The sequence below is a fragment of the Haloarcula sp. HT12 genome, assembly GCF_055271655.1.
In genome coordinates this window covers 336,425-552,937 of the sequence record NZ_JBUXKW010000003.1, presented here as the reverse complement: position 1 = coordinate 552,937, position 216,513 = coordinate 336,425, and the positions used below count along the sequence as shown (strand labels likewise).

General features: G+C 63.5%; 232 protein-coding genes, 5 tRNA genes and 2 pseudogenes (2 of these 239 only partly in view). 127 read left to right on the top strand and 112 right to left on the bottom strand.

What is annotated here, in order from left to right:
- The 3 genes in view from ACY9XZ_RS12490 to ACY9XZ_RS12480 are tightly spaced (at most 1 nt apart) and all read right to left on the bottom strand, a layout consistent with a single transcriptional unit that may run on beyond the window.
- Positions 1-426: the 5' portion of a Mut7-C RNAse domain-containing protein gene (locus ACY9XZ_RS12490; protein ID WP_463457347.1), read on the bottom strand. Its footprint begins 39 nt before the window's first position; 426 of the gene's 465 nt are visible here — the first part of the coding sequence; its start codon is at positions 424-426; its stop codon lies beyond the left edge, outside the window.
- Positions 419-2,155, bottom strand: a complete 1,737-nt coding sequence (polX, locus tag ACY9XZ_RS12485; RefSeq protein ID WP_463457346.1) for a DNA polymerase/3'-5' exonuclease PolX — start codon at positions 2,153-2,155, stop codon at positions 419-421. The genes ACY9XZ_RS12490 and polX overlap by 8 nt, the downstream gene beginning before the upstream one ends.
- A gap of 1 nt (position 2,156) precedes the next feature.
- Positions 2,157-2,609: a DUF5788 family protein gene (locus tag ACY9XZ_RS12480; protein WP_004516859.1), complete on the bottom strand. Its 453-nt coding sequence runs from the start codon at positions 2,607-2,609 to the stop codon at positions 2,157-2,159.
- A gap of 227 nt (positions 2,610-2,836) precedes the next feature.
- Here ACY9XZ_RS12480 and ACY9XZ_RS12475 point away from each other — a divergent pair, with 227 nt between their 5' ends.
- On the top strand, positions 2,837-4,942 hold the full coding sequence (locus tag ACY9XZ_RS12475; protein ID WP_463457345.1) for a hypothetical protein: 2,106 nt from the start codon (positions 2,837-2,839) through the stop codon (positions 4,940-4,942).
- Positions 4,943-4,996: 54 nt separating this feature from the next.
- On the opposite strand, the gene ACY9XZ_RS12470 is transcribed toward ACY9XZ_RS12475, so the two are convergent.
- Entirely contained in the window at positions 4,997-5,131 is a 135-nt protein-coding gene (locus ACY9XZ_RS12470) for a DUF7503 family protein (protein ID WP_424329379.1), read from the bottom strand.
- A 414-nt stretch (positions 5,132-5,545) separates the two neighbouring features.
- On the opposite strand from ACY9XZ_RS12470, the gene ACY9XZ_RS12465 reads away from it, so the two are divergent.
- From ACY9XZ_RS12465 to ACY9XZ_RS12450, 4 genes are all read left to right on the top strand, one after another.
- Positions 5,546-6,487 carry a response regulator gene (locus tag ACY9XZ_RS12465; protein WP_463457344.1) on the top strand — a complete coding sequence of 314 codons (942 nt, stop codon included), beginning with the start codon at positions 5,546-5,548 and terminating at the stop codon, positions 6,485-6,487.
- Positions 6,488-6,623: 136 nt separating this feature from the next.
- A complete protein-coding gene (locus ACY9XZ_RS12460; RefSeq protein ID WP_463457343.1) occupies positions 6,624-7,559 on the top strand; it encodes a rhomboid family intramembrane serine protease in 936 nt (311 codons plus the stop codon).
- Positions 7,560-7,561: 2 nt separating this feature from the next.
- The gene (locus ACY9XZ_RS12455; protein WP_463457342.1) at positions 7,562-8,380 is read left to right on the top strand and encodes an endonuclease V; all 819 of its coding nucleotides are present in this window, start codon (positions 7,562-7,564) and stop codon (positions 8,378-8,380) included.
- Between the two features lie 42 nt (positions 8,381-8,422).
- The gene (locus tag ACY9XZ_RS12450; RefSeq protein ID WP_463457341.1) at positions 8,423-9,247 is read left to right on the top strand and encodes an SDR family oxidoreductase; all 825 of its coding nucleotides are present in this window, start codon (positions 8,423-8,425) and stop codon (positions 9,245-9,247) included.
- Positions 9,248-9,267: 20 nt separating this feature from the next.
- Here the strand turns inward: ACY9XZ_RS12450 and ACY9XZ_RS12445 are convergent, their stop codons facing one another.
- The 5 genes from ACY9XZ_RS12445 to ACY9XZ_RS12425 form a co-directional block, all read right to left on the bottom strand.
- Positions 9,268-10,350: an ArsA family ATPase gene (locus tag ACY9XZ_RS12445; RefSeq protein ID WP_463457340.1), complete on the bottom strand. Its 1,083-nt coding sequence runs from the start codon at positions 10,348-10,350 to the stop codon at positions 9,268-9,270.
- A gap of 51 nt (positions 10,351-10,401) precedes the next feature.
- Positions 10,402-10,563: a DUF7563 family protein gene (locus ACY9XZ_RS12440; protein WP_004516852.1), complete on the bottom strand. Its 162-nt coding sequence runs from the start codon at positions 10,561-10,563 to the stop codon at positions 10,402-10,404.
- 75 nt (positions 10,564-10,638) lie between these two features.
- Positions 10,639-13,086, bottom strand: coding sequence for an ATP-dependent DNA helicase (locus tag ACY9XZ_RS12435; protein WP_463457339.1), 2,448 nt, complete (start codon positions 13,084-13,086; stop codon positions 10,639-10,641).
- Between the two features lie 125 nt (positions 13,087-13,211).
- Complete coding sequence (locus ACY9XZ_RS12430) at positions 13,212-13,772, bottom strand: TATA-box-binding protein (RefSeq protein ID WP_004516850.1); 561 nt, start codon at positions 13,770-13,772, stop codon at positions 13,212-13,214.
- A gap of 202 nt (positions 13,773-13,974) precedes the next feature.
- Positions 13,975-14,415 (bottom strand): TRAM domain-containing protein, encoded by a 441-nt coding sequence (locus ACY9XZ_RS12425; RefSeq protein ID WP_463457338.1) that lies wholly within the window; start codon positions 14,413-14,415, stop codon positions 13,975-13,977.
- Positions 14,416-14,605: 190 nt separating this feature from the next.
- On the opposite strand from ACY9XZ_RS12425, the gene ACY9XZ_RS12420 reads away from it, so the two are divergent.
- Positions 14,606-15,775, top strand: a complete 1,170-nt coding sequence (locus ACY9XZ_RS12420; protein WP_463457337.1) for a hypothetical protein — start codon at positions 14,606-14,608, stop codon at positions 15,773-15,775.
- On the opposite strand, the gene mct is transcribed toward ACY9XZ_RS12420, so the two are convergent.
- Positions 15,772-16,950 (bottom strand): succinyl-CoA:mesaconate CoA-transferase, encoded by a 1,179-nt coding sequence (mct, locus tag ACY9XZ_RS12415; protein ID WP_463457336.1) that lies wholly within the window; start codon positions 16,948-16,950, stop codon positions 15,772-15,774. The two genes, ACY9XZ_RS12420 and mct, sit on opposite strands and share 4 nt — an antisense overlap.
- Positions 16,951-17,071: 121 nt before the next feature.
- Between mct and glmS the strand changes: the two genes are divergently transcribed.
- The 5 genes from glmS to citE are packed head-to-tail and all read left to right on the top strand — an operon-like array spanning position 17,072 to position 22,342.
- The gene (gene glmS, locus ACY9XZ_RS12410) at positions 17,072-17,512 is read left to right on the top strand and encodes a methylaspartate mutase subunit S (RefSeq protein ID WP_310896001.1); all 441 of its coding nucleotides are present in this window, start codon (positions 17,072-17,074) and stop codon (positions 17,510-17,512) included.
- A 2-nt stretch (positions 17,513-17,514) separates the two neighbouring features.
- Positions 17,515-18,978 (top strand): methylaspartate mutase subunit E, encoded by a 1,464-nt coding sequence (locus ACY9XZ_RS12405; RefSeq protein WP_463457335.1) that lies wholly within the window; start codon positions 17,515-17,517, stop codon positions 18,976-18,978.
- Positions 18,968-20,236 (top strand): methylaspartate ammonia-lyase, encoded by a 1,269-nt coding sequence (locus ACY9XZ_RS12400; RefSeq protein WP_463457334.1) that lies wholly within the window; start codon positions 18,968-18,970, stop codon positions 20,234-20,236. The genes ACY9XZ_RS12405 and ACY9XZ_RS12400 overlap by 11 nt, the downstream gene beginning before the upstream one ends.
- Complete coding sequence (gene mch / locus ACY9XZ_RS12395) at positions 20,229-21,305, top strand: 2-methylfumaryl-CoA hydratase (RefSeq protein WP_463457333.1); 1,077 nt, start codon at positions 20,229-20,231, stop codon at positions 21,303-21,305. Before ACY9XZ_RS12400 ends, mch begins: the two co-directional genes overlap by 8 nt.
- Positions 21,302-22,342 (top strand): L-malyl-CoA/beta-methylmalyl-CoA lyase, encoded by a 1,041-nt coding sequence (gene citE / locus ACY9XZ_RS12390; RefSeq protein WP_463457332.1) that lies wholly within the window; start codon positions 21,302-21,304, stop codon positions 22,340-22,342. The genes mch and citE overlap by 4 nt, the downstream gene beginning before the upstream one ends.
- A gap of 16 nt (positions 22,343-22,358) precedes the next feature.
- Here the strand turns inward: citE and ACY9XZ_RS12385 are convergent, their stop codons facing one another.
- Both ACY9XZ_RS12385 and ACY9XZ_RS12380 read right to left on the bottom strand, forming a co-directional pair.
- Positions 22,359-23,477, bottom strand: coding sequence for a pyridoxal phosphate-dependent aminotransferase (locus ACY9XZ_RS12385; protein WP_463457331.1), 1,119 nt, complete (start codon positions 23,475-23,477; stop codon positions 22,359-22,361).
- A gap of 38 nt (positions 23,478-23,515) precedes the next feature.
- The gene (locus ACY9XZ_RS12380; protein WP_463457330.1) at positions 23,516-23,659 is read right to left on the bottom strand and encodes a hypothetical protein; all 144 of its coding nucleotides are present in this window, start codon (positions 23,657-23,659) and stop codon (positions 23,516-23,518) included.
- A gap of 79 nt (positions 23,660-23,738) precedes the next feature.
- Between ACY9XZ_RS12380 and ACY9XZ_RS12375 the strand changes: the two genes are divergently transcribed.
- Together ACY9XZ_RS12375 and ACY9XZ_RS12370 are read left to right on the top strand one after the other, a co-directional pair.
- A complete protein-coding gene (locus ACY9XZ_RS12375) occupies positions 23,739-24,248 on the top strand; it encodes a CinA family protein (protein ID WP_463457329.1) in 510 nt (169 codons plus the stop codon).
- A 36-nt stretch (positions 24,249-24,284) separates the two neighbouring features.
- Positions 24,285-24,791, top strand: coding sequence for a metal-dependent hydrolase (locus tag ACY9XZ_RS12370; RefSeq protein WP_463457328.1), 507 nt, complete (start codon positions 24,285-24,287; stop codon positions 24,789-24,791).
- Here the strand turns inward: ACY9XZ_RS12370 and ACY9XZ_RS12365 are convergent.
- Complete coding sequence (locus ACY9XZ_RS12365) at positions 24,788-25,549, bottom strand: PHP-associated domain-containing protein (protein ID WP_463457327.1); 762 nt, start codon at positions 25,547-25,549, stop codon at positions 24,788-24,790. The genes ACY9XZ_RS12370 and ACY9XZ_RS12365 overlap by 4 nt on opposite strands.
- Positions 25,550-25,664: 115 nt before the next feature.
- Here ACY9XZ_RS12365 and ACY9XZ_RS12360 point away from each other — a divergent pair, with 115 nt between their 5' ends.
- Positions 25,665-25,964: a DUF7565 family protein gene (locus ACY9XZ_RS12360; protein WP_004516837.1), complete on the top strand. Its 300-nt coding sequence runs from the start codon at positions 25,665-25,667 to the stop codon at positions 25,962-25,964.
- 78 nt (positions 25,965-26,042) lie between these two features.
- Here ACY9XZ_RS12360 and ACY9XZ_RS12355 read toward each other — a convergent pair whose 3' ends face one another.
- The 7 genes from ACY9XZ_RS12355 to ACY9XZ_RS12325 all read right to left on the bottom strand — a co-directional run bounded on the left by ACY9XZ_RS12355 (position 26,043) and on the right by ACY9XZ_RS12325 (position 34,602).
- The gene (locus ACY9XZ_RS12355) at positions 26,043-26,480 is read right to left on the bottom strand and encodes a transcription elongation factor Spt5 (RefSeq protein ID WP_053968046.1); all 438 of its coding nucleotides are present in this window, start codon (positions 26,478-26,480) and stop codon (positions 26,043-26,045) included.
- Positions 26,481-26,484: 4 nt separating this feature from the next.
- Positions 26,485-26,664 (bottom strand): protein translocase SEC61 complex subunit gamma, encoded by a 180-nt coding sequence (locus ACY9XZ_RS12350; RefSeq protein WP_463457326.1) that lies wholly within the window; start codon positions 26,662-26,664, stop codon positions 26,485-26,487.
- Between the two features lie 148 nt (positions 26,665-26,812).
- Complete coding sequence (locus ACY9XZ_RS12345; protein ID WP_463457325.1) at positions 26,813-29,266, bottom strand: methyl-accepting chemotaxis protein; 2,454 nt, start codon at positions 29,264-29,266, stop codon at positions 26,813-26,815.
- The gene (locus ACY9XZ_RS12340; protein WP_463457324.1) at positions 29,263-30,501 is read right to left on the bottom strand and encodes an ABC transporter substrate-binding protein; all 1,239 of its coding nucleotides are present in this window, start codon (positions 30,499-30,501) and stop codon (positions 29,263-29,265) included. The genes ACY9XZ_RS12345 and ACY9XZ_RS12340 overlap by 4 nt, the downstream gene beginning before the upstream one ends.
- Positions 30,502-30,621: 120 nt before the next feature.
- Positions 30,622-31,782, bottom strand: coding sequence for a cell division protein FtsZ (gene ftsZ / locus ACY9XZ_RS12335; RefSeq protein WP_463457323.1), 1,161 nt, complete (start codon positions 31,780-31,782; stop codon positions 30,622-30,624).
- 103 nt (positions 31,783-31,885) lie between these two features.
- Entirely contained in the window at positions 31,886-33,241 is a 1,356-nt protein-coding gene (locus ACY9XZ_RS12330) for a D-aminoacyl-tRNA deacylase (RefSeq protein WP_463457322.1), read from the bottom strand.
- Positions 33,241-34,602 (bottom strand): sodium:calcium antiporter, encoded by a 1,362-nt coding sequence (locus tag ACY9XZ_RS12325; RefSeq protein ID WP_463457321.1) that lies wholly within the window; start codon positions 34,600-34,602, stop codon positions 33,241-33,243. Before ACY9XZ_RS12325 ends, ACY9XZ_RS12330 begins: the two co-directional genes overlap by 1 nt.
- 137 nt (positions 34,603-34,739) lie before the next feature.
- Between ACY9XZ_RS12325 and ACY9XZ_RS12320 the strand changes: the two genes are divergently transcribed.
- The 6 genes from ACY9XZ_RS12320 (at position 34,740) to ACY9XZ_RS12295 (ending at position 39,781) form a co-directional block, all read left to right on the top strand.
- Positions 34,740-35,537 carry a shikimate dehydrogenase gene (locus ACY9XZ_RS12320; RefSeq protein WP_463457320.1) on the top strand — a complete coding sequence of 266 codons (798 nt, stop codon included), beginning with the start codon at positions 34,740-34,742 and terminating at the stop codon, positions 35,535-35,537.
- A 50-nt stretch (positions 35,538-35,587) separates the two neighbouring features.
- A complete protein-coding gene (locus ACY9XZ_RS12315; RefSeq protein ID WP_463457319.1) occupies positions 35,588-36,163 on the top strand; it encodes a helix-hairpin-helix domain-containing protein in 576 nt (191 codons plus the stop codon).
- A gap of 70 nt (positions 36,164-36,233) precedes the next feature.
- Positions 36,234-37,703, top strand: a complete 1,470-nt coding sequence (gene pabB, locus ACY9XZ_RS12310) for an aminodeoxychorismate synthase, component I (protein WP_463457318.1) — start codon at positions 36,234-36,236, stop codon at positions 37,701-37,703.
- Positions 37,700-38,416, top strand: coding sequence for an anthranilate synthase component II (locus ACY9XZ_RS12305; RefSeq protein WP_463457317.1), 717 nt, complete (start codon positions 37,700-37,702; stop codon positions 38,414-38,416). The genes pabB and ACY9XZ_RS12305 overlap by 4 nt, the downstream gene beginning before the upstream one ends.
- A complete protein-coding gene (locus tag ACY9XZ_RS12300) occupies positions 38,401-39,273 on the top strand; it encodes an aminotransferase class IV (RefSeq protein ID WP_463457316.1) in 873 nt (290 codons plus the stop codon). The genes ACY9XZ_RS12305 and ACY9XZ_RS12300 overlap by 16 nt, the downstream gene beginning before the upstream one ends.
- Positions 39,274-39,364: 91 nt before the next feature.
- On the top strand, positions 39,365-39,781 hold the full coding sequence (locus ACY9XZ_RS12295; RefSeq protein ID WP_463457315.1) for a Rieske (2Fe-2S) protein: 417 nt from the start codon (positions 39,365-39,367) through the stop codon (positions 39,779-39,781).
- 36 nt (positions 39,782-39,817) lie between these two features.
- Here the strand turns inward: ACY9XZ_RS12295 and ACY9XZ_RS12290 are convergent, their stop codons facing one another.
- Positions 39,818-40,108, bottom strand: a complete 291-nt coding sequence (locus tag ACY9XZ_RS12290; protein ID WP_463457314.1) for a transcriptional regulator — start codon at positions 40,106-40,108, stop codon at positions 39,818-39,820.
- A 125-nt stretch (positions 40,109-40,233) separates the two neighbouring features.
- Here ACY9XZ_RS12290 and ACY9XZ_RS12285 point away from each other — a divergent pair, with 125 nt between their 5' ends.
- Positions 40,234-41,103 (top strand): universal stress protein, encoded by an 870-nt coding sequence (locus ACY9XZ_RS12285; protein WP_463457313.1) that lies wholly within the window; start codon positions 40,234-40,236, stop codon positions 41,101-41,103.
- Between the two features lie 9 nt (positions 41,104-41,112).
- Here ACY9XZ_RS12285 and ACY9XZ_RS12280 read toward each other — a convergent pair whose 3' ends face one another.
- On the bottom strand, positions 41,113-41,748 hold the full coding sequence (locus tag ACY9XZ_RS12280; RefSeq protein WP_463457312.1) for an FAD-dependent oxidoreductase: 636 nt from the start codon (positions 41,746-41,748) through the stop codon (positions 41,113-41,115).
- Positions 41,749-41,953: 205 nt separating this feature from the next.
- On the opposite strand from ACY9XZ_RS12280, the gene ACY9XZ_RS12275 reads away from it, so the two are divergent.
- The 3 genes from ACY9XZ_RS12275 to ACY9XZ_RS12265 all read left to right on the top strand — a co-directional run bounded on the left by ACY9XZ_RS12275 (position 41,954) and on the right by ACY9XZ_RS12265 (position 46,252).
- Complete coding sequence (locus ACY9XZ_RS12275) at positions 41,954-43,714, top strand: 2-oxoacid:acceptor oxidoreductase subunit alpha (protein ID WP_463457311.1); 1,761 nt, start codon at positions 41,954-41,956, stop codon at positions 43,712-43,714.
- A complete protein-coding gene (locus ACY9XZ_RS12270; protein WP_310896028.1) occupies positions 43,711-44,574 on the top strand; it encodes a 2-oxoacid:ferredoxin oxidoreductase subunit beta in 864 nt (287 codons plus the stop codon). Before ACY9XZ_RS12275 ends, ACY9XZ_RS12270 begins: the two co-directional genes overlap by 4 nt.
- A 307-nt stretch (positions 44,575-44,881) precedes the next feature.
- Positions 44,882-46,252, top strand: coding sequence for a cryptochrome/photolyase family protein (locus ACY9XZ_RS12265; protein ID WP_463457310.1), 1,371 nt, complete (start codon positions 44,882-44,884; stop codon positions 46,250-46,252).
- 21 nt (positions 46,253-46,273) lie between these two features.
- Here the strand turns inward: ACY9XZ_RS12265 and ACY9XZ_RS12260 are convergent, their stop codons facing one another.
- The 3 genes from ACY9XZ_RS12260 to ACY9XZ_RS12250 form a co-directional block, all read right to left on the bottom strand.
- The gene (locus ACY9XZ_RS12260) at positions 46,274-46,759 is read right to left on the bottom strand and encodes a metal-dependent hydrolase (protein WP_463457309.1); all 486 of its coding nucleotides are present in this window, start codon (positions 46,757-46,759) and stop codon (positions 46,274-46,276) included.
- Positions 46,759-47,307, bottom strand: a complete 549-nt coding sequence (locus ACY9XZ_RS12255) for a hypothetical protein (RefSeq protein WP_463457308.1) — start codon at positions 47,305-47,307, stop codon at positions 46,759-46,761. The genes ACY9XZ_RS12260 and ACY9XZ_RS12255 overlap by 1 nt, the downstream gene beginning before the upstream one ends.
- A 72-nt stretch (positions 47,308-47,379) precedes the next feature.
- Positions 47,380-48,594, bottom strand: a complete 1,215-nt coding sequence (locus ACY9XZ_RS12250) for a hypothetical protein (RefSeq protein WP_463457307.1) — start codon at positions 48,592-48,594, stop codon at positions 47,380-47,382.
- Positions 48,595-48,705: 111 nt separating this feature from the next.
- Here ACY9XZ_RS12250 and ACY9XZ_RS12245 point away from each other — a divergent pair, with 111 nt between their 5' ends.
- The 4 genes from ACY9XZ_RS12245 to ACY9XZ_RS12230 all read left to right on the top strand — a co-directional run bounded on the left by ACY9XZ_RS12245 (position 48,706) and on the right by ACY9XZ_RS12230 (position 51,618).
- Positions 48,706-49,941: a digeranylgeranylglycerophospholipid reductase gene (locus tag ACY9XZ_RS12245; protein ID WP_463457306.1), complete on the top strand. Its 1,236-nt coding sequence runs from the start codon at positions 48,706-48,708 to the stop codon at positions 49,939-49,941.
- Between the two features lie 58 nt (positions 49,942-49,999).
- Complete coding sequence (locus tag ACY9XZ_RS12240) at positions 50,000-50,713, top strand: NAD(+)/NADH kinase (protein WP_463457305.1); 714 nt, start codon at positions 50,000-50,002, stop codon at positions 50,711-50,713.
- Positions 50,714-50,754: 41 nt separating this feature from the next.
- The gene (locus ACY9XZ_RS12235) at positions 50,755-51,216 is read left to right on the top strand and encodes a DUF7313 family protein (RefSeq protein ID WP_463457304.1); all 462 of its coding nucleotides are present in this window, start codon (positions 50,755-50,757) and stop codon (positions 51,214-51,216) included.
- Between the two features lie 222 nt (positions 51,217-51,438).
- Positions 51,439-51,618: a DUF7317 family protein gene (locus ACY9XZ_RS12230; RefSeq protein WP_463457303.1), complete on the top strand. Its 180-nt coding sequence runs from the start codon at positions 51,439-51,441 to the stop codon at positions 51,616-51,618.
- Positions 51,619-51,662: 44 nt separating this feature from the next.
- On the opposite strand, the gene ACY9XZ_RS12225 is transcribed toward ACY9XZ_RS12230, so the two are convergent.
- From ACY9XZ_RS12225 to ACY9XZ_RS12190, 8 genes are all read right to left on the bottom strand, one after another.
- Positions 51,663-51,932, bottom strand: a complete 270-nt coding sequence (locus tag ACY9XZ_RS12225; protein ID WP_463457302.1) for a DUF7314 family protein — start codon at positions 51,930-51,932, stop codon at positions 51,663-51,665.
- Between the two features lie 10 nt (positions 51,933-51,942).
- Positions 51,943-52,242: a DUF7315 family membrane protein gene (locus ACY9XZ_RS12220; protein ID WP_463457301.1), complete on the bottom strand. Its 300-nt coding sequence runs from the start codon at positions 52,240-52,242 to the stop codon at positions 51,943-51,945.
- Between the two features lie 103 nt (positions 52,243-52,345).
- Entirely contained in the window at positions 52,346-53,110 is a 765-nt protein-coding gene (locus ACY9XZ_RS12215) for a cytochrome b family protein (protein ID WP_463457300.1), read from the bottom strand.
- Between the two features lie 4 nt (positions 53,111-53,114).
- The gene (locus ACY9XZ_RS12210; RefSeq protein WP_463457299.1) at positions 53,115-53,918 is read right to left on the bottom strand and encodes a cytochrome b; all 804 of its coding nucleotides are present in this window, start codon (positions 53,916-53,918) and stop codon (positions 53,115-53,117) included.
- Positions 53,919-53,921: 3 nt separating this feature from the next.
- Positions 53,922-54,788 carry a ubiquinol-cytochrome c reductase iron-sulfur subunit gene (locus ACY9XZ_RS12205; RefSeq protein ID WP_463457298.1) on the bottom strand — a complete coding sequence of 289 codons (867 nt, stop codon included), beginning with the start codon at positions 54,786-54,788 and terminating at the stop codon, positions 53,922-53,924.
- Between the two features lies 1 nt (position 54,789).
- Positions 54,790-55,209, bottom strand: a complete 420-nt coding sequence (locus ACY9XZ_RS12200; protein ID WP_463457297.1) for a DUF7318 family protein — start codon at positions 55,207-55,209, stop codon at positions 54,790-54,792.
- Positions 55,209-55,865, bottom strand: a complete 657-nt coding sequence (locus tag ACY9XZ_RS12195) for a halocyanin domain-containing protein (RefSeq protein ID WP_463457296.1) — start codon at positions 55,863-55,865, stop codon at positions 55,209-55,211. Before ACY9XZ_RS12195 ends, ACY9XZ_RS12200 begins: the two co-directional genes overlap by 1 nt.
- A 64-nt stretch (positions 55,866-55,929) precedes the next feature.
- Positions 55,930-56,856 carry a DUF7319 domain-containing protein gene (locus ACY9XZ_RS12190; RefSeq protein ID WP_463457295.1) on the bottom strand — a complete coding sequence of 309 codons (927 nt, stop codon included), beginning with the start codon at positions 56,854-56,856 and terminating at the stop codon, positions 55,930-55,932.
- Between the two features lie 87 nt (positions 56,857-56,943).
- Between ACY9XZ_RS12190 and ACY9XZ_RS12185 the strand changes: the two genes are divergently transcribed.
- Positions 56,944-57,426, top strand: a complete 483-nt coding sequence (locus ACY9XZ_RS12185) for a DUF7321 family protein (protein WP_463457294.1) — start codon at positions 56,944-56,946, stop codon at positions 57,424-57,426.
- A 90-nt stretch (positions 57,427-57,516) separates the two neighbouring features.
- Positions 57,517-58,023 carry a universal stress protein gene (locus tag ACY9XZ_RS12180; RefSeq protein WP_463457293.1) on the top strand — a complete coding sequence of 169 codons (507 nt, stop codon included), beginning with the start codon at positions 57,517-57,519 and terminating at the stop codon, positions 58,021-58,023.
- A 16-nt stretch (positions 58,024-58,039) separates the two neighbouring features.
- Here the strand turns inward: ACY9XZ_RS12180 and nth are convergent, their stop codons facing one another.
- Positions 58,040-58,723 (bottom strand): endonuclease III, encoded by a 684-nt coding sequence (gene nth / locus ACY9XZ_RS12175; protein ID WP_463457292.1) that lies wholly within the window; start codon positions 58,721-58,723, stop codon positions 58,040-58,042.
- Between the two features lie 133 nt (positions 58,724-58,856).
- On the opposite strand from nth, the gene ACY9XZ_RS12170 reads away from it, so the two are divergent.
- On the top strand, positions 58,857-59,396 hold the full coding sequence (locus ACY9XZ_RS12170) for a GNAT family N-acetyltransferase (RefSeq protein WP_463457291.1): 540 nt from the start codon (positions 58,857-58,859) through the stop codon (positions 59,394-59,396).
- Here ACY9XZ_RS12170 and ACY9XZ_RS12165 read toward each other — a convergent pair whose 3' ends face one another.
- On the bottom strand, positions 59,397-59,852 hold the full coding sequence (locus tag ACY9XZ_RS12165) for a redoxin domain-containing protein (RefSeq protein WP_463457290.1): 456 nt from the start codon (positions 59,850-59,852) through the stop codon (positions 59,397-59,399).
- A 134-nt stretch (positions 59,853-59,986) separates the two neighbouring features.
- Between ACY9XZ_RS12165 and ACY9XZ_RS12160 the strand changes: the two genes are divergently transcribed.
- Positions 59,987-60,292 (top strand): PRC-barrel domain-containing protein, encoded by a 306-nt coding sequence (locus tag ACY9XZ_RS12160; RefSeq protein WP_463457289.1) that lies wholly within the window; start codon positions 59,987-59,989, stop codon positions 60,290-60,292.
- Here ACY9XZ_RS12160 and ACY9XZ_RS12155 read toward each other — a convergent pair.
- On the bottom strand, positions 60,289-61,755 hold the full coding sequence (locus tag ACY9XZ_RS12155; protein WP_463457288.1) for an NAD-binding protein: 1,467 nt from the start codon (positions 61,753-61,755) through the stop codon (positions 60,289-60,291). The genes ACY9XZ_RS12160 and ACY9XZ_RS12155 overlap by 4 nt on opposite strands.
- A 256-nt stretch (positions 61,756-62,011) precedes the next feature.
- Between ACY9XZ_RS12155 and ACY9XZ_RS12150 the strand changes: the two genes are divergently transcribed.
- Positions 62,012-62,085 (top strand) — tRNA-Lys (locus tag ACY9XZ_RS12150).
- Between the two features lie 283 nt (positions 62,086-62,368).
- Here the strand turns inward: ACY9XZ_RS12150 and ACY9XZ_RS12145 are convergent.
- The 4 genes and pseudogenes from ACY9XZ_RS12145 to ACY9XZ_RS12130 form a co-directional block, all read right to left on the bottom strand.
- Positions 62,369-63,160, bottom strand: a complete 792-nt coding sequence (locus tag ACY9XZ_RS12145) for a YihY/virulence factor BrkB family protein (RefSeq protein ID WP_463457287.1) — start codon at positions 63,158-63,160, stop codon at positions 62,369-62,371.
- A gap of 106 nt (positions 63,161-63,266) precedes the next feature.
- Positions 63,267-63,491 (bottom strand): annotated as a pseudogene (locus ACY9XZ_RS12140) (RtcB family protein); the annotation flags it as partial.
- Positions 63,492-63,502: 11 nt separating this feature from the next.
- A pseudogene (locus ACY9XZ_RS12135) lies at positions 63,503-63,604 on the bottom strand (archease); the annotation flags it as partial.
- Between the two features lie 73 nt (positions 63,605-63,677).
- A complete protein-coding gene (locus tag ACY9XZ_RS12130) occupies positions 63,678-64,118 on the bottom strand; it encodes a GNAT family N-acetyltransferase (RefSeq protein WP_463457286.1) in 441 nt (146 codons plus the stop codon).
- Positions 64,119-64,205: 87 nt separating this feature from the next.
- Here ACY9XZ_RS12130 and ACY9XZ_RS12125 point away from each other — a divergent pair, with 87 nt between their 5' ends.
- Positions 64,206-64,430, top strand: a complete 225-nt coding sequence (locus ACY9XZ_RS12125; protein WP_463457285.1) for a hypothetical protein — start codon at positions 64,206-64,208, stop codon at positions 64,428-64,430.
- A gap of 197 nt (positions 64,431-64,627) precedes the next feature.
- Here ACY9XZ_RS12125 and guaB read toward each other — a convergent pair whose 3' ends face one another.
- Positions 64,628-66,112, bottom strand: a complete 1,485-nt coding sequence (gene guaB, locus ACY9XZ_RS12120; protein WP_463457284.1) for an IMP dehydrogenase — start codon at positions 66,110-66,112, stop codon at positions 64,628-64,630.
- A gap of 238 nt (positions 66,113-66,350) precedes the next feature.
- Between guaB and ACY9XZ_RS12115 the strand changes: the two genes are divergently transcribed.
- The 4 genes from ACY9XZ_RS12115 to ACY9XZ_RS12100 all read left to right on the top strand — a co-directional run bounded on the left by ACY9XZ_RS12115 (position 66,351) and on the right by ACY9XZ_RS12100 (position 67,913).
- Positions 66,351-66,518, top strand: a complete 168-nt coding sequence (locus ACY9XZ_RS12115) for a hypothetical protein (RefSeq protein WP_463457283.1) — start codon at positions 66,351-66,353, stop codon at positions 66,516-66,518.
- A gap of 6 nt (positions 66,519-66,524) precedes the next feature.
- Entirely contained in the window at positions 66,525-67,412 is an 888-nt protein-coding gene (locus tag ACY9XZ_RS12110) for a DUF5794 domain-containing protein (protein ID WP_463457282.1), read from the top strand.
- A 38-nt stretch (positions 67,413-67,450) separates the two neighbouring features.
- Entirely contained in the window at positions 67,451-67,678 is a 228-nt protein-coding gene (locus tag ACY9XZ_RS12105; protein ID WP_463457281.1) for a DUF5795 family protein, read from the top strand.
- A 54-nt stretch (positions 67,679-67,732) separates the two neighbouring features.
- A tRNA-Trp gene (locus ACY9XZ_RS12100) sits at positions 67,733-67,913 on the top strand.
- A 58-nt stretch (positions 67,914-67,971) separates the two neighbouring features.
- On the opposite strand, the gene ACY9XZ_RS12095 is transcribed toward ACY9XZ_RS12100, so the two are convergent.
- Both ACY9XZ_RS12095 and ACY9XZ_RS12090 read right to left on the bottom strand, forming a co-directional pair.
- Positions 67,972-68,403, bottom strand: a complete 432-nt coding sequence (locus ACY9XZ_RS12095) for a Zn-ribbon domain-containing OB-fold protein (protein WP_463457280.1) — start codon at positions 68,401-68,403, stop codon at positions 67,972-67,974.
- Positions 68,400-69,569 carry a thiolase C-terminal domain-containing protein gene (locus tag ACY9XZ_RS12090; protein WP_463457279.1) on the bottom strand — a complete coding sequence of 390 codons (1,170 nt, stop codon included), beginning with the start codon at positions 69,567-69,569 and terminating at the stop codon, positions 68,400-68,402. The genes ACY9XZ_RS12095 and ACY9XZ_RS12090 overlap by 4 nt, the downstream gene beginning before the upstream one ends.
- A gap of 269 nt (positions 69,570-69,838) precedes the next feature.
- On the opposite strand from ACY9XZ_RS12090, the gene ACY9XZ_RS12085 reads away from it, so the two are divergent.
- Positions 69,839-70,519, top strand: coding sequence for a carbonic anhydrase (locus ACY9XZ_RS12085; RefSeq protein ID WP_463457278.1), 681 nt, complete (start codon positions 69,839-69,841; stop codon positions 70,517-70,519).
- A gap of 21 nt (positions 70,520-70,540) precedes the next feature.
- Here the strand turns inward: ACY9XZ_RS12085 and ACY9XZ_RS12080 are convergent, their stop codons facing one another.
- From ACY9XZ_RS12080 to ACY9XZ_RS12070, 3 genes are all read right to left on the bottom strand, one after another.
- Entirely contained in the window at positions 70,541-71,350 is an 810-nt protein-coding gene (locus ACY9XZ_RS12080) for a formate/nitrite transporter family protein (protein ID WP_463457277.1), read from the bottom strand.
- Positions 71,351-71,626: 276 nt separating this feature from the next.
- Positions 71,627-71,932, bottom strand: a complete 306-nt coding sequence (locus ACY9XZ_RS12075; protein ID WP_463457276.1) for a hypothetical protein — start codon at positions 71,930-71,932, stop codon at positions 71,627-71,629.
- 40 nt (positions 71,933-71,972) lie between these two features.
- A complete protein-coding gene (locus tag ACY9XZ_RS12070; RefSeq protein ID WP_463457275.1) occupies positions 71,973-72,389 on the bottom strand; it encodes a DUF7344 domain-containing protein in 417 nt (138 codons plus the stop codon).
- Positions 72,390-72,579: 190 nt separating this feature from the next.
- Here ACY9XZ_RS12070 and ACY9XZ_RS12065 point away from each other — a divergent pair, with 190 nt between their 5' ends.
- The gene (locus tag ACY9XZ_RS12065) at positions 72,580-72,804 is read left to right on the top strand and encodes a hypothetical protein (protein ID WP_463457274.1); all 225 of its coding nucleotides are present in this window, start codon (positions 72,580-72,582) and stop codon (positions 72,802-72,804) included.
- Positions 72,805-72,808: 4 nt separating this feature from the next.
- Here the strand turns inward: ACY9XZ_RS12065 and ACY9XZ_RS12060 are convergent, their stop codons facing one another.
- Positions 72,809-74,500, bottom strand: a complete 1,692-nt coding sequence (locus ACY9XZ_RS12060) for a hypothetical protein (protein ID WP_463457273.1) — start codon at positions 74,498-74,500, stop codon at positions 72,809-72,811.
- A 102-nt stretch (positions 74,501-74,602) separates the two neighbouring features.
- Positions 74,603-75,331, bottom strand: coding sequence for a hypothetical protein (locus ACY9XZ_RS12055; protein ID WP_463457272.1), 729 nt, complete (start codon positions 75,329-75,331; stop codon positions 74,603-74,605).
- 151 nt (positions 75,332-75,482) lie between these two features.
- On the opposite strand from ACY9XZ_RS12055, the gene ACY9XZ_RS12050 reads away from it, so the two are divergent.
- A complete protein-coding gene (locus tag ACY9XZ_RS12050) occupies positions 75,483-75,740 on the top strand; it encodes a hypothetical protein (protein WP_463457271.1) in 258 nt (85 codons plus the stop codon).
- A 129-nt stretch (positions 75,741-75,869) separates the two neighbouring features.
- Here ACY9XZ_RS12050 and ACY9XZ_RS12045 read toward each other — a convergent pair whose 3' ends face one another.
- Both ACY9XZ_RS12045 and ACY9XZ_RS12040 read right to left on the bottom strand, forming a co-directional pair.
- Positions 75,870-76,013, bottom strand: coding sequence for a hypothetical protein (locus ACY9XZ_RS12045; RefSeq protein WP_463457270.1), 144 nt, complete (start codon positions 76,011-76,013; stop codon positions 75,870-75,872).
- On the bottom strand, positions 76,010-76,327 hold the full coding sequence (locus tag ACY9XZ_RS12040) for a hypothetical protein (protein WP_463457269.1): 318 nt from the start codon (positions 76,325-76,327) through the stop codon (positions 76,010-76,012). The genes ACY9XZ_RS12045 and ACY9XZ_RS12040 overlap by 4 nt, the downstream gene beginning before the upstream one ends.
- 525 nt (positions 76,328-76,852) lie before the next feature.
- Between ACY9XZ_RS12040 and ACY9XZ_RS12035 the strand changes: the two genes are divergently transcribed.
- From ACY9XZ_RS12035 to ACY9XZ_RS11955, 17 genes are all read left to right on the top strand, one after another.
- Positions 76,853-77,182 carry a hypothetical protein gene (locus ACY9XZ_RS12035; RefSeq protein WP_463457268.1) on the top strand — a complete coding sequence of 110 codons (330 nt, stop codon included), beginning with the start codon at positions 76,853-76,855 and terminating at the stop codon, positions 77,180-77,182.
- A complete protein-coding gene (locus tag ACY9XZ_RS12030; protein WP_463457267.1) occupies positions 77,179-77,910 on the top strand; it encodes a serine integrase family protein in 732 nt (243 codons plus the stop codon). Before ACY9XZ_RS12035 ends, ACY9XZ_RS12030 begins: the two co-directional genes overlap by 4 nt.
- Before the next feature lie 88 nt (positions 77,911-77,998).
- Positions 77,999-81,466, top strand: coding sequence for an Eco57I restriction-modification methylase domain-containing protein (locus ACY9XZ_RS12025; RefSeq protein ID WP_463457266.1), 3,468 nt, complete (start codon positions 77,999-78,001; stop codon positions 81,464-81,466).
- Complete coding sequence (locus tag ACY9XZ_RS12020) at positions 81,466-82,023, top strand: TATA-box-binding protein (RefSeq protein ID WP_463457265.1); 558 nt, start codon at positions 81,466-81,468, stop codon at positions 82,021-82,023. The genes ACY9XZ_RS12025 and ACY9XZ_RS12020 overlap by 1 nt, the downstream gene beginning before the upstream one ends.
- 2 nt (positions 82,024-82,025) lie before the next feature.
- Positions 82,026-82,250: a hypothetical protein gene (locus tag ACY9XZ_RS12015; protein ID WP_463457264.1), complete on the top strand. Its 225-nt coding sequence runs from the start codon at positions 82,026-82,028 to the stop codon at positions 82,248-82,250.
- Positions 82,251-82,413: 163 nt separating this feature from the next.
- Positions 82,414-82,557, top strand: coding sequence for a hypothetical protein (locus tag ACY9XZ_RS12010; RefSeq protein ID WP_463457263.1), 144 nt, complete (start codon positions 82,414-82,416; stop codon positions 82,555-82,557).
- Positions 82,558-82,709: 152 nt separating this feature from the next.
- Entirely contained in the window at positions 82,710-85,193 is a 2,484-nt protein-coding gene (locus ACY9XZ_RS12005; RefSeq protein ID WP_463457262.1) for a DUF262 domain-containing protein, read from the top strand.
- 819 nt (positions 85,194-86,012) lie between these two features.
- Complete coding sequence (locus ACY9XZ_RS12000) at positions 86,013-86,318, top strand: hypothetical protein (RefSeq protein ID WP_463457261.1); 306 nt, start codon at positions 86,013-86,015, stop codon at positions 86,316-86,318.
- Between the two features lie 61 nt (positions 86,319-86,379).
- Positions 86,380-89,250, top strand: coding sequence for a hypothetical protein (locus tag ACY9XZ_RS11995; protein WP_463457260.1), 2,871 nt, complete (start codon positions 86,380-86,382; stop codon positions 89,248-89,250).
- Entirely contained in the window at positions 89,250-91,136 is a 1,887-nt protein-coding gene (locus tag ACY9XZ_RS11990) for a 3'-5' exonuclease (RefSeq protein WP_463457259.1), read from the top strand. The genes ACY9XZ_RS11995 and ACY9XZ_RS11990 overlap by 1 nt, the downstream gene beginning before the upstream one ends.
- A 620-nt stretch (positions 91,137-91,756) precedes the next feature.
- Positions 91,757-92,788 carry a hypothetical protein gene (locus ACY9XZ_RS11985; RefSeq protein WP_463457258.1) on the top strand — a complete coding sequence of 344 codons (1,032 nt, stop codon included), beginning with the start codon at positions 91,757-91,759 and terminating at the stop codon, positions 92,786-92,788.
- On the top strand, positions 92,785-93,213 hold the full coding sequence (locus ACY9XZ_RS11980; protein WP_463457257.1) for a hypothetical protein: 429 nt from the start codon (positions 92,785-92,787) through the stop codon (positions 93,211-93,213). The genes ACY9XZ_RS11985 and ACY9XZ_RS11980 overlap by 4 nt, the downstream gene beginning before the upstream one ends.
- Before the next feature lie 143 nt (positions 93,214-93,356).
- Positions 93,357-93,611 carry a hypothetical protein gene (locus ACY9XZ_RS11975; RefSeq protein WP_463457256.1) on the top strand — a complete coding sequence of 85 codons (255 nt, stop codon included), beginning with the start codon at positions 93,357-93,359 and terminating at the stop codon, positions 93,609-93,611.
- Between the two features lie 108 nt (positions 93,612-93,719).
- On the top strand, positions 93,720-94,691 hold the full coding sequence (locus ACY9XZ_RS11970) for a hypothetical protein (RefSeq protein WP_463457255.1): 972 nt from the start codon (positions 93,720-93,722) through the stop codon (positions 94,689-94,691).
- Between the two features lie 435 nt (positions 94,692-95,126).
- Complete coding sequence (locus tag ACY9XZ_RS11965; RefSeq protein WP_463457254.1) at positions 95,127-95,552, top strand: hypothetical protein; 426 nt, start codon at positions 95,127-95,129, stop codon at positions 95,550-95,552.
- Positions 95,545-96,069: a hypothetical protein gene (locus ACY9XZ_RS11960; RefSeq protein ID WP_463457253.1), complete on the top strand. Its 525-nt coding sequence runs from the start codon at positions 95,545-95,547 to the stop codon at positions 96,067-96,069. The genes ACY9XZ_RS11965 and ACY9XZ_RS11960 overlap by 8 nt, the downstream gene beginning before the upstream one ends.
- Positions 96,066-97,163, top strand: a complete 1,098-nt coding sequence (locus ACY9XZ_RS11955; protein WP_463457252.1) for a tyrosine-type recombinase/integrase — start codon at positions 96,066-96,068, stop codon at positions 97,161-97,163. The genes ACY9XZ_RS11960 and ACY9XZ_RS11955 overlap by 4 nt, the downstream gene beginning before the upstream one ends.
- A 56-nt stretch (positions 97,164-97,219) precedes the next feature.
- Here ACY9XZ_RS11955 and ACY9XZ_RS11950 read toward each other — a convergent pair whose 3' ends face one another.
- Both ACY9XZ_RS11950 and ACY9XZ_RS11945 read right to left on the bottom strand, forming a co-directional pair.
- Positions 97,220-97,552, bottom strand: coding sequence for a chorismate mutase (locus ACY9XZ_RS11950; RefSeq protein WP_463457251.1), 333 nt, complete (start codon positions 97,550-97,552; stop codon positions 97,220-97,222).
- Positions 97,549-98,427 carry a shikimate kinase gene (locus tag ACY9XZ_RS11945; RefSeq protein ID WP_463457250.1) on the bottom strand — a complete coding sequence of 293 codons (879 nt, stop codon included), beginning with the start codon at positions 98,425-98,427 and terminating at the stop codon, positions 97,549-97,551. The genes ACY9XZ_RS11950 and ACY9XZ_RS11945 overlap by 4 nt, the downstream gene beginning before the upstream one ends.
- A 213-nt stretch (positions 98,428-98,640) precedes the next feature.
- On the opposite strand from ACY9XZ_RS11945, the gene ACY9XZ_RS11940 reads away from it, so the two are divergent.
- Entirely contained in the window at positions 98,641-99,078 is a 438-nt protein-coding gene (locus ACY9XZ_RS11940; protein WP_463457249.1) for a hypothetical protein, read from the top strand.
- Between the two features lie 21 nt (positions 99,079-99,099).
- Here the strand turns inward: ACY9XZ_RS11940 and ACY9XZ_RS11935 are convergent, their stop codons facing one another.
- Entirely contained in the window at positions 99,100-99,234 is a 135-nt protein-coding gene (locus tag ACY9XZ_RS11935; protein ID WP_463457248.1) for a hypothetical protein, read from the bottom strand.
- Positions 99,235-99,356: 122 nt separating this feature from the next.
- On the opposite strand from ACY9XZ_RS11935, the gene ACY9XZ_RS11930 reads away from it, so the two are divergent.
- Both ACY9XZ_RS11930 and ACY9XZ_RS11925 read left to right on the top strand, forming a co-directional pair.
- Positions 99,357-100,040: a potassium channel family protein gene (locus ACY9XZ_RS11930; RefSeq protein ID WP_463457247.1), complete on the top strand. Its 684-nt coding sequence runs from the start codon at positions 99,357-99,359 to the stop codon at positions 100,038-100,040.
- A 1-nt stretch (position 100,041) separates the two neighbouring features.
- Positions 100,042-101,736, top strand: coding sequence for a potassium transporter TrkG (locus ACY9XZ_RS11925; protein WP_463457246.1), 1,695 nt, complete (start codon positions 100,042-100,044; stop codon positions 101,734-101,736).
- A 22-nt stretch (positions 101,737-101,758) separates the two neighbouring features.
- On the opposite strand, the gene ACY9XZ_RS11920 is transcribed toward ACY9XZ_RS11925, so the two are convergent.
- From ACY9XZ_RS11920 to trkA, 3 genes are all read right to left on the bottom strand, one after another.
- Entirely contained in the window at positions 101,759-102,115 is a 357-nt protein-coding gene (locus ACY9XZ_RS11920; RefSeq protein WP_463457245.1) for a hypothetical protein, read from the bottom strand.
- An 82-nt stretch (positions 102,116-102,197) separates the two neighbouring features.
- On the bottom strand, positions 102,198-103,733 hold the full coding sequence (locus tag ACY9XZ_RS11915; protein WP_463457244.1) for a TrkH family potassium uptake protein: 1,536 nt from the start codon (positions 103,731-103,733) through the stop codon (positions 102,198-102,200).
- A gap of 204 nt (positions 103,734-103,937) precedes the next feature.
- Complete coding sequence (gene trkA, locus ACY9XZ_RS11910; protein ID WP_463457243.1) at positions 103,938-105,269, bottom strand: Trk system potassium transporter TrkA; 1,332 nt, start codon at positions 105,267-105,269, stop codon at positions 103,938-103,940.
- Between the two features lie 217 nt (positions 105,270-105,486).
- Here trkA and ACY9XZ_RS11905 point away from each other — a divergent pair, with 217 nt between their 5' ends.
- Complete coding sequence (locus ACY9XZ_RS11905; RefSeq protein WP_463457242.1) at positions 105,487-105,927, top strand: universal stress protein; 441 nt, start codon at positions 105,487-105,489, stop codon at positions 105,925-105,927.
- Complete coding sequence (locus ACY9XZ_RS11900) at positions 105,924-108,188, top strand: amino acid permease (RefSeq protein WP_463457241.1); 2,265 nt, start codon at positions 105,924-105,926, stop codon at positions 108,186-108,188. Before ACY9XZ_RS11905 ends, ACY9XZ_RS11900 begins: the two co-directional genes overlap by 4 nt.
- A gap of 14 nt (positions 108,189-108,202) precedes the next feature.
- On the opposite strand, the gene ACY9XZ_RS11895 is transcribed toward ACY9XZ_RS11900, so the two are convergent.
- From ACY9XZ_RS11895 to ACY9XZ_RS11885, 3 genes are all read right to left on the bottom strand, one after another.
- Positions 108,203-108,625, bottom strand: a complete 423-nt coding sequence (locus ACY9XZ_RS11895; RefSeq protein ID WP_463457240.1) for a hypothetical protein — start codon at positions 108,623-108,625, stop codon at positions 108,203-108,205.
- Positions 108,626-108,694: 69 nt separating this feature from the next.
- A complete protein-coding gene (locus tag ACY9XZ_RS11890) occupies positions 108,695-111,043 on the bottom strand; it encodes an alkaline phosphatase PhoX (RefSeq protein ID WP_463457239.1) in 2,349 nt (782 codons plus the stop codon).
- Positions 111,044-111,295: 252 nt separating this feature from the next.
- A complete protein-coding gene (locus ACY9XZ_RS11885) occupies positions 111,296-111,583 on the bottom strand; it encodes a DUF7111 family protein (protein WP_463457238.1) in 288 nt (95 codons plus the stop codon).
- Between the two features lie 87 nt (positions 111,584-111,670).
- Here ACY9XZ_RS11885 and ACY9XZ_RS11880 point away from each other — a divergent pair, with 87 nt between their 5' ends.
- On the top strand, positions 111,671-111,961 hold the full coding sequence (locus tag ACY9XZ_RS11880) for a PadR family transcriptional regulator (protein WP_463457237.1): 291 nt from the start codon (positions 111,671-111,673) through the stop codon (positions 111,959-111,961).
- A 72-nt stretch (positions 111,962-112,033) separates the two neighbouring features.
- A complete protein-coding gene (locus tag ACY9XZ_RS11875; RefSeq protein ID WP_463457236.1) occupies positions 112,034-112,288 on the top strand; it encodes a hypothetical protein in 255 nt (84 codons plus the stop codon).
- Here the strand turns inward: ACY9XZ_RS11875 and ACY9XZ_RS11870 are convergent.
- Both ACY9XZ_RS11870 and ACY9XZ_RS11865 read right to left on the bottom strand, forming a co-directional pair.
- Positions 112,285-113,433, bottom strand: a complete 1,149-nt coding sequence (locus tag ACY9XZ_RS11870) for an acyl-CoA dehydrogenase (protein WP_463457235.1) — start codon at positions 113,431-113,433, stop codon at positions 112,285-112,287. The genes ACY9XZ_RS11875 and ACY9XZ_RS11870 overlap by 4 nt on opposite strands.
- A gap of 105 nt (positions 113,434-113,538) precedes the next feature.
- The gene (locus ACY9XZ_RS11865) at positions 113,539-114,396 is read right to left on the bottom strand and encodes a 3-hydroxyacyl-CoA dehydrogenase family protein (RefSeq protein WP_463457234.1); all 858 of its coding nucleotides are present in this window, start codon (positions 114,394-114,396) and stop codon (positions 113,539-113,541) included.
- A gap of 281 nt (positions 114,397-114,677) precedes the next feature.
- Between ACY9XZ_RS11865 and ACY9XZ_RS11860 the strand changes: the two genes are divergently transcribed.
- Positions 114,678-115,553 (top strand): class 1 fructose-bisphosphatase, encoded by an 876-nt coding sequence (locus ACY9XZ_RS11860; RefSeq protein ID WP_463457233.1) that lies wholly within the window; start codon positions 114,678-114,680, stop codon positions 115,551-115,553.
- 18 nt (positions 115,554-115,571) lie between these two features.
- Here ACY9XZ_RS11860 and ACY9XZ_RS11855 read toward each other — a convergent pair whose 3' ends face one another.
- Entirely contained in the window at positions 115,572-117,578 is a 2,007-nt protein-coding gene (locus ACY9XZ_RS11855) for a PKD domain-containing protein (protein WP_463457232.1), read from the bottom strand.
- Positions 117,579-117,685: 107 nt separating this feature from the next.
- On the opposite strand from ACY9XZ_RS11855, the gene ACY9XZ_RS11850 reads away from it, so the two are divergent.
- Together ACY9XZ_RS11850 and ACY9XZ_RS11845 are read left to right on the top strand one after the other, a co-directional pair.
- The gene (locus ACY9XZ_RS11850) at positions 117,686-119,449 is read left to right on the top strand and encodes an acyl-CoA carboxylase subunit beta (protein ID WP_463457231.1); all 1,764 of its coding nucleotides are present in this window, start codon (positions 117,686-117,688) and stop codon (positions 119,447-119,449) included.
- Between the two features lie 129 nt (positions 119,450-119,578).
- Entirely contained in the window at positions 119,579-119,962 is a 384-nt protein-coding gene (locus tag ACY9XZ_RS11845; RefSeq protein WP_463457230.1) for a DUF5658 family protein, read from the top strand.
- Positions 119,963-119,995: 33 nt separating this feature from the next.
- Here the strand turns inward: ACY9XZ_RS11845 and ACY9XZ_RS11840 are convergent, their stop codons facing one another.
- Positions 119,996-120,445, bottom strand: a complete 450-nt coding sequence (locus ACY9XZ_RS11840; protein WP_463457229.1) for a MaoC family dehydratase — start codon at positions 120,443-120,445, stop codon at positions 119,996-119,998.
- Between the two features lie 114 nt (positions 120,446-120,559).
- Here ACY9XZ_RS11840 and ACY9XZ_RS11835 point away from each other — a divergent pair, with 114 nt between their 5' ends.
- From ACY9XZ_RS11835 to ACY9XZ_RS11820, 4 genes are all read left to right on the top strand, one after another.
- Positions 120,560-121,399 (top strand): HpcH/HpaI aldolase/citrate lyase family protein, encoded by an 840-nt coding sequence (locus ACY9XZ_RS11835; RefSeq protein ID WP_463457228.1) that lies wholly within the window; start codon positions 120,560-120,562, stop codon positions 121,397-121,399.
- A gap of 88 nt (positions 121,400-121,487) precedes the next feature.
- Positions 121,488-122,744, top strand: a complete 1,257-nt coding sequence (locus ACY9XZ_RS11830; protein WP_463457227.1) for a Glu/Leu/Phe/Val family dehydrogenase — start codon at positions 121,488-121,490, stop codon at positions 122,742-122,744.
- Positions 122,745-122,807: 63 nt separating this feature from the next.
- Positions 122,808-123,293 carry an SRPBCC family protein gene (locus tag ACY9XZ_RS11825; RefSeq protein ID WP_463457226.1) on the top strand — a complete coding sequence of 162 codons (486 nt, stop codon included), beginning with the start codon at positions 122,808-122,810 and terminating at the stop codon, positions 123,291-123,293.
- A gap of 139 nt (positions 123,294-123,432) precedes the next feature.
- Positions 123,433-124,341 (top strand): DMT family transporter, encoded by a 909-nt coding sequence (locus ACY9XZ_RS11820; RefSeq protein ID WP_463457225.1) that lies wholly within the window; start codon positions 123,433-123,435, stop codon positions 124,339-124,341.
- Between the two features lie 17 nt (positions 124,342-124,358).
- Here the strand turns inward: ACY9XZ_RS11820 and ACY9XZ_RS11815 are convergent, their stop codons facing one another.
- A complete protein-coding gene (locus ACY9XZ_RS11815) occupies positions 124,359-125,153 on the bottom strand; it encodes an RIO1 family regulatory kinase/ATPase domain-containing protein (protein WP_463457224.1) in 795 nt (264 codons plus the stop codon).
- A gap of 81 nt (positions 125,154-125,234) precedes the next feature.
- On the opposite strand from ACY9XZ_RS11815, the gene ACY9XZ_RS11810 reads away from it, so the two are divergent.
- A complete protein-coding gene (locus tag ACY9XZ_RS11810) occupies positions 125,235-126,374 on the top strand; it encodes an acyl-CoA dehydrogenase family protein (RefSeq protein WP_463457223.1) in 1,140 nt (379 codons plus the stop codon).
- A 4-nt stretch (positions 126,375-126,378) separates the two neighbouring features.
- On the opposite strand, the gene ACY9XZ_RS11805 is transcribed toward ACY9XZ_RS11810, so the two are convergent.
- Both ACY9XZ_RS11805 and ACY9XZ_RS11800 read right to left on the bottom strand, forming a co-directional pair.
- The gene (locus ACY9XZ_RS11805) at positions 126,379-126,810 is read right to left on the bottom strand and encodes a universal stress protein (RefSeq protein WP_463457222.1); all 432 of its coding nucleotides are present in this window, start codon (positions 126,808-126,810) and stop codon (positions 126,379-126,381) included.
- A 55-nt stretch (positions 126,811-126,865) separates the two neighbouring features.
- The gene (locus tag ACY9XZ_RS11800; protein WP_463457221.1) at positions 126,866-128,329 is read right to left on the bottom strand and encodes an RtcB family protein; all 1,464 of its coding nucleotides are present in this window, start codon (positions 128,327-128,329) and stop codon (positions 126,866-126,868) included.
- Positions 128,330-128,553: 224 nt separating this feature from the next.
- Between ACY9XZ_RS11800 and ACY9XZ_RS11795 the strand changes: the two genes are divergently transcribed.
- The 4 genes from ACY9XZ_RS11795 to ACY9XZ_RS11780 all read left to right on the top strand — a co-directional run bounded on the left by ACY9XZ_RS11795 (position 128,554) and on the right by ACY9XZ_RS11780 (position 131,091).
- Positions 128,554-129,078: a DoxX family membrane protein gene (locus tag ACY9XZ_RS11795; RefSeq protein WP_463457220.1), complete on the top strand. Its 525-nt coding sequence runs from the start codon at positions 128,554-128,556 to the stop codon at positions 129,076-129,078.
- A gap of 14 nt (positions 129,079-129,092) precedes the next feature.
- Positions 129,093-129,389 carry a hypothetical protein gene (locus ACY9XZ_RS11790; protein WP_463457219.1) on the top strand — a complete coding sequence of 99 codons (297 nt, stop codon included), beginning with the start codon at positions 129,093-129,095 and terminating at the stop codon, positions 129,387-129,389.
- Between the two features lie 247 nt (positions 129,390-129,636).
- Positions 129,637-130,332 carry a metal-dependent hydrolase gene (locus tag ACY9XZ_RS11785; RefSeq protein WP_463457218.1) on the top strand — a complete coding sequence of 232 codons (696 nt, stop codon included), beginning with the start codon at positions 129,637-129,639 and terminating at the stop codon, positions 130,330-130,332.
- A gap of 72 nt (positions 130,333-130,404) precedes the next feature.
- A complete protein-coding gene (locus ACY9XZ_RS11780) occupies positions 130,405-131,091 on the top strand; it encodes a protein sorting system archaetidylserine synthase (RefSeq protein WP_463457217.1) in 687 nt (228 codons plus the stop codon).
- A gap of 21 nt (positions 131,092-131,112) precedes the next feature.
- Here the strand turns inward: ACY9XZ_RS11780 and ACY9XZ_RS11775 are convergent, their stop codons facing one another.
- Positions 131,113-131,889: an alpha/beta fold hydrolase gene (locus tag ACY9XZ_RS11775; protein ID WP_463457216.1), complete on the bottom strand. Its 777-nt coding sequence runs from the start codon at positions 131,887-131,889 to the stop codon at positions 131,113-131,115.
- 147 nt (positions 131,890-132,036) lie between these two features.
- Here ACY9XZ_RS11775 and ACY9XZ_RS11770 point away from each other — a divergent pair, with 147 nt between their 5' ends.
- Together ACY9XZ_RS11770 and ACY9XZ_RS11765 are read left to right on the top strand one after the other, a co-directional pair.
- Positions 132,037-132,282 (top strand): DUF7127 family protein, encoded by a 246-nt coding sequence (locus tag ACY9XZ_RS11770; protein ID WP_463457215.1) that lies wholly within the window; start codon positions 132,037-132,039, stop codon positions 132,280-132,282.
- Entirely contained in the window at positions 132,282-134,555 is a 2,274-nt protein-coding gene (locus ACY9XZ_RS11765; protein WP_463457214.1) for a CDC48 family AAA ATPase, read from the top strand. Before ACY9XZ_RS11770 ends, ACY9XZ_RS11765 begins: the two co-directional genes overlap by 1 nt.
- A 55-nt stretch (positions 134,556-134,610) precedes the next feature.
- On the opposite strand, the gene ACY9XZ_RS11760 is transcribed toward ACY9XZ_RS11765, so the two are convergent.
- On the bottom strand, positions 134,611-135,363 hold the full coding sequence (locus ACY9XZ_RS11760) for a TrmB family transcriptional regulator sugar-binding domain-containing protein (protein WP_463457213.1): 753 nt from the start codon (positions 135,361-135,363) through the stop codon (positions 134,611-134,613).
- 131 nt (positions 135,364-135,494) lie between these two features.
- On the opposite strand from ACY9XZ_RS11760, the gene ACY9XZ_RS11755 reads away from it, so the two are divergent.
- On the top strand, positions 135,495-137,030 hold the full coding sequence (locus ACY9XZ_RS11755; RefSeq protein WP_463457212.1) for a histidine kinase dimerization/phospho-acceptor domain-containing protein: 1,536 nt from the start codon (positions 135,495-135,497) through the stop codon (positions 137,028-137,030).
- A 61-nt stretch (positions 137,031-137,091) separates the two neighbouring features.
- Complete coding sequence (locus tag ACY9XZ_RS11750; protein WP_463457211.1) at positions 137,092-137,652, top strand: DUF420 domain-containing protein; 561 nt, start codon at positions 137,092-137,094, stop codon at positions 137,650-137,652.
- A 27-nt stretch (positions 137,653-137,679) separates the two neighbouring features.
- On the opposite strand, the gene purF is transcribed toward ACY9XZ_RS11750, so the two are convergent.
- The 4 genes from purF to ACY9XZ_RS11730 form a co-directional block, all read right to left on the bottom strand.
- On the bottom strand, positions 137,680-139,122 hold the full coding sequence (gene purF, locus ACY9XZ_RS11745; RefSeq protein ID WP_463457210.1) for an amidophosphoribosyltransferase: 1,443 nt from the start codon (positions 139,120-139,122) through the stop codon (positions 137,680-137,682).
- A gap of 14 nt (positions 139,123-139,136) precedes the next feature.
- Complete coding sequence (locus tag ACY9XZ_RS11740) at positions 139,137-139,310, bottom strand: 50S ribosomal protein L37e (RefSeq protein WP_004517916.1); 174 nt, start codon at positions 139,308-139,310, stop codon at positions 139,137-139,139.
- Positions 139,307-139,489, bottom strand: coding sequence for an LSM domain-containing protein (locus tag ACY9XZ_RS11735; protein WP_004592851.1), 183 nt, complete (start codon positions 139,487-139,489; stop codon positions 139,307-139,309). Before ACY9XZ_RS11735 ends, ACY9XZ_RS11740 begins: the two co-directional genes overlap by 4 nt.
- A 73-nt stretch (positions 139,490-139,562) precedes the next feature.
- The gene (locus tag ACY9XZ_RS11730; protein WP_463457209.1) at positions 139,563-140,621 is read right to left on the bottom strand and encodes a M20/M25/M40 family metallo-hydrolase; all 1,059 of its coding nucleotides are present in this window, start codon (positions 140,619-140,621) and stop codon (positions 139,563-139,565) included.
- A gap of 114 nt (positions 140,622-140,735) precedes the next feature.
- Here ACY9XZ_RS11730 and ACY9XZ_RS11725 point away from each other — a divergent pair, with 114 nt between their 5' ends.
- Positions 140,736-141,020, top strand: a complete 285-nt coding sequence (locus ACY9XZ_RS11725) for a hypothetical protein (RefSeq protein ID WP_463457208.1) — start codon at positions 140,736-140,738, stop codon at positions 141,018-141,020.
- Positions 141,021-141,116: 96 nt separating this feature from the next.
- Complete coding sequence (locus ACY9XZ_RS11720) at positions 141,117-142,067, top strand: zinc-dependent metalloprotease (RefSeq protein ID WP_463457207.1); 951 nt, start codon at positions 141,117-141,119, stop codon at positions 142,065-142,067.
- Positions 142,068-142,103: 36 nt separating this feature from the next.
- Here the strand turns inward: ACY9XZ_RS11720 and ACY9XZ_RS11715 are convergent, their stop codons facing one another.
- On the bottom strand, positions 142,104-142,634 hold the full coding sequence (locus ACY9XZ_RS11715; protein ID WP_463457206.1) for an HTH domain-containing protein: 531 nt from the start codon (positions 142,632-142,634) through the stop codon (positions 142,104-142,106).
- A 76-nt stretch (positions 142,635-142,710) separates the two neighbouring features.
- Complete coding sequence (locus tag ACY9XZ_RS11710) at positions 142,711-144,255, bottom strand: alkaline phosphatase family protein (protein ID WP_463457205.1); 1,545 nt, start codon at positions 144,253-144,255, stop codon at positions 142,711-142,713.
- A 134-nt stretch (positions 144,256-144,389) separates the two neighbouring features.
- Between ACY9XZ_RS11710 and ACY9XZ_RS11705 the strand changes: the two genes are divergently transcribed.
- Entirely contained in the window at positions 144,390-144,815 is a 426-nt protein-coding gene (locus ACY9XZ_RS11705; RefSeq protein ID WP_463457204.1) for a DUF5796 family protein, read from the top strand.
- A 42-nt stretch (positions 144,816-144,857) separates the two neighbouring features.
- On the opposite strand, the gene ACY9XZ_RS11700 is transcribed toward ACY9XZ_RS11705, so the two are convergent.
- On the bottom strand, positions 144,858-144,992 hold the full coding sequence (locus ACY9XZ_RS11700) for a DUF7128 family protein (protein ID WP_268812783.1): 135 nt from the start codon (positions 144,990-144,992) through the stop codon (positions 144,858-144,860).
- Between the two features lie 85 nt (positions 144,993-145,077).
- Between ACY9XZ_RS11700 and ACY9XZ_RS11695 the strand changes: the two genes are divergently transcribed.
- A complete protein-coding gene (locus ACY9XZ_RS11695; RefSeq protein WP_463457203.1) occupies positions 145,078-147,195 on the top strand; it encodes a CDC48 family AAA ATPase in 2,118 nt (705 codons plus the stop codon).
- Between the two features lie 259 nt (positions 147,196-147,454).
- On the opposite strand, the gene ACY9XZ_RS11690 is transcribed toward ACY9XZ_RS11695, so the two are convergent.
- From ACY9XZ_RS11690 to ACY9XZ_RS11670, 5 genes are all read right to left on the bottom strand, one after another.
- On the bottom strand, positions 147,455-148,483 hold the full coding sequence (locus ACY9XZ_RS11690; protein ID WP_463457202.1) for a DUF4349 domain-containing protein: 1,029 nt from the start codon (positions 148,481-148,483) through the stop codon (positions 147,455-147,457).
- 78 nt (positions 148,484-148,561) lie between these two features.
- On the bottom strand, positions 148,562-149,380 hold the full coding sequence (locus ACY9XZ_RS11685) for a carbon-nitrogen family hydrolase (RefSeq protein ID WP_463457201.1): 819 nt from the start codon (positions 149,378-149,380) through the stop codon (positions 148,562-148,564).
- On the bottom strand, positions 149,377-149,808 hold the full coding sequence (locus ACY9XZ_RS11680) for an SRPBCC family protein (protein ID WP_463457200.1): 432 nt from the start codon (positions 149,806-149,808) through the stop codon (positions 149,377-149,379). Before ACY9XZ_RS11680 ends, ACY9XZ_RS11685 begins: the two co-directional genes overlap by 4 nt.
- A 64-nt stretch (positions 149,809-149,872) precedes the next feature.
- Positions 149,873-150,100, bottom strand: a complete 228-nt coding sequence (locus ACY9XZ_RS11675; RefSeq protein ID WP_004592831.1) for a DUF7123 family protein — start codon at positions 150,098-150,100, stop codon at positions 149,873-149,875.
- A 70-nt stretch (positions 150,101-150,170) separates the two neighbouring features.
- On the bottom strand, positions 150,171-150,401 hold the full coding sequence (locus tag ACY9XZ_RS11670) for a DUF7525 family protein (protein ID WP_463457199.1): 231 nt from the start codon (positions 150,399-150,401) through the stop codon (positions 150,171-150,173).
- Between the two features lie 87 nt (positions 150,402-150,488).
- Here ACY9XZ_RS11670 and ACY9XZ_RS11665 point away from each other — a divergent pair, with 87 nt between their 5' ends.
- Positions 150,489-151,676: an LEA/WHy family protein gene (locus tag ACY9XZ_RS11665; RefSeq protein WP_463457198.1), complete on the top strand. Its 1,188-nt coding sequence runs from the start codon at positions 150,489-150,491 to the stop codon at positions 151,674-151,676.
- A gap of 23 nt (positions 151,677-151,699) precedes the next feature.
- On the opposite strand, the gene ACY9XZ_RS11660 is transcribed toward ACY9XZ_RS11665, so the two are convergent.
- The 6 genes from ACY9XZ_RS11660 to ACY9XZ_RS11635 form a co-directional block, all read right to left on the bottom strand.
- Positions 151,700-151,930 carry a HalOD1 output domain-containing protein gene (locus ACY9XZ_RS11660; protein WP_463457197.1) on the bottom strand — a complete coding sequence of 77 codons (231 nt, stop codon included), beginning with the start codon at positions 151,928-151,930 and terminating at the stop codon, positions 151,700-151,702.
- 147 nt (positions 151,931-152,077) lie between these two features.
- Entirely contained in the window at positions 152,078-153,112 is a 1,035-nt protein-coding gene (locus ACY9XZ_RS11655; protein WP_463457196.1) for a PhoU domain-containing protein, read from the bottom strand.
- A 98-nt stretch (positions 153,113-153,210) separates the two neighbouring features.
- Positions 153,211-154,281 carry an ATP-NAD kinase family protein gene (locus ACY9XZ_RS11650; protein ID WP_463457195.1) on the bottom strand — a complete coding sequence of 357 codons (1,071 nt, stop codon included), beginning with the start codon at positions 154,279-154,281 and terminating at the stop codon, positions 153,211-153,213.
- A 196-nt stretch (positions 154,282-154,477) separates the two neighbouring features.
- Complete coding sequence (locus ACY9XZ_RS11645; protein WP_463457194.1) at positions 154,478-155,173, bottom strand: competence/damage-inducible protein A; 696 nt, start codon at positions 155,171-155,173, stop codon at positions 154,478-154,480.
- A 77-nt stretch (positions 155,174-155,250) separates the two neighbouring features.
- Positions 155,251-155,325: transfer RNA gene (locus ACY9XZ_RS11640), tRNA-Glu, on the bottom strand.
- 67 nt (positions 155,326-155,392) lie between these two features.
- A complete protein-coding gene (locus ACY9XZ_RS11635) occupies positions 155,393-156,607 on the bottom strand; it encodes a helix-turn-helix transcriptional regulator (protein WP_463457193.1) in 1,215 nt (404 codons plus the stop codon).
- A gap of 324 nt (positions 156,608-156,931) precedes the next feature.
- On the opposite strand from ACY9XZ_RS11635, the gene ACY9XZ_RS11630 reads away from it, so the two are divergent.
- The 4 genes from ACY9XZ_RS11630 to ACY9XZ_RS11615 are packed head-to-tail and all read left to right on the top strand — an operon-like array spanning position 156,932 to position 160,902.
- Positions 156,932-158,047, top strand: a complete 1,116-nt coding sequence (locus ACY9XZ_RS11630; RefSeq protein WP_463457192.1) for a branched-chain amino acid ABC transporter permease — start codon at positions 156,932-156,934, stop codon at positions 158,045-158,047.
- Positions 158,044-159,327, top strand: a complete 1,284-nt coding sequence (locus ACY9XZ_RS11625; protein ID WP_463457191.1) for a branched-chain amino acid ABC transporter permease — start codon at positions 158,044-158,046, stop codon at positions 159,325-159,327. Before ACY9XZ_RS11630 ends, ACY9XZ_RS11625 begins: the two co-directional genes overlap by 4 nt.
- Positions 159,320-160,150 carry an ABC transporter ATP-binding protein gene (locus tag ACY9XZ_RS11620; protein WP_463457190.1) on the top strand — a complete coding sequence of 277 codons (831 nt, stop codon included), beginning with the start codon at positions 159,320-159,322 and terminating at the stop codon, positions 160,148-160,150. The genes ACY9XZ_RS11625 and ACY9XZ_RS11620 overlap by 8 nt, the downstream gene beginning before the upstream one ends.
- Complete coding sequence (locus ACY9XZ_RS11615) at positions 160,147-160,902, top strand: ABC transporter ATP-binding protein (protein WP_463457189.1); 756 nt, start codon at positions 160,147-160,149, stop codon at positions 160,900-160,902. The genes ACY9XZ_RS11620 and ACY9XZ_RS11615 overlap by 4 nt, the downstream gene beginning before the upstream one ends.
- A gap of 19 nt (positions 160,903-160,921) precedes the next feature.
- Here ACY9XZ_RS11615 and ACY9XZ_RS11610 read toward each other — a convergent pair whose 3' ends face one another.
- The 3 genes from ACY9XZ_RS11610 to ACY9XZ_RS11600 form a co-directional block, all read right to left on the bottom strand.
- A complete protein-coding gene (locus ACY9XZ_RS11610; protein ID WP_463457188.1) occupies positions 160,922-162,301 on the bottom strand; it encodes an ABC transporter substrate-binding protein in 1,380 nt (459 codons plus the stop codon).
- Positions 162,302-162,490: 189 nt separating this feature from the next.
- Positions 162,491-163,102, bottom strand: coding sequence for a superoxide dismutase (gene sod / locus ACY9XZ_RS11605; protein WP_463457187.1), 612 nt, complete (start codon positions 163,100-163,102; stop codon positions 162,491-162,493).
- Between the two features lie 182 nt (positions 163,103-163,284).
- Positions 163,285-164,682, bottom strand: a complete 1,398-nt coding sequence (locus ACY9XZ_RS11600) for a cryptochrome/photolyase family protein (protein WP_463457186.1) — start codon at positions 164,680-164,682, stop codon at positions 163,285-163,287.
- Between the two features lie 43 nt (positions 164,683-164,725).
- Here ACY9XZ_RS11600 and ACY9XZ_RS11595 point away from each other — a divergent pair, with 43 nt between their 5' ends.
- On the top strand, positions 164,726-165,583 hold the full coding sequence (locus ACY9XZ_RS11595) for an enoyl-CoA hydratase/isomerase family protein (RefSeq protein ID WP_463457185.1): 858 nt from the start codon (positions 164,726-164,728) through the stop codon (positions 165,581-165,583).
- A 198-nt stretch (positions 165,584-165,781) separates the two neighbouring features.
- On the opposite strand, the gene ACY9XZ_RS11590 is transcribed toward ACY9XZ_RS11595, so the two are convergent.
- Both ACY9XZ_RS11590 and ACY9XZ_RS11585 read right to left on the bottom strand, forming a co-directional pair.
- Positions 165,782-166,063, bottom strand: a complete 282-nt coding sequence (locus tag ACY9XZ_RS11590) for a UPF0058 family protein (RefSeq protein WP_004517945.1) — start codon at positions 166,061-166,063, stop codon at positions 165,782-165,784.
- A 71-nt stretch (positions 166,064-166,134) separates the two neighbouring features.
- Positions 166,135-166,350 (bottom strand): ribbon-helix-helix domain-containing protein, encoded by a 216-nt coding sequence (locus ACY9XZ_RS11585; protein WP_004517946.1) that lies wholly within the window; start codon positions 166,348-166,350, stop codon positions 166,135-166,137.
- A gap of 267 nt (positions 166,351-166,617) precedes the next feature.
- Between ACY9XZ_RS11585 and ACY9XZ_RS11580 the strand changes: the two genes are divergently transcribed.
- Together ACY9XZ_RS11580 and menD are read left to right on the top strand one after the other, a co-directional pair.
- Complete coding sequence (locus tag ACY9XZ_RS11580; protein ID WP_463457184.1) at positions 166,618-167,958, top strand: isochorismate synthase; 1,341 nt, start codon at positions 166,618-166,620, stop codon at positions 167,956-167,958.
- Positions 167,955-169,733, top strand: coding sequence for a 2-succinyl-5-enolpyruvyl-6-hydroxy-3-cyclohexene-1-carboxylic-acid synthase (gene menD, locus ACY9XZ_RS11575; RefSeq protein WP_463457183.1), 1,779 nt, complete (start codon positions 167,955-167,957; stop codon positions 169,731-169,733). The genes ACY9XZ_RS11580 and menD overlap by 4 nt, the downstream gene beginning before the upstream one ends.
- Before the next feature lie 4 nt (positions 169,734-169,737).
- Here menD and ACY9XZ_RS11570 read toward each other — a convergent pair whose 3' ends face one another.
- Both ACY9XZ_RS11570 and ACY9XZ_RS11565 read right to left on the bottom strand, forming a co-directional pair.
- Positions 169,738-170,691, bottom strand: a complete 954-nt coding sequence (locus ACY9XZ_RS11570) for a J domain-containing protein (protein ID WP_463457182.1) — start codon at positions 170,689-170,691, stop codon at positions 169,738-169,740.
- A gap of 58 nt (positions 170,692-170,749) precedes the next feature.
- Positions 170,750-171,058 carry a hypothetical protein gene (locus ACY9XZ_RS11565; protein WP_463457181.1) on the bottom strand — a complete coding sequence of 103 codons (309 nt, stop codon included), beginning with the start codon at positions 171,056-171,058 and terminating at the stop codon, positions 170,750-170,752.
- 123 nt (positions 171,059-171,181) lie between these two features.
- Here ACY9XZ_RS11565 and ACY9XZ_RS11560 point away from each other — a divergent pair, with 123 nt between their 5' ends.
- On the top strand, positions 171,182-172,099 hold the full coding sequence (locus tag ACY9XZ_RS11560) for a 1,4-dihydroxy-2-naphthoyl-CoA synthase (protein WP_463457180.1): 918 nt from the start codon (positions 171,182-171,184) through the stop codon (positions 172,097-172,099).
- A gap of 37 nt (positions 172,100-172,136) precedes the next feature.
- Here ACY9XZ_RS11560 and ACY9XZ_RS11555 read toward each other — a convergent pair whose 3' ends face one another.
- The 5 genes from ACY9XZ_RS11555 to ACY9XZ_RS11535 are packed head-to-tail and all read right to left on the bottom strand — an operon-like array spanning position 172,137 to position 176,825.
- On the bottom strand, positions 172,137-172,487 hold the full coding sequence (locus ACY9XZ_RS11555; protein WP_137681987.1) for a helix-turn-helix transcriptional regulator: 351 nt from the start codon (positions 172,485-172,487) through the stop codon (positions 172,137-172,139).
- 27 nt (positions 172,488-172,514) lie between these two features.
- On the bottom strand, positions 172,515-173,252 hold the full coding sequence (locus ACY9XZ_RS11550; protein ID WP_463457179.1) for an NRDE family protein: 738 nt from the start codon (positions 173,250-173,252) through the stop codon (positions 172,515-172,517).
- Positions 173,253-173,303: 51 nt separating this feature from the next.
- A complete protein-coding gene (locus ACY9XZ_RS11545) occupies positions 173,304-174,830 on the bottom strand; it encodes a class I adenylate-forming enzyme family protein (RefSeq protein ID WP_463457178.1) in 1,527 nt (508 codons plus the stop codon).
- Complete coding sequence (locus tag ACY9XZ_RS11540; RefSeq protein ID WP_463457177.1) at positions 174,823-175,869, bottom strand: mandelate racemase/muconate lactonizing enzyme family protein; 1,047 nt, start codon at positions 175,867-175,869, stop codon at positions 174,823-174,825. Before ACY9XZ_RS11540 ends, ACY9XZ_RS11545 begins: the two co-directional genes overlap by 8 nt.
- Complete coding sequence (locus tag ACY9XZ_RS11535; protein WP_463457176.1) at positions 175,866-176,825, bottom strand: 1,4-dihydroxy-2-naphthoate polyprenyltransferase; 960 nt, start codon at positions 176,823-176,825, stop codon at positions 175,866-175,868. Before ACY9XZ_RS11535 ends, ACY9XZ_RS11540 begins: the two co-directional genes overlap by 4 nt.
- Before the next feature lie 135 nt (positions 176,826-176,960).
- On the opposite strand from ACY9XZ_RS11535, the gene ACY9XZ_RS11530 reads away from it, so the two are divergent.
- Entirely contained in the window at positions 176,961-178,580 is a 1,620-nt protein-coding gene (locus ACY9XZ_RS11530) for a long-chain-fatty-acid--CoA ligase (protein WP_463457175.1), read from the top strand.
- 161 nt (positions 178,581-178,741) lie between these two features.
- Positions 178,742-180,988 carry a hybrid sensor histidine kinase/response regulator gene (locus ACY9XZ_RS11525; RefSeq protein ID WP_463457174.1) on the top strand — a complete coding sequence of 749 codons (2,247 nt, stop codon included), beginning with the start codon at positions 178,742-178,744 and terminating at the stop codon, positions 180,986-180,988.
- A 52-nt stretch (positions 180,989-181,040) separates the two neighbouring features.
- Here ACY9XZ_RS11525 and ACY9XZ_RS11520 read toward each other — a convergent pair whose 3' ends face one another.
- The 5 genes from ACY9XZ_RS11520 to ACY9XZ_RS11500 all read right to left on the bottom strand — a co-directional run bounded on the left by ACY9XZ_RS11520 (position 181,041) and on the right by ACY9XZ_RS11500 (position 184,857).
- Positions 181,041-181,475: a hypothetical protein gene (locus tag ACY9XZ_RS11520; RefSeq protein ID WP_463457173.1), complete on the bottom strand. Its 435-nt coding sequence runs from the start codon at positions 181,473-181,475 to the stop codon at positions 181,041-181,043.
- A gap of 66 nt (positions 181,476-181,541) precedes the next feature.
- Positions 181,542-182,591, bottom strand: a complete 1,050-nt coding sequence (locus ACY9XZ_RS11515; RefSeq protein WP_463457172.1) for an SMP-30/gluconolactonase/LRE family protein — start codon at positions 182,589-182,591, stop codon at positions 181,542-181,544.
- Positions 182,592-182,687: 96 nt separating this feature from the next.
- Complete coding sequence (locus ACY9XZ_RS11510; protein WP_463457171.1) at positions 182,688-182,993, bottom strand: hypothetical protein; 306 nt, start codon at positions 182,991-182,993, stop codon at positions 182,688-182,690.
- The gene (locus ACY9XZ_RS11505; RefSeq protein WP_463457170.1) at positions 182,986-183,999 is read right to left on the bottom strand and encodes a DUF7490 domain-containing protein; all 1,014 of its coding nucleotides are present in this window, start codon (positions 183,997-183,999) and stop codon (positions 182,986-182,988) included. Before ACY9XZ_RS11505 ends, ACY9XZ_RS11510 begins: the two co-directional genes overlap by 8 nt.
- A 75-nt stretch (positions 184,000-184,074) precedes the next feature.
- Positions 184,075-184,857 (bottom strand): DUF2797 domain-containing protein, encoded by a 783-nt coding sequence (locus ACY9XZ_RS11500; RefSeq protein WP_463457169.1) that lies wholly within the window; start codon positions 184,855-184,857, stop codon positions 184,075-184,077.
- 48 nt (positions 184,858-184,905) lie between these two features.
- Here ACY9XZ_RS11500 and ACY9XZ_RS11495 point away from each other — a divergent pair, with 48 nt between their 5' ends.
- Positions 184,906-185,361 carry a YbhB/YbcL family Raf kinase inhibitor-like protein gene (locus ACY9XZ_RS11495; protein ID WP_463457168.1) on the top strand — a complete coding sequence of 152 codons (456 nt, stop codon included), beginning with the start codon at positions 184,906-184,908 and terminating at the stop codon, positions 185,359-185,361.
- A gap of 6 nt (positions 185,362-185,367) precedes the next feature.
- Here ACY9XZ_RS11495 and ACY9XZ_RS11490 read toward each other — a convergent pair whose 3' ends face one another.
- Positions 185,368-186,294, bottom strand: a complete 927-nt coding sequence (locus tag ACY9XZ_RS11490) for an NAD-dependent epimerase/dehydratase family protein (RefSeq protein WP_463457167.1) — start codon at positions 186,292-186,294, stop codon at positions 185,368-185,370.
- Positions 186,295-186,403: 109 nt separating this feature from the next.
- Here ACY9XZ_RS11490 and ACY9XZ_RS11485 point away from each other — a divergent pair, with 109 nt between their 5' ends.
- From ACY9XZ_RS11485 to ACY9XZ_RS11425, 13 genes are all read left to right on the top strand, one after another.
- A complete protein-coding gene (locus tag ACY9XZ_RS11485) occupies positions 186,404-187,066 on the top strand; it encodes a DsbA family protein (RefSeq protein ID WP_463457166.1) in 663 nt (220 codons plus the stop codon).
- Positions 187,063-187,605, top strand: coding sequence for a tRNA (cytidine(56)-2'-O)-methyltransferase (locus tag ACY9XZ_RS11480; protein ID WP_463457165.1), 543 nt, complete (start codon positions 187,063-187,065; stop codon positions 187,603-187,605). Before ACY9XZ_RS11485 ends, ACY9XZ_RS11480 begins: the two co-directional genes overlap by 4 nt.
- A 55-nt stretch (positions 187,606-187,660) precedes the next feature.
- Complete coding sequence (locus ACY9XZ_RS11475; protein ID WP_463457164.1) at positions 187,661-189,013, top strand: sulfatase; 1,353 nt, start codon at positions 187,661-187,663, stop codon at positions 189,011-189,013.
- A complete protein-coding gene (locus ACY9XZ_RS11470; RefSeq protein WP_463457163.1) occupies positions 189,010-189,567 on the top strand; it encodes a dihydrofolate reductase in 558 nt (185 codons plus the stop codon). The genes ACY9XZ_RS11475 and ACY9XZ_RS11470 overlap by 4 nt, the downstream gene beginning before the upstream one ends.
- Positions 189,568-189,673: 106 nt before the next feature.
- Positions 189,674-189,931, top strand: coding sequence for a hypothetical protein (locus ACY9XZ_RS11465; protein ID WP_463457162.1), 258 nt, complete (start codon positions 189,674-189,676; stop codon positions 189,929-189,931).
- A 214-nt stretch (positions 189,932-190,145) separates the two neighbouring features.
- The gene (gene tfe, locus ACY9XZ_RS11460; RefSeq protein WP_004592762.1) at positions 190,146-190,676 is read left to right on the top strand and encodes a transcription factor E; all 531 of its coding nucleotides are present in this window, start codon (positions 190,146-190,148) and stop codon (positions 190,674-190,676) included.
- Positions 190,676-191,347 (top strand): DUF2110 family protein, encoded by a 672-nt coding sequence (locus ACY9XZ_RS11455; RefSeq protein WP_463457161.1) that lies wholly within the window; start codon positions 190,676-190,678, stop codon positions 191,345-191,347. The genes tfe and ACY9XZ_RS11455 overlap by 1 nt, the downstream gene beginning before the upstream one ends.
- 10 nt (positions 191,348-191,357) lie before the next feature.
- Positions 191,358-192,140, top strand: a complete 783-nt coding sequence (locus tag ACY9XZ_RS11450) for a DUF5803 family protein (RefSeq protein WP_463457160.1) — start codon at positions 191,358-191,360, stop codon at positions 192,138-192,140.
- 51 nt (positions 192,141-192,191) lie between these two features.
- A complete protein-coding gene (locus ACY9XZ_RS11445; protein ID WP_463457159.1) occupies positions 192,192-193,031 on the top strand; it encodes an NOP5/NOP56 family protein in 840 nt (279 codons plus the stop codon).
- Positions 193,028-193,660, top strand: coding sequence for a fibrillarin-like rRNA/tRNA 2'-O-methyltransferase (locus ACY9XZ_RS11440; protein WP_463457158.1), 633 nt, complete (start codon positions 193,028-193,030; stop codon positions 193,658-193,660). The genes ACY9XZ_RS11445 and ACY9XZ_RS11440 overlap by 4 nt, the downstream gene beginning before the upstream one ends.
- A gap of 106 nt (positions 193,661-193,766) precedes the next feature.
- Positions 193,767-194,843, top strand: a complete 1,077-nt coding sequence (locus tag ACY9XZ_RS11435) for a glutamate--cysteine ligase (protein WP_463457157.1) — start codon at positions 193,767-193,769, stop codon at positions 194,841-194,843.
- Between the two features lie 71 nt (positions 194,844-194,914).
- Positions 194,915-195,484, top strand: a complete 570-nt coding sequence (locus tag ACY9XZ_RS11430) for a helix-turn-helix domain-containing protein (protein ID WP_463457156.1) — start codon at positions 194,915-194,917, stop codon at positions 195,482-195,484.
- 70 nt (positions 195,485-195,554) lie between these two features.
- A complete protein-coding gene (locus ACY9XZ_RS11425) occupies positions 195,555-196,043 on the top strand; it encodes a phosphopantetheine adenylyltransferase (protein WP_463457155.1) in 489 nt (162 codons plus the stop codon).
- Here the strand turns inward: ACY9XZ_RS11425 and ACY9XZ_RS11420 are convergent, their stop codons facing one another.
- Positions 196,044-196,352: a cyclin family protein gene (locus ACY9XZ_RS11420; protein ID WP_463457154.1), complete on the bottom strand. Its 309-nt coding sequence runs from the start codon at positions 196,350-196,352 to the stop codon at positions 196,044-196,046.
- An 86-nt stretch (positions 196,353-196,438) separates the two neighbouring features.
- Here ACY9XZ_RS11420 and ACY9XZ_RS11415 point away from each other — a divergent pair.
- Together ACY9XZ_RS11415 and ACY9XZ_RS11410 are read left to right on the top strand one after the other, a co-directional pair.
- A tRNA-Leu gene (locus tag ACY9XZ_RS11415) sits at positions 196,439-196,523 on the top strand.
- A 344-nt stretch (positions 196,524-196,867) separates the two neighbouring features.
- Complete coding sequence (locus ACY9XZ_RS11410; protein ID WP_463457153.1) at positions 196,868-197,056, top strand: DUF7511 domain-containing protein; 189 nt, start codon at positions 196,868-196,870, stop codon at positions 197,054-197,056.
- Positions 197,057-197,309: 253 nt separating this feature from the next.
- Here the strand turns inward: ACY9XZ_RS11410 and ACY9XZ_RS11405 are convergent.
- Positions 197,310-197,394, bottom strand: a tRNA-Leu gene (locus ACY9XZ_RS11405).
- 131 nt (positions 197,395-197,525) lie between these two features.
- Here ACY9XZ_RS11405 and ACY9XZ_RS11400 point away from each other — a divergent pair.
- From ACY9XZ_RS11400 to ACY9XZ_RS11390, 3 genes are read left to right on the top strand one after another with little or no spacing between them, the layout of a single operon-like run.
- Positions 197,526-198,029 carry a helix-turn-helix domain-containing protein gene (locus ACY9XZ_RS11400; RefSeq protein WP_463457152.1) on the top strand — a complete coding sequence of 168 codons (504 nt, stop codon included), beginning with the start codon at positions 197,526-197,528 and terminating at the stop codon, positions 198,027-198,029.
- Positions 198,030-198,066: 37 nt separating this feature from the next.
- Positions 198,067-199,194, top strand: a complete 1,128-nt coding sequence (locus ACY9XZ_RS11395) for an acyl-CoA dehydrogenase family protein (RefSeq protein ID WP_463457151.1) — start codon at positions 198,067-198,069, stop codon at positions 199,192-199,194.
- Positions 199,195-199,242: 48 nt separating this feature from the next.
- Positions 199,243-199,785, top strand: coding sequence for an HAD family hydrolase (locus ACY9XZ_RS11390; protein ID WP_463457150.1), 543 nt, complete (start codon positions 199,243-199,245; stop codon positions 199,783-199,785).
- Here ACY9XZ_RS11390 and ACY9XZ_RS11385 read toward each other — a convergent pair.
- The gene (locus ACY9XZ_RS11385; RefSeq protein WP_463457149.1) at positions 199,764-199,991 is read right to left on the bottom strand and encodes a DUF5822 domain-containing protein; all 228 of its coding nucleotides are present in this window, start codon (positions 199,989-199,991) and stop codon (positions 199,764-199,766) included. The genes ACY9XZ_RS11390 and ACY9XZ_RS11385 overlap by 22 nt on opposite strands.
- A 97-nt stretch (positions 199,992-200,088) precedes the next feature.
- Here ACY9XZ_RS11385 and panB point away from each other — a divergent pair, with 97 nt between their 5' ends.
- Positions 200,089-200,898, top strand: a complete 810-nt coding sequence (gene panB, locus ACY9XZ_RS11380; protein ID WP_463457148.1) for a 3-methyl-2-oxobutanoate hydroxymethyltransferase — start codon at positions 200,089-200,091, stop codon at positions 200,896-200,898.
- A 27-nt stretch (positions 200,899-200,925) separates the two neighbouring features.
- Here panB and coxB read toward each other — a convergent pair whose 3' ends face one another.
- The gene (coxB, locus tag ACY9XZ_RS11375) at positions 200,926-201,642 is read right to left on the bottom strand and encodes a cytochrome c oxidase subunit II (protein ID WP_463457147.1); all 717 of its coding nucleotides are present in this window, start codon (positions 201,640-201,642) and stop codon (positions 200,926-200,928) included.
- Between the two features lie 177 nt (positions 201,643-201,819).
- Here coxB and ACY9XZ_RS11370 point away from each other — a divergent pair, with 177 nt between their 5' ends.
- Positions 201,820-204,099 carry a DUF6789 family protein gene (locus ACY9XZ_RS11370; protein ID WP_463457146.1) on the top strand — a complete coding sequence of 760 codons (2,280 nt, stop codon included), beginning with the start codon at positions 201,820-201,822 and terminating at the stop codon, positions 204,097-204,099.
- A gap of 3 nt (positions 204,100-204,102) precedes the next feature.
- Positions 204,103-204,627, top strand: a complete 525-nt coding sequence (locus tag ACY9XZ_RS11365; protein ID WP_463457145.1) for a hypothetical protein — start codon at positions 204,103-204,105, stop codon at positions 204,625-204,627.
- 25 nt (positions 204,628-204,652) lie between these two features.
- Here ACY9XZ_RS11365 and ACY9XZ_RS11360 read toward each other — a convergent pair whose 3' ends face one another.
- Positions 204,653-205,468, bottom strand: coding sequence for a cytochrome c oxidase subunit 3 (locus tag ACY9XZ_RS11360; RefSeq protein WP_463457144.1), 816 nt, complete (start codon positions 205,466-205,468; stop codon positions 204,653-204,655).
- Between the two features lie 105 nt (positions 205,469-205,573).
- Here ACY9XZ_RS11360 and bioB point away from each other — a divergent pair, with 105 nt between their 5' ends.
- Genes bioB through bioD form a run of 4 tightly spaced genes read left to right on the top strand, consistent with a single transcriptional unit; the run spans position 205,574 to position 209,756 of the window.
- Positions 205,574-206,689, top strand: a complete 1,116-nt coding sequence (gene bioB, locus ACY9XZ_RS11355; RefSeq protein WP_463457143.1) for a biotin synthase BioB — start codon at positions 205,574-205,576, stop codon at positions 206,687-206,689.
- Positions 206,690-206,691: 2 nt separating this feature from the next.
- The gene (locus tag ACY9XZ_RS11350) at positions 206,692-207,798 is read left to right on the top strand and encodes a transcriptional regulator (RefSeq protein ID WP_463457142.1); all 1,107 of its coding nucleotides are present in this window, start codon (positions 206,692-206,694) and stop codon (positions 207,796-207,798) included.
- A 15-nt stretch (positions 207,799-207,813) separates the two neighbouring features.
- Positions 207,814-209,025 (top strand): aminotransferase class I/II-fold pyridoxal phosphate-dependent enzyme, encoded by a 1,212-nt coding sequence (locus tag ACY9XZ_RS11345; protein WP_463457141.1) that lies wholly within the window; start codon positions 207,814-207,816, stop codon positions 209,023-209,025.
- Positions 209,022-209,756 carry a dethiobiotin synthase gene (gene bioD / locus ACY9XZ_RS11340; protein ID WP_463457140.1) on the top strand — a complete coding sequence of 245 codons (735 nt, stop codon included), beginning with the start codon at positions 209,022-209,024 and terminating at the stop codon, positions 209,754-209,756. Before ACY9XZ_RS11345 ends, bioD begins: the two co-directional genes overlap by 4 nt.
- 197 nt (positions 209,757-209,953) lie before the next feature.
- On the opposite strand, the gene ACY9XZ_RS11335 is transcribed toward bioD, so the two are convergent.
- Both ACY9XZ_RS11335 and acs read right to left on the bottom strand, forming a co-directional pair.
- The gene (locus tag ACY9XZ_RS11335; RefSeq protein WP_463457139.1) at positions 209,954-211,030 is read right to left on the bottom strand and encodes a phosphotransacetylase family protein; all 1,077 of its coding nucleotides are present in this window, start codon (positions 211,028-211,030) and stop codon (positions 209,954-209,956) included.
- Entirely contained in the window at positions 211,027-213,132 is a 2,106-nt protein-coding gene (gene acs / locus ACY9XZ_RS11330; RefSeq protein ID WP_463457138.1) for an acetate--CoA ligase alpha subunit, read from the bottom strand. Before acs ends, ACY9XZ_RS11335 begins: the two co-directional genes overlap by 4 nt.
- Before the next feature lie 133 nt (positions 213,133-213,265).
- Between acs and ACY9XZ_RS11325 the strand changes: the two genes are divergently transcribed.
- Positions 213,266-213,655, top strand: coding sequence for a hypothetical protein (locus ACY9XZ_RS11325; protein WP_463457137.1), 390 nt, complete (start codon positions 213,266-213,268; stop codon positions 213,653-213,655).
- Between the two features lie 178 nt (positions 213,656-213,833).
- Positions 213,834-214,367, top strand: coding sequence for a DNA starvation/stationary phase protection protein DpsA (gene dpsA, locus ACY9XZ_RS11320; protein WP_463457136.1), 534 nt, complete (start codon positions 213,834-213,836; stop codon positions 214,365-214,367).
- 143 nt (positions 214,368-214,510) lie between these two features.
- Here the strand turns inward: dpsA and ACY9XZ_RS11315 are convergent, their stop codons facing one another.
- Positions 214,511-214,660 (bottom strand): hypothetical protein, encoded by a 150-nt coding sequence (locus ACY9XZ_RS11315; RefSeq protein WP_004517997.1) that lies wholly within the window; start codon positions 214,658-214,660, stop codon positions 214,511-214,513.
- A gap of 146 nt (positions 214,661-214,806) precedes the next feature.
- Between ACY9XZ_RS11315 and ACY9XZ_RS11310 the strand changes: the two genes are divergently transcribed.
- The 3 genes from ACY9XZ_RS11310 to ACY9XZ_RS11300 all read left to right on the top strand — a co-directional run.
- Entirely contained in the window at positions 214,807-215,391 is a 585-nt protein-coding gene (locus tag ACY9XZ_RS11310; protein WP_463457135.1) for a DUF7547 family protein, read from the top strand.
- A gap of 79 nt (positions 215,392-215,470) precedes the next feature.
- A complete protein-coding gene (locus ACY9XZ_RS11305; RefSeq protein ID WP_463457134.1) occupies positions 215,471-215,950 on the top strand; it encodes an HTH domain-containing protein in 480 nt (159 codons plus the stop codon).
- 96 nt (positions 215,951-216,046) lie between these two features.
- Positions 216,047-216,513, top strand: the 5' portion of a protein-coding gene (locus ACY9XZ_RS11300; RefSeq protein WP_463457133.1) for a bifunctional metallophosphatase/5'-nucleotidase. The gene runs 1,105 nt beyond the window's last position; only the first 467 of its 1,572 coding nucleotides appear in the window; its start codon is at positions 216,047-216,049; its stop codon lies beyond the right edge, outside the window.

Here is a 216,513-nt window from a genome sequence, read left to right as displayed (position 1 = left end):
GCTCCCTTTCCAGAAGTATTGTCCGCAGTCGGTACAGCGCCAGACAGTCTCGGCGTCCGGGCTCGGTGCGTACTCCGGCGTGGATTCCACCGGGTCGACCTGTTCGACCGACCCGTTGCAGACGCCACAGTGGGCCGGCTCCGGAGCGAGGGATAGCTCGAAGCCAGCGTCGGCGAGTTCCCGCAACTGGTCCTCGACCGCCCGCTCGCTGAGGAGCACGCTGTCGGGTGCACGGGCGGCGAGGTCGCTATCTCGGGTAATCAGCAGGCGGTCCTCACCCTCAGCCACTCCGAGAACGTCGTCGTCGGCCTCGGCGTCCCGGTCCAGCACGTAAGCCGTGTCGTAGCCGCACATCCGCAGATAGGTGGCGAGTTTGCCGAGCATCGCATCGAGCACGAGCCGGTCGGTCGGGGCGTTCTCAGGCATCCAGGAACTCGCGGAGGCCCCCGGCGTCGCGGGTGTTCAGCACGTCCGCTGTCTCGGCCCAGCCCCGCCGCGCCGTGTGGACGCCGTAGCGCAGAAGTTCGAGGTCGCCCGGGCTGTGTGCGTCCGTGTTGATGGCGATTGTCGCCCCGGCCTCGACGGCCTGCTTGACCGCGCTACCGCCGAGGTCCAGGCGGGCCGGGTTGGCGTTGATTTCCAGCGCTGTGTCGTTGTCGGCGGCAACCGCTGCGAGACGCTCGATGTCGACGTCCAGGCCCTCCCGACGGTTCAGATAGCGCCCCGTCGGATGCCCGATGACGTTCACGTCGGGGTGTTCCGCCGCGGCGACGAGGCGGTCTGTGCCGTCCCCGTCGAGCGCGGCGTGGGGCGAGGCCACGACTACGTCCAGTTCCGCCAGCAGGTCGTCGGCGACCGAGACGCTGCCGTCCGCGGCGATGTTGGCCTCGACGCCGGTGAACACGTCGATGTCGGCGTCCGTCGCGACTGCCTCGACTTCTGCTATCTGTTCGCGGAGCTTCTCGTCCGGGACGCCGACGCCGCCGACCATCCCCGGCCCGGTCGCGTGGTCCGTGACGGCGAGGTAGTCGTGGCCGAACGCGGTCGCGCCCTCGACCATCTCAGCGATAGTGTTGCCCCCGTCCGACCAGTTCGTGTGGATGTGGATATCACCGCGGACCTCGCCCTCGGCCAGCAGGTCCGGGAGCGACCCGTCGGCGGCAGCTTCGACTTCGCCGCGGTTCTCGCGGAGTTCCGGCGGCACCCACCCCATGCCCAGCGCGTCGTACACTGCCTCCTCGGTTTCGCTGGCCACCAATTCGCCGGCCCGCTGGTCGTCGTCCTCGACGCCTTCGACATCGAAGACGCCGTATTCGTTGACCTTCAGATCCCGTTCGATAGCGCGGTTGCGGACCGCCACGTTGTGGTCCTTGCTGCCGGTGAAATACTGCAGCGCCGCGCCGAACTCCGAGGGGTCGACGATCCGCAGGTCGACCCGAACGTCGTCCGCGTAGGCGCTCGCTTTCGTCTCGCCGGATTCGATGACCCGGTCGAGCCCGTCCCAGTCGGCGAACCGCTCGACGACGGCCTCGGGGTCGGTACTCCCTACAAGCACGTCTACGTCGCCGATGGTGGGTCGCCAGCGGCGGATCGACCCGCCGAGCGCGCACTCGGCCACGGCGTCGCCGCCGGCCATGTAGCTCCGCACTCTATCGCCGTACGGCCGGGCCTCACCTAGCAGCGACCGTTCGTGGGCCTCGCGGGCGAAATCGATGTTGTCGAGGATGTTCTGCTCGGTTTTCGCGCCGAAGCCCGAGACTTCCTGTATCTCGCCGGCCTCGGCGGCCGCCTCCAGTTCGTCGAGGGTGGTGATTCCCAGTGCCTCGTACAGTGAGCCGACGGATTTCGGCCCGATCCCCTCGACCGCGGTGAGTGCGTCCATCTCGACGGGGAGCTCCTCGCGAAGCTCTGTCAGCTCCTCGATTTCGCCGGTCTCGAAGTACTCGATGACCTTCGAGGAGATGGCGTCACCGACGCCGTCTATCTCACCGACGCTGTCCTCCCCCTCGGCGGCCAGCCCTTCGATTGCGCCGGGGAAATCCCTGATGTTCTCGGCCGCTCGGCGGTACGCGCGGGGTTTGTACTCTACGCCTTTCGCGTCCAGCAGGTCGGCGAACTCCTCGAGCAGTGTCGCGATTTCGTCGTTCCGGCTCATGTTAGTAGCTCCGCCCGGCACGACCCGTGCCGGAGTCCGCGTCCTCGTGGCCCAGGGCTTTCTGGAGGAACTTCATCCAGCGCTTCCTGTCGGCCGCCTCCTGTGCCTGTGCTTCCTGTTCGATGTCCGCCGCACCGAGCTGTTCGAGGGCGTTGAGCGCCCGGTCGATGCCGATGATAGCCGTGGCCAGCTCTTCGCCGCGCTCGTAGCTCACTTCGTTGTCCTCGATGCGTTGCTTGCGCTGGAGGCGCTCCCGCCGCAGGTTCTTTTTCGCCTGCTCGACGCGTTCGCGCTCGCCCCGCGGCACCGTGTCCCGACGCTTGATCTCGAAGACGAACGACTGGAGTTCGATCTCCTCGCCCTGGACGGTGATCTCGTCGGGGATCTCCGCACCGACGGTCGCGCTGTCGCGTTCGACGCGCTCCAGCAACTGTTTGCGCTCGAACTCTTTCACTACGCCAGTGTTAGATCGGGTGGCCCTTACTCGCTTCGCCCGCAGACACGCTGGGGTTGCACGGAACTGCCTGCTTCGTGGCACCCACGTTCCCCCGTTCTGTCTCCCGGTTTCGAGCCGTCACCGCGAGCAGTCGTGACTGGGACGGACCGCCGCCGGCGATATCTTTTTCATTGTCTCTGTCGTTCTCATTGTACGAGAGTAATACTGTCCCCCTCGTTTATTATATGACTCTAACGTTCGAACCGCTCGACGACCGACCCGGCCTCGCGGTCATTGATCAGATCGAGCGCCAGCGCTATCGGATACACACGCCGACCCCTATCGCGCTCAGGGAGGCGCCGACCGACGTGTTCCAGTATCCGGTCGGGGACGCTGTCCGGATACGCACCCGCGCTATCGAACTTCCGACGGTCGTCATGGTGTACGTCCGCGACGACGGCGGAGCGATAGCCGCCGAGGTTGCCCAGTTCGAATCGGAGACGCTCCCGGCGGATGACTACGTGCTGGATCCGCTGACACAGATCAAGACGTACATGCGAGTCGAGGACACTGCGATGGAGGTCACCGTCGACTCGGACCGGACCCGCATCGCGTTCGACGCCCCGACGGACGTGCTCATCGGCGCTCGGTCCCAGCACGACCGGCCCGCAGCCACAGTTACGACGACCGAGAACCCGAGGGACGTGATGGCCGCAGTCGAGACCTTCGGATCGGCGCTCAAAGCCTACGACCCCGAGCGCTCCTATCCGACGCTCCGTGGCCATCCGCCGGCGATTGAAATCGCTGACAGCCTGGACATCCCGGCGGATATCGACAGGCCGGACACCGGGGTCACGCTCGAACTACCGCCTGATCTCGCGTCGATCTTCGTCGCCGCACCGCTTTCGTACTATCTCGGTGCTTCGCTCGTCCCCGCATCCACGCCGCGGCTCACGACCGACACGGGGTTTACGTACTCGCTCGACACCGCACGCGGCTTCGAGTCGGAGGTCGGACGCACACTCAAACGGCTGTTCTTCCTCGATTGTGTCACGCGCACCGAGGGGTTCCACCAGATCGACCTGCACGAACGTGCCGCCATCGAGCCGTACGTCGACCTCGACTTCGAATCGCTGTACCAGCAATCGCTGGCGGAGCAGGTCGCCACCTACCTGCAGGTCCCGTACGACGTTATCGAGGACCACATCCCGAAGTGGCGGCTGACGACGCACATCGATCCGGTGCCGGCGAACGCGGAACAGCTGCCGTACGTCGTCGACGACCTCGCTATCGTCCGAACACACCAGCAACAACGGCTGAGCCAGGCGAGCGTTCCCGCGGAGGCCGAGGCCGAGTTCACCCGGGACGACGTCATCACCCGCGCCGCGAGTTCCGACGCCGCCACCGCCCCGACCGAGACGGACTACGTCGAACCGCAGGCCGAGGACTCGCTCGAACAGGCCTGGATCGGCGACAGTATCCCCATCGGCGCGAGCAAACTGACCAAGGCGGCGTTCGAACACCGGCTCGACCGCGACACGAACGCCGAGGACATCACGATTCGCGTCGTCCAGAACGACGCCCGGATGGACGAGGAACGGCAACTCGTCGACGAGGTGTACGGCACGCGCGACGATCTGCCGTTCGACGTGACAGTTCACGACGACCTGACGACGGCGGAGCTCAGGACTGTGCTCACGACCGACGCGGAGTTCTTCCACTACATCGGCCACACCGAACACGACGGCTTCGTCTGCAGCGATGGCAAGCTTGACGTGACGACGGTCGATTCGGTCGGCGTCGACACCTTCCTACTGAATGCCTGCAACTCCTACAATCAGGGGTTAGCGCTCGTCGAAAACGGCGCAATCGGCGGCATCGTGACCCTCAACGAAGTCCTGAACGACGGTGCGGTTCGCATCGGTGAGTCGGTCGCCCGGCTGTTGAACTGTGGGTTCCCGCTCCGAGCGGCGCTTACTATTGCTCGGGGTGAGAGTGTCCTCGGCGGGCAGTACATTGTCGTTGGTGATGGTGGCGTTACTGTGACGCAGGCAGAAAGTGGAGTGCCAAATTTGCTTGAAATAAGCCGAGAAAATGAAAAATACTATGTTGATATCATAACATACTCAACTGATAATAAAGCACTCGGAAGCATTTTTATCCCATTTTTGGATGGTATTGAGAAATATTTCCTGGTCTCTGGACGAGTCAAAACTTTTCAAATGGATAGGTCTGATCTTGAAGGATTTTTAAATATGCAAGATGTGCCAGTGAAAGTATCTGATGAATTGCACTGGAGTATGTCTATTGAGATAGAGACAGAATTCGGCTCAGACTATTCTAATAGATAGTATCTATCGGGTAGAACCAGGTCTATGATTATTTGACCCCTTTATTCCCACTCTTCAGGGCCCAAAGTAAGTATTGCCGTTCCCGGCAGCTGCAGTCCCCGCCTGTGATAGTAGCATCAGGAGGGTGAACAGCGCGCCGGCCATTTTCGGGTGCTCTGCGAGGTATTCGCGCATGGTAGTATCGGACATGATACGAATTGGATGTTGGGTGGGAGATAATTAAATTTATTTGAAGAGTACCTACATATTATATATTGTATTAAGCATAGAATTAAAAGATAAATCCTGTAAGCAACACGCACAATGCTCTAATCGCAGATATAGGTGCTAATGGAGACTCCCCGGGTGCGCGTTCGCATGGAGGAGTCAACGGTACCCCCCATCAGTAGCGTTTAGTAGACTGGTACGTAACTAATGACCAGGATTGGGTATTGATGTCTGAAAAGAAATCGCTTGACGACTATCCGGGACATACGCGTCCTGCCGGCTCCCCGCAAGGCTCGGACGTAGGGGGTCCGATGGTGTGTGCAGCGAGCGTTGCCAGTCTGACTGGAGGGACGACGGGTTTCGGTTTCTGTCCTATCGACAGCAGCGGGGGGAAAGATGAATCCTGACGGATGGCAACTGGGCGAAAAAACGGTAACACTCTCCAGTGGAGCCATCAGCGGGAGCCGCCGCGCGGCGGCGCGACACACACCGCTTCTCCGGACCGAATCAGTGGATCGATGTGACGAGATGCGGGCCGAGGTACCGATTCCGCTGGCGAAAGTCGAGCAGTCCCAGCAATGTACCGTGTTGCACGTCGACGACGACCCACAGGTGGGCGAACTAGTCGAGGTGTACCTCGAACGCATCAACGACGATTTCGATGTCGTGACGAAGACGAGCGCCGTCGCCGCGCTCGATTTCCTCCGGAGCGAGCAGGTCGACTGTATCGTCAGCGATTACGACATGCCAAACACCGATGGGCTGGAGTTTCTGGAACTCGTCCGCGAGCAGTACCAGGATATCCCGTTTATTCTGTTCACCGGCAAGGGTAGCGAGGAGATCGCGAGCGAGGCAATCGCGTCGGGCGTCACGGATTACATGCAGAAGGGGGGCAGGTCGGATACGTACGACGTTCTCGCCAACCGCATCGAGAACGCCGTCGAACAGCACCGCACCGAACAGCGGTTCTGGAACGCCCTCTCGTGGTATCAACGGCTCGTCGAACAGGAGCTCGCGGGCGTCTGTATCATTCAGGACGGGACGTTCGTCTACGTGAACCAGAAGCTGGCCGACATTTTCGGCTACGACCAGAGTGCCCTCATCGACGAGTCCCCGACCATCCTCACACCAGCGGGCGATGGAGACCGGCTCCCCGACGCACTCCGAGCGGCGGAGTCAGACGAGCTCGACACGTTCCATTCGGAGTTCGAGGGGCAACAGGCCGACGGCGAAACGCGCACTATCGAGGTCTCAGGCGGGTCGATCGAGTACGATGGCGAACCGGCGTGGATCGGCGTGCTCCGGGACGCCGAAAGCAACCCCGAAAACGGCGAGTAAGCTGCTGGTGGGCTGTATTGCCGCTCACTGGTTCGTCTCGATCTGAAATCGTAGCTCTCGGTTCCGGGACAGTCACTCGAGGGGTGATGCACTGTAAGCACAATCCCTTTCCACGGCCCACCCCTACCGTAGTACAATGTCGGAGTGCGATGCCTGTGGAAAGCAGGAGAACATGCCGTACCAGTGTGGGCACTGTGGCGGGACCTACTGTGCGGAACACAGACTGCCCGAGGCCCACGATTGCCCCGGACTGGATAACTGGAGCGATCCGGGCGGCGTGTTCGACAGCGGGTTCGACGAGAGTGTAAACACTGGCCAGACCTCCGGAGGCGGCGGCGTCGCCGACCGGCTCGGTATCGACACCGGGCCCGGCGGGCCGCTGGCGTACTTCCGGGGGAACGTCACGTACCTGTTCCTGGCGATCATGGGGATCGTGTTCATCCTCGAACACGTCGTCTTTCTGTCTCTCGGTCGCGAAGCGTTCCAGACGCTGTTCGTCCTCCATCCGGACAACCCCGAGTACGTCTGGACCTGGGTCACGTCGGTGTTCTCACACGCCCCATTCGGGTTCTATCACATCCTCGGAAACGGGATTATCATCTACTTCTTCGGCCGGCTGGTCGAGCAACAGATCGGATCGAAGAAGTTCGCGATCTTCTTCCTCCTCTCAGGCGCGCTGGCGGGGCTCGGACAGATCGCGATTCAGACCGTACAGGGCACCTCCGCCGGTGTTCTCGGAGCCAGCGGCGCGGCGCTGGCTATCATGGCGTTCCTGACCGTCCTGAAACCCGACCTCCGCGTGTACCTGTACTTCCTGATCCCCGTCCCAATCTGGGCGATCACCGGCTTCTACTTCCTGTTGAGCATTGCGGGTTCGCTCAATCCAATGGGGGCCGGACTGCTCGGCGGCAACATCGCCCACCTCGCGCACCTCATCGGCCTCGTCATCGGGCTCTGGTACGGCCAGAAGATCAAGGGGAAGGCCAGGGTGCCCGGCCAGATACAGTTCGGCGGTGGCGGCGGTCCAGGCGGCCCCGGTGGACCGGGCGGTCCGGGCCGCCGTCGCCCGTGACCATGGAGCCGGTTCGCCCCGAGTTCGTCCCTGATCCATCCCTCTCGCAGGCGGAGATGGAGGCGCTCCAGCGCAACCTCGCGAAGGTTGCGCGATTCGCGGATGACCTAGAATTGTCACCCGACACGATCGCGCGCGCCGGAGACGCGCCGGACGACGACCAGACGACGCTGGGTGCTGGCGGCGATACAACGGACGCGCCGCTGGTCGCCGGCGTCGACCAGGCGTTCGTCGACGACAAGGCCGTCTCGGCTGTCGTCGTGCTACGGAACGGCGAGGTCATCGAGCGGGTCAGTGCGGTCGTCCGAACCGAGATTCCGTACATCCCCGGCCTGCTGTCGTTCCGCGAGGGCGGCGCAATCCTGGCCGCGTTTGCTGAGTTGGAGACCGACCCCGACGTGGTGCTTGTCGACGGCAGCGGCCGCATCCACTTCCGGGAGGCCGGGCTGGCGACACACATCGGTGTCACGCTGGACGTGCCGGCCATCGGCGTCGCCAAGAGCCTACTCTGTGGCACGCCGGCGCAGTCACTTGAGGAGACGTACCCGGAAGGCACGCGGATTCCGATTGCGGCCGACGACAGCGTCGAGACATGTCCAAACGGGACTGTCATCGGTCACGCGGTCCAGACGCGTCAGTACGACTCGCCGAACCGGTCGATCAATCCGCTCATCGTCAGCCCCGGCCATCGCGTCAGCGCAAGCACGGCGGCAGATCTCGTGGAAGCCACCGCTGACGGCTACAAACTCCCAGAACCGACCCGGCTGGCCGACAGCTACGCTGACGAGGCGAAGGCAGCCGTCGATACTCCGTCCGGATAACCGACAGTATAACTTCCCGGGGTGTGTTCTCCCGGCCAACACATGGCGAAGACGGTGCTGATTACGGGAGCGTCCTCGGGTATCGGGCGGGCGAGTGCCGAGGCGTTCCTAGCTGACGACTGGACTGTCTGGGCGACCGCCCGCGAGGAATCGGACATCGAAGCCCTCGCCGAAGAGGGCTGTGAGACCGCGGAACTCGACGTGACAAATCCGCGGGAGTGCGAGCGGGTCATCGAGGCGCTCATCGATGCAGAGGGCCGGCTCGACTGCCTGGTGAACAACGCCGGTTATCCGCAGTTCGGCGCGGTCGAGGACGTGTCGACAGCGGCGCTCCACGAGCAGTTCGACGTGAACCTCTATGGCCCGCACCGGCTCATCCGCGAAGCGCTCCCGCACATGCGGGCTCGCGAGAACGGAACCATCATCAACGTCTCAAGCGTCGCGGGCCGTATCGCGTTCCCGAACCAGGGCGGCTACGCCGCTTCGAAGTTCGCCCTGGAGGGGCTCAGCGACGCACTCCGGATGGAAGTCGAGGAGTTCGGCATCGACGTGGTGCTCGTCGAACCCGGGCCGGTCGAGACGAACTTCGACGACCGCGCCGACGAAGAACTCGACGATCTCGACAAGTCCGGCGCGTACGACTGGCTGTATCAGGCCCACGAGGATTCGAGCCTCGTCGGCATCCAGGACGCGCTGTCGGTCACGCCCGGCACGGTCGCGCTGACCATCCGCGACGCCGCCAACGCCAGCGACCCCGAGCCACGGTATCCCGTCGGCCAGGGCGCGCAACTGCTGCTCATGCTCAATTACCTGCCGGCGCGGTGGCGCGACGCGGCGTTCGGTGTCATCCGGAAGCTGACGAGTTAGACGAACCTCCACTGCCCGTCTCAGTCCAGACAGGCCGCAACGACCGATAACAATCGCTCGCCGCGCACTTCCTCCGCGAACAGCGGGACCCGGCGCACGTCGTGGCCGCGGAAAATGTCCTGTGACCGGGCCAGGGCGTCCTGCTGGACCCGCCAGCGTCGGGCGCAGAACTCACAGTCGGCGTGGTTCGGGCCGGCGATATCCACGTCCTCGCCCAGTACCTCGCTGGGGTCCTGCATCACCCGATTGACGACGACGGTGCTGACCGGAATGTTGAACTCGTCGAGTTGTGCGAGCAGGCGCTCGGACTCCACCACGGACAGCTCCTCGGGCACCATCACGATGCGGAAGTCCGTCTTCCGTGGGTCCTGCAGTATCGACCGCAGATGCTCGATCCGGTCCGACAGCTCCTGCAGGTCCTCGATGCCGGCCTCAGCATCCACGTCCTGATCGTCGCCGAACATCCCGGTGAGATTGTCCATCATCCCCGAGAACCGCTCGCGGAGCTGGAGGATCTTCCCGACCATCGAATCCATCGTCTCCGGGAGTTCCAGCAAGCGGAGCGTGTGGCCGGTCGGGGCGGTGTCGATGACGACGCGGTCGAAGCGGTCGTCGTCGACGTAGTCCAGCAGGAGCCGGAGCGCCGCGGCCTCGTCGGCTCCGGGCATCGACCCGCCGAGCAGCCCCTCCTCGCCGCCGATGGGGTCCGCAGCCTGGTCTGCACCCGCCCCACCGCCCGCGCCGAACATCCCGTCGCCGCCGAGCAGTTCGCCCACGCCGCCCAGCGCGTCTTCCTGCATCCCAAGCGGTCCCTCGCCGACAGCGGCCTCCGGGTCGATTTCCGCGGCGTACAGCGGGATGTCCTCGCGGATTCGTGTCGGCGTCGCCGGGATGTCCGCCTCCAGCGTGTCCGACAGCGAGTGGGCAGGGTCCGTGGAGACCACGAGTGTCGCTGTGTCGTCGCGTGCGGAGGCAAGGGCCGTCGCCGCGGCACACGTCGTCTTGCCGACACCGCCTTTCCCTCCGTAAAGGACGTACTCCGCCGCGTCGATTCCCGCGGGTGCGTCGATGTCGTCGACCGCCTCGACGTCGAGTTCGCTCATGGTAGGAGCTACGCTCGTCCGGCCTTGAGTACTTCCCGAAAAGGAGATCTCCTACTGTCTCGAAGAGCGCGCTTCACGGACATCCGCGCCGTCCCGGAGTTTGTCCTCGCAGTTCGGACAGACCCGAGGACCGTGACCCTCGACGGCTTCTGGTGTAAAAACCCGTACGTACTGCTCGGTTACGAACTCGCCGCAGTTCTGACACTCGGGCATCTATAGGTACACTCGTTCCACGATGTAAATGCCTTCCGCTGCCAACGATATCTTCCGGTTAATAGACACGAGTGTTTACCGGTGGTCGCCCCAGAACGAATCCAGTTGGCTGGCGAGGAAATCGGGCGTCATCCGGATGAATTCCTCCCGTTCACCGACGGGCAGGTACGGATACACCGAATGCCGTGCGTCCGGCGTGTACCGACGGCCGACCAGCGCACGCACCCCCACTTCGTCGACGCCGCGGATGACGCGGCCGATGGCCTGGCGCGCGCGCCGCACGGCCGGGACAGTCAGGGCATACTCGAAAGCATTCTCCTCGCCGAAGGCGTCGCCGTAGGCCCGCTGGACGCCCCGGACACGGGGCGATCCGATGTTCACCAGCGGGATCCCGACGACCGCGCAGGTCGAGAGCTTCGCCCCGTCGTAGTCGACGCCCTCGGTCAGCGTCCCACGCGTCGACGTGACCATGACCTTTCCGTCGCCGCTGAAGAACGCCCGTTTCAGCCGCTCGGTCTCCTCGTTGCTCGACGACTCGTCGACGAGAACCGGCTTGTCGACGGCCTCCTGCAGGTACGCCCCGGCCCAGCGGGCTTCCCGGTAGTTCGGCATCGCCACCATGACGTTGCCCGGCGAGCGGGCTAGCGCGCGCAGCGCCTGAGCGTACTCGTCGCGCGTCGGGTTCCAGTTGTCGCCCAGCGGCCGCATCGTCTCCGGGTCCCCGCGGTTGCGCGCGGTAAACGGCGTCGCGTCGACGAGGTACGATGCTCGGTTCTCGGGCGGAAACGGCAGGTCGTACGTCGTCGTGCGGACCGGTCGCCCGTCGCCGGCCCCCTCGTCCGGGGCTGTCGACCCGGACTCGGCCATCGAGTCGAGTCCCGACACGCGGGTAAACACGTCCAGCGGTTCCAGCGTCGCGCTCATCAGAATACCGCCCCCGAGGTCGTCGAAGACGTTCCGAAGCGCCGTCGCGGGCATGCAGTTGTAACAGAGCAGCCCTGGCGTGTAGACGGCCTGGTAGTCGGCGTCGAGGGTCTGGCCGTGGTTCGGTGAGTGCTCCAGTTCGATCTCCCGGAGGAAGGTCGCGTGATCGCGCTCCCACCACTGTCCGGCCAGCACGCCGACGGCGGCACACACCGGCTGGCGAGTTATGCCGAGTTGGTCGATAGCATCTTCGACGGCCGCGCCGACCTTCGACAGCGAACGCCAGAGCGAGCCGTCGTACCCCTTTCGCTCGGCCCACTCAGTCAGTTCGTCCTGCTCGACCGTATCGGGGTCCCGAAGCGGAATCTCTCTATCGTGCTCTGGCAATGTCGAGGGGTCCGCGCGCCAGCCCTCATGTTCGGTGTCCAGAAACGTCTCGATGCGGTCGTCGAGCCACCGAACGAGGTCGTCGTAGAACTTCCGGGCCTGGTCGACCGCGTCCAGCGGGACCTCGCGGGCCGACAGCACCTCCCGGACCTGCGCCTTGTGGTCCGCGCTCTGTTGGGCGCGCTGGATGAGCGTCGTGCAGTCGTTGCGCGCCTGGACGATCGTCTGCCGGCCGAGGCGGTCCGATAAGAGGTCCCGCACGCGCTCTTCGAGCCGATGGGCCTCGTCGACGATGACGAGCGTCTGGCTGTCGAGTACGTCAGCGAGTAGCGGGCGGGAGCCAGGATCGAACAGGTGGTTGTAGTTCCCGACGATAACGTCGGCCGCGGAAAGCATGACGCTCATCACCCGGTGCGGGCAGGTCCCGCGCTCCGTCGCCGCCGGGAGGTAGTCGTCCATCGTCACCACGTGCCCTTCCCCGGCCGAGAAGTCGACGGGTGAGCCCTTGTTGCGGGCGTACCAGTCGGCCTCGAACGGACAGTACAGCGGCGGGTCCGATCCCTCTGCCATCGACTCCGGGGCCGTCGGCTGGGCCTGCCGGTACGGCGAGTTCGCGCCCGCTGTCGAGAGCGTGTCGTCGCCAAGCGTCGCCTGCGCGGCGGCGTCGGGGCGCGCGGCAGCGGCAAGGTCCTGTCCCTTCCGCGGGTCCCACCACTGATCGTCGTCGGCTTCGCCGGCGATTGCGGCGTCCGCGACGGCCGCCCCGTCCGAGCGACCGTCGTCTTCGACTAACCGCGCCGTGGCCTCCCTGAGATCCTCACAGCGGTCGTGCGTGCCCACGTCGTCCGGGAACTGTCCCTCGCGGCCGTACGGACAGAGGTCGCGCTTGCCGACCAGCGAGATACCGTCGAACGGTTCGTCGATACCGGCGTTGAGCGCCCGCAGGTCGTCGACGAACTGCTGGAGTTGCTGTTTGACGGGCGTGACGACGACCATCCGGTCGTAGAGGTCCGTATCGCGGACCAGCGTCGCGCCGGCGGTGAGCGCGGCCATCGTTTTCCCGGTCCCGCAGGGTCCCTCCATCGCGAGAAAGCCGCGCGCCTTGCCCGCCTCGATAGCGCGTTCGACGGCGTCGGCCTGATTCTCGTAGGGCTCGTCGAAGCCGAAGTACGTTCGCCAGGACTCCGTGCCCGTCGAGGCGGGGTCTGCCATTGGGCCGGCTTTGGTCGTCTTGGTATTTGAACCGCGGGGTTCTATCCCGTGGCAGTCGCTTCAGCTAGAGACGAACGGAAAAACGGGCTGTGACTGACGGCCGCCCAGTCACTGGCACCGCGTGGTCAGTCCAGCAGGCCGAGGTCGCTGAGCCGCTCGACGATGGTGTCGACGGCCTCCTCCGCGTCCTCCTTTCGCTTGCCACCGGTGACGACGAGTTTCCCCGAGCCGAACAGCAGCGCGACCACGTCGGGTTCGTCGAGTCGGTAGACGAGACCGGGGAACTGCTCGGGCTCGTACTCGATGTTCTCGAGTCCGAGGCCGATGGCGATAGCGTTGAGGTTGAGCGAACTCCCGAGGTCCGCGGAGCTCACGATGTTCTGGACGACGATCTCCGGGTCGTCGTCGACCTGGATGTTCAGATCGCGGAGCTTGTCGAAGACGATGCGCAGGCTCTGGTGGACGTCGTCCGTCGATTTCGCACCCGTGCAGACGATCTTGCCCGACCGGAAGATGAGCGCGGCGGATTTGGGGTCCTGTGTCCGATACACCAGCCCCGGGAACTGCTCGGGGTCGTAGTCGGCCCCTTCCAGGTCCATCGCGACGCTCTCAAGGTCAAGTTCTTGTCCGATACCGGTCGAAGCAACGACATTTTCGATGTCAATGCTCTCTTTTGGGTCGACCATATAGTGTTTTAAATACCGGATTTAAATCATATAAACGTTTGTGATGCTGTGATTACTAGTCGTTCTTCGACCTCTACCGCGTCCGACAGATTCCATTCAAGTGGGGGAAGTCGGTCGAGCGACGCGCTGTGACTGTTTGTTCCGGACCTGCAGGGACTACCAGCCCGGTGGCCACCCAGCCGTCGAAAACGAAGCAGGTCCGCTATACTGTCCGGCCGTCGTTGTCGACGACGCTCGCAAACGCGACATTCTCCTGGACGGTCTCGATCTCGACTGTCGGGGAGTCGCCCGGTTCGCCGTCGGGGACGATGACGACGTACCCCCGTTCGACCTTGGCGATACCGTCGCCCTGGTCCCCCAGCGATTCGATGGTCACGTTTCGGATTTCGCCTTCGTCGACCGGCGGTTGCGGGACGCCCGTGTCGGCCCGCGCCGGGTCGGTGTCCTGTTCGGGCTCCTGTGGTCGGGCTGTCGCCGCCGAGCCGGCATCGACCTGTGAGAGCAGTCCTACCCGGTAGGTCTCGCCCGGGGAAATCGCACCGTGGGACACCTCGCTTTTCGGAATTTCGACAACGTATCGGTCCCCATCCGTCTCTATTCGCGCACTGAACAGTGAACTGAGTGCATCTGGAACTTCGACCATAGCCTATTCTATGGCTCATGATAGATAATGGTCCTGCCTATCACTTCTCAATCGGGGGTGAAATTGTGGTCGTACCGGTGCTCGGTACAAAATCCAAAAGAATATATAAATCTCATCAAAATAAGCGGTATCGGGTTTATGCTATACGATGAGTTATTCCCTCCCTGTCACATACCTTTTTAGCCGTTTATTGAAAAAGAAAGTCTACGTAGCGGTGTTCATATTCGGGACAGCGTTGGCGCTCAGACTGCTGTATTTAGGCCGTATTCTTCAAGTCCACGGTGGCGTACGTGTTGCCGGTGACACACCTGCGTTCCGAAACAGTTGTCACGTCCTGGCGACTGACCCGTTAAACGTCCTGTCCAGAGTCAAGGGGTTGATGTATCTCGGTTTTAATATTCCGTTTTGCATTATTGAGTGGCTAAGCGGCGGGAGCGGACTCGCATGGGTACTCTTCCAGATTGTCGTCTCGGCGTCGGCGGCTGTCCTCGTCTTTTATATTGGATCGCGACTTACGAATAGGGTCGGCGGCTTCGTCGCGGGAGTGTCGATAGCACTACTTTTCGACACGTTTCGGTATACTGTTTCCCTTCTTGCTGAGACGACTTTCGTTTTCGTGCTCGTTCTCACTATCTGGTCGCTCGTAACCTATATTCAGAACCCAGGTAAGTGGCACAAAGCGGCGGTAATCGGCAGTATGATCTGGCTCTCGACGACACGGCCGTTCGGTATGCCGATCGTCGCATGCTGGCTCGCGTGCGATATCCTTCCCTCCGATTCGCCATATCGAATGAATGTGCTACCTCGCTGGTTCGCATCGTCCTCGTTCGTGATCCTTCCAACGGTTGTTCTGGTATTTTCGAGCGCACGTCGTAAACTTACCCAAGTCGAAATCGGCTGGAGGGAGGGCTGGATTCTCTACAAGGGAAAGACCGACCTTTTCTTTTCCGAGTACGTGTACACGCCTCGGTCAGGTGGGACCTTTCTAGAGTTCGTCCTGGCAAACGTGGATCACATTGCGGTCATGTCGATCCTTCGTGTTTTTGTCCTCTACGTCCCGCTGGTCGATGCTTGGAAGAGTCCATTCTGGAACGTCTTCAACGCCGTTGTCCTGATCCCCCTCCTGCTCGGATCGCTGTACGGCGGTGTCAAATCCGCTCGCGAGCGGCCAGAGATTACGAGCCTCCTCGTCCCACCGATTCTCGCAGTAACCGGTATCGTCGGGATCACGCTCGTGAGCATGGCATGGCGGTATAGAGCCCCTCTCGGGCCCGTGTTCGCGCTGTTGACTGGGTATGCCGTCTCGTCACAACCCTCGGTAGAGCAATGGGTGTCAGCGACTATCGACTCCCGGAGTTAGTCATCCCCTTCGACTGGACTGGTTCCGACTTCTTCTAGCAGTTCCGCCCTGTGCTCGTCTAGCAGCGGCGCACGACCGCCCGGCGAAGGCATCGTCTCGGTCATCTTGATCGGGCTGCCGGCGATTGTCATTCGCTCGTCGGCACCGGGCTGGTCGACATCGGCGAGCATCTTCCGGTCGCGAATGTGGGGGTCGTCGAAGATGTCGGCGGTGTTCTGGACCGGTGCGGCCGGCACGCGCCCTTCGAGCAGTTCGAGGATTGTCTCGGAATCGACAGTGGCTGCCCAGTCGGCGATTTCCCGACGCAGGGACTCGCGGTTCGCGATCCGGCTGCCAGCGTCCGGGTAGTCCGCAGCGAGGTCCGGGCGGTCCATCGCGTCACACAGCGTTTCCCAGTGGCCGTCGGAGAACGCCGCGATGACGACGTGGCCGTCGGCGGCCTCGAATGAGTCGTAGGGGAACAGCGTCGGGTGGGAGTTGCCCTGCCGGGTCGGCGACTCGCCGTCGCAGGAGTACTGGTACACCGTCCGCTCACACAGCGACACCATCGAGTCGTACATCGCAGTATCGACGTACTGTCCCTCGCCCGTGCGCTCGCGATGATGCACGGCCGCGAGGATGCCGACGGCGTTCAGGGCGGCGGTGAAGAGGTCGCCGACGCCGGGGCCGACCTTCGTCGGCGGCCCGTCCGGTTGACCGGTGATCTCCATGACGCCGCCAAGCGCCTGCGCGATGAGGTCGAAGGATGGCTGGCCCTGCCGGTGGGTCTCGCCCGTTCGCGGATCGCCGAAACCGCGGATCGATGAGTAGACGAGTTCGGGGTTCCGTTCGCGTAGCGTCTCGTAGCCGCAGTCGAACTTCTCCATCGTGCCGGCCTTGAAGTTCTCGACCACCACGTCTGCGCGCTCGACGAGCGAGAGGAACGCCTCGCGGTCTTCCTCCGACCCGAGGTCGAGTTCGAGCGAGCGCTTCCCGCGGTTGACGCTCTGGAAGTAGCCGCCGTAGGCCTCCTCGTCTCCGTCGGCCACGAACGGCGGGTTCGACCTGATGAGGTCGCCCCCGGGGCGCTCGACCTTTACCACGTCCGCGCCCATGTCCGCGAGCAACATCGTACAGTACGGTCCGGCGAGGACCTGTGTCAGGTCGAGCACACGCAAGTCGTCAAGCGCACCCATGGAAAAACCACGATGGGGCGGCGGTATAAACCTTCCTGAACGACCATTATAAATTCCTTAAGGCCATATTATCATGAAAGACCATTAGGTTTATCAGTACCCGCCGACGACGGGGTAGTACATGCCCCGGACCGTTATCCTCGGCGTGATTGGCTCCGACGCGCACGTCGTCGGCATCACGATTCTAGAGCAGGCGCTCTCGGCCGCTGGCTTCGAGGTAATCAACCTCGGTGTCCAGACTTCACAGGACGAGTTCGTCTCCGCCGCGAAATCTCACGACGCCGAGGCAGTACTCGTATCCTCGCTGTACGGGCACGCCCGCCAGGACTGCGAGGGGCTTCACGAGGAGCTCGACGCCGCCGGGCTCGACGTGCTCACCTACGTCGGCGGGAACCTCGCCGTCGGACAGTCCGACTTCGAGGAGACGCAGGCGACCTTCCGGCAGATGGGCTTCGACCGGGTCTTCGACGCGGAGACCGATCCGGAAGAGGCCATCGAGATGCTCCGCGAAGACCTGCAACTGACGACCACAGAGGCGGAGCAGATCAGGGTTGACGGGTGACTATGCCAACTGACGAGCGACTCAGCGACGACCAGCTACAGCGCATCGCAAACGACCTCAGGGACAACTGGCACACGGGCCGGGAAGTCGATTTCGAGGAGGCCATCGCCTTCCACGAGTCGCTGCCGGCCTCGAAACAGTTCGCCACGGTGCTGGAGTCGGCTGACCAGCCGCTCCTCCAGCCGCGGGCGGGGGTTCCCTGTCTCGAAGAACAGATCGACCTGCTGCGGTATCTCCAGGACGAGGGGGGCGCGGACCTCCTGCCGACGACCATCGACTCGTACACGCGCGACAACGAGTACGAGAAAGCAGAGGAGGGCCTGGCCGCCTCCCGCGGCAGCGACGAGAACGAACTGAACGGCTTCCCCGCAGTCAACCACGGTGTCGAGGACTGCCGACGGCTCATCCGCGCGCTGGATGCGCCGGTCGAGGTCCGCCACGGCACGCCCGACGCCCGACTGCTGGCGATGGTCACGCTCGCCGGCGGCTTCCAGAGCTTCGAGGGCGGCCCGATCTCCTACAACATTCCGTACACGAAACGGCACGACCTCGCGACGACCATCGAGCACTGGCAGTTCGTCGACCGGCTCTGTGGAGCCTACACCGAGCGCGGCGTGACGATCAACCGCGAACCCTTCGGCCCGCTGACCGGCACACTCGTCCCGCCGAGCATCGCTATCGCGGTGATGCTCGTCGAGGGCGAACTCGCGGCGACACAGGGCGTCCGGTCGCTCACACTGGGCTACGGACAGGTCGGGAACCTCGTGCAGGACGTGGCGGCGCTACGCGCGCTGCGGAAGCTCGGCAACGAGTACCTCCGCGACGAAGTGACTGTCACCACCGTCTTCCACGAGTGGATGGGCGGGTTCCCGCCGGACGAGGCGCGAGCCAACGGCGTCATCAGTCTCGGCGGCGCGACGGCGGCCGTCGCCCAGCCGGACAAAGTCATCACGAAGTCCGCCCAGGAGTTCCAGGGCGTGCCGACGAAAGAGGCCAACGCGGCCGGACTGCGAACGACGAGACAGCTTATCGATATGATGATCGAACAGGACATCGATTTGGGTGGTATCGAAGAGGAACAGGCGCTCATCGAACGGGAGACGCGGGCGCTGATGGACGCCATCTACGAGGCCGGCGACGGGGACGTTGCACAGGGGGTTATCAACGCCTTCGACAGCGGCGCGCTGGACGTGCCCTTTGCGCCGAGTGACGCCGCCGAGGGCGCGGTACTCCCGGCCAGAGACGACGACGGCCGGGTCCGCATCTTCGAGTTCGCGGACCTCGCGCTCCCGGACGACATCAAGGAGATCCACGCCGCGCGACTCGGTGAACGGGCCGAGACCGAGGGCCGCGACCAGTCGTTCCGGATGGTCGCTGACGACGTGGACGCCATCAGCGACGGGAAGCTCATCGGTCGTCCGACGGGCGACAACAGCCCCGCGGGAGGTGCGAGCGATGCGGATTGAGGACGTTCGAACGGTTCCCGGGCTCTCGGGCTTTTTTTTCGACGACCAGCAGGCCATCAAGGACGGGGCGACCCAGAGCGGGTTCGCCTACGACGGCCAGCCGGTCACGGAGGGGTTCGACCGTATCCGCGAGGCCGGCGAGGCGCTCATCGTGGAGATCGAACTCGCCGACGGCTCCATTGCGACCGGCGACTGCGCCGCGGTGCAGTACTCCGGCGCTGGCGGCCGCGACCCGCTGTTCCGGGCCGAGAAGTACCGCCCGGTCGTCGAGGGCCCCGTCGCCGACGCGCTCCGCGGCCAGGACGCGACCCAGTTCGGAGCCAACGCGACGATGCTGGAGGAGATGGACCCACAGCGTTCGGGCGGCGACCAGCTCCACACCGCGGTCCGGTACGGCGTCTCGCAGGCGTTGCTGAACGCCGCCGCGCAAGCGCGAGGCGTGACGCCGACGGACGTTCTGGCCGACACCTACGACACGGAGCCGGCGACCTCCCCGGTGCCAGTGTTCGGCCAGTCGGGCGACGAGCGCCGCATCAACGCCGAGAAGATGCTCATCAAGGGCGTCCCGGTCCTGCCCCACGGCCTGTTCAACAGCGTCGAGAAGGTCGGCGAGAACGGCGAGGTGCTGCGTGACTACCTCGCGTGGCTCTCGGACCGAGCGACGGCGCTCGGGCCGGAGCCGTACTCGCCGCGCTTCCACGTCGATGTGTACGGCATCCTCGGGAAGGTGTTCGGCCCGCCGTACGACCGGACCGAAGTGACTGATTACTTCGAGTCACTCCGAGAAGCCGCCGCGCCGTACCCCCTCCAGGTCGAGGGGCCGATGGACGCCGGCGGCCGCGCGGACCAGATAGCTGAGATGGCCGAACTCCGCGACGGCCTGGCTACTGCCGGTGTCGACGTCGACATCGTCGCCGACGAGTGGTGCAACACCTTCGAGGACGTCCAGGCGTTCGTCGACGCGGAAGCCGCTGACCTGGTCCAGATAAAGACGCCGGACCTCGGCGGTATCCAGCGCTCGGCCGAAGCGGTGCTGTACTGCGAGGGTACGGACACCCGCGCCTACGTCGGCGGGACCTGCAACGAGACCGTGACCTCGGCGCGGGCCTGTGCCCACGTGGCGCTGGCGACCGACGCCGCGCAGGTGCTTGCGAAACCGGGCATGGGCTTCGACGAGGGGTTCATGGTCGTCACGAACGAGATGCGGCGGGCGCTTGCACGCCGCGATGCCACTCAGGAGGTGCCGGCAGATGACTGACTGGGCCGACCCGGACGCGCTGGATCTCTCGGACGGCGAGACGTTCGACTCGCTGCTTGAACGGGCCGACACCCGGGAGAAGGGCCACTTCTTCGAGTTCTTCGCGGAGGGCGACAAACTCGCGCACGACCCCGGCCTCCGACTCACCCATCACGGCAGCGAGCAGTGGATGGGGCAGACGCTCAACCACGACCCGGCGTACTGGCGGGACGACACCGCCCGGGAGCGTGGCTTCGAGGAGCGCCCGGTTCACCCGGACTACCTGCTGGCCTGTGTGATGGGAATCACCGTCGAGGACCTCTCGGAGAAGGGCGGGTACTTCCTCGGCCGGGACGACGTGGCGTTCCATCAACCCGCTACGGCCGGGACGCCGCTGTCGGTCACTTCGACCGTCGTCGACACCCGGACCTCCTCGTCCCGGCCGAAGTACGGTATCGTCACCTGGGAGACGGAGGGCCGGAACCGCGATACAGGCGAGAGATTGGTCTCCTACCGGCGGACGAATATGATCCCGCGCCGGGAGCCGGCGGCTACCGACGGCGGCGCGGTCGGCGATCAGGACGAGAGCGGCCCGACGCTCCCGGACACGCTCGTCACACCCGAGGGCGAACACTTCGGGGACTTCCAGCGGGCGCTCGACACCGCCCGCGAGGAGAACGCCGCCGTCGCCTACCGCCACGAACGCGGCCGGACGATGGACGACCAGCTGGTCGCCGGCCTCCCGCTGGCGACGCTCAACACCGCTCGCCAGCACCACAACCGCGACGAGATGGCCGACTCGCCCTCTGGCGACATCGTCGCCTACGGCGACGTGACCCGCTCGATTGCGCTGGCACACGCCCGCTCGGACGAGGCGACCTACCGCGAGCACCGCTTTGCCGACGAGCGGTTCCACGACTTCGTCACGCTCGGTGACACCATTTATGGATTCACCCGCGTCCTCGACTGTGACCCCGACGCCGGGCCATCGCGGGCCGGCGCGGTCACCTTCGAACACGTCGCGTTCAACCAGGAGCAGACCCCGGTCTACTCTGGCCGGCGAACCGCACTCATTCAGCGAGATACATGACACGACTCTGTCGCACATTCCAGACCGCACCGGCCGCGATACCGAACGACAACAGCGCGAAGTTCCTCGTCTCGGGGCTCACGAGCGAGGGGTTCCAGACCCCCGACTGGCTCGTCCCCGACATCGAGGACGGCACCGCACCGTCGATGAAAGCCGAGGCCGTCGACAACATCATCGAACACGTCCCCGATCACGCCGCCGAGTTCGCGGGGGAGATTCTCCCGCGGGTCGAGTGGGCCTACGACGACGCCGACGCCCGCGAGCGCGGCATCGAACAGGTGACCCGCCTGGCTGCTGAGGTCGGCGATGAACTGGACGGCTTCGTCTTCCCGAAGGTCGGTCGCCTTGAGGACGTGCGCGACGCCGCGGGCGTCATCGCCGACGCCGAACGGGACGCCGGGCTTTCCGAGGGGGCGCTGGATATGGCGATCATTCTGGAGACGGCTCCCGGTCGCTCCGACCTGCGCGAAATCTGTCAGTTCGCGGCTGATTCGCGCCTCTCGGCGCTCGTCTTCGGGCCGGTCGACTACACGGCGGAACTCGGCGGCCGCGCGCTCAACGGCGAGCGGCCCCGCTGGGACGGCCTGCTCGAAGCCCTTTCGAACGAGACGAGCGCCGCCGACATCGTTTCCATCGGCGGCCCCTTCGACCAGCTGTTCCACGAACGCGCCGGCGTCACCTACTACAACGCCGAGGGGTACGCCGACCAGGTCGAACACGAGGCGACCATCGGCATCGACGGCTCGTGGTCGCTGCACCCCAAACAGACCACGCAGGCCAACCGCATCCACATGCCGACGACTGAGGAACTGGAGCGGGACCTCCACAAGATCGAGTCGTTCAATGAGGCCAAGCGAGAGGGGACCGGGGCAGTCGTCGTCGACGGCCAGATGGTCGACGAAGCGACCTACAAGAACTTCGCGAACACGGTCAAGACGGTGCGGGCAATCGACGACACCCACCCCGCGCAGACCGAGGAGTACTACGATGATGACTTACTACAGCGGGCGAAGGATGTCGAACTGATTTTCGGCTGAGCGGCCGCTCGTTCTTTCACTCGAAGTAGTCAGCCAGCCGCGTCGCCGCCTCGTCGACCCGTGGCGTCACCAGCGCGAACCGTATCCAGTCGCTCCGGGATTCGCCAAAGGCTTCCCCAGGCATCCCAGCTACGCCGGCTTCGTCGACGAGTTCGTACACGTTCTCGAAGGAACCGGGGAAGTCGGGGAACCGCGCCATCACGTAGAAGCCGCCGTCGGGGCGGTTGTACTCGGCCCCGGCTTCCGCCAGCGCAGCGCAAAAGTCGTCGACGCGGGCTTCGAGTCGCCGTCGACAGGCGGCGTAGTAGTCCGGACTTGTCGTCTTTAGCGCTCGCAGGACGGCGTACTGCGCCGGCCGACTCCCGGTGACGTTCGTGAGCATGTGCTGGGTTCGAGCCCGCTCAAGGAGTGCGCCGTTCGGGCCGTCCTCCGGCGGGAAAATCGCGTAGCCGACCCGGAAGCCGGTGATCGCCATCGTCTTCGAGAAGGAGTTGGTGGCGACGACGTGGTCGGACTCGGCGTGTAGCGCCGAACTGAACCGACCCGCATAGTCGAAGTGGTCGTACACCTCGTCGCTGAGCAACAGCGCGTCGTACTCTTCGGCGATAGCTGCGAACTCGGCCATCGCGTCGGCGTCGTACACCGCGCCGGTGGGATTGTTCGGTGAGTTGACGACGATGACGGCCGTCTCCTCGCTCGCGGCCGCTCGAACGTCCGCGGGGTCCAGTCGGTTGTGCTCGTCGACCGGGACGAAGGAGATGTCTGCACCGATGAAGTTCGCCCGGCCGGCGTAGTAGGGGTAGACCGGGTCTGTCAGGAGGATCTCGTTGCCGTCGAAGTGGTGGAGCCCACCGGTCATTGCCAGGTGGTTCGCCTCGCCAGCGCCGTTCGTGACGATCACTCGGTCCCGGTCCACGTCCCGGCGAGCGGCGATTTCGTCGCGGAGGGGTGTGAGCCCTACACTGGGCGGGTACTGGTAGTCGTCGGCCGGGGCCTCGGCGTAGTCTCTGAGCCCGTCCCGAAGCCCCTCGGGCGGGTCCCAGTCGGGATTGCCCGACACCATGTCCACCACGTCCCGGTCGGCCCGGGCCGCGTACTGCATGACCCGGAAGAACTGGGGTTCCGTGTAGTCCATACCCGGTCTCGGGCTGCCGGCCCCGTCTGCTTTTCTGTCTACTGGCGAACGTACAGCGTCAGTCCGCCGAGGACCAGCAACAGCACCCCCCACAGGAGGTCCGACCCCGGCAAGACCCAGAGAAACAGCGTCACGAGACCCGACGTAACGAGTGACCAGCCAAGCGTCGTCCGATAGCTCACACACGCAATTCTGTCTCTGAACTGAAAGTATCTATGCCCGCCCTGAACGCTTATTCACCTGTCGCGACAACTATCGTCAATGGCAGACGATACAGCGGACCCGGTCGAGAAGCGCGTCGGCAAGCGTCTCCGAGAAGCTGATGCCACGGTCGCTACCGCGGAGTCCTGTACCGGTGGCCTCGTCGGGTCGAAGATAACGGATATACCCGGTTCCAGCGACTACTTCGACCGCTCGCTGGTCACCTACTCCTACGAGGCCAAGCGAGAACTGCTGGCCGTCTCGCGGGAATCGCTGGACGCTCACGGCGCAGTTTCCGAGCCGGTCGCTGTCGAAATGGCCCAGGGCGTTCGCGACACCGCCAGAACCGACTGGGGCGTCGCCACGACTGGTGTCGCCGGCCCGAGCGGGGGTTCACCGGAGACGCCCGTCGGAACGGTGTACATCGCCGTGGCAGAAGCCGCCCCGTGGGGAACCAACGAATCGGGCGTGACTGTGTCCCGCTACGAGTTCGACGGCACCCGTCGAGAAGTCAAAGATGCCATCGCGACACAGGCGCTCCGGGACCTGGAAACCGCCCTACAGGAGTAGTAAGGTCTTTTAGGTGGGACACGGACGGTCCGGTAGATGAACAAACGCGGGCACGTCCTGAACGCCGTCCTCCTGAGCATCGGACTGGGATACGTTCTCGACCCCTCGGGCGACGTGACGACGTTCGCGACAATCACGGAAGTGTTTCTCCCCGTCGTCCTGGGCGCACTGTTCCCCGACGTCGACACCGCCTTCGGCAAGCACCGCAAGACCCTGCACAACATCCCCGTGCTCATTATCTTCCTGGCCCATCCGCTGTATCACGGCGGCAATCTCCAGTGGGTCTGGCTCGGCGTCCTCACGCACTACGTGCTGGACTACTTCGGCTCGCGCCGTGGCATCGCGCTGTTTTACCCCATCTCGGACAAAGAGTATGGCTCACCGACGGGCGTGACCACCTCAAGTGAGTACGCAGAGGTCGTCACCGTCGTGATTACCATCTTCGAACTGGCCGCGGTCGGGCTGTTGATACACGTGCTCCCGCAGTACCTGCCGCCGTCGGTCCGGACCTTCGTCGTCGAGAACAGCGCGTTCCTGGTTTAGTACACCTTCACGTCGTCGAACCGACCGCCGTACGCGACGTGGTCTGGGTGAGTTGGCTCGGTGCCCTGTAACATCAGCCGATCAAATTTGCCCCAAGTGTTTTCTAGCCCCAGATGCGCCCACTCGACCGCCCGGCGGAGGTCGTGTGCGATGCCGTCGCGATGGAACAGCGACCGCTCTACGTCGTTTTTCAGCGCCGCACTGAGCGCCGCCACGTCTTCGAACGCCTCGGCGAAAGTCACGTACGCCTCGCCGACAGTCCCCCGGACGTGGGCATACGACGAGACGAACGGCTCGTGGCCGGTCTCCGAGGTAAACGACTGCGCGCGGTCCCGGTGGTGGGACAACTGCTTGGGGTTGTACACTTCCAGCGCGTCGATGATATCCCCGTAGGCTTCGATGTCGTCCAGCCCCAGGCTCACGTTGAGAAATCCGGGATGGGGAACGAGCACCGCCGCGTCCTGGCGGTCAAGTTCCCGCATCGCGCCGTCGAAAGTAATGAAGTCCGGAATCGGCTCGTCGAGGCCAAGCGCCAGCACGTGCCGGCGCTGTTGCCAGGTGCCAGTGAATACCTCTCTGGCCGGAAACACAGTCAGCTCTTCGTCAGAAAACGCCGCAGCTTGTCGCCGGATCTCCGGCAGCCGCGTGAAATGCGGCGCGTACACCAGCGCGTCGAGGCCACGTGCCTTCGCACGCTCGACGACCCTGTCGTCGAGTACCTTCACGTGGAGGTCGACGGCGTACCCCTCGGGTTGCACGATGAACGCTATTTCCGTACTGCCATTAGGGGTTTCCGTTTCGGCAGTCTGCGGGACAGACTGCTGACAGGTGTCAGCCAAGCTTTTTACCCCCGCGTCGCCTGCCACTGAGCAAATGCCACGCTGGGAGTGCGATATCGAAGGGGACGATAGACAGTTCGACCGCGTCGAGGAGCTCATCATCCATCAGTCGGTCGAACACGACCGCATCGAATGCAAGGTCTGTGGCGCCGTCGTCCCCGACGGCTACTTCGCCATCAAGCACGCCTTCGACGAGCACTCCCGCGCCGAGTACGTCCGCGCCTACGACGCCTCCGCCGCCGAGGTCCGCCGCCGCGAACAGATCAAGGAGTCCGTCGAGGCCGCAGCCAACATGAGTGAGGTCATCGACCGACTGGAAGGCGGCGAAGCGTAGCGTCGTTACTGTGGCAATTGTGAAATAGGTGGCCCCCGCTTCGCAGCCGTGAATCGCGGCTTCGCCGCCGGATGGGTCTTACCGCTCTTCGGAGTCGAGAACCCGAATCTGGTCACCACGCACGGTAACCGGAATCGGGACCGTCGCCTCGTACAGCTCCACGGTGACCTGGTCTTTGCCCTCGTCGATCCGCTGGACCTGGGCTTTCTCGCCTTTGAACGGGCCGGCGATGAGTTCGACGATGTCGCCCTCCGCGATGCCTTCCACGTCCGGCTTCGGCGAGAGGAAGTGCTCGACTTCCGCCATCGAGGACTCCCCCTGCACGACGCCGTTGGCGTGGGGGATCTCGTCGAGGATGCGGTCGAACACCGCGGCGTCGTCGGCCTCCACCATCACGTAGCTGGTGAGCGAGTCCGGCGCGAGCGCGGCGTGAATCTCGTCTTCCTCGCGGGAGATGATCATGTCCGCGACGGTGCGTTCCTGGCTGGCCGTGGTTTTGACTGCGTAGATCCCCATCGGTTTACACCGGCTTGCTGCCAGGCACGAAGGCCATTATCGCGAAGATAATGAACCCGAGCAGTCCGACCAGCGCGATACCCGCGCCGGCGATTTTCGCGATCTGGGAGAACTCCTCCCACGACGGCGTACTCGCCAGTTTGAGTACCCGGATGTAGGAGGTGAGATCGTATGGAACGTCCATAGCGGGTCGTACCCACTGGTGGCTTTTCTATATTGTGGTGCGCGGCGACGAGTCCGGCACCATTGCTGCGCACCCTCGCTACAGTGTCGCATGAGATCCGCGACAGAGATGTGGAACCAGTCGGAGTGGCGGTTCCGAATCCGCTCGGTCAGTCGTCGGTCAGCGCAGTCCCGCCTGATTCGTGTGTCCCTAGTTCACGCCCGTCGCCGACACCGCCGGTTTCGAACTGGTCGATGAGGCCCTTGAGATCGCTGGCCTGACTGGAGAGCGACTGTATCTTCTCGGTGACCTCCGTGATCGACGCCGTCTGTTCCTCGGCGGACGCGGCGACGTTCTCGGCTTCGGACGACGTCTCCTCGCTGATCGAGCCGACTTCCTCGGCCATCGAGACGACCTCTTCCATCGAGGCCGCCTGCTCGTCGGTCGCGTCGCTGATCGCCTGCACGCCGTCGTTGGCCTCGTTGACCTGCTGGACGATATTGGTCAGCGCGTCCGTCGCGTTTTCGACCGTCTCCTGTCCGGTGTCGACGCTTTCGCCCATGTCCCGCATGTCCTCGACGGTGGAGTCCGTCCGGGACCGGATCTCGTCGATCATCGACTCGATGTCGGTCGTCGCTTCCTGGGTTTCCTCGGCGAGCGTCTTGATCTCGCGGGCCACGACAGCGAACCCTTCGCCCGCTTCGCCGGCCCGTGCGGCCTCGATGTTCGCGTTGAGCGCGAGCATGTTCGTCTGTTCCGCGATTTCGTCGATGAGTGTCGTGACCTCGCCGATGCGCTCCATCTCCTCCGCGAGGGACTCGACCTGTTCGATGGCCTCGGTAGACTTCCGTTCGAGCGCTTCGATTTCGGCGGCGGCCTGCTCAGCGTATTCGCGGCCGGATTCGCCGTCGGTTACGGCCTGCTGGGACTTCGAGGCGACTTCGTCGGTGGATGACGTGATTTCCTCGACGGTTGCCGACAGGTCGGTCATCTCGTCGCTCACCTGCTGGATGTTCCTGTTTTGCTCGTCGGCGCCCTCGGCGATCTGTTGCACCGACTCGCTCACCTGTTCGCTGGCCGACCGAACTTCCTGTGCGCTCGCGGAGATCGCTTCCGTCGAACTGTCGACGGTTCCGGCGAACCCTTCGATGCGGTTGACCGTTCGTTCGAGCTCCGCGATCATCTCGTTGAAACTCTCCGCGATATCGACCATCGCGTCGTAGTCGCTGTCGGTGGCCATCCGCTGGGTGAGGTCCCCGGCCGCGGACCTGTCCATCACGTCGCTGAACTCGGCCGCCTTCGCTTCGAGGGCGGACGCCATTTCCTCGGCGTCTTCCTTTGCCGCCTCCGCCTCGTCTCTCGCGGCTTCGACGTCAGTAATCAACGTCTGGATGTCTTCACCCATCGCCTCCAGTGCCGCACCGAACTCGCCGGGGATGCTCTCGTCGAGCGCCGGGTCGTCGAACCGTTTGTCCGCGAGCGCGTCGGCCTGGTTCGCGGCGGTCGTCAGGTACGCTTGCATCGACGCGAAGGATTCGTATAGCTGCCCCATTTCGTCGACGCGTGTGGTTTCGGGGAGCGTGCTGTTGATCTCGCCGGCGGCGATGTCCTCAGCGCTTTCGGCCACGCGGGAGAGCGCGTTCGCGGTTCCGCGCCCGATTGTCACGCCGACCACGAACAGCGCCCCGACGGCCAGCGCGACGAGAAGTGCGATATTCTGTGAAACAGCCGACTGCAGGGCGAAGGCACGGTCCTGCGGGACGTGATACAGCAACGCCCACTCAGTGCCGGTAACTGGTGTGTACGCCATCACGTACTCGCCCTCGTCCATCCCCGTTCTGGCCGAGACGGACTCGTAGCCGGTTTCGCCGTTCAGTGCCGCGTCGACGCTCGTGTCGGTCGCGTCCCCGGTTGCCGCGTACTCGTCGAGAATCGAACTCTTCCGGTTGTCGAGAATGATCTGGCCGTTCGACCCGACGACCTTCACGTCGCCGGTCGCAAACGGTGAGGTGAACTCGTGGGAGCGCGCCTCGAGCGATGCCGTCAGCACCACGTATTCCTCGCTTCCGGCCAGTGGTTGGACGAACGCGATAACCGATTCGTTACCGCTCTGATACGCTTCGGACGTGCTCGTCGGTCCCGACGAGACGACTGCACCGCTCGCGTCGGTCCACGGGTCGTCAACGTCACTCAGTGCGACGCCGTTCAGTTCGTCGTCGGTGCTGGCGGTGACTGTACCGTCAGCGGCGTCGACGTAGTGGAGCGCCCGGACGTCTCCCGGCAGCCCAATGAGCTTCTGTTCGAGCCACCGCTGGTGTTCTCTGTCGGAGGTCGACGCGGATCGGTCACCGAGAGACGCCGCGAGGAACGACGCCGTCGATTGCTTGTTCGAAACCCAACTCGACACGGAACTCGACTGGGACTCAGCGACGCCTCGGATTTGCTCCTCGGTCTGTGACTCGACCAGCGACCCCGTTTCGAGGTGGATGGCCGCGCCGCCCAGCGCGAGCACGACGACCACGCCGAGCAACAGGACGCCGAACTTCGCCGCGTACCGCCGTCGGATGGCGTCAGGAAGCGCGCGTTCGACCCCCTCAACGATCCGCTTTGGCAGCGAACTCATCGGTTCCCCTCCGATCTGAAGAACTGCGGTTGCAATAGCTCCAGTGACTCGACCGATCCGTCCGTGACGCGCTCGATCAGGTACGAGCTCAACGGCTCCAGGTCGTCGGTCAAGTCGACGCCACCGGACGCGCCCTGGTAATTGATCTTCCGGCCCGCCTCGGTGAGTGAGCGGACGCGACCGAAGTCGTCGACTGAAACGGTGTGTCCCGACCCCCCGGAGACCGACTGAATGGTCTCGGCGATTGCCGGGCCACTGCTTTCTCCGGCCTGCTCAGCGGCGCAGGCCATCAGGAACAGCGCGTCGTAGGCGTTGACGGAGTACGCTCTGGGATCGTCGATGTCCGGGAGTCGGCGGACGAGTTCGAAGTACGCCTGCGTTCGTGCGGAGGACAGCGACGCGCTGTAGACCCCTTCGTAATACGACGGGAGATCGCCGGCGAACATTCCGGCGGACAGCACCCACGGCACGTCGTGGTCGGATTGACTGTACGCGTCGAGAATACCGCGCTCCTGTCCGGAAACGCTCGTGAAACTGACAGCATCGGGGTCGTTCTCGAACACGTCCACGAGCGTGTCGTCGAACGACTCCGCCGCCGGGTCGTACCGAATATCCGCGACGACCTCGGCGTCTAATACGTCGCGTTGGACTTCGGCCAGTCCGGCCCCGAAGGAGTTGTCGATACTCAGTAACGCGACGGAGTCCGCGTCGATGTACAGGGGGCTGTCGACGGCTTTCGCCATCACCACTGCCTGGGTTCCGTCGCTCGGAACCGTCCGGCCGAAGTATTTGCGCCCGTTGGCCCGGCCAGCAGCCGATAGCTGGGGGGCGGTACTCGCGGGACTGACCTCCATGATTTCGTCGCTGGCCGCTTCCGGTGCGAGCGCTATCGACACGTCGCTGACGAGTCCACCGACGAAGCCCACGATACCACGGTCGACGAGAGAACGGTACTGCTCGACTGCGGTTTCAGCGTTTGCCTCGGTATCGAGAATCGTTACGTCGACGCTATCGCCGTTGATTCCACCGCCCGCGTTGATATCGCTTGCTGCCTGCTCGACCATGCGCTTGCCGTGTTGCCCGAGCGGGGCAAGCGGCCCGCTGAGCGGAAGCAGCGCACCGAACTGCACAGTGTTGCCGCCCCCACCCAGGGAACCGAGACAACCGGACGAAAGGCCCAAGCCCCCAACAGTTATACATTTTTTGAGAACATTACGTCTCGAATCTGAGTACATACGGAGAGAATTCTAACATCTAAATAAACGCCTTTCGACGACAGTATCATTCATGATAGGGAAAGTGTAACTACAACTGTAGTTACTCGTAGTTAGAGAGAGACAGAGAACCGGGGTAGGTTAGTCGACGTAGTCGATATCTTCGCCGAGTTGCTGGGCGGCCTTCTCCTGTTCGGCCTCGCTCTGGCCGTAAATTTGGGGGCTCTCGACGCCGGTGACGACGATCATCGTCTCCATCTTACCCTCGAAATCGCTGTTGACCGACGCACCCCAGATGATGCGGGCGTCGGGGTCGATGCGGTCGTAGATCTCCTCGACGACGCCCTCGGCTTCTTCGATACTCATGTCGGGGCCACCGACGACGTTGACGAGCGCGGAGTTCGCGCCGTCGAACTCCACGTCGAGCAGCGGCGAGCGAAGCGCCGAGCGGATGGAGTCCTGGGCCTTGTTCTCGGAGTCGGACTCGCCGAGGCCGATCATCGCGACGCCGCCGTTCTCCATAATGGTGCGAACGTCGGCGAAGTCCACGTTGACGAGGCCGGGCTTGGTGATCAGTTCAGTCATGCCCTTGACCGAGCGCATCAGCACGCGGTCGCAGATCTTGAAAGCGTCCTGCAGGGGCATCGAGGGCGCGTAGTCCAGCAGGCGGTCGTTTGGCACGACGATCACGGTGTCAGAAACGGAGCGGAGCCGTTCGAGGCCAGCGTCGGCGTTCGCCCGCCGTCGTTCACCTTCCGCGGTGAACGGGATCGTGACGATGGAGATGGTGAGTGCGCCGGCTTCCTGGGCGGCCTGCGCGACGACTGGGGCCGCGCCGGTCCCGGTCCCGCCGCCGAGACCGGCCGTGACGAACACCATATCGGAGCCGTCGATGGACTGCTGGATGTCTTCGATGTCCTCCTGTGCAGCCTCCTCGCCGATCTTCGGGACCGAGCCCGCGCCGCGGCCGCCGGTGCGTTTGCGGCCGATGAGAATCTTGGTGTCGGCGGCCACCTCGTCGGCGAGGTGCTGGGCGTCGGTGTTCGCGGCGACGAGTTTGGCCCCGTGGATGCCTTCCTCCATCATCCGGGTGACCGTGTTCCCGCCGGCGCCGCCACAGCCGACGACGGTGATTTTCGTCTCCAGGTCTTTGACGACGCTTGCTAGCTCCTCGTCGGACATCGTCCCGGACGTGGACATGTCCTGTGACGGCGTCGATGTCGTTTCGTCGACAGTCCCGCCGTCCGCGTCCTCCCCGTCTTGCTCTGCCTCGTCGATAGCGTCGTCAATTATCGAATCCATAATTTAAAGCGTCCTTGCAGACGAGCAGTTATTAGTTTTCCCCCTCTGTCAGACAGGCGTCTGACGCTGAGACTGTCAGTCTCCGCCGCTGACACGCCGATGTTCACAGCGTATATCGACGTGTACGCTCGCGTTGGAACCGCTCCGGCTCGATTTCTTCCCCGTCGACCTCGATGGACTGGCCGGAGGCGAGTTTCCCGAACTTCGGTCCTTCGGGGATGCCGGCCGTGCGCGCGAGATCCGGGTCGAACGTCGTTTCGCTGGCGACGACCGCCGTCGGTCTCCGCTCGACACTGTCGAAGCGCCGTTCGAGAATTTCGACGAGCGAGTCGACGACGGCGTCCGCGTCCGCCGTCGCCGGACGGACGACCGGCCCGGTGACGACGGTCCCGTTCTGTTCGGTCCCGTAGGCGATGGATTGCCGCTGGATAGTCGCACGGAGCGCGTTGCTGTCGATGCCGCGCGCGTCCGATATCAGTTTGGCCGGCAGATCGAGCACCGTCCACTCGCCGTCGTATCCGGGCGCGAGATCGCCGAACCTGAGGCCGTCGTCGACTGTCCTGAGAGCGCCTTCCAGCGCCTCGACCAAGCTCAGGTCGACACCGGTCGTCTCCTGCACAAACGTCTCGCTGACGACGCGGTAGCCCAGCGACTCGATAGCCGCCTTGAGGTCCGGACGTTCGCCCTCCATGAGTGCGTAGTCGGCCGCACTGGCTCGGAACGCACGTTCGAGAACGGCGTCTCGCTCCGCGTCGCTGTCGGCCCACTCCGCCAGGGCGTCTAGCGACCAGTTGGCGGCGATGTGGCCGACAGCCCAGTCCGTCTCGCGGACGACCCGCTCGAACCGCGGGGCATAGTGGCCGCCGCCGACGCCCAGCAGGTGGCGGCGCGTTCCGTTCTCCCGCGGCTTGTCCGCCGGTTCGCCCGCGAGGTCCAGTATCGCTCTGGCGGCGGCCTCGGCGGCGTCGGGGTCCTCCCACTGTGGTTCCGCGCTGCCGACCTCGACGAACATCGAGGGGACGCCGACGGCCGTCGGCCCGTGGTGGGTACACTCCATCCCGACCTCGTAGTCCGGCGGGGCGTGACGCTGGAGCGCCGAAACCACTGCCTTGTGTGCACTGGGACAGGCGCGGGCGAACCGGCCGTCCTCGCCGCCGAACTCCGCGACGCCGAAGTTCCCGGTGTGGTGGGCCGTCAGGAGTTCGTCCGTCTCGCCGGCGTGCTTCGACGCGAACACCAGCAGGTCCGGGTCGTCGAACGCCGCCGCGGCGTCGTCGATGTCCAGATGCAGCGACTCGAACTCCCGGAGTTCCACGCCGTCACTCCGGTACACTGTGCCGCCGCCCTCGGCGTCGGGTCGTGTCTCGTCGACGCTCGTCTCCCAATCCCGCAAGGCGCGCAGATGCTCGCCGATGTGGGCCGACGCCGCGTCAGCCTGTGAGACGACGATTCCGAGCATCAGTCGGCGTTCTCCGGGTGGATCGGTTCACGGCCCATCGCGGTCCGGACGGCGTCACCGGCCAGCCCGAACAGGTGTTTCAGCGCCTCGCGGCGCTGGACGAACAACGCCATCCCGATGACGAGATACAGCCCCGTGTACGCAAGCAGGAGGTCGTGACTCGATATCGGCAGAGCGACGAGGTCCCTGATGATGGCGAACTCCAGGATCACCTGCGAGATGAACAAGGCGAACAGCGCGACCGCTTCGCGGATACTGATCTCGAAGTTGACCAGAATCGCGAGCGCGAAGAAGGACTGAGCCGCCGTAATCCAGATCTCCGCGCCCTGTCTGGCGTCGAACGGCAGGACGCCGTACCCGCCCAGCGCGATGGAGTACACCACCGCGATGGTGCCGATGAGCAGCGTCCACTGATTGAGTTTCGAGGAGATGAGCGCGTTGAACCCGGCCGTCGACCGGGCCTTGTTGACCAGCACGGCGACGACGATGAGTTCGGGCGACTCGCTCGCCAGCGGGGCGACCCACTGGATCATGAAGAACTCGGGGATCCCGTTCGCGACGCCGATCTCTTCCAGCCCGTGGGCGAAGGGTTCGACCGCTGTGAAGATCATCGCACCGGAGTAGCCAAACAGGGCCAGGACGACCAGCGGCCGCCACGGCAACGACCACTCCTGGAAGTACTTGGGCACGCCGACGGTGTGCTCGCTGTGTTCGATGTCGGACTTGAGCACGAGGCCGATGTACGCGACGTACAGGCCGACCAAGAACAGCGTATCGAGGATGCCGATACCGCCGCCGAAGGGGACGAGAAACGCCCACATCGTCGCCAGAAAGAGGAAGGAGATCTCGGTCGCGATATCGGTGTCCAGCTGGACGGCGTCTTTCAGGACCCCGTCGCGTTTCTGGACTGCCGGGTCCTGGGTTTTCGCGGCGCGCCAGACGGTGAACACGGCGATACCGGCCCAGCCGATGCCGATGAGGATGCGGTTTGCGCCGGTCATGTTCGCAATCGCGAGGTTCGCGTCGTGACAGGCCCGAGCCAGCGGTGTCGCGCTGGCTTCGATGGCCTCTGCGGACAGTCGGCTACAGGCCTCCGTCGTCGCGCCGCCCGCCCCGGCGTTCCAGGCGTACAGCGCGTCCACGGCGTACTCCGGGGCCACGGCGAGGACAGCGAGGACGGCGATAGCGAACGACCGCGGCACGTCTTTCTCGGCTGTCTCGGCACCCCAGGCCAGGAGGAACGACGCCCCGAGGACGGCGAGCCCACTGACCCCGACGGTAGTCACGTTCCCGACCTCGATGCCGGAAAGAAACAGATAGATCCAGCCGACAGTCAGGGCGAGCGCGACTGCGACTTGCATCAGTGGATGGCGAAAACGACTCACTAGCAGAGACGTGGCTGGGTCCGGGTGAAAAGCTTGCGAAACTGTCGACTGAGTATCCTGACTACTTGTGGGAGAGCGTGGCGTTCATACTATCGGGGGACGCTGGCGTTTGTATGGACGTTTACGGACTCATCGGAAACCCGGTCGGGCACTCGCTGTCGCCGCCGATGCACGAGGCGGGCTACGAGGCGCTGGGACTCGACGCGCGCTACGTCACGTTCGAACCGCCGGCTGATGCCGGTGCCGAAGCCATCGATGCCGCTCAGACGCTCGGCGTCGACGGCCTCAACGTCACCATCCCGTTCAAGCAGGACGTGCTGGACGCCGTCGACCCCGCACCGCTCGCAGAGCGCATCGGCGCCGTCAACACCGTCGATTTCAGCGGTGAACGGCCGACGGGCTACAACACCGACGCAATCGGCGCAGTCCGGGCCCTGGAACACCACGACGTGTCGCTGTCCGGCACGGCGGTCGTCGTCGGTGCCGGCGGCGCGGGCCGAGCGGTCGCGTTCGGCCTCGCCGACGAGGGACTGTCGGTGCGAGTCGCGAACCGGACCGAATCGAAAGCCCACGCGCTCGCCGACGAGGTCCCGGACGCGACGGGCCATGGTCTCGATTCGCTCCCCGACCTGCTCGCGGACGCCGACATCCTCGTCAACTGCACCAGCGTGGGTATGGAAGGAGACGAGACGCCGGTCCCGGCCGGTGCGCTGCACAGCGACCTCGCGGTGCTCGATGCGGTGTACTCGCCGATTGAAACCCGGCTGCTGCGGGACGCGGCGGCCGCGGGCGCGACGACAGTCGATGGGGCGTGGATGCTCCTCTATCAAGGGGTGGAAGCGTTCGAACGCTGGACCGGCGAAGACGCCCCCGTAGACCGGATGAACGGGCAATTGCGCGAGCACCTGTGACGAAGCGGCCACCAGCAAGAGATTTGTGTGGGGGATAAATACGTTCATGTATGGGTCTGCTTCAGAAATTGAAATCCGCCCTCGGGCTTGACGGAACGGGGTCATCCACGTCGGGGACTAATCGCGACGTGGACGTGACCGTCGAGCGAGAGCCCTCTACTGAAGACGAGGACGCTGTCAAGGGGACGAACACCGCGACGACTACTGGGGCCCACACGCCCGACACCGCGGACGGGGCCGGTACCGAACCGGGAGACGGGAATGAGACACCCGCCCAAGTGGAGGAGTCGGAGACCCCGGCGACACCGCCCTCAGCTGACGACGAATCGCCGGCCGCGACCGATGATTCTACCACAGAGGCCGAACCAGAAACAGCGGCCGACGACGAGGACAGCGATTCCGAGGCCTCGGCTGCCGCGGACGCTCCCGAGCCCGCCGACCAGGGGAGCACCGCCCCCGTGACGGACATCAAGGGTATCGGACCCGCCTACGCCGACCGGCTCGCCGATATCGGTATCGAGACGGTGGGCGAGTTGGCCGCCGCGGACGCGGCCGACATCGCCGCGGACACCGACCTCTCAGAGAGCCGCGTTTCGGGCTGGATCGAGCGGGCCGAGGACTTCTGAGATATCCGGGAGCCCGTCTTTTTGTGCCGAACCGCAAGGGAATTAGTCGCCGCACTGTTTTCGTTCGGTAATGCCATCGGTCGCAACCGACCGGACCGCGTTCACCGACCTCGCAGCCGACGCGCCGCCGGAGGCACGCATCCCCGTGGAGGTGCGGGTGGACGTCGACGACCCGTTTCTCGCCTATCGGCGGGCGCGCGGCGAGACTGGCGGCGTGTATCTGGCGACCACCGGCGGCCAGTCCGGGTGGGGGTACTTCGGGACGGCCCCGGAAGACTTCCGCGGGGTCGACCAGGATGCGGGTGGCACCCTCGCGGCACTGACCGAGTTTCTCGACGGCGAGCGACTGGTCCGCGGTGACTGCGAGGTTCCGTACCCCTGCGGAGCGGTCGGGTGGCTCTCCTACGACGTGGCGCGCGAACTGGAGTCGCTGCCCGACAGCGCTGACGCCGACCGCGCGCTCCCGCACCTGCAGATCGCTCGCTACGACCGCTTCGCCGCCTGGGAGGAACCCCGCGGCGACACGGTGACGCTGCGCGTGACGGCCTGCCCGCAGGTTGGTGACTTCGAGACGCCCGAACTGGCATACGAGTTCGGCAAGCAGCACGCCCTGGACCTCGCTCGGGCGGCCGTACAGGGCGACCCAACCGTCGACGATCCGCCCGTCGAGGCCGACGAAGCGACCTTCGAGAGCGACTGCACGCGCGAGGCCTTCGCCGAGCGGGTCCGGACGGTCAAGCAGTACATCCGCGACGGCGACACGTTCCAGGCCAACGTCTCCCAGCGGCTTCGCGCACCCGCCGCAGTCCATCCGGTCGAGGCCTTCGACGCCCTCCGGACAGTCAATCCCGCGCCGTACTCCGCCTTGCTTGAGTTCCCCGGTGTCGACCTCGTCAGCGCCAGCCCGGAACTGCTGCTGCACCGCGATGGCGACCGGATCGAGACCGAACCCATCGCCGGCACCCGCCCGCGGGGCGAGACGAGCGAGGCCGACGACCGACTGGAGGCGGACCTGCTCGACGACGAGAAGGAGCGGGCCGAACACGCGATGCTCGTCGACCTGGAGCGCAACGACCTCGGGAAGGTGAGCCAGTTCGGCAGCGTCGAGGTGTCGGACTACCGCCGGGTCGACCGCTACTCCGAAGTGATGCACCTCGTCTCGGTCGTCGAGGGGCGACTCCGCGACGGCGCGACCCTGCAGGACGCCATCGCCGCGGTGTTCCCAGGTGGCACCATCACCGGCGCACCCAAACCCCGGACGATGGAGATTATCGACGAGGTAGAGGCCACCCGTCGGGGACCGTACACCGGCTCAATCGGCCTGTTCGGTTTCGATGGCCGGGAGACGCTGAACATCGTCATCAGGACCCTGGTCCGGTACGCCGAGGAGTACCACCTCCGCGTCGGTGCCGGTATCGTCCACGATTCCGACCCGGACAGCGAGTACCAGGAGACGCTGGACAAGGGCCGGGCGCTCGTCAACGCTGTCGACGAGGCGCTGGGGAAGCGTGTCGACCTGGCGATGGAGGACGAGGGATGAACGGCACACAGGAAGGGAGTGGTCCGACAACGGATTCGCTGGCACCGACCGTGCTGGTCGTCGACAACTACGACTCCTTCGCGTACAACCTCGTCCAGTACGTCGGCGAAGTGGTGCTCCGGCTCGGCGGGACCGAGGACGACGTGGTCGTCCGACGAAACGACGCCATCGATGTCGCGGGCATCCGCGAGATGGACCCGGACGGCATCGTCGTCTCGCCGGGGCCGGGGACGCCCGAGGACGCCGGCGTCTCGATGCCGATATTCGAGGAGCTACGGTATCCGACGCTTGGCGTCTGTCTCGGCCACCAGGCGCTGTGTGCGGCCAACGGCGCGCCCGTCGGTCACGCCGAGGCGGTCGTCCACGGCAAGTCCTCGTCGGTTACCCACGACGGCACCGGCGTGTTCGAGGACCTGCCGAACCCCGTTGAAGTCGGCCGGTATCACTCGCTTGCGGTTGGCCGCGAGCACCTCCCCGACGTGCTGACCGAGACGGCGTACACTGTCAGCGACGACGGCTCCGCGAACGCCGCTGCGGGGCCAGACTCGTCCGAGCCTGCCACCACTGACGGCACGGACGAATCCCAGGTCGTCATGGGCGTCCGCCACAGCGACCGCCCGCACATCGGCGTCCAGTTCCACCCCGAAAGCATTCTGACCGACCACGGTAAAACCATGATCGAGAACTTCTGCCTGCTATGCAATACCACGTAGACGGGGCGCTCGTCCCCGAAGACGAGGCGACGGTGTCGGTGCGCGACCGCGGGTTCATGTACGGCGACGCGGCGTTCGAGACGCTCCGGGCGTACGGCGGCGAGCCGTTCCGGTGGGACGCCCACCGCGAGCGCCTCCAGCGCACGGCCGAGACGTTGGGGTTCGCCGACGCCGTGCCCGAGGACCTCCGAGAGCGCGTCGACGAGACGCTCGCGGCCAACGACATCGAGGAGGCCTATGTCCGGCTGTCGGTCACGCGGGGCGTCCAGCCCGGGAAGCTCACGCCGGGAAGCGAGGTCGACCCGACGGTCGTCGTCATCTGCAAGGAGTTACCTCGGGGCGGCTTAGAGGGCGAGCGCGTCTGGGACGAGCCGGCGTCGGTCCAGACGGTCCGGACCCGGCGGATTCCCAGCGAGGCCGTCCCGGCGGACGCGAAGACCCACAACTACCTCAACGGCATTCTCGGCCGGCTCGAACTCCGCAAGGCAGCCGCCGGCGGCAAGCCCGCCGACGAGTGCCTCATTCGGGACACGGACGGGAACTTGGCCGAGGGCGCAACGAGCAACCTCTTTTTCGTCACGGATAACGGCCTCCGGACGCCGAGTACGGACCTCGACCTGCTGCCGGGGGTCACCCGCGACGTGGTGATGGACATCGCCCGCGGCGAGGAGTTCCCCGTCGAGACCGGTCACTACTCGCTTGACGCCCTGCGCGACGCCGACGAGGCATTTCTTACCAACTCGACGTGGGAGATCCGCCCCATCGCGACCGTCGACGGCATCGATGTCGGGACCGGGCCGATGACGAAGCTCCTCCAGCGGCTGTTCGACGAGCGCATCGAGGAGCGTCACTACTAGTCCGAGGGGCGGGCTGGCCGCACCTACATCTGGTCGAGAACTCGCCGGGATCGGCGGTTTGAAACGCCTGACCGCCGTACGGCCGTGTACCATGGACGAGGATAGCCGTATCGTCGCGCTGGAGGAGGTGCCCGACGACGGAACTTTTCTGTTCACCGTTCGGGACGGCTTCGACACCAAAGAGGCGATCATCGTCGAGCTGTCCGACGCCGTCGTCGCCTTCGAGAACTACTGTCCCCACTGGACGGACGTCCGACTCGACAAGGGAAGTGGGGCGACGCGCCGCAACGGGGAACTGGTGTGTGAGAAACACGGGGCGACGTTCGAATCCGAGTCGGGGCTGTGCAATTACGGCCCTTGCGAGGGGGCGGTGCTGGAAGAAGTCTCGATCACCACCGAGGACGGTGCCGTCTACCTCACGGACGACCGCTACGAGTTCGAAAACCAGGGGCCGTCGGGCGACCACGACCTCTCCTCGCGAGGTCGCATCGGCTTCTCCGGGAACTGAGCGGTGAGAACCGGATTGTCCGGGATCCGCTATCGATTAGTTTATCCAGTACGCGGGCTCGGCGACGGCTTCGCATTTACACTCCGGACACCGGCTCGGTCGGTTCGTCAGGTCGTCGAAGTCCGTGAAGCCGCATTCCTCGCACTCCGGCGGGGCGACGAGAAGCTCTTCGTCAGTCGAGTCCAGGGACTTCGCGATGTGCTCTACGTGGGTGAGCGCGTCGCTCGTCTGGATTTCGAACTCGTTCGCGATTGTCCCGGCAGCCATCGCTTCGTCGCGTAGTTGGTCAGCGATGCGCTGGCGCGTCGTCCGACTTGCCTCGCGCATGGGAGAAGTTCGCATCCGACTGTTATAGGCTTTGTTCACTCCCACGCGGACAGTGGTACTCTCGCAGCCGCTTCCTGTCTCCCCCACGATACTTTATCACCGTCGGTGATAAATAGCGACACCCGATGTTCGACAGCATCCTCGTTCCGACCGACGGCAGCCCCGGTTCCGAGCGCGCGTTCGAAGTGGCCGCGACGCTTGCCGGCACCCACGACGCAGCCGTCCACGTCCTCTCGGTCGTCGACGAACACGGCCCCACGGAGGACGACTGGGACTACGACGGCGACTCCCCGGCAGCGGCGTTCATCGAGTCACAGGCCGACCACGTCGACACCGATGGTCTGTCCATCATCCCCGCTGTCCGTGAGGGGGTCGTCCACGACGAGGTCCTCGACTACGCCGACGAGAACGATATCGACCTCGTCGTCATGGGGACTCACGGTCGGACCGGCGTCCGACGATTCCTCCTCGGCAGCGTCACCGAAAAGGTCGTCCGACTCGCCGATACGCCAGTCCTCTCCGTCAAGGCCGACGCGGAGCCGGGCACCGTCTCGTTCGACGACATTGTGCTCCCGACCGACGGCAGTAGCGGCGCGGCGGCAGCCATCGAGCCGACGGGCGCGCTCGCCAGTGCGACCGACGCGACGGTCCACCTCGTCTCGGTCGTGGACACGCGCTCGCTCGGCGTCGATGTGGGTTCTACGGTTATCGTCGATGAACTGGAGTCGGTCGCGACAGATGCCGTTGAGAACGCGTCCGACCGACTCACCGAGCTGGGGGTCGAGACTGTCGAGACAGCCATTTCCCACGGTATTCCCTATCACGCGATTCTCGACGCCATCGAAGACGCTGACGCCGATCTCGTCGTCATTGGAACTCACGGTCGCACCGGTATCGACCGCTATCTGCTGGGCAGCGTCGCGGAGAAAATCGTTCGCACCTCGCCGGTTCCGGTGATGACCGTCCGGGCACCGGACGCTGGTGACGAGGCGTAGCCGGCCTCGCTACCCGAAGTTCTCGACTTTCGCGTCGTCGGTGCCGACGCCGGCGGCGTCGAGCGCTTCCGTGGCGGCATCGAGGAAGTCCGCGAAGCCGTAAATGAACACCTGGCCGCCGTCTTCGACTGCGTTCGCAACCGGGTCAGTCAGGGACGCCCCGCTGTCGATGACCGAGACGAGCGCCCCCGCCTCAACGAGCGCGTCGAGTCGGTCCTCGTGTACCGGCGCGTCGTCCTGATACACGACGGCAGCCTCGTTGCCGTCCTCAAGCGCGCGCTCGGCGATACCCACGGCAGGGCCGACCCCAGGGCCACCGGCCAGAACGACAACGCGGCTCTCCCCTTCGTAATAATCCGACCCGAACGGCCCGGCGATGCGGACGCCGTCACCCGCTTCGAGTGCGCCGAGCTGGGGAGCCAACTCGCCGTCGGGATCGATGCCGACGGTAATCTCGAACGCTTCTTCGACCGTTGGCGAGGAGATCGTGTAGAACCGCGAGACGTCTTCCCCGTCGACGGTCAGCGTCAGTTTGACGAACTGCCCCGGCTGTGCGTCGAAGTCATCGGGTGTCTCGAAGTCAATCGCCACGGTGTCCGGTCCGACATCGCGGACGCCCACCACGTCGAGCACGCGTTCATCCATACTCGGGAGTTGCCGCGGCTGGGCAAGGGGATTACGGTCGCGGAGTTTCACGCTTGTCGGCATCTATTGCCGATATTTTCCTGCATACGGTGTATTATGCCGGTATTTACTCGAAACTACACCGGTATTCACTCGAAACCGAGTAGTGCGCGCGCGGGCGGTTACGGAAGGCTTTTCCTACCACGCTGGCTACCCGTGCGATATAATGCCAGAGGACCTGAACTGGGCCATCGGCGGCGAAGCCGGCGATGGAATCGACTCCACCGGGAAGATTTTCGCGCAGGCACTCTCTCGGGCTGGTCGACACGTCTTCACCTCAAAGGACTTCGCCTCCCGCATCCGTGGCGGGTACACTGCCTACAAGGTACGGACGTCAGTCGACCGGGTTGAGAGTGTCGTCGACCGCCTGGACATCCTGATCGCACTCACCGAGCGCACGATCCACGAAAACGAGGACGAACTCCACGAGGATTCCGTCATCATCTACGATGGCGAGCGCTCGACGATGCAGGACGTGGAAGTGCCCGGCGACGCGACGGCGCTCGAAGTACCGCTGAAACGGCTCGCGGAGGACGCGGGTGGGGCCATCATGCTCAACGTCGTCGCGCTGGGCGCGGCGTGTGAGGTTACGGGCTTCCCCATCGAGAACCTCGACGAAAGCCTCGAAAAACGCTTCGGCGACAAGGGCGAGGCCATCGTCGAGAACAACAAGGAAGCCGCCCGCAAAGGCCAGCACTACGTCCAGGAAGAGTACGGCGAGTTCGACTACGACATGGAGACCACCGACGAGGACTACGTGCTCCTCAACGGTGACGAAGCCATCGGTATGGGCGCTATCGCCGCCGGCTGTCGCTTCTACGCCGGCTACCCCATCACCCCGGCGACGGACGTGATGGAGTACATGACCGGCCGCGTCGACCAGTTCGGCGGGAAGGTCGTCCAGGCAGAGGACGAGCTCTCGGCGATCAACATGGCGCTGGGCGCGGCGCGTGCCGGTGCCCGAGCCATGACCGCCACGTCCGGGCCGGGTATCGACCTGATGACCGAGACCTTCGGGCTGGTCGCCACCAGCGAGACGCCGCTTGTCATCTGTGACGTGATGCGCTCCGGTCCCTCGACCGGGATGCCGACCAAGCAGGAGCAGGGCGACCTCAACATGACGCTGTACGGCGGCCACGGCGAGATCCCGCGGTTCGTCGTCGCGCCGACCACCGTCTCGGAGTGTTTCTGGAAGACCGTCGAGGCGTTCAACCTCGCCGAGAAGTACCAGACACCGGTGTTCCTCGTCTCGGACCTGGCGATGGCCGTCACCGAACAGACGTTCTCCCCGGAGACCTTCGACATGGACGAGGTCGAGATCGAGCGCGGGAAAGTCGTCGACGAGAACGACATCGACGCGTGGCTGGACGAGAAGGGCCGTTTCCAGGCCCACTTCGCAGCCGCCGACGGCGTCTCGCCGCGTGCTTTCCCCGGCACGACCGACGGCGCGCACATGACGACCGGCCTCGAACACGACGAACTCGGTCGCCGGACCGAAGACACCGAGGTTCGTATCGAGCAGGTCGACAAGCGCCAGCGGAAAGTCGAGACCGCCCGGGAGCAGGAGGACTTCGACTATCGGGAGTTCGGCGACCCCGACGCCGACACGCTCGTCATCTCCTGGGGCTCCAACGAGGGGGCGCTGCGCGAGGGACTGACGCTGCTGGAGGAGGACGGCTACGACGTGCGGTTCCTCTCGGTACCGTACATCTTCCCCCGGCCGGACCTCACCGAGGAAATCGAGGCCGCAGAGGACGTCATTGTCGTCGAGTGTAACGCCACGGGACAGTTCGCGGACGTCATCGAACACGACGTCCTCGAACGGGTCCAGCGCATCAACAAGTACAACGGCGTCCGGTTCAAGGCGGACGAACTGGCGACCGAGATCAAGCAGACGCTTGACACCCCCGCGGAGGCAACACAATGAGTTCCGACGTTCGCTTCACAGACTTCAAATCCGACAAGCAACCGACCTGGTGTCCCGGCTGCGGTGACTTCGGGACGATGAACGGCATGATGAAGGCGCTGGCGGAGACGGGCAACGACCCCGACAACACCTTCATCGTCGCCGGTATCGGCTGTTCCGGCAAGATCGGGACGTACATGCACAGCTACGCGCTCCACGGCGTCCACGGCCGCGCCCTGCCGGTGGGCATCGGCGTGAAGATGGCCAACCCGGACCTCGAAGTGATGGTCTCGGGCGGCGACGGTGACGGCTACTCCATCGGTGCCGGCCACTTCATCCATGCCGTCCGCCGAAACGTCGACATGAGCTACGTCGTGATGGACAACCGCATCTACGGGCTGACCAAGGGGCAGGCCTCGCCGACGAGCCGCGAGGACTTCGAGACCTCGACCTCGCCCGACGGCCCGAACCAGCCGCCGGTCAACCCGAAGGCGCTGGCGCTGGCCTCCGGCGCGACGTTCATCGCACAATCGTTCTCCTCGAACGCACAGCGACACGCCGAGATCGTCAAACAGGCCGTCGAACACGACGGCTTCGGCTTCGTCAACGTCTACTCGCCGTGCGTGACGTTCAACGACGTGGACACGTACGACTACTTCCGCGACGCCATCGTGGACCTCGACGAGACCGACCACGACCCGTCGGACCGCGACCAGGCCAAGGACAAGATCCTCGAAAGCGACAAGGAGTACATGGGCGTCCTCTACCAGGACGAGGACTCCGTTCCCTTCGAGGAACGTGAAGGCGTGGAGGGCTCGATGGCCGAGATCCCCGACGGCGCGCCCGAGGGCGCGATGGATCTCGTCCGCGAGTTCTACTAGACCACCTTTTTCCACGGGGGTTGAACGCTCGCCGTTGGCGAGCGTTCAACCCCCGCGCAAAAACGTGGTCTTGCTGAGCGAAGCGAAGCAAGGCTCGAAAGACGAGTGACGCGAGTCTTTCGGTGGCGAAAAAGGCGACTTCGCGGCGCGCCGCGAAGTCGGGAAACGGCGGCCTGCGGCCGCCGTATGCTGACCACTGTAATTTTTGACTCGCTACCCACCCGGCGACAGCACATTGGCTTTGGGACCGACGCCTACACAATAGAATCGGGTTCGGACCCATATGCGGGCATCCCTAACAGCAGGTATGCACGTCTTCTGGCACCAGCGTGACCTTCGGATACCGGACAACCGGGGGCTGACTGCCGCCGCCGCGGACGACGAAGTGCTACCGGTGTACGTTCTCGACGCAGATCTGCTGTCGAACGTCGGGAAGCGCCAGCGGGCGTTCCTGCTGGCCGGCGTGCGGGCGCTAAAAAAGGCCTACCGGGACCAGGGTGGGGATCTGCTCGTCAAGAAGGGGACTGCCGTCGACGTGCTTTCGGATATCGTCGACGAGTACGACGCCGACCGGGTGTACTACAACGAGCACTACCGGCCCGCACGGCGGAACCGCCAGCGGCGGGTCGACGAGGCGCTCCCGACGAAATCGCTGACCGACCTTGTGCTGGTCGATCCGACGGGGCTCGATAGCCGGTACGAGAACCACAGTCGCTTCTACGACGACTGGCAGGCCCACCACAAACTGCCGCCCGTCGACAGCCCCGACCCGCCGTCCCTTGTTGACATCTCGGACCCGACGACGGCCCCGACCGTCGAGACGGATATTGACTTGCCCGCACCCGGGTACGAGGGCGCACGGCAGCGCTACGACGACTTTCTCACCGGCGGTATCGAGACGTACAACGACACCCGCGACGACATGCAGGCTGCCGTCGAGCGCCCCACCAGCGCCGTCTCGCGCATGTCGCCGTATCTCGCTGCGGGGATGATCGGCATCCGCGAGCTGTGGCGTGACGCCTCAGAGCGCCACGCCGAAGCCAGTGGCGACGCCCAGCGGAACATCCAGAAATACCGCTACGAACTCTCCTGGCGCGAGCAGAGCTACCACCTGCTGTACTACAACCCGACGTTGCTATCGGAGAACTACAAGTCGTTCCCGAACCCTATTGCGTGGGAGAATGACGAAAAGGACTTGGAGGCCTGGAAGCGCGGCGAGACCGGCTACCCGCTCGTCGACGCGGGAATGCGCCAGCTCGAACAGGAGGGGTACATCCACAACCGCCCGCGCCAGAATGTCGCTTCCTTCCTTACCAAGCATCTCCTCGTGGACTGGCGCGAGGGGGCGCGTTATTTCCGCCGGAAGCTCGTCGACCACGACCCCGCAAACAACGCCGCCAGCTGGCAGTGGACGGCCTCGACCGGCACCGACTCCGTGGACGTACGCATCTTCGACCCGGTGGCACAGATGAGCAAGTACGACAGCGGGGCCGACTACGTCACCGAGTACGTGCCGGAGCTTCGCGGTGTTCCGGCGAACAAAATCGTCGAGTGGCCGACGCTCTCGGACAGCGAACGCGAGCAGTTGGCTCCGGAGTATCCACATCCGATCGTCGACCGGAACGCCGCCTACGAGCGGGCCCAGCGCGTGTTCGAGACGGCGCTCGGGAAACGGTGAGGGTGTTTCGCCGAGACGGCGCTACGACCTGTACTGCACCAGGAGAGAGGCCGCCACCGCAACGGTCCCGGTGACGCCGGTGAGCCAGATATCCGTGCTCAGATACAGCCCTGGCGTCGGCGGGTGATACTGCGTCAGCGGCCACAGCACTTCGTACGACCGCCCGGAGGCTTTCAACAATAGCGCATCGGCGAACAGGTGGCTGGCAGCCCCGAGCGACAGCAGCCCGAACACTCGCCGTCGGTCGGAACGGTTCACGACGACCGTGCCCACGAGGACAGCGACGAACGCGCCCCCGAGTGTGTGGACGCCCAGCCAGTCGAACGGAATCTCCAGGGCTGCTTCGACAGCCGCAGCGTCCACGAGAATCTTGATCTTCGCCATGTCCGGGATGAACGCGCCGGCCATCCCGACGGTGACGTACTCGCCAGTGAGCCAGTCGTACCGTAGCGACAGGAGGGTACAGATAGTGAAGGCGATGAAGGCGTGCGAGAGCAAGTCCGGCATCAGGAGAGCACCTCCCGAACCCAGTCGAGGAGTGCTCGTGCTGGTCTGTGTGGCTCTTCGCGCCGACACAGTGCACCCGTCCGCAGGTCCAGCCGCCACCCACAGATCAGCCGCCCGAAGGTCCACAGGCCGGCGAGCGCGGACACGAGGTACATCGCGGTGTAGTTCATCGCCGGCACGCTCACGCTGTTCGCCGCGGTGATGGCCCCATCCGGGCCGAGCGTGCCGTACACCTGCAGCGATTCGCCTTCGGTGACGGCGGTATCGACGTTCCGGACCGTAACCGTGAGCGTGCCGCTGTGGCGCTCGCCGCTGTCGGCATACTCGTATCCGACGGCGATCTCAACGGGATCGGTCCCAAGGACCGTGCCAGTCACCTGGACGAACTCGCCGACGTGGTTGTCGGGATTCTGAGCCAGCGCGTCCTCATCAGGGTAGTCACCCAGCGCCGGATCCGGCGTGGCCGCCCCGAGTCCCATCATGAGCGCGAACAGGGCAGCCAACAATCCACAGATAGCGACGACTCTCCCCACCCGCGAATGAAGCATTCAGATTCCGGTGCGGACGGCGGGATATAAATTCTGGCGCTTGGGCCGAGCCGATCTCCTTTGTGCGCGTTCTCAGGGTTTACCCGGCAGAACGTCGGGGTCGCCGGAGCGGTAGATGTACTCGACGGCGACGCCGGTCAGCGGCGAGTCAGCGGCCGTCGCGTACGTCTTCGCGAGGTCGAGGTACTGCTCTGTCACGTCGACGACGCGCCGGTAGGCGGCCTCGTCGTCGGGCGCGAGCAGGTACTCGGACGTGACGGGCGTCAGTTGCCCCTCCGCGCGGTCGTCCTCGTAGTCGTCCACATCGTCGAGCCAAACCTGCGCGCCGATGATAGCGAGGACGATGGCCTTCGCGAACTCGTCGTCGATATCGAGGCCGGCGAGCCGGTAGAGGTCGAGCATACCGTCGTAGAGGACGCCGACGCGGGCGTACTGCGTCTTGCTGTATGGTAGCTCCTTCTCCGTCTCGGTGAGCGTCGCCGGCTCCTCATCGTACTCAGCGAATTTGTACTCTTCACGGATAGCTGTCAGAGCGTCGGCGTCGCCGTCTTCGGCCGCGGTCATCAGCTCCCGGAAGTGGTCGTCCCGGTCCTGGTGGGCCTCGCTGTAGTCGACGGCCCACTGATACGCGTTCTCGACGACGGGGGGCATGTCTTCCAGAAGCCCGTTGAGGTGGGACTGCAGGGCGGACTGGGCCACCTCGGCGACACGACGGCGGTCGGCATCGCTGGCGTCCCCCGGCTCGCTTCGCTTACCGCTCCGCTTCGAGGGCGCGCCCTCGCTGAAATCTACCTCGAAGTCCTCGAACTCGTCGTCGTTGATGGCGTCGCGCATGTCGCCGTCGATGAGCGCTTCGATGGAGAGGCGGGTCATCTGCTCGGCGCGGACGACCATCTCGCGGGGCGCGAGGTCCTGGGCCGGCCCCTGCTCTAGGGCGGTCTCGTCGACTTTCGGGACGCCGTCAGCGATGGCGTCGATGACGGGGTCGCCGGGGGCTTGCTGGCGGGCCTTGCGGTAGACGTAGCCCAGGGTCAGCTGTGCGGGCAGGATGAGCTTCGTGTCGTAGGAAAAGTCGACGGGCTGGCCGAACTCCGCTTCGAGCGCGTCCTCGACGCGGCCGATCACGTCATCGACCATCGCTTCCGTTCGGTCGTCGATTTCGGACTTCAACGAGAGGCTGGCGGCGTCGAACACGCCGGTGTCCGCATAATACCCCAGCACCGCCCGTAGCGCCGTTGGAAGCCGTCGCCTGTCCGCGAGCACGCCCGCGCCTGTCTTGAGAACCATTGTATGTCGCCCCGGGTGTTCCCGTGATGGTAGTGGGGCCGTCTTTACCCTTTCGAGAGCGCCGTCGGTGTATTCGGAAAGACTGATTACCGACAGGGAATACCCACAACCATGCGCGAGCGCTTTGACGTGGTGATTGCCGGAGCCGGGCCTGCAGGGGCGCAGTGTGCCCGTGATCTAGCGGAGCGAAACTACGAGGTGCTCGTTCTCGAAACCGAGTCCGAAGACGGGTTCCCGCGTCAGAGCAACAAGTCCACCGCCGGGACGTTCATGTCGGCGATGACGGGCTTTGCGATCCCCGATGACGTGGTGATGAACTACACGGACAACGTCGTCCTGGAGTCCCCCAACGACCACTACGTCCGCAACCAGACCGGGGCCGTCCTGGAATTCGCGGAGTTCAAACAGTGGCTCGTCTCCGAGGGGCGGGACAAGGGCGCGACCTACCGCTTTGACGCCCGCGTCTCGGCGCCGATCATGGAGAACGGGGAAATCGTCGGCGTCCGCTACGACGGCGACGAGGAGGTGTACGCCGACATCGTCATCGACGCCACCGGTCCCGCCGCGCCGCTGGCGAAGAAACTCGACGTGTGTAACCTCCAGCGGGACCACCAGGCCATCGGTGTCGAGTACGAGTTCGAGGGCGTCGAGGTCGACCACGACGACTACGCCGACCTCCGGGACGCGATGATGCTCCGCCTGGATCACGACCTCGCCCCGGGCGGGTACTCCTGGATATTCCACACCGGCGAAGACACGGCGAAGGTTGGCCTCTGTTACATCCAGAACGAGTCACACAGCAAGTACGCGAAAGACGGGATGGGCATCGACGACTACCTGGATTATTGGCTCGATTCGGACCCCCGATTCGACGACGCCGAGCGAATCGAGGGCACGCAAGCCCACCGCGGATCGGCCCACATTCAGCCCCCCGATTCGATGAGTACGGACAACTTCATGGCCATCGGCGATACGGTCCCGACCATCGATCCGCTGTGGGGCGAGGGCATCCACAAAGGGATGAAGTCGGCCCGTGCGGCTGCCGCGACGGCAGATTCGGCGCTGACGCCGGACGAGCCCGACACCTCGGCTGAGAACCTCTCCGTCTACGACCAACTCTGGCACAGCGAGGTGGCCCCGAAACACAATGCCCGCTTGATGATGACGGAACTGCTGTATCTCGCCCCCAACGAGCGGTACGATCAGCTGATGGCCGACCTCCGGAGCACCGGACAGGACACCCTCAGACAGATCAACGGTGGCGACCGCCGGGCGATTGCGAAGCTCACACATCTCTCCGACGTGCCGATTCTCGTCGAATACGCGCGTCGTCGGCTCGATATTTGAAGGCGAACACACGCCGGAGTGCGGCAGGTTTTTTTCCGCCGGCCCGGACGTTCTGTTGATGGGAACCCCCGTTGGTGTGGTCGGTGACGATGCCCTGGCAGACGCGCTTCGAGACGCCGGCGTGGTCGTTGAAGAGGGTAGTGACGACGCAGTTCCGAAGACCGACCGGGTTGTCGCCGTCGGCGAGGACGCCGTCGCTGCCGTGGCGCGGGCCGAAGGTGACCCGCTCGTGGTACCGGTCGCGGCCGGCCGGGGCGTTCGGTCCGTAGCGAGAGACGACGCTGTGGCCGCCGTGTCCGCGCTCGCGGACGCCCGCGTCGAGACGCATCCCGTCCTCCACGTGACGATGCCCGATGGCACCGTCGAGCAGGCGTTCTGGGACGTGACCCTCGTCACCGCCGACGCCGCCCGCATCTCCGAGTTCACTGTCGCGTCGACGGCCGACCGCATCGGCCAGTTCCGGGCTGACGGCGTCGTCATCGCTACGGCCGCCGGCTCGCCGGGCTACGCCCACCGCGTCGGCGGCCCGATTCTGGCACCGTCGGACCAGGCGGTGGTGGCACCGATTGCCCCGTTTGCGACTGATCCGGACCACTGGGTGTTGCCGGTCGCCGGACTCAGTGCCTCCATCGAGCGCGACGAGGCGACTGTCGAGCTCCTGGTCGATGATCGGGTATCGCGGACCGTCAGTTATCAGGAGCGTATCACGATTTCGCTCGGATCCCCCGTTCGGACCGCTGTCGTCGACGAGAGTCGATCCAGATTCGAGTGAGATTGGAAAGACACTAATGGACGGTGGACAGAACTTTGCATATGCAGCCATCCGTAACGCTCTTTGGGCCACTGGATACCATTCTGGGGAGCCCCACGGTCGGCGGCGCGCTCCTCATCGAATACATCATCTTCGGAGTGGTGGTTGCCAACTTCCTGACCCGGCAGCTCGCCCACAGAAGCCACGTCAAACAGTACGAAAACGACGGCGCGGACGCGATCAGCCGACACCCGGCGCACACGTTCACCAACATCGCACTGGTCGTGCTGTCGTTTTTCTACATGACGCTCCACCACCACGGCGGGATGGTCCTGTCCGTGCTCGTGCTCGGCGCAGTCATCACCGACTTCTTCGAGTTCGAGTCCCGAAAAGTCGAAGCGCGCCGCGACATTCCGCTGGAACGGCCGAAGGGCTCCATCGTCGCTGCCCTCGTAGTGTTCATGTATGCAGGCTACCAGAGCCTGTTCTGGGTCATCGAGGGTCCCTGGAGCGCCATCGTCTGACCACGATCCCGGCTTTTCCCGACTCACTTCTCCGCTGGTGGCACGCGCCGATAGCACTGCGTGTATGGTCGGCACGCCACACGCAATATTTCGACTATCGTGTAGTTTTTTCCGATAATACACTACGAATGGGGGGCTTTATTCGAAAGCTTCGCTCAATCTCTCCAGAACTAGCCGAAATAGTTTAATACTCCCAAAGCGTTCGTGTCGTTGTAGACGAAGATGTCACACAGGTCCCTCACGACGGCGCTGACACTGTATCGCGGGGAAACACTCACACTCGAAGAAGCAGCGACATACAGCGGGGTGTCACCGACGAAGTTCGCTTCGGCGCTTCGCTCGCGTGGGATTCAGGTGCGTGACGAAGACGACGGCGCGCTAGTCGACAATACTGCGAACTGAGAACGACGTTAGTTCAGCCTCTGAAGAAGAGCTACTGCCTACTGTTATGCCGACCGCTCGTCGAGGTACGTCTGGAACTCACTGATTAGCGGGAGCACGACCCAGAAGGTCAGCGCGCCCAGGACCGCGAACCAGAAGAGCGCGTCGCCCATGAATATGGCCATCTGGTCGAACGTGGTCGGTTCCTCGATAGTAAGTTCGCCGGTGAGCTGTGCCCCCTCGAAACTCGGCGTGTTGTACCAGCCCTTGATGGTCATCCAGCCCAGTCCGCCGACCATGAGGCACGCGAACCCCTTCATGAACTCGTCAGCCATTATCCGAACGTTAGGTAGCGTCGTCTTTAGACTTTCCCATTTCCTCGGTACGGAAGCGCGTCGAGAACGCGTAGACGACTGTGCCGGCGAGGATGCACGCGATTCCGGCGATGCCGACCGGAACGTCGATCTCCGAGGCGGGCGCTGAGGCCCGCTGTGTCGCCACGTCGACGAGGATGAAGCCGGCGACGACGCTGACGACCGCAAACAGCGTCGAGAACACCGTCACGGCCTTGTACACACGCAGCGGGACCACGACGTCCCGCCGCTCCGAACCGTCCGCTGCCCCCGCAGACTGGTCCTCTGTCATCGTCACTAGTAGGGACGGGAGCCACTTTACTGCGGCGAGATGCGGCCAATACACGCGGAAAGAACGAGCGGCGAGAAACGACGGCAAAAACGAACGGGGTCGGTTACTTCGGCGGCCGCAGCCGGTAGTACCGGCGGTTGAGGTCGAACATGTAGCCCTCGCGCATCGTCTTGAGCACCGCGTAGGTGATGGTGGCGCTGACGATGGGGACGAGGAACGTCAGATCGAACAGCAGGTGCGAGTCCATCGGCACGAGGTTCTTGATGGACAGCGCGGCGATAGTCAGGCTGAAGATGACGCCGGACATCCCGACGGCAGCCCAGAACGGCTGCTCGACGGGGCGCCGCGCGGAGCCCTTGTTCAGGAAGGGCACGATGGCGACGAAGCCGACGACCACCACGTTCGCCAGTACACCGTAGGTTCGGTCAGCCATCAGCTTCGAGCCGCCGAGGATGCTCAGATCCGGGTTCAGCGGGCCGAGCTTGAGCAGGCCAAAGGACCAGTAGAGGTACCAGTCCGGCAGGATGATCGCCGGCGTCACGCTGGAGTTGGCCGGGTTCGGCATCTCCGGGGGCAGCGTCGCCGAGACGAACAGGATCATGCCCACGAAGAAGGATGACAGCGCGATGTTGCGCATCATCTCGTGGGGCCAGGCCGGGAACGCGAGCACGTCGCGCTCGATGTAGTCGGACTCCTGGCGGAGGTCCTGGTCCTCGCGGCGCGCCCGCTCGAAGTACTCGTAGGTCAGCCGGGAGAGCCCCTGGGTCCGCTCCTTGCGTTCGGACCACGCGGGGGTCTCGTCGTCCGGCGAGACGATACCGGTGCCGGAACCGTCCGTGCGAACGTCGTCTGTGTCGTTGTCGCTCATAGTATTAGTGTGGTTCTGCGATCCCCTGCATCCAGACGATGCCGATGTGGACCGCGATGATGGCAGTCGTGATGAACGGCAGGAAGAACACGTGCAGGATGTACATCCGCTGTAGCGTGGCCTGCGAGAGCGTGAACCCGCCGAACATCAGCTGTGCGACCCACTCACCGATGAGCGGGATGGACAGCGACATCTCGACGCCGATCTGGCCGGCCCAGAACGACAGCTGACTCCACGGCAGCAGGTACCCGGTGTACCCGAACACCAGCGTCAGCGAAATCAGGACGATGCCGATGAGCCAGTTCAGCTCGCGTGGTTCCTTGTACGCCCCGGTGAAGTACACGCGGAGCATGTGGAGGAACACGGCAGCGACCATGATCTGCGCGGACCACCGGTGGACCGAGCGCAGGAAGTAGCCGAGGTTGAGCTGCCCCATGATGAGCATCACCGAGTCGTACGCGACCGTCGGCGACCCATCGGCAGCCGCGGCGGCTGGTGCGTAGTAGAAGCCCAGCAGCGCGCCGGAGATGGCGGCGACGATGTACGCGACTGTCGAGAACGACCCGAGCGCGTACAGCGGGTACCAGTACCAGAACTTGTTGTCGAGGTTGTACTGTTCCGTGTGGCTCTTGGGCATCTGCATGTTGACCTTGTAGTAGAGATCTTCGAGGATCTCCAGGTAGTCAACGACGCGCAGGCGCTTGTCGAGCCAGATGAGCACGGTCAGGTACACCGATTCGATCGGCGTCAGCTCGCGCGATTCCATCCAGCCTTTGTGATCGTGTTCGTCTTTGCGTTCGAGACTCATTGGTTACTCCGTCTGTGGTGGGCGTGGCAGCGCCACGAACGTCGATTGCACGGGACTGAACGGGTCGTACACTGACTGGTGGCACTGACAGTAGATAGCGTTTGCGCCGCCGAAGTTCGCACTCCCTTCCTGTGTCTTGAACCCGGGCACACAGCAGAAGTGCGTACACTTGTTCAGCCAGGCGATGAAGCCCTGGTCAGTCGCCTCGGAGACGAACGACTGAACGCTTCCTGGAAGGTCCGCGTACTTGCCCTCGCCGTTGGCCATCTTCTCGACTTCGACTGACCTGATGATCTGCACCGGAGCGCCGTTGTTTCCGTCGCTGTTGGTCCGCCAGACGACGCTTGCAGGCTTCCCGACGCCGGGATCGCCGATGCCGTTCCCCCAGTCCTGATAGTCGTCGAACATGTCGACCGTGAGCGGTTGCCCGTCGTCGTACTCACCCTGCCAGGAGAAGGTCCCAGTGTCGTTGAGGAACGTGTTGTTCCGCTCTGACCGCGGGTAGATAGCTGCAGTGCTCTGGATGCCGCAGTACTGGAACCACTGCGAGGAGTAATCAATGCCGCTCCCGCCGAAGTCAGGTGCGACGGCCGCGCCGGCGTTCTCGTCGTACTCCGGCCAGAGGCCGCTTATTTCACCGCCGTTGATCTCGATCGGGATGATCGGCATCCCACGCGGGGCCGGTCCGGCAGTATTCTCGACGGCGACGAATGGGGTCGTCCCGCCACCTTCGCCGGCGGAGTCTGTCGTCGCGTCGACGGCTGCAGCGCCACCGACGCCGACGCCTGAGAGTGCGGCACTCCCGACGACGCCCTTTACGAAGCGACGACGGCCTGTTTCGGCCGGGTATTTGTCTTCATCAAGTGGCATGTTATTTCTTGTAGTATGGATACACTGCGCGTTTGAACGTCTCTGCGAGCTTGTCGCCGTCTGCCATCGTCGTACCGTCGACGTCCTCTTGGCGGATGTAGAGGTCCTCCCACTTGCGCCGTCGTTTCTTGACGATCATCACGTCGGGGAGGAACTCCTTGCGGTACAGCAGCATAATAAACGACAGGTCGATGAAAATCGCCGTCAGCACGCCACCGAGGAACATGTTGGCCTCGATGAGCCGTACTGTCAGCGACGCGCCGATGCCGGACGCCCACCCGGCGATCATGCCGTAGGTGAAGAGGCCGACGAGACCGACCTGGATAACTGTCAGGAGCACGATGCCGACGGCCGCTGCCGTGCTTTCGCGTGGCGGTTCGTACCGGTGGATATCACCGTAGGTGGAGCCTTCGGATGCCATTAGTTGTTCCCTCCGCTAGTGTGGGGCGACTCGCCGTACTTCAGCTGGAAGAAGGTGAAGATAAGTGGGATGATGACTGCGAGTCCAGCGCCGAACCCGACGAAGTGGGGCTGAATCGGGACGCCGGCCTCGTGAGGGTCGACCTCGACAGGACCGCCGCCACCGATTGTCTGTGTCGGGTACTCCTCGCCGACGACGATAGCGCCCTTCATATTGAGTCCCTCGTGGGGGACACAGACGTAGGGGTAGATACCGTCTTCTTCGAAGGTGTGCTCGTAGTTGACGCCGGCCTGGCTGACTGGGTCACCCGAGTCAAGCGGGCCATCGCCGTCCGAAACGACGTTGTGACCGCCACCTTCGCCCGTCCACTCGAACTGGACGGTCGCACCGTTATCCACGTGGACGGCGGACGGTCCGAACCCGTACGCGCCGCCGTTGGCCTGCACGCCGACCTCGACAGTTACCGTGTCCTGCCCGGTCGCGTCAACGGTCGACCCGTCGAAGTTCCCGACCTGGTCCAGGAAACCGCCGTAGTCCGGGACGGTTTCGCCACCGTCACCGCCTTCCTCCTGTGCGGCGGCTGTGCCGGTGGCACTGAGGGTCGCCGCGGCACCGGCGGCCCCCCCTGCTGTCCGGACGAACTCCCGTCTGTTCATATACGTTCTGGAATCAGGACTGAGTTTGTATAAACCCACCGAATACCGCCCGCAGGAACCGTCATTACCCGGCTTCGTCGGTCTCGCTCGCCCCGTCTTCAGACCCCGAATTCTGCGGGTCGAGCTCCGGAACGAATTCCGGGCGTTCGCCGTCCTCAAGTCCGATAGCCCGCAGTCTGTCCCGGTACTCCTCGGCGCGGAACGTGTCCGAGAGTCTCGCGTTCGCCACAGTAAAAAAGAGGACGAGTGAGACTCCGATGAAGGCGACGCCTGCCACGACCAGGAGCGCAATGCTGGTTCCCCTGTTCCCGATGACGCCAGCGGTCGCAAGCACCGCGCCCGCCAGCAGGGCGATCCCGGCGAGGAACTGCGTCCCGGCAATCGCCTGGAGCATCCAGTTACCGAGTTCACCGCCACCCTCAGGGACCTCCTCCGGCTGGGGAAGCGGTCTGTCGGGAACGTTCTCGGGCACGTCGTAGGAATCCATCGAACACAGCGCGACCGTGGGTTTCACGTCGCGCATGACGGTCCCCTCGCCTTCGAGGCTGCCGTCGGGATAGACGACAGCGTACCCTTCGTCGGAGTACGCGAGCACTCGCGGCGGGTCCCGGTGGCGCTCGATGCGGGCGAACACGTCGCGGTTCGCGACGCGGTTCCGGAGGTCCCGCGTGACACGGTCGAGGAGTTCGTCGCCGGTGATCCAGGAGTCCTCGTCGAAAGCAACGTCCCACTCCTCGGCGGTCATCTCAGCCATGTCAGCCGGGCCGAAGTTGTCGAAGTCGTACTTCTCTTCGACTTGCTTCCGAAGCGCCTCCGTGTCGAGTTCGTCGCCCGACTCGCCGTCGTCGTCCGTCTCAGCATTGTCGCCCGTTTTCCCGTCCCCGTCTCCATTCTCGCCTTCGGTCCCGGGTTCGGTTTCGGCGGCTATCGCGTCCGCAGGGGTGTTCCCGCGCTCGTCCTCTGTGGGAGACGTCGAGTCCGGGTCGGCCATTGCCCGACCGTACGGACCGCGACGGCTTACAAGTTCTGACCTTCTGCATCCGGCAGTCTTTAGCGAGCACTGTCCCTAGGTCAGGTCATGGTGTCGGACGGCCTCGTGGCCACAGTCGTGTTACTGTCGGTGACGCTCAGCCTCCCCTGTTTCCTGTACGGCGCGTACTACATCATCGAGACGGAGCCGGTCACCTGGGACGTGCTCATGCACCACCTGAAGTTCGTCACGACCGGGCTAGTGTTGACCACCGTCCCGATGGTGTTCTGGATGATCCCACGCCTCCCGGACCAGCTCGGCGGCCTCTCGGCCGTCCACGCGATGCTCGGCCTGCAGGCGTACGCGCTGCTCGCCTTCGGGGGGACGGGTATCGTGCGCATCTTCCGTGCAAAGCGGGAGCACGACCTCTACAACGAGTACGACGAGGACCTGCTGCTGGACGAGATCGGCGACGAGACGTTCAGTCACTGGCGCTCGCGGCTCCGGATCGGCGTGTTCGGATACGTCATCTTCTGGCTGCTGGCGTATCTGGTCGGTGTCGCTCGATACGCCCTCCGGTACGTGGCGTAAGTGGCGTCGATAGCGGCCCTGATTCTCGGTTGTTGCGAACGGAGTGGATGTTTCAATAGGGTTGCATGTCCATCGCTAGTTGTGGTTCCAATGTACGAACACATCCTCTTACCGACGGACGGTAGCGACGGAGCGGAAGCAGCGCTTGCCCACGCACGCAATCTCGCCGAGACACACGACGCGAAGTTACACATCATGACCGTTCTCGACACGTCGTCACCACACATCGGGATGACCGCCGCGGGGACGGAGGGGGCGACGACCGGCATGATTGCGACGGAACACGACGAGTCAGAGCCGGGTATGGTCGGCGAAGAACACGACATTGAATCGACCCTGAAACAGCGGTCACAGGACATCGTCGACGCGGCGGCAGACGAGGCCGATTCAGTCGACACCGTCACCACCGTCGAACGCGGTCCACCGCACAGCGCGATCCTCGACTACGCCGCCGAGAACGATATCGATCTCATTGTCATGGGGACCCACGGTCGGACGGGTGTCGAGCGGTATCTACTCGGCAGCGTCGCGGAAAAGGTCGTCAGAACGTCTGATGTGCCTGTTCTCACTGTGCGCCTCGGAGAGGACGACAGCTAAACCGCTCGCCGCTGGGCTACCACGCCTCGCCGCTGGCGAGATCGATGTCGCTGTCGCCCTTCTCCGAGGGACAGATATCCGCGAGCACACACGCCTCACAGTCCGCGGAGCGCGCGCCACACACCGCTCGCCCGTGGTCGATGAGCAGATGTGTGAACTGCTGCCACTCGTCGCTTGGTACCACGTCGAGCAGGTCCTGCTCGATGGCCGCCGGCCGTTCTTCCTCGGTGAGTCCCAGGCGACGCGAGAGGCGCTGGACGTGCGTGTCGACGACGATGCCCTCGACGATGTCGTGTCCGTGCTGGAGCACCACGTTGGCCGTCTTGCGCCCGACGCCCGGGAGCTCGGTCAGCGCCGACATCGTGTCGGGGACCTCGCCACCGTGTTCCTCGGTCAGAATCTCGCCGATGCCCTGGAGATAGCCGCCCTTGTTGTTGTGGAACGTGATGCCGTAGATGTCCTCGGCGAGTTGCTCCTCGCTGGCTTCGGCGTAGTCCTCGGCACTCCGGTATTTCTCGAACAGGTCCGCGGTGACCTCGTTGACCCGCTCGTCGGTACACTGCGCCGAGAGGACGACTGCGACCAGTAGTTCGAGCCGATTGCTGTAGTTCAGCGAGATAGCCGAGTCGGGGTATTCCTCGTGCAGTCGGTCGACGACTGCCGTCGCCTGTTGTTCGCGTGAATCCAGCGGCGTTCCCATACCCCAGCGCAGTGCCGGGGTCCCTTTGGCGTGTCGTTCTGGCCCGAGCATCGCGGCCGACGAGCGGACTATAAATGCTATCAGTACACACACCACGGCAACAGTCTTGTGTCAACTGTGTATTCGTTCCGGTATGCCCGGCCCAGTGTTCCTCCGCGGGGAAACGGTGACGCTCCGGACGATAGCGGACGAGGACGTCCCGTTCCTGCAGGAGACAGTCAACGACCCGGACGTACGATACGGCCTCTCGGCGTCCCAGCCGAAGACGGAGCAGGCCGAACGCGAGTGGCTCGAATCCGAGACCGGTCTCGATTCGGAGAACGTCCATCTGCTGGTCTGTGTCGACGGCGACCCGGTCGGAACGGTCGGCCTGATGGCCGTCTCGACCCAGCCGGGGACCGCCGAAATCGGCTACTTCCTCACACCGGATGCCTGGGGCAACGGCTACGCGACAGATGCCGTTCGAACGGTCGCCGCGTACAGCTTTCGGGAGCGGCGGCTCCACCGACTGTACGCCAAGGTGCTGGCCGGCAATGACGGGTCCCGGCGCGTGCTCGAAAAGGCGGGCTTCGAGCGGGAGGGGACCCTGCGGGACCACTGGTTCCGCGACGGCCGCCACGAGGACGTGTACGTGTACGGCTTACTGGCCGGTGAACTGGACCGCGGCGAGTAGCTACAGGTCGGCGAGGCCACGCAGAATCGCGTCCAGATCCGGCGCGCTCTCGCCCGAATCGTCGAACGCTGTCGCCGTCTGCACGCGGCACCGCCGGTCGACGACGAACGCCGCCCGCTGCACGCTGCCGTCCTGTTTTCGGACGCCGAACTGGGTAGCGACGCCGGCCGTGTCCGACAACAGCGGGTACGGCAGCGAGAGCGACGCGGCGAGACTCTGACAGTCGTCGATGTGCGCCTGCACGACGCCGAAGACGGCCACGGCGTCTGACATGCTTGCCCAGTCCGTCTCGGCTAGCTCGGTGAGGAGGCTCCGCGAATCTGGGTCGTCGCCGGAAACGAACGCCACGACCGCCGGCGCGCGGTTCGTCGCAGCAGACAGCCGGTACGGTCCGACGCCACCGTCTGTGGTCCCTTGCAGGTCGAAATCCGGGGCGGGGTCGCCAGGGTCGAGCATACCGAGCGAACGGGGAAGCGGCCCAAAAGTCCCGCGACCCAAATACGGGACTGCTGTGTGGCAGTCACTCCTCCGAATCGTGGACGTTTCAGTCGCAAAGAAGCTTTATAAGCTGTCCGACCAACCACCGTCGTATGGGAACGGAGAATCTGCCACAGGAGATCACAGCCCTCGTGGGTCGCGAGGTATATTCGAAAAACGGCGTCTTTGTCGGCGAAGTCGAGGACCTTCGGCTGGAACTCGACCGCAAGGAAGTGACAGGGCTGGCACTCCACCAGCTCAACACGGAGCTGTTCGACGAAGAGGTGAACGCGGCACGGGGTGTCATTATTCCGTACCGGTGGGTCCAGGCCGTCGGCGATGTCGTCATCGTCAGCGACATCGTGGAGCGGCTCCGCCAGCCCGAAGCCGGCGACGAAGAAGAGGAAGTCCCGGCCTAGTTTCCGTTCGAACTCTCGCTACTGGAACTGTCGACGCCCATCGCTTCGAACAGTTTCCGCTTGACCGCTTCTTCCGTGAGTTCCAGCAGGGTGTCTCTGTTGTCGTCGCTCGTGTCGAGGCCGGTGAAGATGCCGAGCGGTATCTCGACGCTTGCGTCGGTGGAGTGGCCCGCCGTCTCGCCCATTCCTCCGAACGCGTCCGACAGCACCTTCCCGATGTTCATCCGGATGTCCTTCGACCGAGCAGCGAGATAGATGGTGTCGTCGGCGATGGCGAACACCGCTGTTGTCGTGATTCCCTCCAGATTGAGGAGGTGCTGTGCCGCCTGTGCCAGCGCGTCGCGGTCCCGGATGAACCCGGCGTTGGAGACGAGGTGACTGCCCTGTACCTCGCGGTTCCGGATCGCTTCGGCGAGCACGTCGAGCGTTTCCGGGCTCATCGACGGCGATTCGACCTGTTCGAGCGTGTCGTGGTCGGCGAACGGATACAGATACGCCGCGGCGGTCAGGTCCGCCGGCGTCGTGTCGCGCTTGAAATCCAGCGTTTCGGCGCGGATACCGTACAGCAGCGCCGTGGCGACGCTCTGATCGAGATTGAGGTCCAGTTCCTGAATGTACTTCGTCAGAATCGTCGACGTGGCGGAGATGTTCGGCCGGATGTCGGAGAACGTGGCGTCGTGTTCCAGTTCGTGTTCATGCTCGTAGTGGTCGACGACGATATCGACCGAATCGATAACCGGCTCACCACCCTTGGCGACGTCCACCAGCGCGAACGTGTCGTAGTCGTCGAGGTCGACGTCCTCGTTCGAGGTCAGTTCGATACCCAGGAGATTGACGAACGCGCGGTTCTCCTGGTGGCCGATCTCGCCCTCGTAGATGATGTCGGCCTCCACGTCGCGGCTCGCGGCGATGGCCCGCAGCGCGGCCGCCGAGGCGATGGAGTCGGGGTCCGGCGACCGGTGGATAAGTATCGCCATGCGTTCCTCGGTCCCGTCGATGACGTCCCCGAGCTGTGAGGCCTTGTACTCCAGTTCGCCGGTTTCAAGCGCCCGCAGCGCCGAATCCGCGATGACCGCGGAGGGGTTGATGACCACGTCCGCACCGAGTTCGGTCAGGTCGTCGGCCGACACGGGGTCGTCGGCGCGGGCGACGATGAACTGCTCGCCGCCGGACTCGCGGATGTTTCGGACCGCTTCCGCGTTGGCGTTCACGTCCGGGGACATGATGAGCACCACGTCGCGGTCGGCGACCGTCTGGGCGACGTCGGTCTCGCAGATGTCGGCCTGCTGTGCGTTGAGGTCCTGGTCGCGGAGCGCCTCGACTCGCCCCTCGTCCGCGTCGAGGATGAGTACGTCCTTCCCCTCCTCGACGAGTTCTTCCGCCACGGCGTGGCCAACACTCCCACACCCGAGGATGGCGTAGGTCGACATAGAGGCCATCGTGATGCCGCTGGCTGTACTCATTAGTGTCTGTATCGCTTGGCGTCAAGCCTCTTTAATGCCAGCTATTTCTCCAACCAACTGGGAACGGTCGCCCGCGAACGGACTCCGAAACCCAGGTAAACGCCGTACAATGCAGGGTATAGTCACGCCACGCGCGACCCCAGTGGCCGTCCATCGCGCTAGCTGGCTGTTGTGTGCAAGCAACGTGCGACAGACCGACACGAGGCGTTCGAATGAAAACCTATTTTACCGGGCCGTCCAGAGCAATGAGTGCACTGGGCCGGTAGCTCAGTCTGGCAGAGCGACGGCCTCTTAAGCCGTCGGTCGAGGGTTCAAATCCCTTCCGGCCCGTCTTCCTGTGAACGAACGTGAGCAGTGAAAACGCCCAAAGGGTTTGAAGCAGGGAGGTCGCGCACAGCGAAGCGAGCACGTCCGACCGTGGTTCAAATCCCTTCCGGCCCGTTTTTGCGACGAGCACTTCGTGAGGGGCAGAGCGGCTTCGGAGCGGGTTTGATCGACGGAGCGATCTAGGGAGCGAAGTTCCGGTGGTTCAATCCTTTCCAGTCCGTATCCTTGTCACGCGGGCGAACCCGTGAGCGGCGCGATCTCGACATGGATCCTCTGTCCGACAGTATCAGGAACTCACGTCGTACAGGTCGTCAGTGTCGGTGGCACACACGGCGTTGATGACGATGCCGACCATCAGGATAATCGCGGCCAGATAGGTACTGGTGAGGATGAGCAGGATACCGCTTACCACGCCGTAGATGGCGTATCGGCCGGCGTTGGCGGTGTAGAACTGTATCGCTGCGTGCAGGACGGTCCAGCCCACAGCGGTCGTCACCGCGCCGGGGAACGCATCGGTGACCGAGTTGGCGACACGGGAAGGAGTGCGATACAGGGGGAGCAGGGCCACTGTCAGGGCACCGAACAGCAGGACGAAGCCGATGACAATACTGACCGGCCCGGTCGAGTACAGGGCCAGGAACACGCTCTGGACGAGGATGACGAGAACCGCGACAAAGAGCGCTCCCAGGACGGTCACGGCGTCGTAGACCTGCCTCCTGAGCGAGCGTTCCGCCACGGCTTCGACCCGCTCGACGACGGTCAGGAAGCCGACGGCGACGTTCGCACCGCTCCAGGCGAGGACGACGACGGAGAGGACCGTCGCTGCCGTCCGCCCCGTAGCTGTCGTCAGGCTCTCGGACAGCAATCGCTGTGTCTCGGGAGTGAGAAACTGCGCCCCCGTGGCTGAGACCACGCTAGCGAGTTGCCGTCCGAAGGCGATGAACACGAGCAACAGCACCGGCATCAGTGAAATGAACGCGTAGTACGCCAACGACGCCGCGACGTACCTGATGTCGCTGTCGTAGGCGATACTGGCGACTGCCTTCGCGTTTGCGCCCCACTCGGCTCGTCGCGCCATATCTCAACAAAGATGGCACCAGGCAAACATGTTTGTATTGAGTCGATCCCCGACCAGCAGCTATCGGCAGAACGGAACAGCAGCACCCGGCGGGGCCGTTCCGGGATCAGCCCTTGCTGTTGCACACCGGGAACGTCCGGGCCACCGTGTCGCTGATGCCCAGCGCCTCGGAGACCCGAACCACCTCGTCGACGTCCTTGTAGACTCCGGGTGCCTCCTCGCCAACGGTTGCCCCGCTCTGGGCCTTGACGTACACCTGCTGGCTCCGGAGGCTGTCCTGTACGCCGCCGCCCCAGAACTCGTTTTTCGCTTGGGTTCGGCTCATCACGCGGCGTCACACTACGCCGCGGCCATGCCGTCGGCGGCGGCGAACGCGTCACCGAGCGTGCTGCCGGTGGCTTCGACGGCCACGTCCGCAGTGTGGGCATGTAGCTCGTAGCTCATATCCGGTTCTCTCGTCCAGGGCCGACTTTGCTGTTCGATCCCGGGATTGGCTGTCGATCTCTTCATTGACAGCTCAGCCGTCCAGTCGCTTTCGCATCTCGACATGTGGGATACCGGCCTCCTCGAACTCGTCGCTGACCGTTTCGTAGCCCAACTTCCGATAAAACGCCTCGACACGGGTCTGTGCGTGGAGTTTGAGCATCGTCGCGTCGTCGTCACGAGCGGCGTCCTCGACGGCTCGCATCAACGCCGCGCCGACGCCGTCCTCACGGTAGGGCTCGCGAACCGCGACCCGTTCGACCTTGCCGACGGCAGGCTCGGGGAACCGGAGCCGAGCGGTGCCGACGGGGTACTCGCCGTCACGGGCCAGGAACTGGACTGCGGCCGGGTCCTTTCCGTCGAGTTCCTCGTCCTCGGAGACACCCTGTTCCTCGACGAACACCGCTGTTCGAACGGCTGTCGCCGCATCTTCGAACTCGTCCCAGGCCCCGACTTCGACAGCGTAGTCGCTCATGGCCCCAGCTTCGAACGGGTTCCCTGTATGTGCTGTTACTGGGAATCGCCGAAACCATCAACACAGACGCGGGTGTAGCGGGCACGTATGACGTACGACTACGCTCGTGACCACGAGCACGAACTGTCGGCGGAGTATCTGTACGCCTCTGACGCGGAGGTTCTGGGAATCTACGACACCGATGACTCTCTCCAGGTCGACGTGGCGGTCATCTGCCCCGAATGCAGCGAGACACTGCGTTTGGAAACGACCGTCGACAAAGTCACGTCGTCCGGGACGGAGCTGCCACTGGACGAAGACTACTACGACTGACCGGCGTACCCGCAATAATTTTTTCCGCGGCGCGAGAACGGCCGTCCGCTATGTCCGACTTCGACACGTTCGAGTGTGCGAACTGTGGTGAGTCGTTCAAAGCGTACCCCGACGCGAACGCAGCACAGACGGAAGCGTGTAGTCCGGCCTGCGAAACCGCGTAATACTCGGCTGCGGTCTTTTGTACCAGTGGGCGTTTAGCTGTCGGGGCTGTAGTTGGGCGCTTCGTCCGTAATCATCACGTCGTGGGGATGGCTCTCCTGCTGGCCGGCCGCGGAGACGCGCACGAACTCGGCGCGCTGTTTGAACTCGGGGATCGTCTCGGCCCCGACGTAGCCCATCCCGGACTGCATCCCGCCGACGAGCTGGTGGAGTTCGGAGGCCAGCGAGCCCTTGTAGGGGGTCGCGGCTTCGACGCCTTCGGGGACGAACTCCTCGCCCTCCTCGTCGTCCTTGAGGTAGCGCTCGCCGCCGCCCTCGTTCATCGCGCCGACGCTGCCCATGCCGCGGTACTGCTTGTACTTCTTGCCGTTCATCGTGATGACGCGGCCCGGAGCCTCGTCGGTCCCGGCGAAGTACGAGCCGAGCATCACCGCGTCAGCACCGGCGGCAATGGCCTTGATTGCGTCGCCGGAGTAGCGGATGCCGCCGTCGGCGATGACCGGCACGTCGTGCTGGCTCGCTACGTCGGCGACCTGTGAGACAGCGGTGATCTGTGGCATCCCGGCACCAGTGACGACGCGGGTCGTACAGATGGAGCCGGGACCGATACCGACCTTGACGCCGTCGGCGAAGTCGACGACAGCCTCGGCAGCTTCCCGGGTCCCGATGTTGCCGACGACCACGTCGGCGTCGACTTCGGCCTTGATCTCGCGGGCGCTCTCGATGACGTTCGCGTTGTGGGCGTGTGCGCAGTCGATGAAGAGGATGTCAACGCCGGCCTCGTCGGCGACCTGCGCGCGGTCCATCTCGAAGGGACCGACGGCGGCACCACAGCGGAGCGAGCCGTCGTCCGCGCGGGCGGCCTGGTCGTACTCGCGGCGCTGGAGGATGCCCTGCATCGTGACCAGTCCGACGAGCCGGTTCTCGTCGTCGACGATCGGGACGCGCTCGATCTTGTGGTCGTACATTAGTTCCAGCGCTTCTCGCGGCGTCACGTCCTCGGGGGCGGTGACGACTTCGTCGGTCATCGCATCCGTGACGGCGTCGTCCTCGCCGACCTCCAGATACGGCCGGATGTCCGTCCCGGAGATGATGCCTAGGACCTCGCCGTTGTCGTCATCGACTACCGGCGCGCCGGAGACGCCCTCGCGCTCCATCATCTCGTCGACCTCGCGGACGGTCTGGTTCGGGCTGGCCGTCACCACGTCGCGGATGATGAGTTCGTCGGCGCGTTTGACCCGCTCGATCTCGGTCGCCATCTGGTCGGCGTTCATGTTGCGGTGGAGGACGCCGATACCGCCCTGTCGCGCCATCGCGATCGCCATGTCGCTCTCGGTGACGGTATCCATCGCCGCGGAGAGGACGGGAACGGTCAGTTCGACCGACTTCGAGACCCGCGTCGTCGTGTCTGCCTCGTCCGGTTCGACGCGGGACTCCTTGGGTCTGAGGAGTACGTCGTCGAACGTCAACGCCTCCGGCACTCGGAGCTTCTCTGAGAAAGGCTCGGAATCGTTCGCCATGTAAATCGTCCACGACGGCCCGGCAAAAACGTTGCGAGACTCGACGCTACGTGGGGTTCGGTGCCACACTCGTCGCTGGGAGGCCTTCCGGAAACAGTCCCATGATGCCTCATTTGTCAGGCCTCTCCTTCGATGGTGAGACGTTCGTCCACAAACGGCGTCTGATTCCGGAGAAACGGTGGCGTGTGTGCCCAGTTCTCACGCAACGGTTATGTGGGAATGAAGGATAATTAAAAACATGCGACTCACCGAACTCGCACGGAACGGTACTGCCCGTCAGACGACGCCGATAGCGTCGGGCAACACAACGTTCATGCGGTTCGGTAAACAGTTCTGGCAGTTCTGTCGTGCCCGTCAGGACCGAGCGAGAATCCCCCGACGGGAGTTGGGTCACGCTCGACCGTAACACGACATGAGTATCTCCAGACACCCGATTGCGCTCGACATCGAGCAGCAGGTCGGCCGCGGCGGCCGGCTCCTGGCGACCGTCATGGGCCTCCCGTTAGTGGACGGCATCTTCCCGGTGCTCGTCCTCGCGGGGGCGCTTTCGACCTGGACCGGCGTCCTCGAAGTAGGCTTGCTCGTCTTCGGCGGGTCGGCTACCGTCGCCGTCGTGCTGGCCGAACTCGAGGGCGGTCCCCGGCAGCAAGCCCGGTCCGTGCTCATCATCGGGGCCGTCCTGTTACCGATCGCCATCGTCGAGGCGGCGCTCGCGCCGACCATCGCGGGCGTCGTCGAACTGGCGACCCTCGAACGGTTCGCCGGCCTCGTCATCCTCGCTATCGCTGCCCAGACGGCGAGCGCCCGGATCGGCGAGTACCTGCCGCGACCGGCCGTCATCGTCGTGCTCGGCCTGCTGGCGAGCCTCGACCCCGCCGGCGCGACGCTGGTCACCGCCATCGAACCCGGCGTCTTGCTCCGGGCCGCTGCCACCACCGGCGTCGGTATCGGCTTCGCCCTCGCCGTCGCGCTGGCGAGCCCGTGGCTCCGCAACGCCGTCGATATCGACCGCTTCCGCTTCGGCAGCGCCGTCGCCCTTGGCGTCCTCGCCCTCTCGGTCCTCGGCGTCATGCCGACCGACGCACCGGTGGCGCTTGCGGTGCTTGCCGTCACGGCGCTGCTGTCGTTCGACCCCGAAAACGCCCGCACGCGTCACACGGAATACCGCCCCGACGCCGTGGACCTCACCGCCGCCTTCGCCGACGGCGGCGCGTCCCAGGGCGTCGCCGCCGACGAACAGACCGACGACGGGGCCGCGGTCGAGTACGAGCCCGAGCAGGAACGCGCCCCGTGGCTGTGATGGAGAACTTTTAGGCCCATCAGGCCCGGCTGTCCGGTATGAGCGACAACCGCGTTGTGCAGGGCCGGATGCAAACCCCCGAGAGCCTGGCCGAACTCATCGAAGGCGAGAGCGTCATGGACGCAGAACCAATCGAAGACGCCGAGAGGGACTGCCCCGACTGCGGCGAGAACGTCATCTCCGTGGGGTACATGCCCTCTGCAATGGAGTTTGTCACCGGCTACAAGTGCCAGGAGTGCGACTGGGCCGACACCGACCGCGACTGAGCGCCGTCTGCCAATCGAAATCCCTTTAATGCGAGTCGGCTTACGCCGGAGTGCGGGGTCGTGGCCTAGTCCGGGAAGGCGGCTGACTCCAGAGGCCACGCGCCTGGGACGACACTTCGAGGGCTGATATACTGAGCGGCCGGCTGATCACCGGCTCGCAACGATGACCCTCTGGAGTTCCGAGGCGCAGGACGGAGATATCAGCCGATCGGGGGTTCAAATCCCTCCGACCCCATTCCCTTTGTCGATACATCGCTCAGCTGTGCCACCAGGTTCTCTTCCACTCGGTCGCCTCACCGCGGCTCGAAGACGTGGGCAGGCCAGTCGCTCTCGTAATCGAGCGCGATCTCCCGCTCTGCATCCGTCGGCTCGCGGACCGTGAGTTCGACCGGGTCGCCGATAGCCACCTCGTCGTAGTCGGCGGCCACGCGCCCGAGAAGTCGGCCACCGTCCGCGAGTTCCACGACGGCGACCGTGTAGGGCGCGTCCGCAGCGAACGCCGGCGGCGGCGTGTGGACCGCCGTGTACGAGAACACCTCGCCCTCGGGGGACTGCGGTTCGACGTCGACATTGCGGCTGCCGCAGGCGTAGCAGGCCGGCCGCGGCGGCAACAGGACCTGTCCGCAGTCCGCACAGACTCCGCCCAGGAGTTCGCCGTCCGCGAGGGCGTCGAAGAAGCCCGGCAGCGTCCGCGGGTCGGTCGCACCGAGATCGCCGTCAGTCATCGTGCCTCCGCCGTCGTGAGCACGTGACTGACGGTGACGGCGTCCCCGACGCCCCCTTCGTTGAGCAGCAGGGCCGTCTCGGCCCCCTCGACCGCGCGGTCGCCTGCGGCCCCCGTGAGCTGTTCGTAGGCCTCGAGCGCCTGCAAGAGGCCGGTCGCGCCGATGGGGTGACCACGGGCCTTGAGTCCGCCGCTGGGGCTCAACTGTACGTCCGTCCAGCCGTCGGCCCGCTCAGCCGGCGCCCGATAGCTCTGATAGCCCGTTCCCTTGGGGGCGAAGCCGGCGGCCTCCGCGAGCAAGGCCTCGCAGACGGTGAAGGCGTCGTGGACCTCCGCGAAGTCGACGGCCGCGGCGTCGATGCCCGCCTCCTCGTAGGCCGTCTCGGTGGCGACGCGAGCGCCGGCGATGTCGGTCATGTCCCGCTCGGCGACGGCGATGTTGTTCGCTGAGGCCCCGCTGCCCGCGACGCGAACCTGCGGTCGGTCCAGGTCGGCCGCCAGTTCGGCGGACGTCACGAGGACGGCTGCAGCGCCGTCCCCGACCGGTGCACAGTCGAAGAGCTTCAGCGGTGGGGCGACGGGGTCAGATTCCATGACCGTCGCCACGTCGATCTCCTTCGGGAACTGTGCCCGGGGGTTGTGAGCGGCGTTAGCGTGGTTCTTCACTGCGATTTCGGCGAGGTCGCGCTCCGTCGCGTCGGTCTCGTGGAGGTAGCGCTGGCCGAGCAGTGCGTACTGGCTGGGCGCGGTGATGCCGGAGCGCTGCTCGATGGCGCGGTCGAACGCCGCCGACAGCGCGTCCGTCGCGCCGCTGGTACCCCCGGCGGTCATCTTCTCGACGCCACAGGCGAGCACGGCGTCGTGTTCGCCGTTGCGGACGTCCTTCACCGCGTGCCGCAGGGCGAGCGCGCCCGCGGCGGCACACCCCTCGACCCGCTCGGCGGGGACGTGACGGAGGCCGGCCCACTCGGCCAGGAGCGTCCCGTGCATTATCTGGTGTTCGTAGCTCTCCGACTGGTTACCGACGTACACCGCCTCAACGAGGTCGGCAGGGTCGGGCAGGTCGTCGAACGCCTCCGCGAGGGCGACCGAGAACAGGTCCCGGCCCGGGAGGTCCGTGCGGCCGAGCGGCGAGGCGCCGACGGACGCGATGACTGGCTCTGGCATGCGTGCGATTTCCTCGCAAGGGATATTATTAGGTGTTCGTATTCTACGCTCGACTGAAATTTCGCGCCATTGAACTACTCGCCAATCGGCGCCGACGCCGTTGAAACCCACAGTCGGCGATGGATTCACCCTCTCACTGTCATGCTCAGAGCGTCGGTTCGGCCTCGCACGGGTTTTCGAGGGGTGACCGACTTAGCCGGTGTCAACTCTGGGCGGTCAGCGCCGTCCGAGTCCAATGAGTTTACTTCGTGGCGGCTATCTGCCCACGCATGAGCCAGCTATTACGCACGTTACTCGCCGGAAACGCCGATCACGCGGCGGCGTTCCGGGACCGGTTCGACAGCGTCCAGAACGCACAGACGCCGGACGCCGTAACGGTCTGTTGCTCCGATTCGCGCGTCCTCCAGGACCACATGTGGGGCAACAGCGAACCGGGGCACCTCTTTACGTGTAGCAACATCGGGAATCGAGTCATCCAGCGGACTGCCTCCGGCGAGGCGGTGTCCGGCGACGTGTTGTACCCGATCGAACACACGATGACCGAAACTGCCATCGTTATCGGCCACACTGGCTGTGGAGCGGTGACGGCGACATACGACGACCTGACAGACGGGCTCGACGAACCGGCGGGTATCGAACACTGTCTCAGCGTCCTCAAACCACACCTCGCGCCCGGAGTGGAGCGACTCCCAGAGGACATCGAGCGGGCTGCGGCCGTCAACCGCCTCGTCGAGTACAACGTCGACAGACAGGTCGAGTTCCTGCGAAGCAGTGACGACGTTCCCGACGCTGTCGACGTGTTCGGCGTCGTTTACGATTTTCAGGACGCGTACGACGGCCAGCGGGGTGAAGTCCACGTCATCAACGTCGACGGCGAAATCGATGTCGACGCCCTCCGGGCGGCACATCCCGATATCGAATCGCGTATCAACCGTCTCTGGGAGTACTAGCTGCCCTCTGGTTCACACTGTTCAGCCCCCACCGCGAACGACGTGCCCGTATTTTAATAGACTGACAAACACGCCCCCTCCAACCGCATTCCCGACAGTCGCTATTCCGAGGAACGTTACATAGTCGAGGACCGATATTTCGGTGGAAAGAAACACCCCAAACAGCACCTCGACGTTCCCTGCGATCGAGTGTGGAAGATGGAGAATACCGATCGAGGCAGTGACGAGCCAGATGATAAGCAGGCGACTGGTGGTGTCTTTTGCGGCGGTTATCAGCCACGCTAACAGCCCCATGAGCCACCCCGCGAGGATGCCCGCGACGAACAGCCACCTGGGCTCGTGGGAGACCAGCTTTTGGGCAATGGTTACGAACGCCTCTGGGCTTGCGACCCCGAGGTTCGGCATCAACAGGACGACGAACAAGGCGAATAATGCGCCTCCTACGATGTTACTGGTCCAGATCAACGCCCAGAGTCGGGCCAGCTTTCCGAGCGATTCGCGATTGTCAAGCACGGGCATCACTGCGAGAGTCGTGTGTTCAGTGAACAGTTCCGATCGTGCGATGATAACGAAGATGAATCCGATGGAGTAGGCACTCGCCAGTAGTAGCTCCGTACCGATATCACCGTAGCCACCTTCGGAGACCGTAAGCATGACTGCCATCAGCAGCGGCCCGAACCCGATATCGAGGCCGGCTGAGAACCCTGAAAGTAAGAGTCCTGAAGTCCCGCGCTCCATCTCGTGCTGGGCGGACTCAATTATCGACTCCAGTATCTGCGGCGCCGAGGTCTGTTCTCCCGTGATTTCTACTTCAGAATCTGACCCTCCCACGTCAAATCTCTCCGTTACTGGAGATTTCCGGTCTATCGAACTCGTGTCTGCGGGTCACTATGGACGACAGTCAAAGAGTAGCGTGATAAAAGTTAACGAGACTCACGCTGCTCGACTTTGTTCAGGTAGACAATTTCCATTATGTGCTGTTGCGAAATTGGCGGTGGAGTAGCCAGCTGTATCTCCAGAATTACGGCGTTTTGACGCTTCTAAAGAGCCTGTATTTAAACGAACTAGTGGATTCACCAAGGGCGGGGGTTTTGAGCGAGAGCTCAACTAAAATGCCCGGTCGTATTTGGTCGTCCACCACCCCAATATCAGCAACATCACCATCGCGTTGACGATGACCATGGCGATGTTCCAGCTGGTTATCGGTGGTATCCAGAGCGGAAGGAGTGTCTCGATATAGAGTTCGACGAAGACTGGAAGCGTATCGGTGCGGGTCGGCATGCTGTCAAAGAAGTCTCCGGTCAGAAGGAGGAGCTGAAATGCAGTTGTAACCCCGACTGCGATGCCATAGGCGAAGATCGCTTGTTGGCTGAATAGACTGCCGAAGAAGTAGTTGACACTTCGTTGTCGCATATGCAGTACGCCCCAACTGAGGGCTATAGTGGTGCCGACGCTAGCCGTTCAGTCGGCGGCAGAAGGAGGTATACGCTCGCCACAGACGTTGCGGCGTTTCCGTGGGGGTCACTACTTTCCGGTCTTCGTCGTACTCGATGTATCCGTCCATCGAGATGAGGTGAGTCTGTACCAGCGCGATGTAGACGCGCTCGCGTTGTTTCGAGGTCAGTTCTTCCACCGAGCAGTTGTTCTCCCGTGCAGCCACTTCCTCGGCTAAGTCGGCCACCGTTACGGTTGCTTCTGGTGGGTATTCGGCCAAGACTTCGATCGCCCACCGACGGCGTTCTGAGGACAGGATCTCCATCGCGTCATTGTGATCGATGTCTGTGATGTGTGACTGTGATCTGTGAGTGTGACTTGAAGATGTGATGGCTGACTTGAGACGATCGATGAGCCTGTTGATTTTCAGTTTCATAGAGTGTATCTCGGGCGTGTCGCCCGCGGCAACACAACACTATTGCGCGGGCGACCGGTCGCGGACGGCTAGCGCGAAGACCAGCTTTCTCTGCTTACCAGCTTTATACCAGGACTATCGTACATTTAGCCGATATGATCAATACTGCAATCCTCCCCTCTGACTGGTGCTGGAACTCAGGTGGATGGTCATGCGCACAGCCCGACGCAGCTGCTTCGAGCACGAGAGCTCACCGTGTATATCGACCTTTGCCCACCGAGAACACGAAGGGCTATTCGACGCCGACGAAGGGCTGCGGACAATTGCCAAACTGTATCCCTCCCACGACACGCTCGAAGGCGTCCAATTCCGCGACCAGGTGGAGATCGCTTCAGTTGAAGAGATGCCGGCGTCGCTCGGCAAATACTGTCGGTGAGAAATTATGCTGTAGCTGGGTCTGGTTGGATACTCGTAGCGTTAGTACATTCTTCGATACCCTCGATAATGTTCTCAGCGGTGGTTTCCCATTCGTCGTAGTCGATTTCAGGTTCGATAGCGTGGAGTTCCTCGGCGAGATCTTTGGGGTTAACGTTGCCCCAGTCGAAGAGCGTCTCGACGTTGAAGGTGTTCTTGAGTGGTTTGTAGTTGTCTCGGATGACGCGTTTCTGTTCGCGATTGAGTTGGGGGGCAACGACGTTGAATGGGATTACTCGGAGGAGTTCGTCGACGGAGACTTCGCGAGTGATGTTTTCAGTGGCGATTTCTGCGGCGAGGCCAGTTGAGCCGATTTGCAGGGATTCGATGTATTCGAAGTTTTTCTCGGTCGTGGATTCCCACCAGTCGGATTCAGTGTGTTCAATGACTTCCTCTTTCGTCGGGTGAGATTTGTAATCGGGGGCTTCGAAGGGCAATACGGCAACGAACGCGCCTTCATTGAGTTCCTCCTTCGGTGGTAGAAGTGGTTTGATCTCTTCGTTGAGGAATGTGTCTGTGTCGGGGTAGTCGCGGGTGGTGTAGATGAGGCGTGTGCTGAGCAAGACCTCCTCGAATTCGGTATTGCGTTTGACTTCCCAAGTGCCGAGTTTGATGGTCGGGTATTTGGCCTCTAGGATAGCTTTTGCTCCATGCGGGTCGTTTTCGTTGATGAGTTTACTGGAGATGAGGAGATAGCTGCTGTACTGGGATTCTCGTTCGTTTAGTTCTTCCTCAACTTCCTTCAGTTTCTCTCGAATGACGTCTTCGTGGATATTGCCGATGTCGAGTTTTCCTGTTCGAACGAGATCTGCGAGCGTTGAGCGTAGTTCTTCGATTTGCCGGTTGTTTTTGAGTACGTGTTTGAAGCGTTGTTCGTCGCTGTAGTTGCGGAGGAATTCGTCAGTGAGCTCCCGGTCAGAGCGAGTTCGGTCGTACTCAAAGACATCCCCGGGTGTAGACTCAGTGTGATTCTCAAGGCAGAATGCTTCGTAGCACGTGAGGATCTTGTCGGCTGCGTCTCCGAGTGGGTAGAATGTGCAGCCGCTGATGAGCTGGTCGATTTGGGTGACGAGTTTGTAGCGTTCTGTGGAGTTAGTGGCGTGGTCTACGTGGTAGGTGAGGATGGTGATGAGGCGTGCTTCGAGTTCGTTCTGGGGGGTGTTGGGGTATATCGATTCGGCGATGGTTCGGTATGTCGTGGCTGGAGAGAGTTCGCCGTCGTGTTCTTCGGTGACCGTGCTAGCGATGTCGTTTCGTTTGTCGGTGTCGATGGTGGGGACAGCCATATTGAGGTGCGTTTCGGCTGTCTCGACGAATTCGTCTACGAGTCGTTGGGCTTCTTGTTCGCGTTCTAATTCGTCTTGGATTGTTTGGAAGTGGTGTGTGAGTCTGTTGAATTTGGGGATCGTGAGGTCTAGGAGTGCGAGGAGTGCTCGGCGTTTCAGAGGTGAGAGAGTGTTTCGGGCTCGGTCGACAAGGTATGGGAGAAGGCGTGTACCGTTTACTCGGTGTGAAAATCCGAAGACGATTGCACTGGTTGCGAGTAGTGCCAGTTGTTGGGTTCCTGTGGTGAGGAGTCCGGCGAGTAGCAGTCCTCCGCTGAGTAGGTATCCAGTTGTGTTCGACCTTGGTGTGTGGGTGTCCTGTTGGTTTTCCATTGGACATCAATCGGCGACGAACCGTTTTTGACATATTGCTGACTCTCGATTATAACTGTTTTGCTGGTTTATCCGAGAAGGGAGTTAGGAAGTACCGATCGTCTAGTTGAAGTCGTCGAGAGTTGTTTCAGAGCGGTTCTCTGATGAGTGATCATCGAAGGTGGTGATTGGTTCGTCGTACGCATTCGTATCAGAATAGCCAGATAAATTGGCGGGTGAGAATTTATCTGTGAATCTCTGGATGGATTCGTCGATTGGTTCTCGGTGCAGTTTCCCGTACTGTTGATAGGGTGCTTTCGCTACTTTCCCGACGGAGGAGTTCCATAGAACCCGTTCGCCTTGGAGTTGCGGACGGACGGCGTTGGCGGAGATGAGACACTCGAAGAGTGCGCCGCGGAAGGAGTGGTACTCAAGGACTTCGACGTTTTTGCGCTGATCTCCTGGTTCACGGACGAACAGCCAGTTGATGCCATCGGTGGCGATGCCGTATTGGGTGTGGGCTGTTCTGTGATGGAGGTATTCTCGGAGGTCTTTGATTGCGCGTTTGTAGTGGTTGAGGCGCTTGCATTCGCCGAAGATGGGTTGGTCGGTGTTGCGGATGTGGAGGTCAATGGAGCCGCCGTGTCCTTCGTGGTACCATTCGCTGATGTAGTCCAGTCCGACAGCTTCGCAGATAGGCCAGATGAGGTATTGGTTGACGAATTGTTCGGGGTCTTGTTTGAGGTCTTGCTTCCCGACTTCGTCTTTTTGCCCCAAGAGGATGGGTTCAATATGGGTAGGGACGCGTCGAATGAGTTCGTCGCAGAACGTTTCGATTGCAGTTCCAGCCACGTTTGTTGGGTGTTTTTGGAGTGTTTACTTATCGATTCCGGGTGGTTGTGGATATTGAGGGAGTCGGTTTAGATTGACCGCGAGTGTTGTCGTTTTTCGATCCGAGTTGCTGAGTAACATTTTTAATGTCGGTCTGTCGTGGTATTGATGGATGACCGAAACGCTGTATGGTGAATTCGCTACTGTCGCAGACGAGACTGCTGAGTTCACAGTTTACGACGATAACAACGATAAGCAGTGCTATGCTCGGTACCCGGTAAATGATCTGCCTGCTGATGCCGAGCCAGGTGATGTTTTCACTGTGGAGGTGGACGAGACCGACCAAGAAATTGTATCACTTGAGTCGAATCCGGAGAAAACGGAGGAGTTCAAGCAGCAGCGTGAAGATGCTGTGGATACGCTTTCGTAAGTTCGCGTCCTGATTTTCGTCCTTGTTGAAACTCTCTACTTCGGATAGGATGGAATCAACCGTACACGACTTACCAAAACGCGAGCGCTACGAGAGGATTAGCGTCGGTGGAGAGCGGTTGGCCGGGCGTCACTCATCGACTTCGCCGTCGTCAGTGTCGAGGATGGCCAGTTGAACTTCAGTATCTGCGTATTCTGAGCCGAGGGTGATGCGGCCTCGGGTGTCGGCTTTCCGTTCGATGATTTGGTCGGAGCTTTCGATGTAGACTTTCATTTTTCTTTAGTTTTGACGTGCCAGTGGTAGCCGTCCGGGCTGTTCTCGATGCAGTCGTTGTAGTACTGTTCGACTGTTTCTGCTTCCCACCACCCCGGGTTCGATAATTTGATGGACAGTGTGCCTTCGTCTGGGTCGAAGCGAACGCTGTCGGCCTTCAGTGAGTGATCTGGGTCGAACAGCCGATTGATGTCTTCTGTTACTGTCGGGCCGGTCACGTCGTGGGTTTCCAGCCAGTGGTAGATTTCGGGTGCGTTCTCGATGGTTTGTTCGTCTTCTGCGAACGGGAATTCGGTTTGGTTTTGTTCTACCATTCTTTGCCTGTATGTATTCCCCACACTGTATTAAGACTGTGGGGTGAGTAGCGGTTATTTACCCACGATTGTCGCTTACCAACTCACTATGTTCTGTATCTGTGAGTCTAGACTGTGAGGTGTGCCTGTGACCCATGAGTATGACCTGGTCGAGTCACATGTGACTGTGATCTGTGACCGGACAGTGACGAAGTGAGGTGTGCGCGTTCGGTGAGAAGATGCGATGGGTGAGCGCGAGGAGACGATTCAGCGTTGGAAGAACGGCATGGGGATCTCTTTGGCGATCTGAGCTAGTATCCGGAGTGTCTCGAGGGAAGACGAGCGCGACTCATCGACCTACCCGGTTTAATGTTTGTGTACAAGCATGCAATCCGTAGCAGTGTGCAAGGGTTAACCGAGCGTACTCAGGAGGACTGACTGACGTGAGACCCGATGTGTTGTGAGTTTGTTTCTGTTCACGGGGTCGGGATTCTGTGCTCGTCTTTTCCTTTATAAGTGTTCACGTACAATAACATACGTGAACGGATGACCCGCGTACAAACCAAGAAATCCGGCAGAATCGTGACAACCATTCCCATCGATTATGCCGAGACCCTCCCCGACCTCGCTGGCCAACACCTCTCCTGGCATGTCGAGTCCCGCGACAGCCTCAGCGCCAACCCAGAAGGCCACCAGAACCCAGACGGAACCAAAACAACACAAGTACAGTACAACGAAAGCGCCGACCAATACTCAGTCGCCATCCCCACGGCGCTCGCGCACGCGATGCACATGATCGATGCCGATCTCGACTGGGACATCAAACGCGGACGCTTCTACATCACCATCGAATCCCGCCGAGGTGACACAGAATGAGTCGCGCACTCAGATTCATCCGGAGCTCCCAAGGCGAACGCGACAAAGTCAGTCTCGCCCTTCAGCGTGAAACAACGACTGAGCTCCACGAAGAACACGGATACTCTGCCGACCAAGTAGACGACGTTGACCTCGGCATCCACACCGGATTCAGCAGACACACTCGAGGCATCGAGTCTGAGAACCGTCTGGACGCGAACCCAGAAGTACAGGCTGCTATTGAACGCCTCCGCGACGGCGAGTACGACCACGTCTTCGCGTTCGATGACACGCGTATCTGCCGGGACGACTTCTACTTCGTCATCAAGGACGCCGCCATACAGGGCGGTGCAGAATTCGTGTTCGCCGACGATATCGACCCAGAATCCCTCGCATTCCGCGTGAAGCGCGTTGTTGAGATGTGGGTGAAGCTCCAAGAGATTGCGAAGTCAAAGGAGGCTCGTGCCGAGCGCCGGGAGAACGGTGGCCGCGAAGGAGAACCACCAACCGGTCTGGATTGGGACGACGACCGTCTCGGCTGGGAGCCCGACGAGGACTTCGAAGAGGTACTTCGAGTCTTGGCGATGAAAGATGCAGGGTACACCCACAGAGAAGTTGTCGAAGCAGTTGATGTTGTGGGCAGTACCGGTACCGTTTCAAACATCCTCGATCGGCGGGAGGAGTATGAGGAGCAGATGATTGAGCATGGGTACGCCTATCCCGAATTGGATTCCGCTTCAGCGGACTAGCCGGGTCGTTCAGGCTTTATGTCGTATGCTCATTACTTCCATTCTGGTTGGTCTACTTTTATAATCCCGCACTGTTTCTGACTCGGTAATGCCGGAATCGCTTGACCTCTCCGATGCTGAAGAAAGCTTCATTGAGGAGATTTTGAACGAATATGCCGCTATCTATCGGGAAATCGACTTCGAAGATCGACGTGAGCCTGACGTCGTTCCGCGCATTATCAACCACCTTTTCATCAACGTTCTTGACCACTCCGAGGATGACTACGAACAGGAAAACGATTGGAACGACATTATCTTTCGCGACGACGACGATAACGCGGTTATTGTTGTTGAGGCGAAGCGACGGAGTGTAGACGTCGAGGAGGGAATTGAGCAAGGATTCGAGTACGCTGGTGAGCGAAACTACGTCGAATACTTCGTTTCAACCAATCTCGACAAGTTCCAGGTGTACGAAACGTGTGATCCCGATCACCCTGATGCAGTCACACACGAAGGTTACTCCGCGCGACAAATTGCCGACATCAACTTCGAGAGCCTAGTCAACAAGGAAACCGGTCGTGCACTTATGTCAGAAGTTGATATCGAGCAATACCAGGATCTTCTCGAACTAAACAAGCTTCGACGTGAGGAGGTTGCGGATATCGAGAAGTTCGATAATTTCGATCTGCCACCATCCCAGATTCAGAACGTCGCGACCGACGAGGGCTTCGACAACCTGCTTGACGCGCTCGAGAAAAGCATCAACGAATACTTCATGGTGTACTCGTTGAAGCGGTTCGACGAGTACCAGGAGCGCTACGAGCAGCTGAAACAGGAGCGGGATCAGCTCAAAAGCGAACTGGAAGACGTACAGAGTGGCGGTGCAACAGACACTGATGAAGAAGCGGAGCTGAAGCGACAGGTCAGTGATATCGAGGAAGAGTGGGAGCCGTATCGTCGGTTCAGAGAAGACTACGAAGTGTGGAAGCAACTGTCGAATCGTGTTGGGGAAGAGGAAGCGGAGAACAAGCGCATCTTCTGCCGTGAGTCTGTCTACACGCAAATCAACAAAATTCTCTTCATCCGGATTGCCGAGGACAAAGGTTTGCTAAACACGATGGTTAGCAACGGCGGTGTTAACGACTTCTTCGGGTTCTGGTCGGACTACGCCAAGTACACTGGCCCGGAGAAGGACTACCGCGACCTGTTCGATGCCGCTTGTGACGAGATGATGGAGATCTACGAGCACCTCTATAGCGGCAGCATCTTCGACTGGGAACTCCGTGATGGTTCCTCACTCAACGAGATTTTCAGGAAGACGTTCTGGCACCTGAACCACTACGATTTCGAGGATGTCGATCGTGACGTGCTCGGGCACCTGTACGAACAGCACCTGCCGAAGGAGGAACGGCAGACGCTCGGAGAGTTCTACACCCCAACTGAGGTTGTTAACTTCATTCTTGATCGGCTTGACTACACGGCTGACAGACCCATCGAACACCAGGATGTTCTCGACCCTGCAACTGGGTCAGGTACCTTCCTTGTGCAAGCCGCAAATCGACTCGTTGAGCGCCTAGAGCGAAAAGGGGTCGAACCGAAAGAAGCGTTAGAAATCGTGCAGTCCCGGCTTCACGGGCTTGATCTCAATCCATTCGCAGTCAACATCGCCCAAATCAACCTCGTCTTCCAGATCGTCGATTTGTACAAGGATGTCAAAGACGATCACCCGCACTACACGATTGACAACTTCAAAATCTACCAGACAGACTCCCTCAAACGAGGTATTAACTCCAAGCTCGGCGGGTTCCATAGCGATACGATCGTCCGAAAATACCAGGAAGACAAACAACGGGCGGACGCCATCAAGAACGACACATACGATATCGTCATCGGGAACCCGCCGTACGTCTACTACAACGATATCCCCAAAGGTGACCGTGAGGCCTACAACGAGGCGTTCCCGAAAGCAGCACACCGGCAATACGACGTCTCGATCCTGTTCACTGACAGCGTCCGTGACTGGCTCGCACCAGGCGGGAAAGTCGGATATATCACGTCGAACAAGTTCACCACTAACCAGTACGCACGAAAGCTGCGAAAGAACCTGCCACGATACGTCTTCGTAAACGAGTTTATCGATTTCGCTGATGCTGGTGTGTTCGAGGACGCTGTGAACTATCCCTGCGTGTTCGTGATGCAGCGGAAAGACGACGAGGAAGAAGGTAGTACGGAAGAATACAGCTTCCCGTTCATCAAAGTCGAGGAAGACATGGGGGATACCCTCGAGTTACTCAACCACATCGAGGAGCATCTCGGTGATGAATACGAAGATGAGTATATCACTGGGTTCCCTGTGTCCTCTGAATCTCTCGACGAGCAGTCTTGGAAGTTCATCCCGGAAGCTGACAGCAAAGTACTGAGCGCAGTCCACGATGGCGCTGACCACAACCGAGTACTGGAAGACGTCTGTGACTACATCGAGTCCGGGATTAAGCCTGGGAAGCTTCACGCGTATCTTGTTTCAGACGAGGAAATCGAGGAGAACGAACTGGAAACCGAGATTATCCATCCGGTTCTCAAAGGTGGGGATATTCGTCGGTGGCGGAAGCCCGAACCTCCACAGAAACTGATCTACGCACACCCTGACTACGATATCGAGGACTATCCGAATATCGAAGAGTACCTCGAGCAGTACCGTGACGAACTCGAGGGACGCACCGATGTTGACTCGTGGTGGGAGCTTCGTGAGCCGCGCCCGAAGGCGACAAACGATGACAAGAAAATCATCGTCCCGAAGATCGCGTACTTCAACAACTTCACCTTCCTTGACGGCGAGGGGTATCCGGTCACCACGATCTACTACGGTGCCCCAAGCAACGACGACGACTATAATTTCCTTCTTGGGCTGGCCAACAGCATCGTGATGCAGTTCTACATGCGGATGGAGTCCCCCAAGTACCGAGGGGCGTATCTGCACTACTACGGTAACATCTGGGGCGAGTTCCCGCTCGCGCGAGACAGTGATCTTGAGGAGGCGATTGGCGAGAAAACCGAAGAAATCGTGGAGTTCATCAATTCCCTTGAGGACGCAGACGACATTCTCGATGACCCGTCACGCGTCTATGAAGACTACGACGTCGATACGCTCCCTCTAACCGAGCACCCTGCGATTGAGTCGTTTGATCTCGGTGATGTCGAGGTTGGTGAGGCAACTGTCCAAGACAACAAAATCACGTTCGGTAACCTGACTGCTGAGATTTCCTTCTTTGAGGAATATTCCGAGCATCAGGAGCTGTTGGAAATGCTGCTCGAAATGAAGACCTTCGCGGTTGCGGAAGAACTCAAGGAGATTCCGCTCCCTGTTGGTGACGGTGAGCTTGACGCGATTATGGACACTCTTGAAACTGTCGGGCAGGATATTGAGACGGCTAGCGAGGAGATGCGTGAACTTCAGGAGGATCTCGACGAGTTAGTGCTTGACCTCTACGACTTTGGTGAAGAGGAACGTGATCTCATCGAGGAACGTACTCCGACACCAAGTAATCCCCTTGACACGCGCGTTGTGAAAGAGGACTGATGGTCTCTGTAGTGAATGTCGTTGGTGCCGGGACTCTCGGGACTGAAGTTGATCTGTCTGCTGTCGGGAGGGAGATTACGGCTGAGACTGTTCGATATGAACCTGGGAACCATCCTGGGATGTACCTTCGGTTCACTACAGAAGGCCCGATGGTTACCGTTTACCGTACTGGGAGCTATCATATCACGGGCGCAGGGTCGCCGGAAGAGATGCATGAGACTCATCGAGAGTTTTTGAGTGCGCTCCAGGATCTCGGGGTTGGGATTTCTGTGGAACGGTGTTTAGACAAGTTCTCGGTGCGGAACGTTGTCTGTACGGCTGAGTATCCCACCGAAATCAATCTCAATGCAGCTGCGATCGGGCTTGGGCTTGAACATACGGAGTATGAGCCGGAGCAGTTCCCAGGGCTTGTGTATCGGCTTCATGACCCGTCTGCTGTTCTTTTGTTGTTTGCTTCGGGGAAGGTGGTCATCACTGGTGTTCCGAATGTTGAATCGGCGAGTGAAGCCTTTGAAGTGGTTAAGGAAAAACTGGATTCGCTCTTTACAGAGAGTTGATTATGCCACGGTTCTCTGTGGGCGATCAAGTCAGGATCGACATCCCGGACAAGGACGATCCGGATTTCGACAGGCTGCATGGCCAGGAAGGGACTGTTGTGGAGGTTATCGAGGATGATGCTGGAGCTGAGACGGGGGATGAGCGCGATAGCGTTCTGTATCGGGTTTCGCTAGCCGGTGGGGAGGAGTCGGTTGATGTGCGGTGGCGGGATTTGCGTCCGTTGTAGGGTTGTCAGTGATGAAGTGAGGTGTGGTGTTTTCCAGTCGTGAAGTCTGGTGAGTCGGGTTTGAGGGTGTGACCTGTGAGTGTGATCTGTGAGTGTGACCCATCACATTCACATAATATAGTTGATAAGAGTTATATGGGCTGTCTCCCCGTGCAACTGTTGCATGAGGGTAATCGCGATCAACAACGGACGCACCGAAATCATCGACAATGTCGATTCCATCGGATCGGAAGGAGGTGGAGACCTCCGAATCGATAGCATGGGCGGTATCACGCCCGACATGCTGGTCGTCCTTCCGGACGAATAATTCCCGCACAGGCCTGCGGGGATCGGCTAGTACGCCACACAGCTGCCGAATCTCGTCGACGTTGACGAAGCTCTTCGTACTCTTTGTCGATATCGTCTGGCTATTTCGTCTCCCCAGCAATTATGTTATCCTCCTCCAATATGTGTGATATTGTGTCTGGTGACGAACCCTCCTTGTTTGACACGTTTTTCCAGTATGGTGAGGTACAGGATTTGGATCTTGATCGGATCATCACGGCGTCCGAGGTCATTGACCCGATTGCTGAGAAGGGATTCCAGATGGAGAAGCGAACCCTCAAGGAACTTCTCAGCAATCGAGAGTTCGACGTGCCTGAGTACCAGCGAATGTTCTCATGGGACGAAAAACATCATAAACAGTTGTGGCTTGATTTGGAGGAATTAATAACCGCCGATCATGACAGCTACAACCAGAAAGCATCCGATGTCTTCTTCGGGTCGGTGTATTTCGCCGTCGACAGAGGACGTGCTCAGCACGAAGTAATCGACGGACAACAGCGACTCACCTCAGTGCATCTCCTTTTGCGGGCAATTTTAGAAGAACTTCAAGATACGAAGATCTCTGGAAACAACCAAAACGATGATATCGAAACGCTCCGTTCTCGGGCAATCCAGCAAATCGAGTCACTTTTATACCACTTCGCCGGAGTCGAGATGGGGAATCAGCCTCGACTCTCGTTGAACAAACACGACGAGGCATTCTTCGACGCGATTATTCAGGGGGAGGAGGGTCAACTCCGATATCTCACCTCGGACGAACGAAACACTGACATTGATGGCCGGAAGGGGAGAGCAACCAGGATAGATACACTCATCGATCGATTCGGAATCGATGAGGAGGCTGTCGAAGAGTGGGGCGTCAGTGAAGACCGGCAGTCGAGCTATATTCCGGTCTACTCTTCGAACTGGAAGCTGCTGAAAGCGTTCGAGTTTCACAAACAACGGGTCAGTGAGTTCGTTGAAGACTCCGAGGATACCGATAGCAAAATTCTGGGGTTAGTCAACCTCAGTAACTATCTCCAGAATTCCTACCACGTTGGCGAGTTCGAAATCCACGAAGCTGACCCTGCATTCCGGATGCAAATTTTCAAGATTCTTAATGATAGAGGGCTTGAGCTCACCAAAATCGATAGAATTCGAGCGACGGTCGTCAACACGTTCTTCGAGGAGGACGAGGAGGTCAAAGAAGAGTATATCGGCAAGTGGGAGAACGTAGTCACACAGTTCGGTACGGACAGTGACGCCATCATCGAGTACCTCGCGGTCTTCCTAAGCATCGACGAAGAGGGAATCAACCAGATCGGGAATGCAGAGGATGAGTTGACCAACGCGTTCGCTACCCGGAATCTTGAAAGTAACATCGATCCCCGGTTCAAGACGGCCAAGCAAGCAATGCCGTTCCTTGATCGGATGGCCGCACTTGCTGACGATTACGATACCCTCACGAGTGATTCCTTGGAGCCAAAAGATCTCGATGGGCTCGCATCGCATCAGGAAGCCTCACACGAGATTCTACAGCGGCTGAACGACCAAAATATGGATCAGTGGCGTCCGCTGGTCTTGGAATTGTACGACCACGCATCTCAGGGCACCGACCGGGGAGAGCGATTCTACGAGACCCTTGAGCTCATTGAGACCCTCAATTTCCGTCGGCTCCTCGTGGGCGAAGACCCCAATATCTTCCAAGAGCTGTTCCTGGATGCGACACACACATTCCAAGAGGTACGTGACGGCAGAGGGGAGCGAGACCCGTACAAGGCAGCCCAGCAAACGATTCTGGATAGCACGCAGGCGGAAAGTACGGAGCTGTTCGGTGACCGCTTCCGCGACCTCATTACCGAGGGCCGGGATTGGAACCACGATACGGTCAAAGCGCTGTTCCATAAGATGGCCAACCAACAGTTCCGGGAAAATGGGACAATCGTCGACCGGCGGCTGAATATGGACGATGTACATCTTGAGCATGTTCTTCCGCAGGCGCCGGTGTACGATGCTGAAGACCCGATATGGCTACCGGTGTTCTTTAGACTAGATGGTGATACCGACAGCGATCACGAAATAGCTGAACGAGTCCAGACGTATCTGGATCTTGTTCAACAACCTGAGGACAAACTGAGCGAAGACCAGCGTCGTCAGCGCGACAGTATTGAAGAGTTCATCAAGCAGGGGTTCATCGACGACATCGGGAACTTCCTACTCCTCCGGGGCCGTGACAATATTTCCGCAAGCAACCAGCCCCTCTCTCGGAAGGTTGTTGAGTACTACCGGGAACGAGATGACTTCACCAGTATCGCTCCAAATGCATTCTTCACACCCGCCGGGCCGATTAATAGAGACTACCTTGACCAGCTGCTCACAGAGGCCATCACCGTCGAAGACGACACCGAAGAAATGGATGCTGTCAATACAGACCTTCGGTCGTACTTCGATGAGTTCTGGACGGTCGAGCGGATGAAACAGCGCCGAGTCGATCTTCTGCTGGAGGTCTTGAAGGTTCTCCAAATTCAACAACGACCTGATGAATTTGGACTCGACGACCGCTTGGAAGAAGTAACCGAAGAGATTCGACAGCGGACGGAAGAAGAATTCGAGAAGCGGCTTTCCATGCAATCGGTGTAATCCCCACGAGGTCAGAGCCACCTATTCTCCTGCTGCTGAATAGACTCTCTGTATTCAGCACGTCGTTACGATCTGTTGAGGATTTCCACAGTACCTCCTTTCAGACATTCTTCCCGACCAAATTTTTTGATGCCAAATTTACAGAATAGGCCTCATGCTGACCAGCAAGCTACTGCTGTGAAGATTTCACCGAACAGCTATTGTAGGTGCGCGCGAACCCCACACCCCCATCAGAGACCAGTGTCTGCTGCTGAATTTGAACGCGAAACCGACTAAGAAGCGAATATACAGTGACGGAAGGTTAGGTGATGGTTCTGTCAACCGGTGTCAACCCCCGGGTGACAGAAATAATCGCCAGACAGCAACCGGATAAATTGAGAATCCGGTGAATCTGTCAGGCGGTGTCAACCGGGGGGTTGACAACTCTAATGTGTCGAAAGCAGACGGCAGGGGTTTTCTTATCCCTGATTAGGATTTTCTGTCAACCGACCCTCCCCCACCCCCCACCGAGACCCTCCCTTACCGGGGAGAAGCGGTCGGTGGGGTGTCGATGAGGGGAGGGGGGTTCGCGGGCGCGAAAAAATAGGCAACCGGGCAGAAACTCACGCTACAGGCGTCCTACCTTCCGAGAAATCTGTCAACCGGGGGTTGACAATTCGGGCACCCCGCCTGACACGCCTGACAGAATTTTCAGATCCTAGCCGAGAGCGCCCCACGCGGACGGTAACGCCATTCACTCCCGGTTGACAGGGATATAGTTGGTTAGTTGGTTGTATTATCCACCAAGGTTAAATACTCGTAGGCAATACACAACCATATATGGCAACAAAACAACTCCCGACCGAACGCGTCCGCCGGTCGATCACACCTGTCGGCCAGGTATCGATCGGCACCGTCCAACGCGACGGCGAAAACGCCTACACGGTCAAACTCCGGACACCAAACGGTGTCACAGACACGGAGGAACGACCCGCGTCCGCCGGGAAAATCTCGATCCCGAAGCGCATGCGGCGTGACGAAGACGCCTACATGGTCGAGAGAACACCGACGGGAATCATCCTGACTCCCGTCGCAGACGACTACGAAACGCGGACACTCGTACTGGAACCAACTACCGAACGGTAACCAGTACAACTGCGGTCGGATAGCATACAACCAAATCCCAACAGGACACTCGCGAAGCACAATGACAGACAACAATTCCAACTCAGACGACGGTAACGCAAACGAACCAACAGACGAACAGAACACCCTGACAGAAGCAGACATTCAGGCGCACTACCAAGACGCGAAAGAGGCACTGACGCCGCTCGGCGAACTCAACGAGCACAGCAAAACCATTGCGAACGCTGACCGCGTGGACTGGTACCTCACCCGAGAGAACCCGTCGCCGACCACACAGGAAGCAATGGACGGGTTCACGAAGGAACGACGCGCGCAGCTGCTGGGCGATGACTACGAGCAAGTCATCGAAGATATCGACCGCACGCTGTACGCGATCACGTCCTACAACCACCCAGACGGCATCAACTGGGAGGCAGCACGCCCAGTTGACGACGGGTGGGAACACCTGTCCGGTGAGAACCCCACGCCGAAGATGAACTCCATGACGGCGCTGGCCGTCTGGGGCGACATCGACCTCGACGACGATTTGAAAACTCAGCGCGGAAACGACGGGCTCGACGAGGACACCCAGCAAACAGCTGAAGCCGCCTACCAGGCCTACATCGCTGAGTACGCGAAGCTGGTTGGTGGGACGGACGCCGTGTTCGCGCTCGACTCTGTGGGCGGGATGTACATTATGACGGCTCCGAGCGTCACGCAGCCAATCGCGCGGAAATTCAGCGACGAGAAAGAGAAGTGCGAGCTGATTTTCGACGAGCTGATCGACCGCTCCAACGAGTACCTCGAAGGCGCCGAAGAGCGTGTGAACGAGGAAATCGAGGGGGCGAGTGACGTTGTGAAGCCTGACTGGGTGAACAACGCGAACAGACCATACAAAGCACCGCTGTCCGTGCACGCCGACCACGATGCGGTCGTGACGCCGGTCGATGCTGACGACCTGTCGTTCCCGGCTAGCCCGGAAGCGTTCGCGGACGTCGACGAGAGTCTTCGCGAGTACACCAAGGCCTGGAGTCAGGCGTTCACGAGTGAACAGTTCGAGGACAGAATCAGTATTCTGGTTGAGAACCTCTGGCCAGAGTACAGCGCCGACCATGAGAACTGGCGGGCTGCGCTCGACGCCTGGGCGACCGACACACTCGAAGAACGTGCCGAACGCGAAGCAGCACGCCAGGAAGCGCGTGAACGCGTGCAGCAGCGGCAAGAAGAGTACGGTAGTGCGATTACCGGTGTCGGTGTGACGCCGGAGCAGCAAGCGGTGTACGACGCCGTTGATGCCGTGCCGATTGTCGAAATTGCCCAGAAGTACGCTGCTGACGAATGGGAGCCGACCGGTCGCGAGAACCACTTCGACCCATGCTGGCGAGAGAGTGACTCCGGCACGTCAGTGTTCGTTGATCCTGACGAGAACATCTTCGGAGACGTGGGCTCCGGGCAGGGTGGCGGCGGGCCGCTGAAGCTGATGGCGCTCGCTGAAGGTATCATCGACAGTCCCTCGGAGACCGTCTCTGGGAGCGACTACTGGGATGCCGTTGCTGCGCTGCGCGAAGCCGGGTACAACATCCCTGTTCACGTCCCTGAAGCCGGCGATGAATACGAGAAGACTCCTCGGTGGGCGCTTGTCGATGCTGCGCAGGCGCTGGACGTGATCCCGCCGGAAATGTTCATTATCCGGGATGGTACTGACGGGGACGCGTACTTCGACTTCGGGTCAGCGTGGGGTATCGAACGCACGCTCGAGGAACTCGATGATCTGGGTATTGACCACGGCTGGACGGACGACGATATCCCGGATTCCGCGGACGACGATATCGGGATGGACGAACGGTACCTCGGTACTGCTGTCGGTGATTTCGTGAAGCAAATCCAGGGGCACATGGCCGACGACATCACGATGGACTACCCTGTGTACGACATCAACGACGACCACGAGATGCACTTGATTCCGCTGTCCGGGTCGGACTTCCGGATGGCCATCGTCGCTACCGAAGCGAACCCATCAACGGAGCGCGGGGAAATCATCGCATCGGAAGTGCTCGAGCACAAGCCGAATACGATTGAAATGCGGAACGACCTGGATTCCACGCACAAGCGCAAGTCGCGTGCGAAGAACCTCCATGAGGAAACAGGGATTGACAAAGACCAGCTGCTGGACGTGCTGTCCACGGTCGCGTCAGACCTGATGGAAGAGGAGACTCAGGAGAAGATGCGCTCGGCGATGCATCGCTGGATTAACGAGCAGGTCGAGGAGGTGCAGTTCTACCCGGCGGAGAACGGGGATTCGGTTTACAAGGTGTCGATGAAGCCTGACCCGCGTCGCCCTAGCCGAGGTGGCGTGACGTTCAAGCTGAACCCGGAGATGTTGGTGAACGACAGTCCGGCGGGGTTCAAGGCGAAGTACACGACGATGTACGGTGCCGAGATCAAGGATCTCGATGGGGCGTCGTGGTCGATTATTTCCTCTGAGTGGATTGCCACGGAGAACGACGCCGAACCCGAACCGGACAACAACGAAGATGCGTTCGTCGATGCGCTGCTCGACCGTGTCGACAACGAGGTGAAGGTGTTCGCGAACAACGATGCTGGCCGGAAGGCTGTCGAAGATAACGTGTCGAAGCCTCGCGGTGTCTACATCGAGGACTTCGAGGGCGAAGACGGTCAGGAGCGCGACGTGGTGTTTGTGCCTGGTGCGTGGGTTGAGGAATTCAAGCGCGACCAGGACTTCGAAGGCAGCGCCCAGCGCATCCTTCGTGAACGGGACGTGCTCGCTGGCCCGTCGGTGAGAACGAAGACTGGTGACGGCTGGGAGAGTCGTCCGTCGATGTGGCCGGTCGATGCGTCGAAAACGAAGTGGACTGCTGCGTCTGCTGTCGATAACACGGACGATACGGACACGCCTGGTGTCGATGCTGACGGGAATGGAGGTGACCGGTAATGTCCGGTCGTGTCCCGCTCGCCCCTGTCAACGCTGAGAGTGACCCGTACGTGACGCTGGTCGATGGTGTTGCGGGTGCCGGGAAGACGAAGGACATGCTGGAGGTTCTCGAGAAAGAGTTGAACCGAGGACTTGACCCGCACCGGTGGCGGTTCGTGCTGTTCGGTCGAGACGCCGCGGCGAGCGTCGCACACCGAGTGAAGGACGATGGAGAGCAGCCAATCCCAGCGGCTGCCGAAGTGGTTGAGCAAGCTGCTGACTCGGATACGGACGTGGATCGTCCGTTCCGGACGTTCAATTCACTCGCGCTCGCCGCAGCCAAGGACGCCGGAGCGATCCCGACCGAGGCACAAATCATCGTTCACAACGACGCCTGTACGTGCGGTGCGGACACGGCGTCAGCGTGCGAGTGCGGCGACACGCAAAACGGGTTTGCTGACGAGTATTGGTATCAGGATTTCTTCCAGACGCACTGTCCTGGCGTGTCATATTCTGCTAAGGAACGAGACCCGCTTCAGGTTGCTGCTGACCAAGACATGACCGAACCGCCACGAGGGAACAAGCTGATGGCGATCTACCAGTACTGCCAGAGTCAGGGATGGACGATCGACGACGTTGTCGGGGATGAGTGCGGGTATAAGTATCACACGTCTGATGAAGTGCCGGTGGAGGTCAGTATGCACCCGAGTGACGTTGTTGAGGTGCTGAAGAAGTGGGATGAGTACAAGCAACAGCACGGACTCACCGAGCACAACGACTACATGGTCGCTGCGGCGAATGAAGGCGCTCCGATGGAAGCAGCAGACGTGCTGTTCATCGACGAGTTCCAGGACTTGAGCCCGTTGATGTACTACCTCTACCAGACGTGGGTGGAATCCGTTGATCGTGTCTATCTGGCCGGTGACGGCGACCAGGCCATCATGGGATTCAGAGGTAGCACAGACAAGTATATCAATTCAACGCGAGTCGATGAGTACGTCTCCATCAATCAGTCCTACCGGTGCGGTCAGAAAATCCTCGATCTGGCCGGTACCGTTCTCGGAGCAGAGTCGGATTCGAAGATGACGCAGCATCCGCAGTCGCGTTCTGGTGACGGTGTGGTGCGAGACGAGTGGCTTCAGCAAGGCAGCTCGGCTGCGTTTGCTGACTTGGTGACTCAGCAGGTGAACGAGCATGGGGAAGTGATGGTGCTGTCTCGTACTGTGAATGGGGTAGGGTATATGGCGAACGCCCTTCGTGAGGAGGGAATTCCGTATTCAGGGATTCACGAGGACGGCACGCGGTTGTTCCGATGGAATGATCCGATGGGGCAGATGCTGGATGTGGTGCGTATGTTCCAGCATAGAGAGCGGGTGCCAGTCGAGATTGTGGCGACGGCGCTTCGTCAGTTGCCTGATGAGAAACTTACTGGTGCTGGGCGTCGGTTGGCGTCTGCGGTACCTGGAGAGGCAGAGTCTGTGCATGGAGCTGCGGAGGTGTCGTTCTCGACACTTCTGGACGCTGTAATGGTGCGTAGTGCGTCTGAGATGATGGACGCATACGATGTGAAAGGCTGGGAGCAGGAATTGCTTCACGACGCTGTCAGTGCTGATACGCGTGTGCGTCCGAGTGACGTTCGTATCGGGACGATTCATGCGTCGAAAGGTATGGACGCAGAGTCCGTCATCGTTGATTGCAAGTACACCTACCGACTTCGAGATGAGTTCCGGCGGGATGAGGATACGCGAGCTGAGGAACAGCGATTGTACTACGTCGCGATCACGCGGGCGAAGGAGAAACTCATCGCACTACACGGTTTCCGTGGAGGGATTGAGTGCCCCTTATTGGCCGATGGTGCTAACGGTGCGATCGACGCTTCTAGCGCAGGAAGGCTCATAGCGGATTGACCAACTTCCAACGGCACGTATGTTTTAAGCCCGTATCAACTACGACTATACGGGCCACCGGGGTCACCCGCTTCATGCGGGGCTTCGTGTGTGTCCTGTTGGGATTCGACCGAGGGTTGTCCTACCCTTGGTTATTCACCTTCGACGCTCACGGGTCACCCCTCTCTGGGTGATCCCATTTCGCGTTCAAATCTGCCAACACCTGTTCGAATAGGGACTTATATAAGCAAGTACTTTGGTTGCGTGGGGGTTCGTCGTCAAAGAGTCCTGAGTGGGATCATCATTTCACCTACAGGCACGGTTTTCGTTGTTCTGGCGAGGGGTTCATCGGGGAATGTTTGGCTGACTATTTGCCTCAGGGTTGTCCAATAAACAAATCAGAATTTTTATATGCGTGTCTGCATGGTCGATGGAATCCGTGTTTCTACGCTACTATTTGCGGAGGCTGTAACAGATCGAGAATTAGGTTTGACTGGGGTCAGAGTATAGCTGTAACGCGTTGCATAGCTGTAACAGAACTCCCGTTCCGAGCCCGTACCGAAACCTGTCAGAATTTAGTTCAAACCGTTGGTTGTATAGCTGTGACAACACTTAATTACGTAGGGATTCTTATTGCATATATGTCGGGGCAGCCAACAACTGATTCCCCACAACAACCGTACAGCACCGGCCACTCACGCCACAAAGCACTCTTCGAGAGGTGTCCAGAAGCAAAACGTGGTGTCGAGCGCCGCGAACAACGAGTGTCGAAAGAAGCCAAGGTCAACTACCTTCGGAAGAAATACCTCGAAGAATCTTCGCTCCGAGAGCGCGACCTCCAGTTCGTTGCCGCGCTCGGTCGCCTTGAAATCGACGGGAAAGTTTTCTTCGAAGACCCCGAAACCGGTGAGCGGATCACCCGAGACCACTACATCACTGAGGGACACAGATGGCTCGTCGACTTCTTCGATCCAAATATCGAACTTCTCGAAAATATCGAGTTAATCGGGGCACCTCATATCAACGGTAAACCACGTGAGCGTATCATTAGGCGCCGGTACTGGAACCTGACGCCGAGTGGTCGAGACCTCGTTGACCGAACCTTCAGCGGCGAGAACATTGGGGATACTGGTGAAAATGTTGTTCATCGTATCGGAATACACCTTGTTCACTGGTGGTGCGAGGCGAAGTGGGATTGGACACACCATATGGATTTTGAGAAGTATCCCACAATAGAGGGAGCGGAAATGGACTACGTAGTGTGGAATAAGGGAGGATATCAGAATGTTCAGGGGGATGATGTAGACAAGCACCCACTGCATCTTTGGGAGGTCGAGACCGGGTTTTCGGATTGGGGAGACTTGGAGGGTGACGTACACAAGATGGCCTATCTGCGAGGGACAGGATGGTGGGTATTTCCGAACCGAGAAGTGCTCGTTGAGGTGCTTACTCAGCTAACGATGCGTGGGTATACCGGGCTTGATGAGGTGCCGGAGACGCTTGCGATGCGGAACCACCGAGACACCTACAACAAGCGTCTTGCAGATGCTGAGCGTGAGATGACGGAACTCAATCATCCACCAGTAGAGAAAGTATTGACGTTTGAACACCTGGTTGATGACCTGAAAGACTGGAGGCCAGAGCTTTTCTACGGGCCGAAGGACTCTCGGTGATTGTTGTGGTGATGCTGATTCCGGAGCTGAAAAGAGAATTGAGGCAGGTGGAGTCAGGGAAACCGAAGCTGGTGAAGACGGCGGAGAAACTCGCTGTCATCGATAGAGTTGATCTGCGAGAGCAGGATGTTCGAGAGCTTCACGGTGGGGATGGACGGGTCGTGATGTCGATCTCGGAAGATGCTGAATTCCGGAAGGTCTGGGAGAATATTGTGGATGTGATGGAGGTGTTTGCGCCTGTAGAGACGCGAGAAGAAACTGATGACGATGGCGAAGTGCAATTTACGGCGGTTGCAAGCGGTTGTCGTGGAGATTTGAAAGCTGAGTATCGTGCTGACGGTAGTCTGCGAGTAAAGGCGCTGTGGGCCGAGAGCGTGACGTCGTCGATGGCCATGCGCGTCGTTGATGAGACGTATTCGCTGTAGATCTGTTTGTAGTGTCGAAGAGATCTTCTGGTAGATCGGCACCGGCGAGCGCTAGCCGGGGGTTCAGCAGTTGGTTTCACTTCCAACGTGAGGATGTCTTGTTTATAGCCAGTGATGGCATAGCCATATGGGTAAGACTGGTGATGACCAGCACGACATCAGATTCACGCCGGACAGAACTCGGGAGGTACATTCTTGAGGAGGTTGATCGTCGAGAGACGATTGCAGGGGATCTACTGTATGCACGTGTTAAGGCTGAGTTCGGTGATGTGGGCGGACGAGAATATTCTGCTGTGATGGATGAGTTGAGAGAACTGAGGATGGTAGAGACGTTTGATGCCGGTTACGATGACCGACATCGAATTACACGCGAAGGTGTACGTCGGTTGGCGGAGTAGTTGATTAACGACAACAACTATTATATGTGTTGCAAAACTCGTTGGGAGTAAGCAACTCCCGGAACAGCAAAGACACCAGTCATAGCCCGGGTGTTGGCTTTACAAAACATGTCGAACAACTCGCTATCAGCTTCACCAGAAAACAACAACATCGCTGAATGGGAGTGCCCGTACTGCGAGCAAACACGACGAACTCTCCAAGAGCTTCGCGATCACATCACCGAGTCGGCGGAAGGAGAACACCGAGGGATAGATGGGCTGAAGCCAACGCGAGACTTGGTGGCTTACGGCCCTGATGGCCAGGAGGTCGAACGAGTCGAAGGAGTTTCGACGGAGCCGGCTGACCCGATCGACCAGTATGATAAGCGCGTACTGATTATCAACTGCTGGCTGGCCGGCGAGCGCGACCCAGATCGCAAGGCTGTGGAGGAAATCAGTGGTGCCAGCCAGCAGTACGTTTCGAGAGTCATCAGCGAGTTAGAGTCGGGAGAGATTCCGCGAGAGACGTGGGTTGAGGCAATCGATTATGGATTAGTTGAGGCGTTGGAAGAGCGTTTAGAGGACTACGAGCAACAAGATACCACTATGAACGCAGAACTACAGACCACAGAAGACATCTTAGATGAGACTCCGAAGAAGCAGCAGATTATTGCGGCACATGACGTTGCTGGGGATGGCGCGTCGAAGAAGTCGGTTGCTGAAGCCTTAGACGCCAGTTATGAATATGTGCGGCAGATTTTCAACGATATCGAGAAGCGATCTCCCGAGGAGTGGGAGAAGCTCCGTGAAGGAGATTTGGACGAGGATATCCCGACGAATGTCAAGGAGGCTGTGGCAGAGCGCCTGCGGCGTGCCGGTGTCGAGACCGTCGATAGCGGCCTGGATGAGCTGAGGGAGGAAGCAGTTTCGGAGGAGATGATCCCGGAAGGGCAGGCTGTTCCTGTCGAAGAGATCGTGCGTGTTCGGGAGCGTATCGAGTTGCTTCGGGAGCAAGCAGAGTTCACGAACGACGATGAAGCCCTATTTGTGGCAGAAAAGGGTCTCAGTTGGCTGGACGAGTTAATCGAACAGGCTGAGTAACCCCCGTCGTTGTTTCAGGTGGTTTGGTAACGCTTCTGGTCAGAGGTTTTATTACGGGTGGTTGTTTTAGTTGGTACTGAAGCAACCAACAGATGGTTGCAGAACAGCCACCAGACACAACGATGACTGATGCTATCTCCATCTCTCGCGGTCTCCCCGGGGGTATCGACCTATGAGTACTGGCGCGTCCTCCTCTCCAATTCCTGAGGACAGTACCGACAGCAACGACAACGAAGGTCTCAATCTCGATTCTGACCGAGAACCAGCTACTGTCTCGCGCACGCCTGATGGCCAGCTCGCGGGGGTCGCGGTCTACCTCTCAGCTGACGACCTGCGCAGTCTCGGTCTCCCGCAGGATGTCGAAGCTGTGGTACCCTCGATTTACAAAGGTACACTGGTTCTCCACCAGGTTCAGGCTGAGTAATCGAAGTCTCGATGAGTCGCCACATCGCTGCCTACGTCCCTGATGACGAGGCCGAGGAGTGGGAAGAGCAGGCCGAGGAGATGGGGATGTCGATCAGCGAATGGGTGATTGCGATGACGCGCGCCGGACAGAAACCGTTCGGTCGTGAGGTCGCACCGAATCAGTCTCGTGACGACCTCCGACAGCAACGGAATGACCTCCGGCGGGAACTACAGCGAGCGCGCGACCGCATCGAGGAACTTGAAGAGCGAGTTCACACTAGCGAACGTGAGGCGATTTTGGAGTACGTCGAAGAGAATCCTGGCGCAGAATATCAGGACATTGTGCAGCATGTGGTGAATTCGGCGAGTTCGCGCGTGACGGAGATTCTCGACCAGATGGAAGGAACAGAACTCGAAATCGACGATCAGGGACGGATGTACGCTAACAGTGATTGAAACGAACTACGACTACGATTCAGACTACCACAGTGGTTCAGTCGTTGAACAGGATGTACTGGCCTTTCTTGGCGTGTTCAAAACCATCGATGACGTACCCAATCGGTACCGTCTGCCGAACTTCGAGACGGACATTGATGCTCTCGAGGCGTGGAATGCGTTCGACGCAGCAGAACTCACCGGGCTCAGCGCCCACTCTCGTCGGTATGTCTACGGGAAGGCATGGCGCGAGTGGCGCGACTATTGCGAACGGAATGAGGTGAACCCGGCGCTAGCCGACCCGCAGAATATCGAAGAGCACCTGGCCGAGCAGCGTGCCGAAGTGGGGAAACTGAAGACCGTACATGATGCGCGGTTCCGTCCGCTGTACCGCTGGTACCGGTGGATGCAGTTTCACGCCGACTATCCCCACCGGTACAGTCCTGTCGTGATGGCTGTCTTGCTCGATGGTACCACGCACGACGTTTGGGAGACTCGCCTGTTTGACCGCACTAACATTCCGGAGATCAACGAATGAAGAATCCAGAAGACACCGTCGCAGACCAGTTTGGACTCAATGGTGACCCGCTCGCGGAGCTGAACGAAGGGATGCAATCTGTTGAGACCGACTGGTTCGAGTACCACTATAATGAGTACGTCGACCGGAAGGACATCAAGGAAGAGACGAAGCGCCACTACAAGCGCGCATACCGTGACTGGAAAGAGCATATGGAACAGTACGATCGGCACCCGACTTTGCCGAATGATCGTCACGTTGAGTCCTTCGTTGATGTGTGTCTCGAGCGGATGAGTGGTGCCAGGGTACGGAAGAAACTCAACCAGATCAAGGGTGTCTATGAGTGGATGCAGGAGAGTGCAAAGTTCCCGCATCCGACAAACTACAATCCGTTCCTATTGGTGAAGACTAAGCGGGAAGCCGATCTGAGTAGAGAAGCCCCTGATGACTATCCGAAGTTGACGCTGGAAGACGTCAAAGCCACGGTGGAGAACATTAAGCATCTGGGTGAGCGTGCAGCGACAGTCTTCCAGCTCAAGACTGGGGTTCGGTCGTCAGAGCTGGCGAACATTCGGCTGAAGGACATCCACATTACGAACGCCGAGGTGATGTCGCATTACGATGAGATGGGCGATAGCGACCAACTGGATGATGTCGCCAATGCTGTCTATATCCCTCCAGAGAGGGTTCGGTCGGGGAACAAGCGGGAGATGCCGACCGTGATCCCGCTTGACGATGAAACACGTCGTGTGTTGGTAGATTGGTTGTTGATCCGTCCGGATAACGGGAGTCCGTGGCTGTTTCTGACGCAGAAGGGTAAACAGATGGAGAAGTCGAGTCTGGGTCACATTTGGCGGAAGCACTGGTGGCCAGAGTACGAATACGGTGAGGAAGACCAGTATCGGTCGGTGACACCTCACTATGCTCGGCACTGGTTCTCAACGTGGATGCGGACACAAGCCGGGATGCCTGAACCGAAGGTTCAGTACCTTCGTGGCGATAAGATGGGGCCAGATATTAAATCGAGTCGGTCAGCGTTCCATCGGTACGTCCACACGTACTATGATGACGTGGTCGATGAGTACAGGGCGAGCGTGTTCAAGCTCGGGCTGTAGCTCGGGAGTCCGTCTGTTGTTGAATTGACTTTTCGTTATTAACCCTACTTAAACGCCTACTCGTTGAACTCGTCATCCCCGTCCCGTCCGTCGGTTCCCGCATTATGCCTCTGTTCTATCTTGTTCAGTTCGATCAGCAGCCGGAAGATTGCTTTCACAAGGTTCGCGTCGACGTCGAACTGTTCGGCGTTGTCACCGGCGCGGTCCATGACGGCCTGTTCCTGCTGTTCGTCAGTGGTGGGCAGGCCTTTCTCGTCTTTGACCTGTGCGATGGTGTCGGCCACGTAGGTTCGCTGTGCGATCTTCTCGACGATCTCGCGGTCGATAGTTCGGATCTCGTCGCGCAGTTCGTCAAGCGACATGTCCTCTGGGTTCGGGTTCGTGCTCATACTGTGTGTGTTCCCTCGGTCTGTGTCGTCGTCAGCCATGTCTCTCCGGGTCGCTCGTCCCAGGCGTCCTGTACGGCTTCCAGTGCTGCGTGCTCGCCGACGGCGGTAAAGGACGGCCCCGTCCCGGACAGCGAGACACCCTCGACGTGCTGGAGCGCATCGAGTACGGGGTCCGTCTCGAAATCCAGCGCGGCCGAGAACGCGAGGCCGTTGACCGTCATCGCCCGCTGATAGTCGCCGTCGAGCGCGAGGTCCTCGACGAGGCGAGCCATCGGTGCGATCTGTCGGCATCGCTCGACGTCGGCGTCGGCGCTGAACGACTGTTCCGGCGGCGTCCAGACGAGCACGTCCCAGTCGATTTCCTCGCGGGCCAGGACCGCGTCGTCCTCGTTGTCGGTGACGGTGACGCCGCCGAGCATCGACGCCGACGCGTCATCGAAGGCCCCGGTGACGGTGACGCCCACGTCGCGGGCGGCCATGACGCCGAGGCGGGCCATGTCCTCGCGGCTCATCCGCTCGGTCGCATCGAGCGCATCGAGCGTCGCCATGACGGTCGCGTTTGCGGCCGCGCTGGAGCTTTTGAGTCCCGAGGCCATCGGGACCTCGCTCTCGGTGCGGACAGTGCCACCGGAGACCGCCGGGACGCCCACGTTCTGTGGGCCGCCGTGGGCGTCGACGACGTACTCGACACAGCGTTCGATGAGCCGCGTGTCGGCGTCCGGCGCGTCAGCGACCTCCCCGGTGACGCTGTCGGTCTCGGTCGAGAGCTCGACGGTGGCTGTCGTGTACTCGTCGATAGCAAACGCCGCACCGCGGCCGGTCGAGAGTGCGTTGAGAACCGTCCCTGCTGCGGGCGCTGCTGCCTTCCCTTCCATCGACGTGTACTCCCTCGCGGACCTATTTACTAACTGCGATACCCCTGTGGCCGCGTTCACCGCGGTAGTCGCATTGATTGTGTCCCACTCCAGCGTGGCGATTGTACCCCACTCCAGCGCGGCGATTGTGTCCTACTCCAGCGAGGTATTTGTGGACCAATTAAGCCCGACGACGCTGTACCGACTGGTACGAACGAGGTCGCTACGCGAGGAATGACTGTTACGGATGCCTTGCGGGGACTCGCGGCGGGTATCGCCGTCCTGGGATATGTCGCGCTGTTTCTGCTGCTACGGCTCCGGACTGTTCCAGCGTCCGTCCTCGCGGGTGTTGGGGTGTTCTCGACGGCTGCGCTCGTCGCTGCTGGCGGCCGGCCCGCGCTTCGACAGCTTCTGGGCCGCGGGTCGTCGTCCCAGGATGACACGCCCGGGTGGTGGCTCGCTCGTGTCGAACCCGCGGTCGAAGACGCCTGGAACGCGTACGCCGACCTCATATTGACCGTCGGGCTGTGGACCATCACCGTTGGAGCCTTCGGTCGGCTCGCGACGTACCCCGGAGACGACCCGCCGTTCGGACTCGTCACCGTCGGCTTCCTCTCGATGGTCTGTGGACTCATCTCGCTCGGGTTTCTCATCGATTCGAGATATGAGTAGCCGCCGCAGTACTGGCCCGGTTCAGGCCGGGAAGAGGAGATACGGCACGACGAACAGCAGCAGGAACATGAACAGGAGGATGAGGCCGTAGCCGGCGAGCGTCCCGGCGGCCGTCAGCCAGGCCGGATGGTCGAACTGTGCAGTGATCTGTGCCATACCAGGACTGTCAGCCGCGGACAGTATAGTGGTTTGGGCACCGATAGGCCGACTGGCCGCGGTATTCCGCTCGCGACTGAGAACGGTAGCCTTTCAACAATCGGTCCGGTACGTTGGCAAAAATGTATCTGGTCATCGTCGGTGCCGGTGATATCGGCTCGCCGCTGCTGGAGATTGCGACGGCAGGGGGCAACGAGGTGGTCGTCATCGAACGCAACGAGGACCGCGCAGAGCGGGCGTCGAGACAGTACGACTGTCTCGTTATCAACGACGATGCGACATCGAAAGACACGCTACAGGACGCCGGCGCGGACCGTGCTGACGCCCTCATCTCGACGACCGACCAGGACGCGACGAACATCATGGTCTGTCTGCTGGCACAGGAGTTGGAAGTCCCTGATATCGTCTCGGTCGTCCACAACCCCGAGCACATGAACGTGTTCCGCCAGATCGGAGTCAACACGATGCAGAACCCACAGCGGCTCATCGCCGAGTACCTCTACCGGGCCGTCAAGCGGCCGTCTATCGTCGATTTCATGCGTATCGGCGACCAGGCGGAAGTGTTCGAAATAACGGTTACGCCGGGTGCGCCAATTGGGGGCAAAACGCTGCAGGAGGCCAACAGCGAGGGGCTCATCGGCGGGCAGACGCTCATCGTGGCCATCGAGCGCAACGGCGAGGGCGACCCGATAACCCCCCGCGGCAATACACGTATCGAGCCCGACGACCTGCTAACGGTCTACTCGGGCGAGGGGGCGACGCCGGAGGTAACCGATATTTTCGGCCACGCCGAGGATCATAACTAAGATGTCACGACGGAACGGGGGACTGTTCCCGACAGACCTGAAAATCATCACCAGGGATATCGGGTCGCTCCTGCTGATGGAGGCCGGGCTCATGACAATCACAACCGTCATCGCGCTCGGCTTTCGGGAGTTCTACGCCGCTCTCGGGTTCTTCACCGCGGCCGGGGTGACTGCTGCCGTCGGTGGGCTCGCACATCGGGGGTTCGCGGACGCGCCGACCCCGGAGATGAAACACGGCATGGTCATTGCCGCCGGCGGTTGGCTGATGGTCGCCACGTTCGGCGCGCTCCCGTTCCTGTTGAGCGCCTGGGTCACGCCTCCCGCCGTCATGGATACGTTCGTCCCGGCCGGCGCTGATACGAGTGCGTGGGAGCCGATCAGGGTCGGCGGCACGACGACGCTCTCCAGTCTGGCGTACTTTCGGAACCCCCTCCACGCCTTCTTCGAGAGCATGAGCGGGTGGACCGGGAGCGGCCTGACGATGGCGATCCACGAGCCTTCGCTGCCCCGCGCGGTCCAGTGGTGGCGGTCGTTCATCCAGTACGTCGGCGGCGTCGGCGTCATCGTCCTGACCGTCTCGATCCTCTCACGGCCCGGGAGCGGCAGTTACGCGCTTTATCAGAGCGAGGCCCGCGAGGAGAAGATCCATCCGAGCGTCGTCTCCACCGTCCGAACGGTCTGGAAGCTCGTCGTCGGCTACACGGCTCTCTCGTTCGCGTTGCTTTTCGGAGCTATCCTCGCTAGCGACAGCGAGTACGCCGAATCGCTCCCGGTGTGGGAGGTCGCCTGGCAGGCGCTCAACCACGCCATGACCGGACTCACGACCGGCGGGTTCTCGGTCACGGACAACTCGATTGCGACGTACAACTCGCCGCTCGTCGAGGCCGTCCTGCTGCCGATCATGATTCTGGGCGCTATCGCGTTCCCGGTCCACTACGTCGTCCTGCACGACAGGACGCTGCAAAAACTGGTCTCTGATCTGCAGACACGCTGGCTGTTCATCCTGCTTGCGCTCGGCGTCGTCGGCCTCTCAGCCCAGAACGTGTGGGCCGTGCCCGCGACGACCGGCGCGTTTGCCACCCAGTCGTTCTTGCCGTTCTCGGTGCCGATGCTCGATGCCGCACAGCTCGATGCGGTCCGGGACTCGACGTTCCAGTGGATCAGCGCCCTGAGCTGTACTGGGTTCCAGTCAGCGCCGATCGGTCGCTGGCTCGCCGGCAGTAAGGTGCTCGTCGTCGGTGCGATGGTACTCGGCGGCGCTGCCGGGTCGACCGTCGGTGGCATCAAAATCATCCGTGGCTACACCATCGCTCGCGGGATCATCTGGCAGTTCTCGCGGGTGTTTCTTCCGAAGAACGCAGTGATCACGGCTCGTATCGGTGACCGAACACTGGACCGCGGGGCGATGGAGCGGGAGTTCAGCGAAGCGGCCATCGTCACGCTGCTGTGGCTCATCATTCTCCTCACCAGCAGCGTCGTGCTCATCAACGTCGCGGGTCCGGAGTTCGGGTACGCCGATGCCCTGTTCGAGGTCGCCAGCGCGCAGGGGAACGTCGGCCTCTCCTCGGGCATAACCGGCCCGTCGATGTCCCCGCTCGCGGAGGGGATGTTCGTCCTCAACATGTGGGTCGGCCGCCTGGAGATCATCCCGATACTCGTGTTCGTCCGCGCCGGGCTGTACGGTCTGGACCCGTAGTTGCGCGTTCGCCCCGTTTTTCTCACTCTTCGTCAGAATACACGTCCCCGAGGAACACCCAGCGTGCCCGCTTCCCGCCCTCTGGCCGGGATTCCTCTTTGACATGGTAGAGATACGGGCCGTGTGGACAGTCGTCACAGCCCTCGGTGCAAGTCGTCCGCTTCACGACCTCAGTGTAGCCGTCGCGTTTGGTCGCTCGGAGAATCTCCTCGTTGGACCCGGGCTCTACCGGCGAGACCGTCTCGTCGTGGAACTGCAGCAGTTCCTGCGCGTAGATGATCGCGTTACGGAGCTCTTCAGGAGTCCGCTGTGATAGGTCCGTAGCCAGTTCCGCTGGGACCCCCGCAGGCGGCGTCGGCTCGTCCGAAGGACTGGTCATGCCGAGACGTTCGTCAGGACAGCATATAATTAATCCGCCAGACAGGATGGAAGAGGCGTTCCGAAGGAAACGAGTTCCGGTGTCACTCGTTCCAGAACGCGCCGGTGAATATCACGAACACCGGGATGATCTCCAGCCGGCCGATCCACATGAGGAAAATCATCAGCGCTTTGCTGGTCTCCGGGAAATCGAGGTAGCTCCCGAACGGTCCCAAGAACCCGAATCCGGGGCCGATGTTGCCAATTGTCGCCAGGCTCGCACTGATCGCTTCGAAGACAGTCAGCTCGAGTCCAACACGACCCGCATCAAGGAGTAGCAGCACCGTCGCGAAACCGAACGTGAGCAGGTACAGCAGCGTGAACCCGTATATCGCGTTGACAACGTCCTCATCAATGACCTGGCCGCCGAGCCGAACCGGCTTGACGGCGCTGGGGTGCGCTGTGGTGAACAGTTGCCGGCGGATACTTTTGAACACGACGAGCCATCGGACGATCTTGACACCGCCGCCGGTCGACCCGGCGGAGCCGCCAATGAACATCGCGAACAACAGGACGCCCTTCGCAGTGTTGCCCCAGTCGGCGAAGTTACTCGTCGCGTACCCGGTCGAGTTCAGCAACGACGCGACCTGGAAGGTCGCCTGCCGAAGGGAGTTCTCCAGTGCACCCTGCGTGACGCCGCCGAGTTCAAGCGGTGGAGCGGATCCGGTAAAGAGGAGCCCCCAGAGAATGACCGCCACGCCGGCGTTCGCGCCGAGGTACGCCTGGAGCTCGCGGTCCTGCAGGAAGGCGGCGTAGTCGTCCTGCAACAGGAGGTAAAACAGCCCGAAGTTCATCCCGGCGATGAGCATGAACGGGATGACGACCCACTGCACGGCCGGTGAGAACGCGGCAATGCTGTCAGCCTGTGGGGAGAACCCCCCGGTCGGCAACGTCGTGAAGCCGTGGGCAATAGCGTTGTAGGCGTTCATGTTCGGTGCGTAGCCCGTATAATGCAGGCCGAGCAGAATGAGGACATACAGGACAGTGAAGCCCAGATAGAACAGCCAGAGGAGCCGTGCGGTCTCGGCTATCTTCGGGGTCAGCTTCTGGAGCTCCGGGCCGGGCGCTTCCGATTCGATCAACTGCGCCCCGTTAACCGCTGCTTCGGGGAGGATGGCGACCATCAGGACGATGATACCCATCCCACCCAGCCACTGAGTGAGCTGTCGCCACATCAACAGCGCGTGGGAGTGCCGGTCGAAGGAGATCTCCTCGGTGACAGTCGCCCCGGTCGTCGTGAAGCCCGACATCGACTCGAACAGCGCGTTCACGGGATGGGCCAGCGCTGACTCGGTCCCCCAGCCCGCGATAATGTAGGGTATCGCGCCGATAATTGCGACGGCTCCCCACGAGAGGCCGACGAACAGGAGCGCCTCACGAGGGCCGAGATCGGGGTCGGGTCTGAGTCGTTCCAGCGCCAGCCCGATAGACACAGTGACCGCGATGGAGACCAGAAACGTGACGATATCCTCCCCGTAGATGAGACTGATAGCCAGCGGGATGAGCATCGTCACGGCCAGGTACTTGAGTACTGTGCCGGTGAAGGCAACGCTCTGTCGCCAGTCGACGCGGACCGACATCACTGACCACCAACCATTACCTCACGGTGTCACTGCCGACAGGAAAAAGCTCCCGTTCCGATACTTCCTGCCTGGACACTAGATGATGACACCCAATGACGAAACTGGACAAGCTACTGACTCATAGTGATTGTTGTGACTGGTTGCCGCTCCGACCGTACGCTGTCATGCGGTCGATGCGGTACTGACTCGCAATAATTACTATCAGAGTTTCTCGGTGGCCTCGGCGAGACAGGCAGCGTCCACGAACACGACGACGTGGTCGCCCCGCTTGACGACGGTATCGCCGCGTGGAATCACGTACGCGCCGTCGCGTGTTATCGCACCGATGACGACGCCGTCGGGGAAGTCCCGCATCGACTCGCTGATGGGTCGGTCGAGGAGGACGCTGTCGCCGTCGACCTCTACCTCTAGCACCTCGGCCCGGTCGTTTTCGATTATCGCGACGCCTTCGGCCTGGTGCTCGCGGGTGAACCGAGTGAGTTCCTCGGCGGTCGCCTCGCGGGGATTGATGGCGACGTCGACCCCGACCGTTTCGAAGAGCTTGCTGTACTCGACAGAGTTGACGACTGCGACAGTGCGTGGCGTCCCGAGGCGGTCTGCAAGCAGCGTCACTAGCAGGTTCTGTTCGTCGCTTTCCAGCGTCGCGATGAGGACGTCAGCGTTGCCGACGTGTTCGCGTTCCAGAAAGCTGTTGTCGGTGGCGTCGCCGTTCAATACCACCGTCCCCGGAAGCGCCTCGGCGAGTTCGCGGGCGCGGTCGGAATCCGCCTCCACCAGCCGGGGTTTCAGCCCCCGTTCTTGCAGGAGTCTGGCGGTGTGGTAACCGACATCGGTCCCGCCGATGACGATGATGTCCGTCGCGGCCTCGACATCGGGCGCCACTTCGTGGGCGAAGGTCCTGACGCTGTCGGGACTGCCGATGACGACGAGGTCGTCACCGGCTCGCAGGACGGTGTCGCCACGAGGGATGACGACCGCATCCTCGCGCAACACGGCCGCGAAGGTGAGTGAGTCGTAGCGGTCGGCCGCCTCGACGGTCTGGTCGGCGACCGGGCTCTCCGGGCTGATCTCGAACTCGGCCATCTGGACGAGTCCACCGGCAAACGTCTCGACGTCCTGTGCCGAGGGGAGCCCCACGATGCGGGCGATGTTCTCCGCCGTCAACAGGTTCGTCGCGACCATGTAATCGACGCCGAACGCGCCGGCCGACGCTTCCCAGGTCGTGCGGTAGAGGTTTCGCTTTACCCGGGCGATAGTGAACGCGTCGCTGACGGTCCGAACGGTCCCGCAGACGACGAGATTGGTCTCGTCGTCGTCCGTGCTGGCGATGACGAGGTCTGCTTTCCTGATACCGGCCTCTCGCAGCGTCTCGATGTCGGCCCCATCACCCGTGACGCCGAGGATGTCCATGTCGTACAGCAGACGCTCTATCAGGTCTCCGTCGGTATCGACGACCGCAACGTCGTGGGTGTCGGCGATACTTTCGGCGATAGCCGACCCGACCGTGCCGGCACCGACTATCACTACGTACATTGCCGGCACTCCGGAGGTTGCATAGCTATCCCTTCGGCCGGGAGTGGGAAGTGGGTTTCTCACAGAGGGCCCAGAGACGGCCCATCCGACCGGCGTGTTCCTGTCTTTCGCTATTTTCTGCGGAAAGTTTCCGATTCAGAACATTCGTATTTAAATAGGATGATGATTTCGGACGTTAGTAGATACATTCTTACCCTTCAACCTACTCGGGCGTGATATGGGAAGTAACGAAAGCGGTGGGCACGACCCCCTCCTCGGGCACGTCCTCGTCCCGGTCGCCAACGAGGACGACGCACTGGCGACGGCAACCGCGCTGGAGCCGTACGATCCGGACCACGTGACTGCACTGCATGTCGTGGAAAAAGGTGAGGGTGTGCCGGACAAGACACCTGTCGAACAGTCGGAGGAACTGGCCGAGGAGTCCTATTCGGCCGTGCGAACCGTGTTCCCCGACGCTGACACTCACACCGCCTACAGGCGAGATATCGTCGAGGCCATCTTCGAGTCCGCCGACGAGGTCGACGCGAGCGCTATCGCCTACCGCTCGCGTGGCGGTGGCCGTATAATGCAGTTCCTTACCGGTGACCTCTCGCTGAAACTCGTCACACAGGCAGCGGTTCCGGTAATCGCACTCCCGCGGGTAGAAACGGACGAATGAGCGACGACGAACTGGCGAAAGACCTCGGGCTCGTGTCGGCGATGACCATCGGTATCGGGACGATGATCGGCGCCGGTATCTTCGTCCTCCCGGGCGTCGCCGCGAACGCGGCCGGACCGGTCGTCGTCGTCTCGTTCGTCGCCGGCGGGCTCATCGCGATGGTGAACGCGCTCTCGGTCTCGGAACTCGGGACGGCGATGCCGAAAGCTGGCGGTGGGTACTACTACATCAACAAGTCCCTCGGACCCATGTTCGGCTCGATAGCCGGGATGGGCGACTGGATGGGGCTGGCCTTCGCCTCGGCGTTCTACTGTATCGGCTTCGGCCAGTATCTCACCGTCTTCCTCCCGTTGCCGGAAGTGGCATTTCTCAACCCTATTCAACTCGGGGCGCTCATCGCCGGGGCGATATTCGTCGCTGTCAACTACATCGGGGCCAAAGAGACCGGCGGCGTCCAGACAGTCATCGTCTTCATCCTGCTCTCGATTCTGACGGTCTTCGCCGTTGCCGGCTTCTTCTCGTTCGACTACGCCACGCTCGCCGGGGAGGACGGCCTGGCTCCGTTCGGCACCGGTGCGATCCTCCCGGCGACGGCGCTGGTGTTCGTCTCCTTCCTCGGCTACGCGAAGATCGCGACCGTCGCCGAGGAGCTGAAGAACCCGGGTCGAAACCTCCCGATTGCAATCATCGGCAGCGTCGGTATCGTCACCGTCATCTACGCCATCCTCGTGACGACGATGCTCGGCGTCGTCCCGTGGCCCGACCTCAGTCAGGACGCACCGGTCGCACAGGCCGCACAGGTCGCGTTCCCGGCATCCATCGGCCCGATCAGCGGCGTGGCCGCCGGTGCAGCAGCGATAATGACCGTCGGTGCGCTGCTGGCGACGGCCTCCTCCGCGAACGCGTCGATTCTCGCCTCGGCCCGCATCAACTTCGCAATGGGGCGGGACAAGATCGTCACGAACTGGCTCAACGAGATCCATCCGAACTACGCCACCCCCTATCGCTCGATTCTGGTCACCGGCGGCCTCATCATCGTGTTCATCGCGTTCCTCGGCCGTGACATCGAGGTGCTTGCGAAGGCGGCCAGCGTCCTCCACCTCATCGTCTATGCCCTGATGAACGTGGGGCTCATCGTCTTCCGCGAGGCCGACGTGCCGGAGTACGACCCCGATTTCAGGGTGCCGCTGTACCCCATCACGCCGATACTCGGCGCAGTGCTGTCGCTCGGCCTCGTCGCGTTCATGGATCGCATCGAGATCGCGCTGTCGGCCGGCTTCGTGCTCGCCGCGGTCGTGTGGTACTTCGTCTACGCGCGCGGCCAAACCACCCAAGAGGGCGTGCTCTCCGACTACATCAGCAACCGGGAGGAGCAACTGCCGGACCAGGTGGTGAACGCGGCCGACGCGGTCGCACCGAACGGCAGCGGCGGCCCGACGATCATGGTCGCCCTCGCGAACCCCCGCACCGAGAGCGCACTCATCACCCTCGCGGGCGCGCTGGCGAAACACAAGGGCGGGCAGGTGCTCGCGACCCACATCGCGACGGTGCCCGATCAGACCGCGCTCGAAACCGCCGCTGCGAACAGGAACCAGATAGACGCGACCTCCGAGAGCCTGCTAGATGCTGCGAAGGCCGACGCGGAGGCGTTCGACGTGCCGATCGAGACGAAGACGATTCTCTCACACCGCGGCATCGAGGAAGTGTTCGACGCGGCCCGGACGAACGACGCCGACACCGTCGTGATGGGCTACGGCGGGACCCGGTTCGCTGGCGGCCGCGCCGAGGGCACGCTGGACGAACTGGCGCACGACCTCCCGTGTGACTTCCTCGTGCTGGACGGGCAGGATCTGGACATCAGTGACGTTCTGGTTCCGACCGCCGGCGGTCTCTCGTCGGACCTCTCGGCGGAGGTCGCCAGTGCCCTTCAGGAAACTGTCGACGCAGCTGTCTCACTGCTTCACGTTGTCGACTCCGGCGGTGAAGAGAGCGGCCGTGAGTTCATGCGCGAGTGGGCGGCGGAGCACGACCTGTCCACCGCGGATATCCATATCGAAACGGGTGATGTCGAGGAGACAATCGAGCGGGTCGGCCGCGACTACAGCCTGGTCATCGTCGGCGCGACGGAGCGCGGGCTGCTGTCGCGTATCGTCCGCGGCTCGCTCGTGTTCGATGTCATCGAAACGCTCGATACGCCGGTCTTGCTGACCGAACGGCCGTCGTCGCGCTCCCTCCGGGAGCGACTGTTCGGCCGGGAGTAGCCGTTCACTACGCCTCAGGCGTGGCCCTGCTCCTTCGCCCCGTCGCGGATCTTCTTCGACCGCTTGCGGACGCGTGAGGCGTACCGCTCGATCTTCTCCGGTTTCTCGCCGTAGAACGACGCCGCCCAGTGGACGTCGACGCCGTCCTGCGTGAGGAAGTAGGCGACGAGCGTGTCACGGCCGGCCTGGATAACCGTCGGCGGCACGCCGCGCTCGCCGGTCCCGGCTTCCTGGAAGCCGTTCACGTCGAAGTACACGTCGGCATACAGCGTCGCCGTGTCGGGGTCGGCGAACTCGACGCCCTGGTGGTTCGGGGCCTCGAAGCGATACCGGACCTCGCCGTCGGCTGTAGTCCGCTCGACGATACGCACGCCGAGGATATACTCTCGATACGCCTCTGAATCAGTTACAGTGTTCGAATTTTCGGTCTGAGCCATGTCTTCGGTGGGCTGGAAAGATATGTGTCCGTGTCCGTCCGAGCAGTGCTGAGTCGGCGACTGGCCTCGCTAGCTACTGGTGGTGTTGCCGTCGCTGGTGCTGTTTCCGTTGCTGGTGCTGTTTCCGTTGCTGGTGCTGTTTCCGTTGCTGTTCCCGTTACTATTGCCGGGCAAGCCGGTACCGTTGTCGGGCGCGTCAGTACTGTTTCCGGGCGTCTCGGTCTCGCCGTTGCCGTCCTCAGTCTCGTCGGTGTCTTCTTCAGTGCCGTCGTTGCCGTCTTCGGTTTCGTCGGTGTCCTCTTCAGTGCCGTCGTTGCCGTCTTCGGTTTCGTCGTCTTCGCCCTCCGTCCCGTCCTCGGTCTCCTCCTCGTCATCTTCGGACTCCGGCGGTTCGTAGACGTAGAGGCCGTCGTTGGGGTAAGACCGTGCCGGGCCGCCGAAGCCGTCCTCACAGCAGAGCACGCGGCCGTCGTCCATCACGTAGACGTTGTCGACGTTCCGGAGCGCGTCGTCGGCGTCTTCGGGTTCGTCTGTGAAGTCCGGACCGACGATGACGGGTTCGAGCGTCGAGATGTTGTAGTCCTCCTCCAGTTCGCCGCGGTAGACGATGCCGCCGTCGACGCGGTCCATCTGGATGTCGCCGGTGTCGTCGGCGAGGTCGTCGTTGAACTCGGAGATGCCGAAATAGACCGGATCGCCCGGTCCAGCGCCGTCCCTGCTGTCGACGCCCTCGGCCTTGTTGAACTCGATGGATGCGCCGATTTCCTTCGCCGCGGCGCGGGTTTCGAGGAACGGGACGCGGCGGAGGTCTTCGTCGACGCCGTCCGGGCCTTCGGAGTAGTACTGGTCGGCCCATTCGACGATTTCCTCGTTGCTGATGTAGTTCTGGTTGCCGTTCTCGACGACGGCCCGGTCGGCTTCTTCCAGGGCCGCTTCGAGGTCCTCCTCCCAGTCGGTTTCGGCGTGGGTTTCGAGGTAATCGGCCTGTGTGATGTCGTCGTACTCGGCGATCCACGCCTCGATTTCCGCGTTGCTTGCGGAACCGAGGGGCATCCACTCGATTTCGAGCGGGTACTCCGCCGGGGATTTCCGCGTCCCGACCGTCGAGGCGTTGGCCTGCGGATTCGTGATCTTGGGCGCGTACAGCGTGCCCGACACGTCCATCGGGTCCTCGTAGCTGGGAATCGGCTCGTCGGCGACGAACTTGTAGATGCCCTTGCTGTCGCCGTCGGAACAGCCGTAAACGGTCCGCTCGTCGGCCTGGATGTTCGGCGCTTCCCACGAGGTCCGCCCCATCACGTAGTACTTGATCGGCTGTGGCGGGTCGGCCGTCGGCTCGCGGAAGTCGACGTGGTAGCCGTGGCGGTACGGGTTCGGGTACACGTCGGTGATCGGCTCGATGGTGTTGATGTAGTCGGTCTGGTCCGCCTGCTCGGCACCGAGATAGTACGCGAGGAACTCCACGCCGTCCAGCGCCCAGTACCCCTGGATGCTCCAGGACTCGTCGCCGTAGTAGTCATCGACGGCGCTTTGAATACCGGTCGGGTTCGGCCGGTTCCAGAACTGACAGCCGCCGACGAGCCCCTTGCCGGTGCCGGCGTCGACGATGTCGCCGACCTGGTTGGTCAGCGAAACGCGCGTGTGGGCGTAGTTCTCCTCGGAGGAGATCATCGTTCCCCACGGGCTGAGGTCGCCGTAGCAGTTGATCCGCGTGCCGCCGAGTTCGCGGAGCGGCTCCGTGTTCGCCAGGTTGATCGCGTTTTCGAGGTCGGCCTCCCACTCGCCGCCCTCCGTCTGGCTGAGCGGGATCCGGCTGACGTTACCCGGGCTGTTCTCCCAGTTGGTGAACAGGTAGCCCTCGGTCCCCTCGTCGTTCGTCGGGATGAACTGATTACAGTCGGGGTTCGACGCGGCGGCACCGTACTGTGTCCCCTCGAAATTGTCCAGCGTGATGTCCGTGCCGTCCGGTGTCTGCGTGACACCCAGGCGTTCCTCGCCCCCGTTGATCTCGTCGCGAGCCTGTGCGAAGATGGTGTACTCGCCGTTGCCCGAGCGGACCCGGCGCTGTTCTTCTTCGGTCTGTGGTGTCGACAGCTCATCGAAGTCGTCGTTGGACCCGTCGAGTTCGAACTGGAAGCCGCTGAAGTAGCCGATACCGGCAGTCCCGAACGGTTCCGGGTTCGCCCCCTCGGGATGCTGGAGGCTGTACAGCAGCGACCCGTCCTGAAATACGAACGGCCCCGTCACCTCGGCCCCGAAGGCCGTCGTGGAGAACCGCTTGAGTTCCCCTTTGACGCTCGGTGCGCCGGGTGTGTCGGATTCGTCGACCTCTTCGCCGCTTGCCACGCCGATGACGCTTGCCCCAAGAGCAGCTGCCACCGACTGCGATAGTACCTGTCGTCGAGTAAAGTCGACCATGCAGACTCGACAAGGAAGGGGTATTTTAAAATATTTTATACTATTTCATTATATACTACGTACTTATATATAGCAAATGTCATTGTTTGAAACGGTATATAGTAACAGACGACGCTAATACCCGTGAAAATTCATGGTTCTCATTCGATATCTCTCGCCGGTCGAGGATAAGATCCACGAAGATTACATAAATAGTACTTGACAAAACAGGATTTGTTTGACAATCAACACTCGTTTGCCGGCGACTGGTGGTTACATCCCCATATCAGCCGCAGCATCGGGTACCGGAAGCACGTTCGGGGAGACGCCCAGTAACTCTGCCGCGTGGTCGAGCGCCATGTCAAAGCCGTAGTACCGCTCCAGTTCGTCGCCGTCGGCGGTCGGCCGGACCTTCAACATCGCGTACCCCTCGATGTTCTGGGCGACCGCGGCGCTCCCGGTGTCGCTTTCGAACGTCAGCAGCCGTTCCTCGTCCGTCTCTCGATAGGTGGCCGTGATTCCGTCGGCCGACGCCTCGACGGGGAGTTCGGAGTCGGTCATCGGCGGCTCTAGGGAGTGGGGGTATGCGAACCTGACGGTCCGTCCGAAACCGGAAACGCGAAACGAGACGACTCCCACTGCAAAGCTATGGCGAAGTGGCTCCAGAGCGGCCGTCGACGCGACATGTGCGTCCTGTTGGCCGCCGCCGAGGACGGCGAACTCTCCGGCCAGCGGCTGAAGACGCGGCTCGAACGCCGGTACGATACGCGAATCGAACCGAAGAGCTTCTACGGGGCGCTCGACGCGCTGGAATCGGCCGGGTTCGTCTCCCATCGTGAGGACGGCATCGCCGACAAATACTCGCTGACAGACGCCGGCGAACAACGGCTTCGAGACCAGTTCGAGTGGATGCGCGAGGCGCTCGGCGAGGACGACTAAACCGCGAGTGGCGACGCCGCCCCCCCCGGCGGTGACGACATCTTTTTACTTGGTGACTGTACAGAATAAAATATGTCCCTGTCTCGGTCACTCCTCCTGGCGGGCCTCGATGCCCTCCCGTTCGCGGCCCTCGCCAGCGTGGCGACGCTCGTCTTCGCACGGGCGGCCAAGCAGCCATCGACACTCGTCGGGATGCTCGCCGGGACCGTCGGCGTGGCGGTACTCCTGGCGCTGGGGACCATCAGCGCGAACCGCTACCGTGCGGACGGGAAGCGGTTCTACTTCACGCGTGCGATCGTCGTCGAAGGGCTGCTTTCGTTCCCCTAATCGAGTAGTTCACTCGCGATAGTGTTGCGCAGTACCTCGCTGGTCCCCTCGTAGATCTCGTTGAGTTTGGCGTCACGGTAGAACCGCTCGGCCGGGAAGTCCTTCGTGTAGCCGTAGCCGCCGTGGACCTGAATCCCTTCGTTCGCCACTTCACGGGAGACCTCGGAGGCGTACAGCTTGGCCTGGGCGGCCTCCTTGACGAAGGACTCGCCGGCCATCTTCTTGTCGGCCGCCTGGTGCATCAGCAGGCGGGCGGCCTGCGTTTTCGTGTCCATATCGGCGAGCTTGTGCTGGATCGCCTGGAAATCGCTGATAGGCTGATCGAACTGCTCACGGTCCTGGGCGTAGCGCAGCGCCTCGTCCAGTGCGGCCTGAGCGATACCGACGCCGCGGGCCGCGATGGTGATGCGGCCGCCGTTGAGCGTCTTGAGCGCGTGGACGAACCCGCGGCCCTCCTCACCGAGTCGGCGGTCCGCGGGGAGACGCATGTCGTCGAACCGCAGTTCGGCGGTCGGACACCCCTTGTCGCCGAGTTTGTGCTCCGTGCCCTCGACGATGAAACCGTCGTCCTCCTCGGGGCGAACGATGAACGACGAGATGCCCTTGTTGCCGGCCTCGGGGTCGGTCTTGGCGAACAGGACGACGGTATCGGCGACGGACCCGTTCGAGATCCAGAGCTTGCCGCCGTTGACCAGGTAGGCGTCCCCGCCCTCTATCGGTTCGGCGGTGGTGTCCATCGCCGGCACGTCGCTGCCTGCACCGGCTTCCGAGAGCGCGAACGCGCCGATCTCCTCGCCCTCGGCCAGCGGCGTGAGGTAGGTCTCTTTCTGTGCCTCGTCGCCGAACTCGTAGATCATGTTACAGGCCAGCGAGATGTGTGCGGCGACGATTGTTCCGAGCCCGCCGCTGCCGCGGGAAATCTCTTCCAGCGCCATCGCGTAGCTGTGGTAGTCCAGTTCGGCCCCGCCGTATTCTTCCGGAATCGGCATGCCCATTAGGCCCAGATCCGCCATCTCGTCGACGAGATCCCACGGGAACTCATCGGTTTCGTCGATCTCCGCCGCCCGGGGCTTGACCTCTTCGTCGACGAACTCCGCGACCATGTCCTGTATCTGGCGTTGTTCCTGTGTGGGGCTAAAGTCCATGACAGATTCTAACGCTGGTTGGGTCTTTACTGTTGGCCAACGCCCGGCCCGTTGCTGGGTATCGTACTCGACCCGCTCCCGTCGCCGGCCGCCACCGAACGCGGGTCAGTCGTAGTCGTAGAAGCCACGACCCGACTTCTTGCCGAGGTCACCGGCTGCGACCTTCCGTTTGAGCAGGTATGCGGGCTTGTAACGGTCGCCCAGTTCCTCGTACAGCGTCTCCGAGGCGTCCAGTACAACGTCGAGACCGATGTGATCGGCCAGTTCGAGCGGGCCCATCGGGACGTTCGTTCCGAGCGTCAGCCCGCGGTCGATGTCGGCCTTGTCGGCGACGCCCTCGTCGTAGGCCCGGATGCCCTCGTTGATCCAGGGCATCAGCACGCGGTTGACAACGAAGCCGGGCTTGTCGTCGGCCTCCCAGGTCTCCTTCCCGATGTCGTGGGCGAACTCCCGACCCAGCGTCACTGTCTCGTCGGTGGTCTTCTCGCCGACGACGAGTTCGACGCCTTTCATCACCGGCACGGGGTTCATGAAATGCAGACCAAGCACCTGTTCGGGTCGGTCGGTGGCGCTGGCGATGGTCGTAATCGAGAGCGTGCTCGTGTTGCTGGCTAGCACCGCGTTCGGCCCACAGACGGCGTCGAGTTCCTCGAACACCGACTGCTTGATGTCCATGTCCTCCGTCACGGCCTCGACGACGAGATCGGCATCCGCGAAGTCGTCCATCTCGGTGGTTCCGGTGATACGGGCCGTGGCTGCTTCGGCTTCCTGTTCTGTCACGGTTTCGCGCGCAACGAGGCTTTCGAAGCTCGCCCGGATGTCCTCGAACCCGGCGGCAACCAACTCTTCTGACACGTCGCGCATGACGACGTCGTAGCCGGCCGTCGCTGCGACCTGGGCGATCCCGTTGCCCATCGTCCCGGCCCCGACGACGCCGACGGTGTCGACTGCTTCAAGGTGCATAATTCCGTCTTCGACCGGCCGTCGTGTAAGTCTGCCGACGGAACCACCCCGTCGCAGTGAGCCGAATTCCACCGAGTTAGTCGCCCACACACTTAGCGGCAAAAGATGCTCGCCCGCAGAATATTCACTCGAAATGTAGTAAATGTCAGCAAAAAGATACTTATGGTGTGCCGGAGAACGAACTGGTGATGAAAAACCCTGCGGGCAGCAGGCTCGGAGGAACGACCCGACTGGTCTCCGCGGATCCAGTCCCGGTCCGGACAAGACCCCATATCTGACAAATGAGTAAGTCACTCGACATCTCGACCACCGAAGCCGAGCAGACCGTTACGGAAGTCATCGACACCATCGTCGCGACGACACCGGACGTCCGCCGCGCCATCGCTGATTACCGTGGCCAGAGCAACTCCGTCAACCCCACCGGCGACGACCAGCTCGCGGCCGACCTGCGCGCCGACGAACTGTTCGAGCAGCGATTGCTGGATATCGACGGGGTCGCCACCTACGCCAGCGAAGAACGTGCGGACGTGAAATCGACGGACGGGCGCCTCCACGTCGCGATGGACCCCCTCGACGGGTCGAGCAACCTGGAACCCAACAGCGGGATGGGGACGATTTTCGGCGTGTACAGCGAACGGCCACCGACGGTCGGCACCAACCTGCTCGCCGCCGGCTTCGTCATCTACGGCCCGATCACTTCGATGGTCGTTGCCCGGAAGGGCCGCGTCCGCGAATACATCCTCGAAGACGGCGACAAGCGGATCGTCGACGACGACGTGACTGTCCCTGAAGACCCCACGGTGTTCGGCTTTGGCGGCGGTGTCGACTCCTGGACGGACGAGTTCGAGTCCTACGCCGAGGAAGTCCGCCACGAGCTGAAACTCCGCTACGGCGGGGCGATGGTCGCGGACATCAATCAGGTGCTTACCTACGGCGGTGTCTTCTCGTACCCCGAACTGGAGTCCCGCCCAGAGGGGAAGCTCCGGATCCAGTTCGAGGGACAGCCGATGGCCTACATCCTCGAATCGGCCGGGGGCCGGTCCTCCGACGGTGACCAATCGCTGCTTGAGATCGAACCCGACGAGCTCCACGAACGGACGCCGCTGTACCTCGGGAACGACGATCTGGTTGACCGGCTCGAAGCGACGCTCGACTGATGTCTCCGATTCTGTGGTTCAGTAGCCGAGATAGATCGCCAGCGCTTTGAGAACGCTGTAAAGCCCGATAGCGACGCCCAATAGCCCGCCCAGCACTGTCCCGACGATGCCGTCGGGCCACAGCGAAAGCGGGTTCGGAATCCCGACAGACGGCAGCGCCGGCAGCGAGAAACCGCTGCTGCTTGCCGTCACGTTCCCGATGCGTTGCCCGTCGACAGTCAGGGCACCAGTAGCGTCTTCGGGAACCGAGCGGGCGAACTCCGTCGTTCGTGTCTCGCTGGCCGGGACTGTGACCGTCCGCGTTGTCAGTATCGAGGTGTTGAGCGCGACGATCACGTTGTGGTCCCCGCTCGCAGTTCCCCGGTTTTCCAGCTCGACGGTGATGACAGTCCGGTCGCCCGGACCGAGCGTCGATGGGACAGCCGTGGCGTTCGTGACTACGATCTCCGGTTCGCCAGTCTCCTCTGTCTGTGTCTCAGTCGGCTCGGGGTCGGGAGTCGTCGTCTCTGTGTCGGTGGTCGCGGTCTGTTTTTCGTCCGCGGCTGTCGTCCGTTCGATTCCGACCACGAACGTCGAGAGGCCCGGCGACGCAGCCCGATAAACGATCTGTGACTCACTCCGGCCGGCGATTTCAGTCGCTAACGGCGTCCACCCGTCGCTGTTCCGGAACAGCGTCACGCTACTGGGATCTGCATCGACTGCCGCCAGCGCGTCACGGTCCACAGTAAAGGTAAACGTCGCGTCCTCGGCCGGAACGGCGCCGTGGTCGATATCGAACCGGCTGACGCCGGTGTGGCCGGTCGCAGTCGCGAACGACGGAGCAGGCTGTCGGGCTCGAATAGTGAGTGCGATGGACTCGTTTCGCGGGAACGTCACAGCAAGCCGCTCCAGCGTCCCGTTCTGACCGCTGACGAGTGCACCCTCCGGAGCCTGAATCCGCTGTGACTGTCCCGTTCCATTCGCCGACACGTTCGCCACAGTCGCGTTCGGTTGCCGAACGGTCACGTTTCCGCCGGTTCCATTGCCCGACACAGACACGACTCTGGTCACTGTCTCCGCGTTCCCGAGCGGATCAGCCGCCGTCACCGAGACTTCGTGGCTGCCGGGCGAGGCGAAAGCCACGGTGATGTTCTCGCCGGTCAGAATCGTGTCACTCCCCACCTGCCACCGGATCGAGTCGACGCCCTGGTCGTCCGTCGTCGCCGCCGCGGAGAAGGTCACCGACTCGCCGACCGTCGCGTTCTCCGGACCGGCGACGGAGATGTTCGGCGCGGACCCGTCATAGAGGAACGTCCGCTGTCGGCCAAAGGAGTTCTCGTTCCCGTTCGTATCGGTCACGGACATCAGCAGCAGCGAGTACTCGCCCTCCTCCGGGAACCTGTACTCCCGGGTGTAGGTGGCCGAATTACCGGTGCGTTCGGAGAACCCCGAGATGTTCAGTTCGTCGAGCGACGGACCCCCGACGGAGACCCGCAGCTGGCTCAGTGGTTCGTGTGTCTCGACAGTGACCTCGGCGGTCGAACTGTTGACGCGAGTGACGTTGAAATCCCGGTACTTCGGCACGACGGCGTCCATCCCGGTGACAGTGACCGACTCGTGTGGGAGTTCGTTACCCGCTTCGTCGGTGATACTGGCGGTGTCACGCAGGCTGACGGTGACGTTGTCGGTGTCGACCTTTTTTTCGAGCAGCAGCGAAACGCGCACCCCGCTCCGGTTCGCTCCGGAGGCGTTTACCGACGTGACTGAGACGTTCCCGACACGGCCCGCGGTCAGCGCGAAATCGTTCGCCTGGATCGTACTCGTGTCGAGCGATCCGTCGTCGTCGTACAGGGTCACCTCGATAGCCGTGGCGTTGCCCCGCGTCGCGTTGCCCCACTCCGGCGGTTCGGTGTCCTCGGCCGCGACCGTGCCTGCAGTCACCGCAGTGAGCAACGGGACCGCGAGGAGCACGACAAGAACCGGGAGCCACCGGCGCGGACTCCCACACGACGAAGGTGTCTCTGGGGAGTGGCCGGTGTCGCTCATGGTGCATGAGTACTCCGGCACTCGATATCAATGGTGCGCCACCATTACGAGACGTGATAATCGCAGGCGGGGCAACTACTGTGACCCCCGGGGCCGTTGAGTGTGGTATGAAGGTCCATATCGCGGCCGAAGCCACGCGCGACGAGGCGTCGGCCATTGCGGCCGCTGTCGCCGAACATACGGGTCGAACCGTCGAAGTATACGTCGGCGAGGAGGAAACCCCGACACTGGTCCGCGAGGTGACCGACGGGGACGAAGGCACCGACACATCCACGGACGGTGATTCGGTAGACGCTGCACCGACAGCGCGCGAGAAGCGGCTCCGCGAGGAGATCGACGACATCGAGCGCGGCGGGCCACAGAAGTATCGGGATCGCCTCGCTGAGCAAGGGAAACTGTTCGTCCGCGACCGGCTCGACCTCTGGTTTGGCGACGACGGCCTGGACTTCGAGGACGGGCGGTTCGCGAACTTCGACTCGTGGCACCCCAGCAGTCCCGACGTGGACGAGGCGGACGACCGGTTGCCGGCCGACGGCCTCGTCACCGGCGCGGGGACCTTCGAGGGCCGACAGGTACACGTCGCCGCCAACGACTTCACGGTCAAAGCGGGCTCGATTGCCCGCCACGGCGTCGAGAAGTTCCTCCGACTGCAAGAGCGCGCGTTAAAGAGCGGCCAGCCGTTGCTGTACCTGGTCGACTCCTCGGGCGGCCGGATCGACCAGCAGCGCGGCTTCTTCGCCAACCGCGAGGGGATCGGGAAGTTCTACTACAACCACTCGCTGCTGTCCGGTGCAGTCCCGCAGATCTGTGTGCTCTATGGCCCGTGTATCGCCGGTGCGGCCTACACGCCGGTGTTCGCCGACTTCACCGTCATGGTCCGGGGCATGAGCGCGCTAGCGATCGCCTCACCCCGGATGGTCGAGATGGTCACCGGGGAGGACATCGACCTCGAAAGGCTCGGTGGGCCGGACCTGCACGCCCGCCATTCCGGCAGTGCGGACCTGGTCGCTGACGACGAGGACCACGCCCGGGAACTCGTCGCCCAGCTCATCACGTACCTGCCCGACAACGCTGACGAGAAACCGCCACGGACGGACGGGACTGCGCCCGCAGTCGACCCTGCTGGCCTCGACTCGGTCATTCCCGCAGAACCGAACAAGGGTTACGACATGCAGCGGGTCATCGAACGCGTCGTCGATGCAGACTCCTTCTTCGAACTGCAGTCACAGTACGGAACCGAGATTCTGACCGGGTTCGCCCGGATCGATGGTCGACCAGTCGGCATCGTCGCCAACCAGCCGAGCCAGCGAGCCGGCGCGATATTCCCCGATGCGGCCCGCAAAGCTGCCGGTTTCGTCTGGACCTGTGACGCCTACAACATTCCGCTGCTGTATCTGTGTGACACCCCGGGGTTCATGGCCGGCTCCTCGGTCGAAAAGGAGGGCATTCTGGAGGCCGGCAAGCGGATGATCTACGCCACGTCACAGGCCACGGTGCCGAAGCAGTGCGTCGTCGTTCGGAAGGCCTACGGCGCGGGCATTTACGCCATGTCAGGCCCCGCCTACGACCCCGAAGCGACCCTCGCGCTCCCGGGCAGTGAAATCGCGATCATGGGTCCCGAAGCCGCGATAAACGCGGTGTACGCGAACAAGCTGGACGCGATAGACGACCCGGAAGAGCGCGCCAGGCGCGAGCAGGAACTCCGCGAGGAATACCGCGAGGATATCGACGTTCATCGGATGGCGAGCGAGGTCGTTATCGACGAGATCGTGCCGCCGGGCGACCTGCGCGAGGAAATCGCTACGCGGTTTGATCTGTACGAGGATGTCGAGAAAGATCGGCCGGAGAAGAAACACGGTACGATTCTCTGACGCCAACCGCGCCCAGTCCGAATACCGCACATCCAGGGCGGTAAACGGCCCCTACTCCCACCGTTTCATCAGTAAACAGTGTGTATTTAATACACTTCGCGAGAATAGAATATCAGACCACGTGGGGGCGTGGTCGCGGAGGGTGACGTGTACGCACCGGACCGACCGGTCCCGATAGGGACCATCGACGGGTGGTGTAGCGCCCTGCTCGACGAACTCGCAAGTGTCGAGCGAGAACTATGGCTTGTCGTCGTCGCCACGCTCGTCATCGACGTGTGGCTCACACACGTCGGTCTCCAGCACGGCCTGCACGAGGGAAACCCCGTGATGCGAGTCGCGATAGAGACATTCGGAATCGCTGTCCTCGCACTGACGAAGATCGGGGTGTTGGGGCTGGCGGGGCTGACACGTAAGCTGGTAAGCGATCAGCGCGGCGTCGTCGTGCCGCTCGGACTGGCGCTCCCGTGGGTGGCGGCCGTCGTGATCAACGGGACCCTTTTGATCGGCCTGTAGCCGTCCGGGCTATGATGGCCCCGCTCGCCGCTCTCACTCGTCCGCTCGCTGGACCAGCGCCGTCCGCTCGAACGTACAGACGAGCGTGTCGTCCTGATTGTAGGCGTCGACCTGCATCGTGACGATACCCCGGTCTTCGTCACTGGTCAGTCGCTTGTGCAGGACCGTCGTTTCCGCGCGTATCGTGTCGCCGTGGACGACCGGTGCCGGGTGCTCCACGTCGTCGTAGGAGAGATTGGCGACAATCGTTCCGTCGGTGGTGTCGGGTATCGTCAGTCCGACTGCGAGCGACATCGTGTACAGTCCGTTGACCAGGCGCTCGCCGAACTGCGTCTCGGCGGCGAACTCGGCGTCGAGGTGGAGCGGCTGCTGGTTCATCGTCAGATCACAGAACCGTTGATTGTCGCTCTCGCTGACGGTCCGGCGCTTCTCGTGGACGATGGTCTCGCCCTCGGTGAACTCCTCGTAGTACTTGCCGGGCATAGCTGAGCACAGACGCGGGCGGCTCTTAGCCGTGGGGGCGGGGACGACGCTCAACCGTCGGTTCGCTATGCCGGCCCGCCCATCACTTACTACGGGTGCGGACATAGCCCTCATATGGCCCGCCGAAGTGTCCTGTTCTCCCCGGGCGATGACGGGGCGAAGCTACGGAAAGCCGCGGCGAGCGAGGCCGACGTGATCGTGTACGACCTCGAAGACGCCGTCGTACCGGAGGCTAAACCGGCGGCCCGAGAGACGGTCCGTGAGGCGTTAGCCGACGTGCTGCCGGCGTCGCCCGAAGTGTGTGTTCGGGTCAATCCTGTCGGGTCGGGGGCCGAAGACGACCTCGCGGTCGTTCTCGACGGCTCGGCCCCGGCCCCGGACAGCGTGATGCTTCCGAAGACGCGCGACGCGGCGGACGTCCAACAGTTGGGGTCGCTGCTTGCGTCCCATGGCGTCGACTGTCCGGTGTTGGCGCTGGTAGAATCCGCGGCGGGTATCCTGCACGCCGAGGAGATCGCAGCGGCGGCCGCGACCGATGCGCTCGTGTTCGGGGCCGAGGACCTGGCCGGCGACATCGGCGCGACGCGGACTGCGGGCGGGCGGGAAGTGAGCTACGCGCGCCAACACGTCGTACTCGCCGCCCGAGCCGCCGGCGTGGCACCCATCGACACCCATTACCCGGATTTCAACGACACCGATGGGCTTCGAACCGAATCCCAGACGGCCGTCGAGCTTGGCTACGACGGGAAACTCGCGATCCATCCAGCCCAGGTCCCTGTGATTAACGAAGCGTTCACGCCCGACGAGGAACGGGTCGAGTGGGCCGAGCGGATTCTCGATGCCCGTGACGCCGCCGATGGTGGGGTGTTCGTTGTCGACGGAGAGATGGTCGACGCACCACAGGTGAAACAGGCGGAACGAGTCGTCGAGCGCGCCGGCATCGACCGCGACTGAGCAGTTAGCTCCGTTGTGGGCATCTCTTGGTCTGGGGAATCCCATGGACGGCGGTACCCTTTTCCCCACAGTACCAGTCAATACCCGTATGTCGTCCGAGGTTAACCCATTTGAAAGTCTACAGGAGCAGATCGACGACGCGGCGGACTACCTCGAATATTCGACGGACGTGCTCGAACGGCTGAAACACCCCGAGCGGGTACTGGAGACGAACCTCTCCGTAGAGATGGACGACGGCACCGTCGAAGTGTTTCGAGCTTATCGGTCGCAGTTCAACGGTGATCGGGGGCCGTACAAAGGGGGGATTCGCTATCACCCGCAGGTCACACGCGACGAGGTCAAGGCGCTGTCGGGCTGGATGGTGTACAAATGCGCCGCCGTCAACATCCCCTACGGCGGCGGGAAAGGCGGCATCGAGATCGACCCGCGCCAGTACTCGGCCAGCGAGATGGAGCGGATAACGCGATCCTTCGCAAAGGAACTCCGGCCCATTATCGGCGAGGACCGGGACATCCCCGCGCCGGACGTCAACACCGGCCAGCGGGAGATGAACTGGATCAAAGACACCTACGAGACGCTTGAGAACACCACGGAGCCCGGCGTCATCACCGGCAAGGCCCCGGAGTCGGGCGGCAGCGCGGGCCGCGTCGAAGCGACCGGCCGCTCGGTGATGCTCACCGCGCGCGAGGCGTTCGACTATCTCGACAAGGACATCGAGGGCGCGACCGTGGCCGTGCAGGGTTACGGGAACGCCGGCTCAGTAGCGGCGAAGCTCATCGAGGACCTCGGCGCGAACATCGTCGCGGTATCGGACTCGTCCGGTGCCGTCTACAACCCCGACGGGCTCGACGCACGCGATGCCAAGGCGTTCAAGAGCGACACCGGGTCGCTGACCGGCTACGAGGGCGCGACCGAGGAGCTGACGAACGAGGACCTCCTGACGATGGACGTGGACCTGCTCGTTCCGGCGGCGCTGGAAAACGCCATCGACGGCGACCTCGCAGGGGACGTGCAGGCCGACATTGTCGTCGAAGCGGCGAACGGCCCGCTGACGCCGAACGCCGACGACGTGCTCACGGCGCGTGACGTGGCCGTGTTCCCCGACATCCTCGCCAACGCCGGCGGCGTCACGGTGTCGTACTTCGAGTGGGTGCAGAACCGCCAGCGGTTCTACTGGTCCGAAAAGCGCGTGAACGAGGAACTGGAGACCGTCATCACGAACGCCTTCGACGACCTCGTCGAGACCTACGAGGAGACCGGTGCGCCGAACTTCCGGACGGCGATGTACGTCGTCGCCATCCAGCGCGTCGTCGCGGCCGCCGAGGAAGGCGGCATCTGGCCCTGAGTTGCCCCCGGCACTGGTCGCGCCTACCGCGGATGTTTTGCCAGCGCTTCCCCTACTGTGTGTATGGACGTTTACGAGCGGCAGGTTCGCGTCGAAGCCCCGCTGTCAGAGGTCTGGAAGTTCCACGCGACAGGCGACGGGCTGATCGCACTGACTCCCGACTGGATGAACATCCGCATCGAGGAGGAGCGCGGTCCGGACGGCGAACCGGATCCCAAGGAACTGACCGCCGGGTCTGTCGTCGTCTCCTCGATCAAGCCCTTCGGTATTCCGCCCCGCCAGCGCTGGGTCTCGAATATCGTTGCGCGGAAAGAGAGCGAGGACGAAGCGATGTTCCGCGATGTGATGGAGGAGGGGCCGTTTCCCCACTGGGAACACACGCACACGTTCCGGGCGCTGAGCGACAGGGAGACGCTCGTCCACGACCACGTCGAGTTCGAACTGCCCGGCGGGCCGCTGGGCAAGGCCTTCGGTCCACTTGGCTGTCTCGGGATGGAGCCGATGTTCCGGTATCGTCATCGGAAGACGAAGGAACTGCTCGAAGGGTAACCACCCGCGGGCAGTAACGGTCCCGTCTATGGGAGCCGGTGTTTCTTTAGTGTCGTGTCGGATACAGCCAACAGATGACCGGACGCATCGGTGCGAGAACTGACGGGGCCGTGGCGACACCGCGACACAACGGAGCGAGATGGACGTGACCGAACCGCGAATCGACCCGCGAATCGCCCTGACCGTCGCCGTGCTGGCGGTCAGCACGAGCGCGATTCTGGTCCGCTGGAGCGCGGCCGCGGCGTCGGTCGCGGCCTTTTACCGCGTTCTGTTGACGACTGCGCTGCTGGCCCCGCTGGCGCTGGGGCGGCACCGGTCGGCGTTCGGGCGACTCTCACGACGGGACGTGCTGGCGGCTGCCGCAACGGGGGTCGCCCTCGCAGTGCACTTCGCCGCGTGGTTCGAGAGCCTGGCGTGGACGAGCGTCGCGGCGTCAGTCACGCTGGTCCAGTGCCAGCCGCTGTTCGTCGCCGTCGGCGCGTGGGCGCTGCTGGACGAACGCGTCACGCGCGGCACGATGGCGGGCATCCTGGTCGCCATCGGCGGCATCGTCGTGATGTCCATCGGCGAACTGCTCGGTGGCGGGGCCATCGGCCCGCGCCCACTGTACGGCAACGCCCTGGCGCTGGTCGGCGGCGTCATGGCCGCCGGCTACGTACTCGCCGGGCGGTCGCTCCGCCAGCGGTTCCCCCTCATCCCCTACGTGACCGTCGTCTACGGCGTCGCCGCGGTGTGCCTGCTCGTCTTCGTCGTCGCGTCGGGCTACCCCGTCACCGGCTACCCGCCGCGGGAATGGGCCCTGTTTCTCGCGATGGCCGTCGGTCCCGGCGTGTTCGGCCACACCGTCCTCAACTGGGCGCTGGCACACGTCGAATCCAGCATGGTCAGCGTCTCGCTGCTTGGCGAACCGGTCGGGAGCGCGCTGCTGGCGCTGCTGTTGCTCGCAGAGATACCCGGCCCGTCGACCGTCGCCGGCGGGGCCGTTGTCCTCGTCGGTATCGCTGTCGTCGCCAGAAGTCGGGCGGTCGGGGCAGCGCCGGCGGACTGACACCGTTCCGGGCCGACCTATGCGCGCTTTTCCACGGCTCCGCGGATTTCAGCGGCGGCGAAGTCGTGGTCCGGACGGATGTTGACGAAGTCGAGGAACTCCTCGGCGGCCAGCAGCACCGACGTATCGTAGTGGCGTGCGGCGGCGGAGACAGCGGCCGGCGCACCGATGAGCGGCTCCAGCGCGCCCAGCGCACAGGCCAGGTCGTACGCACGGGCGTCCTGGATTGCCGCCTCGCGGACGCTCGTGGCGTCGATGAAGTACAGGTCGTCGTGGGCCACGAGCACGTTCTCACAGCGGAAATCGCCGTGGGCCAGGCCGTCCTCGTGCATCCGGTGGAGGAAGTCAAACACCGTCGGGCTATGTCGCTCGACCGTTTCGGGCGAGAGATCGTCCAGCGTCTCGAAGTCCGGGATGTACTCCAGCACGAGCACTCCCATCCCGTCGTACTCGAAGGCCTCGATGGGTTCGGGGGCGTTGACGCCGATCTCCCGCATCCGCCGGGTCGCCGCCAGTTCGTGTTCCGCCATCTCGTAGGGCGTCCCGAAGTGTTCGAAAAAGCCCTCGGTCCCCGAGGAAAACGCGCCGATGTTGCGGCCGGCGGTCAGCAGCGTGTGGACCAGCGAGTTCTGCTCCGTGATAACTTTCACGAACCACTGGTCGTTGACGACCAGCGGCGTCGAGAGCCAGTTCTCCGCCTCCAGAAACGCCACGTGAGCCGCGGGCTCGTCGTACCGCTCGATCACCGCCTGCACTACACCCTCGAGTTGCTCCCAGGGGACCGTCCCGCGGAGGAGACGCCGGAACGCCATTCCCCTGAGGGAAGGCCACGAACGGGCAAATGGCTTGTGTCTCCCCCCGTGGTATTTAGTGGCACGGAGCTTACGTCCGGTATGGAGTTCGACGTTCCCGGCGAACACCGGATGATCCGAGATTCGGTCCGCGAGTTCTGCGAGAACGAGATTCAGCCGATAGCCCAGGATATCGAGGACGAGCACCGGTTTCCGGCGGAAATATTCGAGGAACTCGGCGACCTGGACGTGATGGGCGTCCCCATCAGCGAGGAGTGGGGTGGGCTCGGCGGCGATACGCTGATGTACGCGCTCGTCGCCGAGGAACTCGGGCGCGTCTCCGGGAGCATCGGCCTCTCGTACGTCGCCCACACCTCCCTCGGGAGCAAGCCGATAGAGCTGTTCGGCACGGACGCCCAGAAGGAGCGCTGGCTCAGGCCGCTCGCGTCCGGCGAACATCTCGGCGGCTGGGCGCTGACGGAACCGGGAAGCGGGAGCGACGCCAGCGACATGGACACGACGGCCGAGCGGGACGGCGACGAGTACGTCCTCAACGGCACCAAGCAGTTCATCACGAACGCCTCCGTCGCGGGGTCGGTGCTGGTCAAGGCCGTCACCGACCCGGCGGCCGGCTACGACGGCATCTCGACGTTCATCGTCGCCCCGGCGGACGACGGCTGGGACGTGACGACCGAGTGGGAGAAGATGGGACTGAACGCCTCGCCGACCTGCGAACTCCAGTTCGACGACTGCCGGATTCCCGCGGACCGCCTGCTCGGTGAGGAAGGCGACGGCTGGGAGCAGACGCTAAAAACCCTCAACGGCGGACGCATCTCTATCGCCGCGCTCTCGACGGGGCTGGCACAGGGAGCCTTCGAGGCCGCGAAGTCCTACGCCACCGAACGCGAGCAGTTCGACCGCCCCATCTCGAAGTTCGACGCCGTCCGCGACAAGATCGTCGAGATGGACCGAAAGATCGAGCGCGCCCGCCTGCTGACCCACAAGGCGGCGACGATGTACGACCAGGGCGAAGACGTGACGCGGCTCTCCTCGCTGGCGAAGCTCGACGCCAGCGAAATCTGTCGCGAGGTCGCCGAAGACGCCGTGCAGGTGCTTGGCGGCTACGGCTACACGACGGACTTCGCCCCCCAGCGGTTCTATCGGGACGCGAAGCTCATGGAGATCGGCGAGGGCACGAGCGAGATACAGCGGATGGTGCTCGGCCGGGAGCTGGGGCTGTAGGGCGCTACTGTTCCGACTGTGTGTGCTGTGCGTGTGGCTCCGGAACGACAGTGACCGGCACCTCTGCGCCGTTGATGACCGCAGAGCTGGCGTCCCCTTCTCGGAGCCGACCAGCCAGGCCCTTCGGTTCGTGGCCCATGACGATGTGGCACACGTCCACGTCGGCCGCGAGTTCGACCAGTTCGTTGCCGATTCGCGTGCCCGACCGCATCGCGGATCGCCCCACGTGTTCGATAGCGACAGTTGCCACGACGGTCGCGTCGCGGAACCGCTCGCGCATCTCGTCCCGGAGCTGCTTGGCCGTGCCGTCGGCAGTGTCCTCGTCGACGAGGTGGACGACGTACAGTTCCTCGTCGAGCCCGTCGGCGAGCCGAACCGCCGTGTCGATGACCGCCGGGGAGACCGAGTCGTTGGCGATAGCCACGAGAATGGTCATACAGGGGACAGGGCCTTCGCGTGCAAATGACTTTCTGCCGGACTAACAGGTCTGCTCACTCAGTGGCCTTCAGATTGTGGACGGCGTCGACGTACTCGACGACCTCCGCCGTGGATTCGATGGCCGAGAGGATCACATCGGCGTCCTTGTACGCCATCGGCGCTTCGTCGCGGACGCCTTCGATGACGGACTCCGAGTAGACGCCGTCCATCGCCGCGGCGAACTCGTCCATGTCGATATCGCTGTGGGCCTGCCGGCGGCTCATCACACGGCCCGCACCGTGTGGGGCGGTCTGGTGGTACTCGTCGTTGCCCTTCCCCCGCGCGATGACCGACCCCTCGGCCATGTTGAACGGAATCAGCAACCGCTGGTCCTCCCGGGCCGGTGTCGCACCTTTTCGGATGGTCAGGTCCCTGAAATCGATATAGTTGTGAATCGATTGAAACCGGTCGACAGGGTCGATTCCCAGGGCATCACAGACGGCGTCACTCATCAGTTCACGGTTCCAGCGGGCGTACTGCTGGGCGAACAGCATGTCGACGAAGTAGCCGTGGGCTTCGCGGCCTTCGAGCCAGTCTAAGTCCGTGTTCCGGTCCTCATCGTCGCTGCTGTGGATGGCATCCTGGACCTGTCCCAGCGCGTCGAAGGCGTCCTCGATATCCTTGCCGTCCAGTTCGCGGCGGAGGCGGTCCTTCCGGATGTAGGACTCGCCCATGCCGCCGGTGACCCAGGCGTAGAGGTCCCGCGATTCGACGGTGTCGGGGTCGAACTTCAGGTACTCGACGTACTCTTCGGGGATCTGTTCGCGGATCTCGCCGATAGTCCGGCGGTCCGTCGCGGTCGACTGCCAGTACTCGGCGACGGACTTGCCCAGATACCGGGAGCCGCTGTGGATGACAAGCCAGTAGTCGCCCGAATCGCGGGCCTGGCCGAACTCCACGAAGTGGTTCCCGCCGCCAAGTGTCCCCGCGCTCTTGATTATATAGCCCATTCCCTGGCGCTGGTCGGCCAGGACGCGGTCACACAACGACTCGAAGTAGTCCTCGTCGTAGCCGTCGAAGTCGAACTCGACGGGGTCGATGTGCTCGCCGAACCGCTCGGCGTAGGCCGCGTCGAACTGCTCGAAGACGCGGTTGGCCCGTTCGAACGGGAACTCCTCGACGAAGTGGACTGCGTCGTCGTAGTCGTGGACCGACCGGCCCATTGGGACCGCCTCGCGCACGCGTCGCTCGCGCTCTTCGTCTTCCAGCGGGAGGTCCGGCCCGAGGTTCGTCGCGGCCATCCCACAGCCCACATCGACGCCGACGATGTTCGGGACGACACGTTCGCCAAGCGGCATCGTGAAGCCGATGGGTGCGCCTGCTCCCCAGTGCGTGTCCGGCATGATCCGAACCGGCTCGGTGAACGCGGGGTGGTCGATGAGCGTCTCGATCTGCTCCCGACACCCGCTCTCGACGAGCGACTCGTCGTCGACCATCACCCGCGCTGTGGTGTGTTCGCCCGTCAGTTCGAGTACCATTGGTACCGTAGCGTAGTCGCATGGAGGGTTTGAACCTCACGGTGGCTCGTGGGTGGATCCCACGGCCGGATAGAGTACATAAAAACCCTCAGCCGAACGGGTGGTAACACCCTCAATCGGAGAAATTACACTTCTCAGGCTCCGAGAGGGGTTTTCAGTTGCTGGGAACACACTCCCGTTTATATGCACCTTGGCCGCTCAAGTACACATGTGAGGTGACACAGATGTCCTATCAAGCGGCGAACCCCTTGGCAGACGAGTTCGAGCTAGAGCTCGGCGGGGCGTGGACCGCGTACTGGCTGGCGTTCCTGCGTGTCGTAACCGGCTGGTGGTTCTTCCACGCAGGCGTGACGAAGCTCATCGAGGACGGGCTGGCCTACACCTACGGGCCGACCTACCTCAAGGGGATGACCGACACGGCGCTCGGTCCGATCCCCGTGCTGATGGGCGAACACCTGGGTGGGTTCATCGCGGCGATGGTCCCGCTCGGAGAGACGCTCATCGGACTCGGACTGATGGTCGGCGCGCTGGTCAGGCTCGCCTCCGTCTTCGGGGTCTTCTTCATGGCCCTGTTCTGGATCGGCAACGCGGAGTTCGGCCACGGGCTGGTCAACGGCGACTTCATGGGCATGCTGCTGTTCATGACGATGATCGTGCTGGCCACCGGCCGCTACTACGGCCTCGACGCGATCATCGAGAAGACCAAACTGGTGAAACGACACCCGAAACTCAGGTACCTGCTCGGCTAAGGAGGTGACCACCAATGCAACAACACACCACCGTCATTGACAAAGCGGCGATGGCACTCAGCGGCGGACTGATTCTGCTGGGCGTCGTCGTCCTCGGCATCGTGGAGATACTGGCAGGGCAGCCGTACGGCGCGGCACCGCTGACGAACGACGCGGGCGAGATCATCGCGACCCCGATGGTCGATCCGACGCTCCGGACCGGGCTGGTCCTGGCCGGCCTCCTGGTCCTGGCCCTGTACGGGGGCTACAGGCTCGTCACCCCGGTCGAAGACGAAGCCGCCACCGCACAGCAAGAGATAACGGCGGACTGAACGGCACGCTGTCGGTACTTGTTTTCCGCTCCTCTGACCCGGTGCGTCTCTACTGCATAGAGAAGTACTGATGGCTTCTGACCCAATGCGTCACTACTGCGTAGAGAAGTACTGATGGGTGCCGCCCCATCCCACCGATTCCCCAGTAACAACGTATCTATCGAGACATTATTAATCAGGCGGGGCGTTTTCTAGTTCTGATACCACCCACCACAACGCTCATTTCGGTTGTGGTAGTGATACCTATATGCCTTCGCTGGTGGTTCATTACGCCTTCGTGGGGTTGCTCGCTGCGACGCTGCTGGGTGCTGCATTCGACAAGCGGTCACTGTTCCTGTCGATACTCGTCGTCACTTTCCCTGACGTGGACGCGTTCATCGGCCTCTACTGGCAGGCCGGCCACCGAGCGGCAACGACGAACCTCGTCATCCCGGCGGTGCTAGCCCTCCTCATCGCGGTCGATCTGTACGTGCGGGAGGAGTCGTACATCAAGGACCGCTGGGGGGCCTACGGCGTTCGAGTCAGCTGGTTCTGTGTCGTCGTGTATGCGGTGGGGCACGTCCTGCTGGACCTGATCACGGGCGGTGCGAACCTCTTCTGGCCGCTGTACGACCAGTTCTACCAGCTCAGCGGCCATCTGGAGCTATCGAGCCAGCGCGGCATCGTCCAGACGTTCGTCGAACTGCCCGAGCCGACCCCGCAGACGTCTGGGAGCACCAGTGCAAGCAGCGGCAGCGGGGGCTCGACCACCCAATCGATGGGCAACTCCAGCGAGGTCCAGATGAGTACCGGCGTCGACCCCACCCCGGGACAGGCGGAACCCGAAGCCGTCGACCGCGTGTTCCCCATCGCCCGGAGCGGCTGGGAACTGGTCGTTCTGGTCGTCGGGACGCTCGCCACGGCGGCTCGGCTCGTCATCGGCCACGACCTCCCGGAGGAGTGATCGGCTGCTTGCCGGCGCTGCGAGGCGTTCGGTTTCGAGTCCTTCATATACGCCGTGGCCAACCGGGGAACCATGGGCTTCGAGGTACGCCGACGACTCAGTGTCGCCGACACGGTGACGTTGTTCAACGCCGTCGTCGGGTTCGTCGCCGGAGCCATCGCGTTCACCGACCTGCACCTGGCCGCTCGGCTCATCCTGCTGGCGGTCATCGCCGACGCGATAGACGGAATCGTCGCCCGGAACGGCGACAGCTCGGCGGTCGGTCCGCTGCTTGACTCCGTGACCGACGTGGTCTCGTTCGGGGCGACGCCGAGCCTCTTCCTGTACGTCCTGCTGACGAACGCCTACGGCGGTATCGAGGCCGCCCACCCGGCCGTGTTCGTCGGCCTCGTGTTGCTCGCTTCCGCATACGTCGTCTGTTCCATCGTTCGGACAGCCTTTTACTCGACGTACTTCGATTCCCCCGACGAGCGGCCGGGCATGCCGAACACCCTGGGCAGTATCATCATCGCGACGGCCTATCTGAGCGGTATCACCGACCCGCTCGTGCTGAGCGTCGGGGCGCTTGCCCTCTCCCTGGCGATGATTGCGCCCTTCGACTACCCCAAGCCCGGGCCGAAAACCGCGGTTCCGATGGGCGTCGTCCAGGCGGTGGCCGTCGTCGCGCCGACGGCGCTGTCCCGGGCCGGGCCGCGGGCGATGCTCGCCATCGCGCTGCTGTTTTTCGCGCTCGGACCGTGGGTCTATCCCGGAGAATAACTCCTTGCCGCCCGCGTTCGCTCAGACCGCGTCCTCGATGAACTCCGCCATAATGTCGTTGAAGACCGCAGCCTGTTCGACCATCGCCAGATGGGCAGCGTCGGGGACGAACGACACCTCCCCGTCAGGGACCTCGCGGGCCAGTGTCTCGTGATACGCACGCGGGGTCAGTTTGTCGTGTTCGCCACAGACGGCCAGCACGGGTACGTCAATCTCGCCCAGTCGGTCCCGCACGTCGAAACCGTGGCAGGTCATGAAGTCGCGGCGGGTCACTGCCTGCCCGACTTCCTCCATCCCCTCGCGGGAGCGGGAGACGGCCTCGTGGTCGGTGTCGTGGAACAGGCGGTCCCGCTCGTGGAGGAACTCGACGGCGCGGTCCCAGTCGCTCGCGAGCCACTCCTGGAGCCCATCGAACACGGGGAGTTCGGGGCCGGTCCCCAGCAACACCAGGGCTGCGGGGGTCCAGTCCCGTTCGAGCGCGACCCACTGGGCGACGGCCCCACCGAGCGAGTTCCCGATCAGTACGTCCGCGTCCGCCTCCCGCCCCACGGCGACCACGTCGTCCGCGTACGCGTCGAGCGTCGGGGTCCCGGCAGCGGTGTCGATGTCGTCGGATTCTCCGTGGCCTGACAGGTCCAGCGCGACGGCGGGATGGGTCGGTCCGGATGGGGCGTACTGATGCCCCCACACGCGGTGTGTCGCGCCGCTACCGTGAACATACAGCGCCGTCGGTCCCGCAGCGGCGGACTGTGTCTGTCTGTACACCGTGACTCGACCGTCGTGACTGACCCACTCCATGCACCACGGTTCGGAAGCGGTGTGGATAAAAGGTTGGCGCGCCCAGAGAAGGTGTGAACCGCATTCAAGCAACTACGTGTATTTTTCTGCCGTACAGCGTATTTCGTCGATAGGTTTATATACTTATCACGCTTACTTTGAGTTAGCATGACTTCAGAACAGCAGTTGTTCGACGAGACGCCCCTCCGCCGATTCGAGTACGACGACACCGTCGTCCTCGCGGCGGACGTGGGACCTGCCGCCGATGCGAGTGTCGATGTGGTCGACGGGACCGTCATCGTCGTCGCGGACGGCCACCAGCACGAACAGGAGATCCCCGCCGGCGACGCACGAGCGTTTATCAATCACGGGGTTCTCACTATCGAACTGTCAGAGGACGAGGGAGATAACTGATGAGACTTACCGTTAAACCACTCAAACAGAAAGACGCCGGCCGTGGCCTCGCGGCTATCGACCGCGCCGCGATGGACGAACTCGATCTCGAGAACGGCGATTACATCGTTCTCGAAGGGAAACAGGACAGTCGCGCGGTCGCCCGTGTCTGGCCCGGCTACCCCGAGGACGAGGGGAAAGGCATCGTCCGTATCGACGGCCAACTCCGCCAGGAGGCCAACGTCGGTATCGACGACCACGTGAATATCGAGAAAGCCGACGTGAACCCCGCGACCTCGGTCACCGTCGCCTTGCCCCAGAACCTTCGGGTCCGGGGCAACGTCGGCCCGATGATCCGCAACAATCTCAGCGGCCAGGCCGTCACGCAGGGCCAGACCGTTCCGGTGAGCTTCGGTCTCGGACCGCTCTCCTCTATGTCCGGTCAGAAGATCCCGCTGAAGATCGCCGAAACCGAGCCCTCCGGAACGGTCGTCGTGACCGACTCCACGGACATTCAGGTCAGCGAGATGCCCGCCGAACAGGTCCACAGCGGCGAGGGCGCGCCGGAAGCCCGCGACACGCCCGACGTTACTTACGAGGACATCGGCGGTCTCGACCGCGAGCTCGAACAAGTCCGGGAGATGATCGAGCTGCCGATGCGTCACCCCGAACTGTTCCAGCAGCTCGGCATCGAGCCGCCGAAGGGCGTCCTCCTGCACGGCCCGCCCGGCACCGGCAAGACGCTGATGGCCAAGGCCGTCGCCAACGAGATCGACGCGTACTTCACCACCATCTCCGGCCCGGAGATCATGTCGAAGTACTACGGCGAGAGCGAAGAGCAACTCCGTGAAATCTTCGACGAGGCTTCGGAGAACTCCCCTGCCATCGTCTTCATCGACGAGATCGACTCTATCGCGCCCAAGCGCGGCGAGACTCAGGGCGACGTGGAACGCCGCGTCGTCGCCCAGCTGCTCAGTCTGATGGACGGGCTCGAAGAGCGCGGACAGGTCATCGTCATCGGCGCGACGAACCGCGTCGACGCCATCGACCCCGCGCTGCGCCGTGGTGGCCGCTTCGACCGCGAGATCGAGATCGGCGTCCCGGACAAGGAGGGACGCAAGGAGATCCTGCAGGTCCACACCCGCGGGATGCCCCTCTCCGAGAAAATCGACATCGAGAACTACGCCGAAAACACCCACGGCTTCGTCGGCGCTGACCTCGCCTCCCTCACGAAGGAAAGCGCGATGAACGCGCTGCGGCGCATCCGGCCGGAGCTCGACCTCGAATCCGACGAAATCGACGCCGAGGTCCTCGAACGCCTGGAAATCAGCGACACGGACTTCCGCGAGGCGATGAAGGGCATCGAGCCCTCCGCGCTCCGGGAAGTCTTCGTCGAGGTCCCGGACGTCACCTGGGACTCCGTCGGTGGACTCGAAGACACCAAGGAACGGCTCCGGGAGACCATCCAGTGGCCCCTGGAGTACGAAGACGTGTTCGAGTCGATGGACCTCGAAGCGGCCAAAGGCGTCCTGATGTACGGCCCGCCCGGCACGGGGAAGACGCTGCTGGCCAAGGCCGTCGCCAACGAGGCCCAGTCCAACTTCATCTCCGTGAAGGGGCCGGAACTCCTGAACAAGTTCGTGGGTGAGTCCGAGAAGGGCGTCCGCGAAGTGTTCAGCAAGGCCCGCGAGAACGCCCCGACCGTGGTGTTCTTCGACGAGATCGACTCCATCGCCGGCGAACGTGGCGGCGGGACGACCGACTCCGGCGTCGGTGAACGCGTCGTCTCCCAGCTCCTGACGGAGCTTGACGGCATCGAAGACATGGAGAACGTCGTGGTCGTCGCGACCACGAACCGGCCGGACCTCATCGACAACGCGCTCCTGCGCCCCGGTCGGCTCGACAGGCACGTCCACGTGCCGGTGCCGGACGAGGAAGCCCGCCGCGCCATCTTCCAGGTCCACACCCGGAACAAGCCCCTGGCCGACGGCGTCGACCTCGACGACCTGGCCAGCCGCACGGACGGCTACGTCGGCGCGGATATCGAAGCGGTCGCCCGCGAGGCGTCGATGGCCGCGACCCGGGAGTTCATCAACAGCGTGGACCCCGAGGAGATCGGCGACAGCGTCAGCAACGTCCGCGTGACGATGGACCACTTCGAGCACGCGCTCGATGAAGTCGGCCCCAGCGTCACCGAGGAGACCCGCGAGCGCTACGACGAGATCGAACAGCGCTTCGATCGGACCGAACCCGACGTCACCGAGGAGAGCACGGCCAGCCGCACGTTCCAGTAGCGACGGTCGAGATATCGACACCGACTTTTTTCCTGCAGGCGATTTTCTCGCTGCGTTAGTCCCCGTCAGCGCTATCCAGCGTGATTTCGCGACATTCGTAGGTTTCCTTCGTGGCACCGGTCCCACCGACAGTGACCGGTCCGGCATCGGTATCGATAGTGAGTGACCGTTCGGCCGGGTTCTTGCTCGATGCGGGATAGACGATGCTCTGCCGGACGTTTATCACCGGTCCCGATATCGTCGTCTCCGTTCGATCCGTCGTCGAGATCACCCGAGCGCGGGCAGTGAGCTGCGCCCCCGCACGCAGTGCCAGCGCCGCCATGAACACTGCGAACTGGAACGCGGAGAACGTCCGCGGGAACGCACACACGGGAGCGACGTAGCGTTCCGTTCCCATCAGCCAGTGGGTGCCGAGAAACATCGTGAACTCGTCGTGAGCGAGGTTCTCGTTATCGAACTCCGTGGCCTGGTGGTCCGCCTCCGGGCCAGTCAACATCTCGAAGTGGCCCGTCAGCCCGCGCTGGAGATCGGCAGTCACGAGCAGTGGGGTGATGCCGCTCTCGATTGTTCGGACCGCCGTCGCGATGTCCTCGTACCCGGGCGTCGGCGCTGTCGCGTCGCCATGGACCAGTAACAACACCAGCGTCTCCCGCTCGATAGCGGCGCTGAGTTGCGGCGCGAACTCGGGGAGGGACGATTTCGGTATCGCGACCGTGACGATCTCGTCGGCGCTGTCGATTAGTGACTGTATCGCACGGATGACTTCTGACTGGGTCCGATGCGTCTCAAGCCCCGGGTGTGCCATCATCAAAGGATGCGGAGCCACGTGTATAAATCGTCCCCTGGATTGGACAATAGCGTCGCTGAGACGGCGAAAATGTCAACAGTAGTGGTGGTGATGGTGTAACTTCTTTATGCGTGTCTCTCCTCGATTGGGCAATGAAGTCACAGCCCACCGTCCTGTTTGTCCGCAGTCCGAGCCAGGACAGGGCCGTGATTTCGATGCTCAGGGACAGTGGTATCACCGTCCACGAGTTCGAAGGTGTGCGTGACCTGGAGTGTGCCCTCGACGACTACGACACGGACTGCGTCGTCACGAACTGCGAAGTGGAGAACCCGGACGGGACGCAGTATCTCGGTGGGCTGACTGTTATCGAGCGACTGCGACGGAACTACCCCGAACTCCCGGTCGTCCTCTTTGCGGAGGTGACGAACGGCGACATCGCCCGCGAGGCCTACAGCCGTGACGTGTTCGGTTACGTTCCGGACACAGTGGGCGACGCCCACCAGCGGCTACTAGCGCAGGTCGACGCCGCCGTTGCTTCCACCCCGGCCCGTCAACGGGCGAACAAGCGAAAACAGCTCAACGAGGCCGTCCGGCTGGTCAATCAGGCGCTCGTCCGCTCGCAGTCGCGGATGGACATCGAACGCGACGTCACGGCGGTGCTTGCGGGCACGGCCAGGTACAGCGAGGCCTGTACGGTGACCTGTCAGCACGACAGGCCGGTCGTTCGAGCCCTGGGCTCTCAGCACGACCGCGGAACCATCACCGCACCGGAGCCGCTGGTCCGTGCTGAATCGGAGGGCCGGCTCGTCGTTGCGGACATCGATCCGACAGCGGTCGCGGACGAGACAGACGCGCTAGAGGCAGACTGCGTCCGCGTTCTCGCCGTCCCCTTGGTGTACGATGGGACTTCGTACGGCGTCCTCGCGGTGTACGCCGACCGCGTCGATATCTTCGACACGGAGGAACAGGACACGTTCCGGGAGGTCGGCCACAACATCGCGCTGGCTATCGACGCGAGCCAGACGAAAGACGCGCTCCAGCAGCGGACGACGGAACTGGAACGACAGAAAGAACGGCTGCGAGAGCTCGCACAAATAATTTCACACGAGCTCCGGAACCCGCTCCAGGCGGCGATGGGGCGGGTCGAACTGCTAGCCACTGAACACGCCGCCGAGGAGTTCGACGCCATCCAGCGCAGCCACACCCGCATGTCGTTTCTCATCGACGATCTCATGGAGATCGCCCGGCAGGGCGGCCGACAGTACACCGTCGATCCAGTCATGCTCGCCGACGTGATGGCGGACGCCTGGGCGACGGTCGACACCGATGGATCGACACTCGAAGTCGACTGTACCGAGACGATTCTGGCCGATAGCAACAGGTTGTGTCAGCTTGCGGAGAACTTCTTCCGGCTCGCCACGGAACAGGGCGAGGCCGGGGAGATAACGGTCACGGACACGGCCGACGGGTTCGCCCTCGAACACGACGGCCCCCCGTTGGAGGCGGGGAGCGAGGGGCCGTTCGAACTCTACTACGCCTCCACCGACGAAGGGGTGGGACTCCACCTCGCCGTGATACGGGAGATCGCACACGGGCACGGGTGGGAGATCTCCATCGCCGATGAACCGACCGGACGGGTCTGTCTGGAGGTAACCGGCGTCGAACGGTCGGCAGCGAAAGACAAGTAGCGACAGCGACTCGCTGTACGCGACTCGAAACCGTATTTTGCGTCCAGTCCGGAGATCGAGTATGGACCTTCAGGCTCGGTATCGCGTGCCAGCACTCACTGGCCTGTTGACGGTCGTGTCGCTCGCGCTCGTGTTCGGGGCCGTTCTCGGGGCGATTCCCCGGTCGGCGCTCCCCGCCGCTCCCGCGACTGTTCTCTCGGCGATCCCCCACGCAAACGCCGTTATCAGCGCCCTCGCTATCGGGACTATCGTCGGCGGCGTTCGGGCGATCCGCCACGGGAACGTCGCCAGACACCGGAAGCTGATGCTCTCGTCGTTTGGCCTGTTCGCCCTGTTTCTCGTGTTGTACCTCTACCGGATCACGCTTGTCGGGCCGACCGACTTCACCGGTCCGTCGGTCGTCGAGACGTACTTCTATCTCCCCTTCCTCGCTATCCACATCCTGCTTGCCATCGTCGCTATCCCGGCGGTGTACTACGTCCTGCTGCTTGCCTACACGTACCCCGTCTCGGAGCTACCGGCGACGAACCACCCCCGGGCTGGAAAGCTGGCCGCGGGACTGTGGCTGATTTCCTTTACCATGGGTATCGCCGTGTACGCGATGCTGTATCTGGTGTGGTAGTCGCGACGAAAAATAACCGCCGTCTGCTCAGTCGTCGGCCGGGCTCGACTGCGTGCCGATATCCGGGCGGGTAACGTCCCGATCCGTCGCTTCGCCCTCGATGTCGTAGGGGTATTCGCCGGTGACACAGCCCAGACAGAGGTCTGTCTGGCTCTTGTCCAGCGTCTCCGCGATGGCGTCGATAGAGAGATACGACAGCGAATCCGCTTCGATTTCGTCGCGGATCTCGTCGACGGACTGGTTCCCGGCGATGAGTTCGTCGCGGGAGGCCATGTCGATGCCCATGTAACAGGGGGCGACGATGGGCGGCGCGCCGATGCGGACGTGGACCTCTTCGGCCCCGGCGTCTTTCAGCAACTGAATCAGTTGCGTCGACGTCGTCCCGCGGACGATAGAGTCGTCGATGATGGTGACGCGCTTGCCCTCGATCGTGGACTTGATGGGGTTGAGCTTCAGCCGGACGGCCCGCTCGCGCTCGTCCTGGGTCGGCATGATGAACGTGCGGCCGACGTACCGGTTTTTCATCAACCCCTCGGCGAACTCGATGTCCGAGCCGTCGTCCTGTGCGGCCTCGGCGTAGCCGGAGGCGAACGCGCGCCCGGAGTCGGGCACCGGCAACACCACGTCCGATTCAACGCCGGACTCCTCCCAGAGTTTCCGGCCCAGTTCCCGCCGGACCTCGTAGACGAGGTTCTCGTCGATGGTCGAGTCCGGTCGCGCGAAGTAGACGTGTTCGAAGAAGCAGTGGGCCGTGTTCTCGGGTTCGACGAGCTGGTAGGTGTCGTAGCCGGTTCCATCGGCGTGTAAGACGACGAGTTCCCCGGGCTTGACGTCCCGGATGAGTTCTCCGTCGAGCGTGTCGATGGCGGCCGACTCGGAGGCCAGCACGTAGCCGTCCTCGAGTTCGCCGATACACAGCGGTCGGTTCCCCTGCGGGTCACGCACGCCGAGCACCGTCTCGTCGTGCATGATGGTCAGCGAGTACGACCCGTGGATGCGGTTCATCGTCCGCTTGACGGCCCGAACCAGGTCCTCCTCTAAGAGATTACGCGCGAGGTCGTGGGCGATGACCTCGGTGTCGCCGTCCGAGGTGAAGGCGTGGCCGAGGTCGGCCAGTTCGTCGCCGATCTCGTCGGCGTTGACGAGATTCCCGTTGTGGGACAGGCCCAGCGACCCCGATTTGAACGAGACCGAAAAGGGCTGAGCACAGCAGGCGTTGACGCTCCCGGCGGTCGGGTATCGGACGTGACCGATACCGTTCGAGCCGTTGAGCGATTCCAGGTCGCCGGGGTCGAAGGCGTCACCGACGAGGCCCATCTCGACGTGGCTGTACTGCTGGAACCCGTCGTGGGTGACGATGCCGGCCGATTCCTGGCCGCGGTGCTGGAGCGCGTACAAGGAGTAGTAGAGCGGTCGGGCGGCGTCACGGTCCTCCAAAGAGATGCCAACAACGCCGCACTTCTCGTGCATTTGTGTTGAGTGTGTTATTCGCCCGCTTTCGACTGCCACTCGTAGTCACGCCGCTTGGCCGACTTGCCGAAACCGCACGACGAGCAGACCTTCTTTTTCGTGTGATACGACTTTTCACCACAGCGACGACATTTCGTGTGCGTCGTGGTGTTTTTCTTGCCCTGACTCGGAGTTCCTGCGCCAGTCATGGAGTAATCGAGACCACGTTATCGCCGCGTATAATCGTTGTGTCTTCATCCTCGACGACGAGGTTCATGTGTTGGTCGTAGCCGGTGAGTTCCCCCTCGAATATTTCGCCACCCTTCAGCTGTACGGTGACTGTCTCACCGAGGGACGCTTCGAGTACATCCAGCGGTCGTCCACTCATGTACGGTTTGGATAGTGACGGCCGCTTAAACGTACCGTTTGTATGGTGTCACACGCGATACCGCCCTGCTGTCCTACACGTCGACGCTAAAGGGCGCTCGGTCGGCCGCTCGGACGGCGAAGCCGGCCAGCAGGTCCGCGAGCGCGTCGAGGTCGTCGGGGTCGATGACCTCGACCGGCGTGTGCATGTAGCGGTTCGGCAGGCCGACGTTGACCGACGGAATGCCGCCACGGGAGGTGTAGAAGGCGTCCGCGTCGGTTCCCGTGCGCGTCCCCGTCGCCTGCAACTGGATGTCGATGTCCTCGGCCTCGCTGGTCTCTCTGAGCGCGTCGACGGCGACCGGGTGATTCGCGCTCCCGCGGGCGACGACCGGCCCTGCGCCGAGTTCGACGCCGGTGTCAGCCTTGCCCGGTGAGTTCGGCGAGTCCGTCGCGTGTGTTACGTCAGCGGCGATAGCGACGTCCGGCGCGAGGTCGAACCCGACCATCTTCGCGCCCTGGACGCCGACTTCCTCTTGGACCGTGGAGACAGCATACACTGTCGCGTCCGCGCCGGTCTCCGCCGCGCGCCGAAGCCCCTCGGCGGCCGCCCAGATCCCGATTCGGTTGTCCATTCCCCGAGCCGCGAGACGGCCGTTCTCCAGTTCGCTCAGCGTCTGGACGAACGTCACCGGGTCGCCGCGGTCGACGAGTGACTCCACCTCGTCGCCGTCCTCGGCCCCCACGTCGACGTGCTGTTCGGCTATCTCCGGTACGGAGTCGTCGTCCGAATCCCGGAGGTGAATCGCGGTCTGCCCCACGACGCCGGACACCGGGCCGTCGGTCGTGTGGATGGTGACGTGTTGCCCGCGCGAGACGGTCTTGTCCGAGCCGCCGATACGGCCCAGTTTGACGAACCCGTCGTCGGTGAGGTCCCGGACGATGAACCCGATCTCGTCGCCGTGGCCCGCGAGCGCGACGGTCGTGTCCCCGCCTTCGACTTTGGCGACGGCGTTCCCGTAGTCGTCCGTTCGGACTTCGTCGGCGAACTCGCCCACGTAGTCGAGCCACACCCGCTGGCTGTCGGCCTCGTATCCAGACGGGCCGGGCGTCGTCAGCAGCGATTCCAGGAACTCGCGTCGTCGTGTGTCCATACGCGGCGTAATTGCCCCGTGGTCATGAAAACAGCGGACGGCACGCGGTCTGGGACCGCCCCACCGTGGCTCTGGTACCGCGACGGCTAAGAGTCACGGCATCGAACTGTCAGTATGGCCGAATTCACCCTCCTCGAACTGCATCTCGACGGCGCTGAGTTCACTGCGAACGCTCCGTTCAGTTCCTCGGACGATGACGACGAATCGGCGAGCAAATCACGGTGGTCGCGCTCTCGAACGAGCGAAACGAACGATGAGACGGACGACGAACCCAGCAGTGGCCGCAGCGTCGGTCGCCTCGCGCTCGTGGCTCTCGGCGTCGTCGCTGTCGTCGCGCTCGGCCTGCGGCTGTATCTCGGCGGCTCCGACGACAGCGACGACAGCGACGAAACCCTGTAGCGGACCGCGTCCCGCTCCAGAGCGCGCCACGATCCGAACGCCGGTGGTCGTTTTCACAGGGAGAAGGCCTATTTTCTCCCGCCACATTTCAGACGTATGGGACTATACCACAGCGTTCAGGCAGTCGCCGGCGCGACCGGCGACGGCCCAATCGACTGGAGTGCCGTCGCCGACGCCGCGAAGGCCGCAACGGACACGGGTGATCTCACCGTCGAGACGCCCGAACGCGACGGTTACGCGACGGACGTCCGGGACGCCAGAAACCGCGTCCGGGAGGTCGGCCAACTGGAGTTCGACCTGCCCGAGACCGTCGAGATCCAGAACCGCCACCACTGGATCGACGCCAACGTCGCCACGTTCAGTCGGGTGATGGAGCCGATAGAACAGCAGGCCGAGTACATCCCCGGCATCGCCCGCGTGGTCAACACCGGCTCGATGGCCGTTGCGCTCTCGTTTCTGGGGAACAACGTCCTGGGCCAGTACGATCCGGTCTTGCTCGCGGACAGCGACGCCCACGCGCTGTATTTCGTCCGCCCCAACATCCACCGGGTCGCCGACCAGTTGAACGTCGAGCGGGAGCGGTTCCGCCGCTGGATCGCGTTCCACGAGGTCACGCACGCGGCGGAGTTCGGCGCGGCCCCGTGGCTGTCAGAGCACCTCGAAACCGCGATGGAGGACGCCATCGACAACCTCACCGACGGCAACATCGACCGCGCGACGCTGGGCGAACTCGACACGACGATGACCGCCGTCGAGGGGTACGCGGAACTGCTGATGGACCGCGCCTTCGACGACGAGTACGACGACCTGCGCCGGAAAGTCGACGAGCGGCGGCAGGGCCGTGGCCCCATCGCGTCGCTCATGCGCCGGCTGCTCGGCCTCGGGATGAAACGCCAGCAGTACGAACGCGGGAAAGCGTTCTTCGACACGGTCGCCGACGCTCGCGGCGTTGCTGCGGCCGGCCGCGTCTGGGACTCCCCGGACACCCTGCCCACCGAAGACGAGATAGAGACACCAGCGCTGTGGATCGACCGCGTCGACCCCTGAAAGAGCTACAGCGCGCCGTGTGACTGCACGGACCGCTTATTTCTCCGGTTCTTCCACGGGCGCTTCGATCTTCGCGACGTCGAGGAGGAGTTCGCTGTTCGATTCGTCGACGGCGACGATGGTCCCGGCGACGACGAGCTTCGAAATCGGCGTGGGCCCGAGGATGACGGCCTGGCCCTCGCTGAAGTCCTGCACCGAGCTCTGGAGGTGGAACCGGGCGCGGCATTTCTCCGGGTCGTGGACGTTCGTGAAGTTGATCTCCTCGACCGTGACGTCGACGCGCTCGTAGTCGTGGGCGACGACGACGCTCTCGGCCTCGTCTAGCTGCTGGCGGTCGATCGCGTCGAAGGCGTTCGACGTCGGCTTGTATCCGCCCGTCGGCCCGGGGATCCCCTCGACAAGCCCCAGCGACGTGAGACTCTGCATCTGGTTCCGTACCGTCCCGGGGTTCCGGTCGATCTCCGCCGCGATTGTCTCGCCGGTGACCGCCTCACCGGTCTGTTGATACTTGTTTACCAGCGTCGTAAGCATCGTTCGCTGGCTGTTGTTCAGATCGATGCTAACCATACCGGTGTGTATCGGGAGCGGCTACTTATCCCATTGGGTTCACTCATTCGAGCGCCAGTCGCTCTCACAGACGGAGCTACTCCATGTATCCCAGCTGCTTCAGCCGATCTTCGACGGCGTCCCCGTCACCGTCATCCAGCGCGTCCGCGATACTGAGCGGGTCTCGCTGCCCGACATCGGGCTCCTCGTCGAACACCGGGAGCACCTCGCCACGCATGTCGGTCGGGACGGCACAGCCGTGGGCGGCCAGCACCGTCGGCGCGATGTCGAGAATGCTGATCCTGTCGAGTTCGCCCCGTGGCTCGAAGTCCGGGCCGCTGGCGACGAAGATGCCGTAGGGCGTGTTCTCGGCCGCCCAGCGGTCGGGACCGCTCTGGATGGTCCCGCCGCCGATGCCGTCGTTGACGTGGACGCCGGGCCGCTGGTCGACGACGACCTCCGGGCCGGCGTCGACGTAGGGACCGGTGTACACGTCCTCGCCTTTGTAGACGTCAGTGAACAGTGGCCCGTGTTCGTCCTCGACCTCGCGCAGGTCGGCCATGAGCGACTCGCGGACCGACTCCACGTCGAACCGGGGGTTGATGTACACTGGCCCCTGACCGCTCGCGACGACCTTGGTCCGTTCGAGGTCGATAGCCTCCAGTTTACGGTCCCGCTTGACGCCGTCTTTCTGCGGGATCAGTTGCTGGATGGATTCCGGGACGACGCGGGCGAGCGTGTCCACCAGGCCGGCGCGTTTTGCGACCGCGAGTAGGTTCTCGCGGTCGAGCCCGATACGGGTGAGCACGGCATCGACGCTCGTGTCCCGCACCTGGTAGCCGTTCTCGGCCAGCCACTCGTTGATGTAGAACTCTGTCTGAGTGGCGTCACAGCCGTGGTCGGACATCAACACCAGATTCAGGTCCTCGCGGTCGTCGAGGCGGCCGACCCACTCGTCGACTATTTTCCACGCGCGGAGGCTGGGTTCGTCGTCCCAGAAGAAGTGATGCAAGACATTGAGGTAGAACAGCGTCACGTGGACGAAATCGAGGTCCCGCTCGTCCAGGAGCGTCGTCGCCACCTCGAAGCGCTTCTCCAGCAGGTCCAGAATGGCGTCGACCTCCGCGCCGCGCTCGTCGTTCGAGGACAGCAGCGGGTCCGGGTGGACGCGGTAGTCGAATCGTGCTTCGAGTTCCTCGGCCAGTTCCGGCGGCGACGTGTAGCCGGAGCTAATCGAGCGGTACTCCCCCTCGACGGCATCCGGGCCGCCGGCGACGACGAGTTCGTCGATGTCCCGCGGCGGGTACATCGTCGGCATGTTGACGACGCCAGCCGACTGGCCGTCGTCGTTGAGGTAGTCCCACAGCTCGGCGGTGTCGTAGTCGCCGCCGTTCATCACGTTGATTTCGCCCGCGGCGAGGTCGACGTTCTCGAACCAGAACACGCCGAATCCGCCGGGGTCCTTCCCCGAGGAGTAGCACTTCCAGTTCGGGAAGGTCACGGGCGGCAGACAGCTCCGCGTCCCCGCCCATGTCCCGGTGTCCCGCAGCGCGGCCAGGTTCGGGAGTTCGCCGGCCTCGATCCACGGGTCGAGCAGTTCCCAGCTCGCTCCGTCGAGTCCGACGACGAGGGTCTTCGTCATGTAGAGACGGAGACAGGCGAGTCACTAGTCCCTTTCGCACCCCGGCCGAAGAAGATCCCGTCGTGCGGTGGCGACCGCTCACGGTCCGAAACGGACAACGCGTCACTTTTGAGCGCGCCGCCGGAACGCATGGTATGAGCAACCGGTCGGACATCGCGCCGGACACCGTCTCGGTCGAGTTGACCGAGGACGGGATCGTCGTGGAGTACCTCGACGGCCGCCAGGCGTTCTATCACGGCGTCCCGACGGCGGTCGAGGGGAGCGTCCAGACAGCCCCGGGCAAGGACACGCACGTCCTGATCACCGACGAGACGGAGACGTCGGGCATCCTCGTGTACGTCAACGACCTCCGCACGCACGACGACATTCTCGAAGAGACGGGCGTCGGACGGGTCATCCTTGACGACGGGGAGGAAGACGAACTGTTTCCGGGCGTCACGGTCCGGGACAATCAAATGCGGACACACGTCGAAGTGGACTACGACGTAACTAACGGCCGCGTGTTCGTTTTCGAGGAGGACGAACTCGGCGAGCGGAGCTTCGAGATCGTCGAGGGGTGATACCTGTGGTGGGGTGATGCGTGGCTGCGAGGTCGAGGACCGCTACTGGATGTAGGACGGGTCCTCGTCGTCGCAGTTCTCCTCGTGCTGGCGCGCGTCGCTCTGGTCGTCGAACATCAGGCCACAAGTCTCGCACTTGTACCACGTTATGTCGTCCCGCTCGGTTTGGACAACCATACCTGAGATTCCGACGGCCGCCCGTATATTATTTTCCCGCAACACAACGGGAACCCTCAAGGGAGTCGGATTGCAAGAAAGCGGCATGAGCGGGGCCACTGACGCCGGTGTCGAACTCACCGTCGAGGGTGCGAACAAGCGCGACGCCGGGCGCGGTATCGCACGGTTGCCAGAGTCTGCACGGACCGAACTCGGCGTGTTGAGCGGGTCGCCGGTCATCATCGAAGGCGACGACATGACCGTCGTGAAGGTCTGGCCGGCGGACGACGACGGCTCGTTCGTCCGCATCGATTCGGACACCCGAGCGAACGCGGGCGTCAACATCGGAGACACGGTCACAGTGACCAGCGGGTCGGTCTCGGAGGCCACTGAAATCGCCGTCCAGCCGGTCGAACCGATACCCGGCAGCGAGGACTACGAGAGCCTGGTCGGGAAGCGACTCGTCGACCAGATCATCCAGGCCGACGAGCGGACCCACATCGAGGGGCTTGGGACCTTCCTCGTCCGCAAAACGTCACCCTCGGGACCGGTCCGAGTCACCGGCACGACGGCAGTGACTGTGCTGCCGGGCCTCGACGGCGGCAGCGACGCGAGCCAGCCGTCTTCAGACGAGGCCACGGGGTCGACCACGACGAGCGCAGAGACCGAATCCGGCGTGAGCTACGAGGACATCGGCGGCCTCGACGAGGAACTGGACCGCATCCGTGAGATGATAGAGATGCCACTCTCCGAACCCGAGGAGTTCCGCCGCCTGGGTATCGACCCGCCAAGCGGCGTCCTGTTGCATGGCCCGCCCGGCACGGGGAAGACCCTCATCGCGCGGGCGGTCGCGAACGAGGTCGACGCCTACTTCGACACCATCTCCGGCCCGGAAATCGTCTCGAAGTACAAGGGCGAGAGCGAGGAGCGTCTGCGGGAGGCCTTCGAGCGGGCCGAAGCCAACGCGCCGGCGATCCTCTTCGTCGACGAGATCGACTCCATCGCCGGCTCCCGCGACGAGGACGCCGACATGGAGAACCGCGTCGTGGCTCAGTTGCTCACGCTGATGGACGGGCTGGAAGACCGGGGCCGCGTCGTCGTCATCGGCGCGACCAACCGCGTCGACGCCATCGACCCGGCGTTGCGCCGCGGCGGGCGCTTCGACCGCGAGATCGAGATCGGCGTTCCCGGCGAGCACGGCCGCCGCGAGATTCTGGACGTGCACACGCGGGACATGCCGCTGCACGAGGACGTTGATCTCGACCGCATCGCCGCACAGACCCACGGCTTCGTCGGGGCCGACCTCGCGTCGTTGACCACCGAAGCCGCGATGGCCGCGCTCCGGGCCGACCACGACGACGGCATGGTTCACCGCGAGGATTTCGAGACTGCCCTCGCCACAGTCGACCCCAGCGCGATGCGGGAGTACGTCGCCGAGTCGCCGTCGGCGACCTTCGATGACGTGGGCGGGCTCTCCGAGGTCAAACAGACGCTGACCGAGGCCATCGAGTGGCCGCTGTCGTACGGCGAACTGTTCACCGCGACCAACACTGACCCGCCGAGCGGAATCCTGCTGTACGGTCCGCCGGGGACCGGCAAGACGCTGCTCGCCCGGGCAGTCGCTGGCGAGAGCGACGTGAACTTCATCCACGTCGCCGGCCCCGAAATCATGGACCGCTACGTCGGGGAAAGCGAGGAAGCTGTCCGGGAACTGTTCGAGCGCGCCCGCCAGACCGCGCCGAGCATCATCTTCTTGGACGAGATCGACGCCATCGCCAGCCATCGCGGCCAGGGCAACGAGGTCACCGAGCGCGTCGTCTCGCAGTTGCTCGCGGAACTGGACGGCATCACCGAAAACCCCAATCTGGTCGTCCTGGCCGCGACCAACCGCCGGGACATGATCGACGACGCGCTGTTGCGGCCGGGCCGTCTCGAACAGCACGTCGAAGTCCCGAACCCCGATAGGGCGGCTCGCGAGGAGATTCTCGCTGTCCACACCGAGGGGAAGCCACTCGGCGAGGACACCGACATGGAGGCGCTCGCGGCTGAGACCGACGGCTTCTCCGGTGCACAGCTGGAGGCCGTGGTCCGTGAGGCGTCGATGTTAGCGATCCGGGAGGTCGCGTCCGCCTACGGGCCGGAGGAGGCCACCGAGAACGCCGACGAGGTGGAGATCACACCCGAACACTTCCGGGAAGCCTTAGAGAAAGAGCGGTCGCGGTAGCCTGCGTGGACTACGTTCTGGCGTACCTGCCGCTGAGCGGTCCTCCGTCGATTGTGTCGGAAAGGCGAGGAGAGGCGAAAGGCATCGCGACTCCGGGAGAGGAGTGAAAAGGCTGTCCGGACAGCCCTTGGCGGACGAGCGACGCCGAGTGGCCGAGCAGCGAGACGGGCGTTAGCGCCGGCATCGACGTGAAAAGCGCCTTGCCGGCAGCTACCCGTAGCAAGTGCACACGCAAAAAAGGCCCGGTGTCGGGTCCCGGTTACGCGTCGTCCTCGGGCGACTCCGCGTCGGGTTCTGTGTCCGGTTGGTCAGTGGCTTCCTGCTGAAGGGTGTCGTCACCTCTGCCGTCTTCACTTTCCGTGGCAGATTCCGATTCACCCCGTCGTCCCAGCAGCGGAACCGACCGGCCACGAAGGAGCCGCCGGCCACCGACGACCGGCACGGCGAGGACGAGAAGCCACGGCACGAGGCTCGCAGCGGTCACGAGCAGACCCCGGGTGAACACGTACACGTCAGTCACCGAGGAGAGAAACGCCGAGACCAGCGACCGCTCGTGGTGTGGCACCTGCTGGGCCGACGGCTCCGGCGCTGGCTCGCGGATCTCGACGCGCAGCGTCGAATAGGCGACTCGCTGTTCAAGCGAGCGCTTCTGTGCTTCGAGGCGCTCGATATCGTTCTGGACTGACGACAGCTCCCGCTCGATGCGCAGCAACTCCTCGGTGCTGTCTGCCTCATCGTAGAACGTCCGCAACCGGTCGCGGCGCTCCCGGAGGTTCGTCAGCCGCGCTTCGAGGTCGACGAGCTTGTCGGTCACGTCCTCCGTTGTGGTCTTCTCCGATTGGACCGTCCCCTGCTCGTTCACCATCGACTGCATCGGCTCGTACTCCTCGCTGGGCACTCTGACGACGATATAGCCAGTGTACCACGTCTGATCGTCGTCGCGGTGGAGTTCGCGGTTGGAGTCGCTCACGTACCCGCCGGACGTGCGAGCGCGGGCGGCGATTGCGTCGGCCGTCGTGGAGTAGTTCTCGACCTCGACGACCATCCGCCCGTTGCGGATGATGGCCCGGTCGGCCGCCGCGTCGCTGGCCTGCACGTTCCCGCTCTCGCCAGCGTTCGCCCCTGAATCCGCCGCCTCCGGCTGGCTCGATCCGTCGCCGCCGTCGGAGATCTGTGCGCCGTCGCCGCCGCCCTGTGCCTCGCCCGCATCGCCGCTCCCGCCCATGCCGGCACAGCCGGCAAGCAGGAGGAGGGCGACGACAGCGAGGACCCTGATTCGGGAAGCCATACGGGGCGTACTCGTCCTGAGAGCACTATAACGACGGCGAACGCTCAAAAACCGCTTTTTGTAAAACAGCGACTGCAGTTACGACCAGTCCGTCCGGCGGTCCGCGAGCGCCGGGAACTCCTCGCGGACCTGGTCGACTCTGTCAGGGTCAAGGGTGGCAGTCACCAGCGCCGGGTCGTCGTCGGCGCTGGCGAGCGTCGTCCCCCACGGGTCGTACACCGTCGACCGGCCCAGCAGTTCCGCGTCCGCGAACCCTCCAACGCCGTTCGCCGCGGCGACGTACAGCTGGTTTTCCACGGCCCGGGCGCGACCGAACAGCTTCCAGTGCTCGACGCGCGGATAGGGCCACGCACTGGGCACGAGTGTCAGCGTCACCCCTTCGTCAACGAGACGGCGGTACAGCTCCGGGAAGCGGAGGTCGTAGCAGGTGGTGATGCCGATGGTGAACCCCTCGAACTCGACCGTCGGCACTGTCTCACCCGGCTCCAGCAATTGGGATTCCGCAGAGTCGTAGCCGAACAGGTGGTGCTTGCGGTACACTGCCCGCCGCTCCCCGTCGCGGTCGAAGAACACGGCGGTGTTCGCCAGTCCGTCGGTCGCGGGAACGTCGGTTCCGCTGTCGGCGCTGGCTTCGAGGTCCTCGACGATGCTGCCGGCCAGCACCGCTACGTCTTGCTCGGCGGCGACGCGGCGGATTTCGCTGTGCGTCTCGCCGTCCAGCCCCTCCGCTTCTCGCGCGTAGCGGTCGAACGCGAAGTAGCCGACGTTGAATAGCTCCGGGAGGACGACGAGGTCCGCACCGTCGGCAGCCGCATCCTCGATGGCCGTCGCCGCCCGGCCGACGTTCTCGGCCACCGAGTCCGACGACACGTCTATCTGGGCGAGCGTGACCCTCATACTTCGACTTCGAGGTCGTCCCGCAACGCCTGTTCGAGGTTTTGCATCTCATCGTCGAGGTTCCGCTTGAAGAACTTCTCGACGCCGGGGAGCTTGCCGTCGACGATGAACCGGTTTGTCAGTTTCGTGCCGCCGTCGGCCGTCTCTTCGAGTTCGTGTTCGCCCTGGACGGTCATCACTTTCGAGCGGCCCACGAAGCGGGCGTACTCGGGGCGGCGCTGTTCGACGTCCTCGGTTTTCACCGTCAGCGTCTGCTTGACCACGGGAATCGGGAGCTTGATGGACCAGTTCGCGTGCGTCTCGTCGATGATTTCCCAGTCGGTGACGACGCTAATCGGCCGGGCCCGTTTATCCGGGTCGGTGATGAATTCCCAGACACGCTCCGGTGTGGCCGGCACAGTCATCGTTCGTTCGACCCGGACAGTCATGGAAGGTACTGTGGACTACTGGCCGATGAATCCACCGATTGTCGCAGTGCGTAAAACCCGGCGGCTATCCCGTCGGCGTGACGCGCCACGTCGTCGACCTGGCGCGGCCCCACTTCTCGATCTCGACCTCGTCGGCCTCCTCAGCTAAGCGTGGCAGCCGCGCTCCCACTTGCTTCGACGAGAGGCCGAGCTGCTCAGCGATGTTCTTCGCGCGGAAGTAACTCTCCCCACGCGAGACGCTGTCCCGGAGATATTCGAGAATGCGTCGGTCTTCCTCGCTGTAATCGGCCATACCACAGATAAGGTCTCAGCGTTTTTAACGGTTCCCTTCACAATCTCTCGTCTGATACTATGCGTCGCTATCAGGCGTCGTAGGCGTGGATGGCCACGATGGCCACGGCCGCGGCCAGCATCGCGAGCCCGAACGCGCCGCCCGAGGTCACGAGCAGATTGCCGGTATCAAGCTCCTGTGCGTGCAAAATCGCGTAGTTGTAGCTGTTCGTTGCTGTGGCCACGGCTGCACCGACCGAGACGAGCCCGAACAGCAGGGCCAGGCCCGTCCCCATGTCGCTTTTGGACGCCTTGGAACTCATGTACGACGCTTTCGGTGTTGCCCACTTAGTTCATTCGGGCTGGAGCCACAGGACATATACCGGCCCGTCGAAGATGGGTGTACAACTATGGGCCGGTTGAAAACAGTTGGTGTGCTGGTCGTCGCGGTCGCCGCTGTCGTAGGGGGCAGTGTCGCGCTCGGCGTGCTGGGTACACCCAGTGTCACGTCCGTGGACAACCACTTCGCGGGCGTCTCGAACCAGACGACCGCTGTCGCGACGAATCTGACCGTGCGCAATCCCAACCCTGTCGGCGTCCAGCTGGGCGGCATCGGGATCAATTACTCCATCTCGATGAACGGCGTGGCGATGGCACAGGGCGACAGACAGGGCATCGGTCTCGGCACCGGTAACTCGACGCTGCAGTTCAGCACCGAGATGCAAAACGACCGCATCCCGCCGTGGTGGGTCACCCACATCGACAACGGCGAGACGACCACGGTGGGCATCGACGCCACCGTCACGTCCTCGGCGCTGGGCGGTCGGTCGGTGTCCGTTAGCCAGGAGCGAACCATCGAGACGGACCTCCTCAGCCAGTTCAACGCCACCGAGACGCGCCCCGTCGAGGCCGACCAGCCGCTCGTTTCGGACCCCGTGCTCTACATCAACGAGACCCGGGGCACGTGGGACCAGGAGAACCTCACCCAGTCCGAGACGCCGCTAAACCTCGCGTTCGACGTGTACAACCCCAAGCCGTACCCCTACACCATTACCAAAGTCGGCTACACGATTCGGATGAACGACGTGACCGTCGGCGAGGGCGAGACTGACCGCGGCTACGTCCTCAGCCCCGGCCAAGAGACGACACTCGAAGCGAACACCGCAATCCAAAACGAGAACCTCGACCGCTGGTGGGTGACCCATCTCCAGCGAAACCAGCAGACGGACCTCTACATCGACTTCTACCTCGTGCTTGAGGGCGGCGGCGAGCAGTTCCGGGTCGACCTGGACTCTATCGACTACCAGCAGGAGATCGAGACGGACATCTTCGGCAACAAGGCGCAGTACCCGACCGGCAACGGAACGAGCGACGGGGCCGACGACGGGTCGGCCGACGAGTCACCGGACGGCGACGAGGCAACTGCAACCCCGACGCCGACACCGACAGAGACCGAGACGGATGACGGGCTCCTGAATGACGGGGAGACTGCGACGGAAACTGTAACGCCAACGGAGACGGAGACAGAAACCGAAACCGCGACGCCCACCGGGACAACGACTGAGACCGAAACCGACGACGGCGGCCTGCTCGGGTAGCCGGCACTGCCAATCTGTATCCTTCAGTTCTCGATGTGGAGCGTCCCCGTCTCATCGACTGCTACCGTGTAGCCACAGTAGCGGAACAGCATCGGTACCTCCCCAGGTGAGGTGTCCGGCACCGCGTCCAGTCGCTCAACGTCAACGGCCAGATCGAGGCTCCCGAGTTGGGCGGGGTGACAGTCCTCAAGCGTCGCGACGACCTCTTTGACGGCGACGTGAACGGGTGTCGATGGGCCGACGGTTTGCTTCATACTGGACCGTTCGAGCCGTACTCTGAAAGACACAAGTGTTTTTCACAGCGGTTCGTCGTGGTAGTGAACCGCGGTATCGCAAGCGGTGAGGGGTCGAAAAACGGGTCGTCGCTACGACTCGCAACTGGAGTCAGCGGTGCCCGGTGCTCACTCGATTGTCGTGTGCTCGGACTCCTCGTTGAGCGCGAGGTTCGTCGCGATTTCGGCGCTCCGGACCGCGAACTCGGCCGTCTGCTGGAGGCTAACGAGCACTTCACGAACTTCCAGCAGCGCCTCGTTGTCCATCTCCGGCAAGTCGTCGAGGATTTCGTGTTCCTTGTCGCCGATGTCCTTGTACAGCTCCCGGACCTGGATCGCGGTGTCGTAGTTACGGTCGACGGCCGCCTGGACCGCCAGCTCGGTGATGTCGTTGACCTGGTCGGTGAACTCGCGGATGCGACGCATCGTCGAACTGTCGACGTTGAGCGAGTGGTCGTCGGTCTCCAGCGCGATCTCGGCGATGTCCTCGGCGTTGTCGGCGGTCAGTTCGAGGTTCTTCGCGATGGAGCGGTAGCCGATGAGCGGGAAGCCGTCGTTGAGGCCGATGGCCCGCGCGAGGTTCGGGTTCTGGTAGGCCGTGAAGATGAGCCGAAGCAGGAGGACGAATATCTTGTTGGCCTGCCGTTCGCGGTTGAGCGCCCGCTGGGCGAGGTCCGGGTTGCCGTGAGCGAGGGATTTCACCGCCTCGTTGCGCATCGTCGAGCCGGTCGATTCCAGCCGTTCGAGGAGGTTGTTCAGCGTGAAGTCCTCCGGGTCGACGGAGCAGCGAATCGCGATCCGATCGGGGGTCTCCTCGATGACGCCGAGGCCCATCAGCTGTGTTTCGGCGTTGTAGACGGCGTTGATGTGGGAGGATTCCAGCGTCTCACCTTCGGGGGCTTCGACGTGGATGACGCGCCGGCCGAGGACGTACTGGGCGACGATAGCCCGCTCGACGGAGTCGGCGTCGAGGTTCTCTGCGTGGATGATCGCCTCCGATTCTTCCGTCTGGACGGACTCGGGCATGACTGTCAGCGTGCCTTTGCCACCCATCCGTAGCGACACCTCGTCGCCCTTTTCGACGTCGTGCGCACTGGCCCATTCCGCCGGCAGCGTCATCGCGAGCGTCGACGGTCCCAGTCGCTGGACTTTCCGGGTTTCCATATGTCCTTCATGGGGCGTGAGATACCTTAATCTTGACTATACATGATAAAATATCGCGCCCGATGTATCATGGCTTGTTGCCGCCAGTTGATCGGAGATCAGACGACTTCCACGAGCCTGCGTTCGTGGCGGCCGACGCGCACCCGCATCCAGCCCCGCAGTTCCTCGTCCAGGTCCGGGTCGCCGGTGTCGACGCGGAGCGTGCCGATGCCGTCCAGCTTCCGCCGCGAAGCGACGACTTCGAGGTCACACTGCCTGATGACGGCCGGCGATAGCTGCTGGTTCCCCCGGCCGAACACGAACCCCTGCCCGCCGATGGGGGAGACGACGATGACGTTCCGGTCGCCGAGTGCGTCGAGGATGTCCGACTCGGCGGCGTCGCGGGCCAGCACCTCCCCGTCGCGCCACACGTCTACACCCAGCGTCGTCCCGTCGAATCCCAGCTGTTCCTTGATAGCGCCGACGGTGCTGCCCGGGCCGAGGACGTACGTGACGCCCGGTTCGACGGCGTCGGCGACGCTCTCGGCCAAGGACTCGACGCTGCCGCCGCCCAACTGCTTGGCCGACTGGCGCTGGTCGGCGACGGGGACCGTCGCGACGGCCCGGAGTTCGGTGACGACTTCGCCGCCCCTGAAGGCATCCTCGTCGATGTCGTTGACCTCCGCCCGCTCCGTCTCCGAGAAGCGGGCGACGATGCGCCCGGCCGCGCGCGGCGACACGCCGAACACGGAGGAGTAGACCTTGACGCCGGCCGGGACGCCCAGAATCGGGATGTCCGCGTCCAGTTCGTCGAGCGTCGTCGCCACGTCGACGGCCGTGCCGTCGCCGCCGACGAACAGGATCGCGTCGACGGTTGCGTCAGCGAACGCCCGGACCGCGTCTCGGGTGTCCTCGCTGGCTGTCTCGTCGGGGTTCGCCGGCGAGCCGACGACAGTTGGGTCGAACCCCGCCTCGCGAGCGATGGATTCGCCCATCGGATCACCGTACGTGCGCAGTTCCACGTCCGCCCCCACCTCGGCGAGCGATTCAAGTGCTGTCCGCGCGCGGTCCGGGGCGCGCTGCTCTGCGCCGCGGCGGCGCGCCTCCGCGACCTTCCCGTCAGTGCCCTTGAGGCCGACGCGGCCGCCCATCCCGGCGATGGGGTTGACCACGACACCGATTCGTCGCATTCGCTTCCTCTTGGCGACCCCGCGGCAAAAGCGACCCGGGAGCGTGCCTTTCAAGCCACCCCGCACAGAACCCTCTGCTATGTCAGTTGTACTCCAGAGCGGCGTTCAGACAGGGATTATCAACGCGTCCGGCGCGGTCATCACGCTCGGCGGCCTGCTCCTGACCTTCCTCTGGCTGAACCACCTCTACCGGTAGTCACTCCGTCGCCGGTGACTCGACGCGCTCGCTGAACCACGCGGCCGCGTCCTCGACCAGTTCCTCCTCCGTCCCCTCGAACCGGACGGTCACGTGGTCGCCCGGATAGCTCCCGACCTTCACCGGGAACTGCTCCTGTACCTCCGCCAGCCGGTCGAGCAGCGCGCTCTCAGGTTCAGCTGCGTCGACAGTGCGAACGTACCGCTGCTCCCCGGTGAACTCCCCCGCGATCTCCTCGAACATCCGCTTCATCTCCGCCGGCACGCCCGGCAGGACGTAGCAGCTCTCGACGACACAGCCGGGCGCGACGCCCTCGTGGTTGGGCAGCACTCGCGACCCCTCCGGCACGTCCCCCGTCCCGTCGGTCAGGTCGTCGCGCGTGTAGCCGCCGTGCTCCTCAAGCCACGCGATTGCGTCCTCGCTCTCGACGACGTCCCGGCCGAACGCCGCGGCGACGGCCTCGATGGTTTTGTCGTCGTGGGTCGGACCCAGGCCGCCGGTGACGATGACGGCGTCGAACTCCGCGTGGGACTCGTTGACCACGCGGGCGATGTCCGCGACCTCGTCGGGGACGACCGTCGTTCGGCCGACAGTGACGCCACGCTCCGCGAGCTGGCGGCCCAGCCACGCAGCGTTCGTGTTGACCGTTTCGCCACTGAGCAGTTCGTCCCCGACGGTGACTACCGCGACGCGCATACCGCCCGGTTGGACTGGGAGACACAAATACTGTCGGTCACGGACGCGGCAGTGTGTATCGTCGGATCGGAGAGAAATGCTCCGTCAGGGATTTGAACCCTAGTCATCACCGTGAGAGGGTGATATGATTGGCCGGACTACACCAACGGAGCGTACACAAATCCGTAGCGTGGAGATACGTATAATCATTGCGTTTCAGCCCCGCCCTGTGTTGGTTTCTCACTCGTCGTCGAACGGCGACCCGGCGGCGTCCGGCTCCTGGCCGGCGAGGCTGATGATGTTCTCGCGGCCGACTCTGAGCTTCGAGATGTCGCCGTCTTCCTCCATATCCGAGAGGAGCATGCTCACCTTCGATTTCGACCAGTCGGTGCTGTCGACGATGTCGACCTGCTTCATCCGACCGCCGTTTTCCTCCAGGAGTTTGCGGACCCGGTCGCTGTCGGTGAGCAGTTCCTCGTCGGGGACGGCCGGTTCCTCGGCCGTGTCGGTGGCCGATGCCGTGTCGCCTGGGCCAGCTGTGGGCGGCTGCTCAGTGTCGCCCGTGGCTGACGCGGTTGAAGCGGGCGGTTCGTCACCGTCGGTTCCCAGCACCCCCGCCAGCGCGCCGGACCGCCACGCCGCCACACCGCCGGCGGCGATGACGATGAGGGCGACAGCGGCCGGGAGCATCCAGGACGGCCCGTCGGTCGCCGCGTCAGATGTGTCACCGCCCGCCGTGGTACCACGCTCTGTCCCGGCGTTTTGCCCGGACTCGCGTGGTTCCAGTTCCACGTAGGGCCGGCGGTCGTTGAACGACTGTTCGCCGTTCCACGTGACGCTCTCGCTGCGTTCGAGCGAGTCGGGGGCGCTCTGTGAATCCGGTGCCGGCCGGACATCGGTGAACGCCAGTCCGGGCCCGCGCTGGAAGACGAACGACTGGCTCGATCCGATGTAAAAGCCGCCGTCGAACACGTCGCTGACCACGACCGAATCGCCCTCGACAGCGGCGAAGTTACGCCAGTGGAACGACATCCGCACCGTCCCAGTGTTCTGTAACGGGTCGACTGTCGCCGACCGGTCGTAATCGGTCGCACTCATGTTCCGGCCGGTGGCGTCCGTCCCGAACTGGGTCAGCGCCTGCGACTGCTCGACGAAATTCTGGTACAGGGGCTGCTCCGACTGCTCGAACTCCCGGGCGAACTCTTCGAACTGCTGTTGTTCGGACTCGTTTTCGAGTGGGGTCCTGTGAACGATCGCCCACTCCGCTGAGCCGTTCTGGTACAGCGTGACCTGGAACGTCGTCCGGTCGAACCTGTCGGGCGTCTGGACGCCGACGCTCTCGTCGGTCGGCTGTGCCACCGCCAGCGGCGCGGCACCGCTACCCAGCAGGAGGACCAGCACGAAACCCGCGACGACCAGGCGTACCATCTGTCGTATATCATCGATGGACCGCATAAAAGCACTGTGAATAGCACCGTTCTACGACAGTATCCGGTCGATGTCCGGCGGTTTTCCGGAACATGGAAATTTCAACTGATCGACCTTTGCTCCCACCAGTGAGTCGTTCGTTCCCGTCCGCCGCCACACCGACGGTCCACGCTGTGACCAGCGTGGTCGAACCCGTCCGACCACCCGATAGTGCCAGTTATTCCCCAGTGGGCAACTGACCATGGGCGGGGCGATTCCTGTTCCTACACCGGTATTTTGGCTTCTACACCGTTATTTCGCAAGAATTTCCGGAGGGTTATTTAGAGAGGAGGGTCCAACGAACGGTAACCTATGGGAATTGCTGAGTTCGCAAGGGACGGTCGCGTGGTGTTGGGTGACCGACCTGGCGCAGTGGTGGTGGCCGCGGTAAGCGGCTTCCTCTTGCTGGACCTGGTCGCAAAGCTTGCTGGGACAACCGTGTTCTTTCTCGGAACCCGGTTGCTAGGAGGCTCGCTCACCGTGGGCTCGTTGCTCTCGATGGTGGTGGACGGACTGCTCGTCGGACTGGCCGTGGGACTCGCCGGAATCGGCCTGTCGATGACATACAGCATCCTGGACTTCGCCAATTTCGCACATGGGGACACGGTGACTGCCGGGGCGTTTCTGGGGTGGGTCGCCGCGTACATCACCGCCGGTCTCGGAACCGGGGCGCCGATTGCCGACCTGTTCATGTTCGACTCGGGCCGGCAGCTGAGCACCGTTTCGGCGTTTTTGCCGGTGCTTCTCGGCCTCGTCGTCGCCGGCGTCGGCTCAATCGCCGTCGTGTTGCTCGTTGATCGGCTCACGTACCGTCCCATGCGTGAGGCGGACAACATCTCCTTGCTGATCGCCTCTATCGGCGTCGCACTCGCGATGCGATATCTCATCGCGTTCGTCTTCGGCACGGAGACGAGCGGGGTCGCAAGCGGCGGCCTCCGGGTGACAGTTCTCTCGACGGTTTCGATCACTGACAACGAAATTACGCTGCTGGTCGTGTCGCTCCTGTTGATGCTCGGCGTCCACCTCCTGCTACAGCGGACCAAACTCGGTAAGGCGATGCGGGCGATGGCCGACAACGAGGACCTCGCTCGCGTGACCGGGATTCCGACCGAGCGCGTGATCCGACTCACCTGGATTCTCGGCGGCAGCCTGGCGGGCATTGGGGGCTACCTACTCGTGCTCGAAAGCGGGACGATATCGTTTAATTTCGGCTGGATTCTGCTCCTGCTCATTTTCGCCGCCGTCATCGTCGGCGGCATCGGCTCGATATACGGGGCGATGGCCGGCGGCGTCCTCATCGGGCTGGTCGACAGCCTGGCGCTCATCTGGCTGCCGTCCGGGCTGACGCGGGCCTCCGCGTTCCTCGTGCTTATCGTCGTCTTGCTGCTTCGCCCGTCCGGTATCTTCGGGGGGGTGTCGACAGCGTGAGCACAGTCGACACCGTCCGGGACCGCCTCGATGCGCTCCCCGACGTCAGCTTGGTCGTTGGCTTCATCGCCGCTATCTGGACAGTCATGCTCGTGCTGGCTATCGCTGTCGGCGGGGCGAACTGGCCGAACCTCGCAGTCGGATTCATCGGCAGCGTGACCGTGCTCATCGGCGGCTACGCCATCCTCGCGCTGGCGCTGAACCTCCAGTGGGGGTACACCGGCCTGTTCAACATCGGCATCGCGGGGTTCATGGCTGTTGGTGCGTACACCACGGCGGTTCTCACCGCGCCGACGGACCCGGCCGCTGGCGCTGTTCCGGGACTCGGCCTCCCGCTGTGGCTCGGCCTCGTCGGGGGCATGGTGATGGCCGCCGTCATCGGCGGGCTCGCGGCGCTGCCAGCGCTCCGACTGAAAGCCGACTACCTCGCTATCGTGACGGTCGCGTTCTCCGAGATTATCCGGCTCATCGTCAACTGGGACGGCCTCGCCGAGGTCTCGCTGTTCGGGGTCCCGGTCGGTACCGGCGGCGCGACCGGCATCTCGTTCAAGTCCGCCAACGACGTCGCGGCTGGGCTCATCAACGGCATCGGGCAGCCCCTCGTGACCGTCGCGGAGGGCGTCGGTGTCTCCGGGCCGAACCTGGCGAACCTCACGTACGGGGTTCTCCTCCTCCTGGTCATGGCCGCGAGTTACTGGGTGCTCGCCCGCATTACCGACTCACCGTTTGGCCGCGTGCTGAAGGCGATCCGTGAGGACGAGACCGTTACCCAGTCGCTTGGCAAAGACACCCGGCTGTTCAAGATCAAGACGTTCATGATCGGGTGCGCGCTGATGGGGCTGGCCGGCGTCCTGTTCCGCGGCCAGGCGGGCTACATCAGCCCACAGCAGTTCAGGCCGACGATTACCTTCTACGTGTTCGCGGCGCTCATCATCGGCGGCTCCGGGTCCAACACCGGGAGCATCATCGGTGCAGCGACGTTCTCGGGCCTGCTGTTCTATCTGCCGGCCCGGCTCGGCGAGAACGTCTCGCTGGGCGGTACCCGCGCCCCCGGCAACGTCGTCGACGCGGTCGCCGCGCTCGGGTCGCTGGACCCGCTCCCGCTGCTCGCGTACACTGTCAGCAACGTCAGCACGCTCCGGTTCGTCCTCATCGGCGTCGTGTTGATCTACATCATACAGAACCAACCAGAGGGACTGCTGGGTCATCGGAACGAGCCGGCGACGAGCGTGTCCTTGGACAGACCACAGTCCGGTGCCGGGGGTGAGAGCGATGAGTGAACCCGACACCGCAAAGCGACAGGAGACGGCCGTCACGAGCGATGCTATCGACTCACCGCTGCTTGAGGTGGATGGCCTCCGCAAGGAGTTCGGCGGCGTCGTCGCGGTCGACGGGGCGACGTTCTCCGTGGCAGAGGGGTCACTGACCGGCCTCATCGGGCCGAACGGGGCCGGCAAGTCGACGACGTTCAACTGTATCACGGGCATTCACGAGCCGACCGGTGGCCGGGTCACCTTCGACGGCCGGGACATCACCGGCCTCGCGCCGTACACGCTCGCAAACCGCGGCCTGGTGCGGACGTTCCAGATCGCCCGCGAACTCTCCGAGATGACCGTCCTGGAGAACGTAATGCTCGCACCGGGCGGACAGGTCGGGGAGTCGGTCGTCCGGTCGGTGACGCCGGGGCTTCGCGGCGACGTCATCAGAGACGAGGAGAAGGTGCGCGACCGCGCGTGGGAGACGCTCGAGTTCTTCGAGATCGACCACCTCGCCCACGAGAACGCCGGCAATCTCTCGGGCGGCCAGCGGAAACTGCTGGAGATGGCCCGGGTCCTGATGACCGACCCCGAAATGATACTGCTGGACGAACCGCTGGCCGGCGTCAATCCGACGCTGGAAGAGAAACTGCTGGAGCGAATCCACGAACTCCGCCGGGAGCAGGGGCTGACGTTCCTGCTCGTCGAACACGACATGGACGTCATCATGAACAACTGCGAACACATCATCGTCATGCACCAGGGGAGCGTCCTCGCCGAGGGGGGCGCCGAGACCATCAAGTCGGACGAGCGGGTACTGGAGGCGTATCTGGGGGGTGACGTATGAGCCAGCGCGCGACGGAGTCCGAGACCGTCTCGCTCCCCGACCCGACCGAGCGCCTCCTCGCCATCCGGAACCTCGATGCCGGCTACGGCGACCTGCAGGTGCTCAGCGACGTTCACATGGACGTTGCCGACGGCGAGTACGTCGTCATCGTCGGCCCGAACGGGGCCGGCAAGTCGACAGTGATGAAGTCCGTCTTCGGCCTGACGACGTACATGGGCGGGGAGGTGGTCTTCGACGGGACCGATATCAGCCAGCGCAGCCCCGACGAGATAATTTACGAGGGCATCAGCTACGTCCCCCAGACCGGCAACGTGTTCGGCTCGCTGAGCGTGCGCGAGAACCTCGAAATGGGGGCGTACATCCTCGACGAGGTCCCTGAGGACCGCATCGAAGACGTGTACGAACGATTCCCGATTCTCCGGGAGCGATCCGACCAGTCCGCCGGGACGCTGTCAGGCGGCCAACAGCAGATGCTCGCAATGGGCCGGGCGCTGATGCTCGACCCGGACCTGCTGTTGCTCGACGAGCCCTCGGCCGGGCTTGCGCCGGACCTCGTCGATGACATGTTCGACCGCATCGACCGCATCAACGACGACGGGACGGCGATCCTGATGGTGGAGCAAAACGCCAAGGAAGCGCTCCGGCGGTGTGACCGCGGCTACGTGCTCGTCCAGGGCCAGAACCGCTACGAGGACGACGGCTCTATCTTGCTCAACGACGAACAGGTGCGACAGGACTTCCTCGGCGGATAAAAACGGTTCTCCGGACGGCCTATTGGTTCATCGCGCTGTTGATCTCAGACGTGTACGAGGACTGCTGTTGCTCGAAGCCGACCTGGTTGACGATAGTCCCGCCTTCCGCCTCGAAGGCGCCGGCGAACGCCTCCTGTAGCGCCTGGCCGTAGCTGTTGTTCACGTACAGCGTCGACGCGGTCTCGGCACCGAGTTCGCCCATCCCGACCTGTGCTAAGACCTGCCCCTGCAGGGCGTCACTCGGCGGGGTACGGAACATGTAATCGTCGTCTTCGAGGTCGGTGATCGTCGGCGACGTGGACGCCGGCGAACAGCCGACGACGCCGTTGTCGATGAGCACGTTGCGTGCGACCTGAATCGACGTTTCGGAGCTGGCCGCCCCGGTAATCGACGGATACCCCGCGCTGACGAGGGAGTTGGCCGCGTCGATGCCCGCCTGCGCCTGGGTCTGCGTGTCGCCGACCTGGTAATCGAACTCGAAGTCGACTTCGCCTTCGAGTTGCAGGGCCGGGAGTATCGCCCCATCGCGGATCGGCCTGCCGAGCGGCCCGAGGTCCCCGGTTTCGGGCATCAGCACACCGAACCGGACGGTCCTGCCGGCGTCGCTTCCGGAACCGCTCGGCTCCGGCTGGGGGATGTCGTCGCCGGCGCTGAAGTCGACGTTGTCGAGCGTTTCGACGCCGCCGTCCTGGAAGCCGAAGACCTGGTACTGCGCGGAGGCCATGTCCCCGTTGCTGTCGAAGTCGACAGCGCTTGAGGCTCCCTCGTACTGGATGTTCTCGCCCGCGGCGGCTGCTTCGACGGCCGCTGGTAACTCCGAGGGGCCGTACGTGTCGCCGCCCGGATTGGCGACGACACGCATGTGGTCCCGGACAGCCTGCCCGTCGTTTTCCCCGGCCATCACGTTCGCGAGGATCTGGACCGCCGTCGCGTCGTAGGCCTGTGAGGTGAACACGCCGGCCTCGTCGTAATCGAACTCGGAGGTGAACAGATCGGTGAACGTATCGACGCCGGGACCGGCCGCCGACGGTGCCGTTCCGCGGACGTTCGACATGTCGTTGCCGACGTTACTGGGCAGCTCCCCGTCCTGCAGGCCGTCGGTGACGAGGATGTCGGCGGCGTCGTCGCCGTAATCGGCGTAGAAGTCCTTGAACAGTTGGACGCCGCTCTGTGGGTAGCCGACGACCATCAGTACGTCCGGCGATTCCGGACCGCTGTCGCCGCCGGAATCGGTCCCCGTTCCGGTCATCCCACCGTCGCCGTCTCCGCCGTCACCGCCGTCACCGCCGTCACCGTCGGTCTGCTCAGTTGAACAGCCTGCCAACCCACCCAGCAGACCGACAGTACTTACCGCCCCAGTGCGCTTCAGGAACGTTCGTCGACTGGTATCGCGACTCATAACAGTTACCACTGATTCGCTTCTTATAAAACTATATCCTCCCGTAACGCTGTTGTCCCGCAGTCTGATACGGTCACAGCGATTATTTTTTGTAGGCGTTCGTAGAGATTAACGGCGGAATAGACGCTATCGACCCAGCTGTCGCTCGGATTCGCAGCACATCCGCGAAAAAACGTCGAGTGTTGCCCCTTATTCGACGCGACCGACGACCTTCTCGTACTCTTCGGCGGCCTTGTCCCAATCAACGACCTCGAAGAAGGCGTCGATGAAGTCACCGCGGGCGGGGCCGTAGTCGTAGTAGTAGGAGTGCTCCCAGACGTCGAGCGCGAGGACGGGGTGGGAGCCCCAGAGCGCGCCCTGGTCGTGCTTGTCGACCGGCACGTTGCGAAGTTGCTTGGCAACGGGGTCGTACACGAGCAGCGCCCAGCCGCCGGCGGCTTTCGCGGCGGCTTCGAACTCGCCCTTCCAGCCCTCGTAGGACCCGAAGTCCTCCTCGATGCGGGCGCGGAGGTCGCCCTCCGGCTCGCCGCCGCCGTTGGGGTCCATGTTCTCCCAGAACAGCGTGTGGAGATAGTGGCCACAGCCGTTGTGGGTGACGTTGCCCATCGCGGCTGCGCTCGAACCGAAGTCACCGGATTCGCGGTTCTCGGCGAGCGTCTCCTCGGCCGATTCGAGACCGTTTACGTACCCCTGATGGTGGGTATCGTGGTGCCAGGTGAGCACCTGCTCGGAGATGTGTGGCTCCAGTGCGTCGTAGTCGTACGGGAGCGGTGGCAGCTCGGGATTGGAATGTTCGGGCATATGAAAACGCCTCCATCAGTATCTGTCGCGCGGCTGCCTGTTAAACGTTTAGGAGCCATTCGTTACCACCTGACACGGACAGAGGGACGGGGCCGTCACTACCCGCTGGTATAACCCCACGTAGCGGCTCGATATCTGGTGTAACTGTCTGGGAGAGTACAACGCAGCAGAATGTTGCCGCCCTACTCGTCGCCCCTGGCTCGCTCGAACATCGCCAGGGCCTGCTCGCGGCGCTCGCTGTGGTCGACGACCGGGTCCGGATACTCCGGCGCGGCGTTGCGCCGCTGGGTGAGCGAGCAATCGTTCCACTCGTGGATGATTTCGGGGTCGGTGTCCCGTAGCTCCGGGACGTATTCCTTGATATACTCGGCGTCGGGGTCGTAGTCCTCGCCCTGTGTCATCGGATTGAAGATGCGGAAATACGGCTGGGCGTCGGTCCCCGTCGAGGCCGCCCACTGCCAGCCGCCGTTATCGTTTGCTGTGTCGTGGTCGACCAGTTTCTCTCGGAACCAGTCGTAGCCGTAGCGCCAGTCGATGAGCAGGTCCTTCGTGAGGAAGGAGGCGACGATCATCCGGACGCGGTTGTGCATGTACGCCTCTTCCCGAAGCTGTCGCATTCCGGCGTCGACGATTGGATAGCCCGTCTCGCCGTCTTTCCAGGCCTGCAACAGCTCCTCGTCGTTCTCCCACTCGATGGGGTTCTCGTAGGACTTGTAGTTCGAGCTGACGACGTGCGGATGGGCGAACAGCACCTGCGTGTAGAACTCCCGCCAGGCCAGCTGGGACTGGAACTCCCGCACGGACTCGCGGCGGTCGCCGCCGGTTCCTTCTTTGGCGTCCTCGGTGCGGTCGTACACCTTCCGGATGCCGATGGTCCCGAACTTCAGGTGGGGCGAGAGCCGTGAGGTGCATTCGTCGGCCGGGAAGTCCCGGCGCTCATCGTACTCGTAGACGTTCTCTGCGAGGAACTCATCGAGCAGCGCGCGCGCTTCGTCTGTCCCCGCTGCCGGGACGTCCGATTCCGGCTCCGCGAAGCCGAGGTCGGCCAGCGTCGGGAGCGGGTCGCCGTCGACGTCCGCCAGTTCGTCTGCCGACGGGGCCTCGTAGGGCTGGGCTTTCTCGCGGTCGTGCCACTTCCGGCCGAAGTAGGTGAAGACGCTGTAGGGGTCGCCGTCGTTCGTCGTAATCTCGCCGGGTTCGTGCAACACGGCGTTCTGGACGGCCTCACGGGCCACGTCCGCGTCGTCGAGTGCTTGCCGGACGGCGGCGTCACGTTCGCGTGCGAGCCCCGAGTAGTCTTTCCCCCAGGTGACTTTCTCCGCGCCGTACTCGGCTGCCAGGTCCGGCAGGACGGCCGTGGGATCGCCTTCGGCGATGACGAGGTCACTGCCACTGTCGCGGTACCACTCGCGCAGACTGTCGAGTGCGTCCAGCATGAACGCGACGCGCGGCGGGCCGGCGTGGTCGAGAACGGCCCTGTCGAAGACGAACACCGGGACGACGGGATCGGACGGAGTCGCCGCGGCGAGGCCGGCGTTGTCCGCCGCCCGGAGGTCACGGCGATGCCAGTGCAGGCGCATACGTGATACACGTACCAGCCCGGGCAAAAGGTACTGCCCAACGATGTTGGTCTGGCAGACGGTGACGGACACCACTGTTATTTTCCCGGCGGGTGAGGGCACACGCATGGAAGACGCGACTGTGACGGTGTCGATCGAGGGAGCGGTGGCCACAGTGACGCTCAACCGACCGGAAGCGCGGAACGCCCTGTCAAAGGCGACCGCCGAAGCACTCATCGACCGGTTCGAGTCGGTGGCCGACAGCGACGCACGGTGTGTCGTGCTGGAGGGTGCCGGCCCCGCCTTCTGTGCCGGCGGCGACATCGACGCGATGCTGGAAGGGGTCACCGACGACCAGCCGCCGGCGGAGCGGGTCGAACTGGTGGTCTCGGCACTCCACGAGGCCATCCGGACCGTCCACAGCTGTCCACTTCCGGTCGTGGCGAAGATCGACGGCCCCGCCTTCGGCGCTGGAGCCGGGCTCGCGCTGGCGTGTGATATACAGGTGGCAAGCACCGACGGCCAGATCGGCTTTGGCTTCCGCCGGGTCGGTCTGGCGAGCGACTCCGGCGTCTCCTACTTCCTCCCGCGAATCGTCGGCCCGAACAAGGCCAAGGAACTCCTCTTCACGGGCGACCTGCTGGATGCCGAGACAGCCCACGAACTCGGGCTGTTCACGCAGGTGTTCGACGGGGAAACCTTCGAGTCGGAGGCGTCGGCGCTCGTCGACGATATCGCCTCGGGACCGACGGTTGCGCTCGGCCACGCCAAGCGACTGGTCAACCGGAGTCTGGACAGTTCACTGGAACAGGCGCTCGAAAACGAGGCCACCGCCCAGGGTGTCGCCTTCACCACTGACGACCACGAAGAGGGCGCAACCGCGTTCGTCGAGAAGCGCGACCCGTCGTTCCAGGGCCAGTAACGTGAGTACGGCGACCGACAGCAGCCCTCTACGGCGACGGACAGCAATACTGATTCAGACTGTCCGGAACGCGGTCATTCACAGCGTCTCGAAGTGCTGGACTGACCCGACGCTGTTCACCGAAATCGACGGCGAGCAGTCGCAGCCACGGGGGAGAATGGAAATAAAGACGAGAGAAGACGCTCGATAGGGTCGTGCCTACAGTTTCCGCTCGGCGTCCTCGGCCAGTTCCTTCATCCGCTTGCTGACCCGGCCGGCATCCGAGAACTCGTCTTCGCTCATCGCCGTCGCGAGCGAGTTGCCGAGCACGAACACGGCGTGTTTGTGCTCGCTCTTCGATTTGTGGACGTCCGACGGCCGCACGTCGAGTTCCTGGTAGGCGTCAAACAGGTCCGGATCGACCGAGTCCATGTCGTCGCGGAAGTACTCCATAATCGTCACCATCTGCTCGTGTAGTTCGAGAAGCTCGTCTTTGTGCATGGCTACAGTATGCGGTGGCACGTCCATAAGAATTGCTTGAGAAGGGATACCAGACTCTCACGCCTGTATTTTCAGAAGACGTACTCGTCGTCGTGACCCATCATGCCGTCTTCTTCGAACCCTGGCTCCTCGTCTTCGTCCTGTGGTCCGGAGGTTTTGTACGCCTTGAGCCCGGTCGATAGGAGGTCCTCGATGGCTTCCTCGCGGTTGAGGAACTCGCCTTTCTCGACGAGCTGCGCGATCTGCATCTCCAGGTGTTCCGGGATATTGATCTCTACCTTGGGCATCGCTTCATAGGGGGCTTCGACTATGCCCTATTTAAAACTGACGGGGGTGTGTTCGCAGATTACAGAATTACAATTGTAGAACGGTTAGACGATGTTTGTGAACAAAGAGATTAATTTCCCCGAAGCCGAATAATCCACCGTCACCGCGCCTGGCGGGCCAGATCTGGGGGAAATCAGCGAAGGCGCGGCGACAGCCCGCTCCAGCCCCGGGATGCATAATCGAGTGTATAGTTAGGCTCAAAGGTGCGCAATCCTAAGGCATGGCTGATGGAACCACTGCGTGGTGACGAGACGACGGTTGGTGAGACAACGGTCGTCGCACGCGGGTGTCGCCTCGACGACGCACCGGTTCGGGCGGTGCTCGAAACGGACGCTCGCCCCCGGTTCTTCTGGGCGGCCGGTACCGAGTCAATCGCGGCCCGCGGGAGCGCGGCGACTGTGACTGCCGACGGGCAGTCGCGGTTCGACGACGTGCGGACAGCGGTCGAAGCGCTGTTCGAGGACTGCTCAGTCCCCGACAGCCTCCCGAGCATCGCGCGGCCGCGAGCGTTCGGCGGGTTCGCCTTCCACAGCGGAACGCACGACGGTGACGACTCCCCGTGGGACGGGTTTCCCGGCGCGGCGTTTTTCCTCCCCGAGATACAGGTGACTGCGAGGGACGACGACGCCTGGCTCACGACCGTTGCGACGGGGCCCGAGGCCACGACGGAGGCGGAGACGCTGCTTGAGGAGTGGCGCGACCGACTGACAACAGCCCCAGAGAGCGAGCCGGGCACCCCACCGGGAATCTCTCACCGGGAACGGACGCCGACACAGGCCGGCTGGCGCGACCAGGTGTCGGCCGCTATTGCAAGCGTCGAGCGGGGCGACCTCCAGAAGGTCGTGCTCGCACAGAGCCTCAGGGCTGCGTTGGCGGCCGACCTGTCAGTTCCGGACGTGATGGCGCGGCTCTCCCGGACGTACCCGGACTGTTACCGGTTCATGCTGTCGCCGGAGGCAGACGAGGGGACGTTCTTCGGAGCCACGCCGGAGCGGCTGGTCTCTGTCCGCGGGCGAACCGTCCGGACGGAGGCCCTGGCCGGTTCGACGGGTCGGGGCGACACGCCCGCCGAGGACGAGTGGCTCGCCGCCGAACTCCTCGACAGCGAGAAGGACCGCCACGAGCAGAAGCTCGTCGCCGACGCGATACGGGACCAGCTGGAGCCCTTCGCTTCGACGGTCCGCATCGGCGAGCGGACCGTCCGCCGGCTCGCCACGGTCCAACACCTTCGCACGTCGATCACGGCCGAACTCGACGACGACGAGCACGTCCTCTCGCTGGTCGAGGCGCTGCACCCGACGCCGGCCGTCGGCGGGCTGCCACCGGACGCAGCGTTGCGGACCATCCGCGAGACGGAGGCGTTCGACCGCGGCTGGTACGCTGCACCCATCGGCTGGGTCGACGCCGCCGGCAACGGGACCTTCGCCGTCGGCATCCGCTCGGCCGTCGCCACGGAGCGCGAGGCGACCCTCTTTGCGGGCGCGGGCATCGTCGCGGACAGCGACCCCGACCGCGAGTGGGACGAGGTCCAGCTCAAATACCGACCGATACTGGACGAACTGGAATGACCGCCCCGAACGTCAACACGCTGTGGGCGGAGACGCTCGTGGCCGAACTCGCCGCTGGCGGGGTCGACGCGGTCTGTCTCTCCCCCGGCAGTCGCTCGACGCCGCTGACGGTCGCGTTCGCCGAGCACCCCGACATCGACGTGTTCTCCCACCTCGACGAGCGGTCGGCGGCCTTCTTCGCGCTGGGTCGTGCCCGCCGGACCGGCCAGCCGACGCCGCTGGTCTGTACCTCCGGCACCGCCGCGGCGAACTACCACCCGGCGGTCATCGAAGCCAATCAGTCGGGCGTCCCGCTGCTCCTGCTGACGGCGGACCGTCCGCCGGAACTCATAGATAGCGGGGCGAACCAGACCGTCGACCAGGAGAAACTGTACGGCGACGCCGTCCGCTGGTACCGGGACATGCCCGAGCCGGAGGCGGAGCCACGGAAAATGCGGATGCTGCGGACGACGGCGGCCCGGGCACTCGCGAAGAGTACCGGAAGCAATCCCGGCCCGGTCCACCTGAACTGTCGGTTCCGGAAGCCGCTGGAACCGACGCCGACGCCCGACGACGGCCCGGCGGGCGTGCCTGCCGACTGGGCGGGCGGCGACGACGCGGCCGCAACCGGTCGCGACGGCCCGTTCGTCACGACGAGCGAGGGCGTCGCTGTGCCGGACGAGAGGACGGTTCGACGGGTTCGGGACGGAATCCGGTCCGCACAGCGGGGTCTCATCGTCGCTGGCCCGGCCGACCAGGGACTCAGTGCTGACTCCCTGGCACGGCTGGCGTCGGCCACCGGCTTCCCGGTCCTTGCGGACCCGCTGTCGGACCTGCGGTTTGGCCCGCACGTCGACCGCCTCGACGTACCGGTGTGTGGCGGCTACGACGGCTATCTCGGAAGCAGCGGCGTCGAGCAGTGGGAAGACCCCGACGTTGTCCTGCGCTTCGGCGCGTCGCCGACCTCGAAGCCGCTGCGTCACTACCTCCGGGACGCCGACTGTCGGCAGTTCGTCGTCGACCCGACTGGCGGCTGGTCGGAGGCGGAGTTCACGGCGACGGACCTGCTCGTGGCCGATCCCGACGCGACCGCGGACGTGCTCGCGGCGGAGAGTCTTGACTGCGCCACGGAGACATGGTGCGAGCAGTTCGTCGCGGCAGAACAGGCACACTGGGACGCCGTTGCGGACACCGCCGTAGAGACCTACTGGGAGGGGGGCGTCCTCGCGGACGTCACGGCGCTGGCCCCTGACCCGGCCACGCTGTTCGTCTCGAACAGCATGCCGATACGGGACATGGACCGGTTCGGCCGGCCCCGCGACGCCGATCTGACCGTGCTGGGCAACCGCGGAGCCAGCGGTATCGACGGCATCACTTCGACGGCACTGGGAGCCGGCAGCGCGACGTCGGACCCGCTCGTGCTCGTCACCGGCGACCTGGCGTACTACCACGACATGAACGGCCTGCTCGCGCTCGGCCGCTGTGCCGTGGACGCGACGGTCGTCCTCGTAAACAACGACGGCGGCGGCATCTTCCACATGCTCCCCATCGAGGACCACCCCACGTTCGAGGACCAGTTCCGGACGCCACACGGCCTCGATTTCGAACCCACGGAGGCGCTGTATTCGCTGGAGTTCGAGCGAGCGACCGACCGCCGGCAGTTCCGCGAGCGGTTCGGTGCGTCGGTCGAATCCGACGGCACACAGGTCATCGAGGTCCAGTTCGACGCGGGCGACAGCCATGCGGTCAGAGACCGACTCGCCGAACAGGTCGCCGAAACCCTCGCTGGCGACTGACCGTTTAGAGCCGCAACACCGACGCCGTCAACAGCGACAGTCCGAACGGGAGCCACGTCCCCGACAGTGCAAGCGCCCCAACGAGCGAGACCGCACTGATATTCAGCGTGAAAAGCAGCACCGTCGTCGTCAGACTCCAACTCCCGAACACCATGATGGCGATGGTGGGTTCGGACTGGAGGTAGCCGATCATGAAGACGGTACAGATACCGATTGTCACGTTGACCCACAGCGGGAACGCCGGCAGCAGCGCGCTGAACAGCATCACCGGGTAAAGCGCGAAGGTGATGGCAAACAGCGTCAGCCCCCGGCCGGTGGGCATCTCCAGAAGCGACCCGCGGGATGGGGTGTCGGTCTGGCGGACGGAGTACGCGGACGACGAACTCCATGTAGCGCCGCTACCGCCGCTGTCGCCGAAGCCGCCGGTCGCAGTAGCGCCGGAGCGCTGGGTCGACGCTGTCGCAGACGCGGTCGCCGTCTCGCTGGTCGCCGCGGTCGACTGGTCGTTGCTCGACGACGTGTCGGTGTCGGCGGTCGAGCGCCCGTTTCGGTCCTCGGCGACGCGGTCTCTGGCGGCCCGCTCGCGCCGTGCCCGCTCTCTGGCGCTGGTTCGAGACGCGCGTCGGTCGGTGCTCGCTTCGGTTCGGTCGGCAGCCGATGCAGACCCGTCATAGCCCGCTCGTCGTGCCGCTTCCGCCGCGCCACTGCGGCCGCCGTCTGCCGCGCTACTTTCGCCCGCGACGTAGGCCTCGTGACCCAAACGGTCGTATCGCGCCCGCTCGTCCTCGTCGGTGAGCACGTCACGGGCCTCGATGAGGCGCTGGGTCGCCTCGCCGGCGTCGGCCGCGTCGCTCACGTCGGGATGGGTTTCCTTCAGCCGCTCCCGATAGGCCGCTTCGATGGCCGCCGTCGACGCGTCGGGTGAAACGCCCAGTACCTCGTAAAACGTCTCCGTCATGCCGGGCGTAGCCCCTGCAAGCGAGCGAGCGACGCTAATTGCCGGCGACCGCGTTCAATCACTCGTCCTCGACGCCTCCCTCTGATTCTGTGCCGCGTTCGTACGACGCTGAAGGTCGCTGATAGTCCCCGGCGGATCCAGCCGACTCCGACTCTCGTGCGCGCGCTGTGGCGAGCCGTTCCAGCGCCGTCGCGATGCGTTCCAGAATGAAGACGAATCGCACGAACAGGTACAGGAGCCAGGGGACCAGGGCTACTATCAGGCCGAGCAGAATCTGCTGGACGATAACGACACTGTACACCAGGATCACCACCGAAAGGACGCCAAACAGCGCCAGTATCGGTTTCCGGTTCCGTGTGGAGGGCATCGCTAGTGGGTTCACGTGTGCGACACCAAAGCGTTTGCTCTGGTGTGAAAGCGCGTGCGAAGAACGTCCGTCGTGTGGGCGCGTACGAGGAATCTTTTTGCGACGGCCGTCCCGAGCCACGGTATGGTCTCTGAGCTATTCGACCCGGAGCGGTGGAGTGCCATCGACCGGTTCGACTTCGCCGACATCACCTATCACCGCTCGACCGACACCGGAGCAGTGCGTATCGCCTTCGACCGGCCGGAGAAACGCAACGCCTTCCGCCCGGAGACGGTCGACGAACTCGCGACGGCGCTTGACCACGCCAAGCGACAGACCGACGTGGGCTGTGTCATCCTGACTGGGAACGGGCCGTCGCCGAAAGACGGCGGCTGGGCGTTCTGTTCCGGCGGGGACCAGAGCATTCGGGGCGAGAGTGGGTACGAATACAGCGAGTCCGACGACACGGACGAAAGCGACGGCGTGACCGACGACGCTCCCGAAAACGTCGGCCGGCTCCACATCCTCGAAGTCCAGCGCCAGATCCGCCACATCCCCAAGCCCGTCGTCGCCGTCGTCCCGGGGTGGGCCGTCGGCGGCGGCCACTCGTTGCACGTGGTCTGTGACCTCACGCTCGCCAGCGAGGAGCACGCGAAGTTCCTCCAGACGGACCCCGACGTGGGGAGCTTCGACGGCGGCTTCGGCTCGGCGTATCTCGCGCGACAGGTCGGCCAGAAGAAAGCCCGGGAAGTGTTCTTCCTCGGGAAGACCTACGACGCCGACGAAGCTGCCGACATGGGGATGGTCAACGACGTGGTACCCCACGAGGACCTAGAGAACACCGCTATCGAGTGGGCCGAGCGGATGAACGAGAAGTCGCCGACGGCGATGCGGATGCTCAAGTACGCCTTCAACCTCGATTCGGACGGCATGGTTGGCCAGCAGGTGTTCGCCGGCGAGGCGACGCGGCTGGCCTACATGACCGACGAAGCCCAGGAGGGGCGGGACGCGTTCAACGAAGGCCGCAAGCCGGATTTCGACGACGTGCCGTGGCACTACTGATCCGGCGGAACGGACAGAGACGGAAGCAACTGCGCGCTCAGTCCTCGTAGGCCAGCGTCATGACCCACTGCGAGAAGGTGTCGTCGTGGGGGTCGACTTCCTCGTCGCCGATAAACGGCGAGAGCTGATCGCCGGCCATCAGAAGCGAGAAATCGAGGTCGCGGGCCGCCGGGGTCAGATAATAGGTGTTGTGGCCTTCGTACACCGTCTCCTCGCGCTGGATGAGGTTCTTTTCGAACAGGGACTCGACGATGCGACTCCCCTTCCGCGAGGAGACGTCGAGTTCCTTCCAGAAGTCGCTCTGGTGGATGCCGCCGGACTCCCGAATCAGTTCGAGCCCGGCCCGCTCGCCGTCAGAAAGGTCCGCCTCCGACGCTGCTGAACTCATGTATTACTCATACCGTGAGTCGGCCGCTTAAATCTGACCTTCGACCGGGCGGTAGGGCGTCCGGCAGGGTGGCCCGTCCGCGTACCGATACTCGCTGTCGGCACCCAGCGTGATGAGCGACGACGACCGCGTGCCGAAGCCGTTGCCGTGGACGCAAACGCCGTACTCGTGATCCGAGATTGTCTCGCCCGCGCGGCCGATCCACTCGTCGACAGGTTCGCCGGGCTTCGGAACCAGTGCCTCGTGGAGCCGCGTCGCGTTGTTCGCCTGTTCTTCGCCGGCGTCAGGCCGAGTGGCCGGAATCCGGTAGTCGCCGTCCGCGCCGACGTTGACGACGACGTGGACGCCGGGTTGGAAGTTTCGGACAGCGAGCTGGCCGTCCCATTCGAGCAGGACAGCGGCGTTCTCGTCGGCCAGCAGGAGATTGAATCCCGCGTACTCGGCCGCTCTGGTGGCCTGTTCGACGGCGCGAGCCGCGGACTCCGCGCTCTCGTGGCTCAACGCGTCCCGGACGAGCAGGCCGCGCGAGCGGTCACCGGCCAGGTCGGCGTCCACCCAGCGGTTCGTCACCGCCGCGAGCAGGCCGTGCTCGTTGTAGCCGATCCACGTCCCGTCGGCTTCCTCGTCGGCCGGTGCGACGACACGAGTTCCCCAGTAGCGCTGTTGTGGCGGCTGCGACGGCCTGTCGAGCCGCTCGTCGCGGTTCGCCGCGACCGCGACCGGCGTGCCGTCGAAGACCTGCCACGCGAGGACGATTGTACACACAGACCGGGATACGCTATCGACGTAGAAAACCGCTTGGCCACAGCCGCCACACTACCGGGTTGGTTCGCTCTCCTCGCCAGCAGCCGTGAACCGCGACCGGACGGCGGCTCGGTCGACAGTCCCCGACGCCGTCCGCGGGAGCGCGTCGGCGATCCGGACCGTTTTGGGGACCTCGTACGGCGCGAGTCGCTCGGCGCAATGCTCGCGGACGGTCTCAGGCGTCACATCACCCACGACCAGTGCGGCGACGCGCTGGCCCCACTCTTCGTCGGAGAGTCCGACGACGGCCGCATCTTCGACCGCGGGGTGGTCGCGAATCGCCGCTGCGACCGTGCTCGCGTCGACGTTCTCCCCGCCGGTCACAATCTGATCGTCGACGCGGCCCTCGATCCAGAGGTGGCCATCCGCGTCGCGGTAACCGATGTCGCCGGTATGAAAGCCGTGGTCGCCGAACGTATTGCCGTCGCCGCCCAGGTAGCCCGGGGTCACCGTGGGGCCGTCGACGACGATTTCGCCGCGTTCGCCGGGGTCGCAGGGGCCCTCGTCGCCGACGACCGTCACGTCGGTGAACACGAGCGGCTGGCCGACGGTGCCGGCGTGCTCGAACGCCGTCTCCGGCCGCGCCGTCGCTATCTGTGACGCCGTCTCGGTCATCCCGTAGGTGGGACACACCGGCACGCCCCGCTCCCGACACCGCTCGATGAGACCCTCGCTGGCCGGGCCGCCGCCGAGCAGGACGAACCGGAGCGAGGCCGGCGGCTCCCAGTCCCCATCCAGCAGCCGCGAGAGCATGGTCGGGACCAGCGAGACGCCCGTCACCGACCGGTCGGCGATGACCCGCTGTGTCGCTTCGGCGTCGAACGAGCGCTGCACGACGACCCCTGTGCCGTACAGCGCGCTCCGGACGAACGGAGCCAGTCCGCCCATGTGGTAGGTCGGCAGACAGACCAGCCAGCGGTCCGACGGCAGGACGCCGAGGCGGTACGACGACGCGACGGCGCTGGCGACGAGGTTGCCGACCGTCAGGCGGACGCCCTTGGGCTCGCTGGTCGTCCCCGAGGTGAAGATGACGAGCTGTGTGTCCGTCCGGGAGAGGGTCGCCGGCGTCACGTCGGCGGCTGTCTCGTCGGCCACAGTCTCTCCCGCTGTCCCGTCAGTGACGGCGGCCGCTGACAGGTCTTCGTCGACCGAAACCACCGGGCAGCCGCCGATGTCCGCCGCCAGCGAGGCGGTGCTGTCCCCACAGACGAGCAGGTCGGCGTCGACCATCGACAGTTGCGCTCGGAGACTCTCGGCGTCGAGTTCCACGTTCAGCGGTGCCAGCGTCGCGCCCAGTCGCATCGCCGCGAACAGGAGTGTGCCGACCGCCGGCCGCGTCGGCAGGAGCGTCGCAATGGTGGCGTCCGGGGCGTCAGTCCGCCGGTCGAGTTCGGCAGCCACCGCATCGACAGCGGTATCCAGTTCGCGGTATGTGACCGCCGCCCCCGATTCCGCCGCGACCATCGCCGTTCGGTCTGGCGTCGTATCGGCGCGATGGGTAACCAGGTCCTGCGTCGGCCAGTCGACGGGGTCACGCATCGGGGTTCACCTCCGCCGGGTCCAGGCCGAGGCCGGTTTCCTGGGGAACTGACATCATGCCGTCAGTCACCGTCGTCGGGTCCGGTGCGAGGTCGGACGCCAGTCTATCGCCGGTCGCTAGACCGCAGGCCTCGATATCGGGAACCGCGGCGGCGACGTGCAGCGCCGCGAGACGGGCGACCACAGCGTCGATTGTCGTCGTGACGACGGGCTCGACGCCTTGCTCGCGGGCACGCAGGGCCAGCGTGTGGGCGTTGCCCGGGCCGCCAAGGACCATCGGCTTCAGTATCAGCACGTCGGCCGCGTCGGCATCGAGCACGCTGTCGACCCGGCGGTCGACGAGCGATTCGTCGAGCGCGACGCCGACGCCGTTGCCCCGGAGTGCCGCGTGGCCGGCCAGATCGTCCGCCGGGAGCGGCTGCTCGACGTAAGCCACATCCAGGGGCGCGAGTCGTTCGAAGGCGTCGGCGGCCTGGTCGCGGGACCACGCGCCGTTGGCGTCGGCTCGCAGGGTCACGTCGTCGCCAACGCGCTCCCGGACGGTCCGAACGCGCTTGACGTCCTCGTCGACGCTCCGCTTGCCGACTTTGAGCTTACAGCAGTCGTAGCCGGCTTCGAGCGCCTGCTCGACGGCGTCGGCCGTCTCGGCCGGCGACCCGTCTCCCACGGTGGCGTTGACGGGCACCCGGTCGCACTGTCGGTCGGCGTCGAACCACTGGTACAGCGGCACGCCGTCGGCCTTCGCATCAGCGTCCAGCAGCGCGGTCGCGAAGCCGTGGCGGGCGGCCGAGACCGAAGCGGCGTCCAGCGAGAGAAGAATGTCCGTGTGCCCGCCGACAGCCGCGACAGCGGTCGCGTCGTCGAGCCCCTGCCGGCAGTCGTCGACCGACTCCGTCCAGCCCGGGAGCGGCGTGGCTTCGCCGACGCCCGTTTCGCCGCGGTGGTCGTAACGGACGACGAACCCCGAGCGCTCGCTGATCGTCTCCCGAGCGGTCGCGAGCGGACTCGACAGCGGGAGCGAGAACGGGTCGACGTTCATAGTAGCTGTGGGACAGCGAGTCCCAGCGCGAACAGGACGGAGTGGGCGAACAGCGTCTGCCCGACCCGTTCGAGCGTCGGATTCAGTGCGTCGCCGTCGGTCTGTGTAAGCACTGTTTTCGAGACGGTTGCCGCCAGCGGCAGCGTCAACAGCGGGGCCAGTGCCGGAAGGCCGTATTGGCTATCGAGGGCGAACACGACCGGAACGACGTAGGCCATCCCGACCATGATGAGGAACTCGACGCGGCTCCACCAGTAGCCCAGGTAGACGGCCAGCGTCTTCTTGCCCGCGGCGCGGTCCGTCTCCCGGTCGCGGATGTTGTTGACGACGAGAATCGCCGTCGACAGCCCGGCCGCCGGAAGGCTCGCCGTGACGGCGGCAACGGTGACCGACCCCGGCGGCAGCGTCATCGGGAACGCGCCGACGGCGCCTGCGCTGGCAACGGCCTGCACGTAGTAGGTGCCCGTAACAGCGATGAGACCGAAGTAGACGAACACGAACAGGTCGCCCAGGCCGCGGTAGCCGTAGGGGAGCGGGCCGCCGGTGTAGAGTATTCCGGCGGCGATACCCGAGATGCCAACGACAACGATAGGGAGGCCGCCGACGGCGACGAGATAGACGCCGATGACGACGGCGAGCCCGTAGGTCGCTATCATCGCCCGCTTGACCTCGTCGGCGTCGATGAGACCGCCGGCAGTCACGCGGGTGAACCCCTCGCGGTCGTCCGTGTCGGCCCCCTTCACCGCGTCGTAGTAGTCGTTCGCGAAGTTCGTTCCGACCTGGATGAGCAACGCGCCAACCAGCGCTGCGACCGCCGGCAACGTGGCGAAGACGCCGGCGTGGACTGCCAGCCCCATCCCGACGATGACCGGCGCGGCCCCGGCGGGCAGTGTCTGTGGCCGCGCGGCCATCACCCACGCCTGCCGTTTCGAGACGTCCGCCGTCGCTGTACTCATTGGTGAAAACTGGGGACGCTATCCCCAAAGCGACTGTGGTTCGACGGACACCCGAAATATGACCCGTTCGCGTGACAGCAATACCAGGGGAGTATCACAACCACTATATCATAATTAACCATACGGTAGCCTGAGATGCACAAGCCACTGCTGACCACGGATTTTCTCGACCGTGCGCGGGAATACTACGGGGAGAAGGAGGCTATCATCGCGACAACTGGTGAGCGGTTCACCTACGACGAGTTCGGCGAGCGAGCCGACGGGTTCTCGGCGGCGCTGGCTGCCCGTGGCATCGAGAAGGGGGACCGGGTGGCCGTGCTGGACCCGAACACGCACTACCAGCTCGAAGCGGCATACGGCATCATGCAACTCGGTGCCATCCACACGCCGCTGAACTACCGGCTCGTGCCGGACGACTTCGCGTATATTCTCTCCGATGCCGAAGTCGACGCCGTCTTCGCGGACTACGAGTACGCCGAGAAGATCGAGGCGATCCGCGACGAAGTGCCCACCGACATCTTCGTCACCAACGACACGAACGCCGTCGACGGCGACTGGGAATCCTTCGACGAGATCATCGAGGAGGCAGGGACCGACTACGAGCGCCCCGAGATGGACGAGGACGACGACATCACTATCAATTACACGTCCGGGACGACCGGCGATCCGAAGGGCGTCGTCCGCACCCACCGGACAGAGACGCTCCACGCCTACCTCGTCTCGCTCCACCAGGAGATATCGGACGACGACGTGTACCTCTGGACGCTCCCGATGTTCCACGTCAACGGCTGGGGCCACATCTACTCGGTCACCGGCATGGGCGCGAAACACGTCTGTACCCGCGGGGTGGACGCCGCAGGCATCTTCGACGCCGTCAGAAGCGAGGACGTGTCCTATCTCTGTGGCGCGCCGACAGTGTTGAACATCCTGGCGGATCGCTACGAGGACCACGACGGCGAGATCGAGACGACCGGTGCCAACGACGTTCGCATCGCGACGGCCGGCAGCGCGCCACCGGAGGCCGTTATCCGGACCGTCGAGGACGAGTTCGGCTGGTACCTGAAACACGTCTACGGCGCGACCGAGACGGGTCCGCTCATCACGACCTCCGACGCTCGCCGCTTCATCGAGGACGGCAGCGACGACCGGTTCCGGGTCAAGAAGCGACAGGGCATCGGCTACCTCGGGACGGACGTCCGGGTCGTCGACGAGGACGGCAACGACGTGCCACACGACGACGAGACGCTGGGGGAGGTCGTCGTCCGCGGCAATCAGGTGATGGACCGCTACTGGAACAAGCCAGAACAGACGGAAGAAGCCTTCTCGGACCGCGTCGAGGGGTACTACCACATGGGCGATCTGGCGACGGTCGACGAGGACGGCATGATCGCCATCCGCGACCGCAAGAAGGACATCATCATCTCCGGCGGCGAGAACATCTCCTCGATAGAACTGGAGGACACGCTCTACGAACACGACGCCGTCAGCGACGTCGCGGTCATCCCCGCGCCGAGCGACGAGTGGGGCGAGACGCCGAAGGCCTTCGTCGTCCCGAACTCCGGTGATCCCGACAACCCGGGCGTGACGGCCGAGGACCTCCGAAACTTCACCCGAGAACAGCTGGCGACCTACAAAGTCGTCCGCCGCGTCGAGTTCGTCGAGGAACTGCCCACGACAGCGACCGGGAAGGTCCAGAAGTACGAACTCCGCGAACAGGAGTGGGAAGACGAAGACGAGATGGTCGGCCAGGGGTAGCGACGCACAACGGACCACGCAAAAGTATCATTGAAAAATAACGTTTCGCGAGCCACAAGATAGGACATATTGCACACTCACGACGGCGAGAAGCCAGTTTTCGTCTGCAGAGATGATCTTTTAAGTCACCGTCCTGTAATGTGTGACGACCAGGCAGAGTTATGACTGATCTCGCTGAGACGATACGTATTCTCCACGTCGACGACGAGCCGGGGTTCGCCGACATGACGGCGTCGTTTCTCGAACGCGAGGACGACCGGTTGGACGTTCGGACTGCGACGAGCGCCGCGGCGGGACTGGACATCCTGGCCGATACCGACATCGACTGTGTCGTCTCCGACTACGACATGCCCGAACGGAACGGCATCCAGTTCCTCGAAGCCGTCCGCGAGGAGTACGACGCTCTTCCGTTTATTCTCTTCACCGGCAAAGGCTCCGAGGAGATCGCCAGTGACGCGATCTCGGCCGGCGTCACCGACTATCTGCAGAAAGGGAGCGGTACCGACCAGTACGCGGTGCTCACGAACAGAATCACCAACGCAGTGGAGTCCCGGCGTGTCAAACGCGAGCGCAACCGCCAACTCGACGCCATCGAGACCGCAAAGGAGGGGATCAGCATCCTCGACGAGGGCGGGCAGTTCATCTTCGTCAACGAAGCGTACGCAGACCTCTACGGCTACGATCCGGACGAGATGGTTGGTGAGCACTGGGAGATGCTGTACCGGGAGGAGGACATCCCGCGCATCTACGAAGATATCGTCCCGACGGTCGAGGAGACCGGGTACTGGACCGGAACGACGACTGGCCTCCGTGCCGACGGCAGTACGTTCACCGAAGACCACGTGCTCGCGTTGACCGACCGCGGTGAGCTGGTCTGTACGGTCCGGGACATCTCCGACCGGCGGGACGGCCAACAGGAGCTCTCCCGAATCAAACGCGCCATGGACGAGGCTCCCATCGGTATCACGATCACCGGCCCCAAGCAGGAGGACTGCCGGATCAGCTACACCAACAGGGAGTTTCTGGAACTGACCGGCTACACGGCGTCGGAAGTGCGCGACCGAAACTGCCGGTTCCTCCAGGGTGAGGAGACCCGGTCCGAACCGGTCGACACGATCCGGAGGGCGATCGACGCGGACGACCCCGTCTCGGTTGAACTCCGGAACTACCGGAAAGACGGGACGATGTTCTGGAATCAGGTGTCTATCGCCCCGGTCCGTGACGACGACGGAACGGTCGTCAACTACGTCGGGTTCCAACAGGACATCACCGAGCGGAAGGAACACGAACACCGCCTCAAAGCGCTCAGCGAGTCGGTACAGAATCTGATTCGGGCGGACACGCGCGAGGGAGTCGCCGAGATCGGCGTCGAGACAGCGCGAACTGTGCTCGGCCTCGAAGCGAACACGATCCACTTCTACGACGAGGCCGACCGGACCCTCGAACCAGTCGCCGCCTCCGATGCGATATATGACTTGATAGACGACTTGCCGACCTTCACGCCCGGAGATAGCATCGCATGGCGCGTCTACGAGTCAGGCGACGCGCTCGCCGTCGATGACGTCCACGTCGACCCGGACATCTACAACTCGGACACGTCGATCAAAAGCGAGCTATTCCTCCCGCTCGGCGAACACGGCATCCTGATCGCCGGCTCGGAGACGGCCGCGGCGTTCGACCAGCGGGACGTCGTCCTCGGGGAGATTCTGGCCGGCAACGTCACCAGCGCGCTCAAGCAGGTCGAAGGGACCGAACAGCTGCGCGACCACGAGCGGGAACTCAAACAGCACAACGACCGGCTCGAAGCGTTTACCAGCGTCGTCTCCCACGACCTTCGGAACCCCCTGAACGTCGCCCAGGGACGGCTGGAACTGGCACGCGAGGAGTGCGAGAGTGAGCATCTGGCCGCTGTCGAGCGGGCCCACGAGCGGATGGATACGCTGATAACGGACCTGCTCACGCTGGCCCGGGATGGGGAGACCGTGACCGACCACGAATCGGTCGCGCTTGCGCCGCTCGTGGACAGTTGCTGGACGAACGTCGAGACGGCCGATGCGACGCTCGTCATCGAGGTCGACCGGACCGTTCTGGCAAACGAGAGCCGTCTGAAGCAGTTGTTCGAGAACCTCGTTCGGAACGCGGTCGAGCACGGCGGCGCGGACGTGACCGTCACGGTCGGCGAGCTAGAAGACGGGTTCTACGTCGCGGACGACGGCCCCGGCATCCCCGAAGACGACCGGGAGGCGGTGTTCGAAGCCGGCTACTCGACGAGCGCGGAGGGGACCGGATTCGGGCTGAGTATCGCCAGGCAGGTCGCAGAGGCCCACGGCTGGGAGATCAGCGTTCGTGACAGTGCCGACGGCGGCGCACGGTTCGAGATCACTGGCGTCTCGTTTTGTGAGGCGTAACGACTTCCGGTAGGAGCTGTTCGTCCGCAAAAACGGCAGCAGACCAGTTCCGTTAGTCTTCGAGCGCGTCGGCGATGCGGTCGAGCGACCGTCGCACGTCGTGGACTTCGTCCCGGAGCTTTCGGATCTCGCGGGTGAGTTCCTCGTTGTCGCTGCCGCCCGATTCCTCGTGTTGCCCTGGCGGGCCGCCGCCCATGCCGCCGGGGCCACCCGGACCGGGGCCGCCGGGGCCGCCGCCCATCATGCCGCCCATCATCTGCGCGAAGGGGTTGCCCCCGCCCATGCCGCCGGGGCCGCCGCCACCGCCCATCATCTCTTCCATGCGCTCCTCGCGGCTCATCTCCTCGCCGTCGCCCTCGCCTTCTTCGCGCTCCTCGGCGCGCTGTTGTCGGATCTCCTCGACCCGCTCGCGGAAGGACTTCTCCTCGCCGCCTTCCTCGGTCGCGTCCGCCGATTCCTCAGCGTCTTCGGGTTCATCATCTGCCATACGCCCGGCTTTGGTTGGGCCGCTGAAAAGGGTTGTCGTCCGGAGACAGCCCGCGTAAACGGTCGGTCAGCGTGGGACGCTGGTCCGGAGAATCGCGCCGTCTTCGGGCGAGTTGTTCGCGAAGTTGCAGATGAACAGCGATTCGCGCTGGTCCCCGACTCCGAAGAGCACGTCCGAGGGGAACACCAGCCCGTCGTCCCCGGTCGCCACCACCGCTGTGGTCCCGTCCGCAGTCACTCGGACGACGCGGTTCTGGCTGTTGGCCGCGACGTAGATGTCACCGTCCCGGCTGGTGATGCCGTCGGCTCCGAATATCGCGCTGCCCTCGAAGAACACCGATGGTTCGCCGGCGGCCCCGTCCGACTCGACCGGAACACGGAGCAGCCGGCCGGTCTCTTCGGGGGCTCGCGTCACCGCGACGTAGATGTCACCGTCGGCATCGCGGGTGATCCCGTTCGCGCCGAAACTCTCCGTGTCCAGGCGGTCGTCGTCCAGCCAGGTCGACCGGTCTCCGTCGGTCATGACCGCGTAGACAACGCCGTTCTGGGACTCGGTCACCAGCAGGCGTTCCCGGTCGGCGTCGTAGTGGATGTCGTTCGGGAACCCGCTGATCCCGACAAGCTGTGTCGCTTCGCCGTCTGGTGGGACTTCCCAGACACCCGCTTGATCGTCCTGCGTGGCGACGGCGACGTACACCGTTCCATCTGGCGCTGCCTCGACCCCGATTGCACCGGGCAGCGTCGCAATCTGGTCAGTATCTTCGAGACTGAGGTCGGTCGATCCGGTCTCTGCTGCGGGGACACGCCGAAGCTCGCCAGCAGTAATGCCGAAGTACAGGTCCCCGTCCGGGCCGAACGCCATGTTCTCGGGCACGCGGTCGCCGCCGACCGAGACGAGCGTCTCGACGGCCGCCCGGTCCGGCGTTGCTGTCTCGGTATCGGTCGGGGTCGGTTCGTCGGTTCTCGTCGCGGGTTCGGCACCGCCGTCGTCTGTGGGCGTTGGCGTCGAGTCGGTTTCAGCCGGTTCGTCACCGCCGGTACAGCCGGCCAGACTCACGCCGGCGATGGCGCTGCAACCTATCAGGAATCGTCGCCGCGTCGTGCGTCGTCGGGTCATGCGGATACCTCTCGACGTATGGCTGACAGATCCCTGAAACCTCGGATTACTGAAAGACAGACTGTGGATACCTGATATAGCCGGCGACGGTCCGTCTCAGGCGAGCCGTCGGACCAGCACCGAGAGGCCGAGGCCGCAGGCGAGCACCACGACGAGGTTGAACGCCGCCCTGAACAGCGGCCGGTACCTGTCGGTGACGAACGTATCAATCGCCGACGACGCGGAGAAGTAGAACTGCAGTGTCGCGATGAGCGCCACGAGTGTGAGGATAGCGAACACTGCCCACTGTGCGTAGACGGCTATCGACCGATCGGAGCCGTCTGCATCGTCCTCGTCGACGGAGTCGTCGGTGTCCGCGTCGATGTTCTGTGCCACTGCGTCGGTGGTGGAGGTGTCACTCATTGGTCTGTCTCCGTGCGATGAGGAGCGCGCTTGCGAGGACTGCAAGCAGTCCGATAAGCGCCGTGAAGCCCGGACCATCGGCCGAGGTCTGCTGTGGCTCGTCCATCTCCTGGCCCTCCGGCCGTTCCTGTTCGAAGTCGCTGGACTGGAAGCCGACTTCCTGTCGGGTTTCGTTCTCCTGTAGCCGCTCCGTCGGATGGAGGTTCGCCGGGGAACTCTCCGTGCCGACGATGACGCCGTCGGAGAGCAACATCCCGTCGAGCCAGTAGTTGTAGCCGTCAGGCACCGTCAGTTGGGTTCTGACGATCTCCGTCCGACCGGGGCGGATCTGGCCGACCCGCACGGTCGACTCGTCGGCGATGACGTTCGAGTCGGCCTGCCGTGCCCGGAGCCGAAGCGACAGGTCATCGGACGGCGTGTTCCCGGCGTTCGTGACGTACACCGAGACGTTCAGCGTCGTTCGGTTGTCCGAGACGCCGTCGATCCGGTAGGTGATAGAGTCGAGCGGGACGCCGGCGTTCTCGAACCGCTGGAAGGTCACGGTACTCCGGGCGTACGCCGGCGTGAGGGCGTCGACGTTCTGGACGGACTGCTGTCCGGTCTCGACGCGGTTCCCGTCCTCGTAGACGATGGTGTCGATCCGATAACCGCCCGCCCGCTCGACTGTGATGTTCGACCGCACCGATACCTCTCGTTCCCCTTCGATCTCTCCGACCGACCGCCGCGTCGTCGTCGCGACGAGGCCGGTGTCCGCGTCGATGGCCCGCGTCTCGACGGTGACATTCTCGGCGGGACCGCCGCGGTGGGAGAGCCGGGCGTCGATGGAGAGCGTCACCGTCTGACCGTCGACGGCGGCCGGCTCGATGGTCGTCTCGCGGAGGTCGAGATAGCTCTCGCGAACGTCGTCCTCGGGTTCGGAGAGCACGCCGGGGACCGCTGTTGCACCGATGACCATGGCCAGGACGACCACGACCACGCCACCGGTCAGGAGGGTTTCACGTCGCACACGAGGATGGCCAACAGCCGCCACTAAATGTCTTCTGCACGGTCAAGCGCGGATTGCAGCGTCACCGAACACGAGCTACCCGAACGCGCCCAGACTCGACTGGAGGTCGCGGTCGGTCCCGCCGTCCGTGAGTTCATACCCCACGAGCTGTCGGAGGTCGACGGCGTAGACGCTGCCGTTGTTTTCCAGCACGGCGACCCGCCCTTTCGTCCCGCGGATGGTCCCCGTCGCCAGGGTTTCGGCCATCGGCCGCTCGGAAAGTGATAGGTCGTACTCGAAGTCGTAGGTCAAAAGCGGGTCGTAGCGCTCACACAGCGACGCCCACCAGTCGGCGTCGACGGACTGGTCGAAGCCCGATACCTTCGTAGGCACTCTGACGCGGTCACCCAGGTCGGTAGCGATGTCGGCCTCGACCTGGCGGGCGATACGGCCGTCGGCAACGGTCCGAAGGTGGGCGGCCCTGTCAGCGCCCTGCTCGCGGAGCCGCGTCTCCAGCCGCCAGGAGCGGGTGACGCCAACCTTGACGGTAGCCGGCGCGAACGCCGCCAGATACACCGCGTGTTCCTCGTCGCAGGTGTCGAGGGGCTTGTTGCAGTCCCCGGTACACCGGGCGCACGGCCAGATGTCGGTGTGTTCCGGGCAGTACGGCGCGGGGTTGTTGTCGCAGTGAAAATGCCGGTCCCCGTCGACCGCGCCGGCACAGTGGCGCTCGCCCAGCGTGTAGGAGAGTTCGGTGCCCGGGTCGAGTCGCTCGGTGGAGACGCTCCCGTCCTCGGCTAACAGGAGCGCGGCGTGTTCCTCGACCCGCGCACGGTAGCCCACGACCTGCACGTCCGGCGGTTCGACCCGGAGCCGCAAATGGCTGCCGGGACGACGTTTTTGTGTTCGACTGTCATATATCCACACATGGCAGACCTACAGCTTCGAAGTCCGGCTTTCGACGACGGCGAGCGCATCCCCGAGGAACACGGCTACTCGGCAGCGAACACGAACCCGCCCCTGGAAATCGAGAACGTCCCGTCGAGCGTGTCGTCGCTCCTGCTGATCGTCGACGACCCGGACGCCGAGGAGCCGGCCGGGAAGGTGTGGGACCACTGGCTCGTCTGGAACATCCCGCCAGATACCGGTCGGATTCCGGAGGGATGGGAGCCCGACGAGGCCACGGAGGGACAGAACGACTTCGGGGAGGTCGGCTGGGGCGGCCCGAGTCCGCCCGACCGGGAACACACGTACCGGTTCCTCCTGTACGCGCTGGATACGACGCTGGACCTCTCGCCGGCAGCGGACAAGGACGACGTGTACGACGCGGCCAGCGGCCACGTCGTGGAAAAAGCGCAACTGACCGGGACGTACCCGGCCTGACTCCGCTCAGAGCTCTTCGAGCAGTTCGCGGGTCGACTGGCGCACGGCGTCGTCGCTCGACTGCTCGGGCTCCCAGCCCAGCGCCGAGAGCTTCTCAACGGAGAGGCGCATCCGCGGCACGTCGCCGGTCCAGCCGCGGTCCCCGCCGGTGTACTCGTATTCGGGGTCGATGTCCATTTCATCGGCGACGATGCTGGCGATGCGGTCGACTGATGTGGTCGTCCGCGTGCCGAGGTTGAACACGTTGTGGTCCCTGTCGGCGTGTTCGACGGCGAACAGCATCGCGTCGATGCACTCGGAGATATGCATGTAGGACTTCTCCTGGCGACCGTCGCCGAGGATCGTCAGCGTCGACGGGTCGTCGGTGAGCTTCTCGATGAAATCGGGGATGACCGCGCCGCGCAGGCGCGGACCGACGATGTTGGCGAAGCGGAACACCCACGACTGGATGTCGTGGCTGTGGGCGTACGTCGAGACGAGCGACTCTTCGGCGAGTTTCGTCGCGCCGTAGACGCTGATGGGTTCGAGCGGCGCGTAGTCCTCCGGCGTCGGCCGCGGCGCTTCGCCGTATACGGTGGACGACGACGTAAACACGAGATTTTCGACGCCGGCTTCCTGCATCCGTTCGAGGATGTTGTACGTGATGTCGCTGTTGTCCTCGAACTGTCGGCGGGGCGTGTCCGTGTCGACCAGTTTCGACGCCGCTAGATGGACGACGAGGTCGACGTCGCTCGTGATGGCTTCGGCGACGGTGTCGGGATCGGTGAGGTCACCGTCCAGGTAGGTTGCATCCTCGTGGACCCAGGCGGACTGCCCGTTAGATTCGTTGTCGACGACGACCACGTCGTTGTCCGGAACGAGGCGCTCGACCAGATGTGACCCGATAAAGCCCGCCCCGCCGGTGACGACTATTCGCTTCTCTGATACATCCATAGTTGCGATGCTTCCCATGCGAGAAAAAACGTTATGGTCGCGGCCCATTCCGATGGAACCAGTACCGGATGACAACGTCGTTTTATAGCTTCCCCTGTGAGAGTCGGCTATGACTCGATTCACTCGCCGCGGCGTGCTCTCCGCGACGACCGTTGCCCTCGGTGCGGTAGCCGGCTGTTCCGGCGGCAGTTCGGAGGCGGAGCCGACCGAAAGCGGGGAGACGGCGACGCCCATCCCGGGCCAACCGCTCTCGACGCCGGTCGCCGGCGACCCCGAGGCCGACGTGACAGTCGCGGTGTACGAGGACTACGCCTGTCCGCACTGTGCGACCTACTCGGAATCCGTCTACCCGAAGGTCCGCGAGGACTACCTCACCGATGGAACCGTCCGCTACGAACTTCACGACTTCCCGATTCCGGTCGACGAGACCGTCTCCTGGCAGGCCGCAAGCGCCGCGCGGGCCGTCCAGGACAACGCCAGTGACGAGGCCCTTTTCACCTACTCCGAGCGCCTGTTCGCGAACCAGAACCAGCTTGGGCCGGACACCTACGCCGAACTGACGGAGGGGCTCGACGTCGACGGCGAGACGGTTCGAGCGGCCGCGACGGGGGAACTGTACCGCCCGACAGTGTCCGACGACCGCGACGCCGGAATCGACCGCGGCGTCCAGGGAACGCCGACCGTGTTCGTCAATGACGAGCCCGTGGAGTGGAGCGAAATCGCCTACGAGCCGGTCCAGTCAGCTATCGAAGCCGCGCGGAGCGACGGATGAAGGACTCGCCGCGGGTGACGGTGCTCCGACTGGGCCACCGGCCGGGTCGGGACGAGCGGATGACGACCCACGTCGGCCTGACCGCCCGCGCGCTCGGGGCCGACAAGGTCGTGCTGGCCAACGCCGCCCGCAACCAGGCCGACACCGTCATCGACATCACCGAGCGGTTCGGCGGCCCCTTCGACGTGACCTCGACGGAGGAGCCAAAGCGGCTCATCCGCGATTTCGAGGGCCGCGTCGTCCACCTGACGATGTACGGCGAACCGGTCCAAGACGTGGAGGACGACGTTCGGGCGGCTCACGCCGAGGAGCCGCTGCTGGTCGTCGTCGGTGCGGAGAAGGTTCCCTTCGAAGTGTACGAACACGCCGACTGGAACGTCGGCGTCACCAACCAGCCACACTCAGAGGTCGCCTCCCTGGCCGTCTTCCTCGACCGGCTCTTCGAAGGCCGGGAACTCGACCGCGAATGGGAGAACCCCGACAGGGTGGTCGTTCCCCAGGAGACCGGCAAGCGGGTCGTCGATCCCGACGAGGAGTGATACCCACGCAGTTGTGCCGCGGGCCTTTTATCCCTCGACGCTAACTGTGGCGCAGATGTCGCGTCACAACGTGTTGGTCGTCGTCGCCGACAGTCTCCGCGCCCGGAACACCTCCGTCCTGGGCTATCGCCGGGGAACGACGCCGTTTCTCGACGCCTTCGCCGAGGAGGCGACGGTGTACACGCAGGCCCGCAGCCCGAGCAACTGGACGGTCCCCAGCCACGTCAGTATGTTCACAGGCCACGAAGTCCACGAGCACGGCGTCGACCACACCGCCAGACTCGACGCCGGCCACACGATCTTCGAGGAACTGGCCGGGGCGGGGTATGACACGGGGCTGTTCTCGGACAATCCGTTCCTGACCGATCACGAATCCGGGCTCGACGAGGTGTTTCAGACGGCTATCGGCTCGCCCGAGCAGTACGACTCGGCCTACGAGACCAACGGCTCGCTGGGCGACTGGCCCAACGGCTTCTGGTACGCCGACCGGACGCTGGAGTGGATCGACGGCCGGGAGAGCGAGTGGGCCGCCTGCATCAACCTGATGGACACCCACCGGCCGTACGAACCACTCGCCGAATACGACGAGTGGAGCGACGAGCGCTCCCGCGAACTGCAGGAATCGATGGGGTATAAGTGGCACTGGGAGTTCCTCTCGGGGGATCTGTCGCTTGGCTTTGCCAGCATTCTCGAACAGATTTACGACGGTGCGGTCAGGCAGGCCGACGCCATCTTCGAGTCGCTGATCCGCGGGCTTGACGAACAGGGAGTCCTCGACGACACGCTGGTCGTCTTTGCCGGGGACCACGGCGAGGGCTTTGGCGAACCGACGGCGATCCCCGAGGAACCGCCGGCCGTCAGCCACCGAATCGGGACCCACGACGCGATGTATCACGTCCCGCTGGTCGTTCGCGCACCCGGCCAGCGCAGCGGGCACCGCGTCACCGATCTGGCGACGCTCAGTCGGTTTCCCGACGCCGTCCGGACGATTGCGCTCGGTGAGGGACACGTGGATGGTCCGGCGTTCGTCCCACCGAGCGGCCGCGTCGTCGCGTCCCAGTCTCCCATCGGCCCGGCGATGCGCGAGGAAGCCGAGCGAATCTGTGGCGACGCCACGCCGTTCGCGAAACACGCCCGCCTCGTTTATCGAAACCGGCCCGGTGACGAGGTCCAAAAGCAGGCAGCGTGGGGCGACAGCGCTCACGAGTCGATTGTTCAAGGTCGTGTCGGGACCGCCGAGGATACCGACATCGACGCCGCCATCGTCCGGGAGCACTTCGACAGCGACCGGTACGCCGACGTAGACATCGCGACGCCGCTCGACGGCTACACCGAGTTCGAGGACGCGTCCGACACACAGTTTGCCGGGGCGCTCGATGACCGACTGGAGGCGCTGGGATACAAATGACACAGATACTCGACACCGAACTGGTACTCGTAGTCGCCGCCGACGAAAACAACGTCATCGGCCTGGACGGCGGTGTCCCCTGGCACTACCCCGAGGACGTGCGCCAGTACAAGGACCGCATCGCGGGCCATCCGGTCATCCTCGGCCGGCGGACGTTCGATTCGATGGATCCGCTCACGGACTGTTACACCGTCGTCCTGACCAGCGACGACAGCAGGAGCGCCGACTCGGAGACCGTCGAGTACGCCACGACTCCACGGGCAGCCGTCGAGGCGGCCGCTCGCGCCGCCGCGTCCGACGAGTTCGGCGGCGACAGCGCTAACGAGCGCGACTCGCCGCCCGTCACCTACGTCATCGGCGGCGAGGCGGTGTACGACCTGTTTCTTCCGTTCGCCGGCCGGGTGTTCCTCAGCCGTATCCACGAGCGCAACGAGGGCGACCGCTACTTCCCTGACCTGGGCGAGGAATGGACGGAACTGTCCCGGGAGTCGTACGACGGATTCGACGTCATCGAGTACGGGCAGGTGTCGCCGCGGCCGCTTGAGGACCTCTGACGACTCATCAGCGCCCTCACAGTGGAAATCAGCCGTATTTGTCACCTATCGTAAAATCACAGCCATTAAAGTAATTCAAATGACTAGTATATCGTAACAACTCGCGATGCTAGACAAAATCAAAAAATCCGTATCGGACGTTTTCTCGGGTGGGAAGCAACAGTCAGATGACGGGCCACAGGCCAGTACGGTAGCCGAGAAACGAGTCCAGGCCAGCTCTACCAACGGAAGCGAGGACGGCACGGACGCCCCCGAGGAACCGGAGTCGAACCTCTACGAGTGTCCGTCCTGTGACGCCGTCTACGTCGCTATCGACAAAGAGACCTGTTCCTCCTGTCGGACCCCGGTCGAACGAATCGAGTAGCAGCGTTGGGGTGTCGGAGCCACGTGTACATGGTGGTCGCCCCTCGGGAGTGGCTGCTGGTGTTTGCCACAGTTGCCGTCCGCCGGCACGCACAGCGCGTGCGAAACAATGTTAGCATGGTCCCCTCCATCTAGCATGATCCCGGCCCCTGCATCAGCGTTCGAGAGAGGACGACCCGATGGTTTTAACCACATGACTCCCGGATGTGCGGGTAATGGCTTTTGAGGAACTCTTGGAGGACCCCGTCATACAGAAGTACCTCCACGAGCTGGTCGGACCGAAAGGGATGCCGGTCGCCGCCGCGCCGCCGGACGGCGAAGTGACCGACGAGGAACTGGCCGAGGAGCTCGGGCTCGAACTGAACGACGTGCGCAGAGCGCTGTTTATCCTCTACGAGAACGACCTCGCGACCTACCGTCGGCTCCGCGACGAGGACTCTGGGTGGCTCACGTACCTCTGGACGTTCCAGTACGAGAAGATCCCCGAACAGCTCCAGGAGGAGATGCACCGCCTGCTCGACGGCCTCGAAGAGCGCCGCGAGTACGAGCGGGAAAACGAGTTCTACCTCTGTGAACACTGCGGCATCCGCTTCGAGTTCGGCGAGGCGATGGAATTCGGCTTCGAGTGCCCCGAATGTGGCAATCAGGTCGAGACGATGGAGAACACCCGGCTCGTCACCGCGATGGAAAACCGCATCGAGGAGCTCAGGGACGAACTGAACGCTGACGTGGACGTGGAAGCCTGATGGTCGTTCTCGGCACAAAAGTGTACGTCGCCGGCGACGCCCGGGACCGTACGCTCGACGGGCTGCGCTCGATGGTCGGCAACGAACTCGGCGACCTCGACGTGGAGTACGACATCGGCCTCCGGGACGACGAGTTCCCGTCGGTGACCGTCGACGGCCCAGACGAGACCGTCGCGAAGAACCTGCTGCGCGAGGAGTTCGGCGAGATGGTCGCCGACCACGAGGACGGCGAGACGTACGTCGGGACCCTCGATAGCTGGGACGAGGACGGGTTCGTCCTCGACGTCGGATTCGGGCAGACAGTCCGGATTCCGGCCGACCAGCTCGGGCTCGGACAGGGGACGCCAAGCCAGATCCGGAAACGGTTCGGACTGGTCCAGCACCTCCCCCTCCGGTTCGTCGCGGGCGACCCGCCGCGGTTGGCCGAGGTCGAGCAGGACCGCCTCTACGAGTGGACCCGAGGCAACGGCCGCATCAACGCGAACAGCGTCACGCGCTCGGAAGCGCGCGCGACGGTCAACCGCGCCGGCCACGCACAGGACATCGTCACTGTCGAACGCATCGGCCTGCTAGAACAGAGCATCATCTGCAACCCGGACACCGACCCGCCGGGGCTGCTCGCCGACATCGGGCAGTACATGCCGTCGGAGCTGCTGGCAATCGTCCCCTGACTTTCGAGCTATGAAACGCCGCCACCTCCTGCTGGTCGCCGTTCTCGCACTGGTCGCCCTCTCGGGCTGTTCCGGCTTCTTCGGCTCCGAAGAGGTCGATCCGGAGCGGCTGAACGAGAACGCGAGCTACGACTGGGACACGTCCGCAGACGGGACAATCGTCATCGAGGAGTCGAAGTACACTGCCGTCTACGCCGTCGAAAACGAAACGACGTTCGACGTGTACACCGTCGACGGCCTCGGGCGCGAGCGGAGCGTCCCCATCAGTGCGCTTCGGTTCAGATACGACAACGGGACGGTCGTTAGCGCCGCAGAATCCTCGCTGAGCGCCTCGGAGAGCCGCCAGCGAACCACTATCTCCTTCCCGGGGAACGTCTCCGGAAAGGTCGGGTACTCGGTCGCCCGGACCGGGAAACGCTTCGCCTCCCCGACGCTCGTCGAGGACGGTTCGTACACGGTCGTGCTCCCGCCCAACACCGGGGCCGGGATTCCGTTCCTCTCGCGCATCAGCCCGGGCGGGTACGAGTCCGAGACCGTCGACGGCCAGCAAGTCATTCGGTGGGACGAGGTGACCTCCGACCAGATCGTCGTCCGGTACTACCTCGACCGTGACCTGTGGCTGTTCGGCGGCCTGGCGGGGATCGCGATCACTGTCGGCGTCGTGGGGACGCTGTACTACTATCGACAGCTTCAGGCGGTGATTCGCCGACGGAAGGAGGCCGGGATCGATCTCGAAGAGGAAGACGGCGACGACGACCCGCGGGACCGCGGCCCGCCGCCGGGAATGCGCTGACGGCTGCGCTGTACCGGGTCACTTTTTCGCGTCGGGCGTGCACACACGGCTATGAGCAACGGGTGGTTCGCCGGGCTGGACCCGGACGACGACGCGGCCGCTGTCGAACGGATAGCGGCCGGGCGAGCCGACACACCGGAGGACTGGCCACAGCAGGCCGTCGACGCTGGGTTCGCCGACGACGAGGCGGCTTACTACGACCGCCTCCACGAGGTGACGATGGCGGCGACCAGCGCGGCGGTCGCCGAACAGGAGGGGGCCGACGACCAGCAGCTCGTCCACGCCGTGCGGGCCATGGCCGACTGCGAGCGGACGGCCAACGAACTCGCCGAGCGGGTCGCCGAATGGGGCGGGAGCCGTCACGGGGACAGCGGGAGCGGCGTCGACTACGCCCGTTCGCTGATCGACCGAGACGACGAGGACGAAGGTGATCGCGCGCTCCGGTTACTCGCCGAGCAGACGGCCGAGTTGGCCGACGAAGCAGACTCGCTCCGAGCGTACATCGAACGGACCGCGCCCGCCGTCGCGCCGAACCTTTCGATGCTGGCCGGGCCAGTGCTTGCGGCCCGCCTGATCTCGCTGGCCGGCGGGCTCGAAGCACTGGCGAAGAAACCGAGCGGGACGGTGCAGGTCCTCGGCGCGGAGGACGCCCTGTTTGCCCACCTCAAGGGGAATGCGCCGTCGCCGAAACACGGCGTCATCTTCACCCACGAGTACGTGCGCGGGACCCGCCGGGAAGACCGCGGGTCAGCAGCGCGGGCGCTGGCGGGCAAGCTCTCCATCGCGGCCCGCATCGACCACTACAGCGGCGACCGTCGGCCCGACCTGCAGGCGGAACTCGATGAACGGATCGACCGGATTCAGGCCCGCGCCGAGGAGGGCGACGAATGACACTCCCGACTGGCGTCGAGCGCCACGATTTCGACGGAGAAACGAGCCTCGCCACACAAGGGCAGCCGGTGTACGGCGAGCGGACGGACGGCGACTGGCGGCGGTGGGACCCACATCGCTCGAAGCTCGGGGCGATGCTGGCGCAGGGGATGGACACCGGCCTTGAGGGCGGCGAAACCGTCCTGTATCTCGGCGCGGCGGCCGGGACGACCGTGAGCCACGTGGCGGACTTCGGCGGCCCGACCTACGCCGTCGAGTTCGCGCCCCGGCCCGTGCGAGAACTGCTGGACGCCGCGGAGAGCCGAGGGAATCTCTTCCCGCTGTTGAAGGACGCACGCAAGCCCGAGAGCTACGCCCACGTCGTCGAACCGGTCGATGTCATTGTGCAGGACGTGGCGACCAGAGGGCAGGCCCGTGTCGCGGCGCTCAATAAGCAGTTCCTGACCGACGACGGGCGGCTCCTCGCAGCCATCAAAGCCCGGAGCGAAGACGTGACGGCCGACCCCGACGCCGTGTTCGACAGCGTGCGGGACGAACTCAGTTCGGAGTACGAACTGCTTGAGACGGCGCGTCTGGACCCGTACCACGAGGACCACCTCGGGATTGTCGCCCGGCTCCGGAAGAACTGACTGGAGACGCCCTGTCCACACAATTACACCGGATTGGAACCCAGTTGTGCGGGCCGAGCGGGCGGGGACGGAAGGCTTTAGCGGGTCGATTCCGATGTGCTGATTAATGGACGCGACGGGTTCTGCCGAGCATTTCACCCGGATGGGGACGCTCGGCATCGAAGAAGAGTTCTACGTCGTCGACGAGTTCGGTCGCCCGACATCCGGAACGGACGAACTCGTCTACGAGGCGGAGCCGCCGGCGGTGCTCGACGGCCGGCTCGACCACGAGTTGTTCAAGTGTGTTATCGAGACGCAGACGCCACGGATCGACGACCCGGCAAACGCCGGTGAACACCTCCGGTCGGTCCGGGACGCGCTAGTGGCTCACGCCGAAGCGAACGGGTTCGGTATCGCCGCGGCAGGGCTACATCCGCTGGCGAAGTGGCGCGAGCTCGAACACGCCCAGAAGCCCCGCTACAGATCCCAGCTGGACCGCATTCAGTATCCACAGCACCGCAACACGACGGCCGGCCTCCACGTCCACGTCGGCGTGGACGACGCCGACAAGGCCGTCTGGGTGGCGAACGAACTCCGCTGGCACCTCCCGCTGATGCTCGCGCTGTCGGCGAACTCGCCGTACTGGAACGGCTTCGACACCGGGCTGCAGTCCGCCCGCGGGAAGATATTCGAGGCCCTGCCCAACACCGGGATGCCGACGGCGTTCGACGACTACGACGCCTTCGAGGCCTACGAACGGCGGATGCTCGAAACGGGCAGTATCGACGACCGCGGCGAACTCTGGTTCGACGTGCGACCGCATTCGGGCCACGGCACCGTCGAGGTGCGCGCCCCGGACGGGCAGGCCGATCCCGACCGCGTGTTGGCCTTCGTCGAGTACGTCCGCGAACTCGTCCGTGACCTCGCTGAACGGTACGAGGACGGCGAGTCCGGCCGGCGACTCCGCCGGGAGTTTCTCGACGAGAACAAGTGGCGCGCGATCCGCCACGGCCAGTCCGCGGAGCTGCTGTCGCGCGACCTCTCGACGACCCGCTCGGTCGAGGAACTGGTCGAGATCGAAAGCGACCGACTGGGCATCGACGGGCTGTGGGAGCTGTACGACCGCGAAAGCGGTGCCAAACGACAGCGACGGCTTCGCACGGAGGACGGCGTCATGGCGCTTGCTGACTCGCTGCGGTTGTAATCGGTCGGCGATAGCGAGTCGTGCCAAGGGTTTTTATCCAGCTGTAGCTTTTGTCCTCACAGAGACAACGCATGTCCCCAGACGACACAGACCACGACGACCCCGAGGACACGGACGTCCGTGAGCGAATCGAACAGGAGGCGGACCGCGCGGTCGAGCAGTTCGACGAAGGCATCGTCGACCTGCTGGCGTGGGTGCTCGATACGGAGACGCGGGCGCGGATCTACGTCCACCTGCGGCAACACCCCGAAAGCACCAGCGAGGAGATCGCCGAGGGAACCGGCCTGTATCCGAGTACCGTCCGCGAGGCGCTGGCCGCCCTCACTGACGAGGAAGTGGTGACCCGACAGAAACGAGAGAGCGACGGCGCGGGCAACAACCCCTACGAGTACAGCGCCATCTCGCCGAGTGACCTCGTCAACACTATCGTCGGCGATATCCAGTCGGAACTGAACACGGTGTTCAATCTCGACGACCACATTGGTGGGGGCGAGACAACGCTGGAACCCGACGACGAACCCGTGACGATTTCGGTCGAGGACGCCGACGACGATACGTCCGACACTGACGCCGATGCAAGCGAGGACAATGGCGACGAAGCGGACGGCTCCGAGGGCGGAGCCGACGACGCCGACGTGTAGTCAAAACCGGCTCCGGCGAGCCGTTTCGTGAGTCGATATTACTAAACCTACCCGTACCGTTGCCCGGGATATGAATGTCGCGCTGGGGGGAACGTTCGACCCGATTCACGACGGACACCGCGCGCTGTTCGAACGCGCATTCGAACTCGGGGACGTGACAGTCGGCCTCACCAGCGACGACCTCGCGCCGAAGACGCGCCACGACCAACGCCACGTTCGGCCGTTCAGCGACCGAAAAGCCAGCCTGAGCGACGAACTCGCGACGCTCGCCGCCGACCGGAAACGCGACTGGCAGGTCCGTGAACTGACCGAGCCGACGGGTATCGCCACGGAGCCCCAGTTCGACGCGCTCGTCGTCTCGCCCGAGACGGAGACCGGCGGCCGCCGCATCAACGAAATCCGCGAAGAGCGGGGCCACGACCCGCTCGAAATCGAAGTCGTCCCGCACGTCCACGCCGAAGACGGCGACATCATCTCGTCGACCCGGATCGTCAAGGGCGAAATCGACGAACACGGGAACCTCACGCCGAACCGCACCGGCCGCGAAAACATCTCGTAACTACCAGCCCGGCGCTTCGAGTCCGGCCGTCTCCAGTAAGTCCTTCCAGCGCTGTTGAATCGTCAGCCGAGAGACGTCTGTGGCCTCGGCGACTGCGGACTGGGACCGCTCCTCGCCGGCGACCAGCGCACCCACATACACGCTAGCCGCCATCGTCGCCTGCTTCGACCGGTCCTCCTCGGGTACTGTCGAGAGGAACAGGTCGACCGCGTGGGACCGCGCCTCCGTCCCGAGGTCGAGTCTGTCTGACGCCGCCTCAATGTCGGACAGCCACTCGTCGTGCTCGATTCGGTCGCTGGCGCGGTACATACAGCGTCGTTGGTCCCTACCGTACCTAAACCTTTGTCGCCCGCAAGCGAAGGGTTCTTGATGCCAACGCGGATACCGACTGGTGCGCGCGGGTTGCCGAGCCAGGCCAAAGGCGTAGCGCTTAGGACGCTATCCCGTAGGGGTCCGCCGGTTCGAATCCGGTCCCGCGCATGAGCGAACGAAGTGAGCGAAGAGCAGGACCGGAACGAACCCTGCAAGGAACGCGCAGCGAACTGTTGTGAGCGAGCATTTTTTGCTCCGGTTCGAATCCGGTCCCGCGCATTCTTGCTGCGAGCAAATCGCGAGCAGCAGAATCGCCAGCGGATTCGAATCCAGGGAGTCGCAGCGGCCAAACGAAGTGAGGCCGACCGTCTCCATCCGGTTCGAGTCCGGTCCCGCGGGTTCTCATTGCCAGAAGCTACAGAAGCGGGGTCACCCGCCAGATTCCCATCGGGCAAGAATCGCAACTGCCGCTTATAGGGTGAGTCTACGTCGTACTAGATGAGGCACTGACGATGTCAGTTTACGACCCACTCCGTGACTCGTCTGCTCGCGCCGCAGGATCGACTCGCTTCGACTATGCGGTCGACGACGCGGACAATCCGACCGAGCTCACCGTCTTCAGCGACCAGGACGACGAGCTCCCGACCCACTGGATTTCGGTCGACATCGAGCACGCCGTCGCGCTCGACGAGATGCGGTGAGCGAGGAGTGGGCTCGCTCAGGCTCGTGTCTGACTGTCTATTTTTCACGAGAGAAGGGACAGAGAACGCTCTGGAAGCGTTGTGTCCGAAGTAAGTTTGCGTGGGTGCAGTCCCAAGGGAATGCACCTGCACTCTGAGAGTGCGTGGGACCGGATTCGAACCAGAGGAAGACTCGTTTCACTCGTCTTCCAGGGTTCGAATTCGATCCGTTCGATATGCAGAGCGCTCACGATATGTTCGCGCTCAGGAGAAATGCGTGGGACCGGATTCGAACCGGCGGACCCCTACGGGACAGCGCCCTCAACGCTGCGCCGTTGGCCTGGCTTGGCTACCCACGCGCGCTCTTACTGAGTGCATTCAATCGTTCCCGGTGGGTCAATAAAAGCGCTTTCGTTTGACCGCGCCCCGGGAGGGTGTGTCACTCCCACGAACCGGACGTTTGAAATATCACGAAACCGCTACGGGGGGCATGGCCAAATACTCGACCGGCAGTGGCGGCGACAGCGCCGGCGGGAGCTGTGAGCTCTGCGGTAGCGACGGTGGCGACCTCCAGACCGCTAACGTCGCTGGTGCGACCCTGCAGGTGTGTGACAGCTGTGCGCGTGACCACGGGGAAAACGAGCGAACGACGGGCAGTGACAGCTCGCGCGACGAGCAGGACCGGAAACGCAAAGCCGCACAGAACGCGGCGAAAATGCGGGACGCACAGCAGGCCGACGCCTCCCACTGGGAGGACGGCGCTGACTACGACGACGACCAGCTCCCATACCTGGTCAAAAACTACGGCGAGCGCGTGACGGAGGCACGCCAGGACGAGGGGCTCCAGACCGCCGAGCTCGCCGAGGAGCTCGACCTGGACGAAGCGGACATCCTCGCCGTCGAGCAGGGGCGGGCGACACAGGCGAACGTCGGTGGCTCGACGATCAAGGCACTGGAACAGTACCTCGATATCGACCTCGTCGAGTCCAACTGACCCCGAATATTTTGCCGACTCCGCCGTAACGGTCGGTATGGACCTCTCCGCCGAGCAGCGCGCCATCCGCGACACAGTCCGGGAGTTCGCCGTCGAGGACATCCGCCCGAGTGCCGCCGACGCCGACCGCGAGCAGGCCTTCCCCGAGGAGTGTTGGGACGGGCTCGCGGCCATCGACATCACCGGGCTGACGACGCCGGCCGAGTACGGCGGCTTCGACGCGGACAACCCGACGTACGCGCTGGTCAACGAGGAACTCGCCTACGGCTCCCTCGCCGTCGCGACGGCGCTGTCGGTCCACTGCCTGGCGACTTCGTGTATCGCGCAGTTCGGCTCCGAGGCGGTCAAAGAGGACTGGCTCCCGGAGATGGTCGACGGCCGCCCGGTGGGCGCGTTCGCGCTCTCGGAGCCACAGGCCGGGTCGAACCCGCGGGAGATGTCGACCACCGCCCGACGCGACGGCGACGAGTACGTCATCGACGGCGAGAAGCAGTGGATTACGAACGGGGAACGGGCCGGCGTCGTCATCGTCTTCGCGAAGACTGACCCCGAGGACCCGGATTCGATAACGCAGTTCCTCGTCCCGAAAGACACTGCGGGCCTCACCGTCGGCGAGAAAGAGGACAAGCTCGGATTGCGCGCGAGCGACACGACACCGCTCCAGTTCGACGGCGTCCGGGTCCCAGAGCGCTACCGGTTGACAGCGGAGGGTGAGGGGCTGGCAGCGGCGCTGTCGATTCTCACCACCGGACGTGTCGCTATCGCCGCCCAGGCCGTCGGACTGGCTCAGTCGGCTCTCGACGAGGCGCTGGACTACGCGCAGGAGCGTGAGCAGTTCGACCAGCCCATCAGCGAGTTCCAGTCGATTCAGCACAAACTGGCCGATATGGCGACGAACGTGCAGGCAGCGCGGTTGCTGACGTGGGACGCCGCACAGCAACTGGAGCGTGGGGAGCGGGCGAGAGCGGCGGCGAGCATGGCGAAGTACTTCGCGAGTGAAACGGCAGTCGACGTGGCCAACGAGGCCATCCAGATCCACGGCGGCTACGGCTACACGACGGACTACCCCGTCGAGCGGTTCTACCGCGACGCGAAGGTGACGACCATCTACGAGGGGACCAGCGAAATCCAAAAAAACATCATCGCGCGGGACCTGCTGGAGTGAGTTGGCCGGGGCGAAGCGGTTTTGCGGGCGTCGACCCTACCAACGCGTGTGACACACGACGCCGTCATCTACGACCTCGACGGAACGCTCGTCAGGCTGGCCGTCGACTGGGACAGGGTGACCAGCGACGTTGCGACGGTCCTGCGCGAACGGGACGTCGACCCCGAAGACCGGGATCTCTGGGAGATGCTGACGCTGTCATCCGAGACTGGTCACCGTGACGCAGTCGAGGCGGCGATCACCGACCACGAGCGGACCGGCGCACACGACTCGGAGCGACTGCCGCTCGCCGACGGACTTCCACACAGCGTCCCCGTCGGCGTCTGCTCGCTCAACGCCGAAGCGGCGTGCCGGGCAGCGCTGGCGGTCCACGACCTCGACGGTCACGTCGGCCCGGTCGTCGGCCGCGACACCGTCGGGTCCTCGAAGCCGGACCCGGAGGGGCTGCTGGCGATTGCCGACGAACTCGGTGTCGAGCCCGAAGCCGCGGTGTTTGTCGGTGATTCCGAGAGCGACGCGACGGCCGCCCGGCGGGCCGGGATGGCGTTCGCGTGGGCGAGCGAGTTCGATCAGGCCCGGTATCGCGCGTAGAGGTAGACACAGACGGCCGTCAGAAACCAGACGAGCGCGCCGACCCGAACCGCGAAGATCGCCCGCGCGGTCCAGGTCGAGAGCGTAACCGCGGTCGACGCGAGCACGACGAGCGGCGAGCCGACGAGTATCGTCGCCACGAAGGTGACCTGCATCACCCACCCGAAGTCGACGCCGTCCGGGTCCGTCTTCTCGACTGTTGGCACATGCAGTGTTTCTGCTAGCTGCGGCAAGCACCTTGCGGTTTCCCGCACGAACCGCGCAATCCGAACAGGTAAGGCGCAGGCGCACCCTCGCTCGGATATGCCAACGGTCCGGGACCTGCAGGCGATGGCTGGTGAGGAGCCGATCACGATGCTGACAGCGTACGACGCCGTCACCGCGAGCATCGTCGACGACACCGGTGTCGACGTCATTCTCGTCGGCGACAGCATGGGGAACGCCGTCCTCGGCCACGACGATACGCTCCCGGTCACACTTGAGGAGGTGGCCTCCCGCGTCGGGGCCGTCGCACGCGGGGCGGACGACGCCCTCGTCGTCGCCGACATGCCGTTTCTCTCCTTCGGCGCGGACGAGAGCGAGAGCATCCAGAACTGCGGACGGATGCTGAAAGAGGAAGGCGCTAATGCGGTCAAGCTCGAATCCGGGCCACACACGGTTGACCTGACCGAGCGGCTGACAGACCTCGGAATTCCGACGATGGCCCACCTCGGACTCACGCCCCAGAGCGTCAACCAGACCGGCTACACCAGACAGGCGACTGACCGCGAGGACGCCGAGGAAATCCTCGACCTCGCCCGCGAGCACGAGGACGCCGGTGCGTTCGCGCTAGTGCTCGAACACATCCCGGCGAACCTCGCCGCCAAGGTCACCGAGGCAGTCGACATCCCGACAATCGGAATCGGGGCCGGCGGTGACTGCGACGGCCAGGTGCTCGTGTTCACCGACGTGGTCGGACTCTCGGAATCGAGTCCACCCTTCGCCGAGCAGTTCGGCGACGTTCGCGGCGAGGTTGCAGACGCTGTCGACGAGTACATCGACGCCGTCGAATCCGGCGCGTTCCCGGGCGAGTCCCACAGCCACACCGAGGACGAACTCGACGATCTGTACTGAGGTGTCGGCCGGCGAGCGACCCCGGCGCTATCCTGCTGCCGTCTGGTTCTCGATCCAGGCATCGTACGCGGACTGGTTCTTGACGACGACGGTGGCGTTCATCTTACTGTGGCCGGCCCCGCACATCTCGGCGCAGTACAGCCGGTACTCGCCGGGTTCTGTCGCGTGCGTTCGGGCGGTCATCGTCCGGCCGGGGAAGATGTCCTGCTTGACGCCCAGTTGCGGGATGTAGATAGCGTGTATCACGTCTGTCGTCTGCAGCCTGAACGTGACGTTCTCGTCAGCCGGCAGCACGAGCCGTTCTTCCGTCGTGACGTTTGCCTCGCCGTAGGAGAACTCCCACCCCCACTGGTAGGCGAGCACGTCGATCTCCGTATCGTTCGCGAAGGCGTCGCCGTCGGCGGACGCCTGAGCCGCCGCGGGCGTGATGTAGGGGTTTGCCATCACCACGAACGCCGAGACGCCGACGAAGACGAGTATCGCGCCCGTCGCGGCCGTCCATGTCACCTCTAGCGCCGGGTCGTCGACCGTCGGCCGCGGGTCGTCGTTGCTCCGGAACCGGTAGATAGCGTACACGAGCGTGAGTTCGACGAACAGCGTCAGTGGCAGAGCGACGTACAGGAGTTGGGCGTTGAGTTCGTCGATAGCCGCCCTGTTGAGCGACTGGGCCGCGGCTGGTGCGGCCAACAGCGAGAGTCCGACTACGAGGAAACCCCCCCGAATCAAGCGCCGTCGAAGACGCATTGTCACACTGTACCAATCGCCATGTCAAATAACTTTCCCAAAGTCGAGCTGGCCGAAAGGTGGTCGCCACTGGAGTCGGGTTTCCAGCGTAGTTTTATGAGTGTGGGCGTGTCAGAGATTGGTAACGTGTAGCATGATGAAACGAGCAATCGTGCCGGCAGGGCCAGTTACACACAGATGCTGAACAGGGCTATCGTCGAGGGAAGCGCCCTGGCTGTGCTGGCGCTGTCAGTGCTTTCCCTGTGGGTTTGGGAGCGGCGGAAGGCACGACCGGAGAGCGACGGCGGATACACGACGCGAGAGGAGATAGAATTCGAAATCGGCCGGATACAGTCGGCCGTGTATCGTTGGCTGACGACGACGGACCACCGGGATATCGGGCTGCTGTACATCTTCTTCGGCACCGCCGCCGGTCTGTGGGGCGGCGTCGACGCGATGATGCTGCGGACGGAACTGCTGACGCCGCCGGCGGACATCTGGACGCCGGAGACGTACAACGCGCTGTTTACCACCCACGGGCTGACGATGCTGATATTCTTCGTCCTGCCGGTCTTTTTCGGCATCGGGAACTACGTCCTGCCGCTGCTTATCGGGGCCGACGACATGGCGTTCCCGCGGGTCAACGCCATCGGCTTCTGGCTGCTTCCGCCGGCACTCATTATGGTCCGGATGGGACTCATGATCCAGGTCCTCGGCCAGGTGCTGAATCTGGTGCTTCCCGCGGACGCCATCCGGTTTTTCCTCACGATGCGTGAAGTGAGCATCGGCTGGACGCTGTACGCCCCCCTGTCCGTCCAGCAACCGAACCCGCAGATAGACATGCTGTTGCTCGGATTGCACCTGAGCGGCATCGCCACGACGGTCGGGGCTATCAATTTCATCACCACTATCGTCTACGAGCGCGGCGAGGGCGTCTCCTGGGCAAATCTGGACATCTTCTCGTGGAACATGCTCGTCACGAGCGGGATCGCGCTGTTCGCGTTCCCGCTGCTGGGGAGCGCGCTGGTGATGCTCCTGCTCGACCGCAACCTCGCCACGACGTTCTTCGCGACGGAGGGCGGCGGCGCGATCCTCTGGCAACACCTGTTCTGGTTCTGGGGCCACCCCGAGGTGTACATCCTCTTCCTCCCGGCGACGGGGTTGATGAGCCTCATATTACCGAAGTTCGTCGGCCGGAAACTGTTCGGCTACCAGTTCATCGTCTACTCGACGCTGGGGCTTGGCGTCCTCTCCTTTGGCGTCTGGGCCCACCACATGTTCACGACGAGCGCGGACCCGCGAGTCAAACTGTCATTCATGGCGATCTCCATCGCCATCGCCGTTCCCAGTGCGATCAAGGTGTTCAACTGGATCACGACGATGTGGGAGGGGAACATCCGCCTGACCGCGCCGTTCATCCTCTGTGCCGGCGGCATCGGGACGTTCATCATCGGCGGCGTCACCGGTGTCTTCCTCGCGGTCATCCCCGTCGATATCCTCTATCACGGGACCTACTACGTCGTCGGGCACTTCCACCTCATCGTCGTCGGCATCATCCCGTTCCTGATGATCGCAGCGAGCTACTACTGGTACCCGCTCATCACCGGCCGCTGGTACGACACGCGGCTGGCGCGGTTCCAGTCGCTGCTCATCGTCTTTGGCTCGTTCGTGACGTTCATGACGTTGCTCGTCATCGGCGGGATAGGGCTCCCGCGACGGCAGGCCATCTACCCGCCGGAGTACCAGTTCGCCCAGCAGATCGCGACCGTCGGCGGCTACGTCATCGGCCTCAGCGCGCTGCTGTGGCTGTACAACATGCTCGTCTCCTACTGGCGGGGGACGCCCGTGACGACGACTGACCCGTGGGGGCTGAAGGCGACGAACCAGTTCACCCGCGAGTGGCAGTGGTTCGAACAGCACATGATGGACAAATACGACATGGAGCCGACCGAACCCGAGACGACGCGGCGCTCCTACGCCCCCGAAGCTGAGCCGACTGGACTGGCTGGCGGCGTCGGTACCGTCGCCCAGACTGTCTCCCAGAACGCGTGGATGGCCGCCGCCGGCGGGTTCGTCGGGACCGTTCTGATGAGCGGCGGACTCATCACGGCGATACTCGTCGGTGTCCTCGACCCGGTTTCCTTCGGGGAAATCGCCGAACTGGTCGGTCTACCCGCGAGCCCGGCCATCGGCGCGGTCCTGTTCCTCGTCGGCGGGACCGTCACCTGGCCGCTCCTGTTCCTGGCGTTTTCGGACTATCTCCCCGGCCGACTGCTGTTCGAGACCGGGCTGGTATTCGCGACGCTGATATCCAGCGGGTTCGCCATCGCCTTCTACACCGGGCAGAGCGGGCTCGCGTTCGTCGGGTATCTCACCTTCGTGCTCGTCTCCCACTGGGCGTACGGCGTCGGGCTGACGGTGACCTTCCAGTACCTCAAATCCGACGAGACGTTCCGCAGCCGCCGGGGAGGAACCTGACTGATGAGCGCCGGCACTGACTCGTTCGTCTTCCAGTACGTCGCGCCGTTCGTCGGCGTCCTGCTCATCGCAGTCGGCATCGCCGGTGCCGTGCCCGGCGGCTACGCGCTCATCGAACCGGACCTGGAGAACTGCGGGAACCCGACCATCGGGGTCGAATCGCCCGAGGCAACGGCTGAGCGGTTCGACGAGAACGAATCCAGGCCGCGGCTCCCACGACTGGCCTTCGAGAACCTCTCCTCGGCCGAGCAAACGGCGTTCCTGACGGCGATAGACGACCCGGTCGGCGAGGAACAGGTCGTCGGTGACGTGCCCAACGCCGACAGTTTCCGACGTGGGAGCATCGTCTCCTACGAGGGCGAGCAGTACTACGTGACCCTCGTCGCCGAAAACACCTGTTTCGCGGCCGCGCCGCTACAGTTCCCGCTCGGTGTGTTCGCCATCGCCCTCGGGTTCCTCGGCGTCCTGGCCCCGCCGCTGTACCGGCGGCTGGTACGGCTTGAACAGCGGGCTGGCCGGTCGAAGTAGTGGGCTCCTGCGCGCAGCGCCGGAGTCAGAGCGCAGCGCCGACGTACAGCACGACGACGAGAAACACCCACACCAGATCGACGAAGTGCCAGTACAGCGACGTGGTCCGGATGGCGGTGTCCCGTTCGGGCGCGTAATGTCCCCGGAGCGCGCGCCCGAAGGCGATAGCGAGCAGCAACACGCCGAGCGCGACGTGGAGGCCATGGAGGCCGGTGAGCCCGTAGAACGCGCTCCCGAACGCGCCGGAGCCGATACCGAAGCCCTCCACGGCGACGAACTCGTAGTACTCGTACACCTGCCCGGCGAGGAAGACGACACCCAGCAGCAGGGTCACGCCGAGCAGGCCGAGGAACCGCCGCCGGTTCCCGCCTTCCAGCGCCTCGTGGCCGTAGTGGAGCGTCACGCTACTTGCCAGCAGTAGTGCGGTGTTAATGACGACAAGCGAACCAAGCAGCGGCGGGAGATGGTCGGGTGGCCACGCGCCGGCGCGGATGAACGCGTAGTAGACGAATCCCGCGGAGAACGTCGCCACGTCGGAGACGAGAAACAGGAGCATCGTCGTGGCGTACAGGTCGGAATCGCTCTCCCCGTGTCTCCGTAGGTAATCGGCGATAAACGCCTCGTTGGCCCACCCGGCGAGTCCGGCCAGCAAGCCAATCGCACCAGCGCCGCCGAGCACAATTGGAACCGGGGACGGAACCAGGTCGAGTCCGACAAACACCAATCCGACGCCCAGATACAGCGACGCAGCGCCAATTGCAGCTATCAGGGGCCACCGACTCCGGTGTTCGTGACCGTCTTCGGCGGCGTGTTCAGTTGCCGTTTCCGTCGAGCCAGCCATGCGAATGTATAGCAGTGAGTTCGGTAAAATAGTATCCCCACAGGTGACACGTCTGTCGCCGACCCTACCCGAATCTTTATGAAACCGTCAACCGACAGCCAGAGTGTGGTTTACGAGACGGGCAACCGAACGGTAGACGACGCTGTCGCGCGCGTGCTGGACGGTGAACGCCTCGACCGCCGAGACGGACTGGCACTCATCGCACAGCCGGTCGATGACCTCGCGGCCGGGGCCGACTACGTCCGCACGCAACTGGGCGACGACACCGTCGACGCGTGTTCGATCGTAAACGCCAAAGCCGGCAACTGCGCGGAGGACTGCGGCTTCTGTGCCCAGTCGGTCCACTTCGACACCGGCATCGACAACTACGGCTTTCTCGGCCCGGAGAAGATACTCGAGGCCGCAAAGCGCGCCGAACGCGACGGCGCACAGCGGTTCGGGGTCGTCGTCGCCGAGAAGGGCGTCTCGAAGGAGCACCGCCCCGAGGAGTGGGAAGAAGTCCTCGAAGCCATTCGCCTCGTCCGCGACGAGACGGACGTGGAAGTCGACGCGAGTCTCGGTATCCTCACGGAAGAGGAGGCGTCGATCCTGGCCGACGAGGGGCTCAACCACTACAATCACAACATCGAGACCTCGCCCCGGTACTTCCCGGAGATCGTCCAGTCCCACACCTTCGAGAAGCGGGTGGAGACACTCCGGGTCGCCAAAGAGGCCGGCATGGACCTCTGTGCCGGCGTCATTCTGGGCATGGGCGAGTCCCCGACCGACCGGGTCGACGCGGCGATGGCCCTGCAGGACATCGGTATCTCCTCGCTCCCGGTCAACATTCTGAACCCGGTCGCCGGCACCCCGCTGGCCGAAGAAGGGTTGCCGGATATCACGACCGAGGAGGTCGTCAAGACCATCGCGGTGTACCGCCTGCTCCACCCCGAGTCCCGCGTGCGCCTGACGGGCGGGCGCGAGGTCAACCTCGACACGGACGGGCAGGTCGCCGCGCTGGAGGCGGGTGCGGACGGTATCCTCACGGGCGATTATCTCACCACGGAGGGCCAGTCGGCGGCCGACGACCTCGAAATCATGCAGGCGGCCGGGCTGGAGCCAAACACCGAGGCCAATCAGTTCGACCCCGAGGCGGTCAAAGAACGCGCAGCCGACGAGACGGACCCCGAGACGGCGGCAGGGACGGCACAGACAAACACAGAGCTCAAATCCGACGACTGACAATGGACGACATACGCTTTGCAGTGCTTGGCACCGGTGGTATCGGACGGCGGACGCTCGATGTCTCACAGCACAAGGACGGCCTCACCGCCGTCGCGGCCTGTGACCGCAACGGCGTAGCTATCGACCACGACGGCCTGGACGTCGACGAACTGCTAGACGCGACGGAAGGCAACATCGCGAGCGGGCCTGATGAGGCATCGGATTCCACGCCGGCGACGCCCACGGACGACTTTGCCTCAGACGGCGGCGCGGCCGCGGTCGAAGGCGGAGGGGGCGGCGTCAAACAGCACGGCGAGCAGGCTGGCATCGTCGCCAGCGAGCAGGGCAAGCCGACGGAGACGCCTATCGACGACATCATCGCCGCGAGCGAGGCTATCGACGCCGTGCTACTGGCGCTGCCGAACCTCGAACACGACTTCATCCCGCGCGTGGCCGAGCGCTTCGCCGAGGGCGGCTACGAGGGCGTGATGATCGACGTGCTCAAACGTTCCCGCGTCATCGGCATGCTCGACGACCGCGAGGACAAACTGAAAGAGTCCGGCATCACGTTCGTCTGCGGAGCCGGCGCGACGCCCGGCTTCCTGACCGGCGCGGCCGCACTCGCGGCCCAATCCTTCGTCGAGGTCGAGGAAGTCGAGATCTGGTGGGGTGTCGGCCTCAAGTCCGGTTACGAGGACAACCGCGGCACAGTGAGAGAAGACATCGCCCACCTCGACGGCTACGACATCGAGCGGGCCCGCGAGATGAGCGAAGAGGAGATTGAGGAACTCATCGACAAACACGACGGCGTGCTTGAGTTCCACGACATGGAACACGCCGACGACGTACTCCTCGAACGGGCTGGCATCTGTGACGCCGAGGACGTCCACGTCGGCGGCATCCTCGACGTCCGCTCGGACGAGAAACCGACCACGACGACGGTCAGCGTGACGGGGACGACCTTCGACGGGGAGACTGGGACGAACACCTTCGAACTCGACGACGTAACGAGCATGGAAGCGAACGTCAACGGCCCGGCGCTTGGCTACCTGAAAGCAGGCGTCCGGAACAACCGCGCCGGCCACTACGGCGTGTTCGGCCCCGCGGACCTCATGCCCGGCTTCTGAGGCTGCTGATTTTTCATGACTTACGGCTTTGATCTGGACCAGCGACTCGAACAGCGCGAGGCAGGGAATCTCCGCCGGCATCTGGAGGTCGCCGAGTCCGTCTCCGCACGGACCCGATTTGCCGACGACCCGAAAGGCGGCGCGCCGGAGTTCGGCGACGAAATGGCCGTCTTCGCGTCGAACAACTACCTCGGGCTGGCTGACGACGCCCGCGTCCAGCGAGCGGCGGAGCTAGGGGCGCGGACTGTCGGCACTGGCGCGGGGGCCTCGCGGCTTGTCACCGGTGACACGCGAGTCCATCGAGCGCTGGAGCGAGATCTCGCGGCCTGCAAGGGGGCCGAACGCGCTCTGGTGTTCTCGTCTGGCTACGCGGCGAACATCGGGACCATCGACGCGCTGACCCCGGATGTCGTCTTTTCGGACGAACTGAACCACGCCTCGATTATCGACGGCTGTCGCGTCGGGGCGAGCGAGACGGTGGTGTACGACCACTGCGATCCAGAGGATCTGCGCGCGAAGATGGCAGCGCGTGCGGACGAAGCGGCCGTCGCTGGCGAGGACGACCGGTGGCTCGTCGTCACCGACTCTGTGTTTTCGATGGACGGTGATATCGCGCCGCTGTCGGCTATCTGTGACGTCGCCGACGAGTACGGCGCGTGGCTGATGGTCGACGAGGCACACGCGACGGGCCTGTTCGGCGACACCGGCGGCGGTGTCATCCAGCGCGAGGGGCTGAGCGACCGCGTCGACGTGCAGTTGGGCACCCTCTCGAAGGCGCTGGCGAGCCAGGGGGGCTACATCGCCGGCGACGATACCCTCGTCGAGTATCTGCTGAACGCCGCGCGGTCGTTCGTCTTCTCGACGGGACTGGCACCGCCCAGCGCTGCAGCGGCCCGGGAGGCGCTGCGAATCGCCCGCGAGACTGACCGAGCCACGGAGCTGTGGGACACTGTCGCAACGCTCCGGGACGGCCTGGAAACGATGGGCTACGAGGTGCTCGGCGAGACGCAGATACTCCCGGTCGTCGTCGGCGACCGTGGGGACGCCCTGGAACTGGCCGACCGGCTGCGTGACTACGGTATCGTCGCACCCGCCATCAGGCCGCCGACGGTGCCGGAGGGAACGTCGCGGATTCGGGTCGTGCCGATGGCGACCCACACTGCCGACGACATCGCACAGTGTCTCGATGCCTTTCGGACCGCCGGCGAGGAGGTGGGCGTGTTATGAACGAGACGACGCCGGATTCGGAACCCGAAAGCGGGACCGGTCACATCAACGAAGACGGCGTGTTCGTCGTCGGTACCGACACCGGCGTGGGCAAAACGGTCGTGACAGCTGGGTTGACGGGCTGGCTTCGGGAACGCGGGACCGAAGCGGTCGCCGTCAAGCCCTGCCAGACCGGATATCCGCCGGACGACGACGCGGCGTTCGTCGAGTCCGTCTGTGGCACATCGGACGCCGCGGTCTGTCTGGAGCGGTTGTCACCGCCGCTGGCACCGGAAGTGGCCGCCAGGCAGTCAGATGACGATCTCACGCTTTCCTACGAGTCGATCCGGGACGGCGTCACCGATGTCATGACGGCGAGCGAAACCGCCGTCGTCGAGGGAATCGGCGGCCTGCGCGTCCCGCTCGCGGACGGTCGAGAGGTCATCGACCTCGTCGCCGATGTCGGGCTTCCAGCCCTGATCGTGGCCCGCTCGGGCCTCGGGACGCTCAATCACACGGCGCTGACTGTCCAGGCGCTCCGTCGGCGCGGGGTGCCCGTTGTCGGCGTCATTGTAAACGAGTACGAGGGCACGACGACCGCCGAGCGAACAAATCCGACGGTCATTGAGCGAATGACCGGGTGTTCCGTCTGGACTGTTCCCCCGCTGGACACGGAGTCGCCTGCCGACGTGATCGGCGGGCTCAGGACGCATCTCCCGCTGTCGGTTCTAGATCCGGCTATCGATCAGTAGCTACGGGATGTGGCCGAACGAAGGGGATAGAACGGGGGCAAACCCCCGTCGTGTGACACTACGGAGCCGGTAAGGCTCCATCTGATACTTGACCACCAATCACTAAAATAGTAAGGTACGTTTCATTTGGAGATTTCACCGTAACGCGGGGACGCGTTCCGTTAGGAACGGACTAACGCCCAGCCGAAACAGCGGTTCTATAGGTCTATTGACAGAAGCGAGCCGATATCGACGCCGTCGTCAAGTAGCGTCCGCATACGGTCGACTGTCGCCTCGTTGCGCGTCTGCCCGGTTCGGAGCACCTCTTCGACTCTGTCTATCGTCGTCCGCGTATCCGACTGAACTGACAGCACTGGAACGTTTTTCTCGGCCGCCTGCCCGATGACCGCGCTGGCGGGCTGGAACCCACCGGTCAGCAGTAACGCCTTGATGCCGGACGCTTCGAGGGCCGCAGTCTGGACCTCCGAGCGGTCACCACCGGTGACGACGACGGCATCACGGGTCCGCCGGAAGCGTTCGAGCGCGCTGCTCCCGCTCATCGCGCCCACGCTGAACCGCTCGACGTGCACGTCGGTGTTAGCGTCACCGGTGAGGATATCCGCGCCGAGGTTCCGCGCGAGATCGGCGACGGTAACACCGGCGAGCGAGCGGTCCCGCGGCAGAATTCCGTGGACCGAAACCCCTTCGCTTTCGAGAAACGGGACCACGTCGTCGGCGAGTTCGTCCACCGTCGCGTCCGTGATACCGTTGAACAGAACGCCGTCGAGTCGGTCACCGATGGCCCGGGCCGCGGACAGGATCTGGTCCGTGTCACTGGGGGTATCGTAGCCAGTGACTAACAGCACTCGGGCGTCGAGCAGTTCGGCGATGTCGATGTCTGTGAGGTCGACGATGCTCCCGGTCGCCAGGTCGCTGCTCCCTTCGACGAGGAGCAGATCGGTCCCGTCCGAACACGTCTCGATGCTTTCCTGCAGTCGCTCCCGGAGGTCGTCGGGGTCCTCACGCCCGCGGATGGCCTCTTGGATGAATGTCGGGGAGTAGACGATGGGCTCCATCTCGTGGAGATCGGTCTCCAGACCGAGCAGTTCGCGGGCGAGCATCGGGTCCTCGTCCCGCGTTTTGCCGACTGCGCTTCGGAGCCGCGTTCCCTTGGGCTTCATGTAGCCGACGTCGTAGCCCGCGTCGTGGGCGCGCGTCGCTAGCGCGAGCGTGATTGCCGTCTTGCCGATACCTTCCTCCGTTGACGTAACGAGTAGCGTGTTCGTGTCGGTCATAGTTTCTCCTGGTCGAGGGTGAGTCGCAGGTCGACCGCCTGCACCCCGTCGGGCGTCGCGACGAGGGGGTTGATGTCCAGTTCCACGATAGCGGGGAAGTCAGTGACGAGTTGCGAGAGCCGCTGGATGGTCTCGACGAGCGTGGCTTCGTCGACGGGGTCGCGCCCCCTGGCACCGCGCAACAGCGGCGCGGAGTCGATGTCGTCGAGCATATCCTTCGCCTCGGTCTCGCTGACGGGGGCGACACTGACAGTGTTGTCTTCGAGCACCTCGACGAAAATACCGCCGAGGCCGAACAACAACAGTGGCCCGAACTGCGGGTCGCGGTTCACCCCGAGAATCGTCTCGACGCCGTTGTCGAGGTCGACCATCTCCTGGACCTGGACCCCCAGTATTGTCGCATCGTTCTGGTAGTTACGTGCCCTGACGACGAGGTCCTCGTAGGTGTCTCGCACGTCCTCGACGGGGACACCGACTTCGACGCCGCCGATATCGGACTTGTGCAAGATGTCCGGGCTGACGATCTTCATGACCACGTCGTCGCCGATCTCCTCGGCGATAGCCTCCGCTTCGACGGGCGAGGAGACGACCTCGCCCTGCGGCGTCGGGATCCCGTACGCGTCGAGCAGTTCCATCGCTTCCACGCCAAGCCGGTTCGACCCGCGTCGGGCACCGGATTCGAGTATCTCGCGGGCCCGCTCACGGTCCACGTCGAAGGTCGTCGGCTCGTCGTACTCGGTCGCCTTGATCTCACGGTAGCGTCTGAGAGCGTTCAGGCTCCCGACGGCGCGGGCCGGGTCGAAGTAGTTCGGCACGCCCGCTTCGCTCAGGACGTTCGCGCCGGCGTCGACGGACTTGCCGCCCATCAGCGTCGCCGCGACGGGTTTCCCGAACCGCTCTTGCTGTTCGACGACGCTCTCCGCGAGTTCCTCGAAGGAAAGCACTGCCGTCGGGCAGGCGACGACGACAGCCATCGAAACGTTATCGTCCGCCAGTACCGTTTCGAGTGCTGTCTCGAAGCGCTCCGCAGGAGCATCGCCGATGATGTCGACCGGGTTGTAGATGTTGGCCTCGTCGGGCATCTCCTCGCGGAGCCGGGAGAACGTCTCGTCGCCGAACTGGGCGAGTTGCAGGTCCGAGTCGCCGACGGCGTCGGTCGTCATCACGCCGGGGCCGCCGGCGTTCGTGACAATCGCGATTTCGTCCCCGTCCGGGAGCGGCTGGCCCGCGAGGATCTGCGCGTAGTCGAACAGCTCCTGGACGGATTCGACCCGGAGCGTTCCGGCCTTGTCGAGGCCGGCCTCGTAGGCCCGCTCCGACCCGGCCATTGCTCCGGTGTGGGAGGCCGCGGCGCTCGCACCCGCGTCCGTCCGCCCGGACTTGACGAGGACAATCGGCGTCTCCTGTGTGACCTCACGGGCCGTCTGAACGAACGAGGACCCGTCGTTGATATCTTCGAGATAGCCCAGAATGACGTCGGTATCGGGGTCGTCGCCCCATTCGGCGACGAAGTCGCTCTCGTCAAGCACCGCCTTGTTCCCGAGCGAGACGATGTCCTTGAAGCCGACATCGCGCTCGGCGGCCCAGTCCAGGACGGCGGTGATGAACGCGCCCGACTGGCTCATGAAGGAGATGTCCCCGTCGCTCGCCATCTCGTTGCCGAAGGTGGCGTTGAGCCCGACGGGGGTCGACATCACGCCGAGGCTGTTCGGTCCGACCAGATTCAGGTCGTACTCGCGGGCGGCCTCGCGGAGCCGGCGCTCGCGTTCGGCCCCGTCGCTGCCGGTCTCACCGAACCCAGCAGTAATGACCACGACGTTTTCAATGCCCGCCTCCCCGGCGTTCTCGATGACTTCGACCGCCACCGTCGGCGGTACAACGACGACGGCCACGTCGACCGACGAGGGGTCGTCCAGGTCGACGAGGTTGTCGTAACACGGCAATCCAAGCACTGTCTCTTTGTTCGGGTTTACGGCCAGGACCTCCCCTGTAAACGAATCGAGCAGGTTCGTGGTGACCGCGTGACCGACGGACCCCTCCGAATCGGTCGCCCCGACCACTGCGACACGGTCCGGCGCAAACAACGTCGATAATCGTCCCATGCCTCTACCCGGAGGTTACAGTGGGGCCCGAATATAGCTGTGGGGAACTCCCAGCGAGCGGGAATCTGGGCGATTCATTACCCTGATTTCGGGGTGACGGTGTTTTTGTTCGTCACCCTCGTAACGGCTTCCGATGAACGACACAGCACTCCTAGCACCGTTTGCTGACGAAGTCGTCCGTGGGGTCGCGGGGACGAACAACGTCGACGAGGAACAGTTGCGGTCCGCGCTGGCAGACCACCAGCGGACGATGCGCGAAAATCCGGGCGTCGAGGACCTCGTCTACGAGTGGCGAAAGCGATTCGACGACGCAGTATTGCACCGCACGCCCGAGACGTTCTACATGGCTGTCAGAGAAACCGTCTGGGAGGAGTACGGCGCACATCTCGGTATCGACGACTACCTGCTCGCCGCAGTCGTCGCAGTCCACCAGGAGCAAGTCCTTCGTGAAACAGCCATCGACAGCCGCGCTATCGAGGAAGACACCGTCGCACTCGTTGTTTCCCGTCCGTCGTCGGAATAGGACCGTTCCTTTTTATATAAAGCACGGAATGCTGACTGGAGAGGTAGTTGGGATCATCGGATAATATTTCAGTTCAGGTAACCAGCCATTCCATCTTAGAACATAATTTTTGGGTTCCCGAAAACATATTTTCACAAAACAATCTTTAAGTGGCTTCCGACTGTACGATAAGATGACTATGGCAACGCAAGAGCACGTCCGACGCGAGTTCGGCGAGGTCGAAGAGAACGAACTCCGCCTCGACAAAGAGAAGTCCGAGCAGGTAATCAACGCGCTGAATCAGGACCTGGCGGACACGTACACACTGTACCACCAGGTCAAGAAGCACCACTGGAACGTCGAGGGTGCCGAGTTCCGCGACCTCCACCTGTTCCTTGGCGACGCCGCCGGACACGCAGAAGAGGCGGCCGACGAACTCGCGGAGCGGGCACAGGCTCTCGGCGGCACGCCCATTGCCGGCGGCAAGGCGCAGGAAGAGCACGCGTCCGTAGAGCCGGAAGGGCAGGACGTGTACGACATCCGGACGTCGCTCGAAAACGACCTCGAGATGTACGGCGACATCATCGAGTCGCTCCGTGACCACATCGAGCTTGCGGAGAACCTCGGTGACCACGCCACGGCGCAGATCCTCCGGGAAATCATCGTGCAGACCGAGGAAGACGCCCACCACATCGAGCACTACCTCGAAGACGACACGCTCGTGCTGGACTAACGTCGGGATACCGCTTTCTCTCTCGTTTTCTTCTGCCGGGTAGCGTCGCTACCTAACTCAGGGTGTATCGTGTGGTGCAAACCGATTTGATTAAAAGTAAGTCGAGAATCGAAGGGAGGAGAAACGTGACGTGGGCGAACGGACTACCGTCGAAGGTCGACGGTTACGTCGGTCGAAATCCAGCCGTCTCGGTTTCCGTCTTCGGTAAACACGGTTCTGTCAGCACCGCTGTCCAGTGCTGCAACGTCCGGGCGGTCCTCGGAGGCCTCGACATCGTCCGTCTGGGATGGCATTACCTGAGTTAGGCACCCCTAAAGCTAAAAGGATTTTGGTTGGCCTAATCGTCTGCGGACACCAGCCCTGCCCTGACAGCATCGACGACGCAGTGCGGGCACCGACACGGCGCGGTCTTTAGTACCCGAAGCGACAAAGGAGAGGTATGAGTTCGGACGACGACCTTACCGCCCTGATTACGGACCTCGTGACGACGCTTCAGGAGCTAGAGACGGAGGTCGAACCCACGACCGACAGCGGCTTACCGCGGCCGCCGACGCCGGGCGAACTCCTCCGGTTTACCAGTGATGTGACCATCCCGGCGGTCATTCTCGTCCTGAAGACCAACATCGAGGCGCTGAAGATTCTCCGGCGTGCCCTCCGGATGGCGGAGGGGCGGCCGACATCAACCGGCTCCGCCTCCGACGAAGTGCGCCAGCGCGCGAGTGATCTGAGCCGGGCCACGCTCTCCCGGCTCGACGGGGCCCTGACGGACCTCCAGCGAGCCGTCGACGGAACTCCGGAGGACGAGGAGGCCCGCGAACTCATTCAGGAAGCCCAACAATTACGCAGCCAAATCCAGGATCGGTTGCCTGATGAAACAGGAGCGAGCGGGGACGCCGAACCCGACCGAGGTACTGACGTTCCAGTGGACGTAGACGCCGAATTACGGTCGATTAAGGACGATATCGACGGCCCTGAATCGGACGAGACGGGCACCGAAAACGGGGACGGGAGCGACGAGGAGTAAAGAACGCCAGAGCGGTGTGAAAGTTATGTTATATCAAATATAATGATTTATTATTGTACAGCTCTTGGTGTGACTACCGATGTCCAGCTCTTCCGCTCCGGGTGGTCGTCGGGCGACCCTGTTCGTCCGATCTGACCTCCCCGCGCCGTCACAGAAACGCTGTACCGCTATCGAATGCGAGCTACAGGAGCTGGTGTGTCGTGACGTACTCGACAGCGTCGAGACGGTCGAATGGGAGAAACGCGTTCCGCTGCAAGGCCCCGGTCACGGAACCGAACGGGACCTGTACAACGAGTTCGCGGACTGGGCCCGGGAGGCCGGTGTCTGTCTCGCCCCGTTTTTCGACACCCGGCTCTGTTACAGTTCGACGACAGGCGAGAAGCGTCGGGAGCTCGTCATGCCGGCCGTTTGTCTCGCTATCTACGAGGACGACGACCTCGTACAGGTTGCCCCCTTCGCCGACGCGGGGCGCACTGAATCCGTCGAGGAGTGCATCGCGGAACTCGCCGAGACGGGGGCACTCCCGGACACACATTCGGCAACGGTCTCGACCGTATAGCGCACTCGCGTCCTGGTCGCCGCTTCTGTGGTTCCGCCAGCACAATTGCCGCGACACAAACCATGAAGTTCTGCTCAGTGGATATGTCGTATTGCTATGACATATCAGGTGACACGTCGTGACGTGCTCGGCACCGGCGCGTCCCTTCTCGGGGGCCTGGCACTCGGCTCAGCGACCGCCAGCGGCGCGCTCCAGACCGACGGGACCACTGTCACGTTCCTCCACGACACCCACGTCCACGGGCGGTTCGCGAACGCTTCGGCGGCGGACCTGAGCGTCTCCCGGTACTTCGGGCTGATGAACGACATCACCGAGGACGCGGACACAACACTTCGGGTGGGCAACGGCGACGACCTGGCGTCGTCGGTGCTATCCGCGGTGTTCGAGGGGCGACACGTCGTGTCGACGTTCAACGCCGGCGGGCTGGACTTCGATACGTTCGGCAACCACGACTTCGACATGGGACCGGAGGTCCTCCGCGACCGCGTCTCCGACAGCCTGTTCACGTGGGTCAGCGCGAACGTCCGCGAGGACGGGGACGTTTTCGCCGCCGACCAGGGCGC

Excerpts from the sequence above, each read along its gene's own strand:
- polX (WP_463457346.1), bottom strand. The coding sequence starts at position 2,155 with ATGAGCCGGAACGACGAAATCGCGACACTGCTCGAGGAGTTCGCCGAC.
- ACY9XZ_RS12475 (WP_463457345.1), top strand. The coding sequence starts at position 2,837 with ATGACTCTAACGTTCGAACCGCTCGACGACCGACCCGGCCTCGCGGTC.
- ACY9XZ_RS12470 (WP_424329379.1), bottom strand. The coding sequence starts at position 5,131 with ATGTCCGATACTACCATGCGCGAATACCTCGCAGAGCACCCGAAAATG.
- ACY9XZ_RS12465 (WP_463457344.1), top strand. The coding sequence starts at position 5,546 with ATGAATCCTGACGGATGGCAACTGGGCGAAAAAACGGTAACACTCTCC.
- ACY9XZ_RS12460 (WP_463457343.1), top strand. The coding sequence starts at position 6,624 with ATGTCGGAGTGCGATGCCTGTGGAAAGCAGGAGAACATGCCGTACCAG.
- ACY9XZ_RS12455 (WP_463457342.1), top strand. The coding sequence starts at position 7,562 with ATGGAGCCGGTTCGCCCCGAGTTCGTCCCTGATCCATCCCTCTCGCAG.
- ACY9XZ_RS12450 (WP_463457341.1), top strand. The coding sequence starts at position 8,423 with ATGGCGAAGACGGTGCTGATTACGGGAGCGTCCTCGGGTATCGGGCGG.
- ACY9XZ_RS12445 (WP_463457340.1), bottom strand. The coding sequence starts at position 10,350 with ATGAGCGAACTCGACGTCGAGGCGGTCGACGACATCGACGCACCCGCG.
- ACY9XZ_RS12440 (WP_004516852.1), bottom strand. The coding sequence starts at position 10,563 with ATGCCCGAGTGTCAGAACTGCGGCGAGTTCGTAACCGAGCAGTACGTA.
- ACY9XZ_RS12435 (WP_463457339.1), bottom strand. The coding sequence starts at position 13,086 with ATGGCAGACCCCGCCTCGACGGGCACGGAGTCCTGGCGAACGTACTTC.
- ACY9XZ_RS12430 (WP_004516850.1), bottom strand. The coding sequence starts at position 13,772 with ATGGTCGACCCAAAAGAGAGCATTGACATCGAAAATGTCGTTGCTTCG.
- ACY9XZ_RS12425 (WP_463457338.1), bottom strand. The coding sequence starts at position 14,415 with ATGGTCGAAGTTCCAGATGCACTCAGTTCACTGTTCAGTGCGCGAATA.
- mct (WP_463457336.1), bottom strand. The coding sequence starts at position 16,950 with ATGGGTGCGCTTGACGACTTGCGTGTGCTCGACCTGACACAGGTCCTC.
- glmS (WP_310896001.1), top strand. The coding sequence starts at position 17,072 with ATGCCCCGGACCGTTATCCTCGGCGTGATTGGCTCCGACGCGCACGTC.
- ACY9XZ_RS12405 (WP_463457335.1), top strand. The coding sequence starts at position 17,515 with ATGCCAACTGACGAGCGACTCAGCGACGACCAGCTACAGCGCATCGCA.
- ACY9XZ_RS12400 (WP_463457334.1), top strand. The coding sequence starts at position 18,968 with ATGCGGATTGAGGACGTTCGAACGGTTCCCGGGCTCTCGGGCTTTTTT.
- mch (WP_463457333.1), top strand. The coding sequence starts at position 20,229 with ATGACTGACTGGGCCGACCCGGACGCGCTGGATCTCTCGGACGGCGAG.
- citE (WP_463457332.1), top strand. The coding sequence starts at position 21,302 with ATGACACGACTCTGTCGCACATTCCAGACCGCACCGGCCGCGATACCG.
- ACY9XZ_RS12385 (WP_463457331.1), bottom strand. The coding sequence starts at position 23,477 with ATGGACTACACGGAACCCCAGTTCTTCCGGGTCATGCAGTACGCGGCC.
- ACY9XZ_RS12375 (WP_463457329.1), top strand. The coding sequence starts at position 23,739 with ATGGCAGACGATACAGCGGACCCGGTCGAGAAGCGCGTCGGCAAGCGT.
- ACY9XZ_RS12370 (WP_463457328.1), top strand. The coding sequence starts at position 24,285 with ATGAACAAACGCGGGCACGTCCTGAACGCCGTCCTCCTGAGCATCGGA.
- ACY9XZ_RS12360 (WP_004516837.1), top strand. The coding sequence starts at position 25,665 with ATGCCACGCTGGGAGTGCGATATCGAAGGGGACGATAGACAGTTCGAC.
- ACY9XZ_RS12355 (WP_053968046.1), bottom strand. The coding sequence starts at position 26,480 with ATGGGGATCTACGCAGTCAAAACCACGGCCAGCCAGGAACGCACCGTC.
- ACY9XZ_RS12350 (WP_463457326.1), bottom strand. The coding sequence starts at position 26,664 with ATGGACGTTCCATACGATCTCACCTCCTACATCCGGGTACTCAAACTG.
- ACY9XZ_RS12345 (WP_463457325.1), bottom strand. The coding sequence starts at position 29,266 with ATGAGTTCGCTGCCAAAGCGGATCGTTGAGGGGGTCGAACGCGCGCTT.
- ACY9XZ_RS12340 (WP_463457324.1), bottom strand. The coding sequence starts at position 30,501 with ATGTACTCAGATTCGAGACGTAATGTTCTCAAAAAATGTATAACTGTT.
- ftsZ (WP_463457323.1), bottom strand. The coding sequence starts at position 31,782 with ATGGATTCGATAATTGACGACGCTATCGACGAGGCAGAGCAAGACGGG.
- ACY9XZ_RS12330 (WP_463457322.1), bottom strand. The coding sequence starts at position 33,241 with ATGCTCGGAATCGTCGTCTCACAGGCTGACGCGGCGTCGGCCCACATC.
- ACY9XZ_RS12325 (WP_463457321.1), bottom strand. The coding sequence starts at position 34,602 with ATGCAAGTCGCAGTCGCGCTCGCCCTGACTGTCGGCTGGATCTATCTG.
- ACY9XZ_RS12320 (WP_463457320.1), top strand. The coding sequence starts at position 34,740 with ATGGACGTTTACGGACTCATCGGAAACCCGGTCGGGCACTCGCTGTCG.
- ACY9XZ_RS12315 (WP_463457319.1), top strand. The coding sequence starts at position 35,588 with ATGGGTCTGCTTCAGAAATTGAAATCCGCCCTCGGGCTTGACGGAACG.
- pabB (WP_463457318.1), top strand. The coding sequence starts at position 36,234 with ATGCCATCGGTCGCAACCGACCGGACCGCGTTCACCGACCTCGCAGCC.
- ACY9XZ_RS12305 (WP_463457317.1), top strand. The coding sequence starts at position 37,700 with ATGAACGGCACACAGGAAGGGAGTGGTCCGACAACGGATTCGCTGGCA.
- ACY9XZ_RS12300 (WP_463457316.1), top strand. The coding sequence starts at position 38,401 with ATGCAATACCACGTAGACGGGGCGCTCGTCCCCGAAGACGAGGCGACG.
- ACY9XZ_RS12295 (WP_463457315.1), top strand. The coding sequence starts at position 39,365 with ATGGACGAGGATAGCCGTATCGTCGCGCTGGAGGAGGTGCCCGACGAC.
- ACY9XZ_RS12290 (WP_463457314.1), bottom strand. The coding sequence starts at position 40,108 with ATGCGCGAGGCAAGTCGGACGACGCGCCAGCGCATCGCTGACCAACTA.
- ACY9XZ_RS12285 (WP_463457313.1), top strand. The coding sequence starts at position 40,234 with ATGTTCGACAGCATCCTCGTTCCGACCGACGGCAGCCCCGGTTCCGAG.
- ACY9XZ_RS12280 (WP_463457312.1), bottom strand. The coding sequence starts at position 41,748 with ATGGATGAACGCGTGCTCGACGTGGTGGGCGTCCGCGATGTCGGACCG.
- ACY9XZ_RS12275 (WP_463457311.1), top strand. The coding sequence starts at position 41,954 with ATGCCAGAGGACCTGAACTGGGCCATCGGCGGCGAAGCCGGCGATGGA.
- ACY9XZ_RS12270 (WP_310896028.1), top strand. The coding sequence starts at position 43,711 with ATGAGTTCCGACGTTCGCTTCACAGACTTCAAATCCGACAAGCAACCG.
- ACY9XZ_RS12265 (WP_463457310.1), top strand. The coding sequence starts at position 44,882 with ATGCACGTCTTCTGGCACCAGCGTGACCTTCGGATACCGGACAACCGG.
- ACY9XZ_RS12260 (WP_463457309.1), bottom strand. The coding sequence starts at position 46,759 with ATGCCGGACTTGCTCTCGCACGCCTTCATCGCCTTCACTATCTGTACC.
- ACY9XZ_RS12255 (WP_463457308.1), bottom strand. The coding sequence starts at position 47,307 with ATGCTTCATTCGCGGGTGGGGAGAGTCGTCGCTATCTGTGGATTGTTG.
- ACY9XZ_RS12250 (WP_463457307.1), bottom strand. The coding sequence starts at position 48,594 with ATGGTTCTCAAGACAGGCGCGGGCGTGCTCGCGGACAGGCGACGGCTT.
- ACY9XZ_RS12245 (WP_463457306.1), top strand. The coding sequence starts at position 48,706 with ATGCGCGAGCGCTTTGACGTGGTGATTGCCGGAGCCGGGCCTGCAGGG.
- ACY9XZ_RS12240 (WP_463457305.1), top strand. The coding sequence starts at position 50,000 with ATGGGAACCCCCGTTGGTGTGGTCGGTGACGATGCCCTGGCAGACGCG.
- ACY9XZ_RS12235 (WP_463457304.1), top strand. The coding sequence starts at position 50,755 with ATGCAGCCATCCGTAACGCTCTTTGGGCCACTGGATACCATTCTGGGG.
- ACY9XZ_RS12230 (WP_463457303.1), top strand. The coding sequence starts at position 51,439 with ATGTCACACAGGTCCCTCACGACGGCGCTGACACTGTATCGCGGGGAA.
- ACY9XZ_RS12225 (WP_463457302.1), bottom strand. The coding sequence starts at position 51,932 with ATGGCTGACGAGTTCATGAAGGGGTTCGCGTGCCTCATGGTCGGCGGA.
- ACY9XZ_RS12220 (WP_463457301.1), bottom strand. The coding sequence starts at position 52,242 with ATGACAGAGGACCAGTCTGCGGGGGCAGCGGACGGTTCGGAGCGGCGG.
- ACY9XZ_RS12215 (WP_463457300.1), bottom strand. The coding sequence starts at position 53,110 with ATGAGCGACAACGACACAGACGACGTTCGCACGGACGGTTCCGGCACC.
- ACY9XZ_RS12210 (WP_463457299.1), bottom strand. The coding sequence starts at position 53,918 with ATGAGTCTCGAACGCAAAGACGAACACGATCACAAAGGCTGGATGGAA.
- ACY9XZ_RS12205 (WP_463457298.1), bottom strand. The coding sequence starts at position 54,788 with ATGCCACTTGATGAAGACAAATACCCGGCCGAAACAGGCCGTCGTCGC.
- ACY9XZ_RS12200 (WP_463457297.1), bottom strand. The coding sequence starts at position 55,209 with ATGGCATCCGAAGGCTCCACCTACGGTGATATCCACCGGTACGAACCG.
- ACY9XZ_RS12195 (WP_463457296.1), bottom strand. The coding sequence starts at position 55,865 with ATGAACAGACGGGAGTTCGTCCGGACAGCAGGGGGGGCCGCCGGTGCC.
- ACY9XZ_RS12190 (WP_463457295.1), bottom strand. The coding sequence starts at position 56,856 with ATGGCCGACCCGGACTCGACGTCTCCCACAGAGGACGAGCGCGGGAAC.
- ACY9XZ_RS12185 (WP_463457294.1), top strand. The coding sequence starts at position 56,944 with ATGGTGTCGGACGGCCTCGTGGCCACAGTCGTGTTACTGTCGGTGACG.
- ACY9XZ_RS12180 (WP_463457293.1), top strand. The coding sequence starts at position 57,517 with ATGTACGAACACATCCTCTTACCGACGGACGGTAGCGACGGAGCGGAA.
- nth (WP_463457292.1), bottom strand. The coding sequence starts at position 58,723 with ATGGGAACGCCGCTGGATTCACGCGAACAACAGGCGACGGCAGTCGTC.
- ACY9XZ_RS12170 (WP_463457291.1), top strand. The coding sequence starts at position 58,857 with ATGCCCGGCCCAGTGTTCCTCCGCGGGGAAACGGTGACGCTCCGGACG.
- ACY9XZ_RS12165 (WP_463457290.1), bottom strand. The coding sequence starts at position 59,852 with ATGCTCGACCCTGGCGACCCCGCCCCGGATTTCGACCTGCAAGGGACC.
- ACY9XZ_RS12160 (WP_463457289.1), top strand. The coding sequence starts at position 59,987 with ATGGGAACGGAGAATCTGCCACAGGAGATCACAGCCCTCGTGGGTCGC.
- ACY9XZ_RS12155 (WP_463457288.1), bottom strand. The coding sequence starts at position 61,755 with ATGAGTACAGCCAGCGGCATCACGATGGCCTCTATGTCGACCTACGCC.
- ACY9XZ_RS12145 (WP_463457287.1), bottom strand. The coding sequence starts at position 63,160 with ATGGCGCGACGAGCCGAGTGGGGCGCAAACGCGAAGGCAGTCGCCAGT.
- ACY9XZ_RS12130 (WP_463457286.1), bottom strand. The coding sequence starts at position 64,118 with ATGAGCGACTACGCTGTCGAAGTCGGGGCCTGGGACGAGTTCGAAGAT.
- ACY9XZ_RS12125 (WP_463457285.1), top strand. The coding sequence starts at position 64,206 with ATGACGTACGACTACGCTCGTGACCACGAGCACGAACTGTCGGCGGAG.
- guaB (WP_463457284.1), bottom strand. The coding sequence starts at position 66,112 with ATGGCGAACGATTCCGAGCCTTTCTCAGAGAAGCTCCGAGTGCCGGAG.
- ACY9XZ_RS12115 (WP_463457283.1), top strand. The coding sequence starts at position 66,351 with ATGCGACTCACCGAACTCGCACGGAACGGTACTGCCCGTCAGACGACG.
- ACY9XZ_RS12110 (WP_463457282.1), top strand. The coding sequence starts at position 66,525 with ATGAGTATCTCCAGACACCCGATTGCGCTCGACATCGAGCAGCAGGTC.
- ACY9XZ_RS12105 (WP_463457281.1), top strand. The coding sequence starts at position 67,451 with ATGAGCGACAACCGCGTTGTGCAGGGCCGGATGCAAACCCCCGAGAGC.
- ACY9XZ_RS12095 (WP_463457280.1), bottom strand. The coding sequence starts at position 68,403 with ATGACTGACGGCGATCTCGGTGCGACCGACCCGCGGACGCTGCCGGGC.
- ACY9XZ_RS12090 (WP_463457279.1), bottom strand. The coding sequence starts at position 69,569 with ATGCCAGAGCCAGTCATCGCGTCCGTCGGCGCCTCGCCGCTCGGCCGC.
- ACY9XZ_RS12085 (WP_463457278.1), top strand. The coding sequence starts at position 69,839 with ATGAGCCAGCTATTACGCACGTTACTCGCCGGAAACGCCGATCACGCG.
- ACY9XZ_RS12075 (WP_463457276.1), bottom strand. The coding sequence starts at position 71,932 with ATGCGACAACGAAGTGTCAACTACTTCTTCGGCAGTCTATTCAGCCAA.
- ACY9XZ_RS12070 (WP_463457275.1), bottom strand. The coding sequence starts at position 72,389 with ATGAAACTGAAAATCAACAGGCTCATCGATCGTCTCAAGTCAGCCATC.
- ACY9XZ_RS12065 (WP_463457274.1), top strand. The coding sequence starts at position 72,580 with ATGCGCACAGCCCGACGCAGCTGCTTCGAGCACGAGAGCTCACCGTGT.
- ACY9XZ_RS12060 (WP_463457273.1), bottom strand. The coding sequence starts at position 74,500 with ATGGAAAACCAACAGGACACCCACACACCAAGGTCGAACACAACTGGA.
- ACY9XZ_RS12050 (WP_463457271.1), top strand. The coding sequence starts at position 75,483 with ATGACCGAAACGCTGTATGGTGAATTCGCTACTGTCGCAGACGAGACT.
- ACY9XZ_RS12045 (WP_463457270.1), bottom strand. The coding sequence starts at position 76,013 with ATGAAAGTCTACATCGAAAGCTCCGACCAAATCATCGAACGGAAAGCC.
- ACY9XZ_RS12040 (WP_463457269.1), bottom strand. The coding sequence starts at position 76,327 with ATGGTAGAACAAAACCAAACCGAATTCCCGTTCGCAGAAGACGAACAA.
- ACY9XZ_RS12035 (WP_463457268.1), top strand. The coding sequence starts at position 76,853 with ATGACCCGCGTACAAACCAAGAAATCCGGCAGAATCGTGACAACCATT.
- ACY9XZ_RS12030 (WP_463457267.1), top strand. The coding sequence starts at position 77,179 with ATGAGTCGCGCACTCAGATTCATCCGGAGCTCCCAAGGCGAACGCGAC.
- ACY9XZ_RS12025 (WP_463457266.1), top strand. The coding sequence starts at position 77,999 with ATGCCGGAATCGCTTGACCTCTCCGATGCTGAAGAAAGCTTCATTGAG.
- ACY9XZ_RS12020 (WP_463457265.1), top strand. The coding sequence starts at position 81,466 with ATGGTCTCTGTAGTGAATGTCGTTGGTGCCGGGACTCTCGGGACTGAA.
- ACY9XZ_RS12015 (WP_463457264.1), top strand. The coding sequence starts at position 82,026 with ATGCCACGGTTCTCTGTGGGCGATCAAGTCAGGATCGACATCCCGGAC.
- ACY9XZ_RS12010 (WP_463457263.1), top strand. The coding sequence starts at position 82,414 with ATGAGGGTAATCGCGATCAACAACGGACGCACCGAAATCATCGACAAT.
- ACY9XZ_RS12000 (WP_463457261.1), top strand. The coding sequence starts at position 86,013 with ATGGCAACAAAACAACTCCCGACCGAACGCGTCCGCCGGTCGATCACA.
- ACY9XZ_RS11995 (WP_463457260.1), top strand. The coding sequence starts at position 86,380 with ATGACAGACAACAATTCCAACTCAGACGACGGTAACGCAAACGAACCA.
- ACY9XZ_RS11990 (WP_463457259.1), top strand. The coding sequence starts at position 89,250 with ATGTCCGGTCGTGTCCCGCTCGCCCCTGTCAACGCTGAGAGTGACCCG.
- ACY9XZ_RS11985 (WP_463457258.1), top strand. The coding sequence starts at position 91,757 with ATGTCGGGGCAGCCAACAACTGATTCCCCACAACAACCGTACAGCACC.
- ACY9XZ_RS11975 (WP_463457256.1), top strand. The coding sequence starts at position 93,357 with ATGACCAGCACGACATCAGATTCACGCCGGACAGAACTCGGGAGGTAC.
- ACY9XZ_RS11970 (WP_463457255.1), top strand. The coding sequence starts at position 93,720 with ATGTCGAACAACTCGCTATCAGCTTCACCAGAAAACAACAACATCGCT.
- ACY9XZ_RS11965 (WP_463457254.1), top strand. The coding sequence starts at position 95,127 with ATGAGTCGCCACATCGCTGCCTACGTCCCTGATGACGAGGCCGAGGAG.
- ACY9XZ_RS11955 (WP_463457252.1), top strand. The coding sequence starts at position 96,066 with ATGAAGAATCCAGAAGACACCGTCGCAGACCAGTTTGGACTCAATGGT.
- ACY9XZ_RS11950 (WP_463457251.1), bottom strand. The coding sequence starts at position 97,552 with ATGAGCACGAACCCGAACCCAGAGGACATGTCGCTTGACGAACTGCGC.
- ACY9XZ_RS11945 (WP_463457250.1), bottom strand. The coding sequence starts at position 98,427 with ATGGAAGGGAAGGCAGCAGCGCCCGCAGCAGGGACGGTTCTCAACGCA.
- ACY9XZ_RS11940 (WP_463457249.1), top strand. The coding sequence starts at position 98,641 with ATGACTGTTACGGATGCCTTGCGGGGACTCGCGGCGGGTATCGCCGTC.
- ACY9XZ_RS11935 (WP_463457248.1), bottom strand. The coding sequence starts at position 99,234 with ATGGCACAGATCACTGCACAGTTCGACCATCCGGCCTGGCTGACGGCC.
- ACY9XZ_RS11930 (WP_463457247.1), top strand. The coding sequence starts at position 99,357 with ATGTATCTGGTCATCGTCGGTGCCGGTGATATCGGCTCGCCGCTGCTG.
- ACY9XZ_RS11925 (WP_463457246.1), top strand. The coding sequence starts at position 100,042 with ATGTCACGACGGAACGGGGGACTGTTCCCGACAGACCTGAAAATCATC.
- ACY9XZ_RS11920 (WP_463457245.1), bottom strand. The coding sequence starts at position 102,115 with ATGACCAGTCCTTCGGACGAGCCGACGCCGCCTGCGGGGGTCCCAGCG.
- ACY9XZ_RS11915 (WP_463457244.1), bottom strand. The coding sequence starts at position 103,733 with ATGTCGGTCCGCGTCGACTGGCGACAGAGCGTTGCCTTCACCGGCACA.
- trkA (WP_463457243.1), bottom strand. The coding sequence starts at position 105,269 with ATGTACGTAGTGATAGTCGGTGCCGGCACGGTCGGGTCGGCTATCGCC.
- ACY9XZ_RS11905 (WP_463457242.1), top strand. The coding sequence starts at position 105,487 with ATGGGAAGTAACGAAAGCGGTGGGCACGACCCCCTCCTCGGGCACGTC.
- ACY9XZ_RS11900 (WP_463457241.1), top strand. The coding sequence starts at position 105,924 with ATGAGCGACGACGAACTGGCGAAAGACCTCGGGCTCGTGTCGGCGATG.
- ACY9XZ_RS11895 (WP_463457240.1), bottom strand. The coding sequence starts at position 108,625 with ATGGCTCAGACCGAAAATTCGAACACTGTAACTGATTCAGAGGCGTAT.
- ACY9XZ_RS11890 (WP_463457239.1), bottom strand. The coding sequence starts at position 111,043 with ATGGTCGACTTTACTCGACGACAGGTACTATCGCAGTCGGTGGCAGCT.
- ACY9XZ_RS11885 (WP_463457238.1), bottom strand. The coding sequence starts at position 111,583 with ATGACCGACTCCGAACTCCCCGTCGAGGCGTCGGCCGACGGAATCACG.
- ACY9XZ_RS11880 (WP_463457237.1), top strand. The coding sequence starts at position 111,671 with ATGGCGAAGTGGCTCCAGAGCGGCCGTCGACGCGACATGTGCGTCCTG.
- ACY9XZ_RS11875 (WP_463457236.1), top strand. The coding sequence starts at position 112,034 with ATGTCCCTGTCTCGGTCACTCCTCCTGGCGGGCCTCGATGCCCTCCCG.
- ACY9XZ_RS11870 (WP_463457235.1), bottom strand. The coding sequence starts at position 113,433 with ATGGACTTTAGCCCCACACAGGAACAACGCCAGATACAGGACATGGTC.
- ACY9XZ_RS11865 (WP_463457234.1), bottom strand. The coding sequence starts at position 114,396 with ATGCACCTTGAAGCAGTCGACACCGTCGGCGTCGTCGGGGCCGGGACG.
- ACY9XZ_RS11860 (WP_463457233.1), top strand. The coding sequence starts at position 114,678 with ATGAGTAAGTCACTCGACATCTCGACCACCGAAGCCGAGCAGACCGTT.
- ACY9XZ_RS11855 (WP_463457232.1), bottom strand. The coding sequence starts at position 117,578 with ATGAGCGACACCGGCCACTCCCCAGAGACACCTTCGTCGTGTGGGAGT.
- ACY9XZ_RS11850 (WP_463457231.1), top strand. The coding sequence starts at position 117,686 with ATGAAGGTCCATATCGCGGCCGAAGCCACGCGCGACGAGGCGTCGGCC.
- ACY9XZ_RS11840 (WP_463457229.1), bottom strand. The coding sequence starts at position 120,445 with ATGCCCGGCAAGTACTACGAGGAGTTCACCGAGGGCGAGACCATCGTC.
- ACY9XZ_RS11835 (WP_463457228.1), top strand. The coding sequence starts at position 120,560 with ATGGCCCGCCGAAGTGTCCTGTTCTCCCCGGGCGATGACGGGGCGAAG.
- ACY9XZ_RS11830 (WP_463457227.1), top strand. The coding sequence starts at position 121,488 with ATGTCGTCCGAGGTTAACCCATTTGAAAGTCTACAGGAGCAGATCGAC.
- ACY9XZ_RS11825 (WP_463457226.1), top strand. The coding sequence starts at position 122,808 with ATGGACGTTTACGAGCGGCAGGTTCGCGTCGAAGCCCCGCTGTCAGAG.
- ACY9XZ_RS11820 (WP_463457225.1), top strand. The coding sequence starts at position 123,433 with ATGGACGTGACCGAACCGCGAATCGACCCGCGAATCGCCCTGACCGTC.
- ACY9XZ_RS11815 (WP_463457224.1), bottom strand. The coding sequence starts at position 125,153 with ATGGCGTTCCGGCGTCTCCTCCGCGGGACGGTCCCCTGGGAGCAACTC.
- ACY9XZ_RS11810 (WP_463457223.1), top strand. The coding sequence starts at position 125,235 with ATGGAGTTCGACGTTCCCGGCGAACACCGGATGATCCGAGATTCGGTC.
- ACY9XZ_RS11805 (WP_463457222.1), bottom strand. The coding sequence starts at position 126,810 with ATGACCATTCTCGTGGCTATCGCCAACGACTCGGTCTCCCCGGCGGTC.
- ACY9XZ_RS11800 (WP_463457221.1), bottom strand. The coding sequence starts at position 128,329 with ATGGTACTCGAACTGACGGGCGAACACACCACAGCGCGGGTGATGGTC.
- ACY9XZ_RS11795 (WP_463457220.1), top strand. The coding sequence starts at position 128,554 with ATGTCCTATCAAGCGGCGAACCCCTTGGCAGACGAGTTCGAGCTAGAG.
- ACY9XZ_RS11790 (WP_463457219.1), top strand. The coding sequence starts at position 129,093 with ATGCAACAACACACCACCGTCATTGACAAAGCGGCGATGGCACTCAGC.
- ACY9XZ_RS11785 (WP_463457218.1), top strand. The coding sequence starts at position 129,637 with ATGCCTTCGCTGGTGGTTCATTACGCCTTCGTGGGGTTGCTCGCTGCG.
- ACY9XZ_RS11780 (WP_463457217.1), top strand. The coding sequence starts at position 130,405 with ATGGGCTTCGAGGTACGCCGACGACTCAGTGTCGCCGACACGGTGACG.
- ACY9XZ_RS11775 (WP_463457216.1), bottom strand. The coding sequence starts at position 131,889 with ATGGAGTGGGTCAGTCACGACGGTCGAGTCACGGTGTACAGACAGACA.
- ACY9XZ_RS11770 (WP_463457215.1), top strand. The coding sequence starts at position 132,037 with ATGACTTCAGAACAGCAGTTGTTCGACGAGACGCCCCTCCGCCGATTC.
- ACY9XZ_RS11765 (WP_463457214.1), top strand. The coding sequence starts at position 132,282 with ATGAGACTTACCGTTAAACCACTCAAACAGAAAGACGCCGGCCGTGGC.
- ACY9XZ_RS11760 (WP_463457213.1), bottom strand. The coding sequence starts at position 135,363 with ATGATGGCACACCCGGGGCTTGAGACGCATCGGACCCAGTCAGAAGTC.
- ACY9XZ_RS11755 (WP_463457212.1), top strand. The coding sequence starts at position 135,495 with ATGAAGTCACAGCCCACCGTCCTGTTTGTCCGCAGTCCGAGCCAGGAC.
- ACY9XZ_RS11750 (WP_463457211.1), top strand. The coding sequence starts at position 137,092 with ATGGACCTTCAGGCTCGGTATCGCGTGCCAGCACTCACTGGCCTGTTG.
- purF (WP_463457210.1), bottom strand. The coding sequence starts at position 139,122 with ATGCACGAGAAGTGCGGCGTTGTTGGCATCTCTTTGGAGGACCGTGAC.
- ACY9XZ_RS11740 (WP_004517916.1), bottom strand. The coding sequence starts at position 139,310 with ATGACTGGCGCAGGAACTCCGAGTCAGGGCAAGAAAAACACCACGACG.
- ACY9XZ_RS11735 (WP_004592851.1), bottom strand. The coding sequence starts at position 139,489 with ATGAGTGGACGACCGCTGGATGTACTCGAAGCGTCCCTCGGTGAGACA.
- ACY9XZ_RS11730 (WP_463457209.1), bottom strand. The coding sequence starts at position 140,621 with ATGGACACACGACGACGCGAGTTCCTGGAATCGCTGCTGACGACGCCC.
- ACY9XZ_RS11725 (WP_463457208.1), top strand. The coding sequence starts at position 140,736 with ATGGCCGAATTCACCCTCCTCGAACTGCATCTCGACGGCGCTGAGTTC.
- ACY9XZ_RS11720 (WP_463457207.1), top strand. The coding sequence starts at position 141,117 with ATGGGACTATACCACAGCGTTCAGGCAGTCGCCGGCGCGACCGGCGAC.
- ACY9XZ_RS11715 (WP_463457206.1), bottom strand. The coding sequence starts at position 142,634 with ATGGTTAGCATCGATCTGAACAACAGCCAGCGAACGATGCTTACGACG.
- ACY9XZ_RS11710 (WP_463457205.1), bottom strand. The coding sequence starts at position 144,255 with ATGACGAAGACCCTCGTCGTCGGACTCGACGGAGCGAGCTGGGAACTG.
- ACY9XZ_RS11705 (WP_463457204.1), top strand. The coding sequence starts at position 144,390 with ATGAGCAACCGGTCGGACATCGCGCCGGACACCGTCTCGGTCGAGTTG.
- ACY9XZ_RS11700 (WP_268812783.1), bottom strand. The coding sequence starts at position 144,992 with ATGGTTGTCCAAACCGAGCGGGACGACATAACGTGGTACAAGTGCGAG.
- ACY9XZ_RS11695 (WP_463457203.1), top strand. The coding sequence starts at position 145,078 with ATGAGCGGGGCCACTGACGCCGGTGTCGAACTCACCGTCGAGGGTGCG.
- ACY9XZ_RS11690 (WP_463457202.1), bottom strand. The coding sequence starts at position 148,483 with ATGGCTTCCCGAATCAGGGTCCTCGCTGTCGTCGCCCTCCTCCTGCTT.
- ACY9XZ_RS11685 (WP_463457201.1), bottom strand. The coding sequence starts at position 149,380 with ATGAGGGTCACGCTCGCCCAGATAGACGTGTCGTCGGACTCGGTGGCC.
- ACY9XZ_RS11680 (WP_463457200.1), bottom strand. The coding sequence starts at position 149,808 with ATGACTGTCCGGGTCGAACGAACGATGACTGTGCCGGCCACACCGGAG.
- ACY9XZ_RS11675 (WP_004592831.1), bottom strand. The coding sequence starts at position 150,100 with ATGGCCGATTACAGCGAGGAAGACCGACGCATTCTCGAATATCTCCGG.
- ACY9XZ_RS11670 (WP_463457199.1), bottom strand. The coding sequence starts at position 150,401 with ATGAGTTCCAAGGCGTCCAAAAGCGACATGGGGACGGGCCTGGCCCTG.
- ACY9XZ_RS11665 (WP_463457198.1), top strand. The coding sequence starts at position 150,489 with ATGGGCCGGTTGAAAACAGTTGGTGTGCTGGTCGTCGCGGTCGCCGCT.
- ACY9XZ_RS11660 (WP_463457197.1), bottom strand. The coding sequence starts at position 151,930 with ATGAAGCAAACCGTCGGCCCATCGACACCCGTTCACGTCGCCGTCAAA.
- ACY9XZ_RS11655 (WP_463457196.1), bottom strand. The coding sequence starts at position 153,112 with ATGGAAACCCGGAAAGTCCAGCGACTGGGACCGTCGACGCTCGCGATG.
- ACY9XZ_RS11650 (WP_463457195.1), bottom strand. The coding sequence starts at position 154,281 with ATGCGACGAATCGGTGTCGTGGTCAACCCCATCGCCGGGATGGGCGGC.
- ACY9XZ_RS11645 (WP_463457194.1), bottom strand. The coding sequence starts at position 155,173 with ATGCGCGTCGCGGTAGTCACCGTCGGGGACGAACTGCTCAGTGGCGAA.
- ACY9XZ_RS11635 (WP_463457193.1), bottom strand. The coding sequence starts at position 156,607 with ATGCGGTCCATCGATGATATACGACAGATGGTACGCCTGGTCGTCGCG.
- ACY9XZ_RS11630 (WP_463457192.1), top strand. The coding sequence starts at position 156,932 with ATGGGAATTGCTGAGTTCGCAAGGGACGGTCGCGTGGTGTTGGGTGAC.
- ACY9XZ_RS11620 (WP_463457190.1), top strand. The coding sequence starts at position 159,320 with ATGAGTGAACCCGACACCGCAAAGCGACAGGAGACGGCCGTCACGAGC.
- ACY9XZ_RS11615 (WP_463457189.1), top strand. The coding sequence starts at position 160,147 with ATGAGCCAGCGCGCGACGGAGTCCGAGACCGTCTCGCTCCCCGACCCG.
- ACY9XZ_RS11610 (WP_463457188.1), bottom strand. The coding sequence starts at position 162,301 with ATGAGTCGCGATACCAGTCGACGAACGTTCCTGAAGCGCACTGGGGCG.
- sod (WP_463457187.1), bottom strand. The coding sequence starts at position 163,102 with ATGCCCGAACATTCCAATCCCGAGCTGCCACCGCTCCCGTACGACTAC.
- ACY9XZ_RS11600 (WP_463457186.1), bottom strand. The coding sequence starts at position 164,682 with ATGCGCCTGCACTGGCATCGCCGTGACCTCCGGGCGGCGGACAACGCC.
- ACY9XZ_RS11595 (WP_463457185.1), top strand. The coding sequence starts at position 164,726 with ATGTTGGTCTGGCAGACGGTGACGGACACCACTGTTATTTTCCCGGCG.
- ACY9XZ_RS11590 (WP_004517945.1), bottom strand. The coding sequence starts at position 166,063 with ATGCACAAAGACGAGCTTCTCGAACTACACGAGCAGATGGTGACGATT.
- ACY9XZ_RS11585 (WP_004517946.1), bottom strand. The coding sequence starts at position 166,350 with ATGCCCAAGGTAGAGATCAATATCCCGGAACACCTGGAGATGCAGATC.
- ACY9XZ_RS11580 (WP_463457184.1), top strand. The coding sequence starts at position 166,618 with ATGGAACCACTGCGTGGTGACGAGACGACGGTTGGTGAGACAACGGTC.
- menD (WP_463457183.1), top strand. The coding sequence starts at position 167,955 with ATGACCGCCCCGAACGTCAACACGCTGTGGGCGGAGACGCTCGTGGCC.
- ACY9XZ_RS11570 (WP_463457182.1), bottom strand. The coding sequence starts at position 170,691 with ATGACGGAGACGTTTTACGAGGTACTGGGCGTTTCACCCGACGCGTCG.
- ACY9XZ_RS11565 (WP_463457181.1), bottom strand. The coding sequence starts at position 171,058 with ATGCCCTCCACACGGAACCGGAAACCGATACTGGCGCTGTTTGGCGTC.
- ACY9XZ_RS11560 (WP_463457180.1), top strand. The coding sequence starts at position 171,182 with ATGGTCTCTGAGCTATTCGACCCGGAGCGGTGGAGTGCCATCGACCGG.
- ACY9XZ_RS11555 (WP_137681987.1), bottom strand. The coding sequence starts at position 172,487 with ATGAGTTCAGCAGCGTCGGAGGCGGACCTTTCTGACGGCGAGCGGGCC.
- ACY9XZ_RS11545 (WP_463457178.1), bottom strand. The coding sequence starts at position 174,830 with ATGCGTGACCCCGTCGACTGGCCGACGCAGGACCTGGTTACCCATCGC.
- ACY9XZ_RS11540 (WP_463457177.1), bottom strand. The coding sequence starts at position 175,869 with ATGAACGTCGACCCGTTCTCGCTCCCGCTGTCGAGTCCGCTCGCGACC.
- ACY9XZ_RS11535 (WP_463457176.1), bottom strand. The coding sequence starts at position 176,825 with ATGAGTACAGCGACGGCGGACGTCTCGAAACGGCAGGCGTGGGTGATG.
- ACY9XZ_RS11530 (WP_463457175.1), top strand. The coding sequence starts at position 176,961 with ATGCACAAGCCACTGCTGACCACGGATTTTCTCGACCGTGCGCGGGAA.
- ACY9XZ_RS11525 (WP_463457174.1), top strand. The coding sequence starts at position 178,742 with ATGACTGATCTCGCTGAGACGATACGTATTCTCCACGTCGACGACGAG.
- ACY9XZ_RS11520 (WP_463457173.1), bottom strand. The coding sequence starts at position 181,475 with ATGGCAGATGATGAACCCGAAGACGCTGAGGAATCGGCGGACGCGACC.
- ACY9XZ_RS11515 (WP_463457172.1), bottom strand. The coding sequence starts at position 182,591 with ATGACCCGACGACGCACGACGCGGCGACGATTCCTGATAGGTTGCAGC.
- ACY9XZ_RS11510 (WP_463457171.1), bottom strand. The coding sequence starts at position 182,993 with ATGAGTGACACCTCCACCACCGACGCAGTGGCACAGAACATCGACGCG.
- ACY9XZ_RS11495 (WP_463457168.1), top strand. The coding sequence starts at position 184,906 with ATGGCAGACCTACAGCTTCGAAGTCCGGCTTTCGACGACGGCGAGCGC.
- ACY9XZ_RS11490 (WP_463457167.1), bottom strand. The coding sequence starts at position 186,294 with ATGGATGTATCAGAGAAGCGAATAGTCGTCACCGGCGGGGCGGGCTTT.
- ACY9XZ_RS11485 (WP_463457166.1), top strand. The coding sequence starts at position 186,404 with ATGACTCGATTCACTCGCCGCGGCGTGCTCTCCGCGACGACCGTTGCC.
- ACY9XZ_RS11480 (WP_463457165.1), top strand. The coding sequence starts at position 187,063 with ATGAAGGACTCGCCGCGGGTGACGGTGCTCCGACTGGGCCACCGGCCG.
- ACY9XZ_RS11475 (WP_463457164.1), top strand. The coding sequence starts at position 187,661 with ATGTCGCGTCACAACGTGTTGGTCGTCGTCGCCGACAGTCTCCGCGCC.
- ACY9XZ_RS11470 (WP_463457163.1), top strand. The coding sequence starts at position 189,010 with ATGACACAGATACTCGACACCGAACTGGTACTCGTAGTCGCCGCCGAC.
- ACY9XZ_RS11465 (WP_463457162.1), top strand. The coding sequence starts at position 189,674 with ATGCTAGACAAAATCAAAAAATCCGTATCGGACGTTTTCTCGGGTGGG.
- tfe (WP_004592762.1), top strand. The coding sequence starts at position 190,146 with ATGGCTTTTGAGGAACTCTTGGAGGACCCCGTCATACAGAAGTACCTC.
- ACY9XZ_RS11455 (WP_463457161.1), top strand. The coding sequence starts at position 190,676 with ATGGTCGTTCTCGGCACAAAAGTGTACGTCGCCGGCGACGCCCGGGAC.
- ACY9XZ_RS11450 (WP_463457160.1), top strand. The coding sequence starts at position 191,358 with ATGAAACGCCGCCACCTCCTGCTGGTCGCCGTTCTCGCACTGGTCGCC.
- ACY9XZ_RS11445 (WP_463457159.1), top strand. The coding sequence starts at position 192,192 with ATGAGCAACGGGTGGTTCGCCGGGCTGGACCCGGACGACGACGCGGCC.
- ACY9XZ_RS11440 (WP_463457158.1), top strand. The coding sequence starts at position 193,028 with ATGACACTCCCGACTGGCGTCGAGCGCCACGATTTCGACGGAGAAACG.
- ACY9XZ_RS11435 (WP_463457157.1), top strand. The coding sequence starts at position 193,767 with ATGGACGCGACGGGTTCTGCCGAGCATTTCACCCGGATGGGGACGCTC.
- ACY9XZ_RS11430 (WP_463457156.1), top strand. The coding sequence starts at position 194,915 with ATGTCCCCAGACGACACAGACCACGACGACCCCGAGGACACGGACGTC.
- ACY9XZ_RS11425 (WP_463457155.1), top strand. The coding sequence starts at position 195,555 with ATGAATGTCGCGCTGGGGGGAACGTTCGACCCGATTCACGACGGACAC.
- ACY9XZ_RS11420 (WP_463457154.1), bottom strand. The coding sequence starts at position 196,352 with ATGTACCGCGCCAGCGACCGAATCGAGCACGACGAGTGGCTGTCCGAC.
- ACY9XZ_RS11410 (WP_463457153.1), top strand. The coding sequence starts at position 196,868 with ATGTCAGTTTACGACCCACTCCGTGACTCGTCTGCTCGCGCCGCAGGA.
- ACY9XZ_RS11400 (WP_463457152.1), top strand. The coding sequence starts at position 197,526 with ATGGCCAAATACTCGACCGGCAGTGGCGGCGACAGCGCCGGCGGGAGC.
- ACY9XZ_RS11395 (WP_463457151.1), top strand. The coding sequence starts at position 198,067 with ATGGACCTCTCCGCCGAGCAGCGCGCCATCCGCGACACAGTCCGGGAG.
- panB (WP_463457148.1), top strand. The coding sequence starts at position 200,089 with ATGCCAACGGTCCGGGACCTGCAGGCGATGGCTGGTGAGGAGCCGATC.
- coxB (WP_463457147.1), bottom strand. The coding sequence starts at position 201,642 with ATGCGTCTTCGACGGCGCTTGATTCGGGGGGGTTTCCTCGTAGTCGGA.
- ACY9XZ_RS11370 (WP_463457146.1), top strand. The coding sequence starts at position 201,820 with ATGCTGAACAGGGCTATCGTCGAGGGAAGCGCCCTGGCTGTGCTGGCG.
- ACY9XZ_RS11365 (WP_463457145.1), top strand. The coding sequence starts at position 204,103 with ATGAGCGCCGGCACTGACTCGTTCGTCTTCCAGTACGTCGCGCCGTTC.
- ACY9XZ_RS11360 (WP_463457144.1), bottom strand. The coding sequence starts at position 205,468 with ATGGCTGGCTCGACGGAAACGGCAACTGAACACGCCGCCGAAGACGGT.
- ACY9XZ_RS11350 (WP_463457142.1), top strand. The coding sequence starts at position 206,692 with ATGGACGACATACGCTTTGCAGTGCTTGGCACCGGTGGTATCGGACGG.
- ACY9XZ_RS11345 (WP_463457141.1), top strand. The coding sequence starts at position 207,814 with ATGACTTACGGCTTTGATCTGGACCAGCGACTCGAACAGCGCGAGGCA.
- bioD (WP_463457140.1), top strand. The coding sequence starts at position 209,022 with ATGAACGAGACGACGCCGGATTCGGAACCCGAAAGCGGGACCGGTCAC.
- ACY9XZ_RS11335 (WP_463457139.1), bottom strand. The coding sequence starts at position 211,030 with ATGACCGACACGAACACGCTACTCGTTACGTCAACGGAGGAAGGTATC.
- acs (WP_463457138.1), bottom strand. The coding sequence starts at position 213,132 with ATGGGACGATTATCGACGTTGTTTGCGCCGGACCGTGTCGCAGTGGTC.
- ACY9XZ_RS11325 (WP_463457137.1), top strand. The coding sequence starts at position 213,266 with ATGAACGACACAGCACTCCTAGCACCGTTTGCTGACGAAGTCGTCCGT.
- dpsA (WP_463457136.1), top strand. The coding sequence starts at position 213,834 with ATGGCAACGCAAGAGCACGTCCGACGCGAGTTCGGCGAGGTCGAAGAG.
- ACY9XZ_RS11315 (WP_004517997.1), bottom strand. The coding sequence starts at position 214,660 with ATGCCATCCCAGACGGACGATGTCGAGGCCTCCGAGGACCGCCCGGAC.
- ACY9XZ_RS11310 (WP_463457135.1), top strand. The coding sequence starts at position 214,807 with ATGAGTTCGGACGACGACCTTACCGCCCTGATTACGGACCTCGTGACG.
- ACY9XZ_RS11305 (WP_463457134.1), top strand. The coding sequence starts at position 215,471 with ATGTCCAGCTCTTCCGCTCCGGGTGGTCGTCGGGCGACCCTGTTCGTC.